Raw genomic sequence first — 230,686 nt, 5'->3', positions numbered from 1 at the left:
TCTTATTTCGATCTACTTTTAGCACTTCACCCACGTCATTTTGAAACCCTTTCAAAGTAACACTTAGACCCTTTAATTTATTCCATTCATTATTGTTCACATTACTACCGATTAGTGTCATTCTACTGAAGTCTTCGTTTAATAGTAGCTTGGAGTAAGCTGCTGTAATATCCGCAATGTCCGCATTGCGTTCTTGAATTTTCAAATAGCCTTCCCAACTGGAAATTCGTTTCTTTACGTATTCCGAACGTTCTTCCGCTACAGGTAATTCTCGAATCTTTGTATGTAATTGAATTGGCATTCCTGCACCATTATTACGGGCAGTAACAAAAGTTAAATCTACCGAAAGGCGTCTATTCGTTCGTACTGGAACTTTCATGCCACGCACGTGAAAACCAGTAGCAAGAAAACCGTCATTTTGTAGTACACACTCCATTACCGCCACTCTTCCAGTTAACTTTTCTGCCAACACTGTATTCGTTGTATTATCAAAGTAAAGAGAAAGAGAGATATTGCCATGCGAATTGACTGGTCGCTTTTCAATATGCACTTCAAAAGATCTTTGTATGTTAAAAAAGGCATGTTCATCAGTTGACCATTCCTGAATTCCTTTGCGTGCTTTATTCGTCATCATTAGGTTACACCGCATCGTGTTTACTAGGGTTGCCGCTTGTCTCATGAACAGACCTCCTTTTATTTTTAGCTCTATTAAACGATCATGATGATATGAAGGAAATCCACTCGCTTTCCGCTGACAAACTGTCTGGCCTCCTCAGGGCAACAGGATATTGGTCACGAATCTGTTGCCACACGGATGTGGCGAATGTAGGATTTGTTCCTATAAGCTCATTGCGTGGTCTTAGTAGCCCGTTTTTTCGCAGGAGTCTCGCGGATTTTATTCACATCTATATTCTTCCAAAAACTATAATCTTATTTTACATAGCCTTATTTTTAATTAAACCCAACTTATATATCCTAGCATTTTTCGAAGAAATCGTGAATTACTGTACATTTGAGAAAATTAAATCGACATTTATTAGAATAAAAACACATCCTTGAAAAATTGTGTACGGTGATATTCCAGCTAACAACTTACTTTTCAAGACGAAAAAACCGGCTCCCTTTGGAAACCGGTTCCTTCAAAATTTGGATTGATACGCTAAGCCACTTTTACAAGCAATTAATGTGCATCAGGGAATACTCTTTTTACAGTGTCAGAAAATTCTTCAAAAAATCCTTCTACCGGCTCATTTGCTCTAATTTTTTCACCATATTCGGTAAATTGCTTAGCAAAGTCTGGGTTCGTTGACACATACACATTGTCAAAATCAGCATTCGCCGCTCTTGCTTCATCTGCAATTTTCTTGTCGAGCTCTTCAGTCGAGCTTACTCCTTCTTTCAGCATGACCCCTACATATGCGTTATTATCCGTTACAATTACATTTGCACTTTCCACTTCTTCTAATTTTGTAATTTTATCAGCAACATCATCTGCTAATTCAAGCTTGTGGTCGTTCGTTTGATTCACATCATTAGTAGTCGTTTCCTCAGTCGTTGTCTCTTTATTTACTTCCGATTCTGTAGTTGTATTGACATTGTCCTTCTGATCATCCGTATCATTAGTTCCACAGCCTACCAATGAACTTACGAGAAGTAAAGTCATAGGTATTGTTAATATTTTACGCATTAAAAGCTCCTCCTTTATATTTGCAAGTGATGTTAGGATGTGAACTTTTGTCATTATTATTCATCCACAAAATTTAAAATATTGAAATGGCAAAAAAAACGCTTGGTGTTAGCGCAACAAACGCTTCGACGGAAGTTTCTTAGGATGACACACGTATAACAAGGTAATCTCCTATGATAAAATGGATGTACTTCAACCTGAAAGGAAGATCAACGAATGAAATCACCTTTTACTTTTAAACATACTGCGCCTCAATCAAATGGCGAAAAGCAACCTTCGATATTTTTATTGCACGGCATGGGCAGTAATGAAGAAGACTTACCACAGCTTGTAGAGGATTTGGAGAATACTCATCATATATTCAGCTTACGCGGTCCGATTGTTTCGAATCCAGGATACGCTTTTTTTACCATTGAAGAAGCAGGCAAACCAATCCGTGATGTATTCGATAAAGTAGTAACGTATATTCAAGCATTTATCCGAGAGGCGATTGTAGAGTATGAGCTAGATCCCACTAACATTACAGTACTCGGCTTTAGCCAAGGAGCGGTGCTTGCACAAACTTTAGCACTGACTCTGGGAGATGAAATTAGTCGAGCAGTGGCGTTGAGTGGGTATATACCTAAATTTGTAAAAGAAGAGTATAGCAAACGCCCGGTAGACCATTTGAACATCTTTATTTCACACGGTGACTATGATTACGTTATTCCATCTCAGTGGGGTGCAAAAAGCAGAGATTTCTTTGTAGAGCAAGAAGCAAACGTGATATTTAAAACTTACAGTGACGGTCACGGTGTGACGCCTGAAAATCACCAAGATCTAATTTCATTTTTAAAAGGAAATTGATACATAAAAGAAAAATGCAAGCTCCCTGGTCTGCACTTGATCGTAATCGGGTTTACTTTGGACGAAGACAATGCACACCATTACCTTGAGTTTGGCGTGGAGAGAAGTGAGTCTACAACTTTTCTCTACGCTTTTTTCGTTAATCTCGGCTTAGTCCAAAGACATCCGAAAACTAATAGAAACAAAGTAAATTGTATATTCATTTTCAAGAGAAGGTCCCTTAAAATGAAGGAATCTGGATATTTAACTGAGAAAAAATTAATTTTGTTAACCTTCTATCTTTTCTAATCACATTAACGAGTTAATAGGAGTATCCTAGCTTATAGCCTTTTAAGAAAAATAGGGAGTGGATGTAAAGTGTACCCTTACTCAAATGAATTTCCCTCTTTTCCTCATGGACCTGTATGCGGGACTCCGTACTTGTATTGTAGTAATACAGTAAGATACTTTCCATATCAGATGCCTTTCATTTATGAGCACTCGTGCATTAGTAAAGCAGAGGTTGATTTCAAAAATTTAAACCGCCTACTTTGGGAACAGCACGTCTACTGGACAAGAATGACGATAACCAGCTTAGTATTTAACTCGCCTGATCTACAGCCAGTGCAAGAACGACTCTTAAGAAATGCCCCGGATATGGGCAATAGTATCCGACCTTTTTATGGTGATCAAATTGCTGATCGATATACTGCGCTCATAAAGGAGCATTTAGTAATTGCTGCCGAATTAGTGACAGCTGCTATAAAAGGTGATTCAAAAACAGCAGAGGAAAAAGAGAAAGAATGGTATAGAAATGCAGACGATATTGTAAATTTCCTAAGTAGTATTAATCCGTATATAAATAAAGAAGAATTTCAGAAAATGTTTTATTCCCATTTAGCTTTAACAAAAAACGAAGCGGTTAATATGATTCAGAAAAATTATAAAGGCAGCATAGATGTCTTTGATAGGATTGAGAAAGAGGCTTTGGAAATGGCCGATATGATCTCGGAAGCGATAATCATGCAATTCCCTCATAGTTTTTAGAGCATTGTAGCATCAATAAAATACTTAGATTTATTACCTTAAACGAATGCAAGATTATTTAGCCAATTGTTCTAGTAAATTAATGAGCATATGTTCAGACACTGGTCCTGATATCTTTTTATCAATATAACCTTCTTCATCTAGAACAAACGTTGTTGGAATTGTAATTATTCCATATTGAGATGCTACATCTCCTTTTTCGTCTAACAAAACAGGGAAAGTTAAATTATACTCTGAGTTAAACTGTTGAATCTTTTTTATACCATTATCTTGTGAAGTTAAATTTACAGCTAAAACAATAGCATTTTGTTCCTCAGCATACTCTTCAAAATATGTTTGCATATGTGGCATTTCAGCTTTACAAGGCGGACACCACGTCGCCCAAAAATTTAAAATGACACGTTTTCCTTTATAGTCCGCTAGGGATAATTCTTTACCCGATAGGGAGGTGAGTGTAAAATTAGGTGCTTTTTCTTTACCCTCACTACTTACCACTTCAATCTCTTGATTTATCTGCTCCTGCTTTACAACCGCCTCATCGATTGTCCATAAAATCGCCCCAAATAGTAATGCAAGGATACTTAGGCTTATTCCCTTCTTATTAATCAATACCCCTTCATTGCTTGCTTTTAAAAATAAAAATAATCCCAACATACTCGCAGTGATCATAGATGTACTTAACAAAGTACCTTGAAGTATCAAATGTAAAGCTCCAAACACGAATAAAAACGGTAAACACCAATTGATAGATGCGGCATAATTCATTAATAACCAACCTAAGAACACTGCAACACCTAGTGTCAGTAGCACTTTATATAAGGAAGATTGATTAAAGAAAACAACCAACACTGCGTAACTACTATAAAAGCTCATAAAGGCAAAATGCATCGAGTCATTTAATAATACCTTTTGTCTTAACTGCCGATAAAGTATATATAGAATGACCGAAACTACCCCGATATACACTCCCGTTTGTTCACCGGAAAAATATAAGAGCATCCACGGATGCTTGATGACGTTGGAGAAATCGGTGAAAAGTACGCTAAATTTCCATACGAATAAAAAGACAAAAAGGATATCACCAAATTGACTTGAAGTCTCTTTTCCAAATTTAACATATAAGATGAACCCCGTTAGAACTGCTGCTAAGATAAAAGCGATCCACGTAGAGGGAACCGTCAATGAAAAAATTTTATACCATTCCGCTGCAACCAAATGTACCCTCCTCCCCTTGAGTGAACTTCCTTCTATACAAAAATAAGCAACTTAAAGCATTTTCTACTTCAAGTTGCCTCTAATTTTACAGGATATCTAACCAAATTTTAATTGCCGTTCCTAAAATAAGCAACGCTAATATAAATTGTAGTATTTTTGTATTCATACGTTTACCCATTCTTGCTCCAAGTGGTGCTGCTATTAGACTCGCGACAATCATAATGGCAGCTGGATAATAATCTACTTGACCCGTCGATACCTTTCCGATTGTAGCACCAATTGATGAGATAAAAGTAATTGCTAAACTTGTTGCAATTGTCATCCGTGTTGGAATTCGTAAAACTACAAGCATAATTGGAACTAATAAGAAACCACCTGCTGCACCCACTATCCCTGAACCAGTACCTACAATAAATGCGAGGATAGCAGCTATCGGTTTATTAAACGTAACTTGATCAAGTGGAATATCATCCAACTGCTTTTTAGGCACGAACATCATAATAGCTGCAATTAGTGCAAGCACACCATAAACGATATTTACGCCATCCTCTGACAAAGCTTGAGATCCAAAACTTCCGACAAAGCTACCTATTAATATTGCTCCACCCATATAAATAATAAGCGACTTATTTAAATACCCACCGTTACGATATGCCCATACCCCTGCAATCGATGCAAACAGTACTTGAACCGCACTAATACCTGACACCTCATGAGCCGTAAAAGCAGTAAACCCTAACATCGTTGGTATATATAAAAGCATTGGGTATTTAATAATAGAGCCACCTATTCCGAGCATTCCTGAAACATACGATCCAACAAAGCCTATTAAAAAAATTGTTATAATCCATGCTATATCCATTGAGCTATCTCCTATCTAAAAAAAGGGAACCACTATCCTTGGCCCCCTCTATTGTCTTATGCTTTTTGTATCCAGAATGTTGAAATGCCATCTTCTTCTGTATGTTCTAAAATTGTGTGACCACCTGCAGCAGCCCAAGCTGGAATGTCAGCTAAAGCTCCTTTATCTGTTACATGCACCTCTAATACTTGTCCTGACTCCATTGTATCTACCGCCTTTTTCGTACGAACGATCGGCATTGGACATGCTAACCCTTTTGCATCTAATACTTTAGTTGAATTCATTTTATTTCTCCTTTAATTGTTCATTTTTATTAGTTGTAAATTTTTTTCTTCCTTAACGCACGGCACAACGGTTTGGACCGATTTCCATTTCTGTTTGCTCTTCAGCAGTAGGAGTAACTTTCCCCATATTCACTTGACGAATTTCTTGATAAGCATTTGGTTGTGGCGGTAGATTATCCGTCACCATACTACGGAATTTTGCTTCGTCTTCTATATTTAAGCCATGATTTTCTGCGAACAAATCACCTAAACGCTTGGAAACTGTACCATCTTCATTTAATTCATCGATAATCATAAAATGTGCAGGTAAAACAATTAACTCATTGGAAAGCGCACGGTAACGTGAATATAATGTTTCCCGAAGATCTCCAACCCAATCCTCTGCAAGACCTGCTAAATCTGGGCGTCCAATAGAATCGATAAACAAGATATCCCCTGTTAATAAAAACGTATTATCTACTATAAAAGAAGTGGAGCCAATTGTATGACCTGGTGAGTATAATGCTTGAATTGCAATCGTCGTGTTCCCAATCTTCACTTCCATACCATCAACTAAGGGAGTGTAATCAAATACAACTTCCTCTGCATCTTTTGGAGGCAAGAAGTAAGTCGCACCAGTTTCCGCAGCAATCGTACGTCCACCTGAAATATGATCAGCATGTAAATGCGTATCAAATATATTCGTAATTTTTGCTTGTTTACTTGCAGCAAAGTTGGTAAATACATCTGCCATACGTGTAGCATCAATAATTGCTGCTTCCCCATTGGAAATAACCATATAAGAAAGGCAACCTTTACCGAGACGAACAAATTGATATAATTCTCCACCGTTTTCCAGATCACTTACTTTCAGTGGTTCTAGATACTCACTCCATGATTTCATACCCCCTTGAAGATATGCTGCATCACGACCTTCATCCGAAAGCATTTCTGCTACCATGATAGATGATCCCTCCTTCGCACAAACAACTAATACATCTTTCTCTGTTGGAATTTGAGTTAGGATTTCTTCTACTCCATCTAACAGCTCAAAATACGGAATATTTAAATACTCAAATTTATGGCCATCTATTTTCCAATCTGCAAACGCATCTGCATTACGTACATCTAAAATAAATAATTCTTCATTTTTAATTACTTTTTGTGCAACTTTTTCTGCTGTCCATGTAATTACTGACATGTCGATTTACCCCCATAGGTATTATTTTTTCGAAATTTTTTTAGGAGATATTACCCCTCACCTCATTAAAACGTTAATGTTGGTGATGCATCTTTTGCAAACTCTAAGAACGTTACTGCTCCGCCAACTTCAATTCCATCTATGAAATCTTCCTTCGTTAACCCCATTACATCCATCGTCATCTGACAACCGATAAATTTCACACCTAGTTCTTGTGCCATTTCTACTAATTGCGGAATACTTGGAACATTAGCTTTTGCAAACCCTTCAGCAATCGCCTCGCGTCCTTCTGGCATCGGAAGATCTTGCATACCTTGTTTGTGAATTAAGTTTAATCCTTCGAATGTGAAGAAGATTGTCACTTCTTTTTCAGTTGCTGCTGCTGCTGTTGCTATATTAAATACTTTATAAGCGTCGAAAAGACCACCATTACTTGCGATAATCGCTACTTTGTTTGTCATTATTAATTCCTCCAAATTTAGATAGTTTTATTTATGTTGCCTGTCCACTCTGTCATACCCGGTATTACGTTCCACACATTTATAAAGCCATTGTTTGCTAATTTTTGTGCAGCAAAATCGCTTCGCTTACCAGTACGACAAATCACATAGATAGCCTGATCTTTTCCTAATTCATTGATTCTGGCTTCTAAATCACCCATCGGAATGGATATAGCTCCTTCTATATGACCAAATGCATACTCCGCTTCTTCACGTACATCTATAAGTACACCACCTTCAGCAACTTTTTCTATAAGATCCTCTATTGGAAGAATTTGTTTATGCTGTTTTTCTACGACTGTGTCATTTAAGCATTTGCGAATATAATGCTTCAGTAAGTCACCTTCTTCAGTAGTCCCAATATATTGGTGACCAACAGACTCTGACCATGCAGCGATATCTGCCTTTGATCCTTTATCCGTCGCAGCAACTTCTAAAATTTGACCATCCACTAAGTTATTCATCGCTTTTTTTGTTTTGACAATCGGCATTGGACAAGCCAAGCCTTTCGCATCTAATTGAACATCTGCTTTTAAACTCATGATTGCTCTCCTTTATACCTACTAGGGTATTATTTTAACGAAAATTTTTTAGAGTACTTCGCCTTCCCAAGCCAACATACCTCCAGTCATATTTGATACATCAAACCCATGACCTTCTAGGAACTGTGTAGCTCGACCACTTCTTCCACCTGAGCGACATACCATAATATATGACTCTGATTTAGATAATTCATTCATACGAAACTCTAATAAACCTAGTGGAATATGAATAATCCCTGGAATCTTACCTTCCGCTACTTCATCTACTTCACGCACATCTATCATGTTAAGAGATTCACCATTTGCTAATTTTTGTTCTAATTCTTTTGTTGTAATTTCTTTCATTTTTAGTATCCTCCTTTTAATTCCATGCACTCATGCCACCACGGACATTCGTTACATGTTCATAACCTAATTTTTTTAGTTGTTTACATGCATTGCTACTGCGCATTCCACTTTGACAAATTACTACGATTTCTTTGTCTTTAGGTAAATTATCAAATTTAGAGCCAAGTGGTATATTTTTAAATGGACGAATGTTCCTTCCTTTAAACTCACCAGGAGTTCTTACATCCACAAACACTTTATTTGGATCATTTAACATAGTTTTAAGCTCTGCAGTTGAAATTGTTTTAACACCTTTGGACGGCATTATCTTCCAAACAAAGAAAACTACTACTATTACGATAAAAATCCATTCCATCTTAACCATCTCCTTAAATAAATAAATTCACATGACCATCTTCGGCATCTGCTAAATATGCAGCTACTCCAGCATAGTGAACACCATCTAATAATTCTTCTTGTTGAAGACCTAGTAAATCCATTGTCATCGTACATGAAACTAGCTTAATATCTTGTTCCTGTGCCATTTCGATTAATTGCGTCAAAGTAAGCGCATTATGTTTTTGCATAACATGCTTGATCATCTTCGGTCCCACACCTGCCATTTGCATCTTAGATAAACCAAGTTGCTCTGCACCCCGAGGCATCATTTTTCCAAACATCTTCTCTAAAAATCCTTTTTTCACTTCTATCAGTTGTTGTTTACGAAGAGCATTAATTCCCCAAAACGTGTGAAAAATTGTTACCTCATGATCATAAGCTGCAGCACCGTTTGCAATGATATAAGCAGCCATCGCCTTATCGTAATCACCACTGAATAAAACGATTGTCGTTCTTTTCTTATTCATTATAAGCTCCTTCATACCACTATGGGTATTATTTTATTTAAATAAAAAAGCCTTTTTATCGGCTCTTTACAACTAAGTTCATAGCTTCTTGAATAACGGAATTCATTTTTTCTTTATTACCTTCCGCTTCTTGCACACATTCCAAGAGATTGTTACTTACAATCACGCCAATCGTACGATCAGCTGCTGAACGAACCGCTGACAGTTGAGTAACAACTTCTTTGCAGTCTTTCCCTTCCTCCATCATACGCAAAATCCCTCTAAGTTGACCTTCCATACGTTTTATACGGTTTATCGTTTTTACATCATATGCCATCGAATATACCTCCTTCCAAAAGGTTGTCGACTTAATCATTACTTATAACCGTATAATATACCCCATTAGGTATAATGTCAACAGATAAATTGGAGGATTGTTTTATTAGTCTTTGTCTTCTACCTAAAAACTCTCTTAGGAATTACTATACACAATAGACTTATATCATACTGAAACCAGTTGTTATATAAGCATTTTTGTTGTAGGATTAATTGCTTGCACTTGATATATTAGAAAATTATTTGCAACCTTGCTTATTCTAATAATAAGTGTGCTACATAGATTAGAAAGTTCGGTGGAATAATTGAATACAAAAGCTTTATTATTGGCATTAATCACGGTGATAATTTGGGGATCATCTTTTGCAGCTATCAGTTCTAGCTTACGGGGAGATTACTCACCAGGTCATTTAGTTTTATTTCGTTTTATTATTGCTTCTCTCTTATTTGCTCTTATCGCTATGTGGCCTGGTGTTAAGTTTCAATTACCTAAAAAAGAGGATATCTTAAGTATCTTACTTCTAGGATGGATTGGAATTAGCGTCTATCATATATGCGTAACTTTTGGTCAAATGTCTATATCAGCCGGGACAGCAGGTATGCTGATAGGTTCCGCGCCTATTATTACAACCATTATGGCTGTTTTTATATTGAAGGAGCATCTCGGAACAATAGGTTGGCTTGGATTGGGCTTTGGCTTTATCGGTATCATCCTGATTGCATTAGGCACTGGAGATTCGTCCTTTCATATTTCTCCAGGAGTATTTTTAGTATTACTAGCAGCAGTTGCGACATCTATCTTTTTCGTTTATCAAAAGCCTTATATAAAAAATACAACGCAATCGAATTAACCGCTTACTTTACTTGGGCCGGCACTTTGCCGTTTCTATTTTTCGCTCCTGGTCTTCTTCAGGACATTCAAGGTGCAACACTCGAAGCTAATTTATCAGCCATTTATATTGGAATTTTCCCTACAGCGGTTGCATATCTTACATGGGCAATCGCACTTTCGCAAAGTAACGCTAGTTCAGTTTCAAACACGCTTTATGCTGAACCAGTCGTTGCTATACTTATCACTTGGTTTTGGCTACACGAGCTACCGACATCTCTCTCCGTAACAGGTGGATTCGTTGCAATCTCCAGTTTACTTTTTGTAAACTTGTATGGGAAAAAGCAGCGAGTATTAATGAAGAAAAATAGATGGATGAAACCTAATCATACTAATTAAGGTACTGGGTGGAAACAGTAAATAACTGTTTTAACCCAGTACCTTTTTGCTTTTATCAATTCTGTGGTATTCAGATATTTGAATCACCCGAACATCTTGGGTGTTCAGTTCGTGATAGATATCTCTGCTATCTCGAAATGAAATATATTGATCCCGCTCACTTTGAATCAGCTCTTCAGCCTTTTCTTGAGATTCCATATAGATGAATCGTCTAATGTAATAGTTTTCATCAAAGAAGTAGGTTACTTTAAATTCTTTCACTACTTTTTTCTCCTAACATATTGTAATTTTCATTAGGATATCCAAATCACGGTGTTTTAAGCGAGTGACTGGCCAGTAGAAATAAGTTGTTCATAACACACAGAGTTTTAGTGAATCCTATTTTCCGTATTGGGATCGAAGAAATGCGCTTTTTCCATATCGAATGCTAAAGATATTGTATCTAATGGTTGAATAGTAGAGTTTGAATCGATTCGAGCAATAAAGTCAGACTCATTTAGGGTAGAATAAAGATATGTTTCGGCTCCCATTAACTCTGCAACATCAATTGTTGCTTGAAAAGTTGAATGGACACGTGACTCTATATCTTTAGCATCTGTATAGATGTCCTCCGGTCTTACACCTAAAATAAGTTCTTCTCCCAAATACCCTTTTTCCTGTAGAAGTTTACGTTTACCTTCCGGAATATGCACTGTTATTTCACCGATCATAAAGCCTTCTGTAGTCATTGTGCCTTTAAAGAAATTCATCGCCGGTGATCCTATAAAGCCTCCAACAAATAAATTGATAGGTAAATCATAGACATCCTTTGGGGTTCCTACTTGTTGAATAACTCCATCCTTCATCACTACGAGTCTGGTTGCCATCGTCATCGCTTCTGTCTGATCATGCGTGACATAAATTGTTGTTGTCTGTAATCGGCGATGCAATTTTTGTATTTCCGTACGCATTTGAACGCGTAATTTTGCATCTAAGTTCGATAATGGCTCATCCATCAAGAATATTTTTGCATCTCGTACAATAGCTCGACCAAGCGCAACACGTTGTCGTTGCCCACCTGATAACGCTTTCGGCTTACGTTTTAAGTAATCTTCTAAACCAAGTATTTTTGCGGCCTGTTGCACTTGTTCATCAATCTTATTTTTTGGTACTTTCCGAAGTTTTAAGCTAAAAGCCATATTTTCATAGACCGTCATATGTGGATATAGCGCATAGTTTTGAAAAACCATAGCAATATCACGATTTTTAGGAGCGACTTCATTCATTCGTTTTCCATCGATTTCAAAATCACCTGCAGATATATCCTCTAAACCTGCAATCATTCGTAATGTAGTGGATTTACCACACCCTGATGGACCTACAAATACAATGAATTCTTTATCTTGAATATGAAGATTAAAGTCTTTAACAGCTAATACACCTTTATCATATTCCTTTGTTAGATTCACTAATTTTAATTCCGCCATACGACTTCTCCTCCCAAACTGTTATTAACTATTCATTTTCCATAAATTATTGTTACGTTTGGATGTTCCTTTAAACAACTTGCAGGAAAATCTTCTGACATACCATCTTGCTGTATTCGTTTAATTGACGCCATTTTATGTTCTCCAAAAGCAAGTAACACAATTTGTTTTGCTTGCATGATAGTTTCAATTCCCATCGTGATTGCGTATCTAGGTACTTCTTGTTTTGTATGAAAGTATTTCGAGTTCTCTATTCTTGTCTCTTCTGCCAATGTCACGATATGTGTTGCTGAATGGAATGAAGTACCTGGTTCATTGAAGCCTATATGGCCATTTACACCAATTCCAAGCAACTGTAAATCAATACCACCATATTGCTGAATTAATTGTTCATAATGAGCGCATTCCGCCAGTAAATCCTCCGCTAAACCATTCGGTAAATGGATGTTGTCTGGGGAGATATCAATTTGGCTGAACAAATTCTCTTCCATGTAGTTGTGATAACTAGTCGACTCATTAGACGCTAGCCCAACATACTCATCTAAATTGAACGTTTTAACTTCGGAAAAAGAAAAGTAGCCTTGCTTATATTTCCTTACTAGTTCTTCATAAAATCCAAGTGGAGTTCCACCTGTTGCTAAACCTAAGACACTATCAGGTTTCCGAAGTAGTTGCTGTTCAAATAGCGATGCAGCTTGCCGGCTCATTTCTTGGTAGTCATTCACTTCAATCCAACGTATTTGCTTTGAATTAATCATCAGAATACCTCAACCTACCTTTACAAAAAGTGTAACGTACATCGAATTCATGATTGAGTAAAACAATATCTGCGTCTTTTCCAACTGTTATACTTCCTTTTCTATCGTAAACACCAAGTCTTTTCGCAGCATTCTTCGATGTCATTTTTACTAGATCTTCTACCGTAGATTCGGATAGATTTCGTATTTTTTTAAAAGCATCAATCATTTTCAACAAACTCCCTGCTAGTGCTCCATTCTCTAAAGTTGCTTTAGAACCAACTACCTGTACATTTTGATCTGCTAATGTGTAGTTTCCATCTGGTAATCCCTTTGCACGCATCGAATCCGTAATAAGTATTAATCGCTCTGGACCGATCACTTTCACGATTAGCTTTAACATATCATCGGATAAATGAATTCCATCAGCAATAACCTCGCAAAAAAGCTGATCGTTCATTAAACCTGCTCCTACCACTCCTATTTCCCTGTGGTGTAAACCACTCATAGCATTTGTAAAATGGGTTAAATGCGATAATCCATGTTGAACAGCTTGTTCAATATCTGCATATGTTCCTTTTGTATGACCAGCTGATGAAATCACACTGTTCTTCTGAAGGAATTGAATCATTTCAAAGTTTGTATCAAGCTCAGGCGCTAACGTGACTATTTTTAGATGGGTCAATTGATCGCCGAACCACTCTTTTATTAACTTAACGGAAGGTTCACGAATATGTTCTAATGGCTGGGCTCCTGCTTGTTCTGCATGAATAAAAGGACCTTCTAAGTGAATACCTAACATTTCAGCACCTTCATAATTCATCGAATCAGACATAAATCTGGAATTCACTTTTACTGATTTCTGAATCCGCTGAGGAGAATGAGTAAGAGTTGTTGCTAAAAAAGATGTTGTCCCCTCTTGAGGTAAATATGCCGCAATTCTCATGGTTGCTTCTTCTTCGCCATCCATAAAATCAGCACCAACTGCCCCATGAATATGAATGTCGATAAAACCTGGAAGCGCTAAACACCCTTGACCATCCAATCTACTTCCCGTATGGTTTTGTATTGGCTCATCAGATATTCGAGCAATCCTACCATTTTGAATGAAGATTTCTCCAAGTATTATTTGTCCATCTTCTAGACAAATTTGGATATTGTGTATGAGATAGTCATCCATTAAGTACACCTTCTTATTTTTAGGTCGTTATTTTTGCTTCCTGCGAAAGGTTTGATTTTGGATATCTTCTATCGCTTCTCGTGTGGCATCTAAATAAGTAATGGTAGTATCAAATTGCTTCGAAGCAACGGACATAAAAAGAATATCCATGACATGGAGTTGCGCTAACCGTGAAGACGTTGCAGCACTTCGAAAATTAGCCTCTCTTGTTGGAGAGGTATAGAGCTGAATAGCTGAAATTTGAGAGATAGGAGACTGACCATATTTCGTCAAACTAATGGTGGTAGCTCCTTTTTCATTTGCTAGTTCGAGAATTTTCTCTACCTCAAATGTATTACCAGTAAATGAAATACCAAATACTACATCTTCTTCACTTGCATTTGCAACAATCGTTGCTCCCATATGTAAATCTGTACTGCTTGTGGAAGCTTTATGAATACGTAGAAATTTTTGCTGAGCATCTATAGCAGCTATTCCAGAAGCCCCTACACCAAAAAAGTGTATGTTTTTCGCCTTCACGATAGCTTCGACAGCTAAATCTAACTGCTGGCTTCCGACTAACTCTGCAGTTTCTAGTAATGTTTGAACTGCTTGTTCTGTTACCTTTTGGATCGTAATGGATACAGGCTCATTTGGTTTAATATCACGGTCTGTCAGTTCGATTTTGCGCCCTAAATCTCCATTAATTCGTAGCTTTAAATCTTGAAAACCTTTTAATTTCAATGATTTACATAATCTTGTTACTGCTGCTCCACTTGTTTGACTCAATTCACCTAGTTCAGATACCGTTAGTCCAACAGTCTTCTCAGGGTTTTCCAGTATATAATCCGCAATTTTTTGTTCGGACGGTGGAAGCAACTTTCTCATTTCCTCTAATAAAACTAACCCACCACTCGATATCCCCATTCAAATCAATCCTTCTACCTATAATTTTGTTCCTATGAGAAATTAATCTCCTTATTCATTTGTCAATTCTTTCACCATAACATGGAATTTCCTAAACGTTTGAAATCCATTTTTTAAATAGAGGTGACCAGCTGCGCTCGTTTCACTAGTCCATAAAAACCAAGCACCTAGAATTGTTTGTTTTCTCATCGTTTGCAATGTTTCATGTAATAGAATTTTTCCTAAACCCTTACCTTGCTCACTTTCATCCACGCCAAACGGACCAAACCGTTCTCTAATTCCTTCGTATCCACCGTATAAAACAAAGCCTACTATTTGATGTTGTTTTTTTGCCACTATGATTTGAGATGGATCCAAACTTTGTAATGCACCTTCACGAATCGCCCTTCCCCAATCAGGATTAAAATGGACATTAGCAAATTGAATAAGTTCGTAAAAATCACCATCTTGAACACTAGCAAAGGAATATCCCTCTTTTTCACGCTTCTTTTTTAGTTGTTGAATACTTAAAGGATACTCGTAATCAGTTAATGCCCGATGCATAGCAACAGGAGAATATACTTTTTTAAAGCCTTCTTTTAGTAAAAAAGCATAACCCTTTGGATAATGAGCTTCATCAATACCTGGCAAAAAGTAGTTAGGGGCATAGGAGGAAAAGAAAACTTTTTCTGCTCCTTGTTCTATTAGATATTGGCAAGCTTGCTTCACTAATTGGTGACCAATACCATTTCTTTCATAGCTCCGTTCTACCATAAAAAATGAAATCCATCCTGTATCAGATTCTAAATTAGTTCCTTCCATTGGGAGCTTCCTTGTTATAGCTAATATAGCTCCAACAATTTCTTCTTTATCAACCGCTACAATCAAACCTTTTGGATCAAAGTTTGCATCCAGCAATATTTGCTTACGGAACCTTCTTGCATTTAGTGGGTCACGGTTCAGCACTTCATTCCATAATTCAACGATTCCTACTTCATCTCCATTTTGAAATGTTCGGTACATTGCCATCATCCTTCTTTTAAAGTTGCTAATTTAACAGCTTCCCTTACAAAGCCTTTGGATTTAGAAATCAGATCTGTTGCATGTGATTTATCCACATTAGTTAATATCATGACAACAGCTAACTTTACATCGTATGCGGTCTCTTCCAAAATTTTTTCCGCCTCTTCATAAGGAACATCTGTAATGTCACATACCATCTTTTTAGCACGTTCTCGAAGCTTAAAATTACTTGCATTCAAATCCACCATTAAATTTTTATATACTTTTCCAGTCTTTATCATGGAAGCAGTGGAAATCATGTTTAAGATCATTTTATGAGCAGTTGCTGCACGTAAACGGGTAGAACCAGTAAGAATTTCTGGTCCAGTTACAACCTCTATGTTAATAGTAGCAAATTCACTTATCGCTGAATTTTTGTTACTTGAAAGACTCACGGTCGTTGCTCCACAAGAATTCGCAAAAATTAATGCCCCTTTCACATAAGGAGTTCTGCCACTTGCTGCTATTCCAATAACCACATCATTTGCATTAACATTAAGGTTTTGCAGGTCCTTTCCTCCAAGTAACTCATCATCCTCTGCACCTTCGACTGCAGTAAACATAGCCCTTTCCCCACCTGCTAAAACAGCTTTCACCATTTCTGGTGAAGTACTGAAGGTCGGAGGGCATTCCACTGCATCTAGTACACCTATTCTTCCACTCGTTCCCGCTCCAATATAAATGAGACTTCCACCGTTTTTAAAAGCTTTTACTACTTTTTCAATAGTTTCCTCAATTTGTGGAATGACTATTTGGACTGCTTTCGCAATGGTTTGATCCTCTTCATTCATAAGGTGCAAAATCTCGTTTAAGGACATCTCATCTAAGTGATGTGAATTTGGGTTAAACTCTTCCGTTGTTAGAAGTGATATTTTTTCCATTGTTCTGCCTTCCTATCTATATCGTAAGTATGGTCGTCTATTTTCCTTAAATTTTTCACTATCTATTTGACATGCAGCTAAATAATCATTGGTTCGATTTTCTAACAGTGCTTTTCGTAAACAATCGCTTCCTGCCAACAAATCAAACATTGGATGCTTTAAATTGCCGTACTCAAGAAATTTTAATTCTTTTGGATACATTTTATAAATTATTTCCAACACGTGGACCAAAGTGTATATGGGTTTAAACAATTCTCGATTTGTGATATGAAGCTGAATCCCTTCACAGTTTTCTCCTACATACTTTTGGTATGTTGGTCGGAATAATATTGCCCTGGCATGGACCCCTTCAAGCCCAACAGCATTGACTTCATCTTGAAATTTTACTCCGTTTATAAAAGGTGCCCCCACAATCTCAAATGGTTGGGTAGTACCACGACCTTCAGATAAATTAGTTCCTTCTATTAAACAAGTTCCAGGATACAATAACATCATATCTAAATTCGTTGTATTCGGAGAAGGTGGTATCCACGGTAACTGTGTTTCCGTAAAATAACAATCTCTTTCCCAGCCTTCCATTTCAATTACAGTCAAATCACAATGTATCGAAAACTCTTCATTGAAATACGTTGCCAACTCTCCTACAGTCATGCCATGACGATTTGGTATTGGATACAGCCCAACAAATGATGTGAAATCATCATCCATTAAATTACCTTCTACCTCACATCCACCTATCGGATTTGGTCGATCTAATACGATGATTTTCTTACCTGTACTTGCACACGCCTGCATCATATAAGCAAGCGTGTAAATATAGGTATAATATCTTGAGCCAATGTCTTGGATATCGAAAACAATTACATCTACTCGATTCATCATAGGAATCGTTGGTTTTTTAGATTCTCCATATAAACTGAACACCGGAACCCCTGTCTCTTCATGCACCATGTCAGAAAACCTTTCACCTTCTTTTGCTGCTGTTTTCAAACCATGCTCTGGAGCAAAAAGTGCAGTTAAATGAATATCCGGATGTTGATGAAATAAACGGACGGTAGATACCAACTTTTCATTTGCACCAGTTTGATTGGTCAATAATCCAACTCTTTTTCCTTTTAATAAAGAAACGTGATGTTCCATAAAAATATCTACACCGAGCTTTACGTATCGTTTCATTATTCTTTTACTCCACCTAACGTTAACCCCTTAACGAAATAACGTTGGAATAATATAAACACAATAATCATTGGAATAGCAGCAATGGCTGCGCCACTCATCAGTAACTTAAAGCTAGCCAAGTTAGCATCTTGTAAAGTTTTTAAACCAACAGGCAGTGTATACAATTCAGCACTGTTCAAGACGATAATTGGCCACAAGAATGAGTTCCAAACATTCATGAAGGTAAAAATACCAAGTGCAGCAAGTCCAGGCTTTGCGAGTGGTAGAACCACTGTCCAGAATGTTCGCCATTCACTTGCACCATCCATTCTTGCCGCTTCTAGTAGTTCATCCGGAATGGAGTACATAAATTGCCTCATTAGGAATACACCGAATACCATTGATAAATCAGGCAGGATTAACGCCCAATGTGTATCCATCAATTCAAAGTTACGAATCATCATGAAGAGCGGAACAAGTGTCACTTGTCCGGGAATCATCATCGTTGAGATAATGGTCCAAAAAATTAAATTTCGACCTGGGAATTTCTTTTTTGCTAATACGTAGCCAGCCATAGAATCTATTAATAATATTCCAGCCGTTACAACTACAGAGATATATAAACTATTGAAAAACCATTTTCCAACATCATGTTTTTGAAATAAATTCTTGAAACTAGAAAATGTATTATCTACAATATGATCCATCATCTCGCGATGGTATTTCTCTTCCTCAGCATTACCTGCTTTTTTGGCATCTCTTTCTCCAGACCAATGTTCAAAATACAAAGGAATTCCCATTGGATACATTTTGGGTGGATTAGCATCTACATAAGATACAGGTCGTTCCATGTCTTTTGATTGATAACTGCTTAACTGTAGCGAAGTGGAGAATACCCAGTAAAGCGGGAGTAATGAAACAACAGCAAATATCGTTAGTAATACATAAATAATTAGTTTATTAAATCGATCATACGGTTTTTTCTTCATAGTCAATCCCCCAATCACTCATCATGACGAAGTACCCGGAACTGGATAATCGAGAAGATAAGGATGATAACAAACAATACAACAGACTGAGCCGCAGCCAAACCAAACTCAAAATCGCGGAAACCTGTCTTATAAATAAGGTGAACTAATGTTTCCGTGGCACTACCCGGTCCTCCACCAGTCATCATAATAATTTGAGTAAATACTTGAAACGAACCAATTGTACTCAATAACACGAGATACAACGTTGTAGGTTTTAATAAGGGAATTGTAATATGAAGCCATTGTTTAAAACTACTTGCTCCATCTATTTTTGCTGCTTCATAAAGCGAATGTGAAATAGATCCCATGGAAGCTAAATACATAATAATCCCAACACCAAATGGGATTAAACATTGCATAATGATTAATGCCCATAATGCACTGGATGATTGCCCTAACCAGTTAATTTGGTCGATCCCAAACCATCCTAATACATAATTGAATAACCCAAATTCATAGTTATACATCCAGCGCCAAACCATCGCAATTATGACCATTGAAGTCACTGAAGGTAAATAAAAAGCAGAACGGAATAAGCTTTGAGATAGCTTCCCTAGTCCAAAAATCATCGATGAAATAACAAGCGCACTAATTACTCCGAAAGGGACTGTGACCACAGTGAAGAGCAAAGTGTTTTTCAGTGCAATACGGAAGGCTTCACTCTCAAAGACTTTTATGTAATTATCAAATCCTGCAAATTCACTGCCAAATACTTTGTATTCTTGAAATGAAAGGACAAAAGCCCACACTACTGGAATGGCTACAAACAGAGTAAATAATAGCAATTTCGGCAATAAAAATAAGTAGGCACTATAATTCTTTTTTATTTGAAGAAGAACGGAATAATTTGCTTTTTTCATCACATTTACATGTTCAGTTTCTTTTTTTGATGCTACGTCAATTGGTTGTTGAGTCAAAATCGGGACACCTCCTAAAATTGAAGCAGGCTTGCGTGATGCAGAGCCTGCTTAACTTAATTATTTTAGTAATTCGTCTACGGCTTTCTTCGCATCTGCCATTGCATCTTTAGCTGTTTTTTCCCCATTAAAAACTAACTGAAGTTGTGTTTGAATTGCTTCGTCAATTTTTCTCCATTCAGGATGACGAGGAAGCATCACAACTTGTTCAGACATCTCCATTGCACGAGTCATTTCTGGATTATCTTTAAAAGGATCCATTTCTGCTGCACTAATTCGTGCTGGGAAAATACCATAGTTTTGTGCCATGTGATATTGTTCTTTATCTGTTGAAATAAACTTCATGAAATCAGCAGCTGCTGCTTTTTTGTTTGCATCTTTATCTTGATGGAACATTACCCATCCACCAACACCACCGATTGTTACAGCCTTATCTGAATCTCCTGTTGGATAATTAGCTACCGCAAAGTTTGTCGGGTACTTACCTTGCGCAGCACCAATTGCCCATGTTGCCCATGGTTGCATTGCTACTGTACGCTGTTCTTCATTCGCCCATGCTTGGAATGTTCCTCCAACATCAATTCCTCCATGCGTTTCAGGCGCTACTTTTTCTGTTAATTTTAAATCGGCTAAATCTTGAATTGCTTGCACTACTTCTGGAGTGTCAAATGTGAATTCCGTCATATCTTCATTTAGTGGTGAACCACCGTTTTTATAGAAAAATGGCCAAGCTTCATAATATCCAGGCATTATATAAGTCGAAAAACCATGTACGTCTATTTTGCCATCTCCATCGCGATCAAATGTAAGCTTTTTCGCTGCATCTAAAAACTCATCATACGTCCATTCTCCACCTTCAGGAGGGGTAACACCTGCTTCTTCGAATAAATCTAGGTTAAGAAGCATTGAGTGTAGCGTAATAGAATTAGGAATTCCGTACATTTTGCCATCATATGTGTATGCGTCTAAAGCATTTTCGTAAAAGTCTGCTTTTGCATCTTTATCAAAAAAATCATCTAAAGGCTCAATTACTCCTTGTTCAATATGATCGATGCTTACTGCACTTCCACTGATATCAACTGGTGCAATGTCTGGCCATGATTTACCTGCAATCGCCACTCCAAGCTTGTCACCCATTTCAGCCCATGGCACTTGAACTAATTCAATCTCTACCCCTTCGTGTGCTTCTTCATATTCTTTAATCTTCGCTTCTAACCAATGGAATTTATTGTCATCTTTATCTGGCCATCTCGGACCATCCCAAATGGTTATTTTACCTTTAAATTCATCTGCAGATCCCACTTCATCACCATTACACGCCGCTAAAACAGAAGCTGCTAGTCCAAGTGAAGCAAGTGAAAGCATCGACTTTTTCCACATTCTCTTCATTCTACATTTCCCCCTTTTAATGTTTTCACCAAGCAATTTTCCCCAAAATTGTTTGTCGTTTTGCCCCTGTTGTTGAAGGTAAATTATTTGGAACTTTATGAAATCCTAAATAACCAAGTAAAGCGAATACAAAAGCTTCTTTCGCATCACTATTTATGCCTAATGCGTCCGATGATTTTACATTTATTTCTTCAGGCAGGAGTTGCTTCAGATAAGTTAGTAATGTAGCGTTATGAACCCCACCACCACTCACAAAAACTTCTTTCACATCATGTGTCTGAATGTGTTTTTGAATTTCCATTGCTAAAGAACATGCAGTAAACATCGTTATAGTTGATATTTTATCCAATGAAGAAATTCCATATTGATCGCCTTCGCTCCAGAGACGTTTTGCATAAGCCTCTCCGAATACTTCTCTACCTGTACTTTTTGGAGCAGGCTTTAAGAAATAGTCGTTGCCCATCAATAATCTCAACCAGTCTTGATGGACAGAGCCTTCTTTTGCAAACTTTCCATTGTCGTCAAAGCGTTGAATCCCGTTCGTATACAAAGATACAAATGCATCAATAATCATATTTCCGGGGCCGGTATCATATGCAACAACATCTTGTTCAGCTTCTTTTGGAGGAAGTACTGTGATATTCGCAATTCCCCCAATATTAGCGATTACTCTTCCTACTTCATGCGATTGAAAAAGAAACTGATCAGCAAATGGTACAAGGGGCGCCCCCTGCCCTCCTGCCGCCATATCTCGAGTTCTAAAATCACCGATTACAGGAATTCGGGCCTCTTCCGCTAATGCAGAAATATCTCCAATTTGCCATGTGTTCGGTCGTGCAAACAATGTTTCCTTCTCCACAATTGGTTCATGCCAAATCGTTTGTCCATGAGTGCTAATTAAATCAATTGAATGGTAATCCAATGAAGAATTCGCAAGAGCTTCTTTAATGAACTTTGCATAAAGTTCACCTAAATACATGTTCATCGAAGATACTTCTTGAATCGATACACTTGGATTCATTAACTGAAATAATCGGGAAGTCAATTCCTTCGTGTAAGGCATCGTTACAAAGTACGTCAGTTCATACTGCAATTGATTATTAACAAATGAAAAATCTACAATGGCGATGTCTAGTCCGTCGAGAGAAGTTCCTGACATAAGACCACACACACGCATAGGTTTCAACATGACACTCCCCTTCCATTAAAAGCAAAAACTGAAAGCGCTTACCCATAGTTTAAATGTTCTGAAATTAAATATCAATACTATTTTAATATTCTAAAAAAAAATTTCATTTAGACTAAACTAATAGGTAATTTCCCCTTTATTGACGTTTCACCTACTAGATATTCAGCAACGATTTCAAACGCCGTTTGTGTAAACTCATATGTGCAAATCATGCGATTCGCTCTTGGAAAGAGACTCGCATCATAAGGTACTCGCACAGCCACGATATCCACAGGTTTACCTGTTTCAATTAGATTATCTACCAATAGTTGTTGTTCTTTGTTTTGAACTGCATTCAAAGTTAAAACAACCAATCTATCAAAATTCTTTGCTTGTTCCCTCAAAGCTTCAATTAGTTCAATAAGTTGGGATGAGGGAACTTGAATTATTTCCAGGTTAGTATGAACTTTTTTCAATTGCTCTGCCATTTCTATTGTTGCATATCGCTTATCCTCGACCATCGTTGCATATTCATTTGTTGGGAAAATCAGTAATACACGCTCACTTGCATGTATTGCAGTACCTTCCCCATGAACAAAAGTAACACCATCTTTATAGATTTGTTTCATTTCACTTTGCTGATTGAACGATCCAACAAAATCTGCCACTTGCTGTGAATTTTCGATTTCTTCCCACGTCGTATACTTAGCTATCATTCTTTCAATTCTTGCAATCGAATTATCTATTTGTTGAACAGAAAGTTCCCCACTCTCGACCGCTTCAACAATCTTTAAAATAGATTGCTCTTGTAATGAATGAATATGAGATACCATTACCAAATCGACACCAGCTTTTACTGCTTTCACACATCCGTTGACGGTTCCAATGCCTTTCGCAATAGCATCCATTTCCATACAATCAGTTGTCACAACACCATCAAATCCTAGTTGATCACGCAGTAATCCTGTAATAACCGAATGCGATAAGGTAGCTGGTGTATTCGATTCTAACTCAAGTGCAGGAAAATACACATGAGCACTCATGATCGCATCAGCACCAGCTTGAATACATGCTTTGAATGGCACTAGTTCTACTTCATGCAATCGCTTTAGGCTATGGGCAATAACAGGTAAGTCTAAATGTGAATCGACACTTGTATCACCATGGCCTGGGAAGTGCTTTAATGTTGTCATCACACCGGCGTGTTGCATGCCAAGCATTGATTGCTTCGCCATTTCCGTTACTTCATCTGGTTTTTCTCCGAAAGAGCGCACTCCAATTACCGGGTTTTTAGGATTATTATTTATATCTACAACAGGCGCCAAGTTCCAATTTACCCCAAGTGCTTTTAACTCTTTTCCTGTAATAACACCCGCATTGTAAGCATGTTTCGGTTGATGAGTTGCGCCCAACAACATCGCACCAGGAATAATGGTTGTTCCTTCTCCTAAACGTCGCACCACCCCATTCTCCTGATCAATACAAATGAGCAAAGGGGTCTTATAGCCAGCTTTTTTTGCTTCCTGTTGCAAGCTTTGTGTGAGTGCCAAAATTTCGTTTGGAGTACCGATGTTACGACCGAATAAAATAACTCCTCCGATGTGGTATTCGTGTATTAGATGCTTAATTTCATCAGAGATAATTGTTCCTTTAAAACCAGCTATTAATAATCTACCTGCTTTTTTCTTTAAACTCATTGTGCTCCCCCTTAGGAAATAGGAAATCCAGGAATATACCCTTCTTTTCTTACATGTAGTCCTTTTGAATTCTGCAACGTTTGTGCATAGGTTGTTCTTGCTAAACAACCACGCATTGTCCCTAATGCTTTGTAATAGTCGTAGTAGCGGAAACTGGAGGAATTCGTAATGAACCAATAACAAGATAATGCTTCTAAATACGCTTCGAAAGAATCCGTTACATCTACATAAATATCAGGCTCATATCCCTCCATGTCTTCCCAGTTTTCACTATGAAACACTCTCCTTAGACCATGTGGTGGTAATCCATCCAAATCAAAGCCTGGCAAAGAAGCTTTCAGCCACGCGTCCTGCACAACTAGCTGACAGAGGCGATGGTCGGGATGCATACTATTAATCCAATGCGTAATAACAAAATCCGGTTTTTCTTTCCTAAATAATGTTGCTACCTCTTTAACTAAATTTTCATTAAAAGTAAGCTCTGCATCCTTATAACTTAACGTAATACTCGTTCCTCCTATAACTGCAGCAGCCTTTTCCGCTTCATGTATTTTTTGTCTCCTATACGTTTCCACATCTACATGTGGTGGAGCTCCCTTTTCTCCAGCCGTCAAATGGAGAAAAGTCACTTTATATCCCGCTTGAGCATATTTGTGTGCAATTGCCCCAGCCTGAATCTCCCCGTCCCCACAATGCGCTCCAACAATCATTAAATGCATAGTTACACCTCTAATTACTCAGATTTGTCATGATAATATTGTGTAAACGTGGTCTCAAGCGACTCATGCCATCGTGTCGACCAAAATACACTCGATTGGTTAATAAAATCACCGTTAGCTCAGTAGATGGATCAATATAAAAACTCGTCCCCGTATATCCTGTATGTCCATAAGTTTGGGAAGACATCAGATCACCCGCAGGACTTGATCCATTCCCTTTCAATTGCCAACCAATTCCTCTTGCTTCTGTAGCGAACGAAGTAAAATTTTCTTTAGACTTTTGAAGCCACAACGGATGAAGGATTTGTTTTCCGTTGTATTCTCCGTTACTTTCCAACATGTCACAAAACTTCGCAATATCCCTTATAGTAGAAAATAAACCTGCATGCCCGCTAACACCTCCCATAAATTCCGTATTATCATCATGGACAATCCCATATTTATGGTCTTGTAAGTGTGGCAAATATTCGGTAGGTGCATATAGCTGCCTTTCTACACTCGGTAAATACGTCGAATCGTCCATATCTAAATGCTTAAATATATGATCTATCACATAATCCTGTATGTTCTGTCCCGATACTTTTTCAATGATTGCACCTAAGAGAATAAAACCTAAATCACTATAAACAACTTTCGTGTCAGGTATATAAACCAGTTCTTCTTTGTAAATATCAGCTAATACCTCATCATAAGAGAGCTTTCTCTCAAAATACGGTCTGTGAGCAATGAGCCCGGATGAGTGAGTTAATAATTGTTGAAGTGTGATCGTTTCTTTTTGGTGTATACCAAATTCCGGTAGAAAAGTTACTACTTTATCTTGTAAATGGATGTCTCCCGATTGAAAAAGTTGAAGCATAGCAGGCAAGGTTCCCATAACCTTCGTTAAGGAAGCCACATCAAAAAGATGTTCTGTAGACATTGGTACTTTGTCAGGCTCTATACTATTGGTCCCAATCGCCTCTTCCAGAATCCACTTCCCTTTATACTTAATGCGTATGACCGCACCAGGTGTTACTTGTTTGTCTATTTCTTCTTGTAGAAAAGAAACAATTTGTGATTTCATCACCATTCCCCCTATTACACTAGATGGATTTTGACATTGTTTCATAGTGTTTCCATGGTACATACTCTAGTTTCTCGTAAAAGGTCACCAGTTGTGTCCAATCAATAACGATATGATGCATACCACGTAAGATTAATTCATTCGATGCAGCCTTCACTAAATCGATACCATACTGATTTCCTCTTACATGACGATCAATCCCCAAAGGACCAATTCCTCCTAAAGGACCTTTGAACAAAGATGACCAATACACATTTTGAGCAATTAAAGGGGATTGCGGATCATTCATTCTACAAAATCCTTTTAGTTCATTGTCAATAAAGAATCCCATGAATTCTCTTCCACTTCCGTTAATGTTCGCATATCGCAAAGCCTCGTAATGCCATCTTCCTGGAAATACTTGTTTGAGGAAGGAAAGCAACTTTGGTATCTCCTCTCTCGTAAGGACCCTGAACAAGTGGGTAGGATTTGTGAGTTTATAAGGTTCAACAGTTCTTACTTCTCTCCTTAAATCTATTTCAATAGATTCCTTCTTATAACCGCGTCTTTCAAACCATTTTATCGTTTCTATATTTTCAAGTGGCACGCCAGGAAAATAGTGCCAAGGATCTCTTCCTAATCGAATTTCTCTGAGATGGAGATTATTAAATTTTTTCTCCACATGGTTTAATAGTTTCTGCCCAATCCCTCTATTTCTCGCTATCTTTCTAACTAGTAAACATTGAATCCAACCAATATACTTAGACATCTCTGTTTGGAGTTTTTCTTGATAACGTTTTGCTACCACTAGACCTATCAACTGCCCGTTTTCATAAATGACTATAGAGGCTTCTTTTAAAACGTTACTATCCTGGAGCGTGTTTTGTATCCACAATTTTTGGGTCATCGGAAATGAGTTCCCAATACATTCATTCCAAAATTCAACAATTTCACTCACTGGAACATCTATAACGTTCTTTTGTTTCATAGTCCAAGATTCCCTTGAAAATGCTTATTAAATGTTTCAACAAAGTTTTTTTCAATCTTCACATCTTTCTTAAGAAAACCCGCTACAATTGCACCACCTACTGGCGGGATAAGATTTTTTCGAAAAGTGAGATTTGGTAAGGTGATGCTCGCTAATTTTTGTAAATGTTGAATGAAAAGCGCAGAATTTGTAAAGACTCCTCCTGATAGAACTACAATAGTAGATTCATCTTGATCAAATAATTGTTGATGACAGGTCTTGATGGAATGGAACATTCTCATACAAGCATCATGGACAATTTGTACTGCAACTTCATCTTCGTTCATTGCTTCCTCTACTACGTAACAACTTAGTGGGGCAATACTGGATTTGGATTGATGTCCACCATATATTTTCTGAATAATCTCTGGAACTGTTTCTAGCTGAAAATGGTTCAAAACTCTACTAGTCAATGAAGTAAAAGAACCTCGACTGTCATACGCTTTGAACACAGCTTTTAAAGCTTCATTTCCCAAATAAAAACCACTACCTTCGTCATCAAACAAATAACCCCAACCACCTACTCGACACCTTTTTTGGTTTTTGTTCATCCCCAACGTAATGGCGCCCGTTCCAGCTATTTGTACGATTCCAGACTCTCCTAAAGATCCTGAATACAATGCATTGACAGCATCATTGTCCACGATGATCTGAGTCTTTGAAGGCAATTGTTTTTTTAATAGTCCTTCTACATTTTTATGGCTCCCACTCTCTCCAACGCCAGCCATCCCTGCAAAACAAATTTCAATCTGATTAAATATCCTTGGGTTTTGGATATGTATTTGATGTAACAAGTTGCTCAAAACCTTTTCAAATTCTTCTGGCAACATTGCATTTGGATTACTTGGACCCGTTATCACTTTCATGAAAACATTTCCGTTTTCATCTGCAACCAGTCCTACTGTTTTTGTTCCACCACCATCTATTCCAAGGACGTACATTGGATCATTCTCCCTTTATTAAATCAATTGTTTTTATCTATTATAAATATTCGAAATTTTATTTCAACTTTTTATTATAATTTTGTTATTTAATTTCAATATTGAATTCAAAAAGCAGTAGATACATTCATAGCGCTTTAGTATTAATTCAATTATTTCCCGAAATTCCTCAAAAAAAAGCGTTTCCATTTATCTTGGAAACATACTAGATAGTTTTTATACTTTTATTCGCTTTATATCTTTTAAGTGGTTTAAATTCTTGTGTAAGCAATTGCGCCATTTTTTACGATACTGGGTGAAAAATAGAAGAAAAAGAAGAAGCAGACATAAAGAAAATATAATGCAAAAAGCCAACTATTTATGAACAATAGTTGGCTCAGACTGTAGACAAACTCAATTTTTGGTGCATAGAGTTGTATATTAAACTCGGCAGGGACCACCATTTCGCTTTCCGTGGACGAAAAAGAGATATTTAGTAAGTAGTCATCCCAATAAAAGAGAATATGATGGTAAAAGCAATTATAAACACAATTATACCTATTATAATAGAAGGAATGATTAACGTTGCAAATCCTTTCCAACTAGAAAACTGATGCACTTCCCCAATGGCCTTACTTTGAATCACGATCATCCAAACAGAAAATGTAATAGTTAACAGGCCAGAAAAAAACAACCAAAAAATTGCTCCTGAGGTAATTTCCAATGGATTCATGATAAATAAATTATTGCGAACGAAAATGAAGGATAAAATCCAATATGGAGTCAACCAAATACTTGGGATTATTATGATACCCATCGCCTGAGCCATTTCTTTATACGTTCCAGAGCCACCAAACCATTTCCCTACCCATGTGTAAATAACCGTTCCAAAACCTAAACCGATTAATCCAAATATTGGGCCAAGCACTACAATTCCCATTATTAACAACCACAACGAGATATCAAAATTCTTACTCCACTCACTTGCTCCACTTATTCCAGTCGGTATCCCGGCTATCGCTGCTAGTGTCAGAGAATACTTTAAATCCTTATGATCCAACACATAGCGCACCGTTTCCCTAGTGGATAGCCAAATAGAAAAAAACGGGTTTAATTTCTCGACTTCTTCCTGTTTTAATTCATGTGTCACATAATCCCTCCAACCTCTTACTAGCATATTTTATAGATAAAGAAATATGACTAGTTTTTTATTTAATCTCTCGCCATATGTTTTGGAATCTCTACAGTTTCAGTACTTACTGCATAATTAATGGGATAATAAATAAAAAAAAACGATCGGAGCTATTAACTCAGACCGTTTTTATTATCATTCACTTTTATTAAATAAACATTCCTGCAATTGCAGCACTTAATAAGGACGCTAACATCCCTGCAATAACTGCTCGGAATCCTAAACGTGCAATATCAGGACGACGATCTGGTGCCATTGATCCTAAGCCACCTAACAAAATAGCCATCGAACTTAGGTTTGCAAATCCACATAATGCGAAGCTGACTACAATGACCGTTTTCGGTGATAGATCTGGAATATCTGGGGCAAAAGCAGAGTAAGCAACAAATTCATTCAACACGAGCTTTTGCCCAATGTAGGAACCAGCCTGAACCGCTTCCGTCCAAGGAACACCAATAGCAAATGCCAATGGAGAAAAAATGATACCTAAAATACCCTCTAGCGATAACCCCTCAAAACCAAATAGACTACCTAATCCACCAAGTAGTCCATTTATTAGCGCGATAATTGCGATAAACGCTAGTAACATTGCCCCAACGTTTGCTGCAAGTTTCATTCCATCACTTGCCCCGCGTGCTGCTGCATCAATCACATTAGCAGATTCATTATCTTTTTCCAGCGAGAAGCTTTCTTCGTTTACAACTTCTGTTTCAGGAATCATAATTTTTGCTAAAACCAAACCTGCTGGAGCAGCCATAAAGCTTGCTGCAAGTAAATATTCTAATGGAACACCTAGTAATGCGTACCCAACCAAAACAGAACCTGCTACAGAAGCAAGACCTCCTGTCATAACAGCAAAAAGCTCAGATTTTGTCATTTTCGAGATAAAAGGTCGAATAACAAGAGGAGCCTCTGTTTGTCCAACAAAAATATTTGCTGCAGCTGATACAGACTCAGCTCTACTTGTTCCAAGAAGCTTTGAAAGCCCTCCACCAATGATTCGGATAAAAAACTGCATGACTCCTAAATAGTAAAGAACGGAAATTAACGCAGAAAAGAAAATAATAACAGTTAGCACTTGAAACGCAAAGACGAAACCGAAATTTTCTATATCAGCAGCAGGTCCGAATAAGAAAGAAATCCCTTCGTTCGCATACGAAATTAAATTTTGAACACCATTCGAAAAGGCCACAAGTGCCTCACGACCGGTTTCCCATTTTAAAACAATAAATGCAAACAAAACTTGAATCGTTAAACCGGCAAGAATTGTTCGCACATTAATCGATTTTTTCGCACTTGAAAGTAGAAAAGCTATACCTAAAACAACAATTATACCGCCAATACCCCATAACACGTTCACAGTAGACACCTTCTTAGTATGTAATAGGAAGAAAACGCTTCCTTTAGTTAAAAACCATTTTAAGACATCTGATGACAGACGACATTAAGGAAGCTTAACAAAGAATAAAAGTAATGTAAAATAAAAGTGAATTCAAATTCTTCGCCTTAATTCCACTTTTGTTCTTGTTGTTGATTTAAAAATGTCTAGTTCAATTCTTAATTATCTTTACCCTTAAGCTAGAGAATACGCACATAAAATAAATAAAAGAAACACGAAGAACATCTTCTCCGTGTTTCTCTCTTTTTAGATAAAAAAATGCAGTGTCATTACAAGTTCCTACTAACATTGATACATCTATAACGTCTCTGGCTAGATTAGCAATCGGTATGCGCCTATCTCATTTGAAAAAGGAAGTAACAGGTGAAGAGACAAGTAAAATATTATATCAAACTTTTGGTATTAACCTAGACGGAATCGCGTCATTAATATTGAAATTTAACCCTAACAGCTGCACTAATCGTGATTTTACCTTGTTCAATTGGTGTAACTTGTGACTGATCTGCCATTGCAACCGATTTAAACAACGGTACAGCTTGAGCTTCACGCTCTTCTACTATCTCTATCGGTTGTGGGTGCAAAGTTAATTTCATTGTCTCCGCTATTGTTTTTGCTTTCGTTTGCGCATCTTTTAGAGCTAAACGGAGGGCTTGTTGATAAGATGCATCTGGATTTTCAATTCCAAACTGAATGGATGAAATTCGATTTGCACCATTTTGTACTGCTGTATCAATTACTATTCCGACTTGACTTATATCTGTTACTTTTACAGTAATAGCATTTGTAACTTCATATCCTCTAAAAACTTGTTTCCCTTCAATATAATCATAATTAGCTGTTACATTATATGCGACAGTTTGGATATCCTCTTTTGGAATGTTTAGCGCTAAAATCGACTGAATAACACGATTCATGATAATTGCATTTTCTTGCTGAGCTTCACTTACATCTTTTCCTTCTGTACTCACTTCGAATCGAAGTTGCACATAGTCCGGTTGAGTAGCTACCTGACCATTTCCAGTCACTGTGATTACACGTAAAGGAGAAGATGATAGCTGATGCTCCTTTGAATTATTCATTGAATTCCACCTTCCGTATGATTCATACCTATTATCTTATGCTCTTTGTAATAAAAAATTGAAATTCTTAAGAATAGACATCGATAAACTACCCTGGTGTTACTAGGCGGAATCCACTTACTTTCCTTGGCAAACCGACATGCCTCCTTGGCTGCGAAGGTCACTAAAAAACTCTATACAGAATTTTTTATGATAAATATTTGATGTGACGATACTGTGTACTAGAGGATCACGGCGGCGTGAGTCTCCTGTGAGAAAGCGAGACAGCCGAGACCCCGCACGAAGCGTAGCGTAGGAGGAGGCTCGGCGCTCGCCCACGGAAAGCGAACAGAGCCGTGCTAAATCCAATTAGCGGATATTTATTAGGAATTTTATTAGAATACCACTTTTTCAGTGCCCTCTGGCTGTGCTTGCGGGGTCTTTGCTGATTCTACCTCAAATAATATGCTAGTACACAAAAGTAAAATATAACTGTACCTATGAATAAAGGGCAAATGTAGACTTTCTTCCTCTATTAAAGAGAACTTAATTGTCTCTCACGCATACCCCATCTTCTTTCTAAAATTCATTGGAGTCATGTAGAATAAAAGACAAGGAAAAATAACGAGAGGTGGAATGACTATTGGCTAAAGAATCCATTTTAATCGTCGAAGATGAAGAGAAAATTTTAAGACTGCTGGAAATCGAGTTAGGATATGAAGGATATGAATTAGGGAAAGCTACAAATGGAATAGATGCGCTAGAAATATATCTGTCCCAAAAATGGGACTTAATATTATTAGATATAATGCTCCCAGGGATGAGCGGAATCGAGTTGCTTCGACGCATACGAGGAAAAGATTCGTCGATTCCTGTTATTTTGTTAACAGCAAAGGATTCGATTGAAGATAAAGTATCTGGTCTCGACCTCGGCGCTAATGACTATATTACCAAACCTTTTCGAATGGAAGAATTACTCGCTAGAATTCGAGCTGTCTTACGGATGAAGCAAATTGCATCTTCTCCAATTGTGGAAAGTGATGTATGGCTCCATGCAGGTGATTTGAAGCTAAATGAGAAAACCCGAGAAGTAATACGAAAAGAACATGATATTGACCTAACACCAAAGGAATATGATTTACTTTTATATTTATTGAGAAATAAGCGCCAGGTTTTAGATCGGGACCAGATTCTCGAGGCCGTTTGGGGATACGATTATGACGGAGAAACGAAAATAGTGGATGTGTATATCCGTTACCTGAGAAAAAAAGTAGATGCCAACTTTGAACAGGCATTAATTCATACCGTTAGAGGTGTTGGTTATGTCTTAAAGGATGTAACATGAAACTTCGAAATAAAATTAATTTATATACTTCGGTGTTATTTATTTTTTTATTAATACTCATGAACACTTCCATTTATTTTCTTTTCAGCCATCTAATGATGTCAAATGAACTTGATCGAGCTACTGCAGAGGTTGAAAGAATCGTATCGGATATCGGTAGTGCAATTGATCAAATTCCTCCTAGCCAGCTTCTACTAGCCTATGTGCCAGTGGAAGGGATGATACAAGTGTTGAAAGAGGATTTAACAAGTGAAGCGAAGATTATTACTCCTTCAGAGGACACATTAGAGTCTCGCACAAGTAGCTATTCCCCTGGTGAAGTGAGTGAGATAATCTCATATAAAAATAAGCAGTATGTGTTTGTCTCCTATCCGGTCGTTTGGAAGGATGGAAATGTTGTAAATCTACAAGTGACAAGCAGTATTCAAGCAACGGACGAGATGATCCGAATGCTGCGCATCGTGTTAATTGCGGTAACGGCCATCGCCATGATCCCTGTTTTTCTCTCGAGTAGAATTTTGAGTAATTTCATTTTACAACCGATCAGATCGATGATTAATACAATGAAAGACATCCAAAAAAGCGGACAATTCAAGCGTTTGGAATTGGAAAATACTTCGGAGAGCGAGCTCGTGGAGATGGGAGAAACCTTTAATCATATGATTGATTTGCTTCAAACTAACTTTGAAAATCAAGAACAATTCGTGTCAAATGCTTCCCATGAATTAAGAACCCCTTTAACGATTATTGAAAACTACTCGGATCTTTTAAAACGAAGAGGACTTGAACGTCCGGATTTATTTGAAGAATCCGTAGAGGCGATCCACTCCGAAGCTGTGCGAATGAGAGAAATGACAGAACAGTTATTGCTACTAGCGAGACAGCAGGAACAATGGAATATTAAGTTAGAACAAATAAATGTAACAGAACTCGTAATGGAAACAGCAAAGTCATTCCAAAACACATACCAACGAGAAATTATAGTTGAGAACAGCGAAACCACGAATGGATATACAGATTTTCAAAAGCTAAAACAGCTACTCTTTATATTTTTAGATAACGCTCTAAAGTATAGCGAGGAACGCATTACCATTAATGTTGGTCACACATCAAATGAAACATATATCCAAATCGAGGACAGAGGAATTGGAATACCACAGGATGAATTAACTAAAGTATTTGATCGATTTTACCGAGTGGACCAAGCAAGGAGCAGAAAGCAAGGAGGATCCGGCTTAGGACTTACAATGGCAAGGCAAATAGCTGGGGCAATAAGTGTTCGAATTGAATTGGACAGCATAGAAAACCACGGAACGACAGCTACTCTTTTTTTCAAGACAAAAGAAGTGTAAAATTCTTACCGTTTTCTTACTTTTCGATTATATAATAAGCTCATCAAACTGTTACGTGAGGTGATAAACGATGAAGAAAAAAAAATGGACGTGGACAGTTGGATTTATTCTCCTTGTTTTATTGTTAATCGTAGGGTTTCGATGGTTTTCTCCTACCTTCTCTGCGCAGAACTTAACAGAGGAAGAAGCGAAAACGGCAGTGCTTGAAAAATACCCAGGTGATATAGTAAAAACAACAAAGAATGAAGATGAATATCAGATTGAAATGCAGTTAGAAACTGGATTATATATTATAAAGATTGATGCAAAAACTGGGGATGTTCTCTCCTTAGAACGACTCCCAAAAGTAGAAAACTCTTCGAAAGAGGAGCCTCAAACAGAACTACCGCTATCACAAAAAGAAATTGAGGAGAAACTTACTACTCAAGGGGAGCTACAATCAATCGAAATGATTCAAAAAAATGACAACTACTATTATCAGGCGATTGTCACTAAAGACAACGAAAAACTAAAACTAAAGGTTGATCCATTTACAGGTGAAATCATCGATTCTATGGTTATACCTTCTCCTACAATTAAGGAAAACACAGTAATTACGGTAGAAGATGCTATTGTAATTGCAGCAAAACACTTAAATGGGAAGGCAGATGATGATGTAACATTTCATCAACCTTCTGGCTCCCCCCCTTATTACCTAGTCGAAGTTGAAATGGAAAATGGTGAGGAAGATCGGGAAGCTATCGTCCAAGTCGATGCATACACAGGAGAAGTAAAATCGGTTAATTGGGATGAGTAACTACAAAGCATACCCTCTGATAGAAATTTGAATAATATAGATAAGTGACAGTTCCATTAAGCCCAACATGGACCTGTCACTTTTTTTACGCTGTAATATTCTACTGTTTTTTTAGCATATAATTTGCGCTAGAATCTGCACAGAATCCTGACCTAAAGCGAGGCAGACGAGAACCCGTAGGCCTAGCCAGTGAGGCTTGTCGGTTCGCCACTGGAGAGAAGAGGATTCTACCAAATGACAACCATGTGTTTTAACAGTGCCTTTTTTTATAATACTTAAACCTACCTTTTCTCTCCAAATTTTAACCTTTCTTTCCCCGTCCTTTTGCTTTCACTGTATATAGTATGAAGTGTAAGGTAAATGATAACGAGGAGGAACAAATAATGAAGAAAATAGTACTTGGTTCATTAGCAACCGTACTTGCAATAAGTGGTGCAATCGGTATTAACGCGTTTGCAGAGGATGACGTAAAGATTAGCACAGAACAAAGCAAAAAGTTAATCGGAATTGAAAAAGCAATAGAAGTTGCATTAAAGAAAGCTAATGGAACCGTCGAAAGCGTAGAGTTAGAAACAGAACACAGTAATATGTATTATGAAGTAGATATTGATGCGGATAAGAATAAGGAATATGAAGTAAAAGTGGATGCATATACAGCTAAGGTGATAAATGTTCGAGAAAGCCTCGATGACGATGAGAATGATGACAACGACGATAAAGCTCTTGCCCAAGCTAAATCTGCAAAATCCCTCATCACAGAAAAAAAAGCTATTGCCATTGCTAAAAAACAAATGAACGGTGATGTGAAATCAATTGAATTAGATTCTGAAGATGGAACATTTGAGTACGAAATAAAGCTTCAAACAAAAAAAGGGGAAGCTGAAATAACGATCAATGCAAGTACTGGTGCGGTATTAGAGCTAGAATTTGATGACAATAATGAGGACGACTGAGTCTTACTAACAGGAAAAGGTACTTGACTAGAAGGAAATTCCCCAGTCTAGTACCTTTCTTTTTTATTTTATAGCTTCAGGTTGTGTCCCCTCCACAATTACTCTTCTACCTCCAAATTTAAAAACAATAACTCCACCAATAATAATTAGTACCCCTAATAATTGCTGGAAAGTAAAGGGCACTTGTTTTAGACCCAACCAACCTAGAGAATCCCATAACAATGCAAATAAAAGCTGTGAAGTAAGTACAATGGAAATTGCAAATGTTGGTCCAAGCAACTTGATACTCTGGATTAAACAAGTAACTACGCCTACTCCTATAATACCGCTAAACCAATACCATGTTTTCATATTCTCAAAAATAAAAATGCGTTCTCCTTCTACCATGAAGCCAATCGTAAGTGAAGCTAAGAATCCCATTCCTAATATAAGTGTCGTCGCGGCCCAAGAGCCTGTATGCTCATTTACTTTGCTATTAAATATATTTTGTAAGCTTAAAAAAACACCGCCAATCAGTGCCATGGATAATCCCAAAAGCATAACAATACCCCCCTATTAAATTTTAGTTCCAAATTCATTCATAAATATTGTGATTAGCAAGCGTGCTCAACCCGATTCGATTTTTTACGATGATAAACTCTTTGTTACGTTCAATTAGTCCCTCTTTGCATAACTGTTGGATGACACGATTAAGATGTCTATAACTTGTTCCAATTAACCCAGCGGCATCTTTTAAATTACTTACGCTCAGTTGTCCTTTAAAATCGGTATTCGATTCATCAAAGGATATAGATAACAAATAACTCGCTAGACGTACTTCAACTGGATACATCAAATTAAAAACAAAAGAATTATTTTTAATATGAAACTTTCTCGTAATAATTTTAAGTAAAAACTGAAGAAGTGGAGGATAATCATTTCCATATTTGTTTAACCAATCACAGTGAATTCGAATCATGCAAACAGGTGTGACAGCTTCAACTGTATTGATCATTTCAATATTTTGGATGAATTCAATATCTCCAACTATTTCAAGAGGAGTCTTAAAAGCAAGAATTAACTTATTCCCTTCCGAAGAAGTTGTAAAGATTTTAATCTTTCCTTTAACAAGTATATATAAATGGCTACGGGGTTCTCCCTGTTCACAAATAATTTCACCTTCATCAAACGTATGTAACGATAAGTGCTGTAATAACGCCTCGTTAAATACAGATTCAATTTGGTGAACATGCAAATAGTATTGGAGTTGCTCTTGATCCTCAATTAACTTCATGCATCTTCTCCCTCCCCTTTTAGCTTTAACGCATAAAACATACACTACCCTCAAATTCCCAAAATCACAACACCAAGTACCATCAATCCCATCCCGATAAACTGAGGTAGCTTCATCTGTTGCTTCACTACGCCAAACCATCCTTTTATATCAATCAAAAAGGTCAAACTAAGTTGCGCGATAAGAACTGCTGATATCGTAAGCGTAACGCCAATTTGATGAATAGCTGTAATATTACTAAAAATAATGACTGCAGCAAATGCACCACCGGATAAATATAGCGGTTTGACTTTTTTAAACATTGTCCAATTACCATCTCGTACGAACAAAACTATAACCAATGCTAGGATGAATCCAGTGAACTGTGTAAGACTTGCCGCCTGCCACGCCCCAATATCTTGACTAATTCGCGAATTAGCTACTCCTTGCAAAGTTATAAAGGCACCACCGAGTACAGCAAACAAGATTCCTCTCATTTTCACGCCTCCATTCACGTTGTTTTCTCTATTAAAAGATAATTAGACACCATTTGGAAAGGACATATGTCCCTAGTTTTAATATTTAGGTGAAACAGGTAAGTAGAGTCATGCAGATATAACCGCAGGATGCAGCGAATGTGTCTTCCTTCCTTTAAATTTGAACAGGTGTGAGCAAAACATCCTTTTAAACAAATAGAAATCCAGCAAAATTGAAATTTGCTGGATTTCTATTTTAGGTTAACATAATTCGCAATACAAATTGAATTCTGTATTAATCGCCATACTGTGAAAAGTTTGCTCTAGCTTCCTTAACTCTGTATCTCCAGCTGCGCTTTTCATTAATTCCTCAAATTTAGTTAAATTTTCAAATCTAATGATAGCGAATATACGGTGAACATTTCCTGTAGCTGGTGAATACACTTCTAAGTCCGCATTATGTCTTTCCCGAAACAGTTTGGATATTTTCACTATTATGTCATTCACTTCTGTAAAACTTTCTCGTGACAACTCAATGTCCATTACATAACTATAAGCCATTTAAACCTTCCCCTACTTTATACAAGTTCCTAAAAAGACATATGGTCTCTGTCATTGCTTACTTCTCTTTTCTGCTATTTCAATCCCCAATTATTCTAGATTGATATTTACTTCTTAAACTAGACACTAGAAATTAGGTTTTGACTAAGAAAAGTGCAATGCTTCTGGAAACTAGACAGTCACTATGTAGAAATAGGTGAGAGGTGCCCATCCTCGGTATATTGAACCCCTTTATTCCATACTCTTTTAATCTAAAATTTTTACTTTTACTGTTTTGCGACCCCAATTAATCGCATCTTCTTTAGATTGCATATAAATATCAATTTTATTTCCTTTAATGGAACCGCCAGTATCTCCAGCAATCGCTTCACCATAACCTTCCACCCATACACGTGAACCTAGTGGAATGACTGTTGGATCTACAGAAATGACTTTTTGGTTAGGATTTGCATTTAAATCGATACCAGTCGATGTTATACCCGAGCATCCATCACAAGAAGCTGTATAAGCTGTTGAAGCTACGGATATTTCTTTTACAGTAGATGCAGTTGGTGAAGATGTGTTAGTTGATGCTTTAGTTGATGCTTTAGCTGTTGTGTTAGTTGTTGCTTTAGTTGTTGCTTTAGCTGTTGTGTTAGCTGTTGTGTTAGTTGTAGCATTAGTTGTTTTTTTAGCTATTGCGTTTGCTGTTGTATTAGTTGTTGTTTTAGGTGTACTCGTAGAAGGCTGCGAAACAGAACTTCCTTTAACTTGCATAGCCTTTGTGCCTTCAAGTACTAATTTATCTCCCGGGAATATTAAATCACTTGTAAGCTGATTTTGCTCCATTAATTCATCCACAGAAAGACCATGTTTTTGGGCAATGTGGGAAAGTGTATCTCCTAAAACGACGGTATGTGTTTCCACTACTTTTAATTTTTGAGATGGATATATAATTGTTGAGTTAAGTCCGTTCCATTCTTGTAAATCTTGAACACTTACGTTCATCTCTTTTGAAATGTCCCAAAGTGTATCACCTTTTTCTACCGTATGAACAGTTGATGCAGATGCTTGACCTGCCGCTCCTACTGATAGTACTGCAATTGCGGTTAGTGCAGCAATGTGTTTTTTCATAATATGAATTTCCTCCCTTTCACTAACGAGACTTATCTTAACACGGTAAGATGACAGTACCATTGCAAAACCATGAGAAGGAGATATCAATATTATGACAAGATCCATCATAACGTTACATTTGTAATAATTGCTAATTAAAAGTCATTTAGATTTTTCGATAAATTCTTCTAATATATGAGTATATATTTCAGGCTGATCTGCATGCACTAGATGGCCAGCAAACGGAATAATGGCAACATGAATATGTTCATTTGATTTAGGATAGAGAGCTGCACCAATCGTTTCACGCTCATTTTTTTCTCCAACCATATAAAGAACAGGAAAACGAAACTCACTTAGTGCCTTTACATCTTCAAATGGATACCATTCTTTCTCTTTCGCCATGTAAATAAATTGTTTCCAGTCAGATGTATGCAATTGGTCGAAATAACTCGTAGCCACTTTGTTATCTAGTAAACTCTCTTGAATTTCCACATCTTGTTCATGAAGCTCCAACCAATTATCCGGTTCTACTGGCATAACCCCTGAGATGGACAATGTGTGAATTCGTTCTGGATACATTTGAGCAAATTTGATAGCCACTAACGCACCTAAAGAACAACTTGCTAAGTGGATTTTTTTCAAATCATAATGGTCAATTGTTTCCAATAAATCTACTGCGGAATCTTCAAAGAAATTTTGAATATCATTTGTATTGGATTGCCCATGACCTCTCAAATCTGGAGAGAAAACTTTGTAGTTATTGCTAAAGTACTCCCTTTGAAACTCAAAATCTGTCATACCTGTTTGCAATCCTGTATGCAGAAATACTAATGGTTCTCCATTTCCTATAATATTTGTATGTAGTATCAAGCATCTCGCCCCTTTGTTTATGAAAATATCACTATCTCTTTTCTGCTAATTATATTTTATCACTTAATTTAACTAAAAAATCAGTTTATTTTCAAAAATTTCAAAAAGAACAATTGCTCAATTTATACAATTTGTGGCTATCTCAAACACGAGGGTATAAAATATTTCCGAGGAGGTTACGCAGATGCAAAAACTCGAGTTTGAATCATCTTGGGCAAAGGCCTTGTCCAGTAAGGACCGGGAAGAGATTGAGAAGACTTTTCTCGAAACTAGTAATACGGAAAATCACGACCTTCTTCTCTCACCAATATGGCAAGCAATAAATCATAAAGGAGAATTACTAATTACTGTACTTGTCCATAATTTTACTCAGCAAGCAATTGCTTTTAACCAAACAAAATTGGCATATATAGAAAATAATAAAATAATTGCGGAGTATACTTTTACACTTCCAACATTGAGCATTCAGCCAAAAGTTAGTATGCCATGGACTTTTATTTTTTCTGTTGATAGCTTGAAAAGTACAGCAAAACTTAATAGTGGTTCTTTAGAAATCGTGTGAATTAATTTTTTCCATACATTATTACTTATTTTTGAACCATGTTAAGGAGGTACTAAATAGTTGGAAGGAGTTTTTTTATGACAAATACTAATCATCATCAAGGAGCTAGTAACAATAAAGGTTCTATGGCTAAAAATCCAACGAGCAAGAAGGAAGAGATTTCTCTAGAGTTAGCTGAATTAGGTAATTTAAAGCCTAAGCAGGAGCCAATGACTCCAAATCATCGAGAAAAAAGTCAAAGAGAAAAATCATACTAAGGAAAAGTTATATCAGGATCGGACGCATCTCAGCATTGCGTCCAATCCTGTACTATACACAGTTTACCTTTTAAGTATTCCCGTTAAGAATGGAAATTATTTATTATGTTAAAAAAAGACTCTTCGCTTGGACGACTCAAATGAGGACATCGATAAAATACCTTTCATATTAAATTACTATGCTTGATTTTTGCTTTTTTATCAAAATGACAAATAAACTAGCCAATACACAAAAGATTCCTGCAAGGAAAAATGCCCATGTGTATGAGTCAAATATGTTATACATAAAGCCCCCACCGTATGCGGCTACTGCTGCTCCAGCTTGATGAGAGGCAAATATCCAGCCGTAAATAATACCACTTCTCTTTATTCCAAAGATTTGCCTTGAAATGCTAATTGTTGGCGGTACTGTTGCAATCCAATCTAAACCATAAAACACAGAAAAAATGATTAACAGTGTAAGGGAGCCTTCTTGTAGTGCAAATGGAAGTAATACGAGAGAAGCCCCTCTTAAAAGATAATACCAAAACAGCAACCACCGATTATCGAATCGATCCGATAACCAACCGGATATTGTTGTACCGACTAGATCAAAGACCCCCATAAAAGAAAGCATAGAAGCTGCAGCTACAACTGGGATTCCGTAACTAATACAATAAGAGATAAAATGTGTTCCAATTAGTCCACTTGTTGAAAGCCCACATATAAAAAAACTTCCTGCTAACAACCAAAATTCTTTTACTTTCACAGCTTCTACTAATGATTGGAAAGCCATCGCTATTGGATTTTTCTTTTGCACTTCACTAGACTCTTGAGGTTCCTCTTCCAGTCCATATGGAAGTATTCCAATTTCCTTCGGCGAATTTTTCATAAATAATAGAATAATTATTAGCATGATCACACTGAGGATTAGAATCAACCCAATAGCCCAACGCCAAGAATAATTGTCTACTAGAATGGCTAGCACTGGGAGCAACACTAACTGCCCAGTTGCCGTACTAGCTGTTAATATCCCTACCGCAAGACCTCGCCTCTTCTCAAACCAACGATTCGCTACGTATGTACTTAATACAGTCAGAAACACACCGGATCCTAATCCGATGATGATTCCCCAAATGACAATGAGTTGCCAAGCTTGGTCCATAAAATAAGTAAGCAAAAGCCCTACCATTAAAGTAGACATGGCATAAATCATCATCTTTTTTAATCCTAGCACTTCGATAAGTGCTGCCATAAATGGGCCCGACAATCCATAAAGAAAAAGACCAACTGCAAAAGCTAAAGAAATTACGGACCGATCCCATCCAAACTCATTTTCAAAAGGTACAATAAATACCCCTGAAGAGGATCGAACAATCCCAGCTACAATAATAGAGAAAAAGGCGATAATTAACACAAACCAACTATAATGGAGACGCTTCAATCCCTCACCTACATTCTTAAAAATTTGATGAAATAAATAAATTTAACATTCTATCAATTCGATATATTGTACGATAAAAGCATTACATTTTACAATACTAGATCCATATGGAATATATTCTATCAGAACAGAAAAGACCGTTTGATGCTGGAACATCAAACGGTCAAATATCATACAATTATTCATCTATTTTAGTATCTAGCGGTACTCGCTTACCTATTTTAAAAATATAAAAACTTGCTATGACAATAGCTAAGAAAATGATTCCAACAATAAGAGAAATGCGAGTCTCATCATTAAAGCCCATACCGACTAATACCATAAGTAAGAATGCAATCGTTAAGTAGTTTGTGACAGGTGCAAAAGGCATTTTGAATGGATGGTTATCGAGTTCTGCTCCTTTAGCTTTTCTAAATCGAATTTGACTAATAAGGATAACAAACCATGGAACCATACCAGGAAGCACACTCGCACTGTACACATACACAAACAAATTAGCTGGTGCAATATAACTTAAAACAACCCCTACCGCTAAACCAATTAATACACCGATTGTTCCAAATAAAGGAACACCATTATTAGATATCTTTGCAAAGTACTTTGGCGCTTGTCCATTTACACCTAATGTATACAGCATACGTCCTGCACTGTAAATACCACTATTACAACCTGACATTGCTGCTGTGATAACAACAAAGTTAATAATTCCAGCTGCCGCTGTAATACCCACTTTCGCAAAAGTAGCAACAAACGGGCTTCCAAGTGTGTCTAGTTGATCCCAAGGATATACCGTCACAATAACAAAAATCGCACCGATATAGAAAATTAATATACGCCAAATAATACTATCTATTGCTTTTGTTAATGTTTTTTGGGGATCCTTAGCTTCTCCGGCTGTAATCCCAATTAGTTCTACGCCTTGATACGCAGCAATTACAAGAGATAGTGCAAAAAAGAATCCGGTCCAACCCCCTGCAAAGAAACCACCATGTTCCCACAGATTCGATATTCCGATTGCGCCTCCTCCGTTACCAAATCCAAAGAAAATCAAACCTATCCCCGCAATAATCATCAATACAATTGTCACGATTTTAATCATTGCAAACCAAAATTCAATTTCACCAAATGATTTAACGGAGATTAAGTTTGCAGCACCAAGAATAGCCATTGCGATTAAACCTGGAATCCAAGCAGGTAGGTCTGGGAACCAGTATTGCATATACGTTCCAACAGCTATGATTTCTGCCATCCCAACGATTACCCACTGGAACCAGTTACTCCAAGCAGTAATATAACCTGCTAATGGATGTATATACTTATGACCGAATGTCGCAAATGAACCTGTACTCGGCTCTACATAGAGCATTTCGCCCATCGCACGCATTATAAAATATATAAAAATCCCACATATTGCATACGCAAGCAATACGGATGGGCCTGTCCATTTAATAGTGCTAGCAGAACCCATAAACAACCCGACACCAATCGTTCCACCTAAAGCAATCATTTGAATATGACGTGCCTCAAGTCCTCTCTTTAACTCTTTGTTTGACATGTTTAATTCCCCCCCAAATACGAACTAGTAACTTTAGTATGAAATAATAAAGTTATCCTTACACTAACTGATTCTCCATATAGCATTCAAAAATACTGAATAGAGTGATTATTTACTTTAATCTTAGGTATCGTTTTAAAGAATGCAAACTTAACTTTACTATCATTATAATAATAAAAGTAAAGTCAAAATACAAATGTATTATAAGGAAAAACAACACAACTATAGACATGCCATATACTTTGAAATTATCTCCAGTTTATATTTAAAAGTTTTTTAATATTCCAAAAAAATGTTTTATTAGTAATAAATGCATAAAAAAATTCCAGGTTCAAAACGATTTAATATCGTCTCAAAACCTGGAACTGGATTAAATTAGCTGATGTGTAAGCATCAGCGGCAAATTTTCATCTGAAAATATTATGTTTATATAAGTAATCATAGGAAATATCAATAAATAAATATTCATTATCACTAACCGAGATAGAGAAAGTACGCGTCATTTCCCCTGTATCGATATCGCTGTATAAATCAGACAACACGCCGCTTTGGTCGTTACGCATTTCAATAATTGTTTTTAAAAAGTATGGACGCCAACTCCAATTTTTATTAATTGCTTCTTCTTGAATATTCCATTTCTTATCAATACGCATTATATTCGGTGATGTTTGAAAACCCTCTTCATCACACATATAAAGACGGAAAGAATACTCCTCAAGCTCTTCGGCAAGTACGAGTAGTTTCTCCGTGTTTTGACTGCCTAGTTTCATACGTTGCACCGATTTCTCCAATGTATTCTGCAAAACTTTTAATCCATTGTAATTTTCCTCAAGCATACGCTTTTCTGTTGTGATGAACTGCCGACATCTCTCTTTAAAACTTGTCTTTAGCTGATCACGTGGAATTAATGTTGTTTGAGCTGCCGCTAAGTGCTTCCCTTGATAAAAACGCCCACCATTTTTCCACGCAAATTGAAGCTGATGCACACTATCGATGCCTTCAAACAACATATTTGCGCCAATCTTGTGCGCTAATGTTCCAAGTGATGTAAATAAATCACTCTGCACCCCCCAAGATTCATAACTTAATTGCTCAATATTCACCTTTAAAATATTTGGAGACAACATTTTGATATAGTCTAAATGACTTTCAGAGCCAACTTGGTTAATGGCAATTTTTATACCGTACGTCCGGAAATAACGAAGGATATTATTCAATTTATTAAATTCACCTTTAAAGTTATGTTCTGAGATCATGAGAACAATACGCGTTAGTTCTTCCTCCGAAATATATTTTCTTATAATATCGAAATAACTTTCCCCATAATCCAGTATCAGTAAATTGGCATTGCATGGTAAGTAGATATCGAAATCCTTTGCTTCCTCCTCCAGTTGAGAAAGGGCTAGATGCAAAATTCTATGCTCCACATCGACTCGATACTCATCTGGAACATCGTCATCGTATGCAAATGCATTTAAACTTATAAGTTCTTCATCGTTATTAAGCTTGCCAGAGATTTCGTAAGCAACGACAACATGCTCATCTGCACTAAAAATCGGCTGAAAATACGCCTTCATTTTTTCCAAATTAGTTAGTACTTCCATTGCATCCATACTTAAAACCTCCTAAAACGATTGAAAACCATTGCTTTATGAAACGATTTTCTTTGTTTATAAAATATTAATCTCTCTCTTCATGATAAGTCGTCAAAGAAAAATACGCAAATAAGCACCTTGTATAATTATGAACAAACTAGAGTTGTTATTCATTATTTTGTATGTTCCATTACTATAAATAAACTTACTAATTATCTTTTAATCCTTAAATTAATTCGCGTATTTAATAAAAATATATCGCTTGAAACCTCTTAAAAGGCCAGTGAAATAATGCATAAAAATGAAAGTGATGTGACATACTCCCAAATTCCACTTCACCTATTGTGTATATGTATTATCTTATGCTCTTCATCTTAGAACGTGTAGGTTGCTCGCCATTCTGTTGCAAGAGATTATTTACACAAGAAGGAATATTACACAATCCCCCCTCCCTTTATGCTAATAAAACCCCTTCAATTAGAAATAATTTTTTCATTTATCACCATCAAATAATGTTGATCGTTAGTTTACTTTTTTGAATGTTACATTCAACTATTTCTTATTAAAATGCTCTGTTAGATTATTACAGAATACAAACATCATTAATCTTAAAATTTTCATTATTCATATTTTGTATAGACTTAATGTATAACCCACTTTATAATAGCAAATATAATTCAAATATACGAACATTGAGGTGTGAAATATGACAGAATATACGGAAGTATTTCTAGGAACTGCTTTTTCTAGCAATTCACCAAGAGAGTTAAACATTTTAGAGAAGCATATTTTCTGTATCAATAAAGACGGGATGATTGAAAAAATCGTTTCACCAGAAGAAACCGAGTATCAACATTTACTAGATGTTTATTCAGGAAAAGAAAACTTTCATCGTTTAGCGGAAGGTCAATATTTCTTACCCGGTTTTGTTGATTTGCATGTCCATGCGCCACAATGGGCTCAATCTGGAACAGCATTAGATATTCCACTTTATGATTGGTTGAATACCTATACTTTCCCACTTGAATCTAGATTTTCGGATTTGTCATTTGCAGAAAATGTTTATCAAGATGTAGTCAACACCTTACTAGCAAACGGAACAACAACGGCACTATATTTTGCAACGGTTCATAAAGAAGCAAGTCTATTGCTAGCTGAAATATGTGCTAAAAAAGGACAACGCGGTTTAGTTGGGAAAGTTGTGATGGATAATCCTGAACAAAATCCTGACTATTATCGAGACGCTGATACACAAACTGCACTAGCAGATACGGAAGAATTTATTTTAGCTGTCAAAGAATTAGCAAAATCCACCAAACAAGGCGTGTATCCAGTAGTTACACCGCGTTTTATTCCGAGCTGTACCGATGATGCTTTAAAAGGTTTAGGGGAATTGGCTGCTAAGTATGATACGCATGTTCAATCCCACTGCAGTGAAAGTGATTGGGAACATGGCTATGTACAAGATCGATTCGAAAAGAACGACGCCTTTGCCTTACACGATTTTGGACTATTACGTGAAAAATCTGTGATGGCACATTGTAACTTTTTAAATGATGACGATGCAGATTTATTTGCTGAAACGGGAACTGCCGTTAGCCATTGTCCAATCTCCAATGCTTACTTTGCAAATAGCGTTATTCCAATTGCTCATTTGCATGAAAAAGGTGTAGAGATAGGCTTAGGATGCGATCTTTCTGGGGGCTTTTCACCTAGTCTTTTCGATAATGCTAGACAAGCAGTAATGTCTTCCAGAATGTTAGAAGATGGTGTGGATACGAACCTTCCAGCTGAACAACGCGGTGTACCAGCATCTCGCATCACGATCAATGAAGCTTTCTATTTTGCAACAGCTGGCGGAGGGGAAAGTTTAAGCTTACCAATCGGGCGTTTGGCAGAAAACTATGCATGGGATGTACAAATTATTGACACTAAATTAGCATCTGCAAAACTACCTATTTTTAATGCCGATGAAGATTTACACGATGTTTTCCAAAAAGTAATGTATTTAGTTCGTCCAGAAAATATTCGTGAAGTCTGGGTACAAGGTGAAAAAGTACATGAACGTAAGTGACAATTAAGAAAAGGCTCATCATCCAATACGGACGATGAGCCTTTTCTATAAACCTTCTTATTCTTGTAAATCTTCAATAGATGTAATGTCCATATAAGCAGGGACAACTAAACCGATTTTTACACCAGTCATACTAACACCAAGATCCTCAAATTTTCCATCAAATTTCTCTGAATATGTTGCGTGCGTTAATGGTAACCATGCTGCTAGAGATGCATCCGCGCTACCATCAGCAACCGCAGTCCACATAGGACCTGCTTCTACTTGTACTGTTGTAACCTTATACCCCATATCTTCTAATACAATTTTCATCACGTTTGTGCTGGCAATTTCACTATCCCACGCAACATATGCAAGCTTGATTTCATCCCCGTCTACTTTTTCAACGCCATTTGTCCATTCAGCAATTTTATCTGCATTTGCATCTACCCAGTTTTGCGCAGCAACTTCTGATTTTTCACCTTCTTGAATTGCCATCATGATTTCACCCATATCCTCTTCAGACCAGCTGAAATTCGATAGGATCTGGTGAGCCTCTGGTAAGTCTTCTTGAAGTCCTGTTCGACCAATCGTATGGATTTCTTCTTCCCCACCATATGAACCTTTTGGATCTTCAAGATATTTCAAATCGTATTGAGCGAATTTCCAGTGTGGTGTCCAACCTGTTATAATAATTGGTTTCTCCGCATCATACGCTTTTTTCAAAGCAGCGGTCATCGCAGCACCGGAACCTGAAACTAAGTCCCATTTATCTAATTCATAATCTGTCATGGCACGTTCAGTTGCTTCCATAATCCCTGCACCTGGATCAATTCCAGTAATTTTATACTTGACTGACTCGCCGACTGAACCTGAAGTTGAAGCCTCATCTGAACCACACGCTGCAAGTCCAAGTGATAGTAGAGCGATTGCCCCTAAACCTGTAATCTTTTTAGCTAAATTCATGATAATTTTCCTCCTATTTTTTTCTTTCTTGCTCCTGCTTGTTGTGTAATACGATCTAAAATGATAGCAACAATAACGATGGAAACGCCGGTTTCAACCCCTACACCGGTTTTCAACTGTGTTACAGATCGGTAAACTTCTTCCCCAAGCCCTGGTGCACCAACCATCGATGCAATGACAACCATGGATAGAGCAAGCATGATACTTTGATTGACACCGGCCATAATCGTTGGTTTCGCAAGTGGAATTTGTATTTTCATTAACCTTTGCCCAGTCGTAGAACCAAATGCTTCGGTCGCTTCTATTAAATCTTTTGGAACCTGTTCAATTCCTAACATCGTTAAACGAATTGTCGGAGGCATCGCAAAAATGACCGACGCTACTACTCCCGGAACGACTCCAATATTAAAGAAGAAGATTGCAGGTATTAAGTAAACAAATGCAGGCATTGTTTGCATTAAGTCTAGTAGCGGATTGACCACCTTACGAACACTCGCTTTTTGCGAGCCCCAAATACCAATTGGAATACCAATTACGACGGCCAAAAAGACCGAGGTCAATACGAGGGCTAACATTTGAAGCATTGGATACCAATAGCCTAAGTAATCAATGAATAAAAGTCCGCCTAAAGTAAAGAAGGCAATTTTTCGCGTGGAAATAAAATAAGCGATTAATGCGAAGATGATCGCAAGTAAAATGGATGGGACCATATCTAGAACGGTTACCGCTCCTTCAACAACCCCTCCTAATACTTCTGCAATTCCGTCCAATACGGAACCAAATGTAGAAACGAGCCAATCGACACCACTATCTATCCAATCTGCAAACGGGAGTCTAGGTAATAATTCATTCATCTTATATCACCTCCGTATTCAATTGGTCAGCTGGTGCGATTATTCCATCATTATTGATAAACTGGTTGTCACCTGATAAAGCACCAATCAGTGCACCACGAATAATAATTCCTAGTAACTTTTGATCTTCACTAATAACTGCTACCGGAATGGACGCAGTGGATACAACATCAAAAAGATCCGTTAACACAGTATCAGGCGTAATCATTGGAAGATCAGAAATTAATACTTCTTCTAGTGACTTATCTGTTTCTAAAGCTGCTACCGCATCCTGTGCAGTTACCGCCCCCATTAAACGATTACTTTTATCTACAACATAAATAGAAGATATTCTGAGTTGTTTCATTAATCGAAGGGCAACGCGAGGTCCTCTGTCCACTTGTACCGTATCTGCTTGTTTCATAATATGTCCCGCCGTTAATACTTTCGCTAAGTCAACGTCCTCGACGAAGCGTTCTACGTACTCATTCGAAGGACTCATCAATATCTCTTCTGGCGTGCCAATTTGAACGATTTCTCCGTCTTTCATCAATGCGATGCGATCTCCAATTCGAAGTGCTTCATCTAAATCATGGGTGATAAAAATAAAAGTTTTCCCCATGTCACTATGAAGCTGTAGGAGTTCATTTTGCATATCTTTCCGAATAAGGGGATCTAGTGCACTGAAAGCCTCATCCATTAATAGTATATCTGGATCATTGGCTAGTGCTCTTGCAAGTCCCACGCGTTGTTGCATTCCGCCGCTCAGTTGGTTCGGATATTGATCTTCATATCCTGCAAGACCAACAAGCTTTAATGATTCGACCGCTTTTATTCGGCGCTGATCTTTTGGTACTCCTTGGATTTCCAAACCATATTCGGTATTTTCAACAATTGTCTTATGCGGAAAGAGAGCAAAATTTTGAAAAACCATGCCTATTTTTTTCCGTCTCACTTCTCGTAACTGCTCTTTATTCATTTGTACTATGTCTTCACCATCTAGCAAGATCTGCCCTACCGTCGGATCGATTAAACGATTTAACATCCTAACTAAAGTGGATTTACCGCTTCCTGACAGACCCATGATGACAAAAATTTCACCATCATTCACATCAAAAGTTACATTTTTAACACCTACAGTTGCACCAGTTGCTTTTAAAATGTCACTTTTCGACTTTCCTTCTTTTAGAAGCTGTACTGCTCGCTTCACGTTCTTTCCGAAAATTTTCGTAGTATCTTTTACTACGATTTTTTTCTTCATGCTTTGTTCACTCATATATACACTCCTAACTGTTCAAACTAAATGAACGCTTAATCATTATAAATGTAATATCTATGCAATACAACCGTAATAACTTTTCTTATAGTTTGTACAGTGAAAACTGTACAAATATTTGAGAAAAAAATTGCTTTTTAACGAAGGATATAATACATTTAATTTAGTCAGCTGGATTATCTGATAGAAGCTGACTTCAGTGGAGGGAAGACGTAAATGGAAGGTTACGAAAAACTCGAAAAAGCCCGGGAACGTGTTATCGAGACAATTGCACAAAATATACATCTTTACGGTTTGGTACCTTCTGCAGGTAGACAGTACGGAATGATGTTCTTTCAAAATGAACCATTAACATTGGATGACATGACGGAAAAGCTTGGGATGAGTAAAACAAGCATGAGTACTTCCGTTAGAGCTTTGTCTGATTTAAAATTAGTCGAACGCGCCTGGAAAAAAGGAGTTCGAAAAGATTTATATAAAGTAACAGACGACTGGTATCAAAGTTTTATAGATTTGTTTTCAATAAAATGGAGGAGATCCGTCACACTTCATTTAGTTGCGATAAAAAAGTCATTAGCTGAGATCGAAGAATTATCAAAAGATCCAACAGTTAGTGAGGAATTACAACAAGAAATTCAAATTGATATTGATAAACTGAAATATATAAAAAACTATTACGAGTGGCTCGAACGTTTGGTGGATGTATTTGAAGATCAAAAGATTTTTGAACTCGTCCCAATCATGACCGATACAGAAGACTGACCAATGGAAAAAGGTACTGCTTAAAGGATAATTCCTAAGCAGTACCATTTTTTCATTCTATGTAGAAATAAATACACGATCTTTAGTTTAGGTTTTCCACCACTAATGATTTCTATCACGGGTCTAGCAACTGTTTTTGCAGCATACATCGTATTATTCGGTGACGTACTGCAAAGCTTTAGTTGAAGACGTGCAGCTGCACATCCAGATGAAAAAGTGTTGTATAGCCTAAGCCGTGCACACTTAATTTTCGGTATGCGTACATTCCCTTGAGGTACAAATACCGTTTATTATTACCAGTTCTAAGTTTAATTTTAGGTGTAGATTTAGCTTTAACAATTCAAATTTAATGCTATGTAAGTGTTAAAGTCGGTATACTGGAATCAGGAAGTCAACGTGATTTAGGAATCGCCGGTATTATCGGTGCGGTACTTTGTATTAAAGGTGCTACTTGGGCACTCGCAGTAGGTCTTTTACTATGCTTCTTAATATATGGTAAAGACTTCTTCAAAGGTGAAGTAGACAATACATTTCTAAAAGACAGAAAAGTAGATTCAGAGGAAGAATAAATACGAGAGGATGATTAGATGGAAAAGCAATTTTATGTAGGTGGTGAATGGAAGTCTGCGAAAGATTTTGCAGAACTCCAATCCCCTCATACGAAAGAAGTCATTGCAAAAATCCCACAAGCGACTCGTGAAGAAGTGGAACAAGCAATCGACGTTGCATTTGATGCTAGAAAACAAATGGCTGAACTGACTGCATACGAGCGTGCAGCAATTTTAGAACATATTACACAATTATTTATCGATAACCGCAAAAAAGCAGCTGAAATTATCTCATTAGAAGCAGCAAAGCCAATTAAGTATGCACTAGGGGAAATTGATCGCACAATCGAAACATATAAATTTGCAGCAGAAGAAGCAAAACGATTAACCGGTGAATTGATCCCGATGGACGCTGCAAAAAATGGAGCGAATCGGTTCGGTTACACGATTGAACAGCCAATTGGTGTGATCGGTGCCATCACTCCGTTCAACTTCCCACAAAATTTAGTTGCGCATAAAGTAGGACCTGCGATAGCAGCTGGTAACACAATCGTACTTAAGCCAGCATCACAAACACCGCTTTCTGCACTATTTTTAGCAGAACTTATCGATCAAACTGCTTTACCTAAAGGTGCATTCAACGTAGTTACTGGAAGTGGTAAAACGGTTGGAGATGCACTAGTAGAGAGCGACAAAGTGAAAATGATTACATTTACAGGTAGCCCTGCTGTCGGAAAAGGTATACGCGATAAAGCTGGTCTGAAAAAAGTTGCTCTTGAACTAGGATCCAACGCTGGCCTAATCATCGACAAAAATGTCGATTTATCACAAATCGTACCAAAATGCGTTATGGGTGCATTTTCAAATCAAGGCCAAGTGTGCATTTCATTACAACGTACGTATGTAATAGATGAATTGTTTGAGGAATTTGTCAATCAATTTTCAGCAATGACAAAGCAACTTGTGATTGGGAGTCCATCAGATGAAACGACAGACATATCCGCAATGATTAATCCTAGTGAACAAGAACGAGCGTTAAGTTGGGTACATGAAGCAGTTGAGCATGGCGCAGAAATTATTGCGGGAGGTACAACAGAAAATGGTGTTTTCATGCCTACCATTTTAACGAATGTGTCTTCCACTTCAAAAGTTTCTTGTCAGGAAGTCTTTGCTCCAATCGTTGTAGTGAACCGCATTTCTTCTATTGAAGAGGGCATTGCTGCAATCAACGATTCAAACTATGGTTTACAAGCAGGGATATTCACAAATGATATCCAAACAGCTTTCCATGCTTCTAAACACTTAGAAGTTGGAGGTGTCATGATCAACGATATTCCAACATACCGGATCGACCAAATGCCATACGGTGGTGTGAAAGAAAGCGGTACTGGTAAAGAGGGATTAAAATATGCTATTCATGAAATGACAGAAACGAAACTTGTCGTTTGGAATAACCAATAAGGAGTCTCAGTAATGTCTGAAAAAATTACATTTCAGCATTTGACGGCGTAATCATAGAAAAATAAAAAGTAGTAAAAGGCCTTCAGCTCACGCTATTCCCGCTGGAGTCGCCGTCTTTCACTACTATCAATTGCCTACAAAAAATAGTAATTTAATAAAAAGTATACAAAAAACAGGTGTAGAAAAAGACTCGTTTTTCTACATCTGCTTCAATTTATGGGCTATTGGACTGCCCCTTCTTTTAGATTGTTGTTAATCCTGAAATAAAATTAATTTCGAGACTGACGACTTTCAAAATCTGCTTCAATGTCTTTCTTCCACGTTCGGTCTATTTTTTTGCCTTTTCGAAATGAAGTAACTGCCTCATTAAGTGTTTGGTAATTTAGCTCGGTTCCTTTGTTATCTGCGTGATACTCTACGGCAAATTCCTCATCGATTCCGAATTTTGCTGCCGTAGAGATGGCGTCGATATTAGCACCAAGGAATATAAACTCCCAGCCGAATGTTTCTTTTTGGTAGGCAATCATCGATTGAATTTTAGCGTAGTTATATTCACAACTCGCATTTTCCATACCATCTGTCGTGATGACAAATAACACTTTCCCAGCACGTTCTTCTTCCTTCGTTCTTTTTTGCGCATTGCTGATTTTCTGAATCGTCGAACCAATGGCGTCCAACAATGCTGTCGTCCCTCCAACCTCGTAGTCCTTATCCGTTATCGGCGCAATGCCTCTCACATTGATACGGTCATGTAACAATTCATATTTATGATTAAATAATACGGTTGTTACAGTAGCTTCTCCTTCTTCTTTTTTCTGCTTGGAAAGCATTGCATTGTATCCACCAATCGTGTCTGTCTCCAGTCCAGCCATGGAGCCACTTTTATCTAAGATAAAGACTAATTCTGTTGCATTCGTTTTCATATTCGTTATCCTCCTTTAGTTGGTTGCCTATCTTCTTTACAAATTAAGGATAACAATTTACTCCAATGAATAGGTCGCTTCGAAAGCGACAATTACGCCCCTAGTAAAACTTGATCAAAAGCAAACAATGCCTCATTAATTTCATGAATGTTAAAATTTTCATCTTCAATAAAGTATTCAATAATGAGATCGAATTTATTGCTATGTGACAATGTATAACCCGCTTTGGATAGCAAATCTATAGTCTGGTCCAGATTTAATTCCAGGGCAATCGCAAAGGCGATGACCGTTTTTTTGAGAGGTGTATAATCAACCGAACTGCGGATTTTCGAAAAGAGGCGACGGTCAATATTCGCTTTTTTATATGTTTCAACATCTGTCATTCCTTTTTCATCAATTAAACGCAGCAGCCTCTCAGAAAAGGATTCATCCAAGTGATTCAATACTTCCTCTAACCTTCTTTTTTTCCTCTTTAACGGAGCTTCCTCCATAATTATCTGGGACTCGAGAACTTCGTGTAGTTCCTGTCGATTACGAAGGAAGCGTACGTCGTGTTCTTCTACATAGTGTTCATCTATATATTCATGAATGGATGTAAACAATTTCTCACTTAGCCCGAATGCCTGCTTGTCATAAACGACCAAATATACAATCATTTCATGTTTCAACAAAAAAGCACTGATTGTAGAAATGGCAATTTTTAATGCCTGCTCCTTTGGATAACCATATATACCAGATGCAATAAGCGGAAAGGCAATGGACTGACAATCATGAGAAGCAGCGAGTGCTAATGAATTTTCATAGCAGGCTGTAAGAAGCACTTCTTCGTTATGCGTACCCCCTCTCCAAACTGGTCCCACTGTATGAATAATATGTTTAGCTTGTAATTGAAAGCCGTCCGTAATCACAGCCTGACCAACAGGACATTCCCCAATTTCGTTACACGCTGCTTGCAACTGCTCGGCACCAGCTGCGCTAAAAATAGCACCACATACTCCTCCTCCCATTTGGAGTGCTGTATTCGCCGCATTTATTACGACATCCACTTTCATTTTTGTAATATCATTTCTTACGATTTCTAATGGCATAACCACTAGTCTCCTTTCCCATCCATATTTACGTTTTCTATTTCTTCTAACTATATCCACTAAAGAGCATACTTCTAACTTTCAAATACCCTTTTCGAACGTTTAAATGTTTTTATATCCATATTAATAGAGAAAAAAATTGATTAAGACAAACCACGTTAATGAATACGCTTCAAATGTCACTTACATTCTAATAGAAGATTATATATGTAACAAATAATAAAAAGACCGTTTGATGTTTTTACATCAAACGGCCAAATATTAAAGACTTTAGTTGTTTTCAGCTCTATAATTTATTTTTTAACAACTTGTCATGTAATTTTGAAAAAATGAGTAACGCGAGGATGGTACCTACTAAAGCTAAAGACATATCCCATTGCGCATCCCATTTATCTCCTTGCATTCCTAAAAAGTCTTTAGATACTTCTCCACCTTTTGATATTTTTGTACTCAACCATTCGATAATTTCATATAAAGCGGCAACTGCAAGCACTATACTAGTCGTGATACCAAACAACCAAGCTCCTTTGGTTAGTTGCGTATGTCGTAACAACAATTCTCTTACCACAATCGCTGATAAACCTTTTAGCAAATGACCAAAACGATCATAGTTATTTCGTTTTAAATCAAATGCATCTTTCATCCAATTAAATAGAGGTACTTCTGAGTAAGTGTAATGACCGCCGATGAACGTTAGAATGGACAAAAGAGCGATGATGAAATAGGAAAGAGTAGTAAAACGAAACTTGTTATAAGTTGCAATGACAATGATTAATACGACTACCGCCGGACTAACTTCTGCTAGCCAATCCAAATAGGTTGCGGGCTTAATCACAGACCATATAAAAACGATGATAACAACCAATAACAGTGCAAAATGTAGCTTTTTTGAACCTTTATCTAAACCCACCTTGTTCACCCCTGCTCCAAACTGTATATAATTCCACTCGATACATGTAGCTTTCCCCAAAAACTTTCAATATATAAATCAACTTGAGTGAGTGAATTAAGTTTTCGAAAAAAAGAAAAAGAAAACCTGGAGCACATGACCTGGCTCCAGTTATTTTTGATTGGAAGATATATATATTCTACTAAATCCCAGTCTTGAAGGTTATGATGGTACTCCAAAGTATGAAGTTCGCCTACTGTTACTTTTTCTGAAACGGCTTCGAAGTCCATTAGAAGCACAAATAATAACTGTTTAAAAAGAAAGAGCCATTTCAAAATCTCATTTTGGAGAATTTTGAAACAGCTCTTTTATTCATTTTCGACTTCGTGGCCAATAAGGATGCTGATTACTAAAGATTCATAAAAATTTACGCTAAAAAAATCCAACTTAAACGAGTGAACCGCCTGTTTTACTATATTTTATAATTGCATCCGCACTCTGATAAGCTAGTGCAGCTACTGTTCCGGTAGGATTATAGCCACCATTATGAGGAAAATTCCCTGCACCGATTACAAATAAATTCTCTGCATCCCAATGCTGCAAATACTTATTCACGACACTGTTATCAGGACTGCTTCCCATAATAGTTCCACCAGTATTATGAGTCGTTTGGTAACCCACAATATCGTAATCCGTTATAACATTTTTACCTTCTACAGTTTTCGCACCCATCTCTTTCATTATGTTTGTGCATACTTCCGTTATATACTTATGCAAAGCTCTATCTTGATCCGTAAAGTTATAAGTCATTTGTAGAAGCGGTAGACCATATGCATCCTTGTAATTACTATCCAAAGAAAGAAAATTCTCTTTATGTGGCATGGATGCACCTTGGGTTCCAATTCCTAATGTACGAGTAAAATTGTATATCGAATTCTTTTTGAATTCTGCTCCCCATGTTGGCGTATCACGTTGAATTGGATTCGTTTCAATAGGTCTTGATCCCGTTTGCGTAAGAGAAATACTACCACCATGAATAAAATCTAAATCACTATGATCAAAGTTGTCCCCATTATAATCATCAATCGTCATGCCAAGTGCTCCTGCACCCATGAACGTGTTCATCTGTTCTTCAAAATAACCTGTTGCCCCAGGGAGTATTTGGTAACAATAATTTTTCCCTAATGTCCCTCTACCTGTATCAGGATTATATTGTTCCCCAATGTTAGAAACCATAAGAAGTTTTGCGTTATTCATAACGTAGCTAGTCAAAACTACTACTTCTGCTGGTTGTATAAATTCCTCTCCAGAAAGAGTATCCAAATATTTTACACCTGTTACTTTATTTCCTTTTTTTATTACTTCCACTACATTGGAACGAAACCTTGCTTCAAAGTTCCCTGTCTTCATAGCAGTTGGGACGACGGTTATTTCAGGTGAAGTCTTTGCACCATATTCACAACCGAATCGCTCACAAAAACCACAATATTGACAAGCATTTATCGCTTGCCCATCTGGATTTGTATAGGGTTCTGAAAGATTTGCGGAAGGTAACATAAATGGCGTATATCCTAATTTTTGGGTTGCACTTTCAAATTTCTTTAATATCGGTGTCTTTTTCATCGGTGGAGTAGGGAATGGTTGCGCTCTTTTTCCCCAAAACGGATTCGTATCTTCTCCAGAAATTCCAGCAGTCTGTTCGAACTTATAAAAGTATGGTTCTAATTCGTCGTAAGTAACTCCCCAATCTTGCAACAAATAGTCCTTTGACAATTTATTAGGACCATATTTTTCATCTGTCATCGTCTTTATTTGAAAGTCATAAGGTAAAAATCTCCAGTTATGACCATTCCAGTGGGTTCCAGATCCCCCTAATCCCAAACCTAGTAAAAAGGAGCTCATCTGACGCATTGGTAATGCAGGCATTTTTCGATGATTTCGTATCGTAATCGTCTCTTTCGATAAGTTTTGCATTAATTCATATCGAACTGCATAACGATATTCATCATGTACTTTTTGATAGTCCTCTGTCCCTCGCGTTTCCCCTCTCTCTAAACCAATAACTTTCAATCCTGCTTTTGCACATTCTGCTGCAACAATGCCGCCTACCCAACCTATCCCTACTGTAACAACATCTACTTTTGGTAATGTAGTAGCCATAAATAATACCCCTCTCTCTTCTTACATTTGTCCAAGCGACATTGGCTCAATTTTTTGGAATTTATCACTTTCAATTACATTAGCATAAGCCATTTGATGACCAGGGAATCCCTTCATTCTCCATCCACCCATATTTCTATTTCCACCATACATTGGGTCAGAAAATGCACCTTCTAATGTCGCAGTTCGTAGCAAACGAAAGAAAAATGAAGAGGTAGTCCCTACCATTGCTACTTCATCATTTTGAAAAGCAGTTAATATCTCATCCATTTGCTTTCCTTCCAGTTCAAGGAATCCTTTTTTAAATCTATTATTAGCTTCTTCTTCCAATTTCGCTATCCCTTGCTTAAAGAGTTCCGCTCGGGTCAAGCGACTCTGATATCCTTGCGTCGGAGCACCTACGGCAAACGGGCCTTGCATATATTCTTTCGTATTACTTCCGTATTGCCCCGCTAATTGGTGATCAATAAAATAACCAACCCCTAAATCAATTGCACCTGGTCCTAAATCATCTTTCGGAAAAATCCGTTCCGTAGCATTTGAAAGGATGTCAAAATCTTTCTTATTTCGGAAGAACTGAAACCCTTGACTCACTTGCATCGCATGCTTTTCTGGAGTCGCTACATTAGACAAACCTTGATCTGTCTTATTTGCATTAAACCCAACTAATCCACCAATTACTCCCCCACCAATTAAAGCACCGGTAGCAATCCCTGTCGTTTTTAAAAAGTCTCTTCGTGTATAGTTTTTCTGTTTTTCCGTCATTTACATCATCTCCTAAAAAATAATGATATTCATGTATCCATTTTCATACTGCCAAGTTCTAAAAAAAGGATATACATATTTAATCAATTTTAGTCATTCAACCTATATATTTTAGAGAGATTGAAGTTTCTTTATAATATTTGAAGATAATTCACTTAAAACGTGCATGCTATAAACCAAATTCCAATACAAATTCATAAACAAAATAAAAGCCAACTATCATATACAATAGTTGGCTTCTCATATTATTTTTTCTTTTTAGTTTCTGCGTTTTTGTCATCTAGTTTAAAATCTTCTGCCACTTCGTCCATAATTTCTTTTGTTGAGTTTTTAAATTCTGCTAATGTTTGTCCAACCGCTTTTCCTAACTGAGGTAGTTTAGATGGGCCGAAGACGATTAAAGCAATTATAAGAATAATTATTAAACCTGGTACACCGATGTTTGGCATAGTTTCCTCCTTTAAACTGTTTTCATAATGATTCAATGACAAATAGGCAGTAGTTACATTTATTACAATAAAATCTAAGTTGTATTGTATTAGTTACACATTATTACCCTTCGTTACGAGTTCTAAACAAGTGATATTGATACTAGTGTTGTATTAACTCCACATGAAAAATTTTGTGCTTAATCACAGGTGCAAACAACAAATTTATTTCATATAAAATAATCCACCATTTATCACTTCAATTTTAATTCTTGCCTCGTATTGTTCTTCCAATGCTTTTTTCTCCATCTCGTAGCATTCTGGCTTGTTTTCTACGCCTTCATAAAAGTATTCTAATACTTCCAGGTCCTTTTGCCATCTTCTTTTTGCTTCTTCTGCCCATGTATGATCATCTTGTTGTACGATGCTTTCAATTGCTGTATCTAATCGCTCTAGGGCACGAATGGGCTTTATTATATATGGTAAATGAAATACATATTCTGACCTGATAGATACCAAATCCACTCTGCTTAACAGTTCCTGAAAATCATCTGTTAAATCACCTGTCATTAAGTTAATCCCTAGAGAATAGAGCATTTCTTTCGTTTGATCGCTGTAGTACGATATTTTATAATTCACACCTAGCCAAGGAGTTAAAATGGGTCTCGATTCAAACTTATCTGATACCCTTTCATACATTTGCACAAATGCGCCAAGTTCTTTCGTTGCTTGAAACAGTTGATTAAGTCGAGGAGAACCAAAATGGATTACTTCCCCTTTAGTGGCTCCATCTAGCTTATTTTGATCAGTGATGAAAGTTAACTGTGCTGGATCTGGAACACCATCTGTGCTTTCTAAATACTTCCAATAAAATGGACGGTTCATAATTTTTTTATCCATATCAACTGTTAGTTGGACGGTAATGTAGTGGTCCGTGTTAGTCAAAATAGGACAATTGTTTTCATTAAAAAATTTAAGTAAATAACCATGAACTTGGTTTGGGAACATGTACATCCTCCTTTGAATGCCCCTATTGCTTCTGATCAGATAGTTTTCTTATAAGTTGATAAGATATCGTCTAAATCACCCACTACTTTTTCGAATACATCGATTTTTACGTAAAGCAAGTCCAAAATATTCTTTTCAATGGTGTTATCGATAGCCAAATTGTAAATATGAACATCATGTTCTTGCCCTAACCGGTGAACACGTCCAATTCGTTGTTCTAACTTCATTGGATTCCATGGTAAATCATAGTTGATGACATGGTGACAAAATTGGAGGTTAATTCCTTCCCCTCCCGATTCTGTTGCAATTAACACCTGGGCCTGTTCTTTAAATAAACGCTTCATCCAATCTCGTTTATTTTTGTTAAATTTCCCGTTAAAGAGAACGCTGGTGATTCCTTTAGAATTTAAATACCATTGCAAATAGGTTTGACTGGCTCGATATTCTGTAAAGATAATAACCTTATCATTTGCTTGAGAAATAATTTCATAAGCCTTTTCTGCTTTTGAATTTGTTTCTAGCGCCATCAATTTCTGTATAATTTCATTAACGTGATCCATCTCATCTGGATTCTCACATTTTTCGCGCATCTTCTCTAAAGTCAAGGCAGTTGCTTCCTTACTGCTGCACATTTCCTTTTGTAGTGTAATCATAGAGAAGGCTCCCGAAAAAACAGGCGAAATATTTTTAAGATCTAAAATCAAATCGTACACTTCTTTTTCCGCTTCCGAAAATTGGATTGGGATTATTTGAACACGACGATTTGTCCACTCAATTCCAGTATCCTGTCTTCTATTTCTGACCATCACCTGATTAACTAATTCCCTTAAATATTCATCGTGTTCTAAACTGTGTTTACTGGCAGAAAACGAGGATTGAAACGTCTCGTAATTACCTAAGTGCCCCGGTTTTAATAAAGAGATAAGATAAAATAGCTCAAACACATCATTTTGAACCGGAGTAGCAGTTAACAACAGACAAAACTTTTTCTTTAAACTTTGAACAAACTCATAAATTTTGGTTTTATGGTTTTTTAGTTTATGTGCCTCATCAATGATGATCATGTCATAATCTTGCGCATATATTAGTTCTTTATGTGGGCTTTTTTTTGCCGTATCCATACTCATTACTACTACATCGTAATGGTCTAATTGGTAGTTTTTTTTATAAGGAATTGCGGGAATATAAAATTTGTAGTTCAATTCTTCGACCCACTGATTGATAAGAGAAGCCGGAGCCAAAATTAACGCTTTTTTTACAAGCCCTCGAATGAGGTATTCTTTTAATATCAACCCTGCTTCAATAGTTTTACCAAGACCCACCTCGTCTGCAAGAATTGCTTTTCCATTCATCCTTTCGATGACCGTCTCAGCCACTTCCAATTGATGACTAAGGGGAGTAAGGTTTGGTAAGTATTTAGGAGACTGAAGACCAGAAAATTCGGTAATCAGGTTATCATTCACTATTTCGTAACTCATCTTATAAAGCGTCCAATTATCCCATGGTTCGATATTTTCTAATCTATTCACGAGACCTTCTTTCCACTCAGTTGACCTTTCAATTATCATGAAAATCACCTCATGCATCTTTTTCTATCTTAGGTTGCCCAAAAAAGAAGGAGCTATGATTATGTAATGAAAATATTACTGATTACTTGCCTAGCTCTAAAGACGGGTTATTTAGTATGTTTTTATAACTCATACTAGTTTAGGATACAATAATAAAAATGAGCCTAATTCAATTAAGAATTAAACTCATTTTTAAGTGCATTTAAACGACAATAATCCACTCGCTTTCCGCAGGTTTTTCGCGGATTTTTGTACAAAATATATTCTTCTAAGAAACAAGTGCTTAATTGAATAGATCCTACTTTTAAAAACGCTCAGAAATTATATATCTAAACTAATGCACTGTGTTTAGTTTCTCTTTGCTTTGATTCAACTTCTCCTGAAGTGAACTAATAGGCTCCAATTCCCCTCTACTCTCGAGAGCCATGATGACCGAGCGCTCTGCACGTTCGATCATATTGTGTGCATTTTGAATAGACTGCTCTGTGGGATTCGTTAGAGCTTGCCCTACAGCCATCGTGACATTATCCACAGAATTGTGCAATTGAGAAATGACATTATCTTCTTTCCAACTCATTTGTGTGTGGTCTACCACTGCAAAGTCCTCCTTAGATTCTAGAAATCAATACGACCTTACTATGGTAAAAGCACACCATTTTTATTCATTGGAAAGGTGCAGTTAGAAATATAATCCTTCAATAGTTTTAATGATCTTGGGAACAATATTTCATGAAAGATTCTAATCATTTGAAGGAGGAAAAATAATGTCTATTCACGCACCAGGACCAAATGATTCGGCGGATAATAAAGAAAGACTAAAGAAAACCATCCGGAATATGGAAGCAGCAGAAGCAGCAATGGAATTCGCAGAAGGGGAAGAACTTGCTGCAATACAAGAGAAAAACGAACGACGTAAAAAGAGCATTGAAAATTTGCAAGAAGAAATAAGTGCAGAATCTAAATCTCGGATAAATGGATATATTAGGTAATAAAAAAAGATTTAATGCAAATTAATAAAGTGGGGCTGTCCCTATAGTCATATAATGACTTAGAGATGGTCCCTTTTCCAATATTGATTTCCGTTCCAGACGGACGCTTTCCGCGGGCATGGCTTCAGTCTCCTCGTCGCTTTCGCTCCTGCGGGGCCTTCAGCTCACGCTATTCCCGCTGGAGTCGCCGTCTTCCACTACAATCAATTGCCTACAAAAAACAGTAGTTTAATAAATAGAGACCAAATTCTTTTAAATACCTACATATCAAGCGCTTCTTCATTGATTAACAATTTCTTTTGTTATTGTTTTAACAGAACTAGGTCCTCATTTTTAAATTGTACGAAAAATGAACTCTTATGTTATTAAGCACGATTATCCTTAGCTTTTTAATCTCTTTTCCATCACTTTTCCCATCTGGTGAGAGTTTATATCTTCTTCCTCATGTAGTTTATCAACGATGTTAAGATAATCCTTCTCATTACGATTCTGACTTAATTTATAGGCGGCTTGAATTTCTTTCACTTTAATTTTAAATCCAACGATACCTTTCATTTCTTTTTCTAAAACTTGTGGAGAAAGTTTTTCCCACAATACTGGATTCTCACGATGTTTTTCATATTTTTGTAGCATCATTGTAAGTTCTTGTTGCAACTCTTCTTCAGTCAAAATACTAGCTGTGCCATAGACATGCACAGCCTGATAATTCCATGTTGGAACATTTTCATGCTCGTACCAAGAAGAAGAAATGTAAGCATGCGGTCCCTGGTACATAACGAGAACTTCCTCACAGGTTTCGAATGTTCGCCATTGAGGATTCCCATAAGCCATATGCCCAGTTATATAGTAATCTTCTTCTTTTTTACTAAAACTCAAAGGTAAATGAGTCGCAATTGGTTTGCCTTGTTTGGTTGTAACCATCGTTCCAAATGAGGTCTTTTGAACAAATTCTCTAATTTCATCTGCATCTGTCACTTTATAATATTTAGGTATATACATGATTGTGCTCCTCCTTGATTTGTAATATTGTGTACGATCTGAGTTAATAGTATTATACAAACTGACATCCAGAAAGGTACAATTATAAATAATTAAACATGTCAAAGGAGGTCTTCATGAAAAACATCATTTTTCCTTTTAAGGATGACTCCCCAAAATACAAACAAATTTACGAGCAGCTAAAATTACTTATTGAGCGAGGAGATATACCGACTGATGAACAGTTACCCTCCATTCGTCAGCTTGCAGAATCTCTTCATATAAGTCGTAATACAACATTAACAGCTTATGATCTGCTTGTAGCGGAAGGCTATATTCGCGGAGAAGGGAGAAGAGGTTATTTTGTAAATGAAATAGAGCCGTTTTCATTTCAAGAACCGTTAATCTATTCTAATAAAAAGCAAAAAGAGGCGACGGCACCTGTCCTCATTGACTTTCGAGCAGGAGCCGTAGATCAAGCACATTTCCCTTTAAAAACTTGGAGGAGGATTTCCAATCAAGTATTAACGTTACAGGAAAGCTATCTATACGGGGACCCCTTCGGTGAGATGTGCCTACGTGAACAAATTGCTACATACTTACTCCAATCTCGTGGGGTGAAAACAGATGCAAATGCCATTATTATCGGCAGTAGTACACAACAAATGCTTATCCATCTTGGACATATTCTGAGGGAAGATTTCTCAAGCGTTATCGTAGAAGATCCTGGGTATGATGGAGCCAGGGAAGCATTTCAATTCCATCGCTTTGAACTTGAGACTTTACCAGTTAATGAAACAGGCGCTGATTTTTCACAATTAGAACAAATGAAATCACAGGTCATCTATGTAACACCTTCCCATCAAAGTCCAATCGGGGTAAGTATGTCCATTCAACAACGGCAAACGCTTATTCATTGGGCTAACAAGAAGAATGGATATATTATCGAAGACGATTATGATAGTGAATTTCGCTATACGCAAAAACCATTTCCAGCTCTCGCTTCCATTGATTCAGCAAGAGTCCTTTATCTAGGGAATTTCTCAAAGGCCTTCCTTCCAGGGATCCGTTTAAGCTATATGGTGTTGCCACAGACACTATTAAATCGTTATAAAAACCAATTTCTTCATTTTGAAAGTACCACTTCACTCTTTGGCCAACTTGCAATGGCTAAATTTATGGAAGATGGCGAATGGATTCGTCATATTAAACGCATGCGTCTTGTTTATAAACGAAAAATGCAACACTTAGTATCAGCACTAATTGAGCAATTCGATCAACATATATCCATTATAGGCGAACAGTCTGGTTTATATGTTTTAGTAAAAGTACACATGAAGCATTCAGAAGAATGGCTAATCGAGCGTGCTTCCTTTTATCGAGTGAAAGTGTATCCTACCTCACTCTACTTCATTAAAAACAATACCGATGAACCAATTATTAAACTTGGATTTAGTAACCTTTCTGTTGATGAAATCCAGCTTGGTGTGGAGCTCTTAAAAAAGGCTTGGACATAAAAAAATCCCCCTTTAGATAATCAAATCAAGGGGGTGAAACAATGCAAATTTTGGGTTGTTCCCACAAGCCGAAAGAATCGGGAAAATTGCGTTCTTCCATGGTAGTTGAACAAGATTAATGAACAGTTTATTCCTATTGTGTAATAAAAATAAACCTATAAATGTTGATTTTAATTGGAAACACCCTCTTATTTAATAGAGATAACCTAGAAAATCTAAGTCCCCTTCAGTCCATTCATTCATACCAATTTTCTTAATCATCAATTCACTAATTTCTTCATAGCCTATGCCCAGTATAGTTTGATTTCTGTCATCGATTTTCAACCATTTACATTTGTTCTTAACAGATTTGTAGCCGTTCTTTAAATACAATGTCTTATTGTCGGCAAATAAAAGCAAAAAATCAATATCCTTCTTTACACAGTATTTATCAATTTCTGATAGTAATAGTGAAGCTATTCCTTTTGTTCGGGATTCTCGTGAAACACATAAGTCAATTATCCCAAGCACTTTTATAAGTTTTCCACTAAGATTCATAACTCGGTAATCTAACCCAACCTGTGCAAGTAGGTGTTTCTCCTCGTTAAAAGCTAAGAATCTAAAATGAGGCACTTGTTTAAAATAAATCCTATTATTTGGATACATATTCTGAAAACTCTCAGTCAATAACTCTTGAATATTTTCAGTCAGTTCATTATCAATTTCGCACTCTATAACCTTTATTATCTTCAAATTCTCTTCATTCATTATCATAAATAAAAAATCCTTTCTTTAACTATCCTTCTTTTAGTAAACTAAACCTGCCTTGTTAGTTCAATAAGGAAAAAGAGTTGCCTAAGCAACCCATTTTCTGTAACTAAAGCACCCGTTTGTTGAATAAAAAAGGAATATAACATACCTAGAAGGTAGTTAATCTAAAATCATTCATAAATTTTGATTAATATTTGTAATTTCATGAATAACGAACTGAACTTCGTCGCTGGTTTTGATTACAAACAAATAATCTGCTTCATCTTCTGTTGGTTCTGTCACATCAATTTTATGTGACTCAGCTTGTTGCCTAATAAGTACCTCCTCAAAAGTAGAAGCACTCCTAAATATATTTGTACTTCGGCTACTTTCTGTTACTCGTTCACGAAGAATATGTTCTGGTATATCAAAATTAACTAGTATGCTTATAAACCCTTTTTCATTAAAATGTCTGAGAAGTTCCAAACGCCCTTTTCGATTACGATTTGAGTTGCAAAGAATGAGATGATAATTAGTCTGTTCAACAGCATAATCTACAATAGTTTGAGTGATGGCATACTTAATAGTATTAGTCCCTTGTTTTGGTAATAAGTTTTTATAATATGTATTGATAAATTCAGCATGGTTATCTTGGTCAATCACTACTGAGTTGTTCAACTCTTGTTCTAAAGCCTTTGCAAATGTTGTTTTCCCACTATGGGTTTTCCCTACTGTAATAATTACTATCCTTTTCATCTAAAGTCCCCTAATTTTTTTTAATTCTTTCCGTGATTATTAAGTATAATTAAGCCTTCAGTTATTGGGACAAAAACCCCTTGTTTACTTACCTCTTATTCAACTAACCTTCTCCGTTGATCTATCAAGAAACCCCCTATTCACAAATCACTCTGATATTATGCTTACAAATTCAGCAAAACTCGGCAGAGAGTCCGATTCTGGAACCTCGTTATAAGAATAATTTTTAAAAACTCCAACTATATCTAGTTGACCATCTTCGGGTAACGCATCTAATTTTTCGCCCAATGAATTTCTTAAATCTTCATCATTTGTAATATCAAAGATGATACTTCCTTTTTCAAATTGCCATAATGCGTGTGGCATGGTCCCTAAATTCTCTTTGACTATAAAGGAATACTCACTTTCTCCACTCACTATGATGGAGCCTCTGACTTCAAATTCACCAGTGAATTTTATAGAATAAGCTGTTGCGTCATTAATTGCCTCCTTTTTTACATCTGAAACGATTAGATCCGCGATTTGGTTATCTGTTTTTACTTGATCAGGTGAAAAGATACTCAAAGCATCTGCGATGGTACGATTACCCGAAATGGAAAATCCTAGTACATTCTGATAACGATAAATTATTTCTTTTTGCCTTTCATTTTCAATTTGTAATGAACTTACTTCACTAGTTAATTGATCATTTTTCCTAGATGCTTCCAAGCTAGCTATTTTCAAATCTAATTCTAATTCCTCTTTAACTACTGATAACTTCTCATTTTCTTGCTTTAACTGTTCATTTTCTTGTTTTAAATCATTCTCAGACCCATTATTAGAACAACCACTCATGATTAATATAGAAAGTATGATAATCGTATATAAATAGTTCATAATCACCCTCCCAGTTTCAACTACTCATAATTTTTCATAATCTATTTCGGATAACCCGTTAGTTCATTAAAAAAGTTCAAAAATTTACATATATTAACTTATTCAACAAAACTCTTACATAAACCTTCTTATTCCACTAATCTGCCCCGGTAGTTAAAGAAGTAAAATAAGTATGCTCTAGTTACATAGATTAATTTTAGTAGTAGTAATAATATATTGAACGACTTAACTCGTGAAAACAGCTATAATCGAATAATTTTATATAAATATCCATTAAAATCGGGGAGTGCAACATGGGGTCTAATAATTGAAAAGATTATATTAACCGATTAAATCAGCTAAATAATGAAATTTGGTACGACGGTGAAAAATTGAGGGGGAGCTCTCTTCGTTCTGTAATTTTTTTCTATGATTCCATACTCTTATAACCATATTTTAACTTTCTTTAAATCCTCTAAATCAACATTAATCTAAAGCGCCCGGTAGTTGAAGTTGAATTAAGAAAGACCTTTTATATACTTAGTAACATTCCCCATACAACAACTTCCTTGTGGATTGTTTACTTCACATCCACAACGGTCTGCTTTAATAATTCCATTTATCTTTACTTTATTTCTATATTTAAGTTTTAATTCCTTCTTCAACCTAAAGCCCCCCGTTACAATAAGTACACCTTTTCACAATCTTCGATACATTACCACCTTACAAAATGGAATTTGACATCCTACTTTGCTGTTCTGTCACGATATACAATCAGAGTAATTGTATTTAAAATGATGGTAACAATGAGAAGTACTGTTCCGACAAACACCACAGCCTCTGTTGTGTCCGCAAGAGCAGACCAATCCTTAATTTTTACCAGATGATGATTATAGAAAATCTGGAAACATAGCGAAATAGCACAAGCACTAATGCTCATAACAGAAAGAGCGACCCAATTCCTATGGCCATGTTTTTTATATTGCATGATATTAACAACAGGAAGTATCCAAGCAATTAGTCCAAGTACTAGACTGCCAAGATTAAGCAAACCAACCATATCAAATCCCCCTTTGTATTTTTGACTTCTTCATTCTTGTTCAATAATACTTGAAGGAAAATTATGGTATAAGTTTCAAATTAAGAGTAGTCTTGTTCAACTAACCTTCCCCGTTAGCACAATAAGAAAAAAGAGCCGTCTAAGCAGCTCATAGATCTTGAACTAACGCACTCGTTGGTTTAAAAGGGTTAAACCAATTTATACATAAGAATGTCATCTACATATAAGTCCTCGCTAAACTTAACTTCTTTAACTTTACGTCCTTCCTCTACAAATCCCACACTTTTGTATAAGGCAATTGCCCTCTGATTTGTTGATAAAACCCCTAAACTTACTTTCTCAATTAAAGGGTTCTGTTCTGCCCAGTTTAAAAGTTCTTTAATAAGGAGTTTTCCAATACCCATATCTCGATAATCTTTCTTTAACATAGTCGTAAAATAACCAGTATGAGCAATCCTTTTGGTATTTTTTGACCGAAATACAATCAAACCAATAACTTTCCCTTTAATTTCTGCCACAATTATTGTTTCTCTTTTATTTTCTAAAATTTTCTGTATCCAACTTCTTTGTTGCTCCGTTGTCTCTTCAAATTCTTCTAAAACAGAAATCATAAATTCGTTTTCTGAAACAACTTCCCTTTGAATTTCTAACACGGCTTCTGCATCATCTAAATCTCCTGTTCTTAGGGAGACTTGAATATTATCTTTTATCATCATGATTAGCCCCTTTCATCAATGAAAATATCTATGATTTTTTTACAAATATCATGATGAATGGTCCCGTCAAAATTTAGTAAGACCACTACTCCTAAATTTAGTTCAGGTACCATTGACATCAGTGATCTTACAGCTAGTTGACCGCCCCCATGTTCTACTATTCTAAATCCTCTATATTTATCAGTAAACCATGCGAGTCCGTAGCTTCTGATATCACTATCGAACCGCCATTCCTCACTGACAAGATGAATAGGATTTTGCATTTTTTCAATTAAATTTGAACGTAAAACTTTGGATTCTTTATTCAAATGGAATAGTATATATTTTCCTAAATCATTTGCGGTTGAATACAAGTAACCAATTGGAGCTGAGATTGGGTTTATTGGAAAAGGAGTTTCTATTTTATCCTGGCCTAAATAATATCTAGCACTGTTCTTATCTTTTTCGACTATTCGTGAATTACTAGTTGTTCGATTCATATTCAAGGGGGTAAGAATTTCATCTCTAAGAGAGGTTTCCCAATTGTAACCTGTCACTTTTTCAAACAAATCAGCAAGTATCACATACGCATCTGTGCAATAATTCCACCCCATCCCTACTGGATACTCCAACTCAACTTTTTTAAACCACTTGGTTATATCATCTCGAGTTTGTATACTGCTAATCTCTTCTTCAGTAAGGTTATAATAATCTAATGCTTCTTGAAATTCTGTGGCTGTATCTGAAAAAATTTCTCTTACATTAGGAGCGATCATATTGGCAATCCCTAAGTTTGAAGGAAACCCAGCCGTATGGGATAGCAGATGACGAATCGTGATGGTGTCACTATGTTCTTTATTTTTTGTTCTGAAGTATGGCAAATATTTAACAATAGTATGATCCAATGAAATCAAGTTCTTTTCAACAAGCTGCATAATAGAAAGTGCCATAAAATTCTTAGAAATACTTTGAATGCTCATCAATGTTTCACCATCAATAGGCCGGTTTACAGGTTGAATCTGAGAGTACCCAAAACCTTTAGAATAGATAATGTCTGAGTCTTTAACAATTGCAACGCTCAATCCAACTCCCTGCTGATTTTTAATAATTTCATTAATATAATCTGTTATTTGATTTAGTTTGTATTTAGATCGATTCATACTTGTCCCCTTTTCCATCTATTCAAAAACTTTACTGTTTCCCGTAAAAGAACTATTTCATTAGACTGCCCCTTTAGTTCAATAAGTTCAACAAAAAATGCGTTAATCCTTCTTGGATCAACGCATTAGAAATAGCTACTAATTAACCTATTTAATAAATTGAAAAATTATTTAGTTGAAAAGAGAATTTAATATTTCTTTATTGTTTATTTCTGATATTGCTGCTTTAAGATACATGTGTGATAGAATTGCCGAAATGAAAGAGGAGATACTTGTTGATTTTTTTCTTTCTAATTAAATATTCTCTTAAACGCGTCTCCCCTCTAAGAAAATATTTATTGAAGATGCATAAAAGAATGGAAATATCTATTCATCCTAGTTTGTAGTAATTGTTTTTTTAGTATTATTGCGATTTCACACATTCTTTTTACTTCTCCATTCTAATGTATAAATTAAACAAAAATTTGGACATGGAATGCATTGTAATTTCTTACAAAGATAGCTGTTTGTAAAAAAAATCAAGTTATATTAATGTATCTATATTCAAGTTTTTCAGTAGGAGTCTAGAAAATGAATAATCAATTATTTTTACAGTTTAATACCATTTTTATTAGTATATTAATTGAATCTTTACCTTTTATCTTATTAGCGGTAATTGTTTCGGCTTTGATTCAAGTATTTGTGACAGATGAAATGCTTGCTAAAGTTATTCCTAAAAATAGATTCCTTTCTGTTTTATCCGCTAGTGCGCTCGGTGCGATTTTCCCTGCATGTGAATGTGGGATTATTCCTATCGCTCGGCGATTAATGGCGAAGGGAGTCCCACTCCATGCAGCTATTGCGTTCATGCTTACGGGACCTATTATTAATCCAGTTGTTTTATTCTCCACATATGTGGCTTTTGGGAACAGTTGGAAAATGGTGCTATATCGAGGTGGTCTTTCATTTGTTGTGGCCTTTATAGTAGGAATAATTCTTTCCTATCAATTTAAGGAATCTCAGTTGAAGCATACGTTCATACATCAAGTTTCCCCTAAAAATATAACGGTGAAAGGAAAAGTGCTCGGAAGTTTAAAACATATGGTAGATGAGTTTTTCTCTGTTGGGAAGTATTTGATATTCGGCGCCATAATTGCTGCAGCTGTGCAAACATACATGAAAACATCCACCCTAACATCCATTGGACATGGGGATTACTCTTCTTCACTTGTCATGATGGGCTTAGCGTTTATTATGTCACTCTGTTCATCTGCTGATGCATTTGTTGCTGCTTCGTTTAGAAGTACATTTTCAACTGGAGCAATAATTGCGTTTCTCGTTTTTGGTGCAAAGTTTGATATAAAAAACACATTAATGATGCTAGGTGTGTTCAAAACAAAGTTCGTTTTTTTCTTATTCATTTATACAGCAATTCTAGTATTTCTTGGATCTCTGTTAATTACGAACTTATAGAAAAGGAGTAGATTCATAATGTTTCGTTGCTGGATTTTGCTAGGGTTATCATTTCTCTTTTTGCATTTACATGCATCGGGAGATATTTCTAAATACATCAATTTGAAATATTCATCTTTTTCCTTTCTCGCTATTTTTTTACTGTTTTTCTTTATGCTAATCCAAATGTATTTCACTTTGAAAAAAGACGGAAATGAAGATGAATTGACCGATATATGCGATTGTGGAATAGATCATTCTAAAGAGGGGAAGTCATGGAAGGAATGGATCAGCTACCCTATTTTCATCTTTCCCATTTTGACAGCTTTTTTTCTTCCCGTTGCCACTTTAGACTCAAATATTGTAGCTGCGAAGGGATTTAACTTTGAAGTTTATAACGATAAAGATCCTTACGGTTTCCATCAATTCCTTGAACCCGATACAAGCATATTTTATGGGCAGGATGGCTATGAGGAGATAATGGAAGAAGCACTAGGAAAGTATTCTAACAAGGACAAAGTGATTTTAAATGATCAAGATTTCCTCTATGGAATGGAAACGATATACAAAAATCCTGGCTATTTTTCGGGTAAAACAATAGGTTTTAAAGGCTTCACTTACGTTGACAAGGAAACAGGGAATGTCTTTTTATTCCGCTTTGGATTGATTCATTGTGTTGCAGATTCTGGAGTATTCGGGATGCTACTAGAACTTCCTAAGGACACTACATTCCAGAATGATGAGTGGATTGAAGTGGAGGGGACGATGGATACCATCTACTATCAACCGTTCAAAAAAACAATCCCTATTCTAAAAGTGGAGAAAATAAATAAAATTGAAGAGCCTGAAGAACCATATGTTTATAGAAGTTATTAAGATTTCAGTCTCTCAGTTCGTTGTGAAAAATAAATATTCTCCACACTCAATACAAGAAGGAATAGCATGATTTATTTTAATCATGCTTTTTTTAATATTTATATAAATACTTTTTTGTTTTCAACAAACTTCTTCGGCGCTATTTTCTGATTGACGAAAAAGAATAAAAGAAGTAGAATAAAACCCCTAAACTGTAGTGATTACGATTTAAAGTGAATAAGCAATGCTTTCGATGTTTTACAAAAATAATTGCAGTAGATAGGAGAGGTTTAATGGATAACAAAACAAAAATTCCGGTATACATTTTGAGTGGATTTCTTGGAAGCGGCAAGACTACTGTTCTTTTGAACATGCTGGAACATTGCAAGAATAAAGGCCAACACCCAGGAATTATTCTAAATGAATTAGGTCAAGAAAACGTAGAAGGACATTTGTTTGAAGATAAAAAAGTAGTTGAACTACTAAATGGTTGTATTTGCTGCACTATTCAAGATGATTTAAAAGAAACAATGGATAACTTGATTGCAGAAATGGATAGCAGCCCTTTGGATGTTTTATTCATTGAAGGAACTGGGGTGGCAAACCCATTAGAAATACAAGAATCACTATTGAGTAAGCCATATATAGATCAGTTTGAAATAATGTCTATTATTACGGTTCTTGATGCTAGTCATTATTTAGAATATCAAAGTGTCTTCTCAAGTTCAGCTGAAGTTCGGAAACTGATGAAGGAACAAATGGTTTGTGGAAGCCTATTACTATTAAATAAGACAGATCTAATCCGATCAGAACAACTTGACAAAGTGATTCAAAAAATCACTAAAATAGCTGGAGTAGAAACGGAATTAGTCAAGTGTTCGTATGGCCAAATTGAAGCTGGAATGCTTTTCGAAAAGCGTTTTCAATCAATTTCTATTGGGAAACAGCATTCGGATATTGATCACCATCATCACCACCACTCCACTGTACAAGCGATTAAGTTGGAGGATTTTCCGGCATTTCAACAAAAAACATTTGAAAAATGGCTTAAACAGCTACCTAACAACGTTCTGCGAGGAAAAGGAATTGTTGAAATCGAAAACTCCAATCAATTTTACAGTTTTCAATATGCTTCAAAGAAGGTAACGTTCACACCTGTACCTTCCACTTTAAATAAAAAAAATATCATTATTTTGATTGGCACAGGCCTTAACAATGAGGCGATGAATAGTCATTGCAAGCAACTATTAGAGGGAATATAGTAAAAGTTTATATCTTATATTTTTTGTATAAGAATGGTTTTAATTTTTTAGGGGATTGGAGGATAAAGCACTTCCACCCCAACTACGCTGAATTCCATCTATACTATCCACCGTTTTTCTCCACTCCTTAAACTTCTCGATTTGTCGATTTGTCGATTTCTCACAGCATCTGTGTGTTCCATTTTAAATGTAAAGATAAGTACCTTAAAATCCTCTTGTTTTGGTTTGGTTTGAATTTAGTGACACCAATCTTACCGTATTCCTCATCACTTATTGAAGAAACTTTCGTTTCAATTGATTTGGCGTCCGCCCGCATATTTAATTTCCTTCTTCAACTACCCTTCTCTTCTTTTACACATTATGTTCAAAGTGCTTAAGTATCTTAATACTTCTAAAATTTTTGAGCCGTGCAAAATTGCAACGACCTTTAACCCTATTCATACTATAAATTGTTAAATATTTCTTATATTTATATGTACTAACCTATGTTACTGTAATATTCGATTGCAAGTGAAAGGAGGAATATATTATGTCAGAAAACACTAATTCAGAAAAGAATTTTGTGGCAGCTTTACTACTTTGTTTCTTTTTAGGTTCTTTAGGTGTTCATAGATTTTATACTGGTAAAATAGGAACAGGAATTTTAATGTTGCTTACACTAGGTGGACTAGGAATTTGGAGCTTAATTGATTTTATTATAATCGCTGTTGGGAAATTTAAAGATAGTAATGGGAAATTAATTAAAGCGTAATAATGAAATTTGCAATAACTAACTATCTCTACTTCCCGCATTACAGTTTTAGACCTAAATAGACATTACTTCTAACTTGAAATTATTTTATATTTATTACCGAAGTGAATGATATCCTAAGGCGGCGTCCAACATAGTCAAAAGACAATGGCCAAAGATGACGCTCTAAGGGACATAATAATTGAAGTTTAAACTTAATATTGGATGTAGAGATAGATCTTGCCATTAACATTCCTGTAGTGGACATGGATATGTGTTAGTACGGCGGTGTCATTAATCTTACTCTTTTACAATTAAAATTGTTTATACATTTTAATTATGCGTAAATTTAAGATATCAAAGATACAGTTCAGATATATTTTCTATCTACATACCGACCTATCCAGCATAAAAAGGATAAAGGTGAATTAACATTAGACCTCCATAGTCTAAGTTAATTCACCTTTTTTGTACCTTATCTATTTTACAATTTTCTCTGTTCCGTTCGAATCTTTTGTAAAGCTGTGATCTCTGGACGCCTCTTGAATATCTTTAAATGCCCAGTGAGATACAGGTACATCCTTCCATGCTGGTTCTTTTACATCATGCAATGGACCACGCTTTAAAATTCGATTGATGATGACTACAGCTTCTGCGCGTGTTAACGCTTTGTTTGGTTGGAACTGTCCATTTGGCATCCCCTTCATTATGCCAGCCTTCTCCACTAGCGTGATTTCTTTTTTAGCCCAGCTTCCCTTTATATCAGATAAAGTGGAAGGTTGCACATCACCACTTAATTGGAGCCAACGAGAAACAACAACTGCCATTTCCGCTCTCGTCATGGATTTTTCAGGGGCAAAGGTTCCATCCGTATAACCTTTCATCAAGCCTGTTTTATCCATCTTTTGTATCATGGCATGAGCCCAGTGGTTGTTAGGTACGTCTGAAAATGTTTTAACTGGTTTTTCACTGTCGATTCCAGCATCTACACGACCTAATAATGCTGCCATTTGCGCTCGGCTCACATTTTTTCCAGGTTTAAACGTTCCATCTTGGTATCCAAATACATAAGAATAATGCTTATTTTTTTCTTGCTCTTTCAAGTACTCATCCCAATTCTCCATATTCAAGATGGTAAAAGTACTGAACTTCGTAATGCCAAATTTTAAGCCTACCTTACCTGACTTATAATCAACAACCTCTGGCTTCACAAGTACTCGTTCACCATCACTATGCTCGATGAACACGACAAGATTTTTGAATAAGGCTTCACGTTCCTTTGCATCGGTTGGAATCTTTACATCGCGAAGTGGCAACACAAGGTCAACTGGACGACTCTCGAGATTTGTCTCAATTTTCATCGGACGACCGATGACTTCAACCTTCTTATCTTTTGCTGCTTCCTTCACAACCTGTTCTACTCGCGCACGATCTTCTACTTCTTTTTGCTTCGCTTCTTCTTTAATTGGAATGACTCGGAAATAAAGATCCTGTTGTAAACCTTCTAATGAATTTGCTGGAACGATAATTCTAGCATTTTCAGTGAATATCTCTAGATTCAAAGCTCCATTTGCTAATTGCTTCGTTGAGGTAACAGGTACCTTCACTTCAACCTGTGAAACTTCATCTTTTGTATCTGGAATGATAATACGTGCTGTTGATTGACCAGATTGCTTCGCTTTTTCAACGGTTTCCTTTGCTTTGTCAGGAGCAAATGTTACTTCATCCCTCTTCTGGCCGTTTGCATTAGTTGAACGCTTGATGGTTACCGTTGAAGTAGCAGTACCTTTATCGAGCTCACCCGTCTCTACCACAACTGAAATTTGTTCGGTATTTGTTGAAGGTGTGGAACTACCACCACCTCCACCTGATGAGGCCGCATGTACGTTTACCGTGCAAATCGCAGTTTTGTTGCCGTCTTCTGTTGTAACTGTGATTGTAGCTGTTCCCGCTGCCTTTGGTGTCACCACGCCATTTGCATCCACGGTTGCTACATTTGGATTACTGCTACTCCATGTAACATTTTTATTTGTAGCGTCATCTGGATTCACTGTTGCTTTTAGGGTTGCTGCGCTTCCCCCTGCTGTGAGGCTCAGAGTTGACTGATCCAGTGCTAAACTTGATACAATCACTTCTTTAGAATGTACGTTTACCGTGCAAGTCGCAGTTTTGTTACCATCTTCTGTTGTAACTGTTATTGTAGCTGTTCCCGTTTCCTTTGGTGTCACCACGCCATTTGCATCCACGGTTGCTACATTTGGATTACTGCTACTCCATGTAACATTTTTATTTGTAGCGTCATCTGGATTCACTGTTGCTTTTAGGGTTGCTGCGCTTCCCCCTGCTGTGAGGCTCAGAGTTGACTGATCCAGTGCTACACTTGATACAATCACTTCTTTAGAATGTACGTTTACCGTGCAAGTCGCAGTTTTGTTACCATCTTCTGTTGTAACTGTTATTGTAGCTGTTCCCGTTTCCTTTGGTGTCACCACGCCATTTGCATCCACGGTTGCTACATTTGGATTACTGCTACTCCATGTAACATTTTTATTTGTTGCGTCATCTGGATTCACTGTTGCTTTTAGGGTTGCTGTGCTTCCCCCTGCTGTGAGGCTCAGAGTTGACTGATCCAGTGCTACACTTGATACAATCACTTCTTTAGAATGTACGTTTACCGTGCAAATCGCAGTTTTGTTGCCGTCTTCTGTTGTAACTGTTATTGTAGCTGTTCCCGCTGCCTTTGGTGTCACCTCGCCATTTGCATCCACGGTTGCTACATTTGGGTTACTGCTGCTCCATGTAACATTTTTATTTGTTGCGTCATCTGGATTCACTGTTGCTTTTAGGGTTGCTGTGCTTCCGCCTGCTGTGAGGCTCAGAGTTGACTGATCCAGTGCTACACTTGATGCAGGTACTTCTTTCTCTACATCTTCAAGTGCCTCATCAAGATTAGGATTTAAGCTGCTGATCATTTCAACTGTTTTTGTTTCGTCAGCTGCCAAATCTCCTATTCTGAAAGTTAAATGAATTCCTGTATCACTTATGGTCTCTCCCAACAGCAATTTACTGCCATCTTCTAACCATAAATTAACATCATACGGGTTTAACAATAACGGGGGTGCTATGGCAGCTCTTGCAGAAGGATCAGCCGAACCGAAAATGAAAGGCTCCTCTGTGACTGCACCTTTGGCTATTACAATTGCATGACCGTCTGAGGGCGGGTTGCTAATTACTGAGTTTTTAGTAGCAAACGTACTATTTTTATCTAAATCCTGATCTGGGTCTACCGAGCGTGTATATCTGATATCGTACAAGGCTGTCTCGGTCAAGTTCCTGACGGATATTTTGGTTTTGAACATTTTGTCATTAACCTCAAACCAGAATTCCTGTGTTATTTCTAAACTTCCATCTGGAGTAGTACCTTTTACTATTGCTTTTAAGGTGCTTCCTGAGCTTACATCCTCAGTTGTTATATTCTTTATCTGCGGGGATCCACCATTGTAATTTGCCAGCACTGTAGGTAGTCCTTCAGCTGTCTGCTTATAGCCCAATCCAAAGCCTTCTGTAGGACTTCCTGGTAAGAAGAAATCTCCTGTTGTCGGAGGTTCTCCCATGTCAAAGCCGTCACCGTCTACCATCATACCTAATTGGTTTCCATACATTCCTTCAGTATGAAATCCCCCTGAATCAGGCGCAAGCTTAGGAGCCGCCACAGTTGTGCCGAAGTAACCGGAAGGTGAAATACCTAATTCTATATATTTCCCCCCTAAAAACACATTTCCACCTACTGTCATATGTCTGACATTCGGATCATTGCTTGTATCTTCTGCACCTACATGTTGTAATGGCATTATTGGCATAACCATATTCAACATTAGAAAAACGACAACTAGTATCTTTGGTAGAAATCCCTTCTTTATACACTTCCTTGTAATTCTCATTAATACAAAAACCTCCTTCTTTTAAACTAATAGACTCTTGGCACTCACCAAGTTAGTCAAAAATAATATCCTGAATTCTGTAAATTCATAAATTCATAATTTTCAATAAGGGGCTAGACATTATACCCTACAGATTTCATAATTAAATTATCATTGGATTCATTAACACATTCAATTAAAAAATCCTTACAAGATTCTCACAAGGAAGAATGAACTGCAGCGTTAGCGTTTTTAAGTAAATCAACAGACTAACATTTGATCTATTCTATATATTGGAGGATCTATAACTTGAAAAAACAAAAAATCCTTTTCCTAGCTAGCATGGTCATCGCATTGCTAATTATTACCTATTTTTATATAACAAAAGCAAATGAACAGACATATGCTCTTAAGGGAACCATAGATCTTGCTAATACCCCTTTTTCAAGCAGCAAATTAACCTCTCTTGATGGAGAATGGGAGTTTTATGAAGGCGAACTTTTAACCTCACAAGACTTCAAAAAAAAGAATGTAGTCACACCCACTTATATAAAGGTTCCGGGGAATTGGTCAAAGGACACTATCGGCAAACCAATACAACCGAAAGGATCGGCAACTTATAGGCTCATAATCAAAAATATCCCCAAAGGTGATCATGTAGGGATTAAAAAACAAAATATACGTAGTTCAAGTAGGATTTATATTAATGGAGAGTTGATGCTGGAGGAAGGAATGCCTTCAAACAATGTGAAAGAATATGAGGCAAAAAACAATCCACAGATAATCTTTTTTGAGCCTAATGAAACAGACATCGAGTTGATCATTCATGTTTCAAACTACTCATATATTAGTAGTGGAATTGCTAGCTCTATCTATTTTGGAGAACAACCTCAGTTGATTAATTTTAGCTTTAAAAAAAGTGTATTTGAAGTTTCTGTCATTACTATTCTGTTTACGATCGGTCTTGTTTATCTAATTTTATTATTACTAGTAAAGGGATATCATAAAAAAGAGCCATCTATTCTAGCCTTCGCATTATCATGTATTTTCACCTCAATGATAAATATGTGCATTAGTGATCGACCTATTTTATATTTTTTCCCTGAACTACCCTTTGAAGCAATCTTTAAAATAAAAGACACATCTGCATTTCTTTCAGCATTATGCACCTTTTTACTTGTTTCTCATATTAGTAAGGATCTATTATCTTTTAAACTTAGAAATATACTTTCTATTCTTTATATTACTTTTATTATTATCATTATCTTCTCATCTTTAGAATTTTATAATACGATAATACCATTTTTTGTATGTTTTAATATGATTATTTATCTTAAAATCTTCTATATTAATTTACATTTATACTTTAAGGAACGGTACCTTAATAACGATTTCAAAAACCATACTATTATTTTTATTGGGCTATTCAGTAGTAATATTTATTCTTTTGATCTAAATTTATACAGTTTAGGGGTTACCAAGGATATAACCATTGGATTCATATGCATCGTTCTATATGCTTTATCCCTTACACTATTGCTTACTTTAAAAGTTGGAAATTTCTATAAGAAGAATGATTATTTAGCAAAAGAACTAGCAATCAATGAACAAGCATTTTTACAAGCCCAAATTAAGCCGCACTTCTTATTCAATGCATTAAGCAGTGTTATGTCACTATGCTATCGTGATGGAAGAGAAGCTGCACGACTACTAAACTATTTAAGTATCTATCTTCGAAGATCGTTTGAATTCAACTTTCAGAATGAATTCGTTACGATTGAAAGTGAATTAGCTCTAGTCAAAACATATTTAGAAATTGAGAAAACAAGATTTGGAGATGAAATTCAGATTGAATACGACATTGACCAAGAGATTTTAGAACGAGAAATTCTTCCTATCTCCATTCAACCACTTGTTGAAAATGCCGTTATCCATGGAATTAATCAAAAGGAAGATGGCGGAACCATTCATATTACTGTTAAAAAAAATGACTTACATATCTTTATTTGTGTGACTGATAACGGAGTTGGAATGTCTATAGATAAGATAAATCTAATAATGAATGACCCTCAACATAATCAGCACAATAGCGGAATTGGCATAACCAATATTAATAAACGACTAGAAAAGTATTATAAAAAGCAATTACATATAGAAAGTTCGACTAATACCGGAACAAAAGTATCTTTTGAAATCCCAATCACCTAAGAAAGGAAGCTGAAAGCAAAATGCTAAAAGCAGTCATTGTTGACAATGAAAAATTAGTCCTTGATCTTTTAAAGTGGCAACTAGAGGAAACCGAAAAAATAAAGATTGTTGGAGAATTCACCAAACCATCCATAGCTTTAAAGGAAATTCCTTTCATACAACCCGATGTCGTTTTTTTAGATATAGAGATGCCTGGTATGAATGGTATTGAACTTGGTACTAAACTACTGGAAATAAATAATAAAACAGATATTGTTTTTGTCACTGCATATGATCAGTATGCAATTGATGCCTTTAAACTTAATGCTATTCACTATATTTTAAAGCCCGCAGATAAAGAATCAATTAACGAAACGGTTCAACGCATATTACATAACAAAAGCAATTTTAGAGATAGTGTTAGTTCTAAAAGAACTAGAATTGAACTACTTGGTGATATAAAGATTTTGATCAATGAAGAAGAGATAAGAATTAAGTGGACAACAGTAAAAGTAGAAGAGTTATTTTCCATCTTAATGATATACAGAAATATAGGTTTGGAAAAATGGAAAATAATAGAATTATTATGGCCGCAAGCAATATGGGAAAAGGGAGAGCAAAACCTTTATTCAACCATATATCGTCTGAAAAAAATTATGAATGATGAGGGGATTGATGCAACTATTGAAAATGTAAAAAGTAGATATTTTTTACATTTAAATGATATAAGTTGTGATATAGACGAATTAGATAGTATTATCAATAAAAATTTACTAACTTCTGATAGTATGACTACTGAACTGCAAAAGGTGCTTACACTATACAAGGGAGACCTTTTCGGAGACAGACTTTACACATGGTCAGAAGAAATAAGAGATAGTTATAGAACTAAGATTAACCAATATCAAAAAGGTTACAGAGGATATGGATCCGAACAAAAAGTATTTATTCCTTAGAGAGTAACTTGTCATGAGAAGGCAATGTAGCTTTCGATTTTAGAACAGACTCCATTAGATATAATGATGAAGAACTTGAAAGTACTGCATAAGAAGTTCCTGATGGGAATAGTCTGCGAGCAAACCAAACATGGCGTAGTACTTCCTAAATAGTTGATATCATGATTAATAAAGATGGGATTAAAGTTCGAACTGTTAAAAAAACTCTTTTGTCAATTGGGTACAATATTAATAAGCACAGTCACTTCTCATTGAAATGGAGAAGTAACCGCGCTTATTACTAAAAATATTTTATTAATGGCGTAGAAGGTCGATACATTATGGTGCCATAGAGCCCATCCGTTAGTCTAATTCCAACGATCTCGGTGCATCACAGACTGTCGCGCCTTGAATGGGTAGCACTTATGGGAGATTAATCCTTTTTGATTGGTTGCACCAGTCTTGCCTTTATTCTAACTAGAAGGAAGATTTACTGATTTTGTTATGTTCACTTTTAGGTTTTGGGCTTTTTTAATTTTCATGGGAGTTGAATAACAAAATCACTCACTACATTACTAACTAACTTCCTTTTGTTAACAGAATATTGATATAAAAAAGCACTGCTAATTTGTACTTTAATATTGTGTTAATTGTTTTGATATTTACGTTGTTATTTAATATTTTGTACCACTCAACTGAACGTATTACTAATTTAGAGAGTTACCTTTTTTTCGCGCTGCGGCCTCATCTAAAATTTCTTTACGAAAACCTTCGAGACTCTCTTTTCGACGTTCATTTTTCTGTCTGATTGCCTCTCGTTCATTACCATCCGTACATATCATTGTTTCTTCAGCCGCTTCCATATTTCCAATTGTATTTTTCACCATATCTTGAAGCTTTTCCACATTATCTGATCGATCATCGGGCTTTGAATTATTTTTGGTCATTTTTTTATTCCTCCTTCTTTTAATGGTCATACAAGATTTATCGTCCCCAATCTAAACGAAACTATTCAGTAGAAATAAATTGCTTCTTCCATTAGAATTTTTTCCCTGTACCCCTTTTTTGAAAAAATGAAATCAAGGATAAATACCTTGAAAGAAATGTAACAAATTTGGTTATGATAAAAAAAGGAAAGAGAAAAAAGAAAAAGAGGCGGTAATGATATGTCTATGGAATGGTTTAACAGAGTAACTGGTGAGCTTCAGGAACATTTGGAATCAATTTGTGAAGAATATGACAAAAACGGTCATATGAATATTAATCGAGGTTCCAAACATCCACGAATTGAATTTTTTGTTGGGACGGAAAATGATGGAAGAGATTACTTTTGCACTCTTCTCTTTGACCCCTATAATGAAGAATTTTACGTAGAAAGTTTTGACATTACTCTCCAACAACCTACAAGAATTATTTTGGATGATATTACCGATGTCGTTGAAGCTGTTCATGAAAGCTTTCATGAATTTATGGATGATGAAAGTGAATTCTATTATGTAGATGATGAAGAGGAATACGAAGTTCTAGATGATGAAATTACTCTTGAAGAAATTGATGTGGAATGGGAAACACCGGAAGTCACCGCTTTCCAAATCGATAATAATATTGAAGTAACTTATCAGTTTGGATTAGATAGTGCAAATGGAGACGGTGTTATCCGAAGAGTCAGCCGACTCTGGACAGAAGACGGGGAACTCTTCGAAGATGAAAGTACTTTTTCCTTTAAAAAAGAAGAGGCAAGTACCATGATTGCCATGATTGCAAGCCATATGGATACAATGACTGGATATGACGAAATGATAGACCAATAAAGAAGCCTTCTTTCCAACGTAGCAGTTAACCAAATAAAATAGTATAAGAATTAACCCATCTAAGTTCCAACTTAATGATGGGTTATTTTTTGTTGTAAAAGGTCTGTATTTTTCTCTTTTTATATTTTTTATAAAAAAGCATTGCTTTTCTTATAGAAAGTGTTTTATAATATATCAGGTCTTGAATAATATTTTAGTAGTTGGCCATCCAGGTCTAACAAACATATTACGGAGGAATACCCAAGTCTGGCTGAAGGGATCGGTCTTGAAAACCGACAGGCGGGTCATACCGCGCGGGGGTTCGAATCCCTCTTCCTCCTCCATTTTTTAAACAGCAAGTATAATATTGTCGCGGGGTGGAGCAAATCGCTTCACGAAGAAAGCGATTAACGTCGACGCAAGCGAAGCGTGGAAGACGTAAAACTCACTTAAATGCGTAGTTGAAATAATATTCAACGCTTAATATTGTCGCGGGGTGGAGCAGTTCGGTAGCTCGTCGGGCTCATAACCCGAAGGTCACAGGTTCAAATCCTGTCCCCGCAACCAAATGGTCCCGTGGTGTAGCGGTTAACATGCCTGCCTGTCACGCAGGAGATCGCCGGTTCGATCCCGGTCGGGACCGCCATTTTTAAAATTCGAATGCGGGTGTAGTTTAGTGGTAAAACCTCAGCCTTCCAAGCTGATGATGAGAGTTCGATTCTCTTCACCCGCTCCAATAATGGGCCTATAGCTCAGCTGGTTAGAGCGCACGCCTGATAAGCGTGAGGTCGATGGTTCGAGTCCATTTAGGCCCATCAATAGTCAATCCCCTCAAGAGAATTGACTTACAAACAGAAATACCCCATCTGAGTTCTACACTCAGATGGGGTATTTTTTTAGGTTAAATAATACAGTAAATACGGCGAATTTAATCTATCTTCCCTTAATTCGAAAAGGAGCGAACTAAATATCCTTTAAATTATTTCAAACAAAGAAAACTAGTTCAAGTCAAATCGATAGCATTTGGCTCCCATACCACCGAGTTTATTTTCTTCTTCTAAATCTCTTACAAAGCCAAAATATTCATATAATCGAATGGCTTTTACCATTGGATCTCCCGTAAACAAATAGATACTTTTCGCCTCTTTTTGTTTCGCATAGTCTACACAAGCATTTAATAGTTTTTGTGCAACGCCACGTCCTCTTGCATTCGGATGAACGCCCAATAATCGAATGAAGGGTGCATAAATTTCAACTGTCTGCCCTGAATATGCTTTTTCTGCCGTTTCAAAAAGCTGTACAGTCCCTAAAATTTCCTTATCGTCTCTCGCAACTAATATTTTATCTACATCTGTATTATCAACGGAAGCAATGATATCTTCTAAGTAGTGCTCCCAAAATTTCGGATCGTCAAAACCATTTTCATATTGTTGATAACTATCCACTAATAATTTCCGAACGCTTTCTTTATCTGTTTCTACTAGTTCTTCTACCACGATTTCCGTAATCATTAAAACGCTCCTCATTTCTAACATTCATCAATTGAAAAAAATCATCCAATAATTCCTTATACAAAAGAAGAAACATACAATTTAGTTATAGTAATATGAATAGATTTTTTGGCAGTATATACTTCATAATCTACGTTCATTTCAACTTACAGCTTTATTAACCCATTAACCAAGTTAACAGGTATGATTTATTATATTTAAGAATATCACCAAACTAATACAATGACAACGTATTATCTAATAGAAAAAGGCGCACCACTAATAGGATTTTTCTATCATTTTGATTTTCTAAATACTTAATAATTTGAGTATTTGGGTTCTCTTTGAGAAGATTGGTAAGATAAATGCACAGAGGAGAGATACATATGGATTTTATTACACTAAGTAATGGCACAAAAATACCCCAGATCGGTTTTGGTGTGTATCTAGTTGATAATGATACGGAAGCGCCAGGTGCAGTTGAAGAAGCACTACGCATAGGCTATCGCCACATTGATACGGCTGCTATTTATAAAAATGAGGAAGGTGTCGCAAAGGGTATCGCCGCTTCTGGTGTAGCACGTGCAGACATATTCCTAACGTCTAAAATTTGGAACGACGACATCCGTGCTGGTCGTACGAAAGAGGCATTTCAAGAATCGCTCGACCGTTTGAATACTGATTACCTAGACCTATGCTTAATACACTGGCCAGTCGATGGGATTGTAGAAGCGTGGCGTTCACTTGTAGAGTTATGTGAAGAAGGTAAAGCGAAGGCAATTGGCGTGTCTAACTTCAAGCAGCATCATTTGGAACAGTTGAAGGAAGCCGGTTTAATGACGCCAATGGTCAACCAAATCGAGTTACACCCTCAGTTGCCTCAAAAAGATTTTGTGGATTATTTAAAAGGCGAAGGTATTCACATACAAGCCTGGAGCCCATTGATGCAAGGAAAATTCATGGAGATTGACTTGTTCCATGAATTGGCGAATAAATACGAAAAAACGCCATCCCAAATTGTACTTCGCTGGCATTTACAAACGGGACACGTCGCATTACCAAAATCTGTGACACCAAGCCGTATTCAAGAAAACTTAAACGTATTCGACTTCCAATTATCATCGGAAGACATGGCCGCAATTGATGCAATTGCGACAAACGAGCGAATCGGCCCAGACCCAGACAAAATCGAATTTTAATATCTAATGAGTAGACCTGCCTTCTTTTGGAGACAGGTCCTTTTTTAAATTGCATTGTTTATACTGTGTCACTGAAGTTATTCAGAAGGAAAATCTAGTACCCGTATTTGATGAACAATTAAATTCTGTTAAAATGAGTATAGAATTAATAAATCAGAACTGGAATGGTGAATAAACCTTGAAAACATTTAAAAAAATGTATATCGAAATTACCAGTGTATGCAACCTTGCTTGTAGCTTCTGTCCCCCAACAAGTCGAAAAGCGAATATTATTAAACTAGATGCTTTTAACAACATACTAGATCAAATTAAAGACCATACAAAATATATTTACCTTCATGTCAAAGGGGAGCCGCTTCTCCATGCGAGAATCGATCAACTGTTGGATGCTGCTCATGCCAAAGGATTTAAAGTAAATATCACAACGAATGGGACGCTTATTAAAAAGAATCGTGAAAAATTATTAGGTAAACCGGCATTACGCCAAATCAACTTCTCCCTACATAGCTTCGATGGTCATGAAGGATCTGAAAATCGCGAAAAGTACTTAGGAGATATTCTAGAATTTGTTCGCGATTCGAGGGAACATAATACCATTATTTCGTATCGATTATGGAATTTACAAAAAGAAGCAACAACTGAATTAGCGCAGAGAAGAAACCGCGAAACGTTAGAAATCTTAGAAAATGAATATAACTTAGATTACAAAATAGAAGAAAAAGTACAACCAGGTAAAGGCTTAAAAATCGCACAAAACGTTTATCTAAACCAAGACCATGAATTCCAATGGCCAAGCTTACAGGCGCCAGAGGATGATGGCAAAGGATTCTGTCATGCCCTTCGCAGCCAAGCGGCCATTCTTGTCGATGGAACGGTTGTGCCTTGCTGTTTAGACGGAGAAGGCGTGATCAATTTAGGTAATATCAATAAAACCCCGTTCTCAGAAATAATTGAAAGCGATCGAGCAAACGCTCTTTATGACGGGTTTACGCGAAGAGAAGCTGTGGAAGAAATGTGTAGGAAGTGCGGATATAGACAGAGATTTGGAGTGTAATTTTTTTAAATAGGCTCTGTTAAACAACAAGGTTGTTATAGACGAAAACCCACTCGCTTTCCGCCGATTTTCGTCAAAAAAATATATTCTCCACCGCCTACAGAATAAAGTAATGAAATCCTTATAAATAGCCCTCCAATCGATCGGAAACGGACGATTGGAGGGCTATTTTTTATTATTACACTCTAGAACTTAGAACTTAGAACTTAGAACTTAGAACTTAGAACTTAGAACTTAGAACTATTCTTGCATTATGCGAGCACCTATACAATTAAATTCCCAATATTATCCTGAACGAGACGAAACACTCCATGAACACGACAAACAACACATCGAACGCAACAAAACACCTTACGAACACGACAAACGCCCAGCCCAAAGCGACAAATCATCAAAAAGAGGAGGCTGTCTCAAAAGTAAACAACCTCCTTCATACAACTATTCTGATACAAGACGTTTTTTCTTAATTACATGAATTTGACTCAAAATCAGTGCGCCGAACATTTGAATAACAGTCTTCACAATAATTTGGCCTATAATAGCGAATGGTACAGCTTCCCAAGGTAGAAAATTGGCACCAAGTGGACTCAAGCCAATTACTACGAAAATAGCAGAATCTAGAAATCCTCCAACAATTCCGCTGTAGAACACTCTCCAAGCCATTGGTAGTTTCAATCTAGTATAGATCTCTGTATCAGCTGTTTCAGCGACAACAAATGAAAGAGCCGATGCCACCACTATCAACAGTGTATCTCCAAGCATGAATGAAACGAATGCGGATAAGGCTAAAGCTGTAATAATAAATAAATATGTCTTTGATCTTCCGTATTTATTTTGCACAAGATCTCGGAAAATAAAGGTCGCTCCGATCAGAAAAGTTCCCATAGGAACGATAAACATTCCAAGCTGTAATGGTGCAAATGCTGCTGTTACCACATTAGCGGTGACAATAGATAATAAATAGAATAATATTCTCATGATGTTACTCCTCAAGTAAATTTAGATATAATTTTGTGGTTGTCCACTATACGCCTCTTTTATTTCCCCAAACGAGGGCATGCAGCTGTGGCAGTACTTTGACATCTCTTAATTCCTCATCCGCAATGACCGTGTCGATCAACGATTCGTACTTCTCTAATAAATGGGTGATCAACCGCAGATTGTCCGTCGTCGTGATATCGTCATTACCGACCTGGAGATAAAAAGGTATTGTCGGGTACCTCAGGTGAACTTGCTTGGCATAATCATAATCCGCTTCATTAAAAACAACTATTTTGAGAGATATATGCTGCTCACTGTTTCGTTTATTAAGTTTCCCTAAGATATCAGTTAGCACAGAAAAGTCTGTAGTCATTCCGGAACTAGGAGGCTTTGGTGAAATCGTCAGTTCATCGATATCATACAGCCATTCCTGCCACCTGCTTCCCTGTGTCTCCACTCCGATTTTTATCTCATTTTCTTTTAATATTGCAATGAGTGCTTCCAAATTTCGAAGGAGTGCCGGATTGCCACCCGAAATCGTGACAAATGAAAAACCATTGCCTCCAAGACGTTTCAACTCGGACCAAATCTCTTCTGCTGTCATTTGGACAATAAGATGCTTGCCGCTGCCATCCCATGTAAACGATGAATCACACCAGGAACAGGAATAGTCACAGCCTGCAGTCCGCACGAACATCGTCTTCTGGCCCACTACCATTCCCTCACCTTGAATCGTCGGTCCAAAAATCTCCATAACGGGCACCTTACTCAACTTCCATCCACTCCCGTCTCGCTTCAGCATAGCTTGTCGGAGTTTCATACAGCCTGATAAATTCTACACGCGCCCCGGTATATCGTTGTTCCTCAAGCAAGGCTTCGACCAACTTTTCGTAGATCCAGACAACGATGTTCTCTGCCGTCGTATTCATCGGTGGAAGGGTTTCATTTAGATAACGATGATCCAAATAAATCTCTATTTTTTGTTTCCATATCTCTTTTATATCGCCAAAATCTATCATCAAACCACGTTCATCCGTATATCCACTCAATCCTAATACGGCACGATACGTATGACCATGCAGGTTTTTACATTTCCCCTCGTAGTGATGTAAATGATGGGATGCATCAAAGGTAAATTCCTTACTCACAAGAACACGCTTTGAATGATAGTTCAATTGACTCCTTTGAATATCTTCGTCTATTTTTTGGAGCTTATCGACAATTCTAAATTCAGGCATGCCTTAAGACTCCTTCCGAAAGCTTAAATACTCATCAAGCCCTTTTTGTCGCAGCTTACACGCCGGACATTCCCCACAGCCATCTGCTATTACTCCGTTATAGCAGGTCAACGTTTTTTCCCGAACAAACTCCAGCGCCCCGAGCTGATCAGCAAGCTCCCATGTTTGTGCCTTGTTCAGCCACATTAGCGGTGTATCGATCAGAAAGGTATCGTCCATGGATAAATTTAATGTTACGTTTAAGGATTTTACAAAAATATCTCGGCAATCGGGATATCCACTGAAATCAGTTTCACACACGCCAGTCACGATATGCTTGGCTCCCACTTGGCTTGCTAAAACTCCGGCAAAGGAAAGAAAGAGCAAATTACGGCCAGGCACAAAAGTCGAGGGTAGTTCACCTTCTTCTCCGTCTTCTACCGCTATATCTTCTCGTGTCAATGCATTCGGAGCAAGCTGATTCAAGAGCGACATATCTAGTATGTGATGCTTGATACCGAGTTCCTTGGCTATCTCCTTCGCACATTCAATTTCAAGACTATGCCTTTGACCATAATCAAAAGTCACTGCCTCAATCTCTCCAAAACGTTCTTTTGCCCAGAAAAGACAAGTCGTACTGTCTTGACCTCCGCTAAATACAATGATTGCTTTTTCCTGCTTCATCTGTAAAACTCCCTTATCATGAAAAAACAGCATCTTAAGAAAGAATGCTGTTTTCTCCTTAGTTTTTTAAAGAGGGTAGCTAAAAACCTCTTCCTACATATGACTGACTATTCAATTCCTCGTTTATCGATTATCTATTTTTTCTGGATAAAGATCATGATTCATCAAACGATAATGAGCCATCTCTTCGTATTTCGTGCCCGGCTTCCCATAGTTACACCATGGATCAATGGAAAGTCCTCCACGTGGAGTGAATTTCCCCCAGACCTCAATATACCTTGGATCAAGTAATTTAATTAAATCGTTCATAATGATATTTACGCAGTCTTCATGGAAATCCCCGTGATTTCTAAAACTGAATAAATATAATTTTAGTGATTTACTCTCCACTATTTTTTGATCCGGTACGTACGAGATGTACATAGTTGCAAAATCAGGCTGATTCGTAATCGGGCATAAACTAGTAAACTCTGGACAATTAAACTTCACAAAATAATCCCGATTGGAATGAAGATTATCCACTGACTCCAATACCTCTGGTGCATATTGAAATGCATACTGTACACCTTGATTCCCTAACAGGGTTAAATCTTTTAAACTTTCTTCATGATTTCGGCTAGACATAAAAAAAAACCTCCTAATAAAATGTTTCCCAACACTTTATCAAGAGAGGCATCTGCAACTGTTCTATAAAACAAATAGGATAAAAAACATAAAAAAAGCCACGTCCAAATATGGACATGGCGAATAGTCATGTATCCATAGTTTTTTATAGAGGGTATCAGCTATGAACCTCTCCCGATCATTCGGGTACCTATTCATAATATAGAATACTTTGTAAAACGTCAAATAAACGTTTATGTAGATTACTAGAAGAAATGTGTAGGAAATGCCGATATTAGTTTGGGAGTTTAGGACTTTGATGAAAGTAATTTAGATCGATAATCTCTTTTTTAAGAGATTATCAACATTTTTAATATTTTCTTCTAAATTTATGTATAAAATCGAAATAGATTGCCTATATTGGTAATAGAATATGAGATTCAAGGAGGAATAGAAATGAAGAGTCCAATAGATTTACCAGAACTATTACCAGAAACATTAGAAGAGTTATTGAAACTATTATTACAAACGATTGTCGCATAGGGGGGAGATTTTAGATTAATAATGAACCTTGGAAACATAGAATAGTAGATATTTCTACTTGTGTCAGGTAGAGATATCTACTTATTCATTCTACTCCAACATCTCCCTCATCCTCTCCTAAGTAATAAAAAGCTACTTTTTTTGATCAAAAAACATACCCTTATGCCCCTGTGTTATAAAAATTCAAGACTGCAAGTAAACTGTTTGGAATATAAGTACATTTATGAAGTTTCCTTTACAATGATACTTCCCTCCATTAAACTTTTAACGATAACATGCTATATTTTTGCTAGTAAATGTAGACTACATGTGTAGTTTTTTTAATACTAAACTTTAATGATAACGATCCAAGGAGGAAATATTAATGCATAACATCCAAGATATTTTAGAAACTAGAGATTTCATTATGAATAAGACAGACGATCGTCCTGTGATTGGACTGATTCTAGGCTCAGGCTTAGGAACACTTGCGGATGAAATTAAGAATCCGGTCAAAATTCCTTATAGTGAAATTCCTCACTTTGCAAAGTCTGAAGCAATTGGTCATGCGAACGAACTTGTTATAGGAGAATTAAATGGAAAGATTGTAGCAGCGATGAAAGGTCGTTTTCATTATTATGAAGGGTTTACTTTGGATGAAGTAACCTTCCCAGTACGTGTAATGAAAGCACTTGGTATAGAGAATGTGATTATTACAAACGCTTGTGGTGCTGTTAATACAAGCTTTAGTCCCGGAGATTTAATGATCATTACAGACCATATTAATTTAGTTGGGACAAATCCATTAATGGGACCAAACAATGATGAGCTAGGAACTCGCTTTCCTGATTTATCGCAAGTATATAACAAGGAGCTACGTAATATCGCCACTACAGTAGCATCCGAACAAAATATACCTTTGCAGCACGGAGTCTATGCTTGGTGGAGCGGCCCCGCCTACGAAACTCCAGCAGAAATTCGTATGATTCGAACACTAGGAGCTGACGCTGTAGGTATGTCAACAGTACCAGAAGCTATTGTAGCCACACACGGAAATATGAAGGTACTTGGTATTTCTTGCTTAACAAATATGGCATGCGGGATATTAGATCAGCCATTAAATCATGATGAAGTCATCGAAGTTGCGAGTAAAGTAAAAACTAAATTTGTTGGATTGATTAAAGGGGTTTTAGAAAAGATTTAGGTAAAAACTTATAGTTGTGAGTTTGGGACTGCTCATCGTCTACTCCTTTAACGGGGAAACGAGAGTTGATGTAAATGGATGGTTACTTCCATGAGCTCATTTCTTTTTGGTAGTACTGTTACTGATCTTTAACCGTCGCTTCCCTTAGCCTTGATAATACATTTTTTAAAATGTGTAGCTAAGAAAAGTAAAAGGTTTGTACAGATGATCTACTATGTAGTTTTTGATGGAAGGACGACCAGTCCCAACTCCACTTAGAACTATTTCTTTACGAATTTCAGTACGCTTTCCGCATCGCAACAGGTGACAAAACTCTCACAATACATGTACAAAATATCTATTGAAACAAGCTGGAGTCAGATAATACTGATTCCAGCTTGTTTCCTCAAAATTTACTATACTTGATTTAAATTATTTATCGGTGTCTCATTACGTTGGATTCTCAATATATTTTGCACAAAGAAACGATACCTTTTTTCATGAAATTTCGTTCCATCAGGCATACCAGCTGTATGAGGAGTCAATACAACATTTCCTAATTTTCTCAACTCACTATCCAAACTCAAGGGTTCCTCCGTAAATACATCAAGGCAAGCTCCACCAATCACATTATCTTTTAGTGCTTTTATCAAATCTTCTTCACATACAATAGGTCCTCTTGCTGTATTCACAAGCAACGCATTGTTTTTCATATTATTTAAAAATGTACTATCTACTAAATTTCTTGTAGAATCATCAAGGAAAATATTAATTGTAATAACGTCAGAGTTTTTAATCAATGTATCTAAATCAACCAATTCAACGTCATCACTTTGAATATTTTTATTTGTATCATAAGCGAGCACTTTCATGTTGAAAGCTTTTGCCAGTTCAGCTACTCTGGAACCAATTGCACCGAAGCCAATTGTACCTATTGTTTTTCCAAACAGCTCTCCGCCAACATACTCTAGTTTCGTTTCATCTTCTCTATTCTTCATAAATCGATCTAGATATGAAATATTTTTATAATGATTTAGTATTAAAGCTAGAATATGTTCAGCGACTGCATTAGCATTTACTCCAGCCGCATTACTTACCCAAATTTTCCTGTTAGAACACGCTTCAATATCAACATTATCAAAACCTGCACCCGTTTGAACAAATCTCAAATGATGTGCTTTATTTAATAAGGATTCGTTTACTTCGATATGTTCTGGAATTAACACATCGGCTTCACCAATGAATTCATCGATTTGCTGAGGTTCAACGATTTGAATCTTCCAATCCTCCGGAAACGACTGAATAACTCTCTGTTTAGATTGATCGTTAAAGTAACCTGTAATTACAACATTCATTTATATAACACTCCTTGCAATCAGTTTATGCATTTGCCCAAGCTTCAAAGAAAGTACGTTTTAAATTTGCAATTACTAGCTTTGGTGACTCATTTTCAAGACAACCGACTTCAAATGTAATTACTGGCTTGCTTGTAGGTTTAGGACTCTTAAAAAAATCTATATCATGCAAAGTTGTGATAAACTTTGTAAGCTCAACAACACCAACTTCAGAATCCTTAACCCCAAATGGAATGTGCTTATCACCAAAATAACTGACGTCTCTATTTTTAATGTAACTATTCCCTATATGGATGTGAGTTAGATAATCTTTGGCAAGCCACAGTGATTTATTCGGATCTTCTCCCATAATAGGAAGGTGACTTTGGTCAAGTAGGAGACCAAAATTATTGTATTCACTTTGAATAATTCTTGCTACGTTTACTGCCTCATGGGTAGGGCCCAACAAGTATTTACGGTCAACATGCCTATCGCCAATTTCTAGAGAGATGCTAAGCTCATATGCATCAGCTTTATCTTTAGCGTACTTACACAACTTCATTGTTGAATCAATAAAAGCATTTATATTCTGATGTTTACTTTCTTCTCCTTCAAATTTCCCTGTGACGATATGCATAATTTTTGCACCCATCTCGTAGCAATGGTCAACCAGCATTTGACACTGAAGAATAGACTGTTTTCTAATATCAGGATCTAAAGAACTTAAATTAATCTTTAATTCTCTGAAAGCATCTCCACCATTGAAAATGGTTTCCACACAACTATAATCTAAATATTTTTTAACCATCTCTCTTGCCTCTTTATCAGCAATATAAGAGACTTCAACTGCCGTAAAAAAAGGATCTTCCAGTATAGTAATAAGACTTGAAATCATCTCTTCTGGTTTGCTTTGAGAGAATGGAAATAACTTAGGTAACACAATGCCTATACTTGCCGCTTTTTCGTATGGAATCATTACACAATTTTACCTGACTCAATAAGCTCTGGCAGTTCTTTCACAGTACTTATAACATGAGTATGCCAATACTTACCCCACACTTCAATTGGAGTCGACCCTTGAGTCACGCCAATTACCGCTCGACAGCCTGCATTATATCCTTCGAGCATGTCAGCTGGTGTATCACCGATTTTAATAACTTGTCTGATGTTTTGAACATTTAAATACTCCATAGCTTTAAAAACCATAAAAGGTGCAGGTCGTCCTTTACCTTCTGGGACCATATCAAGGTCTACTGCATAATCAATTAAACCATCTTTTACCCAACCTAATGATTCCATAATTACATTGTTAATATCTTTATGAAAACCTGTTCCCGTCGCTACCTTTATTCCATTTTCCTTGCACCATCTCAGGGTTTCTGTGGCACCTTCAATTTCTCGACAGTTTTCTTTATAATAGGAAATCATGTATTCTGTATATTTATGATATATTTTTACAGCTTCATCATGTGTTGTATCGTCAATATCTACCTCGAAATTTTTGAAATCAATCTCTTTTCCATTTGCTCTCGCAATTAAAAATTGATATAAATGGATCTTGTTCGTTCCCATATGAGTGCTAATTTCATCTTTAGTTACGTTTAACCCATACTCAATAGCCGCTTTGTGCAGACAATCTCTTACCCCATTATTATCCTCTACCAATGTTCCAGCTAGATCAAATACAGCTAATGCAATATTTTCTTTCATTATTAATCTCTCCAATTCTCATAATTTAATATAGAACTCTCTGTGACTCTACACAGAGAGTTTTAGTTATTACAGTTACTGATTAAGTGCTTTATCAAGCTCTTCTTGAGCTTTTATTTTCGCCTCTTTTAATGCTTCTGCTGCTGGTATATTTTCAATTAATACCTTATCTTTCGCCAATTCTATTTCATTGTAAATTTTACCACCCGTTGGATCTACAAAAGGAGCAATGCCATTTGTCTTTGCTTGTTCCAATGGAACCGATAAGTATGGATTTTCTTTTAACTTATTTTGATAGACTTCCGTATCCACAGCACTATCTCTCACTGGGATATATCCAGTTTCCACGGCCCAGTATGCTGTTTGCTCTGCTTCTGTAAAGTACTTCACAAACTCCCAAGCTCCCTGTTGTTGTTCTTTAGGAGTATCCTTGAATAAGTTAAACATGACAGCAGTAGCTACAGGTCTCGGCTCGCTTCCTTTAAAACCTTTCTGCATTCCAGTTGCAACTTTAGTGAAATCCAAATCTCCTCCATCACCAGAAGAACCCGTATATCCTGCAGATTTCCCATTCATCATATTGTCAATCGTTTTATACCACCATTCCCATCCATTTCCACCGTATACGGTATCCATGATTTTATCCTCATGAATCCATTTTCTAATCTGGTCCCAAGCATAAATCCATTCTTCCGAGTCGATAGTAACGGTCTTACCATCTTCGCTAACTATATCTCCACCTGCTGAACGAGCATAATCTATCATGTGTTCTGCATACCACATAATGGACCATCCACTAATTCCTTCTTTTTCCTTGATAAGTTTTGCTGCTTCTGCTAATTGTTCGAAGTTTTCTAAAGAATCGTAATCAATATTGTATTTTTCAAAGATATCTTTTCTGTAATACATCATTGGTGACGCAATATATGCCGGGACACCTAAGATTGCATCATTATATTTTCCTTGCTCCAGAAGGAGAAAATCTTCTTTGTTATATTCTGGGTTATTGATATTTTCATCTAATGGTAGCAACACATCATTTTTTGCCAACTTCATAAATTCTGGGTATCGATTAATTGCTAAAGCGGGCGGCTTTTTAGCTGCTAGTGAAGCTTGCAAAGCTTGTAAAGTTTCGCCATAATCTCCTTGGATGATCGGTACGATTTCATATTGTTCATTACTATTATTAAAATCTTGTACTATTTTTCCCATCGTATCTCCAAGTTTGCCGCCAAGACCATAGTAAAATTCAATTTTAATTTTTTCATTACTTTCGGACGTATCTTTTTCCGTTGTAGTACTATTCGAGCACCCTATCACTCCAGCCAAAATAAATATAAAAATCATAGAATAAATCAATATTTTTTTTATTGTCTTGTTCTGATTTTCCACAATATGATCCCTCCGAAAATATGCTACTTTTGTTTTATTAAGTACTTTTCTAACTTATCAATTAGTAGGATATAGTTAACATTCATCACCACCTTTTATTTATTTACATAAAGACTAGACATCGAATTAATAATTTTCTTATTTGAAACTGCCAATAGTATAAACATTGGAAGCAACGAAACAGCCGAGGCAGCCATAGCTAAAGGTAAATCCATACCATAACCAGCCTGACTCATGAACAATCTTCTCAAGCCAATTGTTACGAACATGTTATCCTCTGATTTGATTAACAATGAAGGCCACATATAGTTGTTGTAACTGTAAATGAAAGTAATCAGTATTAATGATGCAATCGCATTTTTGGAATAAGGAATAAATACTGTGAATATTAGCCTTAAATGACCAGCACCATCCAATTTAGCTGCATAAACCACTTCTTTCGGAACTTGAACGAATGTTTGTCGCAAAAAGAAAATAGCAAAAATACTGATAAATTCACTCAAGATATAACCTAAATGCGTATCCAACAAATTCATTTTTGAAATAAGGATGAATGAGGGAATGTAGGTTATAGCTGCTGGCAACATGTACGTTGCCAATATAATAACAAAACAAAATTGCACCCATTTTTTCTTAATCATTGCAAAAACATAAGCAGCTAAAATAGCTGATAAGACCTGAAACACAATGATTATTAAGCTGACATAAATACTGTTCCCTAAAAAAAGGAACATCTTAGTTTCAGTAAATACTCTTAGATAATTTTCAAAGTGAAAAGTTGAAGGTAAAATATTTCCACTGTAAAGCTCGCTTTTAGGTTTGATAGAAACAAGAAACATCCAAATATACGGAAATATCATAATGAACACTAATAAAAATAGTATTAAATAATTTAAGCCTTTCTTAACTCTTGGCAAGACAACTCCACCTCATTTATTAAACAATAGTTTGGATATAATATAATTTATAGAGCTGATCAGAAGACAAATCACAAGGAATATTATTGCCAAAGCAGAAGCTGGTCCAGTTTCATACCATTCAAAAGCTAACACATAAAAATAGTACATGATCGTGGAAGTCGCACCAGAAGGGCCGCCTTGTGTTAAAATGTAAATTTGGTCGTACGCTTTAAGCGAATCTAAAGTAAATAAGATAAACAAAAATAAAAGCATTGGAGAAATAGCCGGCAATGTAATTTTCGTTAATTTTCTTAATCCTTTGCCTCCATCCAAATCATTTGCTTTCTCCACCTCAGGGTCTAACTTTGCCAAAGAAGAGGTTAGTAACAAGATAGATAAACCTAAATATCGCCAAACAGTTACGACGATTACTACAATCATGGAGCTAGTTTGTCCACCCAACCACTCAACCGGTGCGATGCCTACAACTTCTAATATTGCATTAATGATTCCCGTATCTTTATCGAAAACACTAACCCATACCATTGAAACAACGATAGTTGGCGTAATCCATGATGAGAAAATAGTAGCAACAAAGAAAGTACGAAGTGCTTTTATTTTGCTCAATAGGATAGCCACGTACAATCCTAGAATGATTGGCGGCACTACTGTAAAGGTAGTAAACACCAGCGTATTAATTAATACTTTTATAAAAAATGAATCACCTATAAAGTCTTTATAATTTTCCAATCCCACATAATTAAATTCGGGGGAAATGTAGTTCCAATCTGTAAAACTAATGTGAAAAGTACTAACCATAGGGTATATCCAAAAAACAACTAATGGAATTAGTATTGGCAGTAACAGGGCGAACGACCATAAGTTATCTTTTATACTTCTGCTAGTTAATCCACTCATTTATTCAAACTCCCTAATGATGTCATTAATTTCCTCACCATTGCAATCGTGCTGGATTTGAGACAATTTGGCTAAAGTAGGTGCAATATTTTCTATTCGCTCTTGTTCGATAATCTTTCCCTTGTTGATTTGATCGCCAATGCATACCATAAATCCATTCATTTCATCAACCGCGGTAGGGTGATACCCATGTAAACTTTTCAATTCCTTGTATTTCGGTTCTTCTGGAGTGAAAATATCTTCACCGCATACCGTGTGTTTTAAATCCAAGATGCCAACAGGTTTAAACTGTGAATTAGACTCGGCTTCTACCTCATAGAAATGATTCACTTCATTCAAATCATTGAAATAGTCCATAATTTCTCTGTTTTGCTGGCGGTCCAACAAGCTGTAAAACAACAATGAGCCGCTTCCATCGGTAATAAATCTTATTTCCTGCTCAAACAAATGCTTCTTCCAACGAGTTTGTGCCAATACTTCATTTGGATAAAAGAACGTTTCAACATCACTTTGACCATGATCTGAAAATACAAGCAGGTTGTATGATTTTTGGGATTTTTCTAACATGTTATAAATTTGATTAACATATTCAAATAAAATTTGTACATGTTCAGTTGCCTCTAAAGAGTCCTTTCCGTATTTATGGGACAGGGCATCATAACCAATGAACCTTGTAGCTATAAAAGGATAAGAATTCGATTCAATCGACTGCATCGTTTCATGCAATGCGATTCTATCAATCTCGTATACAGAATCAGGTTTTTGAATCTTTTTTTTACTACTTGATTCAGTAACTAAATGATTAATATATGGGTTACCAGACGTTAGCGGCCAATGGATAGAACTACTCTTCAAGTTATTCATAGAAAGTGAGTGAAATAATGTTTGTCTATGTAAAGCTTCATTACAAATGATTTCATGATCGTCATACAACGGGATTCTTTCTATTGTTTCGGAACGAGATAAAATATTATCAAACACACTATGTTTATGATGATTGTTCCCGGTTATTGCTGTAGCATGAGCATTAAATGTAACCGAAGGAAACGTTGTGATGATTTTCTTGATATACGAAAATCCATTACTAATGAATTGCTGTGAATAACGCTCAAAAATTTTATAACTTAAACCATCTATTGAAATAAGAACATTCATTGGAATCTCCTTAAATTTTTTTGAGTATTTTTGTCAAACATGTTAAGATTGTTCGCTTTCATTTTCACATTTAACTTTTGACCTTTTTCATAGGTTTGAGTAAAGCTTTCTTTCACAAGGAAATTGAGTGTCTTATATTTTAAGTGTATTAACACATCAGTACCTATAATTTCTGTAAACAAGACCTCCATTTTTAGTGCATTATGCTCTTCTTCTGTAATGTAACAATGCTCGGGTCTAATTCCTGCTACAACATTTGGATTATCTTTAATCGTTTCTAATGGCAGGTCTGTCTCCAATAAAACCCCGTCAATATCGACATGAACTTGTTGATTTTGATGTACTAGAGTAGCATCTAAATAATTGATGGGAGGTGAACTGATAAAGTTAGCTACGAACATATCTACAGGGCAGTTTATTATTTCCATAGGAGTACCTATTTGCCTAAATTCCCCTTCTGCCATAATCGCGATTCGATCGCCTAGAGTAACAGCTTCCACCTGATCATGCGTTACATAAATAAAAGTGGAGTTCAAGCGCTCATGAAGCTTTTTAATTTCAATTCTCATTTCATTTCTTAACTTTGCATCTAAATTAGATAACGGCTCGTCCATCAAAAAAACTTTCGGTTCTTTTACAATAGCTCTTCCTATTGCAACACGCTGCTTTTGGCCTCCTGACAATTGGCTAGGAAAACGTTTCAATAATGAAGTAATTTGCAATATCTCTGCCGCATTATTGATCCGTCTTTCTCTTTCAATCTTTTTGACCTTCTTTATTTTCAAACCATAAGCCATATTTTCAAATACAGTCATATGTGGATAAAGAGCATAATTTTGAAAAACCATCGCTACTCCTCGGTCCTTCGGTTCCACTTCGTTTACACAAACATCACCAATGTATACATCACCTTGTGTAATATCTTCAATTCCAGCAATCATTCTCAGCAAAGTGGATTTACCACATCCAGATGGACCAAGCAACACTAAGAACTCTTTATCTTTAATATCCAGACTTATATCATCTAGTGTTTTTTTTTCATTCGTATATTGTTTCGACAATGACTTTAACGTAATAGTTGACATCTTAAAAAATCTCCTCATCAAATTCTTATAGTTGGCGTCATTGTTCCAGCTACACGACAACGATTACTTTAACTGGACTTTTGAAGCCACATCTTAAACACCTAAGGAAGCCGATATACAAAAGTAAAAACAAATAATCCTTAGCAAAATTCTGGCAGCTAATCTACACATCCTCGATTTATCTTTTTTTCATTTGTAAATTTTACAATATTTTTAATTTTATGTTTATTTCGCATTTTATATTTGGTATTATTGATTTGCAACACGTTTGCGTACAAAAAATATTGTACACTCAATATAAAATCTTAATGTGAACTAAGTATTAACCTTAGGTAAATTCTTTGTTAAGTAGCCTCGTAGAATTGTATAAAGGATAGGAGAGTATCATGAATAAGACAACTACACAAACTGAGAAAGAGATGTCTCTACGCATCGCAGAATTAAGAAATCATATCATTGATGCCATTGCGCAAACGATGGATCTATACGGAGCCAATTATTCATTCGGGAAACTTTATGGCTTCATGTTTTTCGAAGATAAACCGATGACACTTGAGGATATGAAAGAATATATGAACATGAGCAAGAGCAACATGAGCTATGCTATCCGTTCACTGCTTGAATCTAGAATGGTCACAAAACTAGAGGAAAAAAAGGACCGAAAGGATCTATATGTGGCAGAGACTGATTTTTTCCAAACATTCCGTGTCTTTTTTACAATGAAGCTACAGAGAGAAATCGATGTCATGCTCGGGGCAATTAACGAGGTGCTTCCCGAACTTTCGGAGATCGTACTTTCGAAAGACCTCAGTGATGAAGAGAGGCAGGAATTACTTCGAGACCTCAATAAGCTGCGACACGGTGTCGAATATTATACTTGGCTTCAGCAGTTTGTAAACAATCTGATGGACAATGGATTTCCAGATCAGAAATAGGTTTTATCGACAAGATAGCTGATACATTTTAGAGAAGGTTTAATAAAAGATTTTCATCATTTTTTTACAAAACTTTTTGAAATACATAAAGCCTCAAATAGTTAGAGAGTGGAACTCACATCCCTAACTGTTTGAGGCTTTACAAAGAGCATCCTATTTAATTTAAACCCAAAACCCCTCTGAGTTAATAAGAGGTGCATCCGTCATACTATCTTTCCATCCATCGCCTTCCGAACGTATAACATTATGTGGTTGATTACTCATATTGTAGTACTTTCCATATTCCGAGAAATCAATTGATGAAACAGGTTGTGCAATGATTTTCATACCTTACCCTCTCCCCGTTATTTATGTCATTTAGACATGAAACAGTCGAACGTATTGTCTAGGAGAACATTCTGCTCTTTCATAAAGTCGATAATCTCCTCGTTTGAAGCCACTCCTCCACGAGGACCCATGACAGTTACTGCTCGAGCAGCAGCAGCGTTTGCATAACGGGCTACAAGTGTTAAATTATCACTTTTATTTAGGGCATGGATAAACGAACTGCAAAATGTATCTCCTGCTCCAGTTACATCAACAACTTCAACTGGGATTCCTGGAACTTGAATCTGCTCATCCTTTGTATATACAACACACCCGTCTTCTGCATGTGTAACGACTACGATTTCCGTTCCAAATTCAAATAATTGGGCAACAGCTTGTTCAGCTGTTTTCTCTTTTCGATAGGTGTCAAAACCAATCGTGTTGAAAAATACAATGTCCATCTCTTCAATAAATAATTCGTCACCTGCTTCTAAATGAGCGACATCCAAATCATAGACCATTTTCGCACCACTTGCTCTGACTTTCTTAATAATATCGAGTGCGTCCATATCTCCACATCGTAAAGGTCTGATTTCTGAAATACATGTATATACGTATTTTGCCTTACACATTGCATCGATAATTTCATTCGTTATTTCAAAATGAGTAATGCCCAATGTCGGGATAAATAATGTATGGTCATCTTCTGCTAATATAATCATATTCTTCGCATCTGGCAGCGAATCATCATAGAGAATATACCGTGTATCTATTCCTCTATCTTGTAAATCCTTACAGAGAATTTGTGTAATACTTCCACTATTAAGCAAAGCAAGATAGTAAATGTTTTCATTAAAAGCTGCATAGACACTTGCTGCATTCGCTATCATTCCGCCGACGTAAGCGTCTAACGTCTCCACAAGGACTTTTTCACGAATCCCAGGCCAATACGGAGACCTATAATATTGGTCTAACGCAATGTCTCCAACAAAAAAAGAATAATCACTCTTCATGTGTACCCCTCCTTACCGATAGGAAAAGCCTATCGTACGTTCTTTATTTGAGTCATAAAATGACGCACGTTTTCAACACTAACATTTCCATCATCCTTAAATGTGTCCTTCAAATAGCTTCCTACAATTGCAGCATCCGCTACTTCAAGTTGCTCTTTAAAGTTATCTGCAGTTAGACCCGCACCAATAACAAGCTGAAAGTCATTCCCCATAATCCTTCTAAATTCCTTGATTTTCGTAATATCTGTTTCTAGACCTGTCCCCTCGCCTGTCACAACGATTGCGTCGCATCTAGTCATCCCAATTGTTAAATCCTCTTCTAACGTTCTTCCTGACAAATAAGGTTGATATTTAAATCTGACGCCACCAAGTACAAAGGCATTCGTTTGTTTGCGTGCATCCATAATCCATTCATCAAACTCACGATCTTCATCTAGGTGCAGATGTCCTGCAACCGAATCCAACTGAATGAATTTCACATCGTATTTAACAGCAAGTTCAAACGCTTTCTTATCATTATCAAGAACATTGACACCATAAATGATGTTTTTTCGTTCTGAATATAGATAGTTCAACACTTCTTCCACCACTTCAGGGGGACCGAAATAATTTTCAATGATTACAGCGTCAACGCCATTGTCAATCAATTGATCGATTTCCAGTTTAGCAATTTCAACCTTTTCTTCATTGCTTTCACCTTTCAAATGAATCATTGCCAATATAGGTTTGTTCACATTAAATAAGCTTAGAAAATCCTCTGTTTGAATACGCAATCCCTTCACCTCATACCATTTTTTTGTGTTTATGTATTCATTATTTCTTGTTTAGTAGTTCCACCAGTTCATGTCGGTAGATGATATTCCCTTCCATGCCGAGTTCTTCAGAAATCTCTCCAATTTGAGGCTTTTTAAGCCTGGCCTCCTTTAAGATTTCTGTAGACCAAAATGTATTCCGTGCCGAATCATCTGCAATAATCCTTTTATTTGCCATGGTTATCACACGTGTAAAATTATCTGCTACAAACTCCATATCATGAGTAATTGTAATGACACATTTACCCTCTTCCTGTAATCTATCTAACAAGTTTGTGAGTGTTTGAATACCATGTAAATCTTGTCCTGCAGTTGGTTCATCAAGGATGATATATGGAGTTTCTAAGGCCAACACCATGGCTATAGTTACAAATTTCCTGATCGAATAGGGCACATCGAATGGATTCATATTTAAATAGCCTTTGATCCCAGTCAATTCAACTGCTCTACTTACACGCCGCTCGATTTCCTGTGCACCTAGTTTTAAATAATGAAGCATGTATTCAATTTCTTTTTGCACATTACTATTAAAAATCTGATCATCTGGATTTTGAAAAACGTAGCCAACATAGGCGGAAGTTTGGGCCGTGGTTTGCGCTTTGGTATTCACGCCATTAATGAGCACATCACCGCTCGTAGGTTTGTTTAACCCATTCATTAACTTCACCGCTGTCGTCTTTCCCGCTCCATTCTGTCCTACAATTGCTACTCTTTCCCCTTTTCTTATGATCAAATTTAGCTCTTCGTTAGCTACATGTCCATCAGGGTAAGCAAACGAAACATTCTTTAACTCAATCGCTTCCATTTACACACCTACCCTTTGTTTGATCTGTTCTATTACCTGGGATTTCGTTATCGCGATTGTATCGAAAGCTTCATCCGCCTTTTGCATGTCGTAACTAAGCATAGCTGCTTGAGGAAGCATAACACCCATCTGAAGAAGCTCTATATTGGAAAGCACATCTAGCGTTGAACCGCTTAAGGCAATCCGACCATCTTTTAACACGATAACCTCATCCGAGTATTCCGCTATCAAATCCACTTTATGTTCAACTAGAAAAATAGTTTTCCCTTGTTCCTTTAACAAATTGATAATCGCAAAAATCTCAGCAGTACTCTCCGGATCGAGCTGTGAAGTCGGTTCATCGATCACAAGGATATCGTTATTCATGGCAATAATGGATGCAAATGCAACGCGTTGTTTTTGACCACCTGAAAGATTATTCGGGTTTTTCTTGATAAGTTGTTCCAGTTTTAAAAGCTTCACAACTTCGATGACTCTATCGATCAACTCTTCTTTTTCCACACCTAGATTTTCAAGGCCTAGCGCAATTTCTTCAAAGACAGTGTCTTTAATGCCACTGATCTGCGTAAACGGATTTTGAAATATATATCCTATTTTGGTGGATAATAAATTACTATCCCAATTGCGAACATCTTTCCCTTCAATCAAAACATCACCCGTAAGATCACCTTCAAAAAAATGAGGAATCATCCCTCTAAGTAAATTACAAAATGTTGTTTTTCCACTTCCGTTGGCTCCAATAATACCGTAGCATTTCCCTGTTTCAAACGCATAATTCAGCTCTTGGAGAGCGAATTCTTCTGTATAGGGATACTTATAGGATACATTTTTAAGTGAAATACAGTTCATCCAACAACCCTCCATACGATAAATCCTATAAAAGCAAGATTGACGATAAGCAAAATTATTTTCTCAGACAGAGGAACCGGCCGTAATTCGCGTAAATGCGTATTTTTTGCGGGTGCATAAAATGCTCTTGCATCCATTGCAATCGCCTTTTCTTCTGAATTGGAGATAGCCCCTAAAAACAATGGTCCTAGTATCGGGAAAAAAGCTTTGATGCGATTAATGGCTTTTCCCTCCGTCTCGATTCCCCTCGCTTTCTGTGATTCCATAATTAGCTTCGACATGCTTCCAAGGTCAATAATGGACTGGAGCGAAGAAAGAATAACGTAGGTAGCCGTAGGAGAGACACCCTTTTTTTCTAGGGCAAGCATTAAGTCTTTCGCTTGCGTCGCAACACTATAAAATACAAGCGCTCCGCAAATTGCCACAACTAATGTAGCAAACTGTATTCCGTGGTCCACGCCTTCTTGCGTAATTGTTAGAAAGCCGAATTTCATCAGTACATCTTCTCCGGGTATGAACATCGCCCTCATTATGAAGAGTAACGAACCAATTAGAAGTCCAAGCCGAATATAGACTTTTGAGAACTGTTTGATACGACTGGACGCTGTTGCGAGAATAAAATAAAAAAGGATAACCGCTACACTAACTATCCAACTCTTAGCGACAATCGGGATAATCGCTAAAATGAGGATAATATTTAACTTACTTAGTGGATTAAGATCTAAAAACCAATTATTTTGTACTTGTGCTTTTCTAAACGAATCGATAAATGCATAATCCATGTACATGTCTCCTCTTCAAAAGTGGTGGTAGTTCTATCATTCAAATTATGTAAAAAAAATTTCCCCACATGCAGAAATACGCTACATGGGGGGATAAGCGAATACACTATAAAGTTCTACTCACTGTTATGCTACTTTTACAGTCGCACCTTGCAACTTATCCTTGTCAATTAGAACGTGTCCAAGTGGAAGCTTAGCCAATGTTCGTACTGGAATACTTTTAAGAATGAAAAATACAATAATTAACGTCGGAACTTTATCAAGTAAATCAGCAAATAACTCAGAAATAAATGCACCTGCCTGTACCGATAACCCCATTGTCATTAGCACGCCAGTAATCATACCTGTCGTCCCTGCACCTAAACCATCAAATAACAAAATAGTAATCATTGATCCAACGCCTCCGCCAATAATAGCGAAACCCAAACCAGCAAAAACTGTTTTCCATAGTTTTTTAAATACACCTTTTTTCGATAAATAACCAGCAAGTAAACCGAAACCGATATTCAACCAAATGTAAGCAAGTGATGTTGGATTTGTAACGGAAATACTAACGTTTGTGATTGCTCCAACAATTGCTCCTGGTATTCCCCCGCAAAGTGCACCTACTGTAATTGTTCCAATCGAATCCAGATAGAGCGGTAATTTTAATAAGAGTGCAATTTGACCCCCTATAAAGTTGACCGCAATCCCAATTGGAATTAAAAAGATTGTTAACTTATTCATTTTTTTCACACGACATCCCCCTTTTAATTTTTTATAGAAATTAAATAAAATTATTTAATCTTTACAATCTGAATACATCACTTTCCGAAATGTATACGCTTCCATCAAATTAAAAAATTTATTTGGACGAGTTAATACTCGTCATTATATTGAATTCAATAGTGGGTGCATAAACGATTTTCACTTTTTCTATCTTTCTATTGTTTTGATCGTATACATTACCTTCCGCTTTCAGTAATGCAACTTCTTCTCCATTTAACTCTAGTATGTTTCTCATTTGGTCATCAATTAAAATCGGTGACAAAGAGACTTCCGACCGAGTCGGCTTAACTCGATACTGTTCACGCAGTATTTTGTAAAGCGATTCATTTTCAAAATTATTTTTGTCTAGGTCTGGAAATAAGTTCACTGGAAGCAATGAAGTATCAATCATCAAGTAGGTAACGGAATCTTCCTTTTGTACGCCACGGGCTCGCGTCAACTGATAGTATTCTGTTCCATCAATTGTCACCCTGTTTTGTTCTAATACTTTCGAAACGGCTAGCTCATTACGGTTTTTCAAATAATCAGTAAAGCCACCAAAATTGGTAATACTGTACTGAAGTGGACTTAGTCGAACGAAAGTACCTTTCCCACGAACTTGATGGACTAGCCCCTCATTCACTAACAAAGACAAGGCTTTTCTAATGGTACCGCGAGTCGTATCAAACAACTTCATCATCTCTGTTTCAGATGGAATCGCTTCCCCTTGTATATACTCACCATTTACTATCTTCAACCTCAATTGACGATACAGTTGAATATACAAAGGAGTAAAATCATTCTTATCTAGCAATTCAAATCCTCCTTCATTCACATTAAAGTAGTTGACCACTTATGTGTACAAGTTAATAATAAAACAATAACTTATTAGTGTCAATAGTCTGTTTATTCTTTATTTTTTAACAAATTAAGGGTAACACCTGTAACTTGTGTATGATGACAATCCGAAGGACGTCAACTGCATACAAAAAAGAAGTCACTAACATTGACTTCAGACAGTAATTTAGACCGATAATCTCTTTTTTAATAGATTATCAACATTTTTAAAATTTTCTTCTAAATCTATGTATAAAATCGAAATAGATTGCCTATATTGTTAATAGAATACGAGATTCAAGGAGGAATAGAAATGAAGAGTCCAATAGATTTACCAGAACTATTACCAGAAACATTAGAAGAGTTATTGAAACTATTATTACAAACGATTGTCGCATAGGGGGAGATTTTAGATTAATAATGAACCATGGAAACATAGAAAAGTAGATATTTCTACTTGTGTCAGGTAGAGATATCTACTTATTTATTATGCTCCAACATCTCCCCCACTTTCTCCTAAAACCATTTTCCTCATACAATCAGTACAACTAAATAGCTCTGCAATCATTTTTGTCCAACACTATGTATTACAAACCCTTTTTCTATTATTAGGTTGTACTCCAAGTGAACAATCCCATTCAAATGTCTAAACCTAAAATATTTTGCAAAAAAAAACACGCATATTGAGCGTGTTTAAGAATTTTTATCTTTATCTGTAAAATCAAATGGGCTTGGTTATTATATGATTCATAAATACTTCTTCAGATCATCAACAAATCATTATCAAAGCATTTCTGATGTTGTCTTACCCTGCATATGCTGAATTAAATAATCTGGTCCGCCAGCTTTTGAATCCGTTCCTGACATATTAAATCCACCAAATGGTTGGTATCCCACAATAGCACCCGTACATCCTCTATTGAAATATAGATTCCCAACATGGAAATCCTCACGTGCCTTTTCGATATTTTCTCGGTTATTAGAAATTACAGCTCCTGTTAAACCATATTCTGTGTTATTCGCAATTTCAATGGCATGATCAAAATCACGTGCTTTACAGAATGCTACAACTGGACCAAATATTTCTTCTTTCATTATACGTGCATCTTCTGCTACATCAGCAATGATTGTTGGTTGGATGAACCATCCTTTGGTGTCATCTCCCTCACCACCAGCAAGGAGTTTACCTTCTTGCTTACCAATCTCTATATAGCTCATGACTTTATCGAATGCGTTTTGGTCATTTACTGGCCCCATATAATTCGATGGATCTGCTCCATCTCCTACGGTTAATTCTTTTGTAAGTTCAATAGCACGGTTTAATACTGAATCGTATACATCTTCTACAATAACTGCACGTGAACAAGCAGAGCATTTTTGACCTGAGAAACCAAAAGCCGATAATACGATAGACTTTGCAGCCAATTCCAAATCCGCTTCTTTGTCAACAACGATGGTATCTTTACCACCCATCTCAGCAATAACACGTTTTAACCAAATTTGACCCTCACTTAGTATTGAGGCCCGTTCGAAAATGCGAAGACCTATATCTCGTGATCCAGTGAAACTAATAAAGCGAGTTTGGGGGTGGTCAACTAAATAATCTCCTACCTCAGCCCCGTTCCCAGGTACGAAATTGACAACCCCTTTAGGAAGTCCAGCTTCTTCAAGTACTTCTATAAATTTAGCTGCCACAACTGGAGTGGTACTTGCTGGCTTTAATAATACGGTATTGCCAGAAACGATAGCTGCTGTTGTCATGCCTGCCATAATAGCAAATGCAAAGTTCCAAGGCGAAATGATCACTCCAACACCAAGCGAAATATAATTAAAACTATTATGCTCGATTGGACGACTTTCTACTGGCACTCCATCTTTTAATTTCAACATCTGCCGCCCATAATATTCCATAAAATCAATAGCTTCAGCAGTATCTGCGTCTGCTTCATTCCATGGCTTCCCAGCTTCTTTTACTAAGATAGCTGAGAATTCGTGTTTACGGCGTCTTACAATTGCTGCTGAACGGAATAAAACATCAGCCCTTACTTCAGCCTTTGTTTTCTTCCATGTATTGAACGCTTTATCAGCAATTTTCATTGCCTTTTCAGCAAGCTCCTGGTTGGCTTTGGATACACGACCAACCACTTCTTCTTTATTTGACGGATTGACAGAAACAATTTTGTCTTCTGTTGAGATACGCTCCCCGCCTATGATTAAATCATAGTCTTTTCCAAGATATGATTGTACTAATTTAAGTGCCTCTTTAAATGCCTCTTTATTTTCTTCCTTAGTAAAATCTGTAAAAGGTTCGTGTTTATATGCGATTACCATGTGAATAACCTCCGAAATATATTTTTTTAGCATCTTTAATGAATTTTCTATAACCATTCTAGCTTTTTAGCTTTATTGACAGTTCATGCTAATGACAATTTCATTGAATCGGTTCTCAGTTTCCTTGGAATTTTCTAATCTAGTAAACAAGTCTATTTTTTTGATTATTAACCCCAAATCTATCATGAAAATTATTAAAAATTTAGTATCGCTTTATATTTTGTGGAATTCCCTCAAATAATTGAAGTGACATATAAACTAAAATCCACAAAAGAAACAAAATTCAGTTAAGAAACCAGTCAATTCTTATCATGACTGGTTTCTCGTTTTTATTACACACAACTATAGTGTATTTACTGAATATTACGTCTAATAGGTACCCAACACTATTAAAGGTTACCTTACAGGTACGATTAATTCATCCAGTTTACTCTTCAGTTCTTCTACTACTTGGAGTGAAGGATCTAATAATGGAACTGAAACAGAACTGACTGGCAAGCCAATCATATTTAACGCTGCTTTTAGAGGACCCGGATTTCCTTCTCTGTAGAGTGCTTTCATGAGTGGGAAAAACTTTTTATGGAGCTCTACTGCTTCATCGTATTCTTTTTGTTGAACCAAATCATAGATTTTCACCCAAACGTCTGGGATAAGGTTGGAACTGGCCGTAATAGCACCAGGTGCTCCTGTTATAAATGATGAAACCGCTCTATAATCCTCTCCGCAAAGAACTGAGATTTTATCTCCAACAGATTGGATTAATTCAATTACATCTCCCATGTTATCGGAACAAACTTTCATTCCCACTACGTTCGGAATTTTCCCAACAATTTTTTCCACCACATCATTCGTCATATTAATGCCTGTTTTATACGGAATGTTATAGAGGATAATCGGCATGTCCAAAGCTTTATCAAGGACTTCATAGTATTGAATGAAACCTTCTTTTGTCGGGCTTACATAAAACGGTGTAACGGCCATTACAGAATCGGCACCAGCTTGTTTTGCATATTTTCCTAATTCTATATTGTCTCCCAACCCAGGAGAAAGCAAACCGACTACTACCGGTACCTTGCCATTAACTTCGCTTATTGCAACATCAATCGCTATTTTTCGTTGTTCCATATTAAGTGCAGTATATTCACCTGTTCCGCCTAATACAAGTAAAGAATGAATATTATTATTTAATTGATCTTGAATTAAATTTGCAAAACTTTGTTTATCAACTAATCCATTTTCATCCATCGGGGTAACTAAAGCAGTCATAATTCCTTTATATTTCATTTTATTTAACTCCTTCTAATTGAATTTTTGAATTTTTATTTAAATATTTGGCATTTCCTAACACTTGCAGATTCACTAAGTTTCGAGATATTTGACCTTGAAGAACAATACCAACTTCTTTTGTTATTGATTCAGAGCATCTATCCTTTGCTTCCAATGTATCGCCGCCAAAATGAGGGGTGAAGATTACATTTTCTAATTTGAACAAGGGATTATCACTATTTGGAGGTTCTTGTTCCAAAACATCTAATGCGGCACCGCTTATTTTTTTATGAACTAAAGCATCTAGCAGTGCTTCTTCATTTATCAAAGAGCCCCTACCTAAGTTGATAATGAACGATGTATTTTTCATTAATTCAAATTGTTCTGCAGAAAACATGTGATAAGTACTCTTTGTAAGTGGTGCATGTAATGAGATGAAGTCGCATTGTGGAAGATATAAGTTCACATCATCTACCTTTAATACACCATGTATTTTCATTTCTGATTCTGATAAAAATGGATCAAATCCTAACACATTCATATTAAACGCTTTCGCTTTTTTAGCTAAATCCTGCCCAACTTTACCCATTCCAACAATCAAAAGAGTTTTAGCGTTTATTTCCATTGGAAAATAAACTTCTCTGTGATTCCATTCGTTATTTCTAACTTTTGAATCACTTACTCTTAAATCTCTACTCAGTGCGAGAATCGACATAATAGAGTGTTCGGCTACTGACGTATAATTGCTGAATGGAGCATTCAATACCATTACTCCATACTCTGTTGCGCTTGGCACGTCAATAGTATCTAATCCAACTCCGTGCATACCGATCACCTCTAAAGTGGGGCATTGTTCTAAAATATTTTTAGTGATTTTTTCTGTTCTAATAATAACTGCATGAGCTTTATGCTCATTTATATATTCTATAATCGTTTCTTCTAATCCATTAGGTGCTACTACTACATTGAAATTGCTAGTTAAATAATCTACTCCAATCGGACGGATAGTAGGTTCAATTAATAGGACAGTTTTGGTCATCTGACTTCTCCTTCTTAAAAAAACATATAAATATAATACTTAGTATACTAAGATACTCGAAAAATTTTTGACTACTTCCTTCAAAAGTGTGAGCCTTCGTTTTTCGTAATGATTAGATATCCTATGAAAAACGAAGGGCTAATCTAAATACATTTATAAAACTTTTGATAAAAATGCTTTTGTTCTCTCATGAGTTGGGTTTGAAAATAAATCCTGTGGGTTACCTTCCTCAATAATACATCCACCATCAATATAAATTACTCGGTCTGCCACTTCACGAGCAAAGCCCATTTCATGAGTTACGATGACCATCGTCATCCCCTCTTTTGCCAGTTGCTTCATAACTCTTAGAACTTCACCTACCATTTCAGGATCAAGTGCAGAAGTCGGTTCGTCAAATAACATGACATGAGGTTCCATAGCCAATGCTCTTGCAATGGCTACTCGCTGTTGTTGACCACCGGACAGATTAGTAGGATAAACGTCGGCTTTTTCAGATAGCCCAACTTTTTTTAATAGTTCCATCGCTTGCGTTTTGGCATCTTTTTTAGATTTCTTTTTTAATTTCATTGGGGCTAATGTGATATTTTCAATGACACTTTTTTGTGGAAAAAGATTAAATTGTTGAAAAACCATCCCCATTTTTTGACGGAGCTTATTAATATCCGTGTCTTTATCTACTATGTTTTCGTCTTCAACGATAATTTGTCCACCTGTGGGTTCTTCCAAGAGATTTAGACATCTTAAGAACGTGCTTTTTCCAGAACCAGAAGAGCCGATAATGCAAACCACTTCTTGTGGTGCAATATACGTACTAATATTTTTTAAGACTTCTAAGTTTCCAAATGACTTGGAAAGATTCTCAACTTTAATCATGTAATCACAAACCTCCGTTCCATCCTAGTTGAAATAAGAGAAACGGTATAAATGGTGATAAAGTAAAATGCACCCACTACCGTCAATATTTCAAAGGACCTGAAGTTCATTGCGTAAATTGATTGTCCAACCATTGTCAATTCCGCTATTCCTATTACGGAAAGCATAGACGTATCCTTAATGGCATGAGTCAATTGATTAACGAATGAAGGAATCATTCGACGTATTGCCTGAGGTAAAATAATTAATGCCATTGTTTGAGAATATGAAAAGCCAAGTGATCTGCCAGCTTCCATTTGCCCTTTACTAATCGATTCGATACCGCCACGAAAAATTTCTGTATTATATGCCCCAATGTTTAAACTTATTGCAATTAGTCCCGCAGTTAAAGCGGAAAGTCTTATATCCAGAACAGACGGTGCACCAAAATAGATGAATAATATTTGAATCAGTATTGGAGTCCCACGAATGAGGTTTACATACATTGCAGCAGGATACCGCAAAATGGCATACTTTGACATTCGCATAAAACAAGCGACCAAACCGATACCAAGCGATATGATTATTGATACGACAGAGATTAAAACTGTCATGTACAACCCTTGCAAGAGGTATGGCAATGCTTCTTCAATTACTTTTAGTGTTGTTCCCATAAAAACACCTCTTTTCTATAATTTAACAGTTGTAAATAGCAACGTTTATTCCAAGTCCTTATACAAGTTGTTATTCACCGAACCACTCAGCATGAATTTTATTGAATTCTCCATTTTCTTTAATGGTCTTTAATCCTGAATTTATTTTTTCTACTAATTCTGTATTTCCTTTTTTAACAGCAAAAGCATGTTCATCAACAGTCAGATGTTCTCCTACGATTCTGAATTTAACATTGTCTCCATCCACTTTTAAACGGTAGTCAACAGTTGGTGAGTTGAGCACGAGAGCATCTGAGTTCCCATTTTCTACATCCATGTAAAGGGCATCAGTTTCTTTTAGAGGCTTTGCTTCCCCACCATATTTTGCTGCCAATTCTTTTGCCTTTTCTAAAGTTGTAGAGCCCTGTGTAGCGACAATTGTTTTACCTTTCAGATCTTCTAATGATTGGATTGGACTATCTTTAGCAACAACTAATACGAGTCCGGATTTTAAGAATACGTCTGCAAAGTCTACTACTTCTTTACGTTCTTCACGTATTAGTAATGACGATGCAACATCCACTTGATTTGATTGCAATCCTGGAATAAATCCATCAAATTTCATCTCTTTATATTCAATATCAAGATTTTCTTCTTTTGCAATCGCTTCCAAAATATCATGTTCAAAACCGACCAGCTTACCCTCTTTTTTGAACATAAGTGGTGGATAATTATTTAATGCTGCAATACTAACTTTTGATGTTTCGTCTTTCTTTCCATCAGCGCTGGATTTAGAACTTTCGCCACTACATCCCATCATGATAATAGACAATAGTCCAATTAATGCAGATAACATCAACAGTTTTTTAAACTTAAACATAAAAAATCCCCCTTTTTTGTATTGTTGACAGACTTGTTGAAATCACATTCTCAGAAAATATAATATTGTTTATTTTCTGACAGATGTGAATAATTAAATAATAAATGATAGGATTAATAGTTGTCAACAAGATATAATACTAAGTATCATTTTTTAAAATTAAGATAGTATTTTTTCCATTTAGCTTTTTTCTTTAAAAACTGTCTATATCGTGTTACTTTGGAGATATTCGTATTAATAGAAAAACACCTTTATCATAGGTGTTTTTTGTCTCATTTTTAATTTAATACATTTTTTATTTTAAGTTTGAGAATGATTTTGATAATGGGAGTAATATTTCCAGTTATTTGTGTTTATATAAAAAATATTCAAATCGATTGGCGTTCTATTTTCTGTATAGGAAATCCTGGTTCCTTTTAAGACTGCTGACGAATTAGGAATTTGCAATGCACCGGAAATATAAGGATCCGCTATTACAGCTTCTATTTCGTCCTCAACTTCTATTAACTCGATACCGGCTTTTTCTTTCAGCAACTTTTGGACAGAAGAAAATGCACTATCTTCTTGATAAACCTCTATGGGCAATATGGAACGAATATAATGTTCCAGGTAAATCATAGGCTGATTATTCAAATATCTAATTCTCTTCAAATAAATCAATTCTTCATTTTCTCCTACATGTAGAAGGCTACAAAAATGGGGATCTACTACTTTTTTTAGTTCGATTGTTCTTACGGATATTTTCTCCCAATCGGTACTGTATTGATTTCGAAACCCTGACATGTTCGTCCATGTTTCTTTTGGCTGCTGATTTGCTACAAATGATCCCTTACCTTGCACCCTGTAAATAAGTCGATCATTTTCAAGCTGTTTTAATGCCTGCCTTACAGGTGTTCGACTAACATTAAACATCTTCTCTAACTCAACTTCTGAAGGCAAAATATCACCTTGTTGAAAAATACCATCGAGTATTTTCTGTTGAATCGTGTCATATATGATTTGATAAGCTGGCTTTGTTTGTAATATGATTCTTCCACCTCACTTACTTTTTAAAAATTATAATAACTCAAAGTATTAGCATTTACAACAATATATGATACTAACCATTAATGCAATCAGAAGCAGCATAAATATTAATCCTTAGTATTATAGGTAGTTGACAAGCTAATTTTAATTAAGTTAATATACTTTTACAGTCTAAGACCATCCAGAATAAAAATTCCTATCAAATTTTTAATGTTTTACAGATTTTGGGGACAGTTTTGTGTATAAGTAGATAGATTTTTAAAAAATACTTTAAATACATCACTTTTATGATTCAGATTATGGTTTTTTGAAGAACATCCAGAATAAATTCCTATCAAATTATTAATGCTAAACGGATTTTGGGGACAGTTTTGTGTATAAGTATATAGAATCTTAGAAAATACATTAAAAGCTTAACTTTTTAACTCCGATTGCGATTTTTTGAAGACCATCCAGATTAAATTCCTATTTATTTTTTAATACTAAAAGGATTTTGGGGACAGTTTGTGTATAAGTCTATAGAATCTTTGAACATCACCTTTATAACTCAGATTACGATTTTTTGAAGAACATCCAGAATAAATTCCTATCAAATTATTAATGCTAAACGGATTTTTGGGGACAGTTATGTGTATAAGTATATAGAATCTTAGAAAATACTTTAAAAGCTTAAGTTTCTAACTCCGATTGCGATTTTTTGAAGACCATCAAGATTATATTCCTATCAAATTTTTAATACTAAACGGATTTTGGGGACAGTTTTGTGTATAAGTATATAGAATTTTAGAAAATACTTTAAAAGCTTAACTTTTTAACTCAGATTGCGATTTTTTGAAGACCAACCAGATTAAATTCCTATCAAATTTTTAATGCTAAAAGGATTTTGGGGACAGTTTGTGTATAAGTCTATATCTAAATTCTGAAAAAAAAGATTCCCTCCTCTTTAAAGTAGAGTTGGGAATCTTTTTTAGGTTAATTACCAGCCATAGCTGCAGTTAGCGTATCTTCATAGTCCTCATCATCAAAGACAAGGTTATAAATTTTCCAAGTTCCGCCTTCTGTTTTCTTTAAATATGCAGTACTTGATAAATCCACTGTCACTTCAAAATTCATGTCCATTTCTGGTTCACTCACGGAAACATGAACCTTTAGATTGTCTACTTTAACTTCTGCAAAACGCTTATTTAAGGAAACAATACTGCTTGAATGCTTACCTACTTGTTCCATCTTAACGGAACCCAATGAATATTCAGGGTCATCTAGTAGAATCTGGTTATCAAGTGAATAAGCTAGATAATAACCCATTGTTGTTTCGCGATAAAGAGCTTCCAACGCTTCATGATTTTGTTGTTCAGAGTAAAGTGACAACTCTCCTGTGATGTTACGATTTACAGTTTGAATCACTGAAAGTTCGTCTTCAGCTGTTCCAGATTCTAGATGTAATGCACGGTCAATCATCAATACGGCATGGGAACGTTTAGCGAAATTATTCGGTTTGAACTCGTCTCCATAACCATTTACAATTCCGACACCTGCTGTTTTTACAACTGCTTCATAAGCGCTGCTTTTTTTAGTTACATCTTTGAAAGTTTTTCCTGTTGTTGAAAAATCCACCGTCTCATTAAATGCACGATAAATCATAGTAGCCATTTGAGCACGTGTAATCTTATCATTTGGTTTAAAGGTTCCATCTTCTTTTCCAGTAATAATCCCTCTGCTACTAGCAATTTGGACATAGTTATAATACCAAGCTGAAGAATTTACATCAGGGAACGTTTTTTTAATCTCACCACTTGTTAAATTCATAGCATTAACCAAAATTTTTGTGAATTGTGCACGGGTAATACTATTTTCTGGTTTTATAAGAATGGATGTATATTCATATACTTCTCCATCTTCTTCATAAACCTCTGTTTCTTCATATCCATCTATGATATCTGAATACAAGAAGCGTTCTAATTGTTCATAAGCCCCATGCCCATAATCTACATCATCCATGTAATATTGATCAATGGTTTTTTCTGCTGCAAAAGTAGGTGTTATAGGAAAAAGAACAAAAGTAACAAGTAAAACTAATAAAATACGAACTGTCTTCAATGGTTTGACCCCTCTCATTATCAATCTCTAATACTATGAATATATTACTCAATATATACTTAAAAGAATACAGGAATAATATGTCAATAACAAGGAAATAATGTAAGTTAATAGATAAAAAAGCGCACCTTTTTTGGTACACATTACAAATAACCGTCTAGTCCGATTTCTTTAATCGAATAGACGGCTTATTTTATTACTTACCACATGCTACCTGGATTGTTTTTGACCAGGGCATGTATTGATCTAAAATTTCAGGGTTTTATATATAGAGAAAAGAGTAAGCAGTAGAAGATGCAATTTCGGCTGCTATGTGCTTTTTTTTAGGTCACTTACTATACAATTCTTTCAAATCTTCTACAAATTTTCTTACCTCTTCTTCTTTAGTTGCCCATGATGTTACTAATCGAATCGCAGAGTGTGTAGAATCAACCTTTTCCCATACAATAAACGAGTAATTTTTTTGAAGCTCCACAATAATTTCGTTGGGTAATATCGGAAAGATTTGATTTGATGGAGAATGGGTCAAAAATGAAAATTTGGCATTGCTACATGCTTCCCCAAGAATGTTTGCCATCTTATTCGCACGCTGAGCCAATTCAAAAAACAAATCATCTTTGAACAGCTCATAGAATTGAATGCCTAACAGTCTCCCTTTTGCAAGAAGAGCCCCTTTTTGCTTCAAATGAAAACGAAAATCTTCTTTTAAAGAATCACGGCAAATGACTAATGCTTCTCCCAGTAAGGCACCGTTCTTGGTCCCACCAATATAGAAAGCATCCACAAGTGCAGGAATGTCACTTAGCTTCAAGTCATTTTCAACAGAGCACAGCGCTGACCCAAGTCTTGCCCCATCCATATATAGTATAAGATTATTTTCTTCACAAAAATCTTTTAAATTCGTCAGTTCACTCTTATTATAGATAGAGCCAATTTCTGTTGAATTTGATAGGTAAACCAATTTTGGTTTTACCATATGTTCATCTGTATGTAAGTCCAGAACTTCTTTTATTAGAGAAGGATTCAGTTTTCCATCTTTCGTTTCTACTGATATGACTTTATGTCCAGTAGCTTCAATCGCACCTGTTTCATGTGTAAGAATATGACCTGTACTTGCAGCGATTGCCGCTTCATGTGGTCGAAGAAAAGCAGAAATTGCCGTTAAATTTGTTTGGGTCCCACCCGATAGTAGGTGTATATCAACGTCCTGTCTCCCTAATTTCTCCTTCAAAAGCTCAATTGCTTTAAGAGTAAAACTATCCCCACCATAGCCTTCTTCTTGTACAAAGTTGGACTCAATTAAGGCTTGTAAAATTCTTGGATGTGCTCCTTCAGCGTAATCATTCTTGAAACTATACAAACAAATTCCTCCATTCAATAAATATCGTTATTGCTTATTAGATATCGTATCATAACAAGATGGATTAACTATATTGAATCTAGAGCCACCTCGGCATTATTAGATGAAGTCAAATGAACATTGAAAAGTACCAGGTTCTAATACAATTCGGAATTGTTTTAGAACCTGGTACTCTACACTAATCGATTGTATTGTGTTCATACATTCTAGAAGGTGAAACATAAATAAATGTTGATCTTTTCTCAAGTAATCGTAAGTTTCCAAAACACACTTCTTGTGTGTAACACGGGGAAGTACATTTCTATATAGCACTCAATTATATATTATTATAATATCACTAACTCTTCTAAATCATCATATCTGTCATGCTTTATCGCTTCTAATGCACCTATTGTATAATCAAAAGTCTCTAAACTAAAACCCTTGGTTCCTAAATTGAATCCGCGCCTGATAATCTCTTCATTTATAGATCTTGCTTCTTTAAATTAATTTATCACAATATCTAACCTATCTTTAGGTTCAGAAAGAGTTATGTTGGTCCATTTTCGATTTATTTCATGAAAATAGTTTCGAAATTTTGATGCTAATTTTAGAGTAAATACATTATGATAGAATTATCAAATATTTTTTAGGGTGAATAAAATGAAAAAATCAGTCCACGTAGTTGGAGCAATAATTGAAAATGAAAACAAAGAAATTTTCTGTGCACTAAGAGGTCCTGAAATGTCTTTGGCAAACTATTGGGAGTTTCCTGGTGGAAAAATTGAAGTTGGCGAAACACCAGAGGAAGCATTGCAACGTGAAATAAATGAGGAATTTAATTGCTCGATTACAGTTGGTGAAAAAGTGGAAGATACAACTTATGAATATGAGAAAGTCATCGTTAGATTAGAAACTTATATGGCAACATTATTAAAAGGCAAGCCCATTGCACTTGAGCATTCAGATACGAAGTGGGTAACTCGTGATAATTTACATAAACTTAATTTCGCACCAGCAGATATTCCAGCAGTTGAAAAAATCGTCAAAGAAGAATATTAGTTTGAAAAATTTGGAAGAAATGACGTGATTTAAATGGAACAACTGGTTCACAAAATGAAGAATTCTTTATATAAGAGTTTTATAGATCAGACTAATCCCGTATCAGGACATTTTAAACCAAAGCTACTATTAAATAAATCACATGAGAATGTTTTATCAACACTTCTTCAAGAAATGAAAACATGTGAAACCTTTACTTTTTCAGTTGCTTTTATTACAGAAGGTGGTTTAGCTACGTTAAAAACGATGCTCTATGACCTTCAGTTAAAAGGAATTAAAGGTCGAATTTTAACATCTACTTTTTTAAACTTTAATCAACCAAAAATGTTTAAAGAACTATTAAAACTTGAAAATGTGGAAGTCCGCTTAACTGGTGTCAAAGGATTTCACTCAAAAGGCTACATATTTGAGCATAAAGACTATTATTCATTAATCGTTGGTAGCTCTAATTTAACGGATAGTGCCTTAAAAGCTAATTACGAGTGGAATGTCTTTCTAACTTCACTAGAAGATGGTGAAATTATCCATCACTTTAAAAACCAATTTGAAGAGGCTTGGAACGAAGCTTCTCCTTTAACCACAGATTGGATTAACAATTACAATCTAAGTTACGAGCAACAACCGTTCATTAAACAAGCAGCTTCAAATGTATTTCAAGTCAACGCAGAATATTTATCAAACCCGTTAGCAGATAGCCTTGCAATTCAACCAAATAAAATGCAAACAGCTGCCCTTGAACAATTAAAAACTCTAAGAGCGACTGAGGCAAAAAAAGGTTTGATTATCTCAGCCACTGGGACTGGAAAAACCTATTTATCTGCATTTGATGTGCGTAACTTTGCCCCTAAAAAAATGCTCTTTGTCGTTCATCGTGAACAAATTTTAAAGAAAGCACTTCAAGATTACCGAAAAGTATTGGGTGGTCACGAAGATGATTTCGGCATACTCTCTGGTAACTCAAAAGACGTTCATTCTAAATATTTGTTTGCAACGGTTCAAACCCTATCTTCTAACCGACATTTGCAACAATTCGCGAAAGACGAATTTGACTATATTTTAATAGATGAAGTCCATCGTGCAGGCGCAGATTCCTATCTAAACATTATCAATTATTTTGAACCTGAATTTTTGCTTGGTATGACTGCTACGCCAGAACGTACTGATAGTTTTAATATTTTTGAACTCTTTGATTACAATATTGCTTACGAAATTCGCCTGCAAGCTGCTCTTGAAGAAGAGATGCTTTGCCCATTTCACTATTTTGGTGTGACCGATTACGAAAAAGACGGAGAAATCATTGATGATGCCTCTACCTTGCAACATCTCGTATCAAATGAACGTATTCATCATATTCTGGAAAAAACAAATTACTATGGTTATTCTGGAAAACACATTCGAGGATTAATGTTCTGTAGTTCAAAACAAGAAGCATATGAACTTTCTGCAGCCTTAAACGCACGTGGACTAAAAACTATTGCTCTTACAGGGGATAATTCTCAGCCAGAACGAGAAGATGCCATTAGTAAATTAGAACATTACGAACTCGAGTATATTTTAACAGTGGATATTTTTAATGAGGGAATCGATATTCCATTTTTAAATCAAATTGTGATGCTGCGCCAAACACAATCAAGCATTATATTCATCCAACAACTTGGGCGTGGCCTACGAAAACACGATACAAAAGATTACGTAACGATTATCGACTTTATCGGAAACTATAAAAATAACTATTTAATCCCAATCGCTCTCTCTGGCGACCAGTCTATGAATAAAGATAACGTACGCCGGAAAACTGTAAACACAGATTACATCCAAGGGGTTTCAACAATTAACTTTGAGGAAATTGCAAAGAAACGTATTTTTGATGCCATTAACAATACTAATCTCTCAACATTAAAAACATTGAAAGATGCCTACACCGAAGTGAAAAATCGCCTTGGCAGAATACCAACGATGCATGATTTCATCGAACAAAGTTCACTCGATCCCGAAGTCATTACCGGCTACTCAGAAAATTACTATGCATTTCTTTTGAAAATGAAAGAAGAAGTTGCTACACTCTCAGACTATGAATTGTCCGTTTTAACAATGTTATCAAAAGAAATTCTAAACGGTAAAAGAATCCATGAAGTTCTATTGGTAGAGGCTCTACTTCGAAATGATCTAATTGGAAAAGATGAGTATATTGTAAAATTAATAGAGTTTGGCACATATGTGGATAAGGAAACAATTGAATCAGTTGAAAATATATTTGCATTAAAATTCCATGTTACAAATGATCAGAACAAATTCGGCTCTAAGCCAATCATAGAATTGCATAACGGAAGCTATCGATTTAATGAAGAAATTCAAACAAGTTTACGCGATCCATTCTACAAAGCCTTTTTTGAAGATATTGTCGCTTGTGCACGTATTAAAAACAAACAATATGATCCAAAACGTCAACTTACTCTTTATAAAAAATATTCACGAAGAGATGCTTGCCGTCTATTGAATTGGGCAAAGGACGATTCCTCCACAATATATGGCTATCGAGTAAAGCATGGCACTTGTCCAATTTTCGTAACCTATCATAAAAAGGACGAAGTAGACTCAAGTGTAAATTATGGCGATGAATTTTTATCTGCAGATATATTTCGTTGGTTCACACGAAGTAAATTAACACTAGAGTCAAATGAAGTAAAAGCAATATTAGCCGCAGAACAAACAGGACTAGACATTCACCTATTCACAAAAAAAGACGACGGCGAAGGATTTGACTTCTACTACATGGGAACAACTTCTATCACAGAAAACAGCCCCAAAGAAGAAAAAATGTTCGACAAAAATGGCAAACAAATCCCCGTAGTAACAATGAACATGATACTAGAACAACCAGTACAATATGATATTTATCATTATTTGGTGGAAGAATAACATACTTAAAATCCCTTAACAATGTTTATGGAGTATCTAAACAAGCTATTATGCTTGCAGATACTCTATTTTCATTTCAATAAAAGGTTTGAATCTTTTTAAACTTCATCTTTTTTCAACCAAACCTCGTAAAAATCACCTTTTCCATTTTTATATCCAAAAGAGTTTGTCATAATTGGTTCGGCTAATACTTCCATACATATTCGGGAATAGACTCTCCTTGGATTTCATTGCGAATAATCCCCACATAGTTTCCATCAATATCGATCATTATGGCATCTGCTAGGAGCACCTACTACAACAATCCTGAAAAATCACTCAAAAGCTTATGAGAAAAGATTGAGAAAATGGGTAGTAGGTCTTACATGGAGTGTAGACATGGAATCCATCCAATCAGTTCTTATAGAAAAACTATTGAGACAAACCGACATAAATAAAAACGCGTCATCGATTTCTCGATGAAGAGTTCTTTATTATCACCCACATTTCAGATGAAGATCCCTTAAAATGAAAGTTGTTGTGTCGCATATGAAGCTACTAAAGAAGGCAAGGTCATTCCGTGAATTAATAATCCTTCTTTATTAAATACAATTAATTCAAATTCATCATTTTCCATGTTTTTTCTAACTTCACCAGTGGCACAGAAAATAACAGAATCATTCTCTTCCGAAAAACGTTGAATATATGGAAACATATTAATGTAAGTTGGAGCTGAAGCAAAAAAAGCTTCTTCAAATTTCACATTCATATACGTATCGTTTTTGAAGATCCTTACGATTACATTTCTCGCTGAATATTCTACACTTTGTATTCTACCTATCAGCATTCTAGCTTGACCCAAGTCGCTTTTCTTTAATGTGTCTACATCTCTTTTGTACAATCTCGCTTTTAATTTTGGAAAGTCCTCCGTTAACTTACTAGGATCAAGAATCATATGAATAGTGAGTTGTTCTGAAGTCCTTCTTCCCCTTGTTAGTTTCCTTTTATTTTTGTGGCGACTTTTATTTTCTAATCGTTTTACTCTTTCTTCTTCACTCAACACTTCCAATTCAAACGCTTCTTTTTGCGATCTATTCATTTGGTCACCATAAACCACACCAATTTGCACATTTGTTCTCCTGCTACCCATTTCCCCTTCTTCTTTATCCAAAAAATGTGGACAATGTTTGGAATGTAAGTTATACCTCCAAGTTCTTAGATAGCTTCTATTCCCAGACTTTGCGACAAATGATAACTTCGCATTGCATCCCTCTGTAGAGCAAAATAATTTCCTTCTATATTTTTCTGTATATCCCTTCGGAGTAATATTCTTTAAGTCGAGAACAATTTTTTGACCATTATTTACATAAATTGAATCAAAGATTTTAACCAATTTCCCCACCCCTTGGATCAAAATTAGATTAAAGACAATTTACTGGCCTACTATAAATTAATTATTCGACATTCAATTGGAAATTCCTCTCATAATCAAAAGGTAATTCCAAACTAACAGACTTGTTAGATTAAAAGCATTTTTTGAGCAATCACTATTATAAAAACAATAATTTCCCTCATTAAAATCTCGTCCCTGTGCCAGAAACAAATGATCGTCTTCTTTAAAAGCAAGAAGCTTTTAATCTAATTCCGCCGCCTTTTGTATAAAATATTTAAATAATTCTAAATAATCTCTTTACTTTATCCAGTTTAATGGATTTAATAGAATTGTACGTTAAAAGAATTTATAGGGGGTAGAGAGATGAGAAATAGTTTTAAAAAAGTATATCTATTAGTCTCAGTTCTAATGGTAGTTATGTTAGCTGCATGTAGTGAGGATGATACGAATACATCAAGTGCAAAATCTGGAGGTCCTGTTTCAGCAAAAATAGGCGTTATATCATATATGACCGGCCCTGGGGCAGCATACGGGGAAGCCATCACAAATGGATTTAACTTAGCCTTAGATGAGATTAATGAAAAAGGCGATGTGAAGATAGAGCTTGTTATTGAAGATTCTGCTGGAAAACAAGACCAAGCATTGACTGTTGCTCAAAAACTGATGAGTAGAGATGATATTGTAGGTTTACTTGGACCAACTTTAAGTACTGAAATGAATGTTGTTGGACCAGAAGCAGACATAAACGGAATTCCTATCATGGGAACTTCTACAACCGCTGCAGGCATTCCACAGATTGGTGAGTATGTTTTTAGGAATTCGATACCTGAATCTCTAGCAATACCTGCTGCTTTAGAAAAAGCAGTGAATAAATATGGGGCAAAAAAGGTTGCAATTCTATACGGAAATGACGATTTGTTTACACAGTCGGGATTTGACACGATGAAAGCGGAAGCAGAAAAAATGGGCCTAGACATTGTAACAATTGAAACTTTCCAAAAAGGGCAATCGGATTATAATGCACAACTAACAAAAATCAAGGATCTTCAACCAGATTTGATCTTAGCTTCAGCTCTTTACAATGAAGGTGCCGTTATTATGGATCAAGCAAGAAAAATGGGAATTGATTTACCTTTTGTAGGAGGAAATGGATTTAACTCTCCACAAGTTATAGAAATAGCTGGAGAAGCATCAGAAGGCTTAATAGTTGCAACTCCTTGGTTTGGTGAAAAGGATGATTCAAAAGTGCAAGATTTTGTTAAAAAGTATGAAACTGCATATGGTCATAAACCAGATCAATTTGCTGCACAAGCGTATGATGCACTTTATATTATGGCTGAGGGCTTGAAGAACGCTGGAGAAGCTGATAGAGACGCACTTCGTGATGCTCTTGCTGAGATAAAGGACTTAGACGGTATACTTGGGAAATTTTCATTTGATGAAGATGGCGATGTCATCATGGAACCAACAGTACTCATTATTAAGGATGGGGCATTCCAACTATTTGAGTAAGTAGGTTTGCACTTAACCATTTTGTACAAATACAGGTAGGGGTAACTTGCCCTTACCTAATTTGAAAGGGTGAGATTTCTTGCTATTAGAACAAATAATCAATGGAATAACACTTGGAAGCATTTATGCCATTGTTGCCCTAGGTTTTACTCTTGTATTTGGTGTACTTGGCATTATTAATATGGCACATGGCGAGATTTTTATGATTGGGGCTTTTATTGGGGTACTAATAACAAGTGTGTTGGGATTGCCACTGTGGATTGCGTTCATTGCTGCAATTGGAGTCACAGTTATTTTAGGTTATATGCTTGAGCGTATTGCATTACGCCCTCTTCGCGGTAAACAAGGTGTTTCACATCTTGCTCCTTTAATAAGTACGATCGGAGTTTCTATTTTATTGGAGAATCTCTCCCATCATATATTTGGGGCTGGTAACCATCCCTTCCGTCATTCTTTTGCACAGATTCAGTTTCAAGTTGGTTCCATAACCGTTTATCTTGTACAAATTTTAATATTTGTCATATCAATTACATTAATGGTTGTACTCTCCTATTGGCTTTCCAAAACGAAAGCAGGGAAAGCCCTTCGTGCTACAGCAGAAAATTTAGAAACGGCAAGTCTGCTTGGTGTGAATACAAAACGAACGATAACAACAACAGTAATTATTGCTTCTGCACTGGGTGGGATAGCTGGTATTTTAGTAGGAATGGCATTTAACTCCGTTAACCCCCAAATGGGATTATCAATGGGACTAAAGGGTTTAGCAATTATTATTTTAGGTGGAATGGGGAATGTCAAAGGAGCAATGGCAGGAGGATTACTTCTTGGTCTTGCTGAAACGATGATTGTTGCCTATGGTGACTCCGGATATCGTGATGCGGTTGCCTTTATAACAATCATATTCATTCTTCTCTTACGACCACAGGGAATTTTCGGTAAGAATACCGCTGAGGCAGGAAGGTGATGATGGGATGTTAGGAGATATGATAAATCCATATCATTTACAAATAGTCTCTTTTATTCTTATTAATATAATTCTAGGAATAAGTATTTACATAACCCTTTCCTCAGGTCAACTATCTTTAGGAAATGCTGGTTTTATGGGAATCGGGGCTTATACTTCCGCCTTATTAACAATTAACTTTGATCTTCCAATTTTCCTAGGCATCATCTTAGGTGCAGTTGTGGCAGGTGTATTTGGGATTCTAATTGGTATTCCTGCACTTAGACTATCTGGAGTCTATTTGGCCATTGCTACCTTAGGTTTTGGTGAAGTTATTCGGGTAATCTTTGTTAATTGGGAATCTATTACACAGGGTTCCATAGGTCTATCTGGTATTCCACATCTAGGAAGAGAACTATTTAAGACCTTTAAGCTTACAGGATTCGATCCAGACATGCTCGGGTTAAAGAACAATCAATTTATTTATTTACTAGTCGTGTTGATCTTATTATTAGTGAACATTTTACTCGTATGGTTCTTTATTAGACAAAATAAATCACGTGTTGGAAGAGCTTTTGCAGCCATTAAAATGGATGAAAAAGCTGCAGAGTCCATGGGTATAAATATTACCTATTATAAAGTTCTGTCCTTTACGCAAGGAGCCATTTTGGCTGGCTTTGCTGGTGCCTTGTATGCCCATGTAATGGCTTATATCAGTCCTGCTGACTTTGCTTATCACCGCGCAATAGATATCCTAATCTTCTCCATATTTGGCGGTAGTGAATTAATCTGGGGTGCGATATTCGGAGCAACATTTATGACCATTTTACCTGAGGCTTTACGATTTATAAGTGATTACCGTTATATGATTTATGGTGTAATCCTTATTGCTATGATGGCATTCCGTCCTCAAGGAATTATAGATGTGTCTCTTCTAAAGTGGTTCAAAAAGAATTTAAAGTTAAAAAGGGGGGTCAGCCATGGTATTGGAACTAAAAAATATAACTAAGAACTTTGGCGGGATCTCCGCTTTAACAGATGTATCCTTCAAAATTAATGAGGGTGAAATATTCGGTTTAATCGGACCTAATGGAGCTGGAAAAACGACCTTATTTAATGTGATTACGAACATGTTCTCCCCTACTTCTGGAGAAATCAGCTTTCTTGGTGAAAAAATATCGGGCCTTAAACCACATAAAATTACCGATAAAGGAATTTGTCGTACATTCCAGAACATCCGACTTTTTTCGCAAATGTCGGTACTAGAAAATGTTTTAGTTGGAGGCCATTGCCGCAGTAAATCAGGTGTGATCAACAGTGTTTTGAGAACTAAATCGCAACGTAAAGAAGAAACTAATTCACTTGAAGCCGCATTAGAACTATTAGAACTAGTAGGCTTATCTAAATTTCAAGACTCTAGTGCCGAAAATTTAGCATACGGACAACAAAGAAGACTTGAAATTGCTAGAGCTTTGGCTAGTAACCCGAAACTGTTACTGTTAGATGAGCCGGCAGCTGGAATGAATGAAACCGAAACAGAAAGCCTATTTGATTTAATAAAAAAAGTGCAAAAAAGAGGCGTCACCGTGCTATTAATCGAACACGATATGCCCTTTGTTATGAAACTATGTGATAGGATTACCGTTTTGAATTTTGGGAAGAAACTTGCAGAAGGAACACCAGCAGAAATCCAAAACAACCAAGAAGTTATTGAGGCATACCTCGGTGCAGAGGAGGACGATGAAATTGCTTAAAGTAACGGGCATTGAAACTTTTTACGGGAAAATTCAGGCTCTTAAAAGAGTAAGCCTTGAAGTGGAACAAGGTCAGGTCGTAACTCTTCTTGGTGCAAACGGTGCAGGAAAAACAACGACGATGAAAACTATCTCTGGATTATTGAAACCAAAGCATGGAACAGTTGAATTCTTAGGGGAAAATATTACTGGACTTAGACCCGATCAGCTTCTAAGAAAAGGAATTGCTCTTGTACCTGAAGGTAGAGCAATATTATCCAGTATGACCGTTATGGAAAATCTAGAAATGGGTGCCTACCATCGAAATGATAAAGAGATAAAAAGAGATATTGAAGAAGTAATGTCCCAATTTCCTATTTTAAAAGAACGAAAAGAACAACTTGGAGGTACACTTTCAGGCGGACAACAACAAATGCTTGCTATAGCTAGAGCTTTACTTTCCAAGCCGAAATTATTACTACTAGATGAACCTTCTATGGGATTAGCTCCATTAATTGTAGCTGATATCTTTAAAATGATTCGAGAAATAAAAGAGAATGGAACGACAGTCCTTCTGGTAGAACAAAATGCAAAGCAAGCTCTAAAAGTTGCTGATTATGGTTACGTGATGGAAACCGGGAAAGTAATTATCAATGGTGAGGCTAAAAGTTTACTAGAAGATTCAAGAATCGTAGAAGCTTATCTTGGCAAAAGATCAAGTTAATGTGACGAAAAACTCTTTTTACACATCCAATGAGGCAAGGAAGGAAGATACCAATGACAAATTCTATTTCTCATCTAGAATTACCCCATTCTGTTTCACTATTAGAAAAAATGGCCGCTGAGTCTATAGAAAACGGCCCTTTTACATATGTTCATAGTGGAGCTGGTAATGAAATTACGTTAAAAGCTAATATAGATGCTTTTGAAAGTTGGCAAATCGTCCCTAAATATTTAAATGACGTCAACATTCGGGATACTTCCTCCAAAATATTAGGTACTACATTTCCTAATTCTTTCGCATTAGCTCCTGTTGGTGTACAAAGCATCTTCCATCCAGAAGGAGAGCTAGCTTCAGCACGATCAGCTGCCCACCACGGGGTGCCGTTTATCGCTAGTACTTTAACATCACATTCACTTGAGGAAATTGCTACTCATCTTGGAGATACCCCTCGCTGGTTTCAATTATATTGGTCTAAGGATGAGGAGTTAGCAATAAGCATGGTTAAACGGGCAGAAAAAGCAGGTTACTCCGCTATCGTCATTACGGTTGATACATCTTTAATTGGAAACCGGGAACGAGACTTAAATAATGGTTACTCTCCTCTTAAACTAGGGAAGGGATCAGCTAACTATATAAATGATCCTGTTTTCCTAGAGAGATTCAAAACTCGCCCTTCTTCTGATGACAAGGGTGTTATAGAAAAAATAGGGGACGTATTATTTAATCCTTCGTTAACTTGGGAAGATTTACGTACGATTAAAAAGCATACCTCTCTACCAATCTTATTAAAGGGTATTCTTCACGAAGAGGATGCATCTAAGGCACTGGATTACGGGGTGGATGGACTAATTGTTTCCAATCATGGTGGTAGACAACTTGATGGTTGTATCTCTTCATTAGAAGCCTTACCTCCTATTGCTGATGTAATTCAGGGTAGAATACCGATTTTGTTAGACAGTGGAATTCGAAGAGGATCCGACGTTATTAAAGCACGTGCTCTTGGTGCTTCAGCGGTTTTACTAGGCAGACCCTTTGTCTATGGATTAGCTGTTGCAGGGGAACAAGGTGTTCGACACGTTCTAAAGGACTTTATAAATGATATCGACACCTCCTTGGCGTTAACAGGATGCTCATCCATGAGCCAAGTTAATGAGTCTATCATTCGCAGAAAAATGTAAAACTGAGGCTACAAATAGTTATACGACAAAGGGCCTTTCTCTAAAGTCATATAGTGACTGAGAGATGGTCCCTTTTCCAATGTATTGATTTCCGTTCCAGACGGACGCTTTCCGCGGGCATGGCTTCAGTCTCCTCGTCGCTTTCGCTCCTGCGGGGCCTTCAGCTCATGCTATTCCCGCTGGAGTCGCCGTCTTCCTCTACAATCAATTGCCTACAAAAAACAGGTGTAGAAAAAGACTCGTTTTTCTACACCTGCTTCAATTTATGGGCTTATTGGACAGCCCCTTTGAATTAACGTGAATGTTTCTAACACAGGGGCGCTGAAATTCCAGTTAGATAACCTACTTTCGGCATCTAAATCCCTCAGCCTTTATTATACTAAACTAGAAACTTACTCTTCAATAAATTCATCTAGACATTCCTCGCAAATACAATGTTTGCGTACACTTTCTGGCGGAACATGCTCGAAAATTTCATCCGGAAAATGTCTCTTATCACACCAGCAATTCCCTACGTCTTTTTGATTATTATTACAACACTTATTGTTCTTACCACAAAGCGGGCAAGTCTTCTTACCGATAGTTTCACTCATCTTTTTACTCCCCCGTAGCATTCACTTTGTAAATCTTCAACGATTTGAAAATCGCGTCCCTGTGCCAGAAACAAACATGAAAGTGTAAACATTCACGATTGTTTGAATTAACGTGGATGTTTCTAACTCAGGGTCGCTGAAGTTAAAATCATCCCCTGCTTTCACTCTGGCTTTAATTTCTGGATTATCTTCTTGAAAGGAGTCAAGATTCACTTTTCCTGCTTGGTAATAGATTTTCCCTTTTTTATAAGCAGTAATGCCGCATAATTGCTTAATTTTCGTTTCGTTCATCGAAAAATTCATTTTCCAATCCTTTCTCGATCACTCTTTCGGTTATCTCTTGTATCGGTTCAGTTGGTTATATTTTAGCACGTTTGGACAGACAACTACATTTAGATATACCTTATTCGAATACCCCTGGATTAATAGAAGGAGGAAAAAGATGCGAGACTCCCGCGGAAGAACGGACCAACGAGACCTCGCACGAAAAGGAGGAGGCTAAATGGTTCATCCGCGGAAAGCTAGTATCTTTATCCAGATTCAATTTCACTCTTTACAGACTTACTCCACAATATCTTCATATTCCTTAGAAGTTCTTACTTCTATCGTAAGAAAGCCATTGCCATAGATCGCTTTTATTAAAAATGGTGCTTCACTTGTATTTTGAAATCTAAAATCTAATGCACCATATGAAACAGTTGCATCTCTTCCTTTTGGAACGTAGCCTACATCTAATGAATGATGATGTCTTTCAACATATTTTACGGATAATTCGTCTACTACGTTAAAAAGTGTAGAGGACGTTTGGCAAACCCCTCCCCCGATACCCATGACGTGTTTCTTATTAATAATTTCCGGTGCGGGTTGGTAGCCGTTTGCTTCGTCTCTCGGACCTGTCATCTCATTAAACGAGAAATAATCCCCACTTCCAACGATTACATTATGGATAGCCTTCGCTGAAATTTCTATATTTTTGTTCCTGTTTACATCCGAGGGGTTAAAATAAGTTGTATAAGAAGCAATTATTACTTCCTCTAAACGAGCAATATCTTCAATGTTATAACTACTTTCTGTCACAGACAAAGGAATTTCAACGTCCTTGCCAGTGGATGAAGCTTCTACAATCCTTTTCACTAATTCACTTTCTTTTAAAATAATCCTCGGGCTTCCCTTAATAATCTGACCGTCTGCATCCACTTTATCAAGAACCATTCTTTTGTCATAACCAGCTTCTGTTTCTGTACCTCTTGCCAACTCATAAGCTAACTTTTCAATTTCCTTTTTATATGTTGCGAAATCTGCTTCGTATCCTAAATCTTTCGGTGATATAGTTTTAATTATTTCTAATGTATTTGGATCAACAATATTTACAACTAAAGGCTTTATTTCCTTTTCAGCTTCTTCACTATAGGTAACTGTTTTTTTTTGCTCCTCCTTCGGTTGTTTCTGTTCATTATCATTTGTTTTTACTTCTTCATTTGCTGATTTTTGAAGACAACCTGCCAGTCCTATTGAACATAAAATTACCAGTGCAACAATCCATCTTTTCACTCTCTCGTACTCCCTGCTATAAGTATTTCCAATTAGACATCTTATTCAAGTAGTAATGATAGTGTGAAAATTTAAATCCATTTATGGAAATAAATTAAGCGCTCGGAGTAGCGTGCTTCTGTGTTCTACGAAAAAAAGCCGCCCCGGTTTTTATGCGAGGCAGCGCAATTTTTTCTAAATGAATTATCATCATTGTTCAAACAATCATATTTATATAAACATTCATGTTTGTTTCGGTGCCAGTAAAATAGACACGATTGCTACCATTAACAGAATAGTAATTAAAACATTTTTTTGGTCAATTACTCCCGCTCATTTCTAAAGGATATTCATTCTCTATCTTCCCTATCTGTTTTTGTTTATCTTTCATAATAAACAAAACTAGAGAAAATAAGAGAAAAAAGTATGAACAAGCATACTTTTTTCTCTCGAATATTATTCTTGAAATTTAATTACTTGCCTCTTGCAGCATTTGCTTGTTCAATAGCAGCATTATATTGGTCAACTGCAGTAGTATATGCTTCGTTTACATCTCCGCCATTATAGATCGTTTCAAGAGCAGTTTCCATAATTTTACGTCCTTCAGGAAGCATATCCATTAAAGCACCTTGTGTTGCATAAGAAGCTTTTGTATCTTGTAACTGGTCAACTGTAACTTGTAATTGTGGTTTTTCAGCATGAGCATCTTTTACAACTTGTTCTTCATATGCAGCTGGGTTGATAGCAAAGTAACCTGTACCAACATGCCACTCGGCTTGGATTTCTGGAGTTTGTAAGTATTTCATGAACTCCCAAGCAGCTTTTTGTTCTTCTTCTGATTTACCATCAATCATCCAAAGACTTGCCCCACCGATAACAACACCTTGACGTTCTTTATCTTCTGGATGTGGTAAGTAAGCAATTCCTACCTCAAATGGTGCATTGTCAATTACATCTCTTGAACTTGCAGAGGATTGTAAAAACATTGACACATCACCTGCTAAGAAACCAGCCATCATGTTATCTCCATTTGTACCATAGTTAGCAAATGTTTTATCATCAACCATACGTTTTACCCATTCTAAAATGGATTTACCTTCTTCTTCAGTCCAACCAATTTCAGTAGGAGTTTCCGTACGTCCATTATCATTATTCAATAATTGTGCACCTTGGTTAGCTAATAATTGCTCCCACAACCAACCATACGCTTGTAATGCAAAACCCTTCATCTCTGGATTAGATTCAACGATTTTTTTGCTTGCTTCTTCTACCTCTTCGAATGTTGCTGGTGGAGCCTCTGGATCAAGTCCTGCTGCTTTAAATGCATCTTTGTTGTAATACATAACAGGTGTTGATGAGTTAAATGGCATTGAATAGAATGTACCATCTAAAGAATAGTAATTAGTAATATTTTTTTCTAAGCCGCTCATATCATAGTTATCCGCATCAACGAACTCTTGAATTGGCGTAATTTGTCCGCTATTAATCATTGACATTGTTCCAATTTCAAACGTTTGAATTACTGTAGGTGCACTATCTGAACCAGCAACAGCATTAAACTTGGTTAATGATTCATCATAAGTTCCTTGATATTCAGCATTTACTTGAATACCATCTTGAGACGTATTATATTTTTCCACAATTTTGTTCAATGCTTCTTGACCTTTTCCTCCCATAGAGTGCCAAAAAGTTACCACTTGTTTTTCTTCGGTTTCTGCACTTTCTGTTGAACCAGACGTTTCTCCATTACTTTCAGATTCGGTGGTTGTTGAGCTTCCTTCTGAATTACATGCTGCTAAAAATAAAGCAATCATCAGTGTAAAGAATACGAATAATTTTTTCATTGTTATTCTCCTTTTTTTGTTTTGAATGGTTTAAATTTAAAATTATTTTAAGGCACCTTCAGTTAAACCTTTTTGAAGCTTTTTCTGTCCAAAGAACAATAATAGTAATGTTGGAATAATAACAATGACAGCACCTGCCATTATGACACCCCATTCGTTTAATTGTTCCTGGGTTTGTAATTGCTTCAAGCCAATTTGTACTGTACGTACCGTATCATTTGTCGTCGCCAATAGTGGCCATAAGTACATATTCCAAGAGGATAAAAATCCATAAATGCCTAATGTAACTAAACTAGCCTTGGATACAGGTAACACGACTGTTACATAATATTTAAAATCACCCATACCTGCAATTTGACTGGCTTCTCTTAACTCCTTTGGTATTTGTTTAAAGTTTTGCCTTAACAAAAATGTACCAAAGGCTGTTGCAAAGAATGGCACTGCCAAACCTGAATAAGTATCAATCCATCCTAAATCACGGATGATTTGAAAGTTAGGAATGATCGATGCTTCAAAGGGTACCATCATCGTTGCGATAAATACGTAGAATAATAAATCTCTTCCTTTAAACTCCAGAAAGACAAAAGCATAGGCTGCTAAACTAGATAAGACAAGCTGTCCAATCATAATCACAATAGACACTACTAAACTATTAAATAAATACTGAAATAAAGGAAAGCGTTCAAATGCACGGACATAGTTATCTAAAGTAAATGTACTAGGTATACTTCCGGTTAAAATATCTTGATTGGTCATGAAGCTCATCACAATGGCCATAATCATTGGTCCTGCTAAAATAAGAGCTGAAAGGATCAGTAATACATAAAAAATGACTTTTCGGCTTTTAGATATGGTCATTGATAGTGAACCTTCCTTTCCCCAAGCTTAAATTGCAATGCTGTCATCAATAAAATCAGGATGAATAATACAATTGCTTGGGCACTCGCGGATCCAAATTTATAATTCACAAAAGCCTCTCGATAAATCGAATAAACGATTAAATTCGTTTCATTTATTGGACCGCCCTGTGTTAAGATATCGATTTGACCAAAGGATTGAAAAGCATTAATAATCGTTACCGTAATGACAAAAAACATGGTCGGAGACAGCATTGGAATAGTTATTCTTCTTAATTTGTATAAATATCCTGCACCTTCAATATCAGCACTTTCATATAAAGATGAATCGATAGATTGCAAACCACCTAACAATATTAAAAAAGTAAATCCAACATTCATCCAAATTGTAGTGATAGATACAGCTATTAGAGCCCATTTCGGGTCTGTTAGCCATCCAATTGCTTCAATCCCAAACGATCCCAATAATTGGTTAAGTAATCCCATCGATGGATTAAATAAATACAACCAAAATACAGATGCAGCTGCAACAGATACTCCCATCGTTGAGGAATATATCGTTCGAAAAAAGCCAATCCCTTTTAGTTTTTCATTAGCAATAATGGCGAGAAATAAACTAATGATTACTGATGCAGGAACTGTATATAGAACAAACAAAAACGTAGACTTCATACTTTTTAGAAAAATCGGTGAGCTAAACATATTTAAATAGTTTTCCAAACCAACAAATACTGTTGGATCTCCGTTAGCTTTTGTTAAGAAAAAACTTAGATAAATAGTACGAAACATCGGATAAAATAAGAAAACGCTAAATAAAATAATGGATGGTAATAAAAAAGCCATCCCTTTTATAAAGCTTTTGATTCGTTGTTTCTTTTTTACTTGCTCCATATCTAATAGACTGGTTTCATATATTTGAGCTGTGTTAGTCATACTCATATAGCTAAAACCTCTTGTTCTTTATCTTTCAAGGCTGATTGAATTAAATCACCTGTTTCAGAATCAAAGAATAATAGATTTTCAGGTAATATTTGGACAGGTACTTTTTGACCTACATGGATGGACCATTGTCCTGGCCATTTAGCCGTCCATAATTCTGAACCAACGTCAAATGCAATCGATGTTTCATTTCCCAATTGTTCCACATTGACCACTTCTAAAAAGTGATTTGTATTTTCATTTGTCCCAGGCAGTAAATGCTCCGCCCGAATACCAATAGTTAACTTTTTATGATTGCGTAAATCCTTTACAAATGCAGAATCGAAGGCGATATGTAGTTGACCTTCAACAATTAATTCCTTGCCGTCTTCTGAAAATCTTGCTATTCCCATATTCATCTTTGGAGATCCAATAAAAGAAGCAACAAATAGATTGGCTGGTTCATTATAAAGGGTAATTGGTTTACCAACCTGTTGAATTTCCCCATCATTTAAAACCATTATTCTGTCACCCATGGTCATCGCTTCTACTTGATCATGCGTAACATATATCAATGTCATTCCAATTTTTTTTTGCAATCTACGAATTTGGACCCGCATATTAGCTCGAAGTTTCGCATCCAAGTTGGAAAGTGGCTCGTCCATCAAACAAAGTGGCGCTTGACTTACAATAGCTCGTGCTAATGCAACACGTTGTCTTTGACCACCGGAAAGCTCCCTCGGTTTACGTTCTAACAATTCAGTTAGTCCCATCATTTCAGCCGCTTCTAATAATCTTCTTTGTCGTTCTTGTTTATCTACTTTTTTTGCCTTTAAGCCAAAGAGAATATTCTCCTCTACGGATAAATGTGGATATAAGGCATAGTTTTGAAAAACCATTGATAAATTTCGTTCCTTTGGTGGCATGTGATTCACAGATTTACCGTTAATCTTTAAAATACCTCCAGTAATTTCTTCCAATCCTGCAATCATTCTGAGTAATGTACTCTTTCCAGATCCAGAAGGACCAACAAGAACAAAGAACTCACCTTCGTCTATTATTAAATTGATTTCGTTCAATACGCCTTGTTGTTTATCGTATGACTTCGAAACCTCAACTAACTCAATTCGGCTCATACCCAACCTCCCCTTTTTTAAATTTGGGCGCATAGTTATTAAAACATAAAGAATTACTTAAAAAAGGAAATTTACAGTCTTTTAACTAATATTTTACAAATCCCAAAAAATTAATGGATACTTTACATTTTTTACATTTGTGTGCAAGTGAAATAGCACGATTGTACGACTTATTATTAGCTTTTTAGACGTTGTTCTTCATTACTTTAACAATTAAAAAATGCTCATAACCCTAAATTAGGACACCAAGCATTTTATTTTACTGATGAATGATTTCTGTGAGTGTGCATTCATAAAAAATACACCCAAGCATATGTGCAAGGGTGTAAAAAAAAAGTTTAAGTTTGATAAAAATATTCCTAAATTGTAGAAATCAAGTCACCAGTCGTATCATCATTAATAGCAGTGGAAGGGTATAGATAAACAGATGAGTTTCGTTCACATAGGGACACCCATGCATCTACACATGTCGGATCAAAATGTTTCCCTTTTTCCTCTACTAATACATTCATTGCCTCGTTATGGGACCATGCCTTACGGTAAGATCTCTCGGAAGTCAGCGCATCATACACGTCTGCTACCGCCACGATTCTCGCTAACAAATCAATTTCATCTCCCATAAGCCTGTCCGGATACCCACTTCCGTCCCATTTTTCATGGTGAGAACGAATAATACTTAGTTCCTCTTTCATAAACCCGAGTTCTCTACACATCTCGTAACCACTTACGGGATGCTGTTCAATTATTTCTCTTTCCTCGTTGGAAAGTTTTCCTGGTTTATTTAGAATATCATCTGGAATATTAATTTTCCCGACATCATGGACTAATGCACCTTGTGCTATCACGCGAAGCTGCTCTGGTTTTAACTGAAGTTCTTCTGCTAAATGCAGTGCATACATTGTTACTCGAAATGTATGGCCTACGGTATATTTATCTTTTTTCTCTGTTGCTATCACTAAATCTTTCACACTTGGAGAAATACTGTTCGTAATTCTTTCAAAAGGATCATTCGTAAATAGAGCTCGCATGGCAGAGATTAATGTACCTTTTGTAGCATACTGCTTTACTAACCCAATTAGCATCACAATCATCGAAGCAAGTAATAGGTAATGATAGATCCACCAGCTTAGTCGCCAAGTCTCTCCTGTAACCATAATAATTTGGGTTAACATAAACCATCCGGTGATATAGACAATGGCAAGTTGAAGTGGAAAACGGGAAAATCTGTATGTCTGGTAATAACGAAACATCGTAATAAGATTTAATAATAAAGTAATAAATATGATCGCCAATTCAAACGATTGTACATATAATGGCACAATGATATGAGGAAAAAACATACCAATGATCACCACAATACTCATTAAGACAATCCAAACGGGAAGAAGCAACTTATGCCTTCCAGATAACAATTCAACTAACTTATTGTCGGAAGGTAGCGAGGAAAGCCACAACCAAATCGTTGCTAGTAACATACTCAACTGCGCTGCAACACCCGCTAAATCCGTTTCAGGAAGCAATAAATGAGGTGTTGATAAACCATGCAATAAAAACAGCAGCGCAAGTGAAATAAAAGACAATGCCAAAAAGCTTACTTTAATATTACGCAATCTTTTACCCGCAATCCCTACTGCTATGGCAATAATCGTAGACAAAGACGCGATAGCACTTACTATGTAAAAGTGTCTTTTAAGGTTCATTAAATACGGATCTGTCATAAGTCCAAATCTTAAACAAAGAAATAGGACTAGGGGTAAGGTCATGGCGATTATTGGTCCAACAAAGCTATAATTTTTCATTCAATTGCCTCCAAGGCTCAAAAAATATGTAAATAATACTAGTATCTGTACGTATTATAACAAGTTTATACATATTTCGACATAAACTTTCTAGAGAATTCGACAAAAAATTCAATAAAATTTTCATTTCGGTACCTAATAAAATTGTTAGTGGGCTGAAAATAAATAGATTTACTTGGACCAGTATAAACAAAACCAGCCAATAGAAAATTGCTTTCTATTGGCTGGTTTTTATAGGGTTTATAGTACATTTCTTTAATCTAAATCTTGCAATTCATTTAATGCAGCTTTCAAAGCCTGCAATTCCGATAGTGTAAACGTAACACCCTTACGCATTTTTTCATGGTCCTCTGACCATTCTCGAATATCGTATTTCGCTTCTCGGTCATTCCAGCTAACCAAATTCAGCTCTTTCGTCCATCCTTTACTTCCCTCAGACAACACCGAAATCGTTTCCTTAATATCGTATTTAATTTCTGCCATTATATTTACATCCCTTCTTAGTTAAAATGCTTTATTAAGCATATATTACTCATTGTAAATCCATCCATTTATAAATCACTACGCTTTACTTTGTTGCTTCTCTTTCAACTGTTCAAATAACTTTCCAACTATCCCAATCCCTACATTTTCATATTTGGCTAGAATAACGAGCTCTTTTGGTAATTGTTGAACCGTTTCCATTTGATCTTCGTTTAGCTGTCTAAGTAGATTGGGAATTCCAGTGAATTCATCTGTTGTGAGAGGTATCTTAGACAACCCCTCTGTGACAACGATATAGTCATCTTTATAAAAAAAGAATAACTCACCTGGTCGTTCAATTGTAAGCTGTCTACGTGTTTTCTCTTCCTCGATAAAGATTTTTAATTCCTCGAAGAGATTTTCGTCATTCTTCTCATTGTAGCGTTTCACATGCTTATGGATTCCATCTAGATTATTAGGTAATTCGCTCATGATTCGTGCTTGCTGCTCTGCTCCCAGTCTAATAAGAAATGTCTCCGAAATTGCAAACCTTTGAGGCAAGAGGAATGCGTCACGTAAGAAGTACGGAATTTCTATTTGTTGGTTTTTATATGTAAGTGTTCGAATTGTTGTGAAACCTGGACGTTCAGGTTGTAAAGGCGTATCGACAACAGTTGCGGCCACTTCGGTAATACTAGATTCTTCAATAGGTTTTTGCAAAGAAGAAATAAGCAATTTCTCTAAAGACTTGAGGCGTTCTTCGATTTCGGTAATCTCATACGATTGTGTCATCTGTGGAGATGGATCTTGATAAGCTGGAACCACAAAATCCACTGGACCGTACACTTCCACATACCATTTCACAATGCGATACACCGATTCCCATGACAATAATGCTTCCGAGTAGCGAAACATTCGCGTATCATGCGCGGCTTGGTTCCCAGTTTGTCGAACAAAATGAAGACCATCTCGAATTTCAGGAGTCAAATAACCATTTTGGTTAAGTAAGTCAATTCGATCCTTCAAGTTTGTCCAGGGTTCGTCAGGCAACTGTTCCGCTCGAATCACCTGTTGGAGTATATTTTCTACAAATATTCGCGCATGCGTTAGCATCGTCCGTGGACTTGTGAAAATACTATTTTCTAGTTCACGTGCAACCAATGCAAGCTCTTTGGACATCGGTTCAAGATATTGATAAAAATAAGCAGGCTTTTCCATGCTATGTTTCCCTCCGAGTAGATAATAATCTTTCGATAATCACATTTTACCATTCAGGTTATTTTTAAGGGCTAATAAATAACACTGTTGTTATTGTGTAGAATCCGCATGTTTACTGCGGGGTCTCGTCTGGCTCGCTTTCCCGCAGGAGTCTCGCGCGGATTCTACAATAATATAAACGCTAAGAACAACAGTAAAAGATACCAGCAATATCTTCAAAAATAAGGGACTAACTACAAAAAAACAAGTTAGCCCCTCCATTCTTTCTTTCACATTCATTCTTTTAGTAATTAACCTTCTCTTTAAACGCTTCATAGCTATCGGAAACTTTGTATGCCACATCTGTTTGTAGCGCTTCGAAATGCTTTTCACCGCATTTGATTTTTGCGCTTTCTCGGTTTCGGAGTCCATCTAAGTCCGTTGTACCTTTTGTTTCGATGACGAAGAAGAGTTTTTCTACTCCATCTTTATCTAATAAGATTGCCCAGTCGGGATTGTAGTTGCCGAGTGGTGTTCCAATGACAAAGGAAGACGGTAGTTTCACGAATAGCTTTACGTCTTCATCATTATCAAGGTCTTCCGCAAATGCCTTTTCAACGTCCGAGTCGTATTGAATATAGTTATAGACCGATTTTTCACCCGATACTTCTAATGTATTCTTTTTCAAGTATCCAATCAGTTCTTGCTCTTCAAATAAGGATTGGGAAAAATATTCCTGTTCACCGATTTTTTCATATTTAATCCCATCAATAATCATACTTTGTTTTTCCTTATGGATAATTTTTACTACCGCTTCCATAAATGCTTGTGGATTCTTTTTAAAGTCATCTAGTCTTCCCGACTGAATTAAAATATCTATTAATGTTTTTCTTTTCAGCGTTGTATGATCTTGTAAATAACGTAGTATATCTGGAAGTTTCCGTTTCTCTTCTTTTAGTTCCGTAACTCGGAAGCCCTTCCCTTCTCCCGTTATCCCCTTGCGTTCAGTACGAATATCTGCTTTTTCCGTTCGAATTTTGCGCGCTGAAATCTCTTCTAATTTTTTTACTTTTTCTACACATTTCTCTATTAATTTTTCGGAATCCAATGATACAGAATATGTCGTTTTATATTTGATACGGTCCCATAGTTCATTGAATTCATCGGTCAAGAAAACTTGTTTGTTCAGTTGGATATCTACACGATCGTCCTTTTTGAAAACAGGAAGCTTTTTGATCGATTTCTTTAATACTTCTGTTATGCCATAGTGAATATCCGTGAACTTTTCTGGTACTCGGAATTCCTCTTCTGACAATTCCTTCTTTAACTTTTCTTTCACTTCTCCATTTTTAGAAACATAGTTTTCTTTTACCAGATAGGCAAACACTTCTGCCGAACGCTCATAGCCAATCTCTATTTCTTTACCTGTTTCTTTATCCTCAATTGTAAGCGTGGCAAAGGTTTGTTCTTCAATGAATCCAAACTTAACGCCAGTTTCCTCTTCCATTTCTTTTTGAAGACTTTCTGCAAAGTCATGGTAAGATTCGTTTGCGATGACAGTCAATATGTTCAAATTTTGATCGTATTGTCTGATCCCATCTTTATTTACAGGTAATCGAAGACCACGCCCAATTTTTTGTCGTTTCGTTAGAGGATCTTTTGACTCTACCAGCGTACATATTTGAAAGACATTCGGATTGTCCCAACCCTCTTTTAAAGCTGAGTGGGAAAAGATAAATCGTAAAGGTGTTTCAAAGCTTAGTAACTTTTCTTTTTCTTTCATGATTAGTTCAAAAGTGGATTCATCCTCTTTATTACTGCGAAGTTCCCCTGTTTTGCTCATAGCACTATTTTTGTATTTACCTTTTCCATCTTTCGAAAAATAACCATCATGTACTTCAGAAGCTTTTTGGTTTGCTAAATACTGATTTTCCTCTAATAGCGTATGGTATTTTGGAAGTTTCATAAGATTGTTATATTCCTCTTCAAACATGGTTGCATAAATTCCCTTTTTCCAGGAAGAACCTTCAGGATATATGCGATAATTTTCCACTCGATCAATAAAGAATAAGCTCAGAACTTTAATTCCTTTATGAACAAGTGATAATTCCTTATCTAAATGTGCACGAACGGCTTCTCTAATTTGTAATCTTTTTAGTTGTTGATCATCCAAACCACCGATGACACCACCTATTTTTAGGAACTTTCCATTCGCGAATTCAATGGATTCATTTCCTGGTTCTGCATTTATACCTTCTAGAACATACCCTTTATACAAGTCGCGTTCGCCTGAGATTGTAAATAAGTTACTCTTCGTACTTGGATTTATTTCTTTTACAACACGTTTTACTGTGCCATCTTTTTTCTGTTCATCTATTTCTACCTTGGCTTTATATCCACCACTGTTTGATACACTCACAAGTTTTATATAAGCATCGTTATGATCATCTCCAGAAGTAACCGAAAGTACTTCAATCTTTTTCACTAACTTCTGATCATAGGCATCGACTGCATCTAATTTATAGATAAGATTATACGTTTCTTTATGTGTTGCGGAAAAACGAAGCTTACACATTGGATTTAAGGAAGCAATTGCTTTTTTAGCAGTAGCCGTATTATCTACGCTTTGAGGTTCATCAATAATGACAATTGGATTCGTTTCTTGAATGAACTGAATAGGGCGCATGCCATTCATCGTGTCTCGTTCTCGGTGAATAAGATTTGCTTTATTGTCTTTCTCCGGATCATCAAAACTTTTACGGAACGCATCTATATTAATAATCATTACTTCAATATTCGTACTGGTAGCAAAGTCTCTCACCTGCTCTAAATTCGACGAATCGTATTTAAAGAAATGACAGTTTTGACCTGGATACTCTTCTTTAAAATGAGTTTCCGTCATTTCAAGAGATTTATAAACTCCCTCACGAATAGCAACACTCGGAACAACTATGATAAATTTGGTAAAGCCGTATAGCTTGTTTAGTTCAAAGATAGAACGTGTATAGACATACGTTTTCCCTGTTCCTGTTTCCATTTCAATCGTGAAATTCCAATCTTGAATATGGTGATCTTTTTTCAAATGGTTTCGAACTTGTACTTCTTGTAAATTTTCCATTACATCTAACGCGGATAGCTCTAGTTTATTTCCTACACCTAAAGCGGTAACCTCTGAACCCACAATATCGCCCATACTAACAGTAAAATTGGATACATTACTTGATTGACCTTTAAAAAGATCCGTAATCGATTGAATTGCATCAAACTGATACTGTTGTTTATCAAATTTAATCTTCATTTGATGCACCTCCTTAAATTACTCGAATGTCATCGACACCACTTCTTTTCAATAGTTGTTCTGCATTAATTTTCGCCTCATCAGACGCAAATCCATCATCTAAAAACACCATACGTTTACACTCTGGGTAATGTAAGACTAGTTCTTCTATATTTTTAGTTGTTAGATTTTTATCCAAACAAATCACTAAATAACCAAACCCTACTGAGAATGAAGTAATATCTCCCACTTTTTCTTCTTCCATTGGCACAGTTAAAGGAATGCCGTACTTCAATAAAATCTCATAAAGTACATCTTCCTGCGTACGCCCTTCTTTTACTGCTCCTTCAAAGAATAAGAGATTATTTTCAATATCCTCTGCATCCTCATCCCACGTTTTTAAATTTGTCTCATCTAACTTGAAAACTTTAAATCCAAAATCCAGATTGTCTAATCCGTCTTTATCTTTATTTTCTTCTTTTACTTTTAAACCAGCACGTCGAATACGTTCTTTACCGATTTCACAAATGTTCTTATAACCCGCTTTGTAAGCATCTGACTTTTCATCCGTTGTTTCTGGAATCTGCACCATAATAAATTTCCTGCTACCTCCGTCTGCAGCATTTAAATCCATGACCGCATGGGCTGTTGTTGCTGATCCCGAAAAGAAATCTAGATAAATTTCATCGTTTTCAAAAATGCTTAGTAATCGCTTAATGAAGCTTAATTGTTTTGGATTATCAAATGGTGTATTGAACTCTTTTAACAAAGAATAGTCCGGTCTTTGGTCATCTGACATAATGGATTTTGGTCTTTGCTCTAGATTATCTGTTAAATATCTTTTAAGTCTAGGAAGGCTTCCATCTATATGAAAATGAATTCTATCTTCCCCTATTAATTGTTGCAGTTTCTCTGCACTATATCTAAATCCTCCTGGAGGAATCGGGTCTTCCTTTAAAGTAAGAGGATTCATGATAGTTACAATGTTCCCGTTCTTTACCCCACCTAGATTATCTTTTTGGTACACTCCTTTATCGTCCATATACCAGTAGTTCACAAAATCCGTAAATCGAGGATATTTCGTAATTTGTTTTAATTCTTCCGTAATTTCATCATGGCTTAAATTCATATTTCGAAGCTCTTCAATTTTTCTTAAATAATCATTCACATTATTTTTGGCTACTGCCCATTTATTTTCGGCATATTTTACATTTAAGCTACCAATATTTTTAGCATAGACCAAACAATAATCATGACTTACAGAGAAAAAGATGGCTTGGTTTTTTGCACTATTTGTATTTCTCGTGACAGAGGCAATAAAATTTGCTTCCCCGAATATTTCATCCATTATTTTTTTTAGGTTACTTTGCTCCGAGTCATCAATACTGACAAAAATAACTCCATCATCTTTCAATAAACTCTTTGCTAACTTCAATCTTGGATAAATCATATTTAGCCAATCCGTATGATACCTTCCATTTGTCTCCGCATTGGATTTATAGCTTTCCTCCATCATTTCTGTATAGTTTTTAATATTGTTATGGAAGTTATCTTTATAGACAAAATCTTTTCCAGTGTTATATGGCGGATCAATGTAGATCATTTTCACTTTATCTCTATACGAGTTTTGAAGGAGTCTCAGGACTTCTAAGTTATCTCCTTCTATATATAAGTTTTGCGTCGTATCCCATTCCACGCTCTCTTCCTGGCAAGGACGTAGGGTTCCTGTTGATTGTTTTTGTGCCATTTGAATCGCTTCTGTTTTTCCGTTCCATGTAAATTCATATCTTTCTTTTTCTGATTGTACACGGTCTCCTAAAGCGAGCTTTAGTTTTTCAAAATCTATCTTTTGTTCTGTAAAAACTTCTGGGAATAGCTCTTGAAGTTTTTCCACATTGTCTTTCACGACATCTAACGTTTTTCCTTCTAATTTTTCCATTTAAATCATACCTTTCAGTGTTTCAATTTCTTTCGTTCTCTTTTTTTCTTCTCGTTTTATCTTCATATGCCATTCCATCTTTTCATTAAACTCTATTGCTTTCTTCTGTTGTTTTTTTAATAATTCTATCGAATGATCCACCTGTTCTATTAGATCTAAATGATTTAGTAGTTCATCTAAACTGGATACCTCTTTCGGATAGTTATCCATATATTGCACACACTTAGTTAGTCGAATATGAGAATGATAAGAATCATACAGTTGGAACAAATCGATGAATGACAGTTGACGATAGGTAATGGAACGGATGAACTTTTCAAATTCTTTTTCTATATGGAACCAATCAGTAGATTTAATTTGTTCATCCACTACTTTACTTATATCTTGTAAGTTTAAGCGCTTATGACATGTGCTGATCATTAACTTATTGTCTGGAGATTCGAAAACAAGTAATACTGGATTTGGAAAAATAGCATGGAACATCTTTTTAAGATGCTCCAATTTTGTTGTTGAACGTAACTGCACATACAAACATAAAATTTCTTCGTATCGGTATTGTTCTGATTTAAAAACCGGAATGTTCGTGCTTGGCTCATTTAGAGAAGCTAGAATATAAACTCGCTCAATTTCGTTCGTCAAGTACTCTTTTTCCTTTGGCGATAAATCTGCTGATTGCGCAATAATGTTTTTAGCTAATATTCGATTGACAATGCTTTTCTTTGGAAAATCTAAACATTCCATTAGTTCATCTTTCATTAAAAGCACCTACTTTATGATTAAGAATGAAATAACCTCAAAATCGTCTGTGGAAGAAGCGACGTTTTGAAGTACTGCTGTTTGACCTAACGAAAATAATGAGGCCATTCCTGTTTCCTCTACGATACCAAGTACAAATTCAGTCGATTTTTTTAATAGATATGTGTAATTCCCCATATCTTCTTGATTGCTTGTTTCTTCATTAAATGACTGGATTAAATCTGGATACACATTCGTTTCCCCTTGGCATGCTTTTCTAAAAAGATCGAGGATTTGTTTTGTTTTACTATGACTAAGTTTGACGTCACCGTCTTTATCCATATAAACCAAAAAGAAAGGATACAGAGCACTTTTTTCATTAATATGATTGTTTTGTTCCGTATGGCGGAGACAGAAAATAACTCCCTCTTCCCGATATCCCTCTGGTAGCTTTGCTTTGTCAGCTATTGTAAATAACCCACGTTGGGCATTCGAAACTTCCTCTTTATTCCCCTCCATATAACTTATCAAGTCCATTTTAAAGTCATTCAACGTTAAATCTGTAATAGAGATGCTTCCTGAAATATCTTCTAGATCAAGTACTGTTTCTTGTAGTTGCTTCAACTGATTGGAACGGTATTCCAAATCGTTCATTTTGCCATTAGAATCATCGATGACATTTTCTTCACCTGTCGCTGAAATATCTAGTAGAACCATACGTCCACTTACACGATTTTCTAAATCAATATACTCTTCTAGCTCCATATTAGGCCAAAAATTAACTAGTTGAATGACGTCATTTACTGAACCTAATCGATCTACTCGTCCAAATCGTTGAATGATGCGTACTGGGTTCCAATGGATATCATAATTTACGAGAAAATCACAATCTTGTAAGTTCTGTCCTTCGGAAATACAATCCGTTGCTATTAATAAATCTATTTCAGCAGCTTCACTATAACTTGTTTTACTTCGCTCTTTCGATTTCGGAGAAAAATTAGTCAGGATAGAATTCAGGTCACGTGAAATTGTGGAATGGGTAGTTTTGTTCCCTCCAGAACCAATAACTAGTGCCGTTTCAAGTCCATATTTTTCTTTCATCCAAAGGGAAAGATGTTCGTATAGATAAGTTGCAGTATCGGCAAATGCGGTGAATACTAACACTTTTTTATTGGCATCATTTAAGGGGTTGTCTATTTTATCTGAAATTGTCTGCTTCAATAGATTCAATTTAGCATCGCGATTTGCATTGATTTTCGCTGCTTCCTTAAGAAGACTCTCTAGCTTTGATTGATCATCTTTTAGATCTCCAAGCCATTTTACTTGATCGACGTCTTGTAATAATACTTTTACTTTAGACCCTATTAGTTGACTGTCGAATTCTTCATCATCAAAATTGATATCCTGAATAGATACATCTGTCCTCGCATTACCTTTACTTGATTCTAATTTCACGATTAAATCATCTATTCTTCTTAGTAATGTAGATACAGTAAAGCCAAACGAACTTATAGAGCTTTCCATCCGCTTTAACATATTAACGCGCATTAAATGAATAAGGCTCGACTCACGGTCTTTTTGTTTAAACACAGAACCGCCTTTTAAACGCAAGTCATACTTCTTGCTGTATTCTAATTCTTTTTCTGGAAGTATATATTTCAATGGTGCATAGGCACTTAAAGTTAAGCGATTGATCACTTTATTAATCTCACTTATTTTTGGAAAGGAACCTTCTTCGTCTATATCTGCTTTGATATTGATAGGCTTTAAGCGCTCTGGAAACTTTCCAATTTCGCTCATATTGTAATACTTTTCAATATGTTTTCTAGATCTAGCAATCGTAAGTGTATCTAATAACCGAAAATAGTCAAAGTTTAGTAGCTCGAGAAGATTTTCAGAAGTTCTTTCATTTTCACTTAATTTGAGCCATTTATTAAAAACCATTTGTGCATTCCGAAGCGTTGATTCGACACTATCGATACCTGCTGCGGACAATGCGTTATCTTTTCCTTCGGTTATAAAGGCAACTTGGTTTTTCAAATCGTTCATTTTGTTATTTACTGGAGTTGCTGAAAGCATGAGCACTTTCGTTTTTACACCAGCCTGTATGATGTCTTTCATCATTCTCGAATAACGTGTATCTCTATCTTTACGAGCTTGGTTATTTCTAAAATTGTGTGATTCATCTATTACAACTAAGTCATAGTTTGACCAATTAATGGTGGATAAATTAATGTCACCTGATAACCCTTCATATCTACTCAAATCTGTATGATTCAGCACATCATAGTTAAATCTATCAGAACTTAAACTATTTCTAGTATCATTTTGCGTATAGACTAGCCAGTTTTCACGAAGTTTTTTAGGGCAAAGCACCAGTACACGATCGTTTCTAAGTTCGTAATATTTAATAACAGCTAGGGCTTCAAATGTTTTACCGAGTCCTACACTATCCGCAATAATACACCCGTTATACTTTTCTAACTTATCAATTGCACCTAACACTCCATCTTTTTGAAACTTGTAAAGCTTATTCCAAATAGACGTGTCTTTGAATCCTGTTTTTTCTTTAATAATTTCTTCCTCTGAAAAGTCTTCTATGTATTCTTGAAAAATGTTATAAAGAGTAACAAAGTATAGGAATTCAGGGGTTTGTTCTCGATATAGTAGTTCGAGTCTTTTTAATAGCTCTTCTTTAATCGGCTCGATTTTATTTTTATCATTCCAAATTTCATTGAACCAAGTAATGTAGTCTTTTGTTTCCGTTATGTATGTATTCATAAACAGGGTAGGAGAGGATACATACCCTAGTCCCTCTGCAGTAAATGGGGAAGAACCTTGAATGCTTGCTCCTTCCCCTTTAGATTCTTGTGAGATAATCAGATTTAATCCTGAATTTAGTTCAGTTGTGGATCTTATTTCCACTTTTTGTTTCAACCATTCTGCACACTCTTTAGCTATCTTTGCCTGATTCAAATTATTTCGAAGGTAATATTCTTGTGGAGTACCTGCTAATGCAGCTTCTTTTTCCAGTCTGACTTTTTTTGTATCATTTTCACTGTAGGGCTTGTTCGTGAAAGCTGGTTCTGATAGAAGAAGTCTAACGGAATCCACACTGTTCAGTTCTTTTTTCAAATGTTCAAAAGCATAAATACTGAATAGAGATGACATGATCGATACTTTTGATCCCCTTTTTAAATGTGGAATCAAAGCTTCGCCTACACTTCCATTTCTTTTATTATCAAGCATTGCAACTACCATTCTTTTCACTCCTCACTACTTATTGTCGTTTTAGGCAAGAAGTAATCTATACAAATATTTTATCATATCGCTATAGTTTTCCATCTAACAATAAAAGTCAGTTTGGTCTCATTCGTAGACGCTATTTATTTCAAAAAAAAAGCCCGCAATCGCGGACATGTTCTATATTGCCTTCACTAAATTGGTTAAACTAAGTAATGTGATTTCACTTTCTCTCTTACACCTGCATCTATCCCAAATTCCTCCAGTAAATATGCATCTACACTCCCGTACACCGATAAAATACTATTATATGCGCTTTGAATATAGATTTCTCTACAGCTTGCAAGTATTGCCACTGTTTCATCGTCTTGAATTATTACCTTCATTTTTTCTAACCATTTTGGTGTACTTTCTTGTAAAAATTCATTCGTTTTTAAGTAATCTTCGATAATGGTCTCGATTGGAATATCTAAAATCATCAAAATAATTGCTGCTCCTACTCCAGTGCGGTCTTTACCTGCTGTACAGTGATGTAATAATGGTCCCTTCCCCTCAACAAAAATCTCTACTAGCTTTTTATAGGAAGCATTATTTATCGGTAATTCAACGTAAAATAAAGTAAATGAGTGTTCATCTATATTAGAAAATGCTTCATTTTTTAATATTTCTTTCATGGCAGCAGTTTGGGTCTCATTTTGTTTTTGTGCAGGAATACGAATATTGTTTACTCCACCAATAAGAGGGGTTACATTGGTTTGTGCCTCCACTTCATCACGATAATCAAAAATAGTATGCAAACTTAATTGTTGAAGCTTTTCCAGATCAACTTCTTTCATATTTCCTAATTCACCAGAGCGAAATAGTACCCCTTCTTTTACTGTACGGCCATCTTTAGACTTGTAGCCACCCATATCTCGAAAATTGTGAATGGCTTCAAACTGTATTGCATTTAATAGTTTATTCATAAGATCCTCCTTATATCGTTGTATGTTTTATAAGCATTTACCCTTCTTTACCTTCTTACAAATCGGTGGTAAAGGCTCTGTTAAACTATCCGTTGGGCGCTCGATTGCCCTGGAGTCTGTCGTCTTTGCTCTCGCATCGGATCATTTATTCCATTTCATAGGAAAAAGGATTTCCCATCTAAACCGGAAAATCCTTTTTCGTTTATTTGGCTGAGGCTGGGAAGTAACGACTTTTCAATTTAGTAGAAGTTAACTCTAAAATAATCGCTAAAAGTAAAATCATATAGGTGATTAACCCGACTTCGCGCATATCAAAGTAGAAGCCAGATGCCATGAACAATTCAAAGCCAATACCACCCGCTCCTGCTGCTGCTCCCATTGCTACAGCTACAGAGAAGTTAATTTCAAATCGTAAAAACGTCCAGGATAACAGATACGTGAAGGTGGACGGCAAGACAGCATGTGTCACAATATGCCACCAATTGGCTCCTGTTGCACGTAGCGCTTCCATTATTCCTTTATCCACTTCTTCAAACGCTTCTGAAAAAGCTTTTACTAAATATGCAATAGAGTGGAAAAGCATACCTAGAACGGCAGCTTCACTTCCTAGCCCTGCTGCAATTGCAAAAATTAATACCCATAATACGGTTGGAACTGCTCGGATAAAAGCAACCACGATTCGAATCGTTTGAGATACCCACTTGTTGGATAGATTAGTTGCCGCCATTAACGCTAGGAAAAGCGCAATGACCGCTCCTAAAATCGTCGAAAGGAATGCTAATCCAAGCGTAATCCCTACTTGATAAATAGCTTCTCCCCATGTGAAATGAGTTAATGCTGGTTCTAAGAACATCGTTTTCAAGTTATAAATGGTTTCAGGGATAGCTGTCGCTAAATCCAAGCCCGTATAGTTAAAAAACAGAAACGCTAAAATGGTTAGAGCAGTAAGTAGTAGAATGGTCCATTTCATCACGCGTTCCACTTTGTTACCTGATTTAAGAGAGATACGGCCATCTGATTTTCTTTTGATATATGTCGATGTAGTGGTAGTTGTTGCTTCCATTATAGAATCACCTTCCGTATATGGTTTGAAATTAACTCAATAGCAATGACGGAAATGACGATACTAAGTGTTACTAGTGCTACTGCATTATAGTTAAGGGTTTTGTAATAGAGGTCGAATGAGTACCCAATTCCAGTACCAGTTAAAATACCAACGAGTGTAGCACTTCTGATGTTCGTCTCGATCATAAACAAAATCCAGCTAATCATCTGTGGCAAACATTGGGGAATAACTGCTTTATAGACAATTTGAAAGTATGTGGCTCCAGTTGCTTGCAATGCTTCCACTGCACTGTGACTCGCTTCATCAATGGATTCGATAAATGCTCTCGTTAAGAATCCAACTGATCCAACAAATAACGCCAAGTAACCTGTTACCGAGTTTTGACCAAATGAAAGCAACAATATTAATGCCCAAGCAACGACTGGAATATTTCGTGCAACAGATGCTACGAAGCGTGCAAAAATGCCTAACACTCTGCTCGTTCCTGTTGTTTTAGATCCCATTAATCCTAAAAAGAGAGAAACAACAGTCCCAGTTGTCGTCGCTGCAATGGACATAAGGATAGTCTCGGCTAATTTTTCTAATATCTTCGGCAGTCTTTCTAGGGTTTCTTGGGTAACAATCATATTGGAGAATATCCAAGTAACGGCATTCGGTAACGTTGCAATTCCATGAATGATATTAAAGTTCGTTATGTCAGATGATAAATACGTCAAGACGATAATAATGGTGGCAAATAGTATCGTCTGCCATTTCCGCTGGTTTCTCATTACTTTTTCATTCACTTTGGTTGCTCCTTACACAGTTACTAACTGTCTTTTCTCTACAGTTTTTGTTCCATAAATTAAGTCTGTACTGTCTGTATTCAGTCTATAGCTTGGTCCATCAAATACGATGCTCCCTTTACTTAAACCAATAATGCGATCAGAATATTCACGTGCAACTTCCACTTGATGCAAATTCACGATGCAAGTAATATTAAGTTCCATCGTAATCATTTTTAAATAATCCATAATCACTTTGGATGCATTGGGATCAAGAGAAGCGATCGGTTCATCACAAAGAACGATTTTTGGCTCTTGAATAAGTGAGCGAGCAATACCTACACGTTGTTGTTGACCTCCACTTAGCTGATCGCATCGTTTATAAGCATGTTCTTCTATTCCTAATTTTTTAAGAAGGAAAAAGGCATGCTCCTTCTCTGCTTCTGAAAACCTTCCCAGAATACCTTGAAGCGTTGTTTTATATCCAAATCGACCATGTAGCACATTTTCTATCACCGATAAACGCGGCACGAGATTATAATGTTGAAAGATCATGCCAATGTTCGTACGCATTTTGCGTAGTTCTTTCTTGTTCAAAGTCCCTACGTCTAGACCATCAAAAATGACTTTTCCTTCATCGATTTCAACCATTCGATTAATACAGCGTAAAAGTGTTGATTTCCCTGCCCCTGATGACCCAATGATGGAAACAAATTCTCCTGCTCCTACCTCAAAACTAACGTCCTTTAAAACTTTCGTTTCTGCGTTATATGATTTCCCTAACTTCTCCACTTTAACTAAGGACATATGATTCGACTCCCTTTAAGCTAATTTATAAAATTAGAGCATGCACGTAATCGCATGCATACTCTAATTCCTTACTAATGCCATTCATTTTTTTATTTAGAAAGCTCACGAATTGGGTTAAACCATGCGTCTTCCACTTCTGCGAATCTTTCACTTTCCGTTTTGAAGAATAATCCTGGTTGTCCTGAATCTTTAGGAACAAAGATTTTTTCATTGTTTGCCACTTCATCTGAAGTGAATAGTTCTAGCAATGTATCATAATCCTCTTGACCTAAAGCTTCTAAATTTGCTGCGAATGGTGCGTTTAATACCGGAGTTACAGACATCAAAACAAATTCTTTACCTGGTACTGTGTTAAAAGGCTCTGCTGCGTCATCTTTTACTTTATAAACGGATCCAGCTTTGTTTTTTTCACCTTCCACCACATCTACGTAGTTTTCTACGCAAGTATCACAGAAAGCCGCTACCTCTGAATTGTTACTTAATAGATTTACTGCAGAACCTTGGTGTGAGTTACCGAATAATACTTGAGAGAAAAGAGGTCCGCCTTCCATCAAATCTTCTGGTACTAAATTTTCAAAGCCTGACTTCTCTGCATAATGAGCGATAATTGATGATGATGGAACCACAAATCCTGATGTTGAACTATTTGAAACAAATGACATACTTTTTTGTTCTAGTGTATCTAAAGAAAATTCTCCGTCTACTTTGAAATCATCTTGTGCATCTACATTTACAGCTAACCAGCTATGGTATAATGCATCATCTAACGTACCTGATTTACCAGTAGGTACAACTAATGGTTGAATAGCATCGTTTCCATTCTTAGCTTCGATATAACCTTGCGCTCCCATGAAAGCAAGATCTGCGTTGTTGTTTATTAATGTTTCAATAGCAATTGCGTAATCAGTAGTTAACTGATGTTCCACTTTTTTACCAGTAGCTTCTTCAATTACTCGACCAATTTCATCACGTGAAGATTTCATATCTGTACCAGATTCATTTGGGTACCAAGCGATTGTGATCACGTCGTCCACTTTCGACTCCTTCGCTCCAGCAGTTCCTTCTGAGCATGCAGATAACAATAGAGCAACTACTAAAAACAGGCTGATGATAGACCAATTTTTCTTCATTAATAATTCTCCTTTTCGCTAAATAAAATGGCAGTGCAAGATTCTTACCTAGTCGTACTTTTACATTTAAACATAAATTATTTTCCAATTGTGTAAATTTACAGTATCTTTAAATACTATTAACCTTCTTTACAACTCGTTGAATGAAGGGCTCACAATAGCCCCAATTTCAATAGTTGCTCCATACAAACCATGGAAATCTGTACCACCCGTCATGACCAATCCATATTTTCCAGCTATAACTTCCACCTTTTGATAGTCTTCATCTGTATGATCTAGATGATTCCGTTCTATTCCCCCTAAGCCAACCTCTACAAGCTCTGGAATAATGTCATAGGAATCTAACTGACCAGGATGCGCCACGACAGCTAGTCCTCCGTCTGCAACAATTGCTTGCACAGCTTCAAAAGCGTCTATATACTCGATATCCCCAGCAGCAACACCGTCTCCTTTAAATAACCTTTTATAAAGTTGATTATATTCAGAAGATGAATAGTCCGCATCGGTGAGATGGTGCATAATATGTTGTTTGTAAATGGTCTCGGAAGGCTTAGCGGTTTCCTTTATTGCCTCTATGTCCAGTTCATATCCAGCAGTTGTAATTTGTTCTATCTGCCAAATAGAATGAGCCTGACGTCGGTCCAGTAGCGGTTCGCAAATCTTCTGTATGTGGGTAGCATCCGGATGATAGTTATATCCCAGCACATGTACTTTACGGTTTCGATTAAAGTCGTAAGCTGAAATTTCAATACCAGGTATCACCTTTATGCCGTATTTTTCACCAAGTTTGATTATTTCAGGTAGGCCTTTAACCGTGTCATGATCGACAAAACTAATATGCGTTACCCCTTGCTTACTTGCCGTTTTCATTACCGATTCTACAAGATCTGAACCGTCCGAGTATCGACTGTGAACATGTAAATCAGCTTTCATTGCCAACAACTTCTTTCGCAACAGTCAGTTGCCTTGTTTGCATATCGAAAACCTTATCACAAAGACCTTCCATAAATTCGATATCATGAAAAATACCTACTAAGGTTGTTCCTTTGTTTTTCAACTTCTCGATGATTTCACGAACCTTTAGTTTTGATTGCTGATCTAGACTAGCAGTTGGTTCATCCAACAATAATAACCTTGGGTTTTTAACCGTTGCCATAGCAATGTTCAAGCGCAGTTTTTCACCGCCAGAAAAAGTATTTGGATAGCTGTCCCATAGTTTTGGATCTAATTCAAAATGAGTTAATGCTTTTTCCGCTTCTACAAGAGCAACTTCCTTTGATTCGCCCATTTCCAGTAAGGCATTTATAACGAGCTGTTTGCAGGTGGTTCTCGGCATGACATTTAAAAATTGGGACACGTAGCCAATTTCATACTTTCGTAAATACAACATCTGTCTTTCGGGAATGGTCGACAAATCGATGTCCCCAAAACGACTTGAGTTATATAAGATCCCGCCTGTATCGGGTAAATAGGAGCGGTAAATACTTTTCAATATAGTAGATTTCCCACTGCCACTCTTCCCTACAATTCCTATAAATTCTCCAGCTTCCAAGGAGAAATTAATATGTTCAATCGCAGGCATCGTTTTCCCTAAATGATGAATGGTGAATCGCTTGCCAAATTCCTTTATTTCTAGCATCGGCATATTGTTTCCTCCTCGCTTTACTATTTAATCCGGTAATTGGTTGTCGTTATTAAAACACCATTCACCATTGTTCCAGTTAGCATTGGATAACCGTCTTCCATTCTTTCAATCACAAGAAGGTCGGCTTTCTTCCCGACTTTTATAGAACCCAACTCATCGTCCATGCGTACAGCTTTTGCAGGATTTAGCGTGACCATCATAAACATTTTGTGTAAATCATTTCCGTGCTTTTCATGCAAATCAAATATGGCATGCAAGAGAGCAGCCGGGTAATAGTCACTGCAAAGAATATCTACACAATCATGCGCAATCGCTTCTGCTGCTGATAAATTGCCAGAGTGCGAACCACCGAGTAGCACATTTGGAGCCCCTGCAATGGTATGCAAACCGATTTCCTTCGCCCGTTTAGCAACCTCTAGTGTGATAGGGAACTCACTAATCGTTGTTCCGAATGATTTTACTAACTCTAATTTTTTTATATCGTCATCGTCATGTGATGCGACCGCAATCCCTCTTGATAAAGCGATATCTGCCACTTCTTTTATTTTTTCTATCGTTAAAAACTCCGTACTTTGTCGTTCCGCAATTAAAACATTCACATCATCATCTGAAATATCACGGTATCCCTTTAAAGTTTCACGGTACACTTCTAGATTGCGATATTGCCCTTGCCCTGGTGTATGATCCATAAAAGATAATAAATGCACTTTGCCATCTTCCATATTTCGAACAAGTGTATCAATCTCATCGACATTATCAATTTCAAAACGTGCATGTAAGCGATGGCGGATTAAGTGCAGCTCGTTATGCGTTGCGTCAATGGCATCCACCATTCGTTGGATATTGTTCGGATTACGCATCGGTTTATGGGTAAAAACGTCTTCACGGTAAAAAGATAGGGAATGGAACATTGTCGTAATCCCATGGCTAATCAATATTTTTTCAGCTTCTCGTAAACTAATATTGAAATCCATCATGCTAGTCGGTCGCGGTGACGCAATCGTCTCAATATAATCAGAATGGATATCGATAAATCCAGGAGAAATATATCCACCTCTTGCATCTATTAGGTGTGCCTTTGAATAAGTTGCAACTTCTTCCTGTGGGATAATCGCTTGAATGATTTCATCTGCCACGACAACCGCAAATCCTTCGATAATTGCTTCTTCCGTTATGATTTTCCCGTTATGAATAATGTACAAAGTGGTCGATCCTCCTATAATAATGAGTAAACTAATTGTTGCGTGTACTCATGTTGTGGGTCTTCTAAAACTTGATCTGTTAATCCCTCTTCGATAATTTTTCCGTTCAGCAAGACAATCGTGCGATCTGCAAGCATGCGGATCACCGCTAGATCATGCGATACAACGATCATACTGATACCTAAATCCCGTTGTATTTTTTTAATTAAATCCAGGACATTTGCTTGTACAGATAAATCGAGACCAGTTGTTACTTCATCCAAAAATAAGATTGGTGGATTATTCGATAAAGCCTTCGCAATTTGAACTCTCTGTTGCATCCCACCAGAGAAATTTCGTGGTTCTTCTTTCATTCGATGCAAAGGAATATGCACGCTTTCCAGTAGCCTTTTGCTCGTTGCTTCCATTTCCGCTACGTTTCGATTACCTGCCGCAATTAGTTTTTCCGCAATATTACCGACAGAAGAGAAGTTCATTTTCAAACCATGCATTGGATTTTGATACACCATGCCATAAATATGGTTTCGAATGGAACGTTTTTGCTGGGAAGACAGTTCAAAAACGTTTTGCCCTGCTAATATCGCGTCGTTGATATATACATCTCCTGAAGATACCTCTGCATCAAAATACAAACATTGCATCATCGTAGATTTTCCGCTTCCACTTTCCCCAACAATCCCTAAAATTTCTCCGGGATACAAATCGAATGAAATATCTTGGCATGCATAAACCGTGCCGCAATGCTTACAGAAGTTTTTCTCCAGTTTTCTCGTCTCAAGTTCCGAGCATTCTCGACATCCTGTGCCAAATTGCTTTCGTAAGTTTCTGACTTCTAATATTGGTTCCTCATGCATAGCTGGTTTGCACCTCAGCTTCCTCTTTCTTATTCAACTGATCCATACAGTAGCTTGTGTCGTTACATTGATAGATGGTTTTTCCTGTTTGATGATCAATCAATTCATCCAAAAAGATCTCTGTTGAACCACATAAATGACAATGCTCACCTTCAAACGATTCCACCGTAAATGGATAGTCCTCAAAAGCAAGAGATTCGACATTTGTATAAGGTGGTACAGCATATATTTTCTTTTCACGACCTGCCCCAAGTAAGATTAAAGCTTCCGATTGATGCATCTTTGCGTTATCAAATCTAGGGATCGGGCTAGGTGCCATCACATACCGCTGATTCACGTATACCGGGTGATCTGCAGCTGTAGCCGTCTTGCCGTATTTCATAATTTGTTCGAATAACATTAACCACACACCACTATAATCATCTTCGGAATGCATTCTTTTTGTTATATATTCTCTTGCTTCCACTTTTCGAAGTGGCTCTGGTTCCGGAACTTGCAAAACAATAATTTGCTCTTTTGTTAGAGCAACTTCTGGTATACGGTGCCTTGACTGAATAATATCAGCGTCTTCCGTTTGATCCGTTAGCTCTACACCAGTTGTTTCTTGGACCAGTTTTTTTATATTGACCGCATTGACCGACTCGTCTGCTCCTTGGTCAATCACTTTTAGTACATCCGTCTTCCCAATAATCGAAAGAGTGATCTGTAATCCACCTGTACCCCAACCACGTGCAATCGGCATTTCTCTTGAAGCAAATGGCACTTGATATCCGGGAATTGCTACTGCTTTCATAATGGCACGACGAATTTCCTTTTTAGATCCTTCATCGAAAAAAGCAAAATGAGTTTTAGCTTTCAATTTTCTGCACCCCTTTCTTCACTTGGCGCATACTGTCTAATTTAGATTGGAACGTAACATAATGCGGTAATTTCAAATGAGAGATAAAACCGGTCGATTCCACTGAATCTATGTGCAATAAAACAAATTCTTCATCATGAGTTGGGAAATCAGATTCTGTATGCTCGAGACATTGATCTAAAATACTCATAGCAATAGCCTTCGTTTCATTTTGTCCATAACAAATGCCATAACCGATTTCAAACTCCAGTACATATTCGTTGTTTTCATTTTTCACTTTCGTTGGAACAAACGACTCCACTTCGGTCACCGTGATTTCTCCGATATAAAACTCTTCTTCTTTGCTCTGCTCGGTCTCGTTTGGATGTTCTACATAAATCGGAACAGCACCTACACGTACCTCTCCAACAGTCGGATGAACTTGCCCATATCCTCTTAGTGAGGCGTATCCTAGAGATGTAACAGCACCTGTTTGCCCTCGCGTTAGCACTTGCAGCCTCTCACTACGCGTTGTTGGAAATTGTAAACTTTGCTTTGTAATATCGATAGGAGGTGTGTTATTTGCTTCGTGTTTTTCGAAAAGTCCTTCTTCACGCAAATAATCCACTACTTTAGGGAAATACATAAGTTCTTCCAACTTCTCTATATTTTGCAATTCTTCTTGGTAATTCTGTAGCCATTGCATGTTATCTTCTGTGTTTTCTTTTATTAGATCAAAGTCTAGCAATCTGTGGGTGTAATCATATGTTGCACCTAATAATTGACCACCTGGGATATCTTTAAAACTTGCAGAAATTCTTCTTTCGACGAACATCGTTTCCGATTCAACCGTTTGACTGTAATAGGGACGTGGCAAGGTGGAACGATGAGCACGCATAAGGAAAACCGCTTCCTCCATACTTCCTTCTGCTTGCTTAATCGCTAATGCAGCCAAGTAAGGGGAATACAAACTACTTTCAGACATCAATTGATCTACCATTGCACGCATAGTCGACATAACTGTGTTTATTTCTATGATTTCTTTGCCTTTTAGACGTTCAAACTTTAATCGTTTAATAGAAGCTTCAATTGCCTGAGTACCACCTTTTACTGGAACGTAACCCATTAGTTCACCCCCATCATGTTTACGGAAGTCGTCCGAGGAATGCATACGATTTGTGCATTCGAATCCGTGAAAATTAAATCTATTCCCAGTGGATATTCCTTCGTTCGTTCATTTCTCGCTTGCCACATAGATGGCTTAAAGCTCGTGTCCAATTGAGATGTATGTTGGATTCCGGGTCCAGTTAAAGTCAATTCACCTGCATTAGATAACGGAGAACTCTCGATAATCCATGTCGATGATTGCTGCGGATCAATGAGGTTGCCATTTTTACATTGTAGTAACGCAGTTTGAATTGCCGTATCTGTATCTTCACGCAGTACAATGACAAAGTCTGCTTCATTAATCGGTGCATATCTTGCAGATGTATATTCTGAAATTTTTTCTATTAAATTTTGTTGATCTTTTGAAAGAATGTGAAATGTAACTTCTGCATCTAGAAATGCCATCGCAGTTAAGATGGTCGCTTCATTACACGGAAGATTGAAATCCACTCGTTCTGCTAGTTCAGATAAGGTGGAAATCGTTCCAGGTCGTGACATACTGTGCAATATTTTTCTGTAAACTTGCTGCAAATCATGTACTTGATCAATCGCCATACTATCTCTCCTGGTCATTAATTTTGTCTTTTTCGCTTAAACTTCCATTGTTTCAAAGTTCACTATGGTCTTGAAAAGTTCCGATTGCTTTGTGGCACGCTCTTTTACGATTTGTTTTTCCGCCTTTATTAAGGAATCTTCCCAAGTGATGGTTTCAGGTATTTCCGCTTTATATGCTGCATCGATAATCGCTAAATGTTTGGCCAGCTCATCTTTCATGCCAACAACAATACCGATTCCAATGCGGTTATTTATCTCTACTTTTGCTTCTGTAATAAGGACTTCTCCTATATAAAATAGTGAGTTTTTTGCCGTTTCACGCATTTTGATCATTGTTAATCCATATTGCGGTTCCAGAATCTCACGGCATTCATAGGTATCGATAATGGATTCTGCAAACTGTTGTGCCAAGTGGCCATCTCCTTGAATGAGAATCTCGGTTCTTCTTCTTCGTTTCATATGGTTGAATCCTCCTTTGCAAACTCATCGTAACTTGTCGCCAAGTGCTTGTGTTTTAAGGTATCGTAAATGTTTTGTAAATTTTCTTAATAATTAGGTGAAAAATGTTAGCCTGCTAAACAAAAAACAGGTAGAGGACAATCTTGTCCTTTACCTGTTCGTTAGTTAATCCATTGTTATATCATATTTAAATTTATCGCTTCGATAGAGTATTTTCGTATGCTCTAGTACTTTGTTGGAGTGTACATCAATACAATCGCTCTCGACTATAATAAGGGGCACCATACTTTTACAAGATAACAGTTGCTGTTCTTCAGAAGTTGGAAATGTAATGCTTAACATACTTTTTTTACTTGTAAATTCCTTGTAACCGAAATTTCGATAGTAAGCAAACATAGACTCTATCGCTGGACCGTCTTCTGCGATTTCTGGAAACATCTTTTTACTGACGAATGAATAATGAATCGCCATCGGTTCCCCATTAATATAGCGTATTCTCCCTACTTTATAGACCTCTTCCTCTTCGTCTGAGTTTAAACTTCTATAAATATGTTCATTATAGACAATCTTTTCACACACATTATTCTCTGTTTTTAATTCATATCCCGCTTGCTTCATTTTATCTGTAAAGCTAGTTTTACCAGTTAGGTGTAATTGAATTGGAATAGATTTCTCTTTTAAGTAACGTCCTTTGCCTTGCTCCGAAAAAATGTATCCTCGTTCTTCTAATTTTGTCAGTGCATTTCTTACAGTCATTCTAGGTACTCGATACTTTTTTGCAAGTTCGTTTTCAGAAGGAAGTTTTTCCCCATGTTTAATTGCCTTTGAAACGATACGATGCATGATGTCATCAATTATTTGAGTTTCCATATCTACTGAAATAAGAACCCTCTCCCTTTTCCATCGATTTTAAACCATTCTGAATCAATTTCATAATTCCAATTTACATGAAAAAAACACGAAGGAAACTAAAGAAATATATATTTTACGCAGAATAAAGTATATTTGATTTCCGCTATAGGCGGACGCTTTCCGCGGGGTGAGAGAAAGCTAGCAGAAAACTCGAAGTTGCTAAGCAGCAATATTAATACATTAATCGAAAAAAACAATTCCAATATAACCAGTTTGGTCAAGCAAATGGAGGAAATCACACACTCTAACGAGCAATCCCAAACAAAGCTACAACAAGCTAAAAACGGTTTGGTCACTGTAAAATTTGAAGTGGAAAACTATGTGGATATGTTTGGGCGCAACAAAGAGGATTTAGACAAAATCGTCCAGTCCATCGAGGAAATAAGCCAAACAACGGAAGGTTTGTCACGACTGACATACAGCCTGTTACAGAAAGCAGAACAGAATAGATAAGAAATGAGACTAGCCTTCGAACAAACATGCTTATGTTAGAAGGCTGTTTTTTTAAAAGGCTGACGACACTTGCTCTAGTTAACGAAAGTATGAAAATAGCTATAGAATAAGATAGGTATCTACGTAAATTAGATTACCACCCCATGGAATACATGATGATCATTTCAACTACTACAACAACCAGAAATACGACTGCCAGCATACTTTTACTTGAGAAATACAGGGCCGCTATAGCTAATGCAAATATAATAAGCTGCAATATAATTCGTACCGGGATGGACACAGGAATAGATGCTTTTGGAGCGATGAAGGTCCCCCAAAAGATTGCAACAAGAAGAGGGGCGCCTATACCTAACAAAATTTTTATGAACCAACCTCTGTTCAAATGAAACCCCCAATAGGAGAATGCTGCAAGTGCACATAATTCCATCAGAAAAAAGATACCTAGTACCGTATATTGAACAAAGACCATGATTACCTACCTCCTAGTTTTCTTTCCATTCTTAAAGTGTATTCCTCTAGCTGATCTGCCGGATGAAGCACTGCATTCCCATGACATATTTCCAACTGTTTTGGTTTTAATTCCCCCACAATAGAGCTGCTTTTTACCGCTTGTATCATATCTGCTGTAAACGAAGACATCGGCGGTTGAAGCTTACCTTTCTTAGAAGTGAAGAGATCTCCACCTAACAATATTTGATCTTTTTCATGGTAGTAAACGACGTGACCGGGTGAATGGCCGGGCGTAAAGAATGGTGTAAGTCCACCTATCGATTTTAAGTTGCCATTCTCACCCTCTAAGAGTGGATGAGATAATTGTTTTGGTAAGTTATGTTCCAGTTTTTTTCTTTTTGGGTAGATAATATCTCCCTGCATATAGGGAATTTCAACTCGATGTGCGTATATTGGAACTTCATACTTGTTCAAGATAGCTTTCACAGCCCCAACATGATCCGAATGTCCATGGGTTAAGAGAATTCTTTGTAAAGGACCGGCATTTAATTGGTCAATGAATTTTATGATTCCTTTTGCCATCATCGGCATGCCCGCGTCTACTAACGTGACACCGTCCTCATCCACAACAACCCATACATGAATTGGAATGATCATCCACATTTTTAAACTCCAAATATGTTCAGAAATCTTTTTTGCTCTCATCATTTTATCCCCTTACTTCAATTTTTCTTTAAAGCCTAATAGAAGAATTTCGATTGCTAGGTCAAATGTTGGTGCCAATCTTTCCATTAATACGTCCAGCGGTTCATGCTGATACGAGTATGTGCTTAAAATGCCATTCAAATGGAAATAATAAATACGAGAAAAAGCGAGTAATTGGTCGTTTTTTGAAATTATTAAGCATTCCTGAAGAACAAATTTCATCAGTTCAAATATTTCAATTCGAAGTTTATTAATTTCCAGTTCAGGCTCTTCGACATCTACTCTAGAAGATTTTGCGTTGAAAAAAATATCGTACATATTTCTATTTTTTAAGCAAAAGTGGATATATTCGAGACTAATTCTTTTTAGTTTGTCTTCAGCTGTTAATGTATTCTTACTTGCAATTTGGTGTAATTGGTTGTGCAACTCTTGAAGTGGTGGCATAGAAAGTTGGTGAAGCAGCGCTTCCTTATCTTTAAAGTAAAGATAAATCGTTGTATGCGAACACTCTGCAGCCTTTGCTATTTCACGGATTGTTACGGCATCATAACCTTTTGCAGCAAATAAATTTCCAGCAGATTCCAAAATCATCATTTTTGTTTCTTCCGAACGTTTCTCTTGTTTACTTTTCATTTAATTATTTCATCCTCCACTAAACTAACCATTGGTTATATTATAACCAGTGGTTAGTTTAGTGTCAAAATAAAGACGGGGCTGTCCCTAAAATCATACATTGACTGAGAGATGGTCCCTTTTCCAATGTATTGATTTCCGTTCCAGACGGACGCTTTCCGCGGGCATGGCTTCAGTCTCCTCGTCGCTCTCGCTCCTGCGGGGCCTTCAGCTCATGCTATTCCCGCTGGAGTCGCCGTCTTCCACTACAATCAATTGCCTACAAAAAAATAGTAGTTTAATGAAAAGTATACAAAAAACAGGTGTAGAAAAAGACTCGTTTTTCTACACCTGCTTCAATTTATGGGCTTATTTGACAGCCCCATCCTCTATTAACCTAAAATATCTCGTTTATTATAAGTGATGAATCCAAAGATAGATAAAACAATTGCAATGATTAATAATACCGAAACTGCCATAAAATCCATTTCTTCTACTGGAAGCTGTGGAATATGACCATATGGTGAAAGATTCCTCAACCAATCCGGAAATTGAAGTAACGCCCCTAAGTAAACTACAATAAATGAATAAATAAAATACAACCATGTAATGCTTGTATTTGTAGGTCGAAATCCTACTAAAAATACCGCTAAACCAATCATCGTCCAGATTGCAGGTAAATAAACCATTGCTGCTTTAAAAATTGTACTAAAGGAAATGGCATCCTCCATCACAACTACACTTGAAAACCACAGTCCGAGAACTGCTAATAAAAGCATTACAATGCTAGTAACTATTGAAATTATAAAATAACTTCCCATTGTCCGCGATCGTGATACCGCACGGCTAAGTATATGTTCCGTATAATTCTTCTTTTCTTCACCTTTCAGCTTAAAAACTACTAGGAGAGCCGGTACTGTACAAAACATTGCTATGACCGTCATTAACATTGGTATAAATTGTTCTGTTAACGTAAACCCTTCGACGGGTGTTATTAGAGCTTCCATCATTTCTACATCTTTGAAAAAGGATTCTAAATCACCTAAAACAGACCCATAGGAAGCCCCCAATAGAAACAAACCAATTGCCCAAGCAATTAATCCAGTACGTTGAATTCTTAGCGCTAGACCAATCGGACTCTGCAAAAATGGCGATGCATGCACTTTGCCCGGTTTTGCAGGTAAAAATCCCGCATCTAAATCACGAATGGAATTTAGGTAGAATGCTAGCACCAATAAAAGTATCGCTAAAGTGATCACTAATATAATAGGCATCCAGTAATTGTGGACATATACTTCCGCTTTTAATACGATTCCTAGTGGGGAAAACCAGGACAGTGTTGCATTCCCAACATCACCAATTGCTCGGATGAAATACGCAAGTCCAAGTACTGCGAAACTTAATCCTATTGTCCCACGAGAGTTCTCCGAAAGCTGGGCAAATATTGCGGTCGCCGCTGCGAAAAAAATTCCAGTTGCACCTAAAACTGCTCCATATAAGAAGGAACCTTCTAAATCTAAACTCTCAATTCCTAATGAATACAATCCAAAACCCACTATTATTGCTAATAACACATTCGTGCCACTGACAACTAGGATAGTTGCACTTAAATTCGACAAACGTCCAACTGGTAGGGCGCGGATCATTTCCAACTGCCCATCTTCCTCCTCTGAACGAGTATGTCTAGCAACAAGTAAAATACTCATGATGGCAACCGCTATAGCACTGAAAAGCAACATTTGATGAGCCATCATCGCTCCATTCGTATAATTATCTAACCCTCCACTATGACCAACCATCGCCGTCATAGCTGGGTTCCTCATTGTTTGTGCGATTGCCTGTCTTTCCTCCTGATTTTGGTACAAATCCGAAAAGGAAATGGCTGTGCTGAAAGTGATTAGCACTAAAGCGATTATCCATATAGGAATCCGTAGACGATCTTGGCGTAATATAAAACGTACAAGCATCCCTGTATGTTTTAATGGTTGCTTTGACATTAGGATACACCTCCGACTCCTTTATAGTGGCGCATAAACAAATCTTCTAAAGTTGGTGGTGCACTTTCTAATCTCACTATGCCGAACTGGCTAATATGTCTTATCACAACATCCAATTCTTCTGTATCTACTTGGAACGAAAGAGTTTGGTTCTTTTCTTCTATTGTATAAACACCATTTAATTCACTTAATCCGATCATTGGTTGTTTCGTTTCGACCAGTAAATTTGTTCGTGTTAAATGACGTAATTGATTTAGACTACCTGTTTCAATTATTTTCCCCTGGCGAATGATTCCTACTCTATCACATAATTTTTCTACTTCCGATAATATATGACTGGAAAGTAGAATGCTTTTTCCTTCTTTCTTGGAGTCCAGAACACAATCCTGGAACACTTTTTCCATCAATGGGTCAAGTCCAGATGTCGGTTCATCTAAAATGTATAGATCCGCATCGGATGCAAATGCAGCTACTAACGCAACTTTTTGTCGATTCCCTTTAGAGTAGGTTCTACATTTTTTAGATGGGTCTAATTTAAACTTTTCAATCATTTCTTCCCGTCGGCTTTTATTTCTCGCTCCACGTAATTTCATAAATAGGTCGATTACTTCTCCGCCTGTTAAGTTTGGCCATAAGTTAACATCGCCTGGCACGTATGCCAAGCGCTTATGTATATCCACAGCATCTTTCCAAGCATCCAGTCCGAAAATAGTTGCTTCTCCCTCCGTAGCCTTAATCATACCTAGCAAAAGACGAATGGTGGTGGATTTACCTGCTCCATTAGGGCCGATGAAACCATACACTTCCCCTTCCTTCACATCGAGATCCACATGATCTAAAGCAGTAAATTTTCCAAACTTCTTTGTTAAGTTTTTTGTATTAATTATCGTCATGTTTCTCACTCTCCCTTTATTTATAAAAAAAGGTACGCATCATGTCTAAATAACTAAAAAACTCCTCAATATAAGATTCATAATTGATTGCACTTAAATCTTGACCTTTCAAACGGAGTTTTACCTCATTTTCATAACCTTCAACCGCCCATCGAATCAAGTTAAATGCTTTTGGAACGTCTATATTTTCTTTAAAAAATGAGTATTCCAAATTCCCGTAAATTTTTGTGTATCCATCGTTATGTAACGCTTCTATCCTAGACTTTACGTTTGCATCGATTTGATCATTCGATAATATGGTACCTATAAAGTTTATTGCTTCTGGATACTTTGATAGGAAATCCATTTTGACTACTACGATTCGTTTCATACGCTCAAACAAATCCGGTTCTTTTCCATCTATTGCTCCGAAATACTCTTCTTCCACGATTACAAGACAATAGTCAATTAAGTACGAATACAGATCTAGTTTATTGTTGAAATAATAAAAGAGCATTCCTTTACCAATCCCTGCTTCCTTCACTATTTGATTGGTAGAAGCTTGGTCAAAGCCCTTTTCCCTAAACTCTTTTAGAGCAGCTTCTATAATTCTTTTTTGCTTACTGGAATCCAGACTTTCAAATGTTTTTGTGATTTCTAGTCTCCTCCTATCAATGATTATTTTATTGCTAAAAAAATAATTATAGACCAGTGTGGTCGATATAATTTTACCATATTTTCAGCATTTGATTTTCGATAAGAGGAAAATTTTAGTCATCTTAAAAGCCCCAGAAACAGGTAGTAATGGTTTCTGGGGCTTAGTTCTTCATTTAATTTTTCGAAGTTTCTTAAAGGTGTCTAGAGATAATTTGTTTTAGCTTTTCATTTAAATTCGGTAAATCTTGTGTAGTAATGGAAAGTCTAATATGACTCTCATCCGTTTCAAGTGCTTCGGAAAGAAACCCTCCTAATCCTCTTGCTCTACGATCTACTTGCATAAGGATCTCTGCGGATTGTTCAGTTTGTGAAAGGAATACAATCTCCAATTCATCTAATCTTCCTCTATATAAACTGCTCGTTGGAATGAATTCGAACTCTTGAACAAATGGATACGTAGTACGTATTCTTCTAGAAGCTTGTTCACATTCCGCTTTACGTAATCGGAAGCCGAGTTGTTCTACTGCTTCTAAAATTTGCTCAGCAAGTCTTGTTGGTCGAACTTCTATATAGTCTTTATCTGTCGGATCTACTGCATTTTTAATATCTAGTCCTGTGCTCACCCATACTCGTGTATTTCCAAGTGTTACAGGCGTTTCAACTGGAAGCTCTAAAGAAAATGGAATTACTTTCGTTTCGTTTGCTCCAATTGTAAACGGTTCATGGACCTTATACGATTTCACTGAAGCAACAGCTGTATATTTTTTATCATCTGATTCTCTGATATACGTAGTATTCGCTGTTAAGTAGATGGAGTCAATTTGTTGTTCAATATTCCCTCCATACACTTCCACTTCCCCATTCATCATTTCTCCAGCTACATACGTAGATTTCTCTAACTTCGTTTCTACTTTCGCTCCACCAATCCCAACGCTCGCTAGTACTTTATTAAAAAATGACATAAGTAGATTCTCCTTTGCAGTTTTAATGTTATTCAATTACTATACGAACTTAGTAAATAAAGGTTCCAAAATATTCATTCCTACATGAAATGTTTTATTGATTCATTTTTGATAAGGATATTCAAGTTCTGAGTAGTCATTTATAAAGAGTAAATACTCTATATTCGAATCGCCATTCCAGGATGTACTACTATTTAAATTACGATCCGGATAAGTTATTTCATCCGATTTATCAATGGTATTCCAACCAAAATATATATCCTGCTGAGGAGTATAGAAAGGGAAGAATGGGTCAGGTTGCTTGGCCGAATTTAATTTATTTAAGGAGTCAATAACAGAAACCCATTCGTTCGATATCGGCAAGCTTCCATAGGTCGTTTTAGGAAGGGAAATCTTCTCTTCCATTTGTACCCCTGGAAAGTAATGATGAACGTTATCGGTGACATAATAATTCCTCTTTTTAATTAAGTATAGATTCATATAGTTTAGCTGTTCTGAAGAAGCGGAATTCCATACAAAGTGATAAGTAGAGGGATCATTATTATTTATTTTCCAAACCCGCACATTTCCGTTTGTATCCATAAATTCAACCATCCATTTGTGATGTTTCCACACCCAGAAACTTATACCATAATGGTCCTCTTCCGAGATAAAGGGAACAAATGCATGCTCTTTATCCAAGTAAATAACTTCTTGAATAATACTTGCAGAAACTTCAGGAAACAGGCTATTCATCTCTTTTACTAATTGTTCGTCCGTCGGAAAAGGATTAGGCTTTGAAAAATAAAACCAATAGATAAGGACAACTGTCAGTAGGAATACGATACTTCCAAAATAAATGAAGATCTTTTTCTTCATGCTATTTCGCCTCCCCTAACAAGGAGTCTTCGGATCGAAAATATATGTCCTTTTTAGGGGTTGAAATTAAGAGCCCTTTTCCGTCACCTTCTACATAAATACTCGTTTGAAGACCGCTCCCCCATTTTGGGGAGGTATTCACTAGCATATATGGAAATCGTTCGTTCCTTCTATTTGGCTCGGCATTCATATACGTCTCGTTATACCATTCGTCACTATAAATCATTTCTTGACTCATACTATTCAATTGTCTTTGAAAGTTTTCATGACTAAAAGAACGTTCCTGCCCAGATGGATGAATAGTAATTATGAAAGCATTTTCTACATGTGACATATAAGTTGCTAGTTCATCTTCCGAATACAGTAAGTAATTTATCGGTATTGCTATTAATGTAGACGCTAAGATAATATAGTTAGCAAAAAAGCCTAACCAAGCAAAGGGTTGATATTTCTCCCACTGTTCTTTGTTTCTATTTAAAAACCCATACATAACCCATACTCCAAGTGGCAAGATGGAAATCTTCAAGAACGTACCAAATACAGTAAAATGAAAAGAAAATGAAAAGAGACCAATCAAGATGACCACAATCATTTTCCATAGCTCTGGTTTCATCAATTTATTTTTATACAAACGATTTGCAATAATACCGACTGTAATCCAAGCCAAAACTATAGTGAATATCTCCACAATGTTTCCATTCCACAAGAAAAATCCCCCCCTTCATCAAGTCTATATCCATAATTTCTATATTAATCCAACTATCACCTCTTTTTTAAAACTAGATCAATTAAAATCCCTTTTAATCAAAGCAACTTCTTTCAGCTTAGAAATAGGCTTTCTAAGGTATTAAACAACTTTTTGGAATAATACTACATAATAATTATGTATTGTCTGGCTACTTCATATGGACCTCTCTTTTGTAGTCCCTGCAGAAAGAATATCATTTTAATATTCCTTATGCTTTTCGTGCAAAAAAATTACTGTTTGCAGTACTAGGTTTGTCAGTTGCTATGGGATTAGGTACATATACAGCACCTTCTCCATTTATTTCCGCTATTATGGTGGCAATTGTCGGAGCATTCGTTACGTCATGCAAATGAACACTTAGAAATGAAAGCAGGTGTATTATCAGACGAATTAATAGAGGGGATTCGATCAATCGCGAAATCTATTGACAATAAAGGGCATAAACCAACCCAGTCAGTTGAAATACGGGATGACAATTTAGAAACTTTGTATGATTTATTCAACGAGGCAAGTACCATTGCAAGTAAACCAATTACTAATATTCACCGGGAAATAATTATTTCCAAGCCTTCTCTTCGCGTTGTCCTTAGTGGAGCTTTCGATATTTGTTGCAGCTATAGTTGCACAGTCATTTGATTTTAATCGTTTGTTTTGGGTGACCTTATCCTGTAGGAATGATTATAGAATGGATCGACAATAATTTTACGTATTCTTCTACTTATATGGCAGAGCAGTTATTAGCTATTCTTCATTATAATCCTGTCGAAATACGCGTAAACTAAAATTGGTGAGGAGTAACTGAAGCTACTAAGAAGAATCTAGTTCACCGCTCCCTCGCATTATCTCAAGTAGTGATTAATAAGTCTGTTGTTTATAGATTTTTCATACATACTTTAGAAATTTTTAAGGATTGCGTGTTATGGTTCATATAGTTTCTTATACATTTGATAAATAGTGATTGTGAGGTGATTAAAAATGTCAATTAAAATGCGATTTCTATTGTCCTACGTAGGAGTAATACTTTTTTCATTCACATTATTGCTAGCAGCTGGCTTTTTAATTATTTTTTCGATAACGGGTGATATAAATTCTATCGAGCATTTTTATAAAAAGACTTATGTTCAAAAACCTTTGACTACGGTTGAAGAAAGTGCTTTTCTAGACTTGAAGCTATTAGCTAAAAATAATCCTTCCCAGCTTCTAGACGAAGAGCAACTAAAAAGAATTGAACAAGAAGGTATCAATCTTGTAGTTAGAAAAGAAAATAATGTCGAGTACGCTTCCCCCACTCTTGATAAGCAAGCATTGTCTATCTCTCTCCCTGGATTTGAAGAAACAAATATAAATACGCGAGATTCGATAAAAATCGATAATTCTTTTTTCACATATGTGAAATTCGACTTTTATTTTCCAGATAAAAGCAAAGGAAGTATATTTGTATTGAGAAAGGCAAGTTCCTATGCCGAGTTGGCTAAGGAGTTGTTTCCAATTTTATTTGGCCTATTACTATTTCTGTTTATAGTAATTATTGGACTTTTAAACTATTTAGTATCGCGAAGTATTATCCTTCCCATATCTATTCTGACAAATGGTGCACATCGAATAAAATCAGGAGATTTAAGCTTTGAAATCAAAGCCACTTCGAATGATGAAATCGGACAGTTAAATAGGTCTTTTGAAGAAATGAGAATTAAATTAAAAGAATCTGTAAATCTTCAGCTACAGTATGAGGAAAATCGGAAAGAACTACTATCCAATATTTCGCATGATTTGAAGACACCCATTACCTCGATTATTGGATACGTTGAAGGAATAAAAGACGGTGTGGCTAATACCCCTGAAAAAACGGATAAATATTTATCCATCATTCACTTAAAAGCAAAAGATATGGATTCATTGATAGACGAATTGTTCTTGTTCTCCAAATTAGACTTAAAAAAAGAACCCTTCTCTTTTGAAATCATCGAACTGAATCAGTATATGCGAGACTATGTAGAAGAACTTCATTTAGAACTACTTCAAGACGGAATTAAAATTGAATTTGATCTAATGCATAAGCCGATGTACGTGGCAGCAGATAGAGAGAAACTAAAAAGAGTAATGGTTAACCTAATTAACAATTGTGTGAAATATATGGATAAAGTTCAGAAGAACATTACCATTTCTCTAATTGAAGGAAATAATGATATCACTATTAAAATCACAGATAACGGTCAAGGAATAGAACCTTCCGCTTTACCTCATATTTTTAATCGTTTTTACCGAGCTGAACAATCTAGAAACTCACAAACAGGTGGAAGTGGCTTAGGACTTGCGATTGCAAAACAAATTATCGTGGAGCATGGTGGAGAGATTTGGGCAACGAGCGAATTAGGAAAAGGTACAAATGTTTTCTTTACCTTAAGGAAAGGAAGTTAAAATGAAAAATATCTTACTTATTGAAGACGAAGTTAGTATCGCAGAATTACAAAGAGATTATTTAGAAATCAATAATTTTACTGTCGATATGCAGCATACTGGTGATGCTGGACTCCAACATGCCCTTCAAGGTAACTATGACTTAATTATTCTAGATATCATGCTTCCAGGAATAAGTGGATTTGAGATATGCAAACAAATACGTGCTGTCAAGAACATCCCTATATTATTTGTTTCTGCCAAAAAGGAAGATATCGATAAAATTCGAGGTCTTGGTTTAGGTGCTGACGATTATATTACAAAGCCTTTTAGTCCAAGTGAGCTGGTTGCTAGAGTTAAAGCACATTTGGCACGATATGAACGCTTAGCCGGAAATCAAAACAAATCAAACACAATCTATATTCACGGAATATCCATTGATAAATCATCACGTAGAGTCCATATAAACGGGGAAGAAGTACCATTTACAACAAAAGAATTCGATTTGTTCGTTTTTCTTGTAATGCACCCAAACCAAGTGTTGAGCAAAGAGCAACTTTATGAAAACATCTGGGGTTTTGAGTCAGCTGCAGATGTTTCTACTGTAACCGTCCATATTGGAAAATTACGTAGCAAAATTGAAAGAGAACCTGCTCATCCGAAATTACTAGAAACCGTTTGGGGAGCCGGATATCGCTTTAATGTTTAAATAATAAGCTTTACCAGGGGCTGTCTCTAAAGTCATACATTGACTGAGAGATGGTCCCTTTTCCAATGTATTGATTTCCGTTCCAGACGGACGCTTTCCGCGGGCATGGCTTCAGTCTCCTCGTCGCTTTCGCTCCTGCGGGGCCTTCAGCTCATGCTATTCCCGCTGGAGTCACCGTCTTTCACTACAATTAATTGCCTACAAAAAATAGTAGTTTTAATAAAAAGTATACAAAAAACAGGTGTAGAAAAGACTCTTTTTTTACACCTGCTTCAATTTATGGACTTATTGGACAGCCCCATTTTTTTATTTATATTAAGAAATGTTATTAAAAAGTTTATCCTTTTTTAAGAAATTGATTAGTTAGATTTTAGGATTTAGGACTAATATAGTTTTTAGGAATAACAAGTCTACAAATAGCAACACACAACTAAACTGAGGAGATGTCATCATGAAAAAAGCAAAATTATTATCACCTATACTACTTGGATTGACATTAGCAATAACAGGTTGTAATACGGAAACACAAAACAATCAAAGTGAACAAAAACAAGAACAACCTCAAAAGGAAACACAAAACGAAGCACAAATCTCGGATTTACAAGCGTTAAATGCGATGACATTACAAATAACATTCTCTACGCCATTATTGGAAGAAGACGTTAATCCAGATAATCTGGATATAATAAAGAAAAACTTTGAATTTGATCATGAGTTAAGCTTAGTCAATGTTCCTAGATTAAAAATCGGTTCGGAAAGCACATATATTATTCCTGTTACCATACAAAAACCAGGAACAACTTATACTGTTATCTATAAAAATGGAGAAAAACAATCCTTTGAAGCAAGTGAAGAAAAAATTAATTTAAGCCAAACCAAACAAGTTACAAACGATACGTTTGAAATTGAATCTTTTAAGGAAGATGGCGTAACAGATTATGCGAATATTATTGAAGCATATAAGGCCGGTAGAGGTGATCTTTCTTTTCAAGTAGATGACGAAAATAAAGATGACAATGGAAACCAATATCAAGTGATATCTTCTTTACGAGATCGTACAGTATTAATTACAGCAGATAATGGAGAAGAAATTACAGCGAATTATGTACCCTTTACCCAAGCAGCAGATGGTAGACAAGCACCAAAATTCCGTTTATCAGAAGGACAAACTTTAACACCTGGTACAACATATACTGTGTCATCTGATTGGGCAACAATTAAAAATCCAACCTTCGAAACGAAAGAGATTGCTCCGTTGACAGTCAAATCAGCAGAAGCAATTGATGATAAATCATTCCAATTAACATTAGATAAAGATCCTGGTATGGAATTACTTGCAGGTCGAAGCGTAGAATTACAAGCTGAAGATGGAAGCAAGATTCAAGCACAATATCGCTTCTCTTCTCGTAAAGGTGCAGTTGGTATCTTTGATGTTAAAGACAATACATTAAAGCCCGGTGCAACATATATTGTGGTTCCAATGAACGATTGGGCTACAGCAAGTGATGTATCCTTAGTGACTAAATAATATAAGAACAACGAAATACCAGATCAGAGAAATGGAAATAGCTCTGATCTGGTATTTTTTATACTACTCTATTCTCTGGCTCTTTATTCTCCAAAACTGCTTCAATATCGTCAGCATTCATTTGCATCATAGCAATTCTCGTACGGATGGTTGCACTTCCGATATGCGGTAGCACAGTAACATTCGGTAATGTGAGTAATGGGTGGTCTAAAGGAACTGGTTCCACTTCGAATACATCTAGACCAGCAGCCCAGATTTTATTTGTCGTTAATGCTTCGTATAGGGCTTGTTCGTCAATGACTCCACCACGCGCAACATTAATGATTGCAGCGGTTTCTTTCATCAATTCTAGTTCACGTTCTGCAATTAATCCCTTCGTTTCAGGTGTTAATGGCGTTAACAGAACGATGAAATCTGATTCCTTCAGCAATGTATCTAATTCTGCATACGTAAAACCGTACTTTTCTTCGGATTCCATTTTTCTTGTTCGATTATGGTAAAGAACATTCATATCAAAACCTTTTGCACGCCTTGCAACGGCTTCTCCGATTCTCCCCATTCCAATGATACCAAGGGTTGCACCAAAAACATCCATCCCTGTATACTGCATTGGTGACCGTGACTTCCACTTACCTGCACGAAGATCACGTTCTGCCTCCATTACACGACGAGCAGTAGCTAGAAGTAAAGAAAATGTTAAATCTGCAGTAGTTTCTGTTAAAACTCCTGGAGTATTTGTTACGATAATTCCATGCTCTTTTGCTGCGTCAACATCGATATTATTGTATCCAACCCCTAAATTACTAATCAATTTTAAATTTGGCAAACTTTCAATAAGTGCTCGATCCAATTTATCAGAAAGCATAGTCCAAATTGCATGAGCATCTTTTGCTTCTAACTTTAACTCCTCATAAGTCATTTGCACATCATCACTATGCCACATCTTTACTTCAAATTTTTCCCTTAATGGGTTCACAACTTCATCTGGTAATTTGCGCGTAATTAATATTTTTTTCAAATTTGTAACCTCCAAATATTCTGATAGCTTAAGCATGGACGAAAGTATGAAATTTTGCAACTGCATTTACAATGCTAATTTCGTAGGGTATACTGGGGGCACATTAAAAAAACTACATACCGTTTTCTGCACTAGGGGTGCCCACTTTGGCTGTGATGAGAGCTTTTTAGCTCCGATCCCTTATTACTCGATCAGGATAATACCTGCGTGAGGAAGTGCAGTGACTTTCCGAATTTTTTTATATTGGATAAGTGGCTGCATCTTCACGGATGTGGTCTTTTTTTATGAAAAAATTTAGGAGGTTTTATGATGCAATGTGGTTTAAGCCCAATCGTCGGATTTCGTTTTTCGTTACATCCGATGACCAATGATTTTATTTCCGTCATTAAAGGAGCACTTCAAGATACGGATACGACGAATGTATGGATGCATACAGATGACGTATCCACAGTAATTCGAGGGAAGCAAGTACATGTGTTTAATGTGGCAAAGGCAATCACGTTGCACGCTGCCAAGACTGGCGTGCACATTGCGTTATCTGGTACATTTTCTGCGGGTTGTCCTGGTGATACAGCCGGAGATGTATATTTAGACAAAGGAGATGAAGTAGCGAATAAAGATATGACAAAGCAATACGTGTCTTCCCAATTTGCACTTTATCCGATGAATAATCAAAATTATATGGACATTATTTACCGAGAAGTAGATCGTGCGAAGGAGCGTGGTGTTTTCAATGATTCCATGCACTATGCAAGTGGTATTCACGGCGATATTCATGACGTGTTTGCATTTTATGAAGAGACATTTACGCATGCCCGCTCAGAAGAACATAAGCATTTAGTGATGACGGTTTCGATGAGTATAAATAGTCCTTCGCACGGAGGTCTTTAATATGTTGAAATCTTGGAAGTTAAAAGAGATTGTACTCATGTCTTTATTTGCAGCCGTGTTTGGAATCGTGTATCTACTATTCTTACATGTCGGGAATATTTGGGCAGGTTTTATTGGGCCAATTGCGTATGAATGGATTTTCGGCATCTGGTTTATCGTATCGATTATTTGTATGTATATTATTCGCAAGCCTGGTGCGGCGGTGATTTCAGAAACGATTGCAGCGGCTATTGAAGTGTTGCTTGGAAATGCAGTTGGTCCGAGGTTAATACTTTCAGGAGTTATCCAAGGTTTAGGTGCCGAGGCCGTATTTGCTGCAACTCGTTATAAACGCTTTGATCTGTGGGTATTGATGCTAGCTGGTGTTGGATCATCGTTATTTAGCTTTGTCTACGGGTACTTGTTAGGTGGATTTACGGTGTATAGTACTGGTTATGTCGCGCTCATGTTAGGTATTCGAATTTTGAGTGGAGCTTTACTTGCAGGTGTTGGCGGAAAAGGGATTGCCGACGGATTGCTTGCGACTGGGTCGCTAAGAGGCTATGCAATTTCACGTCCTAAAAAAGGTGATGTTCGTGCATGATGTCATCCATTTTGAACAGGTAAGTTTTCGTTATCCAGATGAGGAGAAATGGATATTGGAGGATTTCTCCTTTTCTATTCAGCGTGGTGAACGTGTGGTCATCACTGGACCTAGTGGTTGCGGAAAAACGACGTTACTTTATTTGTGTAATCGCTTGTATCCTGATAACTGCGATGGTGTTTTGTCTGGTTCCGTAAAATTGTTTGGACAGGATAGTTTGTCGTTCGTTCCTGGAGAAATAAATCACAGGGTAGCGACTGTGTTTCAGGATCCCGATGCACAGTTTTGCATGCAGACGGTAGAAGAAGAGCTAGCTTTTACACTAGAAAATTTACACGTCCCAAGAGAAGAAATGGACAAAAGAATATGCGAAGTGTTGGTTTTAACGGACTTAAGCGAGTTTCGTCATGCAGTTATTCAGCAGCTATCTGGCGGTCAAAAACAACGAATTGCTACTGCCTGTGCACTGATTATGAATCCAGAGGTTTTGTTACTAGATGAGCCACTTGCGCATTTAGATCCATATACTGCAAAGAAATATGTGAATTGGTTGGATAGGTTGCAGAAAAAACGAGCAATGACCGTTGTTGCTATTGAGCATCGATTGGATATCTGGGGAGATTTTTTTGAAAGAAGCATATCGTTAAATCAAACGGAGATTGCTTCTACTATAGAAAAACGGAATAGCACGAAACAAGAAAATACTTCGCTTGTCGTTCATAAAGTACAAGCAAAGATCTTCTTGCAAGAAACTAATTTTACGTTAAATCGTGGTGAAATAACCGTGCTTGCCGGTTCAAATGGAAGCGGAAAGTCTACATTATTAAAGGCATTATGCCAGCTAATCCCCTCAAGTGGTACTGTTAAACCTAAGTTTTTAGGCTATGTACCACAATCACCAGAGTTTTTATTTCTCACCCAAAATGTACGTGATGAGGTGGCATATGGTGGCGGAAGTGATGTGGACGAAATGTTAGCTCGGCTGAAGCTCATACCTATTGCGACGGCACATCCTTTTGCGGTTAGTCACGGACAAAAGCGTCGTGTGGCCGTTGCAGCAATGCTCTGTGATGGGCGTGAAGTGATTTTAATGGATGAACCCACTTCTGGTCAGGATGCAGCAGCGCTTTTCGAGTTATTCCAACTAATTGATGAGCGAGCCCGAGCTGGAACAACTTTTTTAATCGTTACGCATGATATGGAATTTGCTTATTGTTTGGCTGATTCGATTTTATTGATGGATAATGGTCGGTTGACCGGGAAGTTTGAAGCAGATGCTGTTTGGGGCGACGAGCAATTATTATTAAATCATCATTTACTTCCTCCGAAAGGATTGTTGAGTAGTGAAAAATGCTTTGCATAGGATGAATCCTTCGGTGAAGTTTTTATTGATTACCGTTTGTATGTTTACGATGGCGTTCTTTTTTGATCCTTGGACACCGCTTGTGTTCTGGATTGGTGTGCTTTTGCTGCAACTGTTGTTTAGTCATATTAATTGGAAGAAATGGTTTTTGTTTATGCTTCCATTTTTCATTACGGCTTTTGGTTATTTTTGGACCACACTTGTTTTTGCAGAAGCTCAATCTGGTACTGTTATTTGGACTTTGGGGAGATTGGAAATTACTGTATCGCAGTTGGATCATGCACTTTCGTTAAGTTTTCGCGTGTTAGCATTTTCTAGCCTGTCTTTATTGTTCGCGTTAACAACGAACCCTGTTACGTTCATCTTGAGTTTAATGCAACAATTGAAGCTATCACCAAAAATCGCATATGGTGTGATGGTCGGCTATCAATTTTTACCTGTTTTGAAGGATGAATTTGTGCAAATCGGGCAAGCACAACGCTTACGAGGAGTAGCTAGAGAGAAAAATGCTTTGCAGCGTTTGCTTGGCATTCGGCGAGTATTGATTCCTATGCTTGCTGGTGCTGTTCGAAAAGCAGAACGTGCAGCATTTGCGATGGAGGCTCGGGGATTTATAGGAGAGCGAAGAAGTAGCTATTACCATGTCATTTCTATAGGTAAAGTGGACTTAGCTATGTCAGTTATGTTTTTATTCGTATTAATATTAAGCTGTACGAATCACTTGTGGTTTGGTTTATACTAGTTATAGTTAGAACACATGGGAGTGGTGAGGTTGTCATTTGTTGCTTTACTTCGTGGAATTAATCTTGGTGCTAAAAATAAAGTGGATATGAAGTCATTGAAGGCCCTCTTTAAAGATATGGGCTATGAGAATGTACGGACTTACATACAAACTGGAAATGTTATTTTTGATGATGAAACCTATGATGTTCAGCAAATGGAGAATTCGCTACGTGACACTTATGGCTTTGACATACCGGTTGTTGTCCGTTCGAACGAAGAATTAGAAGAGATTCAACAGCACCCAATTTTCTTAAAGGATCAGGTATATGTCATGTTTCTAGCGCAAGAAATTACGGATGAACAGCAAGATTTACTAGACAGCTTAGTTGATGATGACTTCGTCGTCCTAAATAAAAGAAATCTCATTATTAGTCTGTCGAAAAATTATCATCAGACCAAATTTACGAATACTTTTTTTGAAAAGAAGCTTGGCATGGTTTCTACTGCACGAAATCAAAATACGGTTAATAAAATAATAGAGAAAATGTAAATCAGGTTTCCGCCAGATGTTGGTGGAAACCTTTTTATGTTGATGTTTTGTGACCGGATAAACGATTTTGTGACCGTTCAGAATTTTTTCTGACCGGATAGAAATAAATATGACCGTATAAATGGATTTCTGACCGGATAGAAAATTTTCTGTCCACTCAACTCAAATTACAAATATACGCTTTCAAAAATCAATCGGATCCAGGCATGTACTTTTTTCTACATAAGTAATTCTTATGCATAATCATCATTACAATAAAATTTCCAAATACTATTCATTAGGATAAGATTAAAATAGAACAAAACAAGGGGGATTTATCATGTCATTTGCATTTAAATCAATCGATCATGTTCAACTAGCTGCTCCTAAAGGTTCAGAAAAAATCGCGAGAAGGTTTTTTGGAGAAATACTAGGATTACAAGAAATCGAAAAGCCGGAAAACTTGAGGAAAAGAGGAGGAGTTTGGTTTTCATTTGCTTCCTATCAAGTTCATATAGGAATAGAAGATCCATTTGCTCCAGCCAAAAAAGCACATCCAGCTTTTGAAATACAAAATCTCGAAGCTTTAAAGATACATCTAACGAAAAATGAAGTCAGCTTCATTGTAGATACAGATTTACCTGGAGCAAACAGAATATATGTACACGATCCTTTTGGTAATCGAATAGAAATATTGGAATGGATTTAAGCAATATAAAATAGGATTGCGACATAGCCCCGCAATCTCCTGAAAATAGTTCAAAATCCTGTATTAATAATGCAGGATTTTGTTGTTCTTGTTGCAAACTATTGAGAAAAGCGCACGCGCACTTTAAGTGGAGCAAGGGAAGCAGCTAGATGCTTGCCTCCTGGAAAGCGTCCGCCTGCAGCGGAAATCAACCTGTTCCTGGCATCAAAATATTTGTATACTTTCTTATTCTTATATAAAAATGAGTGACAAAAAACAATTTGTTTTTCATCACCCATTTTATTTTAAGGATTTATTAGATAGTTCCGCTTTCTAAGTTTACTTTTTTCGATTTTTTAAAGAAAGTTCTCTTTTTCTTCACAGATCCATTCCAAGAAAAGTTAGTTCCTATTCGTAAAATATGCTCGAGTGGACCACGACGGAACATTTTTAAATATAGCGTGCTACACACACATTGCAGAGCAAAAATTACTAGCCCTAGAATAATACTGTTCAGCATTCCAAGCTCTCCAAAAAGCCCTAACCCGTACCCGTAAAAAATAGTCGTACAAATAACAGTTTGCATTATATAGTTTGTAAGAGAAAGCTTGCCGACACTTTCGAATCCACGAAATACAATCGAATTTGAAAATGATACAAACAGAATCGAAAATGCTGCGATGTATCCAAGCGAAAGCAGCTGTGCACCTACAGTTAATAATATTGCTGACCATGCATTTTCTTCATATATTACACTCACACTTTTTAACGCAAGCCCTACTGGCAAAAGTATCGCTCCAACTTTATACCATTTTTGCTCTGCGTGGGGCTTAGTAAATATTTTCCCTTTAGCCGCGGCCATTCCGAATAAAAATAACGGTGCTGTCATAAAAGGAGCAAAAATCATCACAAATAGCAAGAGAATTTCATTTTCTACCAGTAACGGACTTTCATTTTCCCTATGATCTTTAATCTCCAAATACGTGGCATTTTTATATACATCATTTGTCTGTACGATATAAGAAGATGCTTTTTCAGCTTCTTCTTTCGTTTCTTCATATACTCCATACCCCATTGCGCTCGTTAGTATAAATAAAGTGCTTCCCCAAATGATAAGCGTTTTCTTTTTTCTATTAATAAAAAGTAAGAGAAAGAATCCCATCAATCCGTAGAAGAATAAAATATCACCTTCCCACAAGTAAGTACCATGCAATATTCCAATAACCATCAGCATTAGAAACCTTCTTACTAAATGCAACTTCACTCTTACGCCTTTACTTTTTAAAGACTCTACTAGCTTAATAATGGAATATCCAAATAGAAACGTAAAGATTGGCATGAAACTACCTTCGACAGCTATTTTGATAGATTTATACGCACTAACATCTATATTAGACAAAGAGAAGAAAGAGATTTCTTCCTTCCCCCATATCCCATACTGGAAAATAAGTAAGTTTGCCAGTAAAATACCGAACAAGCTAAGCCCTCTTAAGCTATCTATCAGTCTTACTCTCTGGAAATTCATTCGTAGTCCTCCTAGAATTTTCTATCGCTCATTTGTTAGTATAAGATAGAAAGCTTATATCAAAATGAAACGTACCTTAAAGAAATCTTAAATGGTGGAGTGGGATAAATGGTAGATGTGAAAATTCTAGTTGTAGATGACGAACAAGCAATAGGAGACATGGTGGATATCGTATTAAGAAAAGAAGGATTTAACAATATCAATGTTTGTACAAGTATTAAAGATGCCACTACACATATTACACAAAATACGTATGATTTATATATATTAGATATTATGTTACCTGATGGAACAGGTCTCGATTTAGCAGAACATATTAGAAAACAATCAGATGCACCGATCTTCTTCTTAACAGCAAAAGCAAATGATGCAGATAAAATTAGAGGCTTTATGTACGGAGCAGATGATTATATTACAAAACCTTTTAATCCAATGGAGCTTGCAGCACGCGTGAAAGTACAAATGAAAAGATACTTACCCTCCATTACAAAGTCAAAACCTGTATATGATTTCGGACGCTTTCAATTAGATATTCAAGCAGCAGAACTTACCGTTGCAGGAAAAACTACTGTATTAGCTGGAAAACTATTTCACTTACTCCATTTCTTTTGTGAACATCCTGGACAAGTATTATCAAAAGAACAAATTTATGGGCAAGTATGGGGCGAGGAACATTTTATCGATGATAATACCATTATGGTACATATCCGAAAGTTACGAGAGAGAATTGAAGTGAACCCAGGAAGTCCACAGCTTCTCCTGACGATTCGCGGGATTGGCTACAAGCTCATTAGTGAGGAACGATAATATGAGCTTATCCGGAAAAATGACTGCTCGATTTTTAGTTTACTTCGTTTTGTTTTATGGTTTTTTACTGATTGCCTCTTTCGGACTGTCTGCATACTTTTTTTACGATATTACAAGTACTAGTAGTTACTCCAATATCCGTGAGTTAGATGCTTTTGAGCTAGAATCAGATTTTAAAAAGGATGCAGACGGCACTTATCATTTATCACAAAAACTAATAAATTCTGCAAATGCTAATAGCGGGGTTGTTCAATTAATAGATACAAACGGTACTGTACTAGCTAGTTCAAAAAAAGGCTTTAAATGCTGTACAAACTATTCCATTTCACAGTTTGTTGAAATGACGAAATCTAGCAAATCCTTCGTTTGGAATCAAGGGAATGGCTTGTATTTAGTATTCATTGATAACCATCTTGCACAGCAATTATTATCAACAATCGTTCAGCAGTACCCTGCAGAGCTATCAAAAGAAATCCAAAAAGAACTAGCTAATGCAAACGCTAGCTTTGAAATTTACAATGCAGCTGGAAAACGGGAGCAAGTTATTTTTGGTGACTCAAAAAAAGAACTGAGTGGTATTGAAATCCTTGCTGGTTCTCATGATTATATGGAAAGGAAAGAAATCGTTGCTTCGGAAATATTAAAAGATGGAACCACCGCTGTTGTAAGACTAAGAAACTCACACTATAATCCTTTTGAACCCGCACTTGAAAACGGCATTAAAAAATTTTTCGTTGGAATTCTAGTCTTCCATGTCCTACTTTTATTATTTACACTTCTCTTCTCCTTTTGGATTGGAAATCGATTTGGGCGACCTGTTTTATACTTTTTGAGACGAATCGAAAAGTTGGGGAAACAAGACTATGCTTCTTTAGATGATCGAAAACTGCGTACTAAAAAAACTGGCAGATTTAAACGTAAATACCGTGTATATGAAGATATAGATCAGTCACTATCTCGATTAACACATACGTTACAAGAAAACGAACGGAAAATTTTGCAAACCGAAAAACTTCGTGAGGACTGGATTACTGGCCTTTCACATGATTTAAAAACGCCACTTAGCTCGATTTACGGATATTCAACAATGCTATCTTCGAACGATTATGAATGGTCGGATACAGAAGTGAAGCATTTCGCCAAAACAATGCAGGAAAAGGCAACATACATGGATGCATTAATAGAAGATTTGACGTACACGTACCAACTAAAAAATAATGCGATCGCTATTCATAAAATAGATTTAAACCTTTTTGACTTTATCTTAGGCTATGTAAATAGCTCTGTTTGGCCGGAATTACAACAGCCCACTGGTCATCCAGAGGCACATGTTTTCTTTGATCCGAAACTATTAGCCCGAGTACTCGATAATATAGTCGGAAATGCGATAAAACATACACCTAAAGGAACAAAAGTGTTTATTGAAATTGAGAAAAAGAAAGACAGTGTGTACTTACAAGTGAGGGATGATGGGAACGGAATTCCGACAGAAGAGCTAGAGAACCTGTTTGACCGATATTACCGAGGTACAAATACAACCTCTGAGGTTTCTGGAACAGGTTTAGGGCTCGCTATAACTAAACAGCTCGTCGAAGCACATGCTGGACAAATTCACGTGGATTCTGGTGACAATGGAACAATCGTCTCAATCGTTCTTCCAGCTGTATAAAGAAGAAAAGCGCACGTGCCATTTAAGTCATCTTGTCCTTCACATTCCTGAGGGCATTGGACTAAACATTCGGTACACTATTACCGTTAGATTTAGAGGAGCTGACCTGGACAATGTCGAGTAGGGGTGTATGAGTATTAAATCATGGGTGTCTTCTTATGCATTGAAAAAAGCATTCCAAAGTAGATGGAATGCTTTTTATACGTTGCAAATTTTAAGGACAGATTGAACAGACTCTACCGATTTATCTAACGCCTGTTTTTCTTCGTTTGTTAAAGGAAGTTCGATAATACTTTCTATCCCATTACCACCAATTACAGTTGGTACTCCTAAATACAAGTCACTGTAACCGTACTCTCCTTCTAAATATGCAACTGAAGGTAATATTCTCTTTTTATCACGAATAATGGACTCCGCCATTTCCACAAGTGAAGCAGCTGGTGCATAGTATGCACTACCATTTCCGAGTAGCGCGACGATTTCGCCGCCACCTTTTCTAGTTCGCTCTACAATTGCATCTAGACGGTCTTTCGGAATGATTTTCTCCAGTGGTATTCCACCTGCGTATGAATAGCGCACAAGTGGAACCATATCATCTCCATGTCCACCTAATACAAAGCCTGAAATGTCCTCGACAGAAATATTTAATTCCTCTGCAACGAATGTATTGAATCGCGCAGTGTCTAAGACACCGGATTGACCGATCACTCTATTTTTAGGGAATCCCGTTGTTTTATAGCATACATAGGTCATGGCATCTACAGGATTGCTCAAGATTAATACATAGCTGTCTGGAGCGTACTTTTTCACTTGTTCAGAAACGGAACGAATAATTTTGGCATTTGTATTAACGAGGTCATCTCTGCTCATGCCAGGTTTTCTAGCAATACCTGCTGTAATAATAACCATATCAGCGTCTTTTATCTGTTCATAGTTGGATGTACCAGTAATTTTCGAATTGAAGCGTTGAACTGGACCTGTCTCCAGAATATCGAGCGCTTTCCCTTTTGCAGGATTCTCTTGTTCTGGAATATCTACAAGCACAATATCTCCTAGTTCTTTTTGTGCTGCCATTAAAGCTACAGTAGCTCCTGTATATCCAGCACCAATTACAGCAATTTTATTTCTCCGAAAAGCCAAGTGTTTTCACCCTTTCCAATACCTCACGATTCTGCTGGTGGGCTAGCTTCTGTTTTTACTACTTTTGTTCGTGAAGGCTTTGTTGGTTGCTTACTTTCTTCGTATTTATTGTAGTCAAGAGGTTTAATCATATCAAAAACAGATTGGTCTGGACGTGGAATAACATGAGCTCCTAAAAGCTCTCCTACACGCTTTGCTGCTTCACGACCCGCATCTACAGCTGCTTGCACTGCACCTACGTCTCCTTGAACAACAACCGTCACAATTCCACCGTCGACCATTTCTTGTTTGATTAATGTTACATGCGCCGCTTTAATCATTGCATCTGTTGCTTCGATTGAACCAATTAACCCTTTTGTTTCAATCATCCCAATTGCTTGACTCATCGATTTCACCTCTCTCTACTTCAGTCGAATCAATAATTCCAATAATTACTGAATCGATGGGAATTGGATTATCACGCATTATGTAACGTGATGAACCACCGCTAGTAACGAGTACATCGTCTCCGATACCAGCACCTATTCGGTCAGCAGCAACAAACTGGTTTTTCACTGGTTTTCCGTGTACGTTTACGGGCTGCACAATGAGTAATTTTAACCCTTGTAACCCTTCCTCTTTACGAGTTGCCCAAACGTTTCCGATAACTCTTCCTATCTGCATGCTGTCATCACCTGCTTCTATTTTCTAAACGAAATGGATATACCTAAATCTCTTGCAGTATCACGTGCAAGTGCAGTAACAATTGTCCCTTTTTCTAGAACAATTTCTTTTTCTTTAATATCTCTTACATCATCTTTTGAAAGTAGTTTCTTTTGAAAATGCAAAACAGATTTGCTACTACTTTCTACCTCGGATGTTTGGGGCTCTACCAGAACTGGAGTGTGTACTTCTCCAGATTTCATCAGACGACCAATTGCTCCTTTTGAAATAAAACCAGCATTCGCTTCGTCTGTATCGATATGCATTTCTAAACGGTAACGATCGGAAACACGAATTTTTACATTTCGATATGCAATTGGGCGAACACCATTCACTTCTACTGACACACACTCTCCATTTTGTACATTAAAACGAGCAGCGTCTGCAGTTGCCATATGAATATGAGCTTGTGCGATGATTAGTCCTTCTTCTAAAAAGAGGCTTCCTTTTGGTCCGATTATTGTAAAAGCACCAGAGCCTTCAATATCTCCTGATTCACGAAGCGGTGGATTTACTCCTAGCTTCATCGCGTCTGTCCAACTTACTTCTGCTTGTGTCAATGAACGAGCAGGACCAAGTACTCGAACTCGTTCGATACTACCTTTTGGTCCTGCTATAACTACTGTTTCATTGGCAGCAAATTGATTTGGTTGAGACAAATCTGCCTTTTTTGTTAACTCATACCCTTTACCAAAAAGCGCTTCCACATGTTGTGGAGACAAATGAACATGACGGGCAGAAACAGCGATTGGAATTGAATCATTTGGAAGTGTCTGTCCAACTTTTGTTAGTTGTTCTAAAACTTCCCCTACAATTTTTTCAATCAATTGCTGATTCATCTTAGTACCGCCTTTCTTATCAAATACAACTCAGTTATATTAACTCCTAAGCAAAACTCGTTTCAGAAGGGTTTATAACAAACTATTAGTTTTCTAATTTAGGTAAAATCATTTCAAGCTCGTTATGTGGTCTTGGAATTACATGAACAGATAATAATTCTCCTACACGTTGTGCTGCTGCTGCTCCTGCATCTGTTGCAGCTTTTACTGCACCTACATCACCGCGAACTAATACAGTTACAATTCCTCCACCAACGTGTACTTTCCCTACTAGGTTAACGCTTGCTGCCTTCACCATTGCATCTGCAGCCTCAATTGAACCGATTAATCCTTTTGTTTCTACCATTCCTAATGCTGTACCTTCTCTTGACATATTCATTTCCTCCTAAGATATATTATTTAGATAATTTTTTTACTATTTCACTGACTAAGTCTTTCACTACATTTGGATCGACTGAGTCATTTGAACCCAACGATTGTAATACACTTGATACAACTTGCTCTGTTACGTCATCACCAGAAGAAGATGTTGGCTCATGTGTTGGAAGATTTACTTCTTTTATTCCATAAGCCATTCTCTTGATATTCAATAAATGCTTCGCAGTTACGTTATCGGATGTAATATTACCACCGAATGTGCCACAGCCTAGAGTCAAAGAAGGCATTAAGCCTGTTGTTCCCCCTACAGCTCCTACAGAAGACATCGTATTAACCATAATTCTAGAAACAGGCATTTCAATTGCAAATTCTCTAGCAATCGCGTCTGTTTCTGTATGAAGAGAAAGACTGTGCCCCATTCCTCCAAGCTGTAAAAGAGACAAGCAGAGTTCCTTCGCATGATTGACGTCGGATGCAATATACATCGCAAACACCGGCGAAAGCTTTTCTAACGAAAACGGAACATCTTTCCCAATTTTCGTCTCCATCCCAACTATTATACGAGTACCTTCTGGTAATGAAATACCAGCAAGATTCGCAATCGTTTGTGGGCTCTTACCAACAATTTTAGGATTCACCTTTCCTGGAACTGGTGAGATAACCTTCTCCATTGCTAGCTTTTCTGTATCAGACAATATGTAAGCTCCATTTTTCTTGAGAGCACGAGTCACTAATTCTGCTACATTTCGATCCACTACAATTGCCTGTTCCGTTGCACAAATCGTTCCATAATCGAAAGACTTACTATTAACGATATTCTCCACTGCTTTATCAATTTTTGCAGTGCGCTCGATATATACAGGAACATTTCCTGGACCTACTCCATACGCTGGTTTCCCAGAGCTATATGCCGCTTTTACTAAAGCCCCCCCACCAGTTGCTAAAATGAGGTTAATATCCGGATGCTTCATAAGCTGTTGCGTTGCTTCCATAGAAGCCATCGTTAAACATTGTACAAGCCCCTTAGGAGCGCCTGCAGTAACTGCCGCTTCCTCGCATACTTTAAGAGCTTCTTGCGTACAGTTCACCGCATATGGGTGAGGACTTACTACAATAGCATTTCTTGTTTTTAATGAGATTAGCGTTTTAAAGAACGCAGTAGACGTAGGGTTTGTAGTTGGAATGATTCCAGCTACTACTCCAAATGGAGCAGCAATCTCTACTACTTTATTTACTTTATCTTCTCCTACAATACCGACTGTTTTTACATTCTTTATACTTTCATAAACATCTCGAGAGCCAACTTCATTTTTAATCTTTTTATGTTCAGCTACTCCCATACCTGTTTCTTCCACTGCCATTTGCGCAAGTCTAGCAGATTCTGCAAAAGCTGCATTCGCAACTGCTTTTACAACTTGGTCGACTTGCTCTTGTGTGAAATTCATATACACTTTCTGGGCAGCTTTTGCCGCTTGAACTGCAGTTCGCATTTCTTGAAGAGCTAATAAATCTTTATCTATAACGGTAACCAAAGCATTTACTCCTTTCCTAGTAATCTAATGGCCGCTTCGCCATGTTAAAAATTGCATCCCTAAACGCATCTGCTGCTGCTTGACAGGACGATTGACTACCAGTGAGTAATCCTCCTCCAAAGTTCGTCTCAGATGGCGGCGAAAAGAATTCGCTTACCTGAACATCCGCAGCCTTTAAAGCAGCATCTAAGCCAACAATTGCTTCTAAAGGTGGCGCGATTAAATAGGCTAGGGACTGACCTTCTTTTACTCCAGCAACACTTGCTAAATAACTTCCACAACTTGAAATTGTTTTGGCATATAGCGCGTGATTCTCATCATCATTGATTGCTTCAAAATAAGCATCGTTTTCTATCGTAATTCGAATAGATTCAAGCCCACTTTTCACTTCTTCTGGTGAAGGACCGGCAATTATACCGATAAACTCTCCAGAAAGTGGCCCAGAAGCATGCGCTGCTCCGGCATAAAAGCTTTTTGCATAAACGACTTCTACATCCGACTTTTTCGTAGCTTCATCAGCAGCTGTATAGCCAACGTCGTCAATCGTCGTTGTAAATAAGCCTAAGCTTCTTTGATAGGGTTTTAATTGGAGCTTTTCAGCAAGGCCGGCATCCACGTTTGAAATAACTTGCATGGACAAAATATTTGCATGAATTTTTTTCATACGAGTCTAGAAACCTCCTATCCTTCTTTCTTTACTAACGACACACCACTTGCTTCATACTTTAATATTTTTTGAATGAGTGTACCTAAATAGGCCCCAGCTTCTACGGCAGGAATCCCACCTTTGTGAATATTGGAAACAACCATTCGATCTGCTTCAATTGTTCCAACTCTCGGCTTGTAGCAAATATAAGCACTTAATGATTCCGCTGACAGAAGACCTGGTCGCTCTCCAATTAATATGATTACGACATCGGGTTGTAACAGCTCTCCTATTTCATCCATTAACGCTACTCGACCTTTATCTACATAGAAAGTTGTACCTAAATCGATATTTAAATTTTTTAGTGACTGCTCTAAGCTCAGGTAAACGTCTTCTAAATTTTCCTCCAGCGCTTTTGCACTAAGTCCGTTTGATGCAACGATTTGTACTTTAGGCGATCGTTTACACTTTTCTAAAACCATTTCTTTAGACTCGTCAGATAGCCTTCTGCCTAAATCAGGTCTTCTAATATACTCTTCTTTGTCTTGCACTCTCGTATGAACTTGAAAGAAATTTAGTCTATCTAATATTTCCTGTGGAACCTCTCCGTAAACTGCATCTACTGCTGCTGCATGGTCAAATCGAAACTGAAGCCAAGTATTTGTTTTAGGCCTCGAGCCTGCTCTACCTACTGCAATACGTGAAGGCGTTTTTTTACGTAGCTCTGCTAGGTAACTTTCTTTCTTTTCATCATTCAAAGAAACAGTTTTTTTACTTACTGGAGTTTTCTCTTCTACCTTTTTCGGTGCTTCATTTGATTGATAGAATTTTACTTCTCCTACTGGCGTGGCAGTCACTTTTGCTTCAGCAATACTATTAACTGGCTCTTTTTGATACAAGTTAATCATTGGCTGCTCCTGATTTTTATCCTGAGAATTTGTATTCACGTTACTCATTTGGAGCTTTTCCACTACCATCTTTGTAATTTGTTCAATTAGTTGTTCATTCACATATGTCATCTCCTAACGTGTGAATATAGTCGGGTCACCAGCACGAGTACTGAGACGACCGTTTTCGTAAATGCCCATTTTTTCAAGCCACTTCAAATACTCTGGGGCAGGTGTTTTACTAAACGTATTTAGTAATGTCGCCACATCATGAAAGCTCATCGACTGGTAATTCAACATACAATCGTCTCCCATTGGAGTAGCAATGATAAAATTCACTCCCGCAGCAGACAATAAAACGCCTAAATCCTCTATATCATTCTGATCAGCTTTAATATGGTTTGTATAACAAATATCTACCCCCATTGGTAGACCATGCATTTTCCCCATAAAATGATCCTCTAACCCAGCACGAATAACTTGTTTGTTGTTATACAAATATTCTGGTCCGATAAACCCGACAACTGTGTTCACAATAAACGGATCATAATGTCTAGCAAAGCCGTAGTTACGAGATTCAAGTGTCATTTGATCGATTCCAAAATGTGCTTCTGCAGAAAGTTCGGAACCTTGACCTGTTTCAAAATACATCACTTGTGGTCCTGTACCAGTTCCTTGCTTCATTGCCAAATGACGGGCTTCTGCAATAAGTTCTGCAGAAATTCCGAACGACTTGTTAGCCAATTCAGTTCCAGCGATACTTTGGAAAATCATATCTGCCGGTGCGCCTTGCTCAATTGCCTTCATTTGCGTTGTAACGTGTGCTAAAACACAGTTTTGTGTAGGGATTTTCCACTCACTAATAAAGTCATGTGTTGCATGAAGTAGTCGCTTCACGCTTTCTACCGAGTCATCTACTGGATTAATCCCAATAACTGCATCGCCTATTCCATAGGACAAGCCATCTTTTAAAGAAGCAATCATTCCGTCTACATTGTCTGTCGGATGATTAGGCTGTAGCCTAGAAGAAATCGTTCCTTTTTGACCAATAGTAATATTACAAGTAGTAAGGATTTCCACTTTATTAGCCGCATGTACTAAATCGAGATTAGACATTATTTTTGCCACAGCAGCTATCATTTCAGAATTTAATCCTTTACTAATGCGCTTTAATTCTCGGTCCCCAACATCATTACTTAAAATATATTCTCGTAATTCAGCGACACTCCAGTTTTTAAGTTCACCATAAATTCTTTCGTTGATATCGCTTTCAATTATTTGTGAAACCTCATCTTGCTCTATAGGGATTAAAGGGTTATTACGAATATCACTTAATAATATTTCACTTAGCACCGCTTTTGCTGCAATACGTTCTTGAACGGTTTCTGCAGCAACACCTGCTAAACGATCCCCAGATTTTTCTTCATTTGCCTTCGCCATTACTTCTTTTAAATCTTTGAAATTATAACTAATACCGCCTAATACTGATTTTAAGTTCACTTTTGAACACCCTCCTTTACGACGAGTGGAACGTTAATGTCTTCACCACCACTGGTACAACACCAGATTCTAGTGATTTTCCAATATCCATATAGTCTCCGTGATCCACGCTTATTTGGTCGATACATATAATACTTTGTTGTACATTCATCGCTAATAACGTTTGCCCCATTACCTTTGCATGATCTGTTTGTACAACTAGTACGATCGGTAGAGTTGGATCTGGACGTTGTTCCATTACTTGTATAATTGCTTCTGACAACTTCTGAATATCTCTAAATCCCATATAAGGTAATCCTGAAATATAGAGTGCAAAATTCTGACCTTCTCTTGTAGCATCATACAAATCGATGGCCTTTTTAATCTCTGCATCAAATCTTTCTAATCCTTCTTGCAAATTCGAATGAAAGTTAAAATTGTATACAGGTAGATTTTTAACCGGTAAATCCTGAGTAGATACTTGTATTGTTGCTCCACTTATTTCCGTTGTTTGTGTTCCAGCACCTAACACCGTCGCACGCACTGTTTCAATAGGCTCCAACCACGAAAAACTATTTAGTGCTTCATTTTGTTGAAGCTCTAATGCAAGATCCTGACCAATATCATCATATTCAGCTGTTGAATGAACACCCAACTCATGAGTGTATATACATTCTGAAATACCGCCTGAAAATACAATGCTTTCCACATCTTCTTTCCAGTTAGGAGAATGACCTAATAACAGAACATGGTCCTTTTCTTGCACTTCATTTTTTAGAATTCTACTAAGTGATTCAGCCATAAATTGAGTGACAAGTCGTATATACTTGGCATCCTTTGAATCTCCTACCTTTAGCAAGATTCCCTGCTCTTCTATTAGCCTTTGTATGGGTGGAGAAATAGATTTTATTTCCCCTTCATGAAACTCAATAAGCCTTCCACCAATGTGCATCGTACATGTTCCAAGAAGCTCTTTATCTTTATAGACTGCTATATTTGCAGTCCCTCCACCAATATCAATATTCGCTATAACTTTCCCGCTTCGAGCAGAATAATCATATGCTCCAGAACCTTTAGCTGCGATAATACCTTCCAAATCTGGTCCAGCTGTTGCTACTAAAAAATCTCCAACTTCATTAGATAAATAGTGGAGCATTTCTCGTGCATTATGCTTAGTTGCCGTTTCCCCAGTAATAATGACCGCACCCGTCTCTATCTCTGCCGCTTCAATCCCTGCTTTGGAGTACTCGGATCGAATGATTTTTTCAACCTCTGCAACATGAATGGTTGAAGCGTCTTTTAGTGGTGTTCTGAATATGGGACTTTTATAAATAATTTCTTTATCTACAATTTCTATTCTCGGAACATGTGTAGTTCCAGCTAGATTCATTAATGAGAATCGGCTAATAATTAATTTCGTCGTGCTAGTGCCTATATCAATTCCTGCACTTATTATTGTTTCTTCTTTGCGTTTGAAATCGAACATACTCATCCCTCGCCTCTAACAGAAATGCGCAAGCGCCTATGTCTGCCCCGAGGGGCAAAGCGCTGAAGCTAAACAATACCGAGTAGAAAAGCGTATACTTTCTTATTCTTAAAAAAAAAAACGCCTTTACTTATACACGCAGAATTTTCTACGTGTAAGTAAAGGCGCCATTGCCGATTTATGAACTTTTGCTTGATAACAGTAAATATATCAAAGATTCCGAGAACTGTAAAGTTGATCCGTGAACAATAAACATTCATCTTGTGAATTCTTCACATAGCTTTTCATCGATTCCATATCATTCATCTTTACTAATTCCTTTAGCGGTTCTATACCAGCTCCATTAATAGAGGACGTGATAACGATAGGTCCATACGAAATAACTGAGCGAATCATTTCAATCGAGCGAGCTAAATTCGCATCTGGATGATCACTTTTGGTAATTACACCGATAGGTAATTTTGAAAAACCCATACTGAACCCAGGGGGGAAAATCATTTTCCCACTAGTTGCATCCAGTAAATAAAGCACATGCGTTACCTCTAATGCTGTAGCCATAATATTTTTATAAAAAAATGGATTTTCTGTATACTCGCCTGGCGTGTCTACTATCCAGTCATAATAGATTAATGTTTGCGTCTTAACAGCAGGTACAGCTTTACCTAATAATGCATTTGTTAAAGTGGATTTCCCCACACCAATTGCACCTATTAGCATTGCTCTATTTTTCATGGTTTTCACACGTCCTTATGACTTTGTAATTTCTGCAGGCGTATAACCTAGTCTTTCTGATAAAAACCGATTAATCTCATGCATAGCCATGTCTACTTCTGAAACACTACCAACAATTACAAGACTTCCTGTAAATCGATCTAAAAATCCTATGCTTACATTGGCCGCCTTTGTAGCTAAATCCCCTGCAATAATAACCGTCTCACTTGGAGTGCAAGTCATAATCCCGAGTGCTCCTGCTTCTTGAATTCCTAGTTTTACAAACATATCTGAGTCTGGATTTGCAATTAAATGACTGAGTGTAATTTGCTTACCTGGAACGAATTCTTGTATAAATCTCTTTTTCTCTTCGCTCATAGTTCCACTCCTTTCATATGCAAAGAATTATCAAGCCTGGGATGGAACTTTCTCATCTTCCAAATATTCACCCGGACGTATTGTACCATCTGCACGATCTTTTTCCTCTAGCTTTAATGCAGTCGGAACAGACAACCAGTATGCAAAGGCAATAGCACAAACACCAGCTAAAAATTTCCCTAAAATTACTGGCAATATAATGGTCGGTTGAAAGTTAGCAGTAAAGGACAAGTGATCCCCTAACAAGAACGCCGCACAAACAGCAAATGATATATTAATTACTTTATCTTTCGGTCGCATATAACGCACTAACGAGAACATTGCTAGGATATTCGCAATAGTAGCTAGAATACCTGCACTTCCTACAGATGTAAGCCCAATCTTGCGTCCACCTGCTTCTAATGGCTTCGATGCATACTTACGTAATAAGTAAATCATCGGGAAAGCACCTGCTAGCATGATTCCAATGTACCCTGCAGTTTCAAGCGCTCGGAACTGATCCTCTTTATCAGCCATAATCGGATCGAAGCCCCACGCACCAAAAATAGTTGTGAATAGACCAGTAAAAATTTCTACAATCGAGAATACTAATACTAGTTTAATCCCTGCGTCCATCACGCGACCAAATAACATGAAGCCTGAAATCATACCCCTTGGGAAGAATTTTAGACCTGCTGCGATTAATATAACAAAAATGAGTAAAGGCGTTAAGTTGATTAAAATTTGCCCATAACTTATAACAAATTCATACGTTGAATCGGCTGTAGTACTAATCACATCACGAACTTTAGTATCAAAAAGAACTAGTAATACTGAAGAAATAAATGCCCCAATCGGAATTGTCAGTACTCCTGACATAATACCAAGAGCCATATATTTATGGTCTCGTTTATCCAGCATAGCTAGTCCCATTGGGATAGAGAACACAATAGTCGCTCCAGCCATATAACCGACAATCAACGCCATAATCCATCCTTCATAGGATTCCTTTAATGCATTCGCTAACTGATATCCTCCCATGTCAGATGCCAATATTGCAGTTGCCGCAATCGCTGGATCTGCCCCAATGAAATGGAAAATCGGACCTATAAATTTATCAATAAACCATGTTAAGTAAGGTATAGATGCCATAATACCAGCTGCTGGAACAAAAATATGACCAACTGCATGAAGACCAGACATAAACTCTTTTCCAAGACCTTCCTCTGGGTTTTTAATCGCTGCAAAAGCCCCCATAATTGCACACGCCATAATTATGTACACTACTACTGTACCGATCATTGCCATTCGTTTTTCCCCCTTTAGATTAATACATGAACTTTCACCCTAAATTTTCCTTACACGCTATTTGAATAGCTAACACCCCCTCTAAAAAAATTAAAGACGCTTAAAGAAATTACTCTTTAAGCGCCTTTGCTTGTTTATTTACTTGTATTGTAAAATAATTTCTTTCGCAACTGACTCCATCGTCATTTTACTAGACATACTAGATTCTCTTAATCTTTTATAAGCTTCCTGTTCCGTTAACTTCTCCGCTTGCATTAATAATCCTTTTGCCCGTTCAATTATCTTTCTTTTTTCAACTTCTTGTTGTGCAACGTTAACTTGTTGCTTCAGTCGTTTCGCTTTATCTGATTGATGTAAAGCAATCTCTACTGCCGGTATTAGATTTGCCTCGGATATAGGTTTAACTAAATAGCCAACGATATTATCCTGTTGTGCCTTTTCTACAAATTCCTTTTGACTATACGCGGTAATAATAAGTATAGGCAAGTCTAGTTGATTTGCAATTATTTTACTAGCTTGTAATCCATTGATCTTAGGCATCTTAATATCCATAAGAATAAGATCAGGTTTATGTAAAAATGCTAATTCAATTGCTCGATCACCGTCTCCTGCCTCTCCAACTATTTCATAACCATGATCCTGAAGCATCAATTTGATATCCATTCGAATAATTGATTCATCTTCAGCTATCAGTATTTTCTTTTTCATAATAGATAACAACCTCCGAACTGATGGGAAACGTTATAACCGCATGCGTTCCTTGCTCTACAGGTAAATATCTAAACTCACCATTTAAATCATTCATCACTAAATTATGAACTATTTCTAACCCTAATGAAGACTTTGGCTTACTAATCCCGACCCCGTTGTCGAAAATATGAAGCTCTAAAAAATCTTTACTAGAATAAAAACTTACTTCTATTTCACCGTGACTATCCTCTGGAAAAGCATGTTTTAAAGAATTTTGAACAAGTTCATTAATAATAAGAGCAATTGAAACCGCTTTACGTGATGTTGTTAATATTTTATTGCCATTTGTCTGAATAATCAAGCTGATTTTTTTATGAATTTCATTTAATACCATTGTGGAAGATACTTTTTTCGTTAATTCAATGATATTTACATCTTCGTCATCCGCATCTGTGTTAGCGAGAATAATTTCATATACGGACGAAATACTATATATTCTATTTAATGTATCTTCAAAGTAGACCTTACTTTCTTCCGGAAATCCTTTTCTCATTTGTAGTCGCAGCAAACTTGCAACTGTTTGAAGATTATTTTTAACTCGGTGGTGAATTTCCTTAATAAACACGGACTTCATCATCAATTCTTTTTCCTTGGTGCGCAACTCCGTCACATCTTGAATAATGAGAAGTGTTCCTTTTAATTGCTCCCTATCTCGCATCCTAACCTTTTTAACGATTAAATTTTTTCTATCTACTGTGAGGTCAAATATAAATACATCTTCTTTAAAATCATAGATTGGTTGAATAAAAGGAAGTAATTCCAATATATTTTGATTTCGAATCTCATTCATTTGACTCATTTCTGTGATGAAATTTACACCTGCAGGATTTGCATAGATTAATCTATTATTTTTGTCCGTCAACAAAAAAATTTCCATGAGTAAATCTGAAATCATCGGCATTTCATTTGGGCTACCACTAAATATTGCACTAAGTTCTTCCTGACCAAAAGATACGTTTTTGTGACTATCACTGAAGGGTAAGTGTTTAAATATCTCTTTTTCAGATATGAGCACTCCAATAACTTGATGCATTTTATTTTTTATTGGAATAACGCTTTGGTCCACAGACTTTCCTTCTTGCGTTACAGCATGACTATTTAGAGACTTTTTACCGGTGCGATAACTATAAAAAACTCCAGGTTCAAACGAATCAAAAACAATTTTGCCTACTACAGAGTTTTCATAGATAGTCTCAGATGATTTAGAAAATGCTTCAGCTACAACAATTGCATGCTCACTATCCCGCATCTTACAATCTATGAACATATATGCATTATTTAAATCAGCATATAGTTGTAAGGTAGAAGAAACGTTTTTCAAAATTTCAACTTCCTCGGAAGTCAAATCAGTATATAAATTACATAATTGTTCTAAAGTAGATTCAATCATGATATCTGTCCCTTTTCTATTTTTTCAAATTATTAGAATTGATTATACGCACAACTATCCAATTGGTCAATTTGCTATAAAGAATAAGAAAATCGCAAGCGCTCTTAAGTGCAACATGTCTTTTACCAATTCCAGCGTGCTTTGGACGAAACTTTAGCTACACTATTACCGCTTTCTTTAGAGGATCTGTATGTGACTCCGTTACATACAGATCCTCTATTTTCGGTAATCATGTGGCTGATGTTTGTCCGTCGCTCTCTTGGGTTGTGAATGGACATGGTGCATTTGCGCAGGAGCAAGGGAAGCGGCTTGATGCTTGCCCCCTGGAAAGCGTCCGCCTGCAGCGGAAATCAACCTGTTCATGACATAAAAATTTATATATTTTCTTATTCATAAAAAAAGCGTCTGAAAGTCGAGATTGACTTACAGACGCTTCTTATATTATTTACAAATCATCAAATCCATTATCTTGTACATTTACTTTTACATATTGTCTTGATTTTTGTTCAAAGAAATCCGTTTTTCCTAGGTCTACTTCTTCGTAGGCTTTGATCCATTTCAATGGATTTTTTCGGTATTCTGGGAATGGTCGGTCATAGCCTAGTTGGTTGCATCGCACATTTGCGTAAAAATAAATATAAGCTTCGACATCTTCCACGTCTAGACCATCTATCTTCTCCCCGATCACTTCGCGTGCCCAGTCAACTTCGAGCTGTGCTGCTTCACGGAAAATCTCTTCTACTTCCCTTGCTCGCTCTGGTGTATCCAATTCAGGATATTCCTCTAATATCTCCTTGTAAATCTTCACAAATAAATCGACATGCAGCTGTTCATCACGGTTTATATAGTTAATCATCGTACTCGTGCCAACCATTTTTTGATGTCTGGCAAGATGATAGAAAAATGCAAAGCCAGAATAGAAAAATAGGCCTTCTAAAATCACATCATATACAATCGATCGAAGCAAGCTATTCACATTAGGATTTTCTGCGAATTCCTCATATCCTTTTAAAACAAAATCATTTCTTTTTTGAAGAACTGGATCTGTTCTCCAAAAGTCAAATACACGATCCTGCTCATCTTTTGATACTAAGCTAGACAATACATAGGAATACGAATGATTATGAATAACTTCTTGCTGCGCTAAAATAATCATGAGTGCGTTTAAACTGGAATCTGTTAAGAAGTCCGCTACCTTACCAGCGAAATCCGTTTGCACACTGTCTAAAAGAGCCAGTAACCCAATAATTTTTAAGAAAGCTTCTCTTTCTGCATCTATTAATCCTGGAAACTGCTTAATATCGTTGCTCATATTAATCTCAAAAGGAGTCCAAAAATTTCCTAGCATCTTTTTGTATTTAGGATATGCCCAACTGAATCGTACATCATCCCAGTTTAGTATATTAGAGCTTTGACCATTTACAATACCGGTTGAGCGGTTTGGCGCTTCTTTATCCATTAATTTTCTTCTTTCTAATTGCATGTTAGGTTCCTCCTTAGCTTGAACAAGAATCACAATCGATTAATTCAACGGAAGTAGAACGAACGTAATATGTCGTTTTCAATCCACTGTTCCAAGCGTCTAAATGTAAGTCTAGTAATTCTTTTGCCTTAATTGTATTTTGAACGTATAAATTCAACGACACACCTTGATCGATATGGCGTTGACGTGCTGCATTTTGCTTTAATGTCCAATGTTGATCAATGAAATATGCTGATTTGTAGAACCATGTCGTTTCCGAATTTAAATCCGGAACAGTCACTGGAATCTTGTAATCTTTCTTCTCTTCAGAGTAAGATTTTTGGAAAATCGGATCTATGCTCGCCGTGCTTCCTGCTAAAATCGACGTAGATGAGTTTGGTGCAACAGCCATTAAGTAGCCGTTTCGGATGCCATTTTCCGCGACTTCCTTACGTAGTTCATTCCATGCTTCGCTTTCGTATTGACGTTTTTCAAAATACGATCCTGTTTGCCAGTCCGACCCTTCGAATAAAGGATATGCCCCTTTTTCTTTTGCAAGCTCTACGGAAGCTTGAATTGTTAAGAAAGCCACCTTTTCATATAGCTTATCTGCAAACTCAACTGCTTCATCGGACTCCCAGCGAATGCTATTAAGTGCAAGTAAATGATGCCAACCAAAAGTACCAAGGCCAATTCCACGATATCTTGCATTCGTGCGTTCCGCTTGTGGAATCGGAATCATATTCAAATCAATCACATTGTCGAGCATGCGCACTTGGATTTTAATTAAGCGCTCCAAAACATCCGCTGGAACTGCTCGTCCAAGGTTAATGGAAGATAAGTTACAAACAACAAAATCCCCTGCTTTGCGACGAGTCACAATAACATCATCTTCTAATTGAATGGATTCAAACGAAGTAGCACTCTGGTTTTGGAATATTTCTGTACATAGATTACTGCTGTACACCATACCTGCATGCTTATTTGGATTACTACGATTTACCTCATCGCGGTAAAACATATAAGGCACACCCGTTTCGAGTTGAGAACGCATAATTCGTTTCATCAAGTCAATCGCTGGAACTGTTTCACGAGATAAACGACTATCATTTACACATTCCTCGTATTTTTCTCGGAATGAACCTTCTCCACGTTTCTCATCGTAGAAATCTTCTAGAGAATAGCCTTTTAACTGACGAACTTCATGTGGATCAAATAAATGCCACTCATCACGAGCATCTACTTTTTCCATGAATAAATCCGGCAAGCACACACCAGTGAAAATGTCGTGCGCACGAAGACGCTCATCCCCGTTATTTAAGCGTAAATCTAGAAATGTGAAAATATCTTTGTGCCAAACATCTAGGTAAACCGCAATTGCCCCTTGACGCTGACCTAGCTGATCCACACTCACTGCAGTGTTGTTTAATTGTTTGATCCAAGGAAGGACCCCGCTTGATGCACCGACAAATCCACGAATAGAAGATCCACGACTACGCACTTTCCCCATGTATACGCCAATTCCGCCACCAAATTTAGAAAGCGTCGCTACGTCTGTATTGGTATCGTAAATTCCTTGAAGACTGTCATCAACTGTGTCAATAAAACAACTAGATAGCTGTCCGTGAGGCTTCCCTGCATTAGAAAGTGTTGGTGTTGCAACAGTCATATATAAATTACTCATTGCCCAATATGCTTCTTTTATCTTGCCAAGACGATTTTTTTTCTCTTCTTTCATGAGTGTCATTGCAATAATCAACCAGCGTTCTTGTGGAAGCTCGACGATCGATTTATCAAAGTCCTTTGCTACATAACGATCAAGTAACGTTTTTAATCCGATATATGTAAATAAAAAATCTCGCTCCGGCACAATAAGTTCTGCCAACAGTTGCAGTTCTTCTTGGGAATAAGAATCTGCAAGGCGTTTGTCATATAGACCTTTTGCCACTAATGCTTGTACATTGCTTGCAAACTTACTATATACTGCGTCTGGCGTTGTGTTTCTATGTATTGCTACTTTTTCATATACATCAGCTAAATGAATGCGAGCAGCGACGAATGTCCAATATGTTTCTTGTTCATCTAAAAAGCTTAGTGCCTCTAGTGACATGGACTTGGACCACGCAGACGTTGTACCTTCTGGGAATTTCTTCATCCATCTTTCATGTGTTTTCAGAAGAGGTGCTATATTTTCTTCTCCAAACTCTTTTATTAATTGATGTAATACTTCTTGTTTTTCGGTATTCGTAACAGTTGTCATTTCTTATTCCTCCTTGTTTTTAAAACAGCAAAAAAGCGATGCCTCTTAGCCTCTTCGGCTGAGTCATCGCTCACGATTAAAAAGTAGGAAACAACAGACACATCAATGGTTCGAGATAGAGTCTTCGCCCCCACCTCTCAACCCCCGAAGAAAGTGTTGCTTCACCGATGAAGAGGCAGGTCTACTGGCTCGTGCTTCGTTCTTCTGTTGGCCTTCCCACGATTGCTCGCAGTGGCTATTTCAACAGTCGTCCACACTTACAGTTGCGGGGACAGCTTCGGTATTTAACCGAATTCCCTTTTAAACCATAAAGGTACCTATTCATCGTTCACATACTATATATTGTGTTCACTTCATTTATATAATCTAACATATTGTGTTTATACTTGTATAGAGGGAAAAAAGAACTGTGTCTCTGAAAAGCAGTTCTCCCAACTGAATACGTCCGGATAAATATTTTTCTGACCGGATAGAAAATTTTATGACCGTATAGTTTCATTTCTGACCGGATAATATTTTTTATGACCGTTCAACCTTATTAATCATCCGATTCACCCGAAAATATAAAAAGCAGACATCCTACTAAAATGTCTGCCCATACTTTCTTACATAAACACAATAACTGCTAGCACAGCCGCTAACACGAGACGATAAATCGCAAATGGCATTAATTTAACTCGAGAAAGGAGTTTTAAGAAGAATTTAATAGAGATTAGTGCGAACACAAATGCACTTAAAAATCCTACAATATAAAAGCCCATGTCATCCATATTAATTTGTTCCCAGTTTTTCAAAACTGACACTAGACTTGCCCCAGCCATAATCGGAACAGCCATGATGAATGTAAAATCTGCCGCTGTTCTATGACTCATCCCAAACAATACCCCACCGGAAATGGTAGCACCTGAGCGGGAGAATCCTGGCCATAAAGATAAACATTGCACTAGTCCCACTTTAAATGCTTGTGCATACGAAATTTGATCCAAACTAACGATGGAAGGGTTTTTCGGCCCAAATTTATCCGCAATAATCATCAAAATAGATCCAGCTACAAGACTATATATAACTGTTTCCACTCCAAATAAATGATCATCAATAAAGTCTTTAAACGCAAAACCTAAAACCACAGCAGGAAGCATTCCAACAATAACGTGTAGCAAATTGAATTGCTTGCTCGATTGTTCACTCTCTATTTTATACAATCCTACTAAACTAAATAATCGTTTCCACATAACTACAACTACAGCTAAAATCGAACCTAGTTGTACAACAATTTTAAATGTGTTTGCCGAATACTGCCCTAAAAATTCTTCCGTTTTCAACCACATATCATCGACAATAATCATATGTCCTGTGGATGAAACAGGGGCAAACTCTGTCATACCTTCAACAAAACCTAATATAAGTGCTTTTAACAATTCTAGAATTTCCATAAGATCTCCTTAGTCACGTTTTTTAAAATACCAAACAAGAAATGCAACACCAACTATTGCTAAAATAATATACACTATGTTGGAGTAGATATCCATATACCCTACAATTTCATTCCAGTTATCACCGACAGCTGCTCCCACGGAAACTAACACTGTATTCCAAATTAATGTTCCTAACGTTGTAAACCATAGGAATAACCAGAATTTCATATTCGACATCCCTGCAGGAATCGATATTAAACTTCTTACTAGTGGTACTAGTCTTCCGAAAAATACAGCCCAAACACCATACTTGTCAAACCATGCATCCGCTTTATGAATATCTTTAATCGACAATCGTAATAACTTGCCGTACTTTTTCACAATTTTCTCCAAACGTTCTACATCCAAAAGTGTGCCTATCCAATATAAAATAGTTGCTCCAACAACAGACCCTGACGTAGAAGCAATGATAATACCCAGCTTCGTCATCGTTGTTGTTGTCGTCATAAATCCTCCAAGGGTTAAGATGACCTCTGAAGGAATTGGCGGGAAAATATTTTCTGCCAATATTAATAAAAATACACCAAGATAACCAAACTGATTCATCCAGTCTGTAATCCATGCTTCCATTATGCTTTCACATCCTCTAACTTAATATTTACCACCCACAACTCTGATTGGCTGCCTAATCGAATAGGCGGACCCCAAAACCCAAATCCCGATGATACAATCGCGTGCAAACTTCCCTTTTGTTTATATCCATAATCGAGTTCAAATATTTTTCGTGTGAAAATATGATTCGGCCACATTTGACCTCGATGAGTATGACCCGAAACGTGAAAATCTACTCCTTCTTTTTCAGGAATTAGTAAATTCGAAGGCGTATGATCCATGACAAACCATGGCAAATTGCGTTTTTCGGGCGCTAATCCCGAAAGTTGCTTTCTTTTTTTATTCGTCAAATCTTCACGACCTGTCAAATACAACGAATCTGCAAGTAATATGGTTTCATCTAACAACATGTGTACATTGGATGCTTCCATTTCTTCTACTAATAAAGGAATCTTTTTACCATAGTATTCATGGTTTCCAAGGACCCCATATACACCATACGTGGAATCTAGTTGTTTCATCACTTCGGACATGCCGTTTTTCACAAACCAGATTGGATCATCATCTACCAAATCACCGACTAACAAGATCAAATCTGGATGTTCTTCATTTGCTTTTTTTACAAAACGTTTTAAATGCGCCTTATTGGATAATAAACCAAGATGGAAATCAGAAGCAACTACTACCTTTAATTCAGAAAGCTTTGAATCCTTTTTCGGAATCTTAATTGACAGCTCTCGCACAACTGGTGTAAAGGCGTTGTAAGTTCCAATCATCAGAATAAGCACAAATACAGCCAAAATCATCCAGCCAATCCACCTTAACTGACTTGGGAAAATCCACGTCACTATGGTCCCAATCGGAAAAAGAATAATTCCATACTGCATAATAATCATCCAGTAGGACCCTATTATATTAAATAATCGAAGCCGGTGGTCGATTCTCCCAATTAATATTGCATATCCAATTAAACCCCATACAACACCGAAGAACCATTTATTCACAGGTATGAATGTTTCTAACCACGCTTGGACACTCCACCCAAAATAAAACACAATTGCTGAGTATACAAGGACTACTAATAAAATGGCTCCGAATCTTTTCATTTTTAGTCTCCATTTTTTGTATTTTTTATTTAGTATAACAGATTTTTAATGGGCCACTCCCTTCTACGTCTCTGGACCTAGAGAAATATCATGTTTAAGCCCGTTTGGATTTTTTAACGGAATTGATAAGCTATATATACAAACGAGAGGAGGAACAAACATATGAAAAAATTTGGTTTAGTTGTACTCGGGTTTATCGCCGGGATTGTGGCACTAGTTAACTTAGGTCCACTTTTAGGACTCGCGGTATCGGCATTGATCGTCTTTGCAGGGGTGCATTTTTACTTAAAAAGTGATTCTACCTTTTTAAAAATCTTTTGGGCGAGTGTTGGAATCATTGGATTGCTTTCTGCTGTTGCCAACATACCAGGATTCGTTGGAATATTAGCCATCGTAGGTGTGTATTACGTTGTGAAGACATGGAAAAAAGAAGATGTTAGCTTTTCATCATCCATTGTGAAATCGGATGACCCATTTGTAAACTTTGAAAAACAATGGAATGAGCTTTATAAATAAGGAGGAAACGGATATGTCATTATTAAAAAGATTAAAATACTCAATAGAAGCAGACTTACACAAGCTTTTTGATAAAAAAGAAGAAAAAAATCCAATCACGATGCTCAATCAATACATTCGCGAAGCAGAAAAACAAACAGAGCAAACAGGTAAATGGTTAGAACGCCAAGGGAAATTAAAACAAGAACTTGAAAAAGAGCTAGCTGAAACATTACAAATGGTTGAAAAACGTCAGCATCAAGTAGAACTTGCAACTGCAAGCGGTGAAGAAGATTTAATCCTTTTTGCACAAGCAGAAGTGAATGCCTATAACGAGCGAGCAAGCGTTTTACAAAATAGCATTCACCAAACGATGGAGGAGCTTTTCGGCTTAGAACGTAAATACGAAGAAATGAAGCATAAAGTGAAAGATATGAAAGTACGTCAATTACAGTTGATGGGAAAAGAAAATGTAACACGTGCACATCATCAAATGGACAAAATACTGCAACCTGAGCAAAAGCAAAAAAACTTTGGTACATTTCAAGAGATGGAACAATACATCGATCGCCTTGGACAAAAAATTGAAAAAGAGCATGAAGTAACTTCTATGGAACAAAGATTAGAAATGTTAGAAAAAAACGAACAACCGAAGTCTGAAATTGTGTAAACTAATAAGTATAGTCGAGAGAAGGTACTCGCCTTCTCTTTCAATCATCTTAATGCGAAGAAGGAGGATTACTTCATATGAAAGAAAACCAAACAAACAAGTTAGCCTTTGTTCTCATTTGCTTTGTTTTCCTTATGTTTATAGAAGCAACCGTTTTTGGTAATGGCAATATAGTATTAGTTCTTCTTGGCATCGGGATGATGTACTTTAGTTTGCGCAAGCAAAGACGTTTTTTATTTTGGGCTGGTTTTATTTTGCTCCTTATCGCTATTTTTTCTATGTGGAGCTTACGTTTATTTTTAATAGCGATTATGCTGTACGCCCTTCATAAGCTTTGGAAAAACGAGCCTATCTCTCAGGTGATTAGACCATTTGGGGCTGTTTATGAAGAAACACCAAATAGTATTATTCAAAATAAGTTATTTTCTGCACAAACGACTCCGTTTCAAGCGTATGAATGGCAAGATATTCACGTACAAAGCTTTTATGGCGAGTTTGTAATTGATGTGACAGAAACCGTTTTGCCAAAAGGTACATCGCTTATTTCTATCCGTCAGTCCCTTGGAAAAGTAGTCATTTATGTCCCATATGAAATTCCTGTCAGACTCCATTATGCAACAATTTTAGGAGAAGCGAATATTTTAGGTCGAGGGATTCAACGTTTATGGAATCAATCTGTCTTATTAAAGGATGGCTATTTAGAGGATGTAAACTATGCTTCTGAGCTAGTAATTTCCGTTTCTACATGGATTGGAGATATCGAGGTGATTCGTAAATGAAGATATTCCTAGGGCAAGGTTTCTCGATTTTTATTATTTTATTAATACTTGCAACCTTACTGTTGTACGCCATTTGGGGATGGCCAAACGAGGAAGCATGGTGGTCATTACTTGAAATGAAATATGCTCAAATTCCTTTTGGTGCATGGGTCATTATTGTATTGGCATTTATAAGTTTTAGCTTTTCCTCAAATACACTACAGAAGGTTCGCGATCAGGAAAAGAAAATTGAAAAGAGTTTAAGACCTTTACTAGATGCAGAAACATTCGTACCAAACAAAAAAAAATATACGTATTCGAAGCGAATGCATGTCACTGCCAATCAATTAGAGCAACTCATTTTGACCCAACGAAAAACATTGCAACGAATTACGAACGAAAAAGCGGAAGCTCAAGATAAGATTATTCAAGAAAGAATCGTCCAAGAGCGTCAACGATTAGCAAGAGAGCTTCATGATTCCGTTTCACAACAATTATTTGCAGCATCTATGCTCCTTTCCACGATGGTCGAAATCGAAGAAGCCCAAAATGGAAAAGCTCCGAAAACCTTAATGCAAACAGAAAAAATCGTTCAGCAGGCGCAGCTTGAAATGCGCGCATTGCTCCTCCACCTACGACCAGCAGCCCTGCACGATAAGACACTAAAAGAAGGACTAGAAGAATTACTAGTAGAACTACAAGAAAAGGTCTTTTTCACAATCCGTTACCGATTAGAGGAAGTTTCTCTGTCGAAGGGCGCCGAGGATCATTTATTCCGTATCGCACAGGAAACGTTGTCGAATACGTTGCGCCATTCTAAAGCTACAGAGGTGGATTTATTATTTGTAGAACGTGATGGCTTAGCCATCTTCCGTGTGCAAGATAATGGCGTTGGATTTGAAATGGGCGAAGGAAAAAATGGCTCCTATGGCATTCAAAGTGTACGGGAAAGAGCAGTTGAAATTGGTGCTATCTGTAAAGTAGTATCTGTCCCTTCACAAGGAACAATCGTCGAAGTGAAGCTGCCGATTGAGAAAGAGCATGTTCAGCCACTTAGCGTTGAAAAGCAATCACTATCCGTAGTGCAGAAAGCAATTACCGAGGAGGAAGCTACTGAGCCACCAAAGTGACCTCGAGCAGCTATCGCTTAGGAAAGTAGAAGAAGAATGGAGATGCAGGGAATGATACGTATTTTATTAGCAGATGACCATGAAATGGTACGCATTGGCGTGTCTGCTTATTTACAAGCACAACCTGATATGGAAGTAGTTGCGGAGGCGGTGAATGGACGGGAAGCCGTGAGCCTTGCACTCGAACTTAAGCCAGATATTATTTTAATGGATATGGTCATGCCGATTATGAATGGTGCGGAGGCAACACGTGAAATCGTGCAAAAGTGGCCCGAAGCTAAAGTGATGGTTGTGACGAGCTTTATTGACGATGATAAGGTATATCCTGCATTAGAAGCAGGAGCAATAAGTTATTTATTGAAAACATCCAAAGCCTCTCATATTGCGGAATCCATTCGTAAAACATTAAATGGGGATGCAGTTTTAGAGCCTGAAGTGACGAATAAAATGATGAAGCGCATGCGACAAGGATCTAATCACTCTCTGCACGAAGACTTAACGGAGCGAGAGCTAGAAGTGTTACTTCTTATGGCAGGAGGCAAAACAAATCAAGATATAGCGGACACTCTTTTCATCGCTCTGAAAACAGCTAAAACACATGTCAGCAACATATTATCCAAACTGGAAGTGAGCGACCGCACACAAGCTGTTATTTATGCATTCCAGCATCAATTGGTTCCGTCCAAAAAATAACCTATATGAGCAGTTCATCATATGCTAATGAAAAGACGGAGTAAAGGATGTTTGTGTTCATGATACCGGAAGATCCAAATAACGAGCTGCCGCCTAACTTGAGCGATACCATCGGATTCATTGGCTCTGTCATTGTTACATTTGGATACATTATTGGCACGCTCGGTGAAGGTATTGCATTATCTGAAGCGGCTCGTGCAGAGCAGAAAGACAAACAAGCAGGGTTAGAACAGCAACAACAAATGAAGCAGATACAAAGTAAGCTGGATTATCTCGTACACGAAATGGAAACATTGAAAAAGAAGAAGAGATAACCTATTCACTAGGAAATCTCTTTTTTTATGAGGCTTGAAGTAACCTTGTCTAACTTTTAGGGGTCACTTCAAAGTCATATAGTGACTGAGAGATGGTCCCCTTTTCCAATGTATTGATTGCCGTTCCAGACGGACGCTTTCCGCGGGCATGTCGCTTTCGCTCCGACGGGTCCTTCAGCTCATGCACCTGCCGCTTCGCTTTCGGTGCAGAAAACATCTGCTATTCCCGCTGGAGTAGCTGTCTTCCACTACAATCAATTGCCTAGAAAAAATAGTAGTTTTATAAAAAGTATACAAAAAACAGGTGTAGAAAAAGACTCGTTTTTCTACACCTGCTTCAATTTATGAGTTTATTGGACAGCCCCTTTTCTCATATCATGTAACCATTCTTCAATTTCTTCAGGGCTAATAAAATGATGCACTTTATGGGGGTATTTCTTGAACTTCTTTAGAAATTCCGGCTTCATTTGCTCTTCAAAATATTTATTCCATTTGAACATTCGGCAAAAAATAGGAAATGTTGGTCGATAGTTAGCTTTTTCTATTTTCAGGAGCTGCCGAAAATACCGCATGACTATCCGCTTTGATCGCTTCCTAATAGGAATGTCTAAAAAAATAATGTGACCTGCTTTTTCCAATCCGGCGTCTGTCCAATCGATATGCACACCTTCTATGACCCAACTATCTAATGCGATAGCATCTTGTAACAACTGATTGCGCACTTCCATCTCATTACGAATATCGGCACCTACTGGATTTCTGGTCCATACGAAGTTATCGGTTTCAAAGTGTGGTACCTCCAGTTTACTTGCTACTTTTCGAGCAAGCGTTGTTTTGCCACTCCCCACCGATCCGACAATATAAATCTTCATTATTTATTCTGCTGTAGCACGATTTAATGCATGAATGATTCCAGCATGAATGCCTTCGTGCCAAACCATGAATTGCACAATAGCCTCTACTGTTTCCATTTGATGAAATTTACCGATTGCCATTGGTTCTGTTAAGCTATTTTGCAGATTATCTTTGAGTACCGCTTTAATTCGTTCAGGTTGCTCCTCTAATGCACGTACCAATTCATCCATTGTTGGGGGTTCTACTTCCCAGCTACCTGGGCTTGTACCAGGAACAAATAGAGGAAACCACTCTGGATGCATGGGCTCATACGACGGAATTGCTCGTTTCGTAAGAGTTTCCATTGTCGCAAATAGATGTCCCGTGTTCCATCGAATCGTATTGTTAAATCCACTTGGCTTTATGTCGTAAGCAGTTTCTTTACTTTGTTTCACTTTACCCAATGTGTAAACTCGTGCAAAGTTTAATTGACTTAGTGTTTCCATTATTCCAAAACCCCTTTTTCATTAAATTATAGCATGCAAAAAAACTTCGGAAAGTCTCTTCCGAAGTTTTTAATGTTAAATCACTGTTATTTTCACAGTTACTTTAAATAAATCACCGTCTACTTCCATCTTCAAGCTGCCTCCGTGTAAATCGACAATGGATTGGGCAATGGCAAGGCCTAGGCCAGAACCGTCTGTATGGCGCGATGTGTCTGCTCGTTTAAATCGCTCCGTTAATTCATTGACATCATTGCCTAATTCATACTTCGCAATATTTTTAATAACGAAAACGGCTTCTCCGTCGACCTGATCCAAATTGATATACACTCGTGTATTTGGAAGTGCATACTTTAATGTGTTGATAATTAAGTTATCCAGTACTCGCCACCATTTTTGTCCGTCTACATAGGACATAATTGGTTTTGTACCGATGACGACACGGTATTCTAACCCCGATTTATTAATGTCTTCTTGATGCTCGGCTATCGCTTGCTGCAATAACTGCGTTAAATCAACTTTTCGCCTATCTAATTCTATATTGCCTGAAGCCATTTTTGATACTTCAAACAAATCTTCTATTAACGTTTTCAAACGCATCGATTTTTTATCCAAAATGGCAATATAGGACGCTCGCTCTTCATCCGTTATACTTGGATTTTTTAATAAATCAGTATACGTAATAATAGAAGTTAATGGTGTCCGCAAATCATGACTTACATTGGTGATTAGCTCTGTTTTTAGCCTTTCACTTTTTGCTTGTTCGGAATGAGAAGATTTTATTCGATCACGAAGCTCATTCAAATTTGTGGCATGCTGAGCAATTGGTGACTTTCCTCTTACGTCAATCTCACTTCCAATAACGCCTTTTGCCATCTCCTCTGTTTTCGCTATAAGGCGGTTCAAGTAAGCCATTCTGGATAATGATACAACCAGTACGGGAACGCCTATAAATAAAGTCGCTGGTATCCAGATGATTAATGCTATCGGTTGCATGAGCACAAGCAACGTTCCAGCTCCCCAGAAAAACACGACGATTAACATGAGTAACGTTTGAATTCCGATAGATCGTTTTAAGAAAAGTCCTTCTAATGATTTTCCCCAGCTATAAATAAGACTACGTTTCCAATCTACAGTACCAAGTCCAGCACGCATCCACTTCCATTGATACAATGTGAGTCCTGTAAAAACAACTGCAAAAATAAATGTAATTATTTGCATATCATAGTCATTAGATATCACAAATTCTCCCAAAAACGAAGTGGTAGTAATGGTCAACAAAATACTTAAAAGGAAAAATGCTAATTTTAGATCAATTGGCAACTTGCGATATTTTTCTTCCCTACTTTTATTTCGAAAAGTTTCGTTATTTTTTCTCCACAATAAAGTAAATGCAACCGTTGCTAAAATTCCTACGAAAAGTACACTGTAAAACTTGCGTTGGTTTGATAAAAAGTATTTATACTCATGAGCTCTAGGTCCATTTAAAATACTAGATTCTGGAATCGCTATTGTCCCTTCAAAACGTGCAAATGGATTTCCCATTGTATCACTGACTAGCCAGCTATCGTCCACTTGTTGATAGACAGTGCGTTCTTTTAAGTAGCCATATTTACTCGAATATTCTTTTTTAAATGCGTTTTTTGAATTCATTTCTCCGTTTGTAAAATGTTCTCCTGTTTCGACATTCTTTAAGTCATATACAAAGTCCTCTTTTTGACTCAACAAATCATTTTTTGCATGTTCGATCGATTTGTAATAAGCATCTACTTGTGCTTCTTTTTCCGCTCGAATCTTTTGTTCTACATAGCTATCATCTGCGAAGTTTTTCGTAATATCCGCTAACTTTTTATCTCGTTCTGCAATTGCTGCTTCTGTCGTTACTTCCCCTGTCCCACTTAGATATTGATTCATTATCGAATCTAACTGGCTTTGCAGGTCCCCGTACCGATAGCGATATTCCTCTATTTCCGCTGGCGTTACCGTGATCTTTTTCTTCACTTCTTCTTTATCTGGTACCGCTAAAACTACTGGAACAATAGACGATTCAAATTCAGATAGCTGCCACCCAAAAGCATCACTATCAAAATAGCTCGTACCGATAAAATTCCGTCCTTGTTTTATTAGCGTAAATAGCGATAACAGTGTGATTACTGCCAACGCGCTAAGTAAGATATTTCTTCCTATCGAATGCTTCATCCCGCAACGCCCCCATTCATATTTCGTAAAATTTGAACAAAACTTTCTTTAATCTCTATTAGTGGCATCCAATTGGCTAGACAGTAGGTTAAACAACTGATGCCGCACACAATTGCTAAAATAGACAATAGTAAATTCCATTTACTTGTCGATTTTATAGCCAACGCCCCACACCACCTTTACATATCTCGGATTTTTTGGATCCGCTTCAATTTTTTCGCGTATTTTACGAATATGAACTGCCACAATATTTTCGGCGTTATATGCGGGTTCATTCCAAACACGCTCATAAATTTCATTGATAGAAAAAACGCGTCCGGCATTGATCATCAGTAGCTCTGTGATTTTAAATTCAATTGGTGTCAGTTTCACGGATACACCTTCAACAGAAAGCATTTTTGCTTCTTGGTTTAGGATAAGCCCATCAATTTCGATAACCGGCTGCTGACCTTGGTAAGTACCAAGCTTCGTATAACGTCTAAGCTGTGATTTTACTCGTGCCACTAGCTCCATTGGATGGAACGGTTTTGTCACATAGTCGTCTGCTCCTACAGATAGACCATGTATTTTATCCGAATCCTCTGCTTTCGCACTCAGCATGATGATTGGAATATTTTTTTGTTCTCTTATTTTAAAAGTCGCTGAAATTCCGTCCATTTTCGGCATCATAATGTCCAACACTATCACGTGCACTTCATTTTCTTCTATTAACTGTAGCGCTTCTAGACCGTTCGCTGCTTTCAAAACGTTATAACCTTCATTTTTCAAATAAATTTCAATACCATCTCGAATATCCTGGTCATCATCCGTCACTAATACTGTAAACTGTGTCAATTGCTTACCTCCTAGGCCCGCACGATGTGGGTCATGCATCCGTTGCCACAGAATGTGGTGTACTTAGGATGCCTTCCTCATCGTTCTTATGTTTCTTATTGTACCGTTCATTTCTTAACATTCCAGCAGGATAAGTATGAAGAAATTCTTAAGAATCTAGTTTATTTACTTGTATTTTAAAATTCGATTTCCTATTGTTTAAAGCTTTTTGAAAGGTTCAACAGATTTAATATGTTTATTTTATTTGTGTTATCTGCATTTACATTTGCGGTACATGATAATAACAAAAATACCGGTTAGGTGCTTTTGGGTAGAATAAAAAGGGGGGAGCTCAAACGTTCTTCCATTTAGCTTGTTTCTGCAACACGATTACATTTCATCCCCTGGCTAGTTATTCTCATATATCTTTCCGATTCAAACCACCTGTGATATGATGTCAGAATAATAAAGTGTGATTTTAATCAAGGGGTGTTTAATATGTATCAAGAGACACATAAGATCGATTTAGTGCAAAAGGTTTTTAAAAACTGGAAAGGCTTTTTCATCCCATATGAGATGGCATTATATGAGTTGAAGAGTGATTTCAATATTATTGATCTTGAATGGAAATCGAAACACGGATACTCTCCCATTGAGCATATGAAAACACGCATGAAAACTATTATGTCATTGGTTGAGAAGGTTGAAAATAAAGAAATACCGCTGACTCAAGAATCTATTAAACAAGAAATACGAGATATTGCTGGAGTACGAATTGTCACTAGCTTTATTGATGATGTATATTTGCTGAAGGAACATATCGAGCAGCGTGAAGATATTCGCATAATTAGAGTAAAAGACTATATTAAAGAACCTAAAAAGAGTGGCTACAAAAGCCTTCATCTTGTTGTAGAAACGCAAGTTTTCTTATCTAATGAAGTGATATGGGTTCCCGCGGAAATCCAAATCCGAACATCCGCTATGGATTTTTGGGCATCAACAGAACATAAACTCAACTATAAATATCAAGGTGAATCAATACCGGAAGAAGCTCAAAAACAATTAATTGAGCTATCCAATGCTTCCTCGTTACTGGACAAAGAAATGTCTAAATTAAGACTTCAACTACTATCTGGTGAAACAGATTCAAATGGATAAATAATGAAAACGGAGACAATCTACTTGTTAGGTTTTCTCTGTTTTTTGTTAGTTCTATAATAGTTCTTAAGAATCTAGTTTTTGTACATGATAATAATTGAATAGTAGACATTTCTTTTGGTTATAATTTTTTCTTTTCAATTAAAATAAAAACACCCCGTATAAGTTAGATTTTGTGTCTAACTTTTACGGGGCAGTTCATAATAGTAGGTGGTTCCTTCACCTATTTTACTATCTACTTTTGCCAACTTGACTGCTTCGTTTTTCGGCGTGCGAAGTAACATATCTAATGCGCCAATGACTTTCTCTCGAGGATATTCTTTCAACATGTCTTCAATAAATTTGTCGATTCTTTCTTGTTCCATGGTAGCCACCCTCTAGTTTAATGTTGCATTGTCACATCTTTGAAAAATTTATCCTGCAGTTTATCATTTCAACAGTTTGAATTCGCTTATATAGCTTCTCAAGTGGAATATGCACACTAGTTCTTCTTATTATACGAACATCCGTTTCTTTTCGCAACTAAAATCCACTTAACTTGAAATGTAAAATTAAAGAGTGAGGATAAAGCCAAGAGTAAATGCTAAAAAAAGTTTCCTATTGATGTACCTTTATATGGTCATTAATAATATCGGTAAAGATTGAAGAAGTGTTAAGCAACTCATTAACAGCCAAGTGCAAACTTAGTGTTTAATTTAATAGTGTAATTTCTTCTTCCATCTATCGTATCCATATTCTTATTCTGTTGATTAGATTCAATCTATAATTTATTTCTTAAAGTTGCCCTTTACACCTCATTTCTAATAAGCGAACAATCTATTTATCCGTGAGAGCAACCAAATCAATAAAGGGATTGTCCCTAAAGTCATACATTGACTGAGAGATGGTCCCTTTTCCATGTATTGATTTCCGTTCTAGACGGACGCTTTCCGCGGGCATGGCTTCAGTCTCCTCGTCGCTATCGCTCCTGCGGGGCCTTCAGCTCACGCTATTCCCGCTGGAGTCGCCGTCTTTCACTACAATCAATTGCCTACAAAAAAATAGTAGTTTAATGAAAAGTATACAAAAAACAGGTGTAGAAAAAGACTCGTTTTTCTACACCTGCTTCAATTCTTACGAACACCTACACCAATCTACTATTTATTTATTATTGTATTTGTAACTTTCTGAATATTGAACAGTCTAATTACTTAAAGGAGTGAACAAGATGAAAAAAATAGTATGGGCTGTATTCTCTGTCTTAATGCTTTTAATCCTTACTAGCTGCGGAACTAGTAATTCTAATACTACAACTGGGAGCCAAGAACCTGATAAAGGTATTTTAACTAAAATTGATTTGAACGATGATGGAGATGCGATCTTCATTATTAAAAATGAAGGAAAAGATGAAGCTATTTTATCGTTTACGAGTGGGCAATCAATAGAATTTCAGCTGTTAAATGAGGCGAAGGAAGTCATTTACACATATTCTGCCAATAAGTTATTTATGCAAAAGACGTTAGAGAAGAAATTACAACCTGGAGAAGAATGGGCTATTCCACTATACCTTCAGGCAGAACTTGCCGGAGTGCCAGCAGGAGCTTACACGTTAATGGTTTGGTCGACAGCGGAAGGGCTAAATGATCTTAAAATAGAGACCACCTATGATTGGGCTGGAATTGCAACGTCTGAATCAACTGGAAAACTCGTCGTCGAAACACAGGAAGTTACTTATATCGGCCAACAGGACCTCCATTCAATTGAGGTGAAAAATCTAGAAGGCACGACCGAAGTAATGCGCCTATCCGAAGTTGCAATCCCTTTCTTTGATGGGCTAGAAGAAGGAACAAAACTTATCGTTGAGTATGTAGTAGAGAATGAACAAAAAGTCATTCAATTTGCCAGCCTAGCAGAATAAAACGAGCAAGGGGAATATAAAAGTTCCCTTTGCTCGTTTGCTTTTGTTAAAAAGTAGATGTTAAGATAACCGGTTTGAACTCATCTTTCTTCTTGATATCCATTGTTTATATCGTAATTTTCTACACGTTCTAGGTTGAATTTCTCCATAATTGGTAGATCGTTTGTTTGGAAAAGCAAACTGTCAGTAGTTGCAACATGCACATGCAACGCCCAGTTTGGCACAACAGTTGGTTTTTTCTTTTTTAAGTCATTCTTCGTTCATGCCGATGCAACGTTCGCACTCGTATAGGGATGATTCTACGTGCTCATTAATAACACATCCGCACTCGCGACAATGTTTAGTGTTTACTTCTTGAGTAGTTGTTTTCATGCAAATCACCTCCTATAAGGGTTCGTTTTTTTTTTAGTTAATTTTTTCGTAACCAGGCAACGTCAGAAACTCGATAAATTCATCTTTGCTTATTAAGGAAAGGAATAGGTCAGCTGCTTCCATGTAACGTCCTTTTGAATAGGCTTCATTACCAAACGTTGCTTTTATCTTTCCTAATTCTTCTGTCAAAATCTGTTCGGCTAGTGGAATGGTGATATTACGACCGTCTTCTAGTTTTCCTTCTGGGTGACGAATCCATTGCCATACTTGAGTACGGGAAATTTCAGCTGTTGCTGCATCTTCCATCAAGTTATTGATCGGCGCTGCGCCATTTCCACGTAACCAAGAGGCTATATATTGAACCCCTACGCTGCAATTTAGGCGAAGTCCATCTTCTGTAATTGTCCCCTTGGGTACTTCGAGTAAATCTGCTGCTTTTACTTGAACATCTTCCCTTTTACGATGGATTTGGTTCGGTGTTGGCATATGTTCTTGGAATTGCTCCCAAGCGACAGGCACTAAACCTGGATGCGCTACCCATGTTCCATCATGCCCATCCGTTGCTTCTCTACGTTTATCTTCTCTCACTTTGGCAAAAGCTGCTTCATTCGCTGCTTCGTCGCCTTTGATCGGAATTTGTGCAGCCATTCCACCGATTGCGGATGCATTCCGACGGTGGCAAGTTTGAATACAAAGTTGTGAATACGCTCTCATAAATGGTGACGTCATCGTTACCTGACCGCGATCTGGCAAAATCACTTGAAATTGATTACGAAGTCGTTTAATGTAACTGAAAATGTAATCCCAACGTCCGCAGTTTAAACCTGCCGAATGATCACGGAGTTCATATAAAATCTCATCCATTTCGAATGCTGCCATGATTGTTTCTATTAACACAGTAGCTTTGATTGTACCGTTTGGAACACCTAGTTGCTGCTCCGCATAGAGGAAAATATCATTCCACAGCCTTGCCTCTAAATGGCTCTCCAGCTTTGGCAAATAAAAGTAAGGACCTGTTCCGCGAGCAATTGCTTCTTTCGCATTGTGGAAGAAATAGAGTCCAAAGTCGAAGAAACTACCAGATATCGCTTCTCCGTGAATTCGTGCATTTTTCTCCAAAAGATGTAATCCTCTAGGGCGAACAATTAACACTGCGGTTTCTTTCTTCAAACTATATACTTTCCCTGTTTCAGGTTGTGTGAAAGAAATCATTTTGCGAACAGCATCTCGCATATTGACTTGGCCCTTGATCATATTCTCCCAAGTTGGAGAAGTTGCATCTTCAAAACAAGCCATAAACGTTTTTGCACCAGAATTTAAAGCATTGATAACCATTTTACGATCCACTGGACCTGTAATTTCTACTCGGCGATCTTGTAAATCTTGGGGAAGCGGAGCAATTGTCCAGTCCCCATCTCGAATTGCTTTTGTTTCTGGTAAAAAATCTAGCGTTCCCCCGTTATCTAGCTTTTCTTGGCGAACCTGACGCGCTACCAACAATTCTTTTCTTCTATGATCAAATAGGTGATGTAAAGAAGCCACGAATTCTAATGCCTCGGGCGTCAAAATTTCACGACTACCTTTTACATCCTTCCCTACGATTTCAATCATTTTAGCAGTAGTTTGTTCCATAAAGGTTCAGCCTCCTTTCTACTATAATTATCAAGCAAATTGTGCAACTTCTGTTGAGCCTTTCATTGCTGTTGTAGAGGAAGTCCCTCCAGATACAATTTGTGAAATTTCATCAAAATAGCCTGTTCCTACTTCACGTTGATGTTTCGTCGCAGTGTAACCATTTGCTTCACTTGAAAATTCTGCTTGTTGAAGTTTTGAGTAAGCAGCCATACCATTCGTTTTATAGTCATGTGCTAATTCGAACATACTGTGGTTTAATGCGTGGAAACCTGCCAGTGTTACGAATTGAAATTTGTAACCCATTTTTCCTAACTCTACTTGGTATTTTGCGATTGTTTCATCATCTAAATTCGCTTTCCAATTAAAGGATGGTGAACAGTTGTATGCAAGCATTTTATCTGGAAACTGTGCACGGATAGCGTCAGCAAATTGTTTTGCTTCTTCTAAACTTGGGTGAGACGTTTCACACCAGATAAGATCTGCGTATGGTGCATATGCTAAACCTCGTGCAATTGCTTGCTCAATGCCTGGTTTCGTTTTGAAAAATCCTTCCGGAGTTCTTTCTCCAGTTATGAATGCAGCATCACGTGAATCGATATCACTTGTCACCATATCTGCTGCATCTGCATCTGTTCGAGCGATTAGTATAGTTGGTACGCCAGAAACATCTGCCGCAAGACGAGCTGCCACTAGATTGCGAATGGCATTTTGTGTAGGAAGAAGTACTTTGCCACCAAGGTGACCACATTTCTTTTCAGATGCAAGTTGGTCTTCTAAGTGGACCCCCGCTGCTCCCGCTTCAATCATGCCCTTCATTAGTTCAAAAACATTTAAAGGTCCACCGAATCCTGCTTCTGCATCTGCAATAATTGGTGCAAACCAGTCAAAATTGTCTTCTCTACCTTCCGCTTGATCAATTTGATCTGCACGTTGTAATGCTTGGTTAATACGCTTTACTACAGCTGGTACACTGTTTGCCGGGTAAAGGCTTTGATCGGGGTACATTTGACCCGATAGGTTTGCGTCTGCTGCAACTTGCCAACCACTTAAGTAGATTGCTTGAAGCCCTGCTTTTACTTGTTGTACAGCTTGATTTCCAGTTAAAGCTCCAAGTGCATGAATGAAATCTTCTTTATGAAGGGAACTCCATAAACGCTCTGCTCCTTTGCGAGCTAGCGTATGTTCAATTTGTAGTGAGCCACGGAGTCTGATTACTTCTTCCGGTGAATATGGACGTTCTATCCCTTTCCAACGACTTTCTTCATTCCATTGATTTTGTAACTCTTCTACTTGTTGTTGTCTTGTTGACATGTGCAACACACCTCTCGATTAATTTTATTTGGAAAAATGTAAAATATTACTTTTTCACTGTATCATAACAGTGTTTTTTCTTGTAATCTAATATATAACAGAATGACTTTTTCTGTATGTTTTTTTGGATATAACACCTTTTTTTAAGGATGAAAAAGTAATAGAACGGATGAAAACGGAATATTTTGATTTTGGAGGTGTATTAGTGGAAATTACGAGGGAGCAATTAAAACGGTATAGTAATTTATTAGAAGAGTGGATTCCCAAAGAGGCATCCATTGCAATAGCAGCAAGAGATCAATACATTTACTATGCTGCTGGAGAACATGATTTACAGTTAAAAGAAGGTCAAAAGGTACAGCCTGGAAGTATTGCAGACTTGGTGTTACAAAATGGCATTCGAGCAGAGGCTGTATTAGATGATGCACTGTTCCATATCCCCTATTACGGGGTAGGTTATCCCATTGATATTAGTGGAGAGAACGCGGCATTAGTAATCATACTTCCCCCTCCACATGCCATATCTCCCCCTCCACCTTATCGTTTTTTGACAGGTAAACAGGATGAAGATTGGCGCCCCATACCCGTTGATAAAATCGCTTACATGGAAAGCTTGCAGAAAAAAACATGGTTCTATACGGAGAAAGAACCTTATAAAACAAACATTCCTTTAAAGGATTTACAACAACGATTACCCGACAACTTTTTACGAATACATCGCTCTTATATCGTTAATGTTTCATTTATCGATCGTATCATTCGAGATTTTTCATCCAATTTTTTAGTTCTTCTTCATGATGGCACGGAGCTTCCTGTAAGTCAGTCTTATATAGCCGAGGTTCGCAATACTTTAGGATTTTAATAGCTTCTATAAGTTCGTCATTGACAAAAAATCACCCATTTAGAGTAACAGGTTCGGTTTATGGGGAGAAAACATTAATTAACAACCTAATCGGGGAGACAATTCACATATAAATTGGTGTCTCCTTTTTTTGTTATATCAACACTTTAGCTGTGATGAAGTCAGATGTACTTTGAGTATATTGTTACAAAATAGACATAAAAAGAAAATTCAGAGTAATGTGTAAATGATACAATGAATTTATAAAAACCAATTATTACAGGAAAGAGGGATTTTATATGTCCGAAAGCAAACGGTTTATAAAAGATGTTCCTGATGAAGATGTAAAATTTTCCGTTATAATACCTGCTCACAACGAAGAAAAGTACATAGGTGAATGCCTAGAATCAATTGCAAAGGCCGCACAACCATATAAAGATCAGGTTGAAGTGATCGTTGTGCTAAATCGTTGTACGGATAGAACAGAGGAAATTGCAAAGTCATACAATTGCGTGACATTGGAAAATTACGATAAAAATTTATCCAAAATTAGAAATGCAGGGGCTGCACTAGCAAAAGGGGAAATCCTGATTACAATTGATGCTGATACTCGAATGACAGATCATTTGTTATCTGAGGTTGAAAAGCATTTAGCATCCAATCAATACATTGGGGGAGGCGTGAACGGAAATTTCGAAAGAATGTCCTTAGGTATAGTGGTTTCTACCATGTTACTAATTGTTCCCTTACTGTTCAAGTATGGTTTTATCTCTGTAGGAGTTTTTTGGTGCTATAAAAAAGATTTTCAGGCAATTAAAGGTTTTAACGAGAATATGCTAATGGCAGAAGATGCTGATTTTGCAAAGCGATTAAAACAATGGGGTAAGAAAAATGGTAAAAAATATGGAACGATTAAGAATGGAATGATTACTTCGTGCAGACGATTTGACCAATATGGGGACTGGGTTTTACTTAAACGACCTGATCTGATTTTAGCTTATCTCAAAGGCAATAATCACAAGGCTGCTAATGAAGCCTATTATGAAGATCAAGCAAGATGATAATGAAGTAAACTCAATTGCTTATATTCCAGATAATAATTCTCAGCTTGAAGGTAAGATAACGCAAACAAAAAGCAGATAATAAAACAGACGACAAATAAAGTTGTCTGTTTTTTACTGTGTATATTTTTCAATATATTTCCTAGAACGGAACTAAACTTGATAAACAACCAAAAACTATGGTTTGAAATAAACTAATAAAAGACCCCTTATTGACTTGTAGATATTTCAAATACCTGGATTGTCTAAAAGAGGTCTTTTCATCTTTGTTATTCAATATTTGTGAAATAGATGGAAATATCACAACAAAATTGAAATAGGTTTAAACAATGACTTTTTTTATATTTGCCAAGTCTTTTTCTGCTCGGTTGAGAATAAATTTATCTTTTGTAAGAGTAAAAACTAAAATTGCGTTATGGAAAGATTCAACCGCTTTTATATACCTTTCCTAATATGTATATCGATTGGTGCGATTCTAGATGATAAAGGACTTGATTAATGACTTCTAAAGCATCAGATATTGTTCTATTTTAAATAACGTATGAGCCCAACCCGAGGAGTAAGAGGGGGATCCTCTACAACTTTATGATTTTGTAATTTCATGTTAATAAATTTATAGATTCTATGGGCTACTTGAACATTTTGAATCGATAAATTAATAAAAGCAATGGAATTTAAAATATTGAAATCTAGTTCTGAACTACATGTCTTCAAACTTACAAGTTCATTTAAAATAAGAAGAGCACCTAATGCCAACCAAACCCGTTACATTTAGAGGCAAATCTCTTTTTATATTTCTATCACTATTTTCTTCGTTGATTTGCTACCAACCGTTAAAACTACAATGCTTCCAAGTAATAACAAAATCCCGATCCAAGACGTTGCACTGAGCGCTTCTCCAACGATAAATACTCCTAGCAAAGCGGCTGTTGTTGGCTCTGCTAAGGATAAGGTGAGCGCAGAGGAAGATGGTATTTTGTGAAGACCTCTTCCATATAACACATATGCCACACTCGTTGTAGCTAGTCCTAAATAGAAGATAATGCCTACATTTCCGACTTCCATTAACCAACTGACATCATATAGGAAGAAGAAAGGCATCATTAGCAACGCACTAACTGAAAAAGTCATAGCTACAACAGGGATTGCTTCTTCCTTTTGTAATAATGCTTTACTCGATATCGTATATAAAGCAAATATGATTCCTGCTATAAGAGAATACACAATTCCAATAGGATTGATCGTGATTTCTCCTTTATTTAAAAATAAAAACAAGCATCCTACAATAGCGAAGGAAGTTGATATTCCCCAGATTCTTGTTGGCCGTAATTTTAAAAATAACCATTCTATTATTCCTGAAAATACAGGAGCACTTCCAATCGCAACAACACTTGCAATGGCCACACCTGTTAATCGAACGGAAGAAAAAAATAATAACTGGAATAAGGATATACAAATGGCTGCATACAAGGTTTCTTTCCATGGCCAGGTTTTAAATTTAATTTTTTTTAGTAGAATCATAAAAAGTAGTAAGGAAAAGCCTCCAACTGCTGAACGACCTGCACTTATAACAAAAGGGTGCGCATCATTTGGTAAAAAAGTTTGTGCAGTACCCGTCGTACCCCAAAGAATTGCACCTAGTAAAACAAATATATATGGCAGAACAGACAAACTATTTCACTCCTTTCAGATATTTCATGACCAATCAAAACAAACTGACAAACTTGCCAAGTTGTATACAATCGAGCATATTGAGATACTTCTTTCCGTACATTATACTATAAGAGATAGGAGGCATTTGCACATGTATATGACAGTGGACGAAACTGCGGATTATTTATCCATGCCTATTGATCAAGTAAAAAGGTATATTGCTGAAAAAAAGATTCGTGCTATCTTCGACGGTGAAGACTATTACGTAAATAGTGCGCAATTTCAAACACATTTGCAACAATTGGAAGATCTGAAACGTCAGATTGATGAATGGCGAAACACCCCCATTCCAGACGACATTGACGTAAAAGACGAGGATTAATGTAAAAACAATCGATAAATAGAACTTAAGTGTGTGACAGACAAAAAGGACTTTCTCCAAATGAGGAGACTGTCCTTTTTCTATTGTAAAATTTTAGATGGTTGCCATTTTATTATATTGTTATAAAAAACCCTGCTCGTTTTCCAATAATCTCTGCATAATCTTCTACCATAACACTTGCCGTTGGGTACATCCCTGCTCCAGGACCAACTAGTGTAAGTGTCCCAATGTAGTTTGTATCTAAAGAAACAGCGTTGTTTACTCCCTCAATTGCGAATAAAGGATGATCCGGACCTACAAGTTGTGGACCTACTGATGCGTAAAGTTCCCCATTTTCATCTTGTTCAATTTCTGCAACATGACGATAACGAAGCCCTTCTTTTTTCGCTTTTCTAACATCTTCTAAAGAAATCCCATCGATTCCAACAACTCTTACGTCCTTCCAGTTTGGCTGCTTACCAAAAGCAAGTGCACTTAAAATCATTAGCTTTCGGAATGCATCTTGACCAGAAATGTCGTTATACGGATCTGCTTCTGCATAACCAAGGGCCTGTGCTTCCTTTAGCGCATCGTCAAACTGGCATTCATCTAAACGCATTTGCGTTAGAATATAGTTCGAAGTTCCATTTAAAATCCCTTGAATCTTCTTCACCGAATTCACTTGAAGTAAATTTTTCAGTGTTTTAATAACCGGAACCCCACCTGCAGTAGTCGCTTCAAAGCCGACAAAGACACCACGTGATTTTGAGCGTTCTTGTAGTGGGATACTATATTTAGAAAACATCACTTTATTTGCCGTAATAACGTGACACCCATTGTCAATCGCTCTACATAAATAGCTATACGCTGGTTCTTCATTGACTATAGCTTCAAAGACAACCTGAAGGCCAGGGATATTCATAATATCCTCGAAATTATCTGTCACTAGTACGCCAGGCGTTTCTGGTCTATCTTTCGATAAATTATTAATTAGAATGGCACTAATTTCAATATCCAATCCTAACGAGTTTTTTAAGTCTTCTCTTTTTTCATTCACAATATGATAAATCCCTTGGCCAACTGTTCCAAAACCTAAGATTGCTGCTTTTATTTTCGCCATACTTTCTCCTCCAAATGAATCTGCACAATTGAGTTCAAATATTCATATTCTAATAAAACACCAACCGAACATTGATTGACTATTTTACATATTGTAGACTATTTTCTCTCAACTAACAACAAAATTCTATCTAGAGAGGACATTTGTTTTTCCTACAAGTACTTTATCAAGTGCATTTTGCAAGTCTTCCACTGCTTCTAACCCTACAGACAAGCGAATTAAGTCCTCTGTAACACCTGATTTCACTAAGTCTTCAGGAGTTAATTGTTGGTGTGTGGTAGATGCAGGGTGAATAATTAACGATTTTGCATCACCTACGTTTGCTACATGCGACCAAATTTCAATGTTATCGATAATATGTCGGCCAGCTTCTTTTCCACCCTTTACCCCAAATGTAAGAATAGAACCAAAGCCATTGTATAAATACTTTTGTGCCAGTTCATAAGATGGATGCTCTTCTAATCCTAAGTAGTTAACCCATTCAACACCCTCGTGATTGGATAAATAATCTGCAATTTTTTGTGCGTTTTCATTGTGCTTAGGAACGCGTAGATGAAGTGTTTCTAACCCTTGAAGGAAAGAAAATGCTGCATCTGGGCTTAAGGATGGACCAAAATCACGAAGCAATTGAACGCGTAGTTTAATCGCAAATGCTACGGTAGGCACATCAATGCCATATCGCAAGCCGTGATAGGTTACGTCTGGCTCTGTGAATCCAGGGAACTTCTCTGAATCCCAATTAAAGTTTCCTCCGTCTACTACTACTCCTCCGATTGTTGTACCGTGACCACCAATCCATTTCGTCGCAGAGTGGATGACTACATGAGCACCATGTTTAATCGGATTCGAGCCATATGGTGTTGCGAATGTATTATCTACTAAAAGAGGAACTCCTACTTCATTTGCAATCGCTGCCACTTTTTCAACATCTAACACGTTCAAACTTGGGTTACCAATAATCTCAGCGAAAAATCCTTTTGTTTTTTCTGTAACTGCTGCTCGGAAATTTTCTGGGTCTGTGGAATCTACAAATTTAACTGTAATTCCGTAGCGTGGCAATGTATGTGCAAATAAATTAAAGGTACCGCCGTACAAGTTTTCCGCTGCAATAATTTCGTCTCCTGCTCCCGCAATATTCAAAATAGAAAATGCAATTGCTGCCATTCCTGAAGAAAGGGCAACTGCTGCTGTTCCACCTTCTAGTAGAGCAATTCGCTGTTCAAAAACATCTACAGTAGGATTTGTAATACGAGAGTAAATATTACCAAATTCTTTTAAAGCAAATAAATTTTGTGCGTGCTCTGTGTCACGAAATACAAAAGAAGTCGTTTTGTGAATTGGAACTGCTCGTGAACCTGTTACTGGATCTGGTTGTTGACCACCGTGTAAAAGAAGTGTTTCTGGTTGAAGATTTGTCATTTGAATTCCTCCTAGAAAGTAGTTTAGATGGATACTTCGGAGTCGGGAGAGGATTGAGAACAAACAAAAACCCCTCTTCAATTTAGAAGAGGGGTGCGATTTCGCATGTTCCTCCTCTTATCTTCCAAATTCGTAACCTGAATTTGTAGGATGTAGCACCTTTCCAAGTTTAGAACTTGTTGGTTGCCGGGCATCGTAGGGCCTAGTCCCTCCGCCACTCTTGATAAGAGTATTAGATTATTTTTCCATCTTGTTACACAGTATATGATTCTATTTATCTGTTCGTCAAGTGTTTTTCACAAAAATTCTGAAACTTCTTTGTACTTGATACGTTTAATATAGTGGAATACTTTTTAGGGAGTGACATACGATGGTAATTTGGAGTATTAGCATCATAGTAATTAGCTATTTAATTGGAGCTATGCACGGTTCAAAGGTAGCCCAATTTTTTAGTGGAGTGAATATAAAAAAAGAAGGCTTAAAAAACTCTGGTGCCTCCAATGCAGCAATTGTTCTTGGAATGAAGTACGGGATGTTAGTTGCAGCAATCGATATTTTAAAAGGTGTGTTCGTTATTATCGGTGTTCGCTTTTTTACAGAGCAATTTGCTACTTTTTCAATTATCGAGTTGGATTTATTACTTTATCTAGCTGGTGCCGCAGTCATTTTAGGACATAACTTCCCCATTTACACTCGTTTTAAAGGTGGAAAAGGGACTGCATCCATTATTGGTGTGCTTCTGGCTATTCATTGGCCTATTGGGCTAATCGGTCTTTTATTATTAATTGGTGCTACTTTTTTAACAGATTATTTATTAATTGGTGTATTTGTATTTTACTTTGTATTTGTGGGTGCTTCTATTTGGACTGCAGATGGAGTTGCACCAATTGCGATTGCTGCACTTTTATTATTCATGGCGTCTATTTTGCATATCGAAAACTTCCAACGCTTAGCTAGGAAAGAAGAGCCAAGGATATCTGCATTTCTAAGGAAAAAGAAGACTTCCATGTAAATGAAATGGGTGATTTGCATAAACAAAAAGAAGAGGTGGATTGTGCTTATTCCTTTATTAGTGATTGCTTCTAGCGGACTCGGTATGTGGATGCTTACTAGTAAATGGATCAATGATGGACTGGAACCTAAAGCAGATGGCTCGAATGAATACGCCATCGTTCTTGGTGCCAAAGTGAAGGAAGGCAATATCCCTTCCCTCGCGTTACGTTATAGATTGGAATCTGCACTAACTTATGCTACAGAAAATCCGCATGTGAAGCTTGTATTGTCTGGTGGACAAGGACCGGACGAAGACATCGAAGAAGCTGCGGTCATGAAAGCTTTTCTATTGGAGCACGGAATAGCGGAAGATAGACTCATCGTAGAGGATCAATCTACTTCTACTTATGAGAATTTGCTATTTTCTCAAAAGCTCCTACCGAAAAACGTAGAATCCGTAACGATTATTACAAGTGACTACCATTTACAACGTGCGAAAATTCTTGCAGAAGAGATCGATTGGGACGCAGATGTTGTAGCAGCTAAGACACCAAAAATTAGCGAAATGAAGTCGCGTTTACGTGAACGCGCTGCATTACTGAAAACCTATATTGTAGGGAAATGACTCCGAATGTGTACGTTTGGGGTCATTTTTTTGTCGTGTTCATTTCCGTCCGGACTGCTCTCGTTTGGACACGCCGGCTCTTGCATAGACATGGTGAGCTCTCGTAAGAGTGGAATCGCTCTCGTTCGGACGCAGTTTGTCTAGTAAAGGATGATATTTCAACCTGTAAATAAGACTGTATTAACTCATTCAAAAAAGACTTCCAATTCCTCGGAAGCCTTTCTACTTCAAATTTTCTTCGTATGGTACCCCCTCTCCCCATATGGCTGTAATTGTTCCATCCATTTTTCCAAGAGCTTTTCTAGTTCTTTCTTTTCAGACGTGGAATGATTTTTAGATGGTTTATATACTTCTATTTGCTCGATTTCAAATGCTTCTTTACCGAATTGTTTCCAATCTTCTTGGAGTAATCGATTGGTATGCGTTCCTGTTTCTAACGTGAATTTGGTGCCATTTAATGTTTTGAAGTTTCGTGTAGAAGCGACAAACTTTTTTCCGTTTTGTTTATTCGTGATGACATAGATGCCACCTTCTATTTTAATTTCTTTATACTCTTGTTTTAGTTCCTTTTTTCGCTCCATTTTTTATCCAATCCTCTACTTTAGTTTTTCACCCAGTACGCACTGCCATCGTCTTTTCTATCTAAAAAGCCGTATTCGATTAGATAACGTCTCAAAGTGACGAAGTCAGCATATACATTTTTAAGTACCTCGTTTATTTCTTTTTCGCTGTAGATGCGTTCTAGTTCAAATCGTTTGATGATGACACGAAGTGTAGCCAGCTTTTGTTTTTCTTTCTTTGGAAATTT

The 230,686-nt window shown here is 36.8% G+C and carries 227 protein-coding genes, 5 tRNA genes, 3 pseudogenes and 3 riboswitches (2 of these 238 cut by a window edge); of the genes and pseudogenes, 67 read left to right on the top strand and 168 right to left on the bottom strand.

Annotated elements, in window-relative coordinates; genetic code table 11:
• Both MHB48_RS02055 and MHB48_RS02050 read right to left on the bottom strand, forming a co-directional pair.
• On the bottom strand, positions 1 to 679 hold the start of the coding sequence (locus MHB48_RS02055) for an AAA domain-containing protein (protein ID WP_342599922.1). 3,134 nt of this gene lie to the left of the window's left edge; only the first 679 of its 3,813 coding nucleotides appear in the window; its start codon is at positions 677 to 679; its stop codon lies off the left edge, out of view.
• Positions 680 to 1,180: 501 nt separating this feature from the next.
• The gene (locus MHB48_RS02050; protein WP_342599921.1) at positions 1,181 to 1,687 is read right to left on the bottom strand and encodes a YhcN/YlaJ family sporulation lipoprotein; all 507 of its coding nucleotides are present in this window, start codon (positions 1,685 to 1,687) and stop codon (positions 1,181 to 1,183) included.
• 216 nt (positions 1,688 to 1,903) lie between these two features.
• Between MHB48_RS02050 and MHB48_RS02045 the strand changes: the two genes are divergently transcribed.
• On the top strand, positions 1,904 to 2,533 hold the full coding sequence (locus tag MHB48_RS02045; protein WP_342599920.1) for a dienelactone hydrolase family protein: 630 nt from the start codon (positions 1,904 to 1,906) through the stop codon (positions 2,531 to 2,533).
• A gap of 459 nt (positions 2,534 to 2,992) precedes the next feature.
• Positions 2,993 to 3,559, top strand: coding sequence for a hypothetical protein (locus MHB48_RS02040; RefSeq protein ID WP_342601282.1), 567 nt, complete (start codon positions 2,993 to 2,995; stop codon positions 3,557 to 3,559).
• Between the two features lie 54 nt (positions 3,560 to 3,613).
• Here MHB48_RS02040 and MHB48_RS02035 read toward each other — a convergent pair whose 3' ends face one another.
• The 10 genes from MHB48_RS02035 to MHB48_RS01990 all read right to left on the bottom strand — a co-directional run bounded on the left by MHB48_RS02035 (position 3,614) and on the right by MHB48_RS01990 (position 9,651).
• A complete protein-coding gene (locus MHB48_RS02035) occupies positions 3,614 to 4,774 on the bottom strand; it encodes a redoxin domain-containing protein (RefSeq protein WP_342599919.1) in 1,161 nt (386 codons plus the stop codon).
• An 85-nt stretch (positions 4,775 to 4,859) separates the two neighbouring features.
• The gene (locus tag MHB48_RS02030) at positions 4,860 to 5,636 is read right to left on the bottom strand and encodes a sulfite exporter TauE/SafE family protein (RefSeq protein WP_342599918.1); all 777 of its coding nucleotides are present in this window, start codon (positions 5,634 to 5,636) and stop codon (positions 4,860 to 4,862) included.
• A gap of 56 nt (positions 5,637 to 5,692) precedes the next feature.
• The gene (locus MHB48_RS02025; RefSeq protein ID WP_342599917.1) at positions 5,693 to 5,920 is read right to left on the bottom strand and encodes a sulfurtransferase TusA family protein; all 228 of its coding nucleotides are present in this window, start codon (positions 5,918 to 5,920) and stop codon (positions 5,693 to 5,695) included.
• 52 nt (positions 5,921 to 5,972) lie between these two features.
• Positions 5,973 to 7,100, bottom strand: a complete 1,128-nt coding sequence (locus tag MHB48_RS02020; protein WP_342599916.1) for an MBL fold metallo-hydrolase — start codon at positions 7,098 to 7,100, stop codon at positions 5,973 to 5,975.
• Positions 7,101 to 7,165: 65 nt separating this feature from the next.
• Positions 7,166 to 7,561, bottom strand: a complete 396-nt coding sequence (locus MHB48_RS02015) for a DsrE/DsrF/DrsH-like family protein (protein WP_342599915.1) — start codon at positions 7,559 to 7,561, stop codon at positions 7,166 to 7,168.
• A 17-nt stretch (positions 7,562 to 7,578) separates the two neighbouring features.
• Positions 7,579 to 8,142 carry a sulfurtransferase TusA family protein gene (locus MHB48_RS02010; protein ID WP_342599914.1) on the bottom strand — a complete coding sequence of 188 codons (564 nt, stop codon included), beginning with the start codon at positions 8,140 to 8,142 and terminating at the stop codon, positions 7,579 to 7,581.
• A gap of 48 nt (positions 8,143 to 8,190) precedes the next feature.
• Entirely contained in the window at positions 8,191 to 8,487 is a 297-nt protein-coding gene (locus MHB48_RS02005; protein WP_342599913.1) for a rhodanese-like domain-containing protein, read from the bottom strand.
• 16 nt (positions 8,488 to 8,503) lie between these two features.
• Positions 8,504 to 8,845 carry a rhodanese-like domain-containing protein gene (locus tag MHB48_RS02000; RefSeq protein WP_342599912.1) on the bottom strand — a complete coding sequence of 114 codons (342 nt, stop codon included), beginning with the start codon at positions 8,843 to 8,845 and terminating at the stop codon, positions 8,504 to 8,506.
• A gap of 13 nt (positions 8,846 to 8,858) precedes the next feature.
• On the bottom strand, positions 8,859 to 9,335 hold the full coding sequence (locus MHB48_RS01995) for a DsrE/DsrF/DrsH-like family protein (protein WP_342599911.1): 477 nt from the start codon (positions 9,333 to 9,335) through the stop codon (positions 8,859 to 8,861).
• Positions 9,336 to 9,390: 55 nt separating this feature from the next.
• Positions 9,391 to 9,651 carry a metal-sensitive transcriptional regulator gene (locus MHB48_RS01990; protein WP_342599910.1) on the bottom strand — a complete coding sequence of 87 codons (261 nt, stop codon included), beginning with the start codon at positions 9,649 to 9,651 and terminating at the stop codon, positions 9,391 to 9,393.
• 304 nt (positions 9,652 to 9,955) lie between these two features.
• Between MHB48_RS01990 and MHB48_RS01985 the strand changes: the two genes are divergently transcribed.
• Together MHB48_RS01985 and MHB48_RS01980 are read left to right on the top strand one after the other, a co-directional pair.
• Positions 9,956 to 10,501 carry a DMT family transporter gene (locus MHB48_RS01985; protein WP_342599909.1) on the top strand — a complete coding sequence of 182 codons (546 nt, stop codon included), beginning with the start codon at positions 9,956 to 9,958 and terminating at the stop codon, positions 10,499 to 10,501.
• Positions 10,414 to 10,878 carry a DMT family transporter gene (locus MHB48_RS01980; RefSeq protein ID WP_342601281.1) on the top strand — a complete coding sequence of 155 codons (465 nt, stop codon included), beginning with the start codon at positions 10,414 to 10,416 and terminating at the stop codon, positions 10,876 to 10,878. The genes MHB48_RS01985 and MHB48_RS01980 overlap by 88 nt, the downstream gene beginning before the upstream one ends.
• A gap of 30 nt (positions 10,879 to 10,908) precedes the next feature.
• On the opposite strand, the gene MHB48_RS01975 is transcribed toward MHB48_RS01980, so the two are convergent.
• The 20 genes from MHB48_RS01975 to MHB48_RS01880 form a co-directional block, all read right to left on the bottom strand.
• Positions 10,909 to 11,139 (bottom strand): hypothetical protein, encoded by a 231-nt coding sequence (locus MHB48_RS01975; RefSeq protein WP_340917320.1) that lies wholly within the window; start codon positions 11,137 to 11,139, stop codon positions 10,909 to 10,911.
• A gap of 107 nt (positions 11,140 to 11,246) precedes the next feature.
• On the bottom strand, positions 11,247 to 12,344 hold the full coding sequence (gene ugpC / locus MHB48_RS01970) for a sn-glycerol-3-phosphate ABC transporter ATP-binding protein UgpC (RefSeq protein WP_342599908.1): 1,098 nt from the start codon (positions 12,342 to 12,344) through the stop codon (positions 11,247 to 11,249).
• A gap of 32 nt (positions 12,345 to 12,376) precedes the next feature.
• Positions 12,377 to 13,084: a glucosamine-6-phosphate deaminase gene (gene nagB / locus MHB48_RS01965; protein WP_342601280.1), complete on the bottom strand. Its 708-nt coding sequence runs from the start codon at positions 13,082 to 13,084 to the stop codon at positions 12,377 to 12,379.
• A 10-nt stretch (positions 13,085 to 13,094) separates the two neighbouring features.
• Positions 13,095 to 14,261 carry an N-acetylglucosamine-6-phosphate deacetylase gene (gene nagA, locus MHB48_RS01960; protein WP_342599907.1) on the bottom strand — a complete coding sequence of 389 codons (1,167 nt, stop codon included), beginning with the start codon at positions 14,259 to 14,261 and terminating at the stop codon, positions 13,095 to 13,097.
• Positions 14,262 to 14,288: 27 nt separating this feature from the next.
• A complete protein-coding gene (locus tag MHB48_RS01955) occupies positions 14,289 to 15,167 on the bottom strand; it encodes a MurR/RpiR family transcriptional regulator (RefSeq protein ID WP_342599906.1) in 879 nt (292 codons plus the stop codon).
• A 51-nt stretch (positions 15,168 to 15,218) separates the two neighbouring features.
• A complete protein-coding gene (locus MHB48_RS01950; protein ID WP_342599905.1) occupies positions 15,219 to 16,169 on the bottom strand; it encodes a GNAT family N-acetyltransferase in 951 nt (316 codons plus the stop codon).
• A 5-nt stretch (positions 16,170 to 16,174) separates the two neighbouring features.
• Positions 16,175 to 17,089: an N-acetylmuramic acid 6-phosphate etherase gene (gene murQ / locus MHB48_RS01945; RefSeq protein ID WP_342599904.1), complete on the bottom strand. Its 915-nt coding sequence runs from the start codon at positions 17,087 to 17,089 to the stop codon at positions 16,175 to 16,177.
• Positions 17,090 to 17,101: 12 nt separating this feature from the next.
• Entirely contained in the window at positions 17,102 to 18,265 is a 1,164-nt protein-coding gene (locus tag MHB48_RS01940) for a DUF1343 domain-containing protein (protein WP_342599903.1), read from the bottom strand.
• A complete protein-coding gene (locus MHB48_RS01935; RefSeq protein ID WP_342599902.1) occupies positions 18,265 to 19,236 on the bottom strand; it encodes a carbohydrate ABC transporter permease in 972 nt (323 codons plus the stop codon). Before MHB48_RS01935 ends, MHB48_RS01940 begins: the two co-directional genes overlap by 1 nt.
• Positions 19,237 to 19,250: 14 nt before the next feature.
• Positions 19,251 to 20,195 carry a sugar ABC transporter permease gene (locus MHB48_RS01930; RefSeq protein WP_342599901.1) on the bottom strand — a complete coding sequence of 315 codons (945 nt, stop codon included), beginning with the start codon at positions 20,193 to 20,195 and terminating at the stop codon, positions 19,251 to 19,253.
• Positions 20,196 to 20,255: 60 nt separating this feature from the next.
• Complete coding sequence (locus MHB48_RS01925; RefSeq protein ID WP_342599900.1) at positions 20,256 to 21,584, bottom strand: sugar ABC transporter substrate-binding protein; 1,329 nt, start codon at positions 21,582 to 21,584, stop codon at positions 20,256 to 20,258.
• A gap of 25 nt (positions 21,585 to 21,609) precedes the next feature.
• Positions 21,610 to 22,773, bottom strand: coding sequence for an anhydro-N-acetylmuramic acid kinase (locus MHB48_RS01920; RefSeq protein WP_342599899.1), 1,164 nt, complete (start codon positions 22,771 to 22,773; stop codon positions 21,610 to 21,612).
• Between the two features lie 107 nt (positions 22,774 to 22,880).
• Entirely contained in the window at positions 22,881 to 24,449 is a 1,569-nt protein-coding gene (gene nagZ, locus MHB48_RS01915; RefSeq protein ID WP_342599898.1) for a beta-N-acetylhexosaminidase, read from the bottom strand.
• A gap of 11 nt (positions 24,450 to 24,460) precedes the next feature.
• Positions 24,461 to 25,168 (bottom strand): PIG-L deacetylase family protein, encoded by a 708-nt coding sequence (locus MHB48_RS01910; protein WP_342599897.1) that lies wholly within the window; start codon positions 25,166 to 25,168, stop codon positions 24,461 to 24,463.
• Positions 25,169 to 25,178: 10 nt separating this feature from the next.
• Complete coding sequence (locus tag MHB48_RS01905; RefSeq protein WP_342599896.1) at positions 25,179 to 26,231, bottom strand: serine hydrolase domain-containing protein; 1,053 nt, start codon at positions 26,229 to 26,231, stop codon at positions 25,179 to 25,181.
• Between the two features lie 19 nt (positions 26,232 to 26,250).
• Entirely contained in the window at positions 26,251 to 27,198 is a 948-nt protein-coding gene (locus tag MHB48_RS01900; protein ID WP_342599895.1) for a GNAT family N-acetyltransferase, read from the bottom strand.
• Positions 27,195 to 28,178, bottom strand: a complete 984-nt coding sequence (locus MHB48_RS01895) for a BadF/BadG/BcrA/BcrD ATPase family protein (RefSeq protein ID WP_342599894.1) — start codon at positions 28,176 to 28,178, stop codon at positions 27,195 to 27,197. The genes MHB48_RS01900 and MHB48_RS01895 overlap by 4 nt, the downstream gene beginning before the upstream one ends.
• A gap of 472 nt (positions 28,179 to 28,650) precedes the next feature.
• Complete coding sequence (locus MHB48_RS01890) at positions 28,651 to 29,307, bottom strand: YIP1 family protein (RefSeq protein ID WP_342599893.1); 657 nt, start codon at positions 29,305 to 29,307, stop codon at positions 28,651 to 28,653.
• Positions 29,308 to 29,497: 190 nt separating this feature from the next.
• A complete protein-coding gene (locus MHB48_RS01885; RefSeq protein WP_342599892.1) occupies positions 29,498 to 30,709 on the bottom strand; it encodes a NupC/NupG family nucleoside CNT transporter in 1,212 nt (403 codons plus the stop codon).
• A 464-nt stretch (positions 30,710 to 31,173) separates the two neighbouring features.
• The gene (locus MHB48_RS01880; protein ID WP_342599891.1) at positions 31,174 to 31,827 is read right to left on the bottom strand and encodes an SIMPL domain-containing protein; all 654 of its coding nucleotides are present in this window, start codon (positions 31,825 to 31,827) and stop codon (positions 31,174 to 31,176) included.
• A gap of 622 nt (positions 31,828 to 32,449) precedes the next feature.
• Between MHB48_RS01880 and MHB48_RS01875 the strand changes: the two genes are divergently transcribed.
• From MHB48_RS01875 to MHB48_RS01860, 4 genes are all read left to right on the top strand, one after another.
• Positions 32,450 to 33,151 (top strand): response regulator transcription factor, encoded by a 702-nt coding sequence (locus MHB48_RS01875; RefSeq protein WP_342599890.1) that lies wholly within the window; start codon positions 32,450 to 32,452, stop codon positions 33,149 to 33,151.
• The gene (locus MHB48_RS01870; RefSeq protein WP_342599889.1) at positions 33,148 to 34,503 is read left to right on the top strand and encodes a HAMP domain-containing sensor histidine kinase; all 1,356 of its coding nucleotides are present in this window, start codon (positions 33,148 to 33,150) and stop codon (positions 34,501 to 34,503) included. Before MHB48_RS01875 ends, MHB48_RS01870 begins: the two co-directional genes overlap by 4 nt.
• A 70-nt stretch (positions 34,504 to 34,573) precedes the next feature.
• The gene (locus MHB48_RS01865) at positions 34,574 to 35,299 is read left to right on the top strand and encodes a PepSY domain-containing protein (RefSeq protein WP_342599888.1); all 726 of its coding nucleotides are present in this window, start codon (positions 34,574 to 34,576) and stop codon (positions 35,297 to 35,299) included.
• A gap of 383 nt (positions 35,300 to 35,682) precedes the next feature.
• Positions 35,683 to 36,252, top strand: a complete 570-nt coding sequence (locus tag MHB48_RS01860) for a PepSY domain-containing protein (RefSeq protein WP_342599887.1) — start codon at positions 35,683 to 35,685, stop codon at positions 36,250 to 36,252.
• A gap of 63 nt (positions 36,253 to 36,315) precedes the next feature.
• On the opposite strand, the gene MHB48_RS01855 is transcribed toward MHB48_RS01860, so the two are convergent.
• From MHB48_RS01855 to MHB48_RS01830, 6 genes are all read right to left on the bottom strand, one after another.
• Positions 36,316 to 36,792, bottom strand: a complete 477-nt coding sequence (locus tag MHB48_RS01855) for a DMT family transporter (protein ID WP_342599886.1) — start codon at positions 36,790 to 36,792, stop codon at positions 36,316 to 36,318.
• Positions 36,793 to 36,826: 34 nt separating this feature from the next.
• The gene (locus tag MHB48_RS01850) at positions 36,827 to 37,525 is read right to left on the bottom strand and encodes a Crp/Fnr family transcriptional regulator (protein ID WP_342599885.1); all 699 of its coding nucleotides are present in this window, start codon (positions 37,523 to 37,525) and stop codon (positions 36,827 to 36,829) included.
• Between the two features lie 50 nt (positions 37,526 to 37,575).
• Positions 37,576 to 38,001 carry a DMT family transporter gene (locus MHB48_RS01845; protein WP_342599884.1) on the bottom strand — a complete coding sequence of 142 codons (426 nt, stop codon included), beginning with the start codon at positions 37,999 to 38,001 and terminating at the stop codon, positions 37,576 to 37,578.
• 240 nt (positions 38,002 to 38,241) lie between these two features.
• Positions 38,242 to 38,541 (bottom strand): hypothetical protein, encoded by a 300-nt coding sequence (locus MHB48_RS01840; RefSeq protein ID WP_342599883.1) that lies wholly within the window; start codon positions 38,539 to 38,541, stop codon positions 38,242 to 38,244.
• 246 nt (positions 38,542 to 38,787) lie between these two features.
• On the bottom strand, positions 38,788 to 39,654 hold the full coding sequence (locus MHB48_RS01835) for a LysM peptidoglycan-binding domain-containing protein (protein WP_342599882.1): 867 nt from the start codon (positions 39,652 to 39,654) through the stop codon (positions 38,788 to 38,790).
• A 144-nt stretch (positions 39,655 to 39,798) separates the two neighbouring features.
• Positions 39,799 to 40,509 (bottom strand): alpha/beta hydrolase, encoded by a 711-nt coding sequence (locus tag MHB48_RS01830; protein WP_340917276.1) that lies wholly within the window; start codon positions 40,507 to 40,509, stop codon positions 39,799 to 39,801.
• 184 nt (positions 40,510 to 40,693) lie between these two features.
• Between MHB48_RS01830 and MHB48_RS01825 the strand changes: the two genes are divergently transcribed.
• Entirely contained in the window at positions 40,694 to 41,071 is a 378-nt protein-coding gene (locus MHB48_RS01825) for an SLAP domain-containing protein (RefSeq protein ID WP_342599881.1), read from the top strand.
• A 77-nt stretch (positions 41,072 to 41,148) separates the two neighbouring features.
• Positions 41,149 to 41,328, top strand: a complete 180-nt coding sequence (locus MHB48_RS01820) for a hypothetical protein (RefSeq protein WP_340917271.1) — start codon at positions 41,149 to 41,151, stop codon at positions 41,326 to 41,328.
• Positions 41,329 to 41,497: 169 nt separating this feature from the next.
• Here the strand turns inward: MHB48_RS01820 and MHB48_RS01815 are convergent, their stop codons facing one another.
• From MHB48_RS01815 to MHB48_RS01805, 3 genes are all read right to left on the bottom strand, one after another.
• On the bottom strand, positions 41,498 to 42,751 hold the full coding sequence (locus MHB48_RS01815; RefSeq protein WP_342599880.1) for an MFS transporter: 1,254 nt from the start codon (positions 42,749 to 42,751) through the stop codon (positions 41,498 to 41,500).
• 178 nt (positions 42,752 to 42,929) lie between these two features.
• Positions 42,930 to 44,306 (bottom strand): amino acid permease, encoded by a 1,377-nt coding sequence (locus MHB48_RS01810; protein WP_342599879.1) that lies wholly within the window; start codon positions 44,304 to 44,306, stop codon positions 42,930 to 42,932.
• 407 nt (positions 44,307 to 44,713) lie between these two features.
• Positions 44,714 to 45,919: an EAL-associated domain-containing protein gene (locus tag MHB48_RS01805; protein ID WP_342599878.1), complete on the bottom strand. Its 1,206-nt coding sequence runs from the start codon at positions 45,917 to 45,919 to the stop codon at positions 44,714 to 44,716.
• A 688-nt stretch (positions 45,920 to 46,607) separates the two neighbouring features.
• Between MHB48_RS01805 and guaD the strand changes: the two genes are divergently transcribed.
• A complete protein-coding gene (gene guaD, locus MHB48_RS01800) occupies positions 46,608 to 47,975 on the top strand; it encodes a guanine deaminase (protein WP_342599877.1) in 1,368 nt (455 codons plus the stop codon).
• A 57-nt stretch (positions 47,976 to 48,032) separates the two neighbouring features.
• On the opposite strand, the gene MHB48_RS01795 is transcribed toward guaD, so the two are convergent.
• The 3 genes from MHB48_RS01795 to MHB48_RS01785 are packed head-to-tail and all read right to left on the bottom strand — an operon-like array spanning position 48,033 to position 51,029.
• Positions 48,033 to 48,920, bottom strand: a complete 888-nt coding sequence (locus tag MHB48_RS01795) for a glycine betaine ABC transporter substrate-binding protein (RefSeq protein ID WP_342599876.1) — start codon at positions 48,918 to 48,920, stop codon at positions 48,033 to 48,035.
• The gene (locus tag MHB48_RS01790) at positions 48,917 to 49,774 is read right to left on the bottom strand and encodes a proline/glycine betaine ABC transporter permease (protein ID WP_342599875.1); all 858 of its coding nucleotides are present in this window, start codon (positions 49,772 to 49,774) and stop codon (positions 48,917 to 48,919) included. The genes MHB48_RS01795 and MHB48_RS01790 overlap by 4 nt, the downstream gene beginning before the upstream one ends.
• A 1-nt stretch (position 49,775) precedes the next feature.
• Positions 49,776 to 51,029 (bottom strand): glycine betaine/L-proline ABC transporter ATP-binding protein, encoded by a 1,254-nt coding sequence (locus MHB48_RS01785; protein WP_342599874.1) that lies wholly within the window; start codon positions 51,027 to 51,029, stop codon positions 49,776 to 49,778.
• Positions 51,030 to 51,245: 216 nt separating this feature from the next.
• Here MHB48_RS01785 and MHB48_RS01780 point away from each other — a divergent pair, with 216 nt between their 5' ends.
• Entirely contained in the window at positions 51,246 to 51,791 is a 546-nt protein-coding gene (locus tag MHB48_RS01780) for a GbsR/MarR family transcriptional regulator (protein ID WP_342599873.1), read from the top strand.
• A 587-nt stretch (positions 51,792 to 52,378) separates the two neighbouring features.
• Positions 52,379 to 53,800, top strand: coding sequence for an aldehyde dehydrogenase family protein (locus MHB48_RS01775; protein ID WP_342599872.1), 1,422 nt, complete (start codon positions 52,379 to 52,381; stop codon positions 53,798 to 53,800).
• Between the two features lie 269 nt (positions 53,801 to 54,069).
• Here the strand turns inward: MHB48_RS01775 and MHB48_RS01770 are convergent, their stop codons facing one another.
• The 9 genes from MHB48_RS01770 to MHB48_RS01730 form a co-directional block, all read right to left on the bottom strand.
• Positions 54,070 to 54,723 carry a hypothetical protein gene (locus tag MHB48_RS01770; RefSeq protein ID WP_342599871.1) on the bottom strand — a complete coding sequence of 218 codons (654 nt, stop codon included), beginning with the start codon at positions 54,721 to 54,723 and terminating at the stop codon, positions 54,070 to 54,072.
• A gap of 92 nt (positions 54,724 to 54,815) precedes the next feature.
• Positions 54,816 to 55,811: a macro domain-containing protein gene (locus MHB48_RS01765; RefSeq protein WP_342599870.1), complete on the bottom strand. Its 996-nt coding sequence runs from the start codon at positions 55,809 to 55,811 to the stop codon at positions 54,816 to 54,818.
• A gap of 286 nt (positions 55,812 to 56,097) precedes the next feature.
• Positions 56,098 to 56,721: a DUF2238 domain-containing protein gene (locus MHB48_RS01760; RefSeq protein WP_342599869.1), complete on the bottom strand. Its 624-nt coding sequence runs from the start codon at positions 56,719 to 56,721 to the stop codon at positions 56,098 to 56,100.
• 426 nt (positions 56,722 to 57,147) lie between these two features.
• On the bottom strand, positions 57,148 to 58,860 hold the full coding sequence (locus MHB48_RS01755; protein WP_342599868.1) for a GMC family oxidoreductase: 1,713 nt from the start codon (positions 58,858 to 58,860) through the stop codon (positions 57,148 to 57,150).
• A 21-nt stretch (positions 58,861 to 58,881) separates the two neighbouring features.
• Complete coding sequence (locus MHB48_RS01750; protein WP_342599867.1) at positions 58,882 to 59,625, bottom strand: gluconate 2-dehydrogenase subunit 3 family protein; 744 nt, start codon at positions 59,623 to 59,625, stop codon at positions 58,882 to 58,884.
• A 245-nt stretch (positions 59,626 to 59,870) separates the two neighbouring features.
• Entirely contained in the window at positions 59,871 to 60,074 is a 204-nt protein-coding gene (gene tatA, locus MHB48_RS01745) for a twin-arginine translocase TatA/TatE family subunit (protein WP_342599866.1), read from the bottom strand.
• 204 nt (positions 60,075 to 60,278) lie between these two features.
• Positions 60,279 to 61,061 carry a YqhG family protein gene (locus MHB48_RS01740; RefSeq protein WP_342599865.1) on the bottom strand — a complete coding sequence of 261 codons (783 nt, stop codon included), beginning with the start codon at positions 61,059 to 61,061 and terminating at the stop codon, positions 60,279 to 60,281.
• A gap of 35 nt (positions 61,062 to 61,096) precedes the next feature.
• The gene (locus MHB48_RS01735) at positions 61,097 to 62,629 is read right to left on the bottom strand and encodes an SNF2-related protein (RefSeq protein ID WP_342599864.1); all 1,533 of its coding nucleotides are present in this window, start codon (positions 62,627 to 62,629) and stop codon (positions 61,097 to 61,099) included.
• 334 nt (positions 62,630 to 62,963) lie between these two features.
• Positions 62,964 to 63,224, bottom strand: coding sequence for a hypothetical protein (locus MHB48_RS01730; RefSeq protein ID WP_342599863.1), 261 nt, complete (start codon positions 63,222 to 63,224; stop codon positions 62,964 to 62,966).
• 169 nt (positions 63,225 to 63,393) lie between these two features.
• Here MHB48_RS01730 and MHB48_RS01725 point away from each other — a divergent pair, with 169 nt between their 5' ends.
• On the top strand, positions 63,394 to 63,618 hold the full coding sequence (locus MHB48_RS01725; RefSeq protein ID WP_342599862.1) for a small, acid-soluble spore protein tlp: 225 nt from the start codon (positions 63,394 to 63,396) through the stop codon (positions 63,616 to 63,618).
• Between the two features lie 381 nt (positions 63,619 to 63,999).
• Here MHB48_RS01725 and MHB48_RS01720 read toward each other — a convergent pair whose 3' ends face one another.
• A complete protein-coding gene (locus MHB48_RS01720; protein ID WP_342599861.1) occupies positions 64,000 to 64,617 on the bottom strand; it encodes an FMN-binding negative transcriptional regulator in 618 nt (205 codons plus the stop codon).
• 116 nt (positions 64,618 to 64,733) lie between these two features.
• Between MHB48_RS01720 and MHB48_RS01715 the strand changes: the two genes are divergently transcribed.
• Positions 64,734 to 66,113 (top strand): PLP-dependent aminotransferase family protein, encoded by a 1,380-nt coding sequence (locus MHB48_RS01715; RefSeq protein ID WP_342599860.1) that lies wholly within the window; start codon positions 64,734 to 64,736, stop codon positions 66,111 to 66,113.
• Between the two features lie 192 nt (positions 66,114 to 66,305).
• Here the strand turns inward: MHB48_RS01715 and MHB48_RS01710 are convergent, their stop codons facing one another.
• From MHB48_RS01710 to MHB48_RS01680, 7 genes and pseudogenes are all read right to left on the bottom strand, one after another.
• Positions 66,306 to 66,866: a GNAT family N-acetyltransferase gene (locus MHB48_RS01710; RefSeq protein WP_342599859.1), complete on the bottom strand. Its 561-nt coding sequence runs from the start codon at positions 66,864 to 66,866 to the stop codon at positions 66,306 to 66,308.
• A 171-nt stretch (positions 66,867 to 67,037) separates the two neighbouring features.
• The gene (locus tag MHB48_RS01705; RefSeq protein ID WP_342599858.1) at positions 67,038 to 67,598 is read right to left on the bottom strand and encodes an ATP-binding protein; all 561 of its coding nucleotides are present in this window, start codon (positions 67,596 to 67,598) and stop codon (positions 67,038 to 67,040) included.
• A 147-nt stretch (positions 67,599 to 67,745) separates the two neighbouring features.
• On the bottom strand, positions 67,746 to 68,474 hold the full coding sequence (locus MHB48_RS01700; protein ID WP_342599857.1) for a hypothetical protein: 729 nt from the start codon (positions 68,472 to 68,474) through the stop codon (positions 67,746 to 67,748).
• Between the two features lie 497 nt (positions 68,475 to 68,971).
• Positions 68,972 to 69,064: pseudogene (locus MHB48_RS01695) on the bottom strand ((2Fe-2S)-binding protein); the annotation flags it as partial.
• A 134-nt stretch (positions 69,065 to 69,198) separates the two neighbouring features.
• Positions 69,199 to 69,513: a TMEM128 family protein gene (locus tag MHB48_RS01690; RefSeq protein WP_342599856.1), complete on the bottom strand. Its 315-nt coding sequence runs from the start codon at positions 69,511 to 69,513 to the stop codon at positions 69,199 to 69,201.
• Positions 69,514 to 69,701: 188 nt separating this feature from the next.
• Entirely contained in the window at positions 69,702 to 70,226 is a 525-nt protein-coding gene (locus MHB48_RS01685) for an N-acetyltransferase (protein ID WP_342601279.1), read from the bottom strand.
• 5 nt (positions 70,227 to 70,231) lie between these two features.
• The gene (locus MHB48_RS01680; RefSeq protein ID WP_342599855.1) at positions 70,232 to 71,368 is read right to left on the bottom strand and encodes a serine hydrolase domain-containing protein; all 1,137 of its coding nucleotides are present in this window, start codon (positions 71,366 to 71,368) and stop codon (positions 70,232 to 70,234) included.
• Between the two features lie 570 nt (positions 71,369 to 71,938).
• On the opposite strand from MHB48_RS01680, the gene MHB48_RS01675 reads away from it, so the two are divergent.
• The 4 genes from MHB48_RS01675 to MHB48_RS01660 all read left to right on the top strand — a co-directional run bounded on the left by MHB48_RS01675 (position 71,939) and on the right by MHB48_RS01660 (position 75,667).
• A complete protein-coding gene (locus MHB48_RS01675; protein ID WP_342599854.1) occupies positions 71,939 to 72,820 on the top strand; it encodes a permease in 882 nt (293 codons plus the stop codon).
• Positions 72,821 to 72,838: 18 nt separating this feature from the next.
• A complete protein-coding gene (locus tag MHB48_RS01670) occupies positions 72,839 to 73,675 on the top strand; it encodes a TIGR03943 family protein (RefSeq protein WP_342599853.1) in 837 nt (278 codons plus the stop codon).
• A 272-nt stretch (positions 73,676 to 73,947) separates the two neighbouring features.
• A complete protein-coding gene (locus tag MHB48_RS01665; RefSeq protein WP_342599852.1) occupies positions 73,948 to 74,916 on the top strand; it encodes a GTP-binding protein in 969 nt (322 codons plus the stop codon).
• A gap of 529 nt (positions 74,917 to 75,445) precedes the next feature.
• Positions 75,446 to 75,667, top strand: a complete 222-nt coding sequence (locus MHB48_RS01660) for a TM2 domain-containing protein (RefSeq protein WP_340917211.1) — start codon at positions 75,446 to 75,448, stop codon at positions 75,665 to 75,667.
• Between the two features lie 458 nt (positions 75,668 to 76,125).
• On the opposite strand, the gene MHB48_RS01655 is transcribed toward MHB48_RS01660, so the two are convergent.
• A complete protein-coding gene (locus MHB48_RS01655) occupies positions 76,126 to 79,587 on the bottom strand; it encodes an Ig-like domain-containing protein (RefSeq protein ID WP_342599851.1) in 3,462 nt (1,153 codons plus the stop codon).
• Between the two features lie 288 nt (positions 79,588 to 79,875).
• Here MHB48_RS01655 and MHB48_RS01650 point away from each other — a divergent pair, with 288 nt between their 5' ends.
• Entirely contained in the window at positions 79,876 to 81,774 is a 1,899-nt protein-coding gene (locus tag MHB48_RS01650; protein ID WP_342599850.1) for a histidine kinase, read from the top strand.
• A 20-nt stretch (positions 81,775 to 81,794) separates the two neighbouring features.
• Positions 81,795 to 82,709, top strand: coding sequence for a response regulator (locus tag MHB48_RS01645; protein WP_342599849.1), 915 nt, complete (start codon positions 81,795 to 81,797; stop codon positions 82,707 to 82,709).
• A gap of 686 nt (positions 82,710 to 83,395) precedes the next feature.
• Here the strand turns inward: MHB48_RS01645 and tlp are convergent.
• The gene (gene tlp / locus MHB48_RS01640; protein WP_342599848.1) at positions 83,396 to 83,635 is read right to left on the bottom strand and encodes a small acid-soluble spore protein Tlp; all 240 of its coding nucleotides are present in this window, start codon (positions 83,633 to 83,635) and stop codon (positions 83,396 to 83,398) included.
• Positions 83,636 to 83,854: 219 nt separating this feature from the next.
• Between tlp and MHB48_RS01635 the strand changes: the two genes are divergently transcribed.
• The 6 genes from MHB48_RS01635 to MHB48_RS01610 all read left to right on the top strand — a co-directional run bounded on the left by MHB48_RS01635 (position 83,855) and on the right by MHB48_RS01610 (position 85,293).
• Entirely contained in the window at positions 83,855 to 84,499 is a 645-nt protein-coding gene (locus MHB48_RS01635; protein ID WP_342599847.1) for a hypothetical protein, read from the top strand.
• A 230-nt stretch (positions 84,500 to 84,729) separates the two neighbouring features.
• Positions 84,730 to 84,822 (top strand) — tRNA-Ser (locus MHB48_RS01630).
• Between the two features lie 146 nt (positions 84,823 to 84,968).
• Positions 84,969 to 85,045: transfer RNA gene (locus tag MHB48_RS01625), tRNA-Met, on the top strand.
• A 3-nt stretch (positions 85,046 to 85,048) separates the two neighbouring features.
• A tRNA-Asp gene (locus MHB48_RS01620) sits at positions 85,049 to 85,124 on the top strand.
• 16 nt (positions 85,125 to 85,140) lie between these two features.
• Positions 85,141 to 85,214: transfer RNA gene (locus tag MHB48_RS01615), tRNA-Gly, on the top strand.
• A gap of 5 nt (positions 85,215 to 85,219) precedes the next feature.
• Positions 85,220 to 85,293, top strand: a tRNA-Ile gene (locus tag MHB48_RS01610).
• A 183-nt stretch (positions 85,294 to 85,476) separates the two neighbouring features.
• On the opposite strand, the gene MHB48_RS01605 is transcribed toward MHB48_RS01610, so the two are convergent.
• On the bottom strand, positions 85,477 to 85,989 hold the full coding sequence (locus tag MHB48_RS01605) for a GNAT family N-acetyltransferase (protein ID WP_340917205.1): 513 nt from the start codon (positions 85,987 to 85,989) through the stop codon (positions 85,477 to 85,479).
• A gap of 365 nt (positions 85,990 to 86,354) precedes the next feature.
• On the opposite strand from MHB48_RS01605, the gene MHB48_RS01600 reads away from it, so the two are divergent.
• A complete protein-coding gene (locus MHB48_RS01600; RefSeq protein WP_342599846.1) occupies positions 86,355 to 87,167 on the top strand; it encodes an aldo/keto reductase in 813 nt (270 codons plus the stop codon).
• Between the two features lie 178 nt (positions 87,168 to 87,345).
• A complete protein-coding gene (locus tag MHB48_RS01595; RefSeq protein WP_340917201.1) occupies positions 87,346 to 88,221 on the top strand; it encodes a radical SAM/SPASM domain-containing protein in 876 nt (291 codons plus the stop codon).
• Positions 88,222 to 88,659: 438 nt separating this feature from the next.
• Here the strand turns inward: MHB48_RS01595 and MHB48_RS01590 are convergent, their stop codons facing one another.
• The 5 genes from MHB48_RS01590 to queF all read right to left on the bottom strand — a co-directional run bounded on the left by MHB48_RS01590 (position 88,660) and on the right by queF (position 91,727).
• Positions 88,660 to 89,199 (bottom strand): VUT family protein, encoded by a 540-nt coding sequence (locus tag MHB48_RS01590; RefSeq protein ID WP_342599845.1) that lies wholly within the window; start codon positions 89,197 to 89,199, stop codon positions 88,660 to 88,662.
• Between the two features lie 46 nt (positions 89,200 to 89,245).
• Positions 89,246 to 89,974, bottom strand: coding sequence for a 7-carboxy-7-deazaguanine synthase QueE (gene queE / locus MHB48_RS01585; protein ID WP_342599844.1), 729 nt, complete (start codon positions 89,972 to 89,974; stop codon positions 89,246 to 89,248).
• On the bottom strand, positions 89,967 to 90,440 hold the full coding sequence (gene queD / locus MHB48_RS01580; protein ID WP_342599843.1) for a 6-carboxytetrahydropterin synthase QueD: 474 nt from the start codon (positions 90,438 to 90,440) through the stop codon (positions 89,967 to 89,969). Before queD ends, queE begins: the two co-directional genes overlap by 8 nt.
• A 3-nt stretch (positions 90,441 to 90,443) precedes the next feature.
• A complete protein-coding gene (gene queC / locus MHB48_RS01575) occupies positions 90,444 to 91,103 on the bottom strand; it encodes a 7-cyano-7-deazaguanine synthase QueC (protein ID WP_342599842.1) in 660 nt (219 codons plus the stop codon).
• A 123-nt stretch (positions 91,104 to 91,226) separates the two neighbouring features.
• The gene (queF, locus tag MHB48_RS01570; protein ID WP_342599841.1) at positions 91,227 to 91,727 is read right to left on the bottom strand and encodes a preQ(1) synthase; all 501 of its coding nucleotides are present in this window, start codon (positions 91,725 to 91,727) and stop codon (positions 91,227 to 91,229) included.
• A gap of 399 nt (positions 91,728 to 92,126) precedes the next feature.
• Here queF and MHB48_RS01565 point away from each other — a divergent pair, with 399 nt between their 5' ends.
• Both MHB48_RS01565 and MHB48_RS01560 read left to right on the top strand, forming a co-directional pair.
• Positions 92,127 to 92,249, top strand: a complete 123-nt coding sequence (locus tag MHB48_RS01565; protein WP_340917187.1) for a hypothetical protein — start codon at positions 92,127 to 92,129, stop codon at positions 92,247 to 92,249.
• A 364-nt stretch (positions 92,250 to 92,613) separates the two neighbouring features.
• Positions 92,614 to 93,432 (top strand): purine-nucleoside phosphorylase, encoded by an 819-nt coding sequence (locus tag MHB48_RS01560; RefSeq protein WP_342599840.1) that lies wholly within the window; start codon positions 92,614 to 92,616, stop codon positions 93,430 to 93,432.
• A gap of 395 nt (positions 93,433 to 93,827) precedes the next feature.
• Here MHB48_RS01560 and MHB48_RS01555 read toward each other — a convergent pair whose 3' ends face one another.
• From MHB48_RS01555 to ugpC (MHB48_RS01520), 8 genes are all read right to left on the bottom strand, one after another.
• Positions 93,828 to 94,766, bottom strand: a complete 939-nt coding sequence (locus MHB48_RS01555; protein WP_342599839.1) for an NAD(P)-dependent oxidoreductase — start codon at positions 94,764 to 94,766, stop codon at positions 93,828 to 93,830.
• Between the two features lie 25 nt (positions 94,767 to 94,791).
• The gene (locus MHB48_RS01550; protein ID WP_342599838.1) at positions 94,792 to 95,721 is read right to left on the bottom strand and encodes a TIM barrel protein; all 930 of its coding nucleotides are present in this window, start codon (positions 95,719 to 95,721) and stop codon (positions 94,792 to 94,794) included.
• A complete protein-coding gene (locus MHB48_RS01545; RefSeq protein WP_342599837.1) occupies positions 95,721 to 96,455 on the bottom strand; it encodes an HAD hydrolase-like protein in 735 nt (244 codons plus the stop codon). Before MHB48_RS01545 ends, MHB48_RS01550 begins: the two co-directional genes overlap by 1 nt.
• A gap of 75 nt (positions 96,456 to 96,530) precedes the next feature.
• Positions 96,531 to 97,847 (bottom strand): ABC transporter substrate-binding protein, encoded by a 1,317-nt coding sequence (locus tag MHB48_RS01540; RefSeq protein ID WP_342599836.1) that lies wholly within the window; start codon positions 97,845 to 97,847, stop codon positions 96,531 to 96,533.
• A gap of 95 nt (positions 97,848 to 97,942) precedes the next feature.
• Positions 97,943 to 98,764: a carbohydrate ABC transporter permease gene (locus MHB48_RS01535; RefSeq protein ID WP_342599835.1), complete on the bottom strand. Its 822-nt coding sequence runs from the start codon at positions 98,762 to 98,764 to the stop codon at positions 97,943 to 97,945.
• 12 nt (positions 98,765 to 98,776) lie between these two features.
• A complete protein-coding gene (locus MHB48_RS01530) occupies positions 98,777 to 99,664 on the bottom strand; it encodes a sugar ABC transporter permease (protein ID WP_342599834.1) in 888 nt (295 codons plus the stop codon).
• A complete protein-coding gene (locus MHB48_RS01525; RefSeq protein ID WP_342599833.1) occupies positions 99,665 to 100,819 on the bottom strand; it encodes an alkaline phosphatase family protein in 1,155 nt (384 codons plus the stop codon). It lies immediately after the preceding gene.
• Positions 100,816 to 101,904 (bottom strand): sn-glycerol-3-phosphate ABC transporter ATP-binding protein UgpC, encoded by a 1,089-nt coding sequence (gene ugpC, locus MHB48_RS01520; RefSeq protein WP_342599832.1) that lies wholly within the window; start codon positions 101,902 to 101,904, stop codon positions 100,816 to 100,818. Before ugpC (MHB48_RS01520) ends, MHB48_RS01525 begins: the two co-directional genes overlap by 4 nt.
• Positions 101,905 to 102,290: 386 nt before the next feature.
• Between ugpC (MHB48_RS01520) and MHB48_RS01515 the strand changes: the two genes are divergently transcribed.
• Complete coding sequence (locus MHB48_RS01515) at positions 102,291 to 102,839, top strand: winged helix DNA-binding protein (protein WP_342599831.1); 549 nt, start codon at positions 102,291 to 102,293, stop codon at positions 102,837 to 102,839.
• A gap of 162 nt (positions 102,840 to 103,001) precedes the next feature.
• Here MHB48_RS01515 and MHB48_RS01510 read toward each other — a convergent pair whose 3' ends face one another.
• The 8 genes from MHB48_RS01510 to MHB48_RS01475 all read right to left on the bottom strand — a co-directional run bounded on the left by MHB48_RS01510 (position 103,002) and on the right by MHB48_RS01475 (position 108,967).
• A complete protein-coding gene (locus MHB48_RS01510) occupies positions 103,002 to 103,166 on the bottom strand; it encodes a hypothetical protein (RefSeq protein ID WP_342599830.1) in 165 nt (54 codons plus the stop codon).
• Between the two features lie 26 nt (positions 103,167 to 103,192).
• On the bottom strand, positions 103,193 to 104,158 hold the full coding sequence (locus MHB48_RS01505) for a carbohydrate kinase family protein (protein WP_342599829.1): 966 nt from the start codon (positions 104,156 to 104,158) through the stop codon (positions 103,193 to 103,195).
• Between the two features lie 29 nt (positions 104,159 to 104,187).
• Positions 104,188 to 104,931 carry a BtpA/SgcQ family protein gene (locus tag MHB48_RS01500; protein WP_342599828.1) on the bottom strand — a complete coding sequence of 248 codons (744 nt, stop codon included), beginning with the start codon at positions 104,929 to 104,931 and terminating at the stop codon, positions 104,188 to 104,190.
• Positions 104,932 to 104,971: 40 nt separating this feature from the next.
• Positions 104,972 to 105,775 (bottom strand): ABC transporter ATP-binding protein, encoded by an 804-nt coding sequence (locus MHB48_RS01495; protein ID WP_342599827.1) that lies wholly within the window; start codon positions 105,773 to 105,775, stop codon positions 104,972 to 104,974.
• On the bottom strand, positions 105,776 to 106,624 hold the full coding sequence (locus tag MHB48_RS01490) for an ABC transporter ATP-binding protein (protein ID WP_342599826.1): 849 nt from the start codon (positions 106,622 to 106,624) through the stop codon (positions 105,776 to 105,778).
• Positions 106,621 to 107,406, bottom strand: coding sequence for an energy-coupling factor transporter transmembrane component T (locus MHB48_RS01485; protein ID WP_340917167.1), 786 nt, complete (start codon positions 107,404 to 107,406; stop codon positions 106,621 to 106,623). Before MHB48_RS01485 ends, MHB48_RS01490 begins: the two co-directional genes overlap by 4 nt.
• 126 nt (positions 107,407 to 107,532) lie before the next feature.
• Positions 107,533 to 108,141, bottom strand: a complete 609-nt coding sequence (locus MHB48_RS01480) for a hypothetical protein (RefSeq protein WP_340917164.1) — start codon at positions 108,139 to 108,141, stop codon at positions 107,533 to 107,535.
• Between the two features lie 109 nt (positions 108,142 to 108,250).
• The gene (locus tag MHB48_RS01475) at positions 108,251 to 108,967 is read right to left on the bottom strand and encodes a GntR family transcriptional regulator (protein ID WP_342599825.1); all 717 of its coding nucleotides are present in this window, start codon (positions 108,965 to 108,967) and stop codon (positions 108,251 to 108,253) included.
• Positions 108,968 to 109,267: 300 nt separating this feature from the next.
• On the opposite strand from MHB48_RS01475, the gene MHB48_RS01470 reads away from it, so the two are divergent.
• Positions 109,268 to 109,390 (top strand): hypothetical protein, encoded by a 123-nt coding sequence (locus MHB48_RS01470; RefSeq protein WP_340917160.1) that lies wholly within the window; start codon positions 109,268 to 109,270, stop codon positions 109,388 to 109,390.
• 383 nt (positions 109,391 to 109,773) lie between these two features.
• Here the strand turns inward: MHB48_RS01470 and pruA are convergent, their stop codons facing one another.
• The 9 genes from pruA to MHB48_RS01425 form a co-directional block, all read right to left on the bottom strand.
• Positions 109,774 to 111,321, bottom strand: coding sequence for an L-glutamate gamma-semialdehyde dehydrogenase (gene pruA / locus MHB48_RS01465; RefSeq protein WP_342599824.1), 1,548 nt, complete (start codon positions 111,319 to 111,321; stop codon positions 109,774 to 109,776).
• A gap of 396 nt (positions 111,322 to 111,717) precedes the next feature.
• Positions 111,718 to 112,605 carry a 4-hydroxy-tetrahydrodipicolinate synthase gene (gene dapA / locus MHB48_RS01460; RefSeq protein ID WP_342599823.1) on the bottom strand — a complete coding sequence of 296 codons (888 nt, stop codon included), beginning with the start codon at positions 112,603 to 112,605 and terminating at the stop codon, positions 111,718 to 111,720.
• Position 112,606: 1 nt separating this feature from the next.
• A complete protein-coding gene (locus tag MHB48_RS01455) occupies positions 112,607 to 113,626 on the bottom strand; it encodes a hydroxyacid dehydrogenase (RefSeq protein WP_342599822.1) in 1,020 nt (339 codons plus the stop codon).
• 153 nt (positions 113,627 to 113,779) lie between these two features.
• On the bottom strand, positions 113,780 to 114,502 hold the full coding sequence (locus MHB48_RS01450) for an amino acid ABC transporter ATP-binding protein (RefSeq protein ID WP_053591404.1): 723 nt from the start codon (positions 114,500 to 114,502) through the stop codon (positions 113,780 to 113,782).
• On the bottom strand, positions 114,499 to 115,155 hold the full coding sequence (locus MHB48_RS01445; protein WP_342599821.1) for an amino acid ABC transporter permease: 657 nt from the start codon (positions 115,153 to 115,155) through the stop codon (positions 114,499 to 114,501). The genes MHB48_RS01450 and MHB48_RS01445 overlap by 4 nt, the downstream gene beginning before the upstream one ends.
• A 70-nt stretch (positions 115,156 to 115,225) precedes the next feature.
• On the bottom strand, positions 115,226 to 116,014 hold the full coding sequence (locus MHB48_RS01440) for a transporter substrate-binding domain-containing protein (protein WP_342599820.1): 789 nt from the start codon (positions 116,012 to 116,014) through the stop codon (positions 115,226 to 115,228).
• Between the two features lie 300 nt (positions 116,015 to 116,314).
• Positions 116,315 to 117,010 carry a GntR family transcriptional regulator gene (locus MHB48_RS01435; RefSeq protein ID WP_342601278.1) on the bottom strand — a complete coding sequence of 232 codons (696 nt, stop codon included), beginning with the start codon at positions 117,008 to 117,010 and terminating at the stop codon, positions 116,315 to 116,317.
• A 1,002-nt stretch (positions 117,011 to 118,012) separates the two neighbouring features.
• Positions 118,013 to 119,137 carry an S-layer homology domain-containing protein gene (locus MHB48_RS01430; protein WP_342599819.1) on the bottom strand — a complete coding sequence of 375 codons (1,125 nt, stop codon included), beginning with the start codon at positions 119,135 to 119,137 and terminating at the stop codon, positions 118,013 to 118,015.
• Between the two features lie 328 nt (positions 119,138 to 119,465).
• Entirely contained in the window at positions 119,466 to 120,497 is a 1,032-nt protein-coding gene (locus tag MHB48_RS01425; protein WP_342599818.1) for an aminotransferase class I/II-fold pyridoxal phosphate-dependent enzyme, read from the bottom strand.
• A 642-nt stretch (positions 120,498 to 121,139) separates the two neighbouring features.
• On the opposite strand from MHB48_RS01425, the gene mutT reads away from it, so the two are divergent.
• Together mutT and MHB48_RS01415 are read left to right on the top strand one after the other, a co-directional pair.
• Positions 121,140 to 121,538: an 8-oxo-dGTP diphosphatase MutT gene (gene mutT, locus MHB48_RS01420; RefSeq protein WP_342599817.1), complete on the top strand. Its 399-nt coding sequence runs from the start codon at positions 121,140 to 121,142 to the stop codon at positions 121,536 to 121,538.
• Between the two features lie 33 nt (positions 121,539 to 121,571).
• A complete protein-coding gene (locus tag MHB48_RS01415) occupies positions 121,572 to 124,457 on the top strand; it encodes a DEAD/DEAH box helicase (RefSeq protein WP_342599816.1) in 2,886 nt (961 codons plus the stop codon).
• A 502-nt stretch (positions 124,458 to 124,959) separates the two neighbouring features.
• Here the strand turns inward: MHB48_RS01415 and MHB48_RS01410 are convergent.
• The gene (locus MHB48_RS01410; protein ID WP_342599815.1) at positions 124,960 to 125,829 is read right to left on the bottom strand and encodes a hypothetical protein; all 870 of its coding nucleotides are present in this window, start codon (positions 125,827 to 125,829) and stop codon (positions 124,960 to 124,962) included.
• Between the two features lie 363 nt (positions 125,830 to 126,192).
• On the opposite strand from MHB48_RS01410, the gene MHB48_RS01405 reads away from it, so the two are divergent.
• From MHB48_RS01405 to MHB48_RS01380, 6 genes are all read left to right on the top strand, one after another.
• Positions 126,193 to 127,341, top strand: coding sequence for an ABC transporter substrate-binding protein (locus MHB48_RS01405; RefSeq protein ID WP_342599814.1), 1,149 nt, complete (start codon positions 126,193 to 126,195; stop codon positions 127,339 to 127,341).
• Positions 127,342 to 127,420: 79 nt separating this feature from the next.
• A complete protein-coding gene (locus MHB48_RS01400) occupies positions 127,421 to 128,305 on the top strand; it encodes a branched-chain amino acid ABC transporter permease (RefSeq protein ID WP_342599813.1) in 885 nt (294 codons plus the stop codon).
• A 7-nt stretch (positions 128,306 to 128,312) separates the two neighbouring features.
• The gene (locus MHB48_RS01395; protein WP_342599812.1) at positions 128,313 to 129,293 is read left to right on the top strand and encodes a branched-chain amino acid ABC transporter permease; all 981 of its coding nucleotides are present in this window, start codon (positions 128,313 to 128,315) and stop codon (positions 129,291 to 129,293) included.
• On the top strand, positions 129,265 to 130,038 hold the full coding sequence (locus MHB48_RS01390) for an ABC transporter ATP-binding protein (protein ID WP_342599811.1): 774 nt from the start codon (positions 129,265 to 129,267) through the stop codon (positions 130,036 to 130,038). The genes MHB48_RS01395 and MHB48_RS01390 overlap by 29 nt, the downstream gene beginning before the upstream one ends.
• Positions 130,031 to 130,741 carry an ABC transporter ATP-binding protein gene (locus tag MHB48_RS01385; RefSeq protein WP_340917119.1) on the top strand — a complete coding sequence of 237 codons (711 nt, stop codon included), beginning with the start codon at positions 130,031 to 130,033 and terminating at the stop codon, positions 130,739 to 130,741. Before MHB48_RS01390 ends, MHB48_RS01385 begins: the two co-directional genes overlap by 8 nt.
• A 53-nt stretch (positions 130,742 to 130,794) precedes the next feature.
• Positions 130,795 to 131,919, top strand: a complete 1,125-nt coding sequence (locus MHB48_RS01380) for an alpha-hydroxy-acid oxidizing protein (protein ID WP_342599810.1) — start codon at positions 130,795 to 130,797, stop codon at positions 131,917 to 131,919.
• Positions 131,920 to 132,311: 392 nt separating this feature from the next.
• Here the strand turns inward: MHB48_RS01380 and MHB48_RS01375 are convergent, their stop codons facing one another.
• The 28 genes from MHB48_RS01375 to MHB48_RS01240 all read right to left on the bottom strand — a co-directional run bounded on the left by MHB48_RS01375 (position 132,312) and on the right by MHB48_RS01240 (position 163,774).
• Entirely contained in the window at positions 132,312 to 132,512 is a 201-nt protein-coding gene (locus MHB48_RS01375; RefSeq protein ID WP_342599809.1) for a cysteine-rich CWC family protein, read from the bottom strand.
• Between the two features lie 36 nt (positions 132,513 to 132,548).
• Positions 132,549 to 132,815 (bottom strand): hypothetical protein, encoded by a 267-nt coding sequence (locus tag MHB48_RS01370; protein WP_342599808.1) that lies wholly within the window; start codon positions 132,813 to 132,815, stop codon positions 132,549 to 132,551.
• A 258-nt stretch (positions 132,816 to 133,073) separates the two neighbouring features.
• Complete coding sequence (locus MHB48_RS01365) at positions 133,074 to 134,063, bottom strand: VanW family protein (protein WP_342599807.1); 990 nt, start codon at positions 134,061 to 134,063, stop codon at positions 133,074 to 133,076.
• A 452-nt stretch (positions 134,064 to 134,515) separates the two neighbouring features.
• Positions 134,516 to 135,886 (bottom strand): ABC transporter substrate-binding protein, encoded by a 1,371-nt coding sequence (locus tag MHB48_RS01360; RefSeq protein ID WP_342599806.1) that lies wholly within the window; start codon positions 135,884 to 135,886, stop codon positions 134,516 to 134,518.
• Positions 135,887 to 135,928: 42 nt separating this feature from the next.
• The gene (locus tag MHB48_RS01355; RefSeq protein ID WP_342599805.1) at positions 135,929 to 136,744 is read right to left on the bottom strand and encodes a carbohydrate ABC transporter permease; all 816 of its coding nucleotides are present in this window, start codon (positions 136,742 to 136,744) and stop codon (positions 135,929 to 135,931) included.
• Positions 136,741 to 137,676, bottom strand: coding sequence for a sugar ABC transporter permease (locus MHB48_RS01350; RefSeq protein WP_342601277.1), 936 nt, complete (start codon positions 137,674 to 137,676; stop codon positions 136,741 to 136,743). The genes MHB48_RS01355 and MHB48_RS01350 overlap by 4 nt, the downstream gene beginning before the upstream one ends.
• A 2-nt stretch (positions 137,677 to 137,678) precedes the next feature.
• A complete protein-coding gene (locus MHB48_RS01345) occupies positions 137,679 to 138,797 on the bottom strand; it encodes an ABC transporter ATP-binding protein (protein ID WP_342599804.1) in 1,119 nt (372 codons plus the stop codon).
• Between the two features lie 359 nt (positions 138,798 to 139,156).
• On the bottom strand, positions 139,157 to 140,596 hold the full coding sequence (locus MHB48_RS01340; RefSeq protein ID WP_342599803.1) for an HD-GYP domain-containing protein: 1,440 nt from the start codon (positions 140,594 to 140,596) through the stop codon (positions 139,157 to 139,159).
• Between the two features lie 255 nt (positions 140,597 to 140,851).
• A complete protein-coding gene (locus tag MHB48_RS01335) occupies positions 140,852 to 141,079 on the bottom strand; it encodes a PC4/YdbC family ssDNA-binding protein (RefSeq protein ID WP_342599802.1) in 228 nt (75 codons plus the stop codon).
• 78 nt (positions 141,080 to 141,157) lie between these two features.
• The gene (locus MHB48_RS01330; protein ID WP_342599801.1) at positions 141,158 to 142,276 is read right to left on the bottom strand and encodes a DUF4145 domain-containing protein; all 1,119 of its coding nucleotides are present in this window, start codon (positions 142,274 to 142,276) and stop codon (positions 141,158 to 141,160) included.
• A 283-nt stretch (positions 142,277 to 142,559) separates the two neighbouring features.
• Complete coding sequence (locus tag MHB48_RS01325) at positions 142,560 to 145,553, bottom strand: DEAD/DEAH box helicase family protein (protein WP_342599800.1); 2,994 nt, start codon at positions 145,551 to 145,553, stop codon at positions 142,560 to 142,562.
• 13 nt (positions 145,554 to 145,566) lie between these two features.
• Positions 145,567 to 147,471 carry a site-specific DNA-methyltransferase gene (locus MHB48_RS01320; protein ID WP_342599799.1) on the bottom strand — a complete coding sequence of 635 codons (1,905 nt, stop codon included), beginning with the start codon at positions 147,469 to 147,471 and terminating at the stop codon, positions 145,567 to 145,569.
• Complete coding sequence (locus tag MHB48_RS01315; RefSeq protein ID WP_342599798.1) at positions 147,472 to 148,227, bottom strand: DUF4391 domain-containing protein; 756 nt, start codon at positions 148,225 to 148,227, stop codon at positions 147,472 to 147,474.
• A gap of 9 nt (positions 148,228 to 148,236) precedes the next feature.
• On the bottom strand, positions 148,237 to 151,467 hold the full coding sequence (locus MHB48_RS01310; RefSeq protein ID WP_342599797.1) for a helicase-related protein: 3,231 nt from the start codon (positions 151,465 to 151,467) through the stop codon (positions 148,237 to 148,239).
• Between the two features lie 185 nt (positions 151,468 to 151,652).
• A complete protein-coding gene (locus MHB48_RS01305) occupies positions 151,653 to 152,414 on the bottom strand; it encodes a tyrosine-protein phosphatase (RefSeq protein WP_342599796.1) in 762 nt (253 codons plus the stop codon).
• A gap of 202 nt (positions 152,415 to 152,616) precedes the next feature.
• On the bottom strand, positions 152,617 to 153,477 hold the full coding sequence (gene phnE / locus MHB48_RS01300; protein WP_342599795.1) for a phosphonate ABC transporter, permease protein PhnE: 861 nt from the start codon (positions 153,475 to 153,477) through the stop codon (positions 152,617 to 152,619).
• The gene (gene phnE / locus MHB48_RS01295; RefSeq protein WP_342599794.1) at positions 153,477 to 154,265 is read right to left on the bottom strand and encodes a phosphonate ABC transporter, permease protein PhnE; all 789 of its coding nucleotides are present in this window, start codon (positions 154,263 to 154,265) and stop codon (positions 153,477 to 153,479) included. Before phnE (MHB48_RS01295) ends, phnE (MHB48_RS01300) begins: the two co-directional genes overlap by 1 nt.
• 12 nt (positions 154,266 to 154,277) lie before the next feature.
• The gene (gene phnC, locus MHB48_RS01290; protein WP_342599793.1) at positions 154,278 to 155,051 is read right to left on the bottom strand and encodes a phosphonate ABC transporter ATP-binding protein; all 774 of its coding nucleotides are present in this window, start codon (positions 155,049 to 155,051) and stop codon (positions 154,278 to 154,280) included.
• Between the two features lie 92 nt (positions 155,052 to 155,143).
• Positions 155,144 to 156,184: a PhnD/SsuA/transferrin family substrate-binding protein gene (locus MHB48_RS01285; protein WP_342599792.1), complete on the bottom strand. Its 1,041-nt coding sequence runs from the start codon at positions 156,182 to 156,184 to the stop codon at positions 155,144 to 155,146.
• A 129-nt stretch (positions 156,185 to 156,313) separates the two neighbouring features.
• Positions 156,314 to 157,117 carry a PHP domain-containing protein gene (locus MHB48_RS01280; RefSeq protein ID WP_342599791.1) on the bottom strand — a complete coding sequence of 268 codons (804 nt, stop codon included), beginning with the start codon at positions 157,115 to 157,117 and terminating at the stop codon, positions 156,314 to 156,316.
• Positions 157,107 to 157,829 (bottom strand): ATP-binding cassette domain-containing protein, encoded by a 723-nt coding sequence (locus tag MHB48_RS01275; protein WP_342599790.1) that lies wholly within the window; start codon positions 157,827 to 157,829, stop codon positions 157,107 to 157,109. The genes MHB48_RS01280 and MHB48_RS01275 overlap by 11 nt, the downstream gene beginning before the upstream one ends.
• Before the next feature lie 20 nt (positions 157,830 to 157,849).
• On the bottom strand, positions 157,850 to 159,031 hold the full coding sequence (phnM, locus tag MHB48_RS01270) for a phosphonate metabolism protein PhnM (RefSeq protein WP_342599789.1): 1,182 nt from the start codon (positions 159,029 to 159,031) through the stop codon (positions 157,850 to 157,852).
• Positions 159,032 to 159,045: 14 nt separating this feature from the next.
• Entirely contained in the window at positions 159,046 to 159,885 is an 840-nt protein-coding gene (locus MHB48_RS01265; RefSeq protein ID WP_342599788.1) for an ATP-binding cassette domain-containing protein, read from the bottom strand.
• Positions 159,878 to 160,744 carry an alpha-D-ribose 1-methylphosphonate 5-phosphate C-P-lyase PhnJ gene (locus tag MHB48_RS01260; protein WP_342599787.1) on the bottom strand — a complete coding sequence of 289 codons (867 nt, stop codon included), beginning with the start codon at positions 160,742 to 160,744 and terminating at the stop codon, positions 159,878 to 159,880. The genes MHB48_RS01265 and MHB48_RS01260 overlap by 8 nt, the downstream gene beginning before the upstream one ends.
• Positions 160,734 to 161,849, bottom strand: coding sequence for a carbon-phosphorus lyase complex subunit PhnI (locus tag MHB48_RS01255; protein WP_342599786.1), 1,116 nt, complete (start codon positions 161,847 to 161,849; stop codon positions 160,734 to 160,736). Before MHB48_RS01255 ends, MHB48_RS01260 begins: the two co-directional genes overlap by 11 nt.
• On the bottom strand, positions 161,849 to 162,445 hold the full coding sequence (gene phnH, locus MHB48_RS01250; protein WP_342599785.1) for a phosphonate C-P lyase system protein PhnH: 597 nt from the start codon (positions 162,443 to 162,445) through the stop codon (positions 161,849 to 161,851). Before phnH ends, MHB48_RS01255 begins: the two co-directional genes overlap by 1 nt.
• Positions 162,446 to 162,481: 36 nt before the next feature.
• Positions 162,482 to 162,904, bottom strand: a complete 423-nt coding sequence (gene phnG / locus MHB48_RS01245; RefSeq protein WP_342599784.1) for a phosphonate C-P lyase system protein PhnG — start codon at positions 162,902 to 162,904, stop codon at positions 162,482 to 162,484.
• A gap of 165 nt (positions 162,905 to 163,069) precedes the next feature.
• Positions 163,070 to 163,774, bottom strand: a complete 705-nt coding sequence (locus tag MHB48_RS01240; protein ID WP_342599783.1) for a GntR family transcriptional regulator — start codon at positions 163,772 to 163,774, stop codon at positions 163,070 to 163,072.
• Between the two features lie 135 nt (positions 163,775 to 163,909).
• On the opposite strand from MHB48_RS01240, the gene MHB48_RS01235 reads away from it, so the two are divergent.
• The gene (locus MHB48_RS01235) at positions 163,910 to 164,269 is read left to right on the top strand and encodes a methyl-accepting chemotaxis protein (protein ID WP_342599782.1); all 360 of its coding nucleotides are present in this window, start codon (positions 163,910 to 163,912) and stop codon (positions 164,267 to 164,269) included.
• A gap of 133 nt (positions 164,270 to 164,402) precedes the next feature.
• Here MHB48_RS01235 and MHB48_RS01230 read toward each other — a convergent pair whose 3' ends face one another.
• The 9 genes from MHB48_RS01230 to MHB48_RS01190 all read right to left on the bottom strand — a co-directional run bounded on the left by MHB48_RS01230 (position 164,403) and on the right by MHB48_RS01190 (position 172,091).
• Positions 164,403 to 164,741 carry a YrdB family protein gene (locus MHB48_RS01230; protein ID WP_342599781.1) on the bottom strand — a complete coding sequence of 113 codons (339 nt, stop codon included), beginning with the start codon at positions 164,739 to 164,741 and terminating at the stop codon, positions 164,403 to 164,405.
• Between the two features lie 2 nt (positions 164,742 to 164,743).
• Positions 164,744 to 165,430, bottom strand: coding sequence for an MBL fold metallo-hydrolase (locus tag MHB48_RS01225; RefSeq protein WP_342599780.1), 687 nt, complete (start codon positions 165,428 to 165,430; stop codon positions 164,744 to 164,746).
• Positions 165,431 to 165,439: 9 nt separating this feature from the next.
• A complete protein-coding gene (locus MHB48_RS01220) occupies positions 165,440 to 166,060 on the bottom strand; it encodes a TetR/AcrR family transcriptional regulator (RefSeq protein ID WP_342599779.1) in 621 nt (206 codons plus the stop codon).
• A gap of 371 nt (positions 166,061 to 166,431) precedes the next feature.
• Complete coding sequence (locus tag MHB48_RS01215; protein WP_342599778.1) at positions 166,432 to 168,036, bottom strand: ABC transporter permease; 1,605 nt, start codon at positions 168,034 to 168,036, stop codon at positions 166,432 to 166,434.
• Positions 168,036 to 168,929: an ABC transporter ATP-binding protein gene (locus tag MHB48_RS01210; RefSeq protein WP_342599777.1), complete on the bottom strand. Its 894-nt coding sequence runs from the start codon at positions 168,927 to 168,929 to the stop codon at positions 168,036 to 168,038. Before MHB48_RS01210 ends, MHB48_RS01215 begins: the two co-directional genes overlap by 1 nt.
• Positions 168,930 to 168,945: 16 nt before the next feature.
• Complete coding sequence (locus tag MHB48_RS01205; RefSeq protein ID WP_342601276.1) at positions 168,946 to 169,515, bottom strand: TetR/AcrR family transcriptional regulator; 570 nt, start codon at positions 169,513 to 169,515, stop codon at positions 168,946 to 168,948.
• Positions 169,516 to 169,756: 241 nt separating this feature from the next.
• Positions 169,757 to 170,527, bottom strand: coding sequence for a sporulation protein (locus MHB48_RS01200; protein ID WP_342599776.1), 771 nt, complete (start codon positions 170,525 to 170,527; stop codon positions 169,757 to 169,759).
• A 102-nt stretch (positions 170,528 to 170,629) separates the two neighbouring features.
• Positions 170,630 to 171,385: a hypothetical protein gene (locus tag MHB48_RS01195; RefSeq protein ID WP_342599775.1), complete on the bottom strand. Its 756-nt coding sequence runs from the start codon at positions 171,383 to 171,385 to the stop codon at positions 170,630 to 170,632.
• Between the two features lies 1 nt (position 171,386).
• Positions 171,387 to 172,091 (bottom strand): hypothetical protein, encoded by a 705-nt coding sequence (locus MHB48_RS01190; RefSeq protein ID WP_342599774.1) that lies wholly within the window; start codon positions 172,089 to 172,091, stop codon positions 171,387 to 171,389.
• A gap of 363 nt (positions 172,092 to 172,454) precedes the next feature.
• Between MHB48_RS01190 and MHB48_RS01185 the strand changes: the two genes are divergently transcribed.
• The 4 genes from MHB48_RS01185 (at position 172,455) to MHB48_RS01170 (ending at position 176,767) form a co-directional block, all read left to right on the top strand.
• Positions 172,455 to 172,769 carry a hypothetical protein gene (locus tag MHB48_RS01185; RefSeq protein ID WP_342599773.1) on the top strand — a complete coding sequence of 105 codons (315 nt, stop codon included), beginning with the start codon at positions 172,455 to 172,457 and terminating at the stop codon, positions 172,767 to 172,769.
• A gap of 339 nt (positions 172,770 to 173,108) precedes the next feature.
• Positions 173,109 to 174,551 carry a HAMP domain-containing sensor histidine kinase gene (locus MHB48_RS01180; protein WP_342599772.1) on the top strand — a complete coding sequence of 481 codons (1,443 nt, stop codon included), beginning with the start codon at positions 173,109 to 173,111 and terminating at the stop codon, positions 174,549 to 174,551.
• A gap of 1 nt (position 174,552) precedes the next feature.
• A complete protein-coding gene (locus MHB48_RS01175; RefSeq protein ID WP_342599771.1) occupies positions 174,553 to 175,239 on the top strand; it encodes a response regulator transcription factor in 687 nt (228 codons plus the stop codon).
• A gap of 451 nt (positions 175,240 to 175,690) precedes the next feature.
• Positions 175,691 to 176,767, top strand: coding sequence for a hypothetical protein (locus MHB48_RS01170; RefSeq protein WP_342599770.1), 1,077 nt, complete (start codon positions 175,691 to 175,693; stop codon positions 176,765 to 176,767).
• A 58-nt stretch (positions 176,768 to 176,825) separates the two neighbouring features.
• Here MHB48_RS01170 and MHB48_RS01165 read toward each other — a convergent pair whose 3' ends face one another.
• Complete coding sequence (locus tag MHB48_RS01165) at positions 176,826 to 177,785, bottom strand: D-glycerate dehydrogenase (RefSeq protein ID WP_342599769.1); 960 nt, start codon at positions 177,783 to 177,785, stop codon at positions 176,826 to 176,828.
• Between the two features lie 123 nt (positions 177,786 to 177,908).
• Positions 177,909 to 178,016: riboswitch (TPP riboswitch) on the top strand.
• Positions 178,017 to 178,094: 78 nt separating this feature from the next.
• Here MHB48_RS01165 and MHB48_RS01160 point away from each other — a divergent pair.
• From MHB48_RS01160 to MHB48_RS01135, 6 genes are all read left to right on the top strand, one after another.
• A complete protein-coding gene (locus MHB48_RS01160; RefSeq protein WP_342601275.1) occupies positions 178,095 to 178,676 on the top strand; it encodes a YkoF family thiamine/hydroxymethylpyrimidine-binding protein in 582 nt (193 codons plus the stop codon).
• A gap of 1 nt (position 178,677) precedes the next feature.
• Positions 178,678 to 179,259, top strand: a complete 582-nt coding sequence (locus MHB48_RS01155; RefSeq protein ID WP_342599768.1) for an ECF transporter S component — start codon at positions 178,678 to 178,680, stop codon at positions 179,257 to 179,259.
• Positions 179,219 to 180,622 carry an ABC transporter ATP-binding protein gene (locus MHB48_RS01150; RefSeq protein ID WP_342599767.1) on the top strand — a complete coding sequence of 468 codons (1,404 nt, stop codon included), beginning with the start codon at positions 179,219 to 179,221 and terminating at the stop codon, positions 180,620 to 180,622. The genes MHB48_RS01155 and MHB48_RS01150 overlap by 41 nt, the downstream gene beginning before the upstream one ends.
• Before the next feature lie 13 nt (positions 180,623 to 180,635).
• Positions 180,636 to 181,364 (top strand): energy-coupling factor transporter transmembrane component T, encoded by a 729-nt coding sequence (locus MHB48_RS01145; protein ID WP_342599766.1) that lies wholly within the window; start codon positions 180,636 to 180,638, stop codon positions 181,362 to 181,364.
• A gap of 30 nt (positions 181,365 to 181,394) precedes the next feature.
• Complete coding sequence (locus MHB48_RS01140) at positions 181,395 to 181,895, top strand: DUF1697 domain-containing protein (protein WP_342599765.1); 501 nt, start codon at positions 181,395 to 181,397, stop codon at positions 181,893 to 181,895.
• Positions 181,896 to 182,214: 319 nt separating this feature from the next.
• Positions 182,215 to 182,583, top strand: a complete 369-nt coding sequence (locus MHB48_RS01135; RefSeq protein WP_342599764.1) for a VOC family protein — start codon at positions 182,215 to 182,217, stop codon at positions 182,581 to 182,583.
• A 295-nt stretch (positions 182,584 to 182,878) separates the two neighbouring features.
• Here the strand turns inward: MHB48_RS01135 and MHB48_RS01130 are convergent, their stop codons facing one another.
• Positions 182,879 to 184,087, bottom strand: a complete 1,209-nt coding sequence (locus MHB48_RS01130; RefSeq protein WP_342599763.1) for a DUF418 domain-containing protein — start codon at positions 184,085 to 184,087, stop codon at positions 182,879 to 182,881.
• Between the two features lie 108 nt (positions 184,088 to 184,195).
• On the opposite strand from MHB48_RS01130, the gene MHB48_RS01125 reads away from it, so the two are divergent.
• Both MHB48_RS01125 and MHB48_RS01120 read left to right on the top strand, forming a co-directional pair.
• Positions 184,196 to 184,894, top strand: coding sequence for a response regulator transcription factor (locus MHB48_RS01125; RefSeq protein WP_342599762.1), 699 nt, complete (start codon positions 184,196 to 184,198; stop codon positions 184,892 to 184,894).
• Between the two features lies 1 nt (position 184,895).
• Positions 184,896 to 186,563 carry a HAMP domain-containing sensor histidine kinase gene (locus tag MHB48_RS01120; RefSeq protein WP_342599761.1) on the top strand — a complete coding sequence of 556 codons (1,668 nt, stop codon included), beginning with the start codon at positions 184,896 to 184,898 and terminating at the stop codon, positions 186,561 to 186,563.
• 198 nt (positions 186,564 to 186,761) lie between these two features.
• On the opposite strand, the gene mdh is transcribed toward MHB48_RS01120, so the two are convergent.
• The 20 genes and pseudogenes from mdh to MHB48_RS01020 form a co-directional block, all read right to left on the bottom strand.
• Positions 186,762 to 187,703 carry a malate dehydrogenase gene (gene mdh, locus MHB48_RS01115; RefSeq protein ID WP_342599760.1) on the bottom strand — a complete coding sequence of 314 codons (942 nt, stop codon included), beginning with the start codon at positions 187,701 to 187,703 and terminating at the stop codon, positions 186,762 to 186,764.
• A gap of 23 nt (positions 187,704 to 187,726) precedes the next feature.
• On the bottom strand, positions 187,727 to 188,089 hold the full coding sequence (locus tag MHB48_RS01110; protein WP_342599759.1) for a BMC domain-containing protein: 363 nt from the start codon (positions 188,087 to 188,089) through the stop codon (positions 187,727 to 187,729).
• Complete coding sequence (locus tag MHB48_RS01105) at positions 188,064 to 188,366, bottom strand: EutN/CcmL family microcompartment protein (RefSeq protein WP_342599758.1); 303 nt, start codon at positions 188,364 to 188,366, stop codon at positions 188,064 to 188,066. Before MHB48_RS01105 ends, MHB48_RS01110 begins: the two co-directional genes overlap by 26 nt.
• Before the next feature lie 257 nt (positions 188,367 to 188,623).
• Positions 188,624 to 189,244: pseudogene (locus MHB48_RS01100) on the bottom strand (phosphate propanoyltransferase); the annotation flags it as partial.
• An 85-nt stretch (positions 189,245 to 189,329) separates the two neighbouring features.
• Positions 189,330 to 189,617 (bottom strand): BMC domain-containing protein, encoded by a 288-nt coding sequence (locus tag MHB48_RS01095; RefSeq protein ID WP_144512570.1) that lies wholly within the window; start codon positions 189,615 to 189,617, stop codon positions 189,330 to 189,332.
• A gap of 22 nt (positions 189,618 to 189,639) precedes the next feature.
• On the bottom strand, positions 189,640 to 191,112 hold the full coding sequence (locus MHB48_RS01090) for an aldehyde dehydrogenase family protein (RefSeq protein WP_342601274.1): 1,473 nt from the start codon (positions 191,110 to 191,112) through the stop codon (positions 189,640 to 189,642).
• Between the two features lie 58 nt (positions 191,113 to 191,170).
• Positions 191,171 to 191,818, bottom strand: coding sequence for an ethanolamine utilization microcompartment protein EutL (eutL, locus tag MHB48_RS01085; protein ID WP_340916988.1), 648 nt, complete (start codon positions 191,816 to 191,818; stop codon positions 191,171 to 191,173).
• A gap of 17 nt (positions 191,819 to 191,835) precedes the next feature.
• Positions 191,836 to 192,810 carry an ethanolamine ammonia-lyase subunit EutC gene (gene eutC / locus MHB48_RS01080; RefSeq protein ID WP_342599757.1) on the bottom strand — a complete coding sequence of 325 codons (975 nt, stop codon included), beginning with the start codon at positions 192,808 to 192,810 and terminating at the stop codon, positions 191,836 to 191,838.
• Between the two features lie 12 nt (positions 192,811 to 192,822).
• Positions 192,823 to 194,187 (bottom strand): ethanolamine ammonia-lyase subunit EutB, encoded by a 1,365-nt coding sequence (locus tag MHB48_RS01075; RefSeq protein ID WP_342599756.1) that lies wholly within the window; start codon positions 194,185 to 194,187, stop codon positions 192,823 to 192,825.
• A 16-nt stretch (positions 194,188 to 194,203) separates the two neighbouring features.
• Positions 194,204 to 195,652 (bottom strand): ethanolamine ammonia-lyase reactivating factor EutA, encoded by a 1,449-nt coding sequence (locus MHB48_RS01070; RefSeq protein WP_342601273.1) that lies wholly within the window; start codon positions 195,650 to 195,652, stop codon positions 194,204 to 194,206.
• A gap of 210 nt (positions 195,653 to 195,862) precedes the next feature.
• On the bottom strand, positions 195,863 to 196,384 hold the full coding sequence (locus MHB48_RS01065) for a EutP/PduV family microcompartment system protein (RefSeq protein WP_342599755.1): 522 nt from the start codon (positions 196,382 to 196,384) through the stop codon (positions 195,863 to 195,865).
• A gap of 15 nt (positions 196,385 to 196,399) precedes the next feature.
• Positions 196,400 to 196,741 carry a BMC domain-containing protein gene (locus MHB48_RS01060; RefSeq protein WP_342599754.1) on the bottom strand — a complete coding sequence of 114 codons (342 nt, stop codon included), beginning with the start codon at positions 196,739 to 196,741 and terminating at the stop codon, positions 196,400 to 196,402.
• Between the two features lie 30 nt (positions 196,742 to 196,771).
• Positions 196,772 to 198,028: an ethanolamine utilization protein EutH gene (gene eutH, locus MHB48_RS01055; protein ID WP_342599753.1), complete on the bottom strand. Its 1,257-nt coding sequence runs from the start codon at positions 198,026 to 198,028 to the stop codon at positions 196,772 to 196,774.
• Positions 198,029 to 198,166: 138 nt separating this feature from the next.
• A complete protein-coding gene (locus MHB48_RS01050; RefSeq protein WP_342599752.1) occupies positions 198,167 to 198,736 on the bottom strand; it encodes a response regulator in 570 nt (189 codons plus the stop codon).
• Positions 198,711 to 200,168 carry a sensor histidine kinase gene (locus MHB48_RS01045; RefSeq protein ID WP_342599751.1) on the bottom strand — a complete coding sequence of 486 codons (1,458 nt, stop codon included), beginning with the start codon at positions 200,166 to 200,168 and terminating at the stop codon, positions 198,711 to 198,713. The genes MHB48_RS01050 and MHB48_RS01045 overlap by 26 nt, the downstream gene beginning before the upstream one ends.
• Positions 200,169 to 200,613: 445 nt before the next feature.
• Positions 200,614 to 201,651 carry a ribonucleotide-diphosphate reductase subunit beta gene (locus MHB48_RS01040; protein WP_342599750.1) on the bottom strand — a complete coding sequence of 346 codons (1,038 nt, stop codon included), beginning with the start codon at positions 201,649 to 201,651 and terminating at the stop codon, positions 200,614 to 200,616.
• A gap of 13 nt (positions 201,652 to 201,664) precedes the next feature.
• On the bottom strand, positions 201,665 to 203,890 hold the full coding sequence (locus MHB48_RS01035; protein ID WP_342599749.1) for a ribonucleoside-diphosphate reductase subunit alpha: 2,226 nt from the start codon (positions 203,888 to 203,890) through the stop codon (positions 201,665 to 201,667).
• 156 nt (positions 203,891 to 204,046) lie between these two features.
• A riboswitch (cobalamin riboswitch) is annotated at positions 204,047 to 204,226 on the bottom strand.
• 269 nt (positions 204,227 to 204,495) lie between these two features.
• Complete coding sequence (locus tag MHB48_RS01030; protein ID WP_342599748.1) at positions 204,496 to 205,323, bottom strand: undecaprenyl-diphosphate phosphatase; 828 nt, start codon at positions 205,321 to 205,323, stop codon at positions 204,496 to 204,498.
• Between the two features lie 9 nt (positions 205,324 to 205,332).
• The gene (locus tag MHB48_RS01025; protein ID WP_342599747.1) at positions 205,333 to 205,935 is read right to left on the bottom strand and encodes a DedA family protein; all 603 of its coding nucleotides are present in this window, start codon (positions 205,933 to 205,935) and stop codon (positions 205,333 to 205,335) included.
• Positions 205,935 to 207,023 (bottom strand): metallophosphoesterase, encoded by a 1,089-nt coding sequence (locus tag MHB48_RS01020; protein ID WP_342599746.1) that lies wholly within the window; start codon positions 207,021 to 207,023, stop codon positions 205,935 to 205,937. Before MHB48_RS01020 ends, MHB48_RS01025 begins: the two co-directional genes overlap by 1 nt.
• A gap of 162 nt (positions 207,024 to 207,185) precedes the next feature.
• Between MHB48_RS01020 and MHB48_RS01015 the strand changes: the two genes are divergently transcribed.
• The 6 genes from MHB48_RS01015 to MHB48_RS00990 all read left to right on the top strand — a co-directional run bounded on the left by MHB48_RS01015 (position 207,186) and on the right by MHB48_RS00990 (position 211,083).
• Entirely contained in the window at positions 207,186 to 207,539 is a 354-nt protein-coding gene (locus MHB48_RS01015) for an ABC transporter permease (RefSeq protein WP_342599745.1), read from the top strand.
• 13 nt (positions 207,540 to 207,552) lie between these two features.
• Positions 207,553 to 208,188, top strand: a complete 636-nt coding sequence (locus MHB48_RS01010; protein ID WP_340916956.1) for a PspA/IM30 family protein — start codon at positions 207,553 to 207,555, stop codon at positions 208,186 to 208,188.
• Positions 208,189 to 208,265: 77 nt separating this feature from the next.
• On the top strand, positions 208,266 to 208,967 hold the full coding sequence (liaF, locus tag MHB48_RS01005) for a cell wall-active antibiotics response protein LiaF (protein ID WP_342599744.1): 702 nt from the start codon (positions 208,266 to 208,268) through the stop codon (positions 208,965 to 208,967).
• Positions 208,964 to 210,076: a sensor histidine kinase gene (locus MHB48_RS01000; protein ID WP_342599743.1), complete on the top strand. Its 1,113-nt coding sequence runs from the start codon at positions 208,964 to 208,966 to the stop codon at positions 210,074 to 210,076. The genes liaF and MHB48_RS01000 overlap by 4 nt, the downstream gene beginning before the upstream one ends.
• Positions 210,077 to 210,127: 51 nt before the next feature.
• Positions 210,128 to 210,769, top strand: a complete 642-nt coding sequence (locus MHB48_RS00995) for a response regulator transcription factor (RefSeq protein ID WP_342599742.1) — start codon at positions 210,128 to 210,130, stop codon at positions 210,767 to 210,769.
• 59 nt (positions 210,770 to 210,828) lie between these two features.
• On the top strand, positions 210,829 to 211,083 hold the full coding sequence (locus MHB48_RS00990; RefSeq protein WP_342599741.1) for a hypothetical protein: 255 nt from the start codon (positions 210,829 to 210,831) through the stop codon (positions 211,081 to 211,083).
• A gap of 350 nt (positions 211,084 to 211,433) precedes the next feature.
• Here the strand turns inward: MHB48_RS00990 and MHB48_RS00985 are convergent, their stop codons facing one another.
• The 5 genes from MHB48_RS00985 to MHB48_RS00965 form a co-directional block, all read right to left on the bottom strand.
• Positions 211,434 to 211,955 (bottom strand): DNA topology modulation protein FlaR, encoded by a 522-nt coding sequence (locus MHB48_RS00985; protein ID WP_342599740.1) that lies wholly within the window; start codon positions 211,953 to 211,955, stop codon positions 211,434 to 211,436.
• Positions 211,956 to 211,958: 3 nt separating this feature from the next.
• Positions 211,959 to 212,423: a DinB family protein gene (locus tag MHB48_RS00980; protein WP_342599739.1), complete on the bottom strand. Its 465-nt coding sequence runs from the start codon at positions 212,421 to 212,423 to the stop codon at positions 211,959 to 211,961.
• Between the two features lie 75 nt (positions 212,424 to 212,498).
• On the bottom strand, positions 212,499 to 214,619 hold the full coding sequence (locus tag MHB48_RS00975; RefSeq protein WP_342599738.1) for a histidine kinase dimerization/phospho-acceptor domain-containing protein: 2,121 nt from the start codon (positions 214,617 to 214,619) through the stop codon (positions 212,499 to 212,501).
• On the bottom strand, positions 214,616 to 214,783 hold the full coding sequence (locus MHB48_RS00970; protein WP_342599737.1) for a hypothetical protein: 168 nt from the start codon (positions 214,781 to 214,783) through the stop codon (positions 214,616 to 214,618). The genes MHB48_RS00975 and MHB48_RS00970 overlap by 4 nt, the downstream gene beginning before the upstream one ends.
• A complete protein-coding gene (locus MHB48_RS00965) occupies positions 214,761 to 215,453 on the bottom strand; it encodes a response regulator transcription factor (RefSeq protein ID WP_342599736.1) in 693 nt (230 codons plus the stop codon). Before MHB48_RS00965 ends, MHB48_RS00970 begins: the two co-directional genes overlap by 23 nt.
• 477 nt (positions 215,454 to 215,930) lie before the next feature.
• On the opposite strand from MHB48_RS00965, the gene MHB48_RS00960 reads away from it, so the two are divergent.
• Positions 215,931 to 216,590: a GTP pyrophosphokinase family protein gene (locus MHB48_RS00960; RefSeq protein ID WP_342599735.1), complete on the top strand. Its 660-nt coding sequence runs from the start codon at positions 215,931 to 215,933 to the stop codon at positions 216,588 to 216,590.
• A 179-nt stretch (positions 216,591 to 216,769) separates the two neighbouring features.
• Here the strand turns inward: MHB48_RS00960 and MHB48_RS00955 are convergent, their stop codons facing one another.
• Positions 216,770 to 216,955 (bottom strand): hypothetical protein, encoded by a 186-nt coding sequence (locus tag MHB48_RS00955; RefSeq protein WP_342599734.1) that lies wholly within the window; start codon positions 216,953 to 216,955, stop codon positions 216,770 to 216,772.
• A gap of 842 nt (positions 216,956 to 217,797) precedes the next feature.
• Between MHB48_RS00955 and MHB48_RS00950 the strand changes: the two genes are divergently transcribed.
• Entirely contained in the window at positions 217,798 to 218,487 is a 690-nt protein-coding gene (locus MHB48_RS00950) for a BsuPI-related putative proteinase inhibitor (protein ID WP_342599733.1), read from the top strand.
• A 46-nt stretch (positions 218,488 to 218,533) separates the two neighbouring features.
• Here MHB48_RS00950 and MHB48_RS00945 read toward each other — a convergent pair.
• From MHB48_RS00945 to aceA, 3 genes and pseudogenes are all read right to left on the bottom strand, one after another.
• A pseudogene (locus tag MHB48_RS00945) lies at positions 218,534 to 218,714 on the bottom strand (cupin); the annotation flags it as partial.
• Between the two features lie 178 nt (positions 218,715 to 218,892).
• Entirely contained in the window at positions 218,893 to 220,491 is a 1,599-nt protein-coding gene (gene aceB, locus MHB48_RS00940) for a malate synthase A (protein WP_342599732.1), read from the bottom strand.
• Between the two features lie 30 nt (positions 220,492 to 220,521).
• On the bottom strand, positions 220,522 to 221,805 hold the full coding sequence (gene aceA, locus MHB48_RS00935) for an isocitrate lyase (protein ID WP_342599731.1): 1,284 nt from the start codon (positions 221,803 to 221,805) through the stop codon (positions 220,522 to 220,524).
• Between the two features lie 205 nt (positions 221,806 to 222,010).
• Here aceA and MHB48_RS00930 point away from each other — a divergent pair, with 205 nt between their 5' ends.
• A complete protein-coding gene (locus tag MHB48_RS00930; RefSeq protein ID WP_342599730.1) occupies positions 222,011 to 222,667 on the top strand; it encodes a LytTR family DNA-binding domain-containing protein in 657 nt (218 codons plus the stop codon).
• Positions 222,668 to 222,945: 278 nt separating this feature from the next.
• Positions 222,946 to 223,707, top strand: a complete 762-nt coding sequence (locus MHB48_RS00925) for a glycosyltransferase (RefSeq protein ID WP_342599729.1) — start codon at positions 222,946 to 222,948, stop codon at positions 223,705 to 223,707.
• Positions 223,708 to 224,496: 789 nt separating this feature from the next.
• On the opposite strand, the gene MHB48_RS00920 is transcribed toward MHB48_RS00925, so the two are convergent.
• On the bottom strand, positions 224,497 to 225,378 hold the full coding sequence (locus MHB48_RS00920; RefSeq protein WP_342599728.1) for an EamA family transporter: 882 nt from the start codon (positions 225,376 to 225,378) through the stop codon (positions 224,497 to 224,499).
• Positions 225,379 to 225,511: 133 nt separating this feature from the next.
• Here MHB48_RS00920 and MHB48_RS00915 point away from each other — a divergent pair, with 133 nt between their 5' ends.
• Positions 225,512 to 225,742 carry an excisionase family DNA-binding protein gene (locus MHB48_RS00915; protein ID WP_342599727.1) on the top strand — a complete coding sequence of 77 codons (231 nt, stop codon included), beginning with the start codon at positions 225,512 to 225,514 and terminating at the stop codon, positions 225,740 to 225,742.
• A gap of 112 nt (positions 225,743 to 225,854) precedes the next feature.
• On the opposite strand, the gene MHB48_RS00910 is transcribed toward MHB48_RS00915, so the two are convergent.
• The gene (locus tag MHB48_RS00910; RefSeq protein ID WP_342599726.1) at positions 225,855 to 226,841 is read right to left on the bottom strand and encodes a homoserine dehydrogenase; all 987 of its coding nucleotides are present in this window, start codon (positions 226,839 to 226,841) and stop codon (positions 225,855 to 225,857) included.
• A gap of 126 nt (positions 226,842 to 226,967) precedes the next feature.
• Entirely contained in the window at positions 226,968 to 228,260 is a 1,293-nt protein-coding gene (locus tag MHB48_RS00905; protein ID WP_342599725.1) for an O-acetylhomoserine aminocarboxypropyltransferase/cysteine synthase family protein, read from the bottom strand.
• A 114-nt stretch (positions 228,261 to 228,374) separates the two neighbouring features.
• A riboswitch (SAM riboswitch) is annotated at positions 228,375 to 228,490 on the bottom strand.
• A gap of 140 nt (positions 228,491 to 228,630) precedes the next feature.
• Between MHB48_RS00905 and MHB48_RS00900 the strand changes: the two genes are divergently transcribed.
• Together MHB48_RS00900 and MHB48_RS00895 are read left to right on the top strand one after the other, a co-directional pair.
• Positions 228,631 to 229,272 (top strand): glycerol-3-phosphate acyltransferase, encoded by a 642-nt coding sequence (locus tag MHB48_RS00900; protein ID WP_340916868.1) that lies wholly within the window; start codon positions 228,631 to 228,633, stop codon positions 229,270 to 229,272.
• 42 nt (positions 229,273 to 229,314) lie between these two features.
• The gene (locus MHB48_RS00895; protein WP_342599724.1) at positions 229,315 to 229,878 is read left to right on the top strand and encodes a YdcF family protein; all 564 of its coding nucleotides are present in this window, start codon (positions 229,315 to 229,317) and stop codon (positions 229,876 to 229,878) included.
• A gap of 227 nt (positions 229,879 to 230,105) precedes the next feature.
• On the opposite strand, the gene MHB48_RS00890 is transcribed toward MHB48_RS00895, so the two are convergent.
• Complete coding sequence (locus tag MHB48_RS00890) at positions 230,106 to 230,459, bottom strand: GIY-YIG nuclease family protein (protein WP_342599723.1); 354 nt, start codon at positions 230,457 to 230,459, stop codon at positions 230,106 to 230,108.
• Between the two features lie 20 nt (positions 230,460 to 230,479).
• Positions 230,480 to 230,686: the 3' end of a DUF2087 domain-containing protein gene (locus tag MHB48_RS00885; RefSeq protein WP_342599722.1), read on the bottom strand. Its footprint extends 549 nt past the window's final position; 207 of the gene's 756 nt are visible here — the last part of the coding sequence; its start codon lies off the right edge, out of view — the gene reads right to left on this strand; the stop codon is at positions 230,480 to 230,482.

Origin of the sequence: Psychrobacillus sp. FSL H8-0483 (genome assembly GCF_038637725.1) — a bacterium.
Lineage (GTDB): Bacteria > Bacillota > Bacilli > Bacillales_A > Planococcaceae > Psychrobacillus.
The sequence above is the reverse complement of the archived record's forward strand: the minus strand, read 5'-3'. Positions and strand labels throughout refer to the sequence as shown.

Coding starts and splice junctions, on each gene's coding strand:
- MHB48_RS02025 (WP_342599917.1), bottom strand. CDS start 5,920: ATGAATTCAACTAAAGTATTAGATGCAAAAGGGTTAGCATGTCCAATG.
- MHB48_RS01825 (WP_342599881.1), top strand. CDS start 40,694: ATGCAAAAACTCGAGTTTGAATCATCTTGGGCAAAGGCCTTGTCCAGT.
- MHB48_RS01440 (WP_342599820.1), bottom strand. CDS start 116,014: ATGTTTAAGTTTAAAAAACTGTTGATGTTATCTGCATTAATTGGACTA.
- MHB48_RS01840 (WP_342599883.1), bottom strand. CDS start 38,541: ATGGCTTATAGTTATGTAATGGACATTGAGTTGTCACGAGAAAGTTTT.
- MHB48_RS01135 (WP_342599764.1), top strand. CDS start 182,215: ATGTCATTTGCATTTAAATCAATCGATCATGTTCAACTAGCTGCTCCT.
- MHB48_RS01605 (WP_340917205.1), bottom strand. CDS start 85,989: ATGATTACGGAAATCGTGGTAGAAGAACTAGTAGAAACAGATAAAGAA.
- MHB48_RS01275 (WP_342599790.1), bottom strand. CDS start 157,829: ATGCCGATGCTAGAAATAAAGGAATTTGGCAAGCGATTCACCATTCAT.
- MHB48_RS01940 (WP_342599903.1), bottom strand. CDS start 18,265: ATGAAACGATACGTAAAGCTCGGTGTAGATATTTTTATGGAACATCAC.
- MHB48_RS01670 (WP_342599853.1), top strand. CDS start 72,839: ATGTTTCGTTGCTGGATTTTGCTAGGGTTATCATTTCTCTTTTTGCAT.
- MHB48_RS01330 (WP_342599801.1), bottom strand. CDS start 142,276: ATGGAAAAGCCTGCTTATTTTTATCAATATCTTGAACCGATGTCCAAA.
- MHB48_RS01995 (WP_342599911.1), bottom strand. CDS start 9,335: ATGAATAAGAAAAGAACGACAATCGTTTTATTCAGTGGTGATTACGAT.
- MHB48_RS01015 (WP_342599745.1), top strand. CDS start 207,186: ATGAAAAAATTTGGTTTAGTTGTACTCGGGTTTATCGCCGGGATTGTG.
- MHB48_RS01195 (WP_342599775.1), bottom strand. CDS start 171,385: ATGAAGAAAAAGATCTTCATTTATTTTGGAAGTATCGTATTCCTACTG.
- MHB48_RS01035 (WP_342599749.1), bottom strand. CDS start 203,890: ATGACAACTGTTACGAATACCGAAAAACAAGAAGTATTACATCAATTA.
- MHB48_RS01780 (WP_342599873.1), top strand. CDS start 51,246: ATGGAAGGTTACGAAAAACTCGAAAAAGCCCGGGAACGTGTTATCGAG.
- MHB48_RS02015 (WP_342599915.1), bottom strand. CDS start 7,561: ATGACAAACAAAGTAGCGATTATCGCAAGTAATGGTGGTCTTTTCGAC.
- MHB48_RS01870 (WP_342599889.1), top strand. CDS start 33,148: ATGAAACTTCGAAATAAAATTAATTTATATACTTCGGTGTTATTTATT.
- MHB48_RS01170 (WP_342599770.1), top strand. CDS start 175,691: ATGAAAAAAGCAAAATTATTATCACCTATACTACTTGGATTGACATTA.
- MHB48_RS01790 (WP_342599875.1), bottom strand. CDS start 49,774: ATGAATGAATTATTACCTAGACTCCCGTTTGCAGATTGGATAGATAGT.
- MHB48_RS01405 (WP_342599814.1), top strand. CDS start 126,193: ATGAGAAATAGTTTTAAAAAAGTATATCTATTAGTCTCAGTTCTAATG.
- MHB48_RS01895 (WP_342599894.1), bottom strand. CDS start 28,178: ATGTACGTCCTTGGAATAGATGGTGGTGGAACAAAAACAGTAGGACTG.
- nagZ (WP_342599898.1), bottom strand. CDS start 24,449: ATGAGTTTAAAGAAAAAAGCAGGTAGATTATTAATAGCTGGTTTTAAA.
- MHB48_RS01060 (WP_342599754.1), bottom strand. CDS start 196,741: ATGAGCGAAGAGAAAAAGAGATTTATACAAGAATTCGTTCCAGGTAAG.
- MHB48_RS01770 (WP_342599871.1), bottom strand. CDS start 54,723: ATGAAAACGAATGCAACAGAATTAGTCTTTATCTTAGATAAAAGTGGC.
- MHB48_RS01560 (WP_342599840.1), top strand. CDS start 92,614: ATGCATAACATCCAAGATATTTTAGAAACTAGAGATTTCATTATGAAT.
- MHB48_RS00980 (WP_342599739.1), bottom strand. CDS start 212,423: ATGGAAACACTAAGTCAATTAAACTTTGCACGAGTTTACACATTGGGT.
- MHB48_RS01220 (WP_342599779.1), bottom strand. CDS start 166,060: ATGAAAAGTAAACAAGAGAAACGTTCGGAAGAAACAAAAATGATGATT.
- MHB48_RS01700 (WP_342599857.1), bottom strand. CDS start 68,474: ATGAACTATTTATATACGATTATCATACTTTCTATATTAATCATGAGT.
- pruA (WP_342599824.1), bottom strand. CDS start 111,321: ATGGTAATCGCATATAAACACGAACCTTTTACAGATTTTACTAAGGAA.
- MHB48_RS01305 (WP_342599796.1), bottom strand. CDS start 152,414: ATGAATAAACTATTAAATGCAATACAGTTTGAAGCCATTCACAATTTT.
- MHB48_RS00985 (WP_342599740.1), bottom strand. CDS start 211,955: ATGAAGATTTATATTGTCGGATCGGTGGGGAGTGGCAAAACAACGCTT.
- MHB48_RS01785 (WP_342599874.1), bottom strand. CDS start 51,029: ATGAGTGAACAAAGCATGAAGAAAAAAATCGTAGTAAAAGATACTACG.
- tatA (WP_342599866.1), bottom strand. CDS start 60,074: ATGCCAAACATCGGTGTACCAGGTTTAATAATTATTCTTATAATTGCT.
- MHB48_RS01905 (WP_342599896.1), bottom strand. CDS start 26,231: ATGAAATCACAAATTGTTTCTTTTCTACAAGAAGAAATAGACAAACAA.
- MHB48_RS01130 (WP_342599763.1), bottom strand. CDS start 184,087: ATGAATTTCCAGAGAGTAAGACTGATAGATAGCTTAAGAGGGCTTAGC.
- MHB48_RS01125 (WP_342599762.1), top strand. CDS start 184,196: ATGGTAGATGTGAAAATTCTAGTTGTAGATGACGAACAAGCAATAGGA.
- MHB48_RS01505 (WP_342599829.1), bottom strand. CDS start 104,158: ATGAAGAGTGATTATTCTTTTTTTGTTGGAGACATTGCGTTAGACCAA.
- MHB48_RS01755 (WP_342599868.1), bottom strand. CDS start 58,860: ATGGCTACTACATTACCAAAAGTAGATGTTGTTACAGTAGGGATAGGT.
- MHB48_RS01265 (WP_342599788.1), bottom strand. CDS start 159,885: ATGCATGAGGAACCAATATTAGAAGTCAGAAACTTACGAAAGCAATTT.
- MHB48_RS01865 (WP_342599888.1), top strand. CDS start 34,574: ATGAAGAAAAAAAAATGGACGTGGACAGTTGGATTTATTCTCCTTGTT.
- MHB48_RS01835 (WP_342599882.1), bottom strand. CDS start 39,654: ATGAAAAAACACATTGCTGCACTAACCGCAATTGCAGTACTATCAGTA.
- MHB48_RS01160 (WP_342601275.1), top strand. CDS start 178,095: ATGCAATGTGGTTTAAGCCCAATCGTCGGATTTCGTTTTTCGTTACAT.
- MHB48_RS01750 (WP_342599867.1), bottom strand. CDS start 59,625: ATGACGGAAAAACAGAAAAACTATACACGAAGAGACTTTTTAAAAACG.
- MHB48_RS01685 (WP_342601279.1), bottom strand. CDS start 70,226: ATGATAAAAGATAATATTCAAGTCTCCCTAAGAACAGGAGATTTAGAT.
- MHB48_RS01740 (WP_342599865.1), bottom strand. CDS start 61,061: ATGTTCCCAAACCAAGTTCATGGTTATTTACTTAAATTTTTTAATGAA.
- MHB48_RS01935 (WP_342599902.1), bottom strand. CDS start 19,236: ATGAAGAAAAAACCGTATGATCGATTTAATAAACTAATTATTTATGTA.
- MHB48_RS02005 (WP_342599913.1), bottom strand. CDS start 8,487: ATGAAAGAAATTACAACAAAAGAATTAGAACAAAAATTAGCAAATGGT.
- queF (WP_342599841.1), bottom strand. CDS start 91,727: ATGTCTAGCCGAAATCATGAAGAAAGTTTAAAAGATTTAACCCTGTTA.
- MHB48_RS01715 (WP_342599860.1), top strand. CDS start 64,734: ATGAAAAACATCATTTTTCCTTTTAAGGATGACTCCCCAAAATACAAA.
- MHB48_RS01590 (WP_342599845.1), bottom strand. CDS start 89,199: ATGAGAATATTATTCTATTTATTATCTATTGTCACCGCTAATGTGGTA.
- MHB48_RS02050 (WP_342599921.1), bottom strand. CDS start 1,687: ATGCGTAAAATATTAACAATACCTATGACTTTACTTCTCGTAAGTTCA.
- MHB48_RS01920 (WP_342599899.1), bottom strand. CDS start 22,773: ATGTTGAAACCTATGCGTGTGTGTGGTCTTATGTCAGGAACTTCTCTC.
- MHB48_RS01690 (WP_342599856.1), bottom strand. CDS start 69,513: ATGGTTGGTTTGCTTAATCTTGGCAGTCTAGTACTTGGACTAATTGCT.
- aceA (WP_342599731.1), bottom strand. CDS start 221,805: ATGTCAACAAGACAACAACAAGTAGAAGAGTTACAAAATCAATGGAAT.
- MHB48_RS01775 (WP_342599872.1), top strand. CDS start 52,379: ATGGAAAAGCAATTTTATGTAGGTGGTGAATGGAAGTCTGCGAAAGAT.
- nagA (WP_342599907.1), bottom strand. CDS start 14,261: ATGGATGACTATCTCATACACAATATCCAAATTTGTCTAGAAGATGGA.
- MHB48_RS01720 (WP_342599861.1), bottom strand. CDS start 64,617: ATGTATATACCTAAATATTATAAAGTGACAGATGCAGATGAAATTAGA.
- MHB48_RS01340 (WP_342599803.1), bottom strand. CDS start 140,596: ATGAAAAATTATAGCTTTGTTGGACCAATAATCGCCATGACCTTACCC.
- MHB48_RS01795 (WP_342599876.1), bottom strand. CDS start 48,920: ATGAATTTAGCTAAAAAGATTACAGGTTTAGGGGCAATCGCTCTACTA.
- MHB48_RS01660 (WP_340917211.1), top strand. CDS start 75,446: ATGTCAGAAAACACTAATTCAGAAAAGAATTTTGTGGCAGCTTTACTA.
- tlp (WP_342599848.1), bottom strand. CDS start 83,635: ATGACCAAAAATAATTCAAAGCCCGATGATCGATCAGATAATGTGGAA.
- aceB (WP_342599732.1), bottom strand. CDS start 220,491: ATGGAACAAACTACTGCTAAAATGATTGAAATCGTAGGGAAGGATGTA.
- MHB48_RS02010 (WP_342599914.1), bottom strand. CDS start 8,142: ATGAGTTTAAAAGCAGATGTTCAATTAGATGCGAAAGGCTTGGCTTGT.
- MHB48_RS01990 (WP_342599910.1), bottom strand. CDS start 9,651: ATGGCATATGATGTAAAAACGATAAACCGTATAAAACGTATGGAAGGT.
- MHB48_RS01545 (WP_342599837.1), bottom strand. CDS start 96,455: ATGAAAGAAAATATTGCATTAGCTGTATTTGATCTAGCTGGAACATTG.
- MHB48_RS00890 (WP_342599723.1), bottom strand. CDS start 230,459: ATGGAGCGAAAAAAGGAACTAAAACAAGAGTATAAAGAAATTAAAATA.
- MHB48_RS00975 (WP_342599738.1), bottom strand. CDS start 214,619: ATGAAGCATTCGATAGGAAGAAATATCTTACTTAGCGCGTTGGCAGTA.
- MHB48_RS01550 (WP_342599838.1), bottom strand. CDS start 95,721: ATGATTCCATACGAAAAAGCGGCAAGTATAGGCATTGTGTTACCTAAG.
- MHB48_RS01030 (WP_342599748.1), bottom strand. CDS start 205,323: ATGGAAATTCTAGAATTGTTAAAAGCACTTATATTAGGTTTTGTTGAA.
- MHB48_RS01820 (WP_340917271.1), top strand. CDS start 41,149: ATGACAAATACTAATCATCATCAAGGAGCTAGTAACAATAAAGGTTCT.
- MHB48_RS01555 (WP_342599839.1), bottom strand. CDS start 94,766: ATGAATGTTGTAATTACAGGTTACTTTAACGATCAATCTAAACAGAGA.
- MHB48_RS01045 (WP_342599751.1), bottom strand. CDS start 200,168: ATGATTGAATCTACTTTAGAACAATTATGTAATTTATATACTGATTTG.
- MHB48_RS01710 (WP_342599859.1), bottom strand. CDS start 66,866: ATGATAATGAATGAAGAGAATTTGAAGATAATAAAGGTTATAGAGTGC.
- MHB48_RS01845 (WP_342599884.1), bottom strand. CDS start 38,001: ATGAGAGGAATCTTGTTTGCTGTACTCGGTGGTGCCTTTATAACTTTG.
- mutT (WP_342599817.1), top strand. CDS start 121,140: ATGAAAAAATCAGTCCACGTAGTTGGAGCAATAATTGAAAATGAAAAC.
- MHB48_RS00950 (WP_342599733.1), top strand. CDS start 217,798: ATGAAAAAAATAGTATGGGCTGTATTCTCTGTCTTAATGCTTTTAATC.
- MHB48_RS01900 (WP_342599895.1), bottom strand. CDS start 27,198: ATGAAACAAAAGAACGTTATAGATGTTCCAGTGAGTGAAATTGTTGAA.
- dapA (WP_342599823.1), bottom strand. CDS start 112,605: ATGAAATATAAAGGAATTATGACTGCTTTAGTTACCCCGATGGATGAA.
- MHB48_RS02045 (WP_342599920.1), top strand. CDS start 1,904: ATGAAATCACCTTTTACTTTTAAACATACTGCGCCTCAATCAAATGGC.
- MHB48_RS01225 (WP_342599780.1), bottom strand. CDS start 165,430: ATGATGAGAGCAAAAAAGATTTCTGAACATATTTGGAGTTTAAAAATG.
- MHB48_RS01455 (WP_342599822.1), bottom strand. CDS start 113,626: ATGACCAAAACTGTCCTATTAATTGAACCTACTATCCGTCCGATTGGA.
- MHB48_RS01655 (WP_342599851.1), bottom strand. CDS start 79,587: ATGAGAATTACAAGGAAGTGTATAAAGAAGGGATTTCTACCAAAGATA.
- MHB48_RS01325 (WP_342599800.1), bottom strand. CDS start 145,553: ATGAAGATTAAATTTGATAAACAACAGTATCAGTTTGATGCAATTCAA.
- MHB48_RS01000 (WP_342599743.1), top strand. CDS start 208,964: ATGAAGATATTCCTAGGGCAAGGTTTCTCGATTTTTATTATTTTATTA.
- MHB48_RS01315 (WP_342599798.1), bottom strand. CDS start 148,227: ATGAAAGATGAACTAATGGAATGTTTAGATTTTCCAAAGAAAAGCATT.
- phnG (WP_342599784.1), bottom strand. CDS start 162,904: ATGAAACGAAGAAGAAGAACCGAGATTCTCATTCAAGGAGATGGCCAC.
- MHB48_RS01180 (WP_342599772.1), top strand. CDS start 173,109: ATGTCAATTAAAATGCGATTTCTATTGTCCTACGTAGGAGTAATACTT.
- MHB48_RS01090 (WP_342601274.1), bottom strand. CDS start 191,112: ATGCGAACTGCAGTTCAAGCGGCAAAAGCTGCCCAGAAAGTGTATATG.
- MHB48_RS01375 (WP_342599809.1), bottom strand. CDS start 132,512: ATGAGTGAAACTATCGGTAAGAAGACTTGCCCGCTTTGTGGTAAGAAC.
- MHB48_RS01110 (WP_342599759.1), bottom strand. CDS start 188,089: ATGAGTCAAGCAATTGGGATGATTGAAACAAAAGGGTTAATTGGTTCA.
- MHB48_RS01175 (WP_342599771.1), top strand. CDS start 174,553: ATGAAAAATATCTTACTTATTGAAGACGAAGTTAGTATCGCAGAATTA.
- MHB48_RS01645 (WP_342599849.1), top strand. CDS start 81,795: ATGCTAAAAGCAGTCATTGTTGACAATGAAAAATTAGTCCTTGATCTT.
- MHB48_RS01155 (WP_342599768.1), top strand. CDS start 178,678: ATGTTGAAATCTTGGAAGTTAAAAGAGATTGTACTCATGTCTTTATTT.
- MHB48_RS01860 (WP_342599887.1), top strand. CDS start 35,683: ATGAAGAAAATAGTACTTGGTTCATTAGCAACCGTACTTGCAATAAGT.
- MHB48_RS00905 (WP_342599725.1), bottom strand. CDS start 228,260: ATGACAAATCTTCAACCAGAAACACTTCTTTTACACGGTGGTCAACAA.
- MHB48_RS01705 (WP_342599858.1), bottom strand. CDS start 67,598: ATGAAAAGGATAGTAATTATTACAGTAGGGAAAACCCATAGTGGGAAA.
- MHB48_RS01415 (WP_342599816.1), top strand. CDS start 121,572: ATGGAACAACTGGTTCACAAAATGAAGAATTCTTTATATAAGAGTTTT.
- MHB48_RS02020 (WP_342599916.1), bottom strand. CDS start 7,100: ATGTCAGTAATTACATGGACAGCAGAAAAAGTTGCACAAAAAGTAATT.
- MHB48_RS00995 (WP_342599742.1), top strand. CDS start 210,128: ATGATACGTATTTTATTAGCAGATGACCATGAAATGGTACGCATTGGC.
- MHB48_RS01955 (WP_342599906.1), bottom strand. CDS start 15,167: ATGGGGATATCGAGTGGTGGGTTAGTTTTATTAGAGGAAATGAGAAAG.
- MHB48_RS01810 (WP_342599879.1), bottom strand. CDS start 44,306: ATGTCAAACAAAGAGTTAAAGAGAGGACTTGAGGCACGTCATATTCAA.
- MHB48_RS01725 (WP_342599862.1), top strand. CDS start 63,394: ATGTCTATTCACGCACCAGGACCAAATGATTCGGCGGATAATAAAGAA.
- MHB48_RS01665 (WP_342599852.1), top strand. CDS start 73,948: ATGGATAACAAAACAAAAATTCCGGTATACATTTTGAGTGGATTTCTT.
- MHB48_RS01345 (WP_342599804.1), bottom strand. CDS start 138,797: ATGAGCCGAATTGAGTTAGTTGAGGTTTCGAAGTCATACGATAAACAA.
- MHB48_RS01675 (WP_342599854.1), top strand. CDS start 71,939: ATGAATAATCAATTATTTTTACAGTTTAATACCATTTTTATTAGTATA.
- MHB48_RS00900 (WP_340916868.1), top strand. CDS start 228,631: ATGGTAATTTGGAGTATTAGCATCATAGTAATTAGCTATTTAATTGGA.
- MHB48_RS01950 (WP_342599905.1), bottom strand. CDS start 16,169: ATGTACCGAACATTTCAAAATGGAGATGAAGTAGGAATCGTTGAATTA.
- MHB48_RS01200 (WP_342599776.1), bottom strand. CDS start 170,527: ATGTCATTTTTTAATAAAGTACTAGCGAGCGTTGGGATTGGTGGAGCG.
- MHB48_RS00910 (WP_342599726.1), bottom strand. CDS start 226,841: ATGGCGAAAATAAAAGCAGCAATCTTAGGTTTTGGAACAGTTGGCCAA.
- MHB48_RS01855 (WP_342599886.1), bottom strand. CDS start 36,792: ATGCTTTTGGGATTATCCATGGCACTGATTGGCGGTGTTTTTTTAAGC.
- MHB48_RS01370 (WP_342599808.1), bottom strand. CDS start 132,815: ATGAATTTTTCGATGAACGAAACGAAAATTAAGCAATTATGCGGCATT.
- liaF (WP_342599744.1), top strand. CDS start 208,266: ATGAAAGAAAACCAAACAAACAAGTTAGCCTTTGTTCTCATTTGCTTT.
- MHB48_RS02000 (WP_342599912.1), bottom strand. CDS start 8,845: ATGGAATGGATTTTTATCGTAATAGTAGTAGTTTTCTTTGTTTGGAAG.
- MHB48_RS01150 (WP_342599767.1), top strand. CDS start 179,219: ATGCAATTTCACGTCCTAAAAAAGGTGATGTTCGTGCATGATGTCATC.
- MHB48_RS01515 (WP_342599831.1), top strand. CDS start 102,291: ATGAATAAGACAACTACACAAACTGAGAAAGAGATGTCTCTACGCATC.
- MHB48_RS01120 (WP_342599761.1), top strand. CDS start 184,896: ATGAGCTTATCCGGAAAAATGACTGCTCGATTTTTAGTTTACTTCGTT.
- MHB48_RS01310 (WP_342599797.1), bottom strand. CDS start 151,467: ATGGTAGTTGCAATGCTTGATAATAAAAGAAATGGAAGTGTAGGCGAA.
- MHB48_RS00925 (WP_342599729.1), top strand. CDS start 222,946: ATGTCCGAAAGCAAACGGTTTATAAAAGATGTTCCTGATGAAGATGTA.
- queD (WP_342599843.1), bottom strand. CDS start 90,440: ATGCCTGAATTTAGAATTGTCGATAAGCTCCAAAAAATAGACGAAGAT.
- MHB48_RS01025 (WP_342599747.1), bottom strand. CDS start 205,935: ATGGAAGCATGGATTACAGACTGGATGAATCAGTTTGGTTATCTTGGT.
- MHB48_RS01485 (WP_340917167.1), bottom strand. CDS start 107,406: ATGGATTATGCATTTATCGATTCGTTTAGAAAAGCACAAGTACAAAAT.
- MHB48_RS00915 (WP_342599727.1), top strand. CDS start 225,512: ATGTATATGACAGTGGACGAAACTGCGGATTATTTATCCATGCCTATT.
- MHB48_RS01735 (WP_342599864.1), bottom strand. CDS start 62,629: ATGATAATTGAAAGGTCAACTGAGTGGAAAGAAGGTCTCGTGAATAGA.
- MHB48_RS01105 (WP_342599758.1), bottom strand. CDS start 188,366: ATGCAGATAGGAAGAGTTATCGGAAACGTTTGGGCAACTCGTAAAGAG.
- MHB48_RS01040 (WP_342599750.1), bottom strand. CDS start 201,651: ATGCAATTAGAAAGAAGAAAATTAATGGATAAAGAAGCGCCAAACCGC.
- MHB48_RS01210 (WP_342599777.1), bottom strand. CDS start 168,929: ATGACGATAATTAATACAAAAAACTTAACAAAGAAGTTTGGAAAATTT.
- murQ (WP_342599904.1), bottom strand. CDS start 17,089: ATGGAAAAAATATCACTTCTAACAACGGAAGAGTTTAACCCAAATTCA.
- MHB48_RS01050 (WP_342599752.1), bottom strand. CDS start 198,736: ATGAAAAAGAAAATACTGATAGCTGAAGATGAATCAATTATTCGAATG.
- MHB48_RS00960 (WP_342599735.1), top strand. CDS start 215,931: ATGTATCAAGAGACACATAAGATCGATTTAGTGCAAAAGGTTTTTAAA.
- MHB48_RS01445 (WP_342599821.1), bottom strand. CDS start 115,155: ATGGGAACAACACTAAAAGTAATTGAAGAAGCATTGCCATACCTCTTG.
- MHB48_RS01530 (WP_342599834.1), bottom strand. CDS start 99,664: ATGAGTGGATTAACTAGCAGAAGTATAAAAGATAACTTATGGTCGTTC.
- MHB48_RS01880 (WP_342599891.1), bottom strand. CDS start 31,827: ATGAATAATTCAAAGGAGCATCAGCTATCATCTTCTCCTTTACGTGTA.
- MHB48_RS00990 (WP_342599741.1), top strand. CDS start 210,829: ATGATACCGGAAGATCCAAATAACGAGCTGCCGCCTAACTTGAGCGAT.
- eutH (WP_342599753.1), bottom strand. CDS start 198,028: ATGGCAATGATCGGTACAGTAGTAGTGTACATAATTATGGCGTGTGCA.
- MHB48_RS01495 (WP_342599827.1), bottom strand. CDS start 105,775: ATGGAAGCGATTGAGTTAAAGAATGTTTCGTTTGCTTACCCTGATGGA.
- MHB48_RS01020 (WP_342599746.1), bottom strand. CDS start 207,023: ATGAAAAGATTCGGAGCCATTTTATTAGTAGTCCTTGTATACTCAGCA.
- guaD (WP_342599877.1), top strand. CDS start 46,608: ATGACAGAATATACGGAAGTATTTCTAGGAACTGCTTTTTCTAGCAAT.
- MHB48_RS01805 (WP_342599878.1), bottom strand. CDS start 45,919: ATGGATGCAATGGAAGTACTAACTAATTTGGAAAAAATGAAGGCGTAT.
- MHB48_RS01635 (WP_342599847.1), top strand. CDS start 83,855: ATGTCTATGGAATGGTTTAACAGAGTAACTGGTGAGCTTCAGGAACAT.
- MHB48_RS01095 (WP_144512570.1), bottom strand. CDS start 189,617: ATGTCAAGAGAAGGTACAGCATTAGGAATGGTAGAAACAAAAGGATTA.
- MHB48_RS01285 (WP_342599792.1), bottom strand. CDS start 156,184: ATGAAGAAAAATTGGTCTATCATCAGCCTGTTTTTAGTAGTTGCTCTA.
- MHB48_RS01450 (WP_053591404.1), bottom strand. CDS start 114,502: ATGATTAAAGTTGAGAATCTTTCCAAGTCATTTGGAAACTTAGAAGTC.
- MHB48_RS01240 (WP_342599783.1), bottom strand. CDS start 163,774: ATGGAAACTCAAATAATTGATGACATCATGCATCGTATCGTTTCAAAG.
- MHB48_RS01600 (WP_342599846.1), top strand. CDS start 86,355: ATGGATTTTATTACACTAAGTAATGGCACAAAAATACCCCAGATCGGT.
- queC (WP_342599842.1), bottom strand. CDS start 91,103: ATGAAGCAGGAAAAAGCAATCATTGTATTTAGCGGAGGTCAAGACAGT.
- MHB48_RS01395 (WP_342599812.1), top strand. CDS start 128,313: ATGTTAGGAGATATGATAAATCCATATCATTTACAAATAGTCTCTTTT.
- MHB48_RS01765 (WP_342599870.1), bottom strand. CDS start 55,811: ATGCCATTAGAAATCGTAAGAAATGATATTACAAAAATGAAAGTGGAT.
- MHB48_RS01910 (WP_342599897.1), bottom strand. CDS start 25,168: ATGCATTTAATGATTGTTGGAGCGCATTGTGGGGACGGGGAGATTCAG.
- MHB48_RS01215 (WP_342599778.1), bottom strand. CDS start 168,036: ATGTCAAAGCAACCATTAAAACATACAGGGATGCTTGTACGTTTTATA.
- MHB48_RS01390 (WP_342599811.1), top strand. CDS start 129,265: ATGGTATTGGAACTAAAAAATATAACTAAGAACTTTGGCGGGATCTCC.
- eutL (WP_340916988.1), bottom strand. CDS start 191,818: ATGAAAAAAATTCATGCAAATATTTTGTCCATGCAAGTTATTTCAAAC.
- MHB48_RS01850 (WP_342599885.1), bottom strand. CDS start 37,525: ATGAAGTTAATTGAGGATCAAGAGCAACTCCAATACTATTTGCATGTT.
- MHB48_RS00955 (WP_342599734.1), bottom strand. CDS start 216,955: ATGGAACAAGAAAGAATCGACAAATTTATTGAAGACATGTTGAAAGAA.
- MHB48_RS01335 (WP_342599802.1), bottom strand. CDS start 141,079: ATGGCAGAAATTAAATACGATATTAAGGAAACGATTTCGGTGTTGTCT.
- MHB48_RS01525 (WP_342599833.1), bottom strand. CDS start 100,819: ATGAATGTTCTTATTTCAATAGATGGTTTAAGTTATAAAATTTTTGAG.
- MHB48_RS01380 (WP_342599810.1), top strand. CDS start 130,795: ATGACAAATTCTATTTCTCATCTAGAATTACCCCATTCTGTTTCACTA.
- phnE (WP_342599795.1), bottom strand. CDS start 153,477: ATGGAAGCAACAACTACCACTACATCGACATATATCAAAAGAAAATCA.
- MHB48_RS01070 (WP_342601273.1), bottom strand. CDS start 195,652: ATGTTCGATTTCAAACGCAAAGAAGAAACAATAATAAGTGCAGGAATT.
- MHB48_RS02030 (WP_342599918.1), bottom strand. CDS start 5,636: ATGGATATAGCATGGATTATAACAATTTTTTTAATAGGCTTTGTTGGA.
- MHB48_RS01010 (WP_340916956.1), top strand. CDS start 207,553: ATGTCATTATTAAAAAGATTAAAATACTCAATAGAAGCAGACTTACAC.
- MHB48_RS01230 (WP_342599781.1), bottom strand. CDS start 164,741: ATGGTCTTTGTTCAATATACGGTACTAGGTATCTTTTTTCTGATGGAA.
- MHB48_RS01255 (WP_342599786.1), bottom strand. CDS start 161,849: ATGGGTTACGTTCCAGTAAAAGGTGGTACTCAGGCAATTGAAGCTTCT.
- MHB48_RS01320 (WP_342599799.1), bottom strand. CDS start 147,471: ATGGAAAAATTAGAAGGAAAAACGTTAGATGTCGTGAAAGACAATGTG.
- ugpC (WP_342599908.1), bottom strand. CDS start 12,344: ATGGCGGAATTAAAATTAGTGAATCTAACAAAGGAATATGATAAAGGT.
- MHB48_RS01510 (WP_342599830.1), bottom strand. CDS start 103,166: ATGAAAATCATTGCACAACCTGTTTCATCAATTGATTTCTCGGAATAT.
- phnH (WP_342599785.1), bottom strand. CDS start 162,445: ATGGCGATTGATCAAGTACATGATTTGCAGCAAGTTTACAGAAAAATA.
- MHB48_RS02040 (WP_342601282.1), top strand. CDS start 2,993: ATGCCTTTCATTTATGAGCACTCGTGCATTAGTAAAGCAGAGGTTGAT.
- ugpC (WP_342599832.1), bottom strand. CDS start 101,904: ATGTCAACTATTACGTTAAAGTCATTGTCGAAACAATATACGAATGAA.
- MHB48_RS01350 (WP_342601277.1), bottom strand. CDS start 137,676: ATGACTAACACAGCTCAAATATATGAAACCAGTCTATTAGATATGGAG.
- MHB48_RS01680 (WP_342599855.1), bottom strand. CDS start 71,368: ATGAATCGATCTAAATACAAACTAAATCAAATAACAGATTATATTAAT.
- phnC (WP_342599793.1), bottom strand. CDS start 155,051: ATGTCCTTAGTTAAAGTGGAGAAGTTAGGGAAATCATATAACGCAGAA.
- MHB48_RS01280 (WP_342599791.1), bottom strand. CDS start 157,117: ATGAAAGCTGATTTACATGTTCACAGTCGATACTCGGACGGTTCAGAT.
- MHB48_RS01925 (WP_342599900.1), bottom strand. CDS start 21,584: ATGAAGAGAATGTGGAAAAAGTCGATGCTTTCACTTGCTTCACTTGGA.
- MHB48_RS01355 (WP_342599805.1), bottom strand. CDS start 136,744: ATGACCATATCTAAAAGCCGAAAAGTCATTTTTTATGTATTACTGATC.
- MHB48_RS01360 (WP_342599806.1), bottom strand. CDS start 135,886: ATGAAAAAATTATTCGTATTCTTTACACTGATGATTGCTTTATTTTTA.
- MHB48_RS01065 (WP_342599755.1), bottom strand. CDS start 196,384: ATGAAAAATAGAGCAATGCTAATAGGTGCAATTGGTGTGGGGAAATCC.
- MHB48_RS01490 (WP_342599826.1), bottom strand. CDS start 106,624: ATGAACTGTATTTCACTTAAAAATGTATCCTATAAGTATCCCTATACA.